This window comes from Mesorhizobium sp. P2_E6 (assembly GCF_056403835.1).
This window is the reverse complement of the sequence record NZ_JBFUEQ010000004.1, coordinates 164,163-387,949: the sequence shown is the minus strand read 5'-3', so window position 1 is coordinate 387,949 and position 223,787 is coordinate 164,163. Positions and strand designations below refer to the sequence as shown.

The 223,787-nt window shown below is 63.3% G+C and carries 230 protein-coding genes and 2 pseudogenes (2 of these 232 cut by a window edge); 135 read left to right on the top strand and 97 right to left on the bottom strand.

The window, feature by feature from the left end:
• A protein-coding gene (locus AC1D08_RS12660; protein ID WP_457152017.1) for a beta-N-acetylhexosaminidase crosses the window boundary here: on the top strand, positions 1-930 show its 3' portion. The gene continues 1,086 nt to the left of window position 1, outside the view; only the last 930 of its 2,016 coding nucleotides appear in the window; its start codon lies beyond the left edge, outside the window; its stop codon occupies positions 928-930.
• A gap of 15 nt (positions 931-945) precedes the next feature.
• Here AC1D08_RS12660 and AC1D08_RS12655 read toward each other — a convergent pair whose 3' ends face one another.
• Positions 946-2,151, bottom strand: coding sequence for an ROK family transcriptional regulator (locus tag AC1D08_RS12655; protein WP_477226637.1), 1,206 nt, complete (start codon positions 2,149-2,151; stop codon positions 946-948).
• Positions 2,152-2,365: 214 nt separating this feature from the next.
• Here AC1D08_RS12655 and AC1D08_RS12650 point away from each other — a divergent pair, with 214 nt between their 5' ends.
• The 3 genes from AC1D08_RS12650 (at position 2,366) to AC1D08_RS12640 (ending at position 5,592) form a co-directional block, all read left to right on the top strand.
• On the top strand, positions 2,366-3,388 hold the full coding sequence (locus AC1D08_RS12650; RefSeq protein WP_457153188.1) for an LLM class flavin-dependent oxidoreductase: 1,023 nt from the start codon (positions 2,366-2,368) through the stop codon (positions 3,386-3,388).
• A 38-nt stretch (positions 3,389-3,426) separates the two neighbouring features.
• Positions 3,427-4,071, top strand: coding sequence for a ThuA domain-containing protein (locus AC1D08_RS12645; protein WP_477423217.1), 645 nt, complete (start codon positions 3,427-3,429; stop codon positions 4,069-4,071).
• An 87-nt stretch (positions 4,072-4,158) separates the two neighbouring features.
• On the top strand, positions 4,159-5,592 hold the full coding sequence (locus AC1D08_RS12640) for an aldehyde dehydrogenase family protein (protein ID WP_477344647.1): 1,434 nt from the start codon (positions 4,159-4,161) through the stop codon (positions 5,590-5,592).
• Positions 5,593-5,764: 172 nt separating this feature from the next.
• On the opposite strand, the gene AC1D08_RS12635 is transcribed toward AC1D08_RS12640, so the two are convergent.
• Positions 5,765-7,786, bottom strand: coding sequence for an amidase (locus AC1D08_RS12635; protein WP_457153186.1), 2,022 nt, complete (start codon positions 7,784-7,786; stop codon positions 5,765-5,767).
• Positions 7,787-7,995: 209 nt separating this feature from the next.
• Here AC1D08_RS12635 and AC1D08_RS12630 point away from each other — a divergent pair, with 209 nt between their 5' ends.
• Entirely contained in the window at positions 7,996-8,271 is a 276-nt protein-coding gene (locus AC1D08_RS12630; protein ID WP_477423215.1) for a hypothetical protein, read from the top strand.
• A 342-nt stretch (positions 8,272-8,613) separates the two neighbouring features.
• Positions 8,614-8,751 carry a hypothetical protein gene (locus tag AC1D08_RS12625; protein ID WP_477226641.1) on the top strand — a complete coding sequence of 46 codons (138 nt, stop codon included), beginning with the start codon at positions 8,614-8,616 and terminating at the stop codon, positions 8,749-8,751.
• Positions 8,752-8,902: 151 nt separating this feature from the next.
• On the opposite strand, the gene AC1D08_RS12620 is transcribed toward AC1D08_RS12625, so the two are convergent.
• Positions 8,903-9,484 (bottom strand): hypothetical protein, encoded by a 582-nt coding sequence (locus AC1D08_RS12620; protein ID WP_457153184.1) that lies wholly within the window; start codon positions 9,482-9,484, stop codon positions 8,903-8,905.
• On the opposite strand from AC1D08_RS12620, the gene AC1D08_RS12615 reads away from it, so the two are divergent.
• A protein-coding gene (locus AC1D08_RS12615; RefSeq protein WP_477423349.1) for an IS5 family transposase occupies positions 9,477-10,249 on the top strand; the annotation gives its coding sequence in 2 pieces (ribosomal slippage) (positions 9,477-9,795 and positions 9,795-10,249; 774 coding nt in all). The genes AC1D08_RS12620 and AC1D08_RS12615 overlap by 8 nt on opposite strands.
• Here the strand turns inward: AC1D08_RS12615 and AC1D08_RS12610 are convergent.
• Positions 10,246-10,812, bottom strand: coding sequence for a TetR/AcrR family transcriptional regulator (locus tag AC1D08_RS12610; protein WP_477226642.1), 567 nt, complete (start codon positions 10,810-10,812; stop codon positions 10,246-10,248). The genes AC1D08_RS12615 and AC1D08_RS12610 overlap by 4 nt on opposite strands.
• Positions 10,813-10,915: 103 nt before the next feature.
• Between AC1D08_RS12610 and AC1D08_RS12605 the strand changes: the two genes are divergently transcribed.
• Together AC1D08_RS12605 and AC1D08_RS12600 are read left to right on the top strand one after the other, a co-directional pair.
• A complete protein-coding gene (locus tag AC1D08_RS12605; RefSeq protein ID WP_477423213.1) occupies positions 10,916-11,731 on the top strand; it encodes an oxidoreductase in 816 nt (271 codons plus the stop codon).
• Positions 11,732-11,798: 67 nt separating this feature from the next.
• Positions 11,799-12,800: an NADP-dependent oxidoreductase gene (locus tag AC1D08_RS12600; RefSeq protein ID WP_457155192.1), complete on the top strand. Its 1,002-nt coding sequence runs from the start codon at positions 11,799-11,801 to the stop codon at positions 12,798-12,800.
• 205 nt (positions 12,801-13,005) lie between these two features.
• Here AC1D08_RS12600 and AC1D08_RS12595 read toward each other — a convergent pair whose 3' ends face one another.
• Entirely contained in the window at positions 13,006-13,449 is a 444-nt protein-coding gene (locus AC1D08_RS12595; protein ID WP_457155191.1) for an SRPBCC family protein, read from the bottom strand.
• Positions 13,450-13,710: 261 nt separating this feature from the next.
• Here AC1D08_RS12595 and AC1D08_RS12590 point away from each other — a divergent pair, with 261 nt between their 5' ends.
• Genes AC1D08_RS12590 through AC1D08_RS12575 form a run of 4 tightly spaced genes read left to right on the top strand, consistent with a single transcriptional unit; the run spans position 13,711 to position 17,559 of the window.
• Positions 13,711-14,571, top strand: coding sequence for an FAD binding domain-containing protein (locus tag AC1D08_RS12590; RefSeq protein ID WP_457154204.1), 861 nt, complete (start codon positions 13,711-13,713; stop codon positions 14,569-14,571).
• Positions 14,571-15,047: a (2Fe-2S)-binding protein gene (locus AC1D08_RS12585; RefSeq protein ID WP_095091114.1), complete on the top strand. Its 477-nt coding sequence runs from the start codon at positions 14,571-14,573 to the stop codon at positions 15,045-15,047. Before AC1D08_RS12590 ends, AC1D08_RS12585 begins: the two co-directional genes overlap by 1 nt.
• A 2-nt stretch (positions 15,048-15,049) precedes the next feature.
• A complete protein-coding gene (locus AC1D08_RS12580) occupies positions 15,050-17,314 on the top strand; it encodes a xanthine dehydrogenase family protein molybdopterin-binding subunit (RefSeq protein ID WP_457154205.1) in 2,265 nt (754 codons plus the stop codon).
• Complete coding sequence (locus AC1D08_RS12575; RefSeq protein WP_095091116.1) at positions 17,314-17,559, top strand: MoaD/ThiS family protein; 246 nt, start codon at positions 17,314-17,316, stop codon at positions 17,557-17,559. Before AC1D08_RS12580 ends, AC1D08_RS12575 begins: the two co-directional genes overlap by 1 nt.
• Positions 17,560-17,652: 93 nt before the next feature.
• Here the strand turns inward: AC1D08_RS12575 and AC1D08_RS12570 are convergent, their stop codons facing one another.
• Positions 17,653-17,940, bottom strand: coding sequence for a hypothetical protein (locus tag AC1D08_RS12570; RefSeq protein WP_095091117.1), 288 nt, complete (start codon positions 17,938-17,940; stop codon positions 17,653-17,655).
• A gap of 546 nt (positions 17,941-18,486) precedes the next feature.
• Here AC1D08_RS12570 and AC1D08_RS12565 point away from each other — a divergent pair.
• Positions 18,487-18,768, top strand: a complete 282-nt coding sequence (locus AC1D08_RS12565) for a hypothetical protein (RefSeq protein WP_245331352.1) — start codon at positions 18,487-18,489, stop codon at positions 18,766-18,768.
• 208 nt (positions 18,769-18,976) lie between these two features.
• Here the strand turns inward: AC1D08_RS12565 and AC1D08_RS12560 are convergent, their stop codons facing one another.
• Positions 18,977-20,041 carry a M35 family metallo-endopeptidase gene (locus AC1D08_RS12560; protein WP_477423212.1) on the bottom strand — a complete coding sequence of 355 codons (1,065 nt, stop codon included), beginning with the start codon at positions 20,039-20,041 and terminating at the stop codon, positions 18,977-18,979.
• A 276-nt stretch (positions 20,042-20,317) separates the two neighbouring features.
• Between AC1D08_RS12560 and AC1D08_RS12555 the strand changes: the two genes are divergently transcribed.
• The 3 genes from AC1D08_RS12555 to AC1D08_RS12545 all read left to right on the top strand — a co-directional run bounded on the left by AC1D08_RS12555 (position 20,318) and on the right by AC1D08_RS12545 (position 26,135).
• On the top strand, positions 20,318-20,941 hold the full coding sequence (locus AC1D08_RS12555) for a nuclear transport factor 2 family protein (protein ID WP_457153842.1): 624 nt from the start codon (positions 20,318-20,320) through the stop codon (positions 20,939-20,941).
• 48 nt (positions 20,942-20,989) lie between these two features.
• Entirely contained in the window at positions 20,990-22,954 is a 1,965-nt protein-coding gene (locus tag AC1D08_RS12550; RefSeq protein ID WP_457153843.1) for a hypothetical protein, read from the top strand.
• Positions 22,955-23,051: 97 nt separating this feature from the next.
• Entirely contained in the window at positions 23,052-26,135 is a 3,084-nt protein-coding gene (locus AC1D08_RS12545) for an ATP-binding protein (protein WP_477423210.1), read from the top strand.
• Here AC1D08_RS12545 and AC1D08_RS12540 read toward each other — a convergent pair whose 3' ends face one another.
• A complete protein-coding gene (locus AC1D08_RS12540; RefSeq protein WP_477226649.1) occupies positions 26,136-26,408 on the bottom strand; it encodes a hypothetical protein in 273 nt (90 codons plus the stop codon).
• A gap of 33 nt (positions 26,409-26,441) precedes the next feature.
• Between AC1D08_RS12540 and AC1D08_RS12535 the strand changes: the two genes are divergently transcribed.
• Positions 26,442-26,585, top strand: coding sequence for a hypothetical protein (locus tag AC1D08_RS12535; RefSeq protein WP_095091124.1), 144 nt, complete (start codon positions 26,442-26,444; stop codon positions 26,583-26,585).
• Positions 26,586-26,693: 108 nt separating this feature from the next.
• Here the strand turns inward: AC1D08_RS12535 and AC1D08_RS12530 are convergent, their stop codons facing one another.
• Both AC1D08_RS12530 and AC1D08_RS12525 read right to left on the bottom strand, forming a co-directional pair.
• Positions 26,694-27,386 (bottom strand): DUF2270 domain-containing protein, encoded by a 693-nt coding sequence (locus AC1D08_RS12530; RefSeq protein WP_457151665.1) that lies wholly within the window; start codon positions 27,384-27,386, stop codon positions 26,694-26,696.
• Positions 27,387-27,448: 62 nt separating this feature from the next.
• Positions 27,449-28,663: an MFS transporter gene (locus AC1D08_RS12525; protein WP_457151666.1), complete on the bottom strand. Its 1,215-nt coding sequence runs from the start codon at positions 28,661-28,663 to the stop codon at positions 27,449-27,451.
• Between the two features lie 112 nt (positions 28,664-28,775).
• Here AC1D08_RS12525 and AC1D08_RS12520 point away from each other — a divergent pair, with 112 nt between their 5' ends.
• From AC1D08_RS12520 to AC1D08_RS12485, 8 genes are all read left to right on the top strand, one after another.
• A complete protein-coding gene (locus AC1D08_RS12520; RefSeq protein WP_457151667.1) occupies positions 28,776-29,684 on the top strand; it encodes a LysR family transcriptional regulator in 909 nt (302 codons plus the stop codon).
• A 252-nt stretch (positions 29,685-29,936) separates the two neighbouring features.
• Complete coding sequence (locus AC1D08_RS12515) at positions 29,937-30,089, top strand: hypothetical protein (protein ID WP_167392362.1); 153 nt, start codon at positions 29,937-29,939, stop codon at positions 30,087-30,089.
• Positions 30,090-30,233: 144 nt separating this feature from the next.
• Positions 30,234-31,214, top strand: a complete 981-nt coding sequence (locus AC1D08_RS12510) for a hypothetical protein (RefSeq protein WP_457151668.1) — start codon at positions 30,234-30,236, stop codon at positions 31,212-31,214.
• Positions 31,214-32,248 (top strand): hypothetical protein, encoded by a 1,035-nt coding sequence (locus tag AC1D08_RS12505; protein ID WP_457151669.1) that lies wholly within the window; start codon positions 31,214-31,216, stop codon positions 32,246-32,248. The genes AC1D08_RS12510 and AC1D08_RS12505 overlap by 1 nt, the downstream gene beginning before the upstream one ends.
• A 214-nt stretch (positions 32,249-32,462) precedes the next feature.
• Positions 32,463-33,179, top strand: coding sequence for a gamma-glutamylcyclotransferase (locus tag AC1D08_RS12500; protein ID WP_457151670.1), 717 nt, complete (start codon positions 32,463-32,465; stop codon positions 33,177-33,179).
• An 80-nt stretch (positions 33,180-33,259) separates the two neighbouring features.
• The gene (locus tag AC1D08_RS12495) at positions 33,260-33,628 is read left to right on the top strand and encodes an ArsR/SmtB family transcription factor (RefSeq protein ID WP_457151671.1); all 369 of its coding nucleotides are present in this window, start codon (positions 33,260-33,262) and stop codon (positions 33,626-33,628) included.
• Positions 33,625-34,158, top strand: coding sequence for an SRPBCC family protein (locus AC1D08_RS12490; RefSeq protein WP_477226654.1), 534 nt, complete (start codon positions 33,625-33,627; stop codon positions 34,156-34,158). Before AC1D08_RS12495 ends, AC1D08_RS12490 begins: the two co-directional genes overlap by 4 nt.
• A gap of 201 nt (positions 34,159-34,359) precedes the next feature.
• The gene (locus AC1D08_RS12485; protein ID WP_457151673.1) at positions 34,360-34,935 is read left to right on the top strand and encodes a dihydrofolate reductase family protein; all 576 of its coding nucleotides are present in this window, start codon (positions 34,360-34,362) and stop codon (positions 34,933-34,935) included.
• Positions 34,936-34,971: 36 nt separating this feature from the next.
• On the opposite strand, the gene AC1D08_RS12480 is transcribed toward AC1D08_RS12485, so the two are convergent.
• From AC1D08_RS12480 to AC1D08_RS12460, 5 genes are all read right to left on the bottom strand, one after another.
• Entirely contained in the window at positions 34,972-36,942 is a 1,971-nt protein-coding gene (locus tag AC1D08_RS12480) for a glycoside hydrolase family 127 protein (RefSeq protein ID WP_457151674.1), read from the bottom strand.
• 22 nt (positions 36,943-36,964) lie between these two features.
• Complete coding sequence (locus AC1D08_RS12475) at positions 36,965-37,822, bottom strand: carbohydrate ABC transporter permease (RefSeq protein ID WP_095091133.1); 858 nt, start codon at positions 37,820-37,822, stop codon at positions 36,965-36,967.
• Positions 37,822-38,751 carry a carbohydrate ABC transporter permease gene (locus AC1D08_RS12470; RefSeq protein ID WP_457151676.1) on the bottom strand — a complete coding sequence of 310 codons (930 nt, stop codon included), beginning with the start codon at positions 38,749-38,751 and terminating at the stop codon, positions 37,822-37,824. Before AC1D08_RS12470 ends, AC1D08_RS12475 begins: the two co-directional genes overlap by 1 nt.
• A 195-nt stretch (positions 38,752-38,946) precedes the next feature.
• Positions 38,947-40,194, bottom strand: a complete 1,248-nt coding sequence (locus AC1D08_RS12465) for an ABC transporter substrate-binding protein (RefSeq protein WP_457151677.1) — start codon at positions 40,192-40,194, stop codon at positions 38,947-38,949.
• A 63-nt stretch (positions 40,195-40,257) separates the two neighbouring features.
• The gene (locus AC1D08_RS12460; protein ID WP_457151678.1) at positions 40,258-41,295 is read right to left on the bottom strand and encodes a LacI family DNA-binding transcriptional regulator; all 1,038 of its coding nucleotides are present in this window, start codon (positions 41,293-41,295) and stop codon (positions 40,258-40,260) included.
• A gap of 267 nt (positions 41,296-41,562) precedes the next feature.
• On the opposite strand from AC1D08_RS12460, the gene AC1D08_RS12455 reads away from it, so the two are divergent.
• From AC1D08_RS12455 to AC1D08_RS12440, 4 genes are all read left to right on the top strand, one after another.
• A complete protein-coding gene (locus tag AC1D08_RS12455) occupies positions 41,563-42,636 on the top strand; it encodes a diguanylate cyclase domain-containing protein (protein WP_457151679.1) in 1,074 nt (357 codons plus the stop codon).
• 161 nt (positions 42,637-42,797) lie between these two features.
• On the top strand, positions 42,798-43,004 hold the full coding sequence (locus tag AC1D08_RS12450) for a hypothetical protein (RefSeq protein WP_457151680.1): 207 nt from the start codon (positions 42,798-42,800) through the stop codon (positions 43,002-43,004).
• A 5-nt stretch (positions 43,005-43,009) separates the two neighbouring features.
• Positions 43,010-43,201 (top strand): hypothetical protein, encoded by a 192-nt coding sequence (locus AC1D08_RS12445; RefSeq protein WP_095091138.1) that lies wholly within the window; start codon positions 43,010-43,012, stop codon positions 43,199-43,201.
• A gap of 70 nt (positions 43,202-43,271) precedes the next feature.
• Complete coding sequence (locus AC1D08_RS12440; protein ID WP_457153815.1) at positions 43,272-43,493, top strand: DUF6500 family protein; 222 nt, start codon at positions 43,272-43,274, stop codon at positions 43,491-43,493.
• 66 nt (positions 43,494-43,559) lie between these two features.
• Here AC1D08_RS12440 and AC1D08_RS12435 read toward each other — a convergent pair whose 3' ends face one another.
• Together AC1D08_RS12435 and AC1D08_RS12430 are read right to left on the bottom strand one after the other, a co-directional pair.
• Entirely contained in the window at positions 43,560-43,826 is a 267-nt protein-coding gene (locus AC1D08_RS12435) for a DUF1488 family protein (protein WP_457153814.1), read from the bottom strand.
• Entirely contained in the window at positions 43,823-44,071 is a 249-nt protein-coding gene (locus AC1D08_RS12430; RefSeq protein WP_457153813.1) for a hypothetical protein, read from the bottom strand. Before AC1D08_RS12430 ends, AC1D08_RS12435 begins: the two co-directional genes overlap by 4 nt.
• A 249-nt stretch (positions 44,072-44,320) precedes the next feature.
• On the opposite strand from AC1D08_RS12430, the gene AC1D08_RS12425 reads away from it, so the two are divergent.
• From AC1D08_RS12425 to AC1D08_RS12405, 5 genes are all read left to right on the top strand, one after another.
• Positions 44,321-44,635, top strand: coding sequence for a co-chaperone GroES (locus AC1D08_RS12425; protein WP_379020208.1), 315 nt, complete (start codon positions 44,321-44,323; stop codon positions 44,633-44,635).
• Between the two features lie 71 nt (positions 44,636-44,706).
• Positions 44,707-46,335, top strand: coding sequence for a chaperonin GroEL (groL, locus tag AC1D08_RS12420; RefSeq protein ID WP_457153812.1), 1,629 nt, complete (start codon positions 44,707-44,709; stop codon positions 46,333-46,335).
• Positions 46,336-46,471: 136 nt separating this feature from the next.
• Complete coding sequence (locus AC1D08_RS12415; protein WP_167458376.1) at positions 46,472-46,630, top strand: hypothetical protein; 159 nt, start codon at positions 46,472-46,474, stop codon at positions 46,628-46,630.
• Between the two features lie 281 nt (positions 46,631-46,911).
• The gene (locus AC1D08_RS12410) at positions 46,912-47,226 is read left to right on the top strand and encodes a GYD domain-containing protein (protein ID WP_095091143.1); all 315 of its coding nucleotides are present in this window, start codon (positions 46,912-46,914) and stop codon (positions 47,224-47,226) included.
• 182 nt (positions 47,227-47,408) lie between these two features.
• A complete protein-coding gene (locus AC1D08_RS12405; protein ID WP_457153811.1) occupies positions 47,409-47,906 on the top strand; it encodes a GAF domain-containing protein in 498 nt (165 codons plus the stop codon).
• Between the two features lie 23 nt (positions 47,907-47,929).
• On the opposite strand, the gene AC1D08_RS12400 is transcribed toward AC1D08_RS12405, so the two are convergent.
• The 4 genes from AC1D08_RS12400 to AC1D08_RS12385 all read right to left on the bottom strand — a co-directional run bounded on the left by AC1D08_RS12400 (position 47,930) and on the right by AC1D08_RS12385 (position 50,321).
• Entirely contained in the window at positions 47,930-48,991 is a 1,062-nt protein-coding gene (locus AC1D08_RS12400) for a YeiH family protein (protein WP_457153810.1), read from the bottom strand.
• A gap of 134 nt (positions 48,992-49,125) precedes the next feature.
• Positions 49,126-49,512 (bottom strand): ester cyclase, encoded by a 387-nt coding sequence (locus AC1D08_RS12395; RefSeq protein ID WP_477396896.1) that lies wholly within the window; start codon positions 49,510-49,512, stop codon positions 49,126-49,128.
• 159 nt (positions 49,513-49,671) lie between these two features.
• Positions 49,672-49,902 carry a hypothetical protein gene (locus AC1D08_RS12390; RefSeq protein WP_457155459.1) on the bottom strand — a complete coding sequence of 77 codons (231 nt, stop codon included), beginning with the start codon at positions 49,900-49,902 and terminating at the stop codon, positions 49,672-49,674.
• 116 nt (positions 49,903-50,018) lie between these two features.
• A complete protein-coding gene (locus AC1D08_RS12385) occupies positions 50,019-50,321 on the bottom strand; it encodes a hypothetical protein (RefSeq protein ID WP_457155460.1) in 303 nt (100 codons plus the stop codon).
• 232 nt (positions 50,322-50,553) lie between these two features.
• Here AC1D08_RS12385 and AC1D08_RS12380 point away from each other — a divergent pair, with 232 nt between their 5' ends.
• From AC1D08_RS12380 to AC1D08_RS12345, 8 genes are all read left to right on the top strand, one after another.
• Complete coding sequence (locus tag AC1D08_RS12380; protein ID WP_477423204.1) at positions 50,554-51,693, top strand: helix-turn-helix transcriptional regulator; 1,140 nt, start codon at positions 50,554-50,556, stop codon at positions 51,691-51,693.
• Positions 51,694-52,133: 440 nt separating this feature from the next.
• Positions 52,134-53,783, top strand: coding sequence for a putative bifunctional diguanylate cyclase/phosphodiesterase (locus tag AC1D08_RS12375; RefSeq protein WP_477423347.1), 1,650 nt, complete (start codon positions 52,134-52,136; stop codon positions 53,781-53,783).
• 214 nt (positions 53,784-53,997) lie between these two features.
• Positions 53,998-54,471, top strand: coding sequence for a ubiquinone biosynthesis methyltransferase UbiE (locus AC1D08_RS12370; protein ID WP_457155392.1), 474 nt, complete (start codon positions 53,998-54,000; stop codon positions 54,469-54,471).
• Entirely contained in the window at positions 54,468-55,646 is a 1,179-nt protein-coding gene (locus tag AC1D08_RS12365) for a methyltransferase domain-containing protein (RefSeq protein ID WP_477423202.1), read from the top strand. The genes AC1D08_RS12370 and AC1D08_RS12365 overlap by 4 nt, the downstream gene beginning before the upstream one ends.
• A complete protein-coding gene (locus AC1D08_RS12360; RefSeq protein WP_477423200.1) occupies positions 55,643-58,009 on the top strand; it encodes a SpoIIE family protein phosphatase in 2,367 nt (788 codons plus the stop codon). Before AC1D08_RS12365 ends, AC1D08_RS12360 begins: the two co-directional genes overlap by 4 nt.
• A 1-nt stretch (position 58,010) precedes the next feature.
• Positions 58,011-58,571, top strand: coding sequence for a slr1658 superfamily regulator (locus AC1D08_RS12355; RefSeq protein WP_206073834.1), 561 nt, complete (start codon positions 58,011-58,013; stop codon positions 58,569-58,571).
• A 16-nt stretch (positions 58,572-58,587) separates the two neighbouring features.
• The gene (locus AC1D08_RS12350; RefSeq protein WP_457153585.1) at positions 58,588-58,926 is read left to right on the top strand and encodes a slr1659 superfamily regulator; all 339 of its coding nucleotides are present in this window, start codon (positions 58,588-58,590) and stop codon (positions 58,924-58,926) included.
• 274 nt (positions 58,927-59,200) lie between these two features.
• Entirely contained in the window at positions 59,201-59,803 is a 603-nt protein-coding gene (locus AC1D08_RS12345) for an ATP-dependent DNA ligase (protein WP_457153584.1), read from the top strand.
• A 104-nt stretch (positions 59,804-59,907) separates the two neighbouring features.
• On the opposite strand, the gene AC1D08_RS12340 is transcribed toward AC1D08_RS12345, so the two are convergent.
• Positions 59,908-60,801, bottom strand: a complete 894-nt coding sequence (locus AC1D08_RS12340; RefSeq protein WP_457153583.1) for a LysR family transcriptional regulator — start codon at positions 60,799-60,801, stop codon at positions 59,908-59,910.
• A gap of 155 nt (positions 60,802-60,956) precedes the next feature.
• On the opposite strand from AC1D08_RS12340, the gene AC1D08_RS12335 reads away from it, so the two are divergent.
• From AC1D08_RS12335 to AC1D08_RS12320, 4 genes are read left to right on the top strand one after another with little or no spacing between them, the layout of a single operon-like run.
• Positions 60,957-61,352 carry a (R)-mandelonitrile lyase gene (locus AC1D08_RS12335; protein WP_457153582.1) on the top strand — a complete coding sequence of 132 codons (396 nt, stop codon included), beginning with the start codon at positions 60,957-60,959 and terminating at the stop codon, positions 61,350-61,352.
• Between the two features lie 3 nt (positions 61,353-61,355).
• Positions 61,356-61,727: a DUF2255 family protein gene (locus tag AC1D08_RS12330; RefSeq protein WP_457153581.1), complete on the top strand. Its 372-nt coding sequence runs from the start codon at positions 61,356-61,358 to the stop codon at positions 61,725-61,727.
• 12 nt (positions 61,728-61,739) lie between these two features.
• A complete protein-coding gene (locus AC1D08_RS12325) occupies positions 61,740-62,729 on the top strand; it encodes an aldo/keto reductase (protein WP_095091155.1) in 990 nt (329 codons plus the stop codon).
• Between the two features lie 17 nt (positions 62,730-62,746).
• Complete coding sequence (locus tag AC1D08_RS12320; RefSeq protein WP_457153580.1) at positions 62,747-63,487, top strand: SDR family oxidoreductase; 741 nt, start codon at positions 62,747-62,749, stop codon at positions 63,485-63,487.
• Between the two features lie 12 nt (positions 63,488-63,499).
• Here AC1D08_RS12320 and AC1D08_RS12315 read toward each other — a convergent pair whose 3' ends face one another.
• A complete protein-coding gene (locus AC1D08_RS12315) occupies positions 63,500-64,090 on the bottom strand; it encodes a cation efflux transmembrane domain-containing protein (protein WP_457153586.1) in 591 nt (196 codons plus the stop codon).
• A gap of 286 nt (positions 64,091-64,376) precedes the next feature.
• On the opposite strand from AC1D08_RS12315, the gene AC1D08_RS12310 reads away from it, so the two are divergent.
• The 11 genes from AC1D08_RS12310 to arsK all read left to right on the top strand — a co-directional run bounded on the left by AC1D08_RS12310 (position 64,377) and on the right by arsK (position 73,851).
• Complete coding sequence (locus AC1D08_RS12310; RefSeq protein ID WP_457153579.1) at positions 64,377-64,844, top strand: GNAT family N-acetyltransferase; 468 nt, start codon at positions 64,377-64,379, stop codon at positions 64,842-64,844.
• A 373-nt stretch (positions 64,845-65,217) separates the two neighbouring features.
• Positions 65,218-66,651 (top strand): aldehyde dehydrogenase family protein, encoded by a 1,434-nt coding sequence (locus AC1D08_RS12305; RefSeq protein ID WP_457155023.1) that lies wholly within the window; start codon positions 65,218-65,220, stop codon positions 66,649-66,651.
• A 916-nt stretch (positions 66,652-67,567) separates the two neighbouring features.
• The gene (locus AC1D08_RS12300) at positions 67,568-67,930 is read left to right on the top strand and encodes a hypothetical protein (protein WP_477423196.1); all 363 of its coding nucleotides are present in this window, start codon (positions 67,568-67,570) and stop codon (positions 67,928-67,930) included.
• A gap of 88 nt (positions 67,931-68,018) precedes the next feature.
• The gene (locus AC1D08_RS12295; protein WP_457155244.1) at positions 68,019-68,447 is read left to right on the top strand and encodes an MbcA/ParS/Xre antitoxin family protein; all 429 of its coding nucleotides are present in this window, start codon (positions 68,019-68,021) and stop codon (positions 68,445-68,447) included.
• Positions 68,441-69,139, top strand: a complete 699-nt coding sequence (locus AC1D08_RS12290; protein WP_477423194.1) for an RES family NAD+ phosphorylase — start codon at positions 68,441-68,443, stop codon at positions 69,137-69,139. The genes AC1D08_RS12295 and AC1D08_RS12290 overlap by 7 nt, the downstream gene beginning before the upstream one ends.
• Before the next feature lie 116 nt (positions 69,140-69,255).
• Complete coding sequence (locus tag AC1D08_RS12285; RefSeq protein ID WP_095091162.1) at positions 69,256-69,588, top strand: ArsR/SmtB family transcription factor; 333 nt, start codon at positions 69,256-69,258, stop codon at positions 69,586-69,588.
• Positions 69,589-69,655: 67 nt separating this feature from the next.
• On the top strand, positions 69,656-70,345 hold the full coding sequence (locus AC1D08_RS12280; protein WP_457150588.1) for an aquaporin: 690 nt from the start codon (positions 69,656-69,658) through the stop codon (positions 70,343-70,345).
• Positions 70,342-70,764, top strand: a complete 423-nt coding sequence (gene arsC, locus AC1D08_RS12275; protein ID WP_457150584.1) for an arsenate reductase (glutaredoxin) — start codon at positions 70,342-70,344, stop codon at positions 70,762-70,764. The genes AC1D08_RS12280 and arsC overlap by 4 nt, the downstream gene beginning before the upstream one ends.
• A gap of 63 nt (positions 70,765-70,827) precedes the next feature.
• Entirely contained in the window at positions 70,828-71,148 is a 321-nt protein-coding gene (locus tag AC1D08_RS12270; RefSeq protein WP_457150583.1) for an ArsR/SmtB family transcription factor, read from the top strand.
• 44 nt (positions 71,149-71,192) lie between these two features.
• Entirely contained in the window at positions 71,193-72,617 is a 1,425-nt protein-coding gene (locus tag AC1D08_RS12265; RefSeq protein WP_457150582.1) for an NAD(P)-binding domain-containing protein, read from the top strand.
• Entirely contained in the window at positions 72,610-73,851 is a 1,242-nt protein-coding gene (gene arsK, locus AC1D08_RS12260) for an arsenite efflux MFS transporter ArsK (protein WP_457150581.1), read from the top strand. The genes AC1D08_RS12265 and arsK overlap by 8 nt, the downstream gene beginning before the upstream one ends.
• 103 nt (positions 73,852-73,954) lie before the next feature.
• Here the strand turns inward: arsK and AC1D08_RS12255 are convergent, their stop codons facing one another.
• The 7 genes from AC1D08_RS12255 to AC1D08_RS12225 form a co-directional block, all read right to left on the bottom strand.
• On the bottom strand, positions 73,955-74,698 hold the full coding sequence (locus AC1D08_RS12255) for an amino acid ABC transporter ATP-binding protein (protein WP_457150580.1): 744 nt from the start codon (positions 74,696-74,698) through the stop codon (positions 73,955-73,957).
• A 26-nt stretch (positions 74,699-74,724) separates the two neighbouring features.
• Positions 74,725-75,399 (bottom strand): amino acid ABC transporter permease, encoded by a 675-nt coding sequence (locus tag AC1D08_RS12250; RefSeq protein ID WP_457150579.1) that lies wholly within the window; start codon positions 75,397-75,399, stop codon positions 74,725-74,727.
• Positions 75,396-76,067, bottom strand: coding sequence for an amino acid ABC transporter permease (locus AC1D08_RS12245; RefSeq protein WP_457150578.1), 672 nt, complete (start codon positions 76,065-76,067; stop codon positions 75,396-75,398). The genes AC1D08_RS12250 and AC1D08_RS12245 overlap by 4 nt, the downstream gene beginning before the upstream one ends.
• A 93-nt stretch (positions 76,068-76,160) precedes the next feature.
• Positions 76,161-76,949: an ABC transporter substrate-binding protein gene (locus AC1D08_RS12240; RefSeq protein ID WP_457150577.1), complete on the bottom strand. Its 789-nt coding sequence runs from the start codon at positions 76,947-76,949 to the stop codon at positions 76,161-76,163.
• A gap of 105 nt (positions 76,950-77,054) precedes the next feature.
• Positions 77,055-78,215, bottom strand: coding sequence for a saccharopine dehydrogenase family protein (locus tag AC1D08_RS12235; protein ID WP_457150576.1), 1,161 nt, complete (start codon positions 78,213-78,215; stop codon positions 77,055-77,057).
• On the bottom strand, positions 78,212-78,712 hold the full coding sequence (locus tag AC1D08_RS12230; RefSeq protein ID WP_095091173.1) for an Lrp/AsnC family transcriptional regulator: 501 nt from the start codon (positions 78,710-78,712) through the stop codon (positions 78,212-78,214). Before AC1D08_RS12230 ends, AC1D08_RS12235 begins: the two co-directional genes overlap by 4 nt.
• Positions 78,713-78,872: 160 nt before the next feature.
• On the bottom strand, positions 78,873-79,745 hold the full coding sequence (locus tag AC1D08_RS12225; RefSeq protein WP_457150575.1) for a LysR substrate-binding domain-containing protein: 873 nt from the start codon (positions 79,743-79,745) through the stop codon (positions 78,873-78,875).
• Between the two features lie 150 nt (positions 79,746-79,895).
• Here AC1D08_RS12225 and AC1D08_RS12220 point away from each other — a divergent pair, with 150 nt between their 5' ends.
• A complete protein-coding gene (locus AC1D08_RS12220; protein WP_457150574.1) occupies positions 79,896-80,093 on the top strand; it encodes a hypothetical protein in 198 nt (65 codons plus the stop codon).
• A 21-nt stretch (positions 80,094-80,114) separates the two neighbouring features.
• Positions 80,115-80,858 carry a sulfite exporter TauE/SafE family protein gene (locus tag AC1D08_RS12215; RefSeq protein WP_457150573.1) on the top strand — a complete coding sequence of 248 codons (744 nt, stop codon included), beginning with the start codon at positions 80,115-80,117 and terminating at the stop codon, positions 80,856-80,858.
• Positions 80,859-80,868: 10 nt separating this feature from the next.
• Here AC1D08_RS12215 and AC1D08_RS12210 read toward each other — a convergent pair whose 3' ends face one another.
• Entirely contained in the window at positions 80,869-81,318 is a 450-nt protein-coding gene (locus AC1D08_RS12210) for a universal stress protein (RefSeq protein WP_457150572.1), read from the bottom strand.
• 208 nt (positions 81,319-81,526) lie between these two features.
• Between AC1D08_RS12210 and AC1D08_RS12205 the strand changes: the two genes are divergently transcribed.
• The gene (locus AC1D08_RS12205) at positions 81,527-82,108 is read left to right on the top strand and encodes a histidine phosphatase family protein (protein WP_457150571.1); all 582 of its coding nucleotides are present in this window, start codon (positions 81,527-81,529) and stop codon (positions 82,106-82,108) included.
• A gap of 1 nt (position 82,109) precedes the next feature.
• Here the strand turns inward: AC1D08_RS12205 and AC1D08_RS12200 are convergent, their stop codons facing one another.
• The 7 genes from AC1D08_RS12200 to AC1D08_RS12170 all read right to left on the bottom strand — a co-directional run bounded on the left by AC1D08_RS12200 (position 82,110) and on the right by AC1D08_RS12170 (position 87,134).
• Positions 82,110-82,523: a VOC family protein gene (locus tag AC1D08_RS12200; protein ID WP_095091179.1), complete on the bottom strand. Its 414-nt coding sequence runs from the start codon at positions 82,521-82,523 to the stop codon at positions 82,110-82,112.
• A 77-nt stretch (positions 82,524-82,600) separates the two neighbouring features.
• Positions 82,601-83,647, bottom strand: coding sequence for an RNA polymerase subunit sigma-70 (locus AC1D08_RS12195; RefSeq protein ID WP_457150570.1), 1,047 nt, complete (start codon positions 83,645-83,647; stop codon positions 82,601-82,603).
• A 42-nt stretch (positions 83,648-83,689) separates the two neighbouring features.
• A complete protein-coding gene (locus AC1D08_RS12190) occupies positions 83,690-84,436 on the bottom strand; it encodes an SDR family NAD(P)-dependent oxidoreductase (protein ID WP_457150569.1) in 747 nt (248 codons plus the stop codon).
• 135 nt (positions 84,437-84,571) lie between these two features.
• Complete coding sequence (locus AC1D08_RS12185) at positions 84,572-85,357, bottom strand: pseudouridine synthase (RefSeq protein ID WP_457150568.1); 786 nt, start codon at positions 85,355-85,357, stop codon at positions 84,572-84,574.
• A 136-nt stretch (positions 85,358-85,493) separates the two neighbouring features.
• Entirely contained in the window at positions 85,494-86,318 is an 825-nt protein-coding gene (locus AC1D08_RS12180) for an alpha/beta fold hydrolase (RefSeq protein WP_457150567.1), read from the bottom strand.
• Positions 86,308-86,802 (bottom strand): SRPBCC family protein, encoded by a 495-nt coding sequence (locus AC1D08_RS12175; RefSeq protein WP_457150566.1) that lies wholly within the window; start codon positions 86,800-86,802, stop codon positions 86,308-86,310. The genes AC1D08_RS12180 and AC1D08_RS12175 overlap by 11 nt, the downstream gene beginning before the upstream one ends.
• Positions 86,799-87,134 (bottom strand): ArsR/SmtB family transcription factor, encoded by a 336-nt coding sequence (locus AC1D08_RS12170; RefSeq protein ID WP_457150565.1) that lies wholly within the window; start codon positions 87,132-87,134, stop codon positions 86,799-86,801. The genes AC1D08_RS12175 and AC1D08_RS12170 overlap by 4 nt, the downstream gene beginning before the upstream one ends.
• 377 nt (positions 87,135-87,511) lie before the next feature.
• Here AC1D08_RS12170 and AC1D08_RS12165 point away from each other — a divergent pair, with 377 nt between their 5' ends.
• The 4 genes and pseudogenes from AC1D08_RS12165 to AC1D08_RS12150 all read left to right on the top strand — a co-directional run bounded on the left by AC1D08_RS12165 (position 87,512) and on the right by AC1D08_RS12150 (position 91,254).
• Positions 87,512-88,459 carry a substrate-binding domain-containing protein gene (locus AC1D08_RS12165; protein ID WP_457150564.1) on the top strand — a complete coding sequence of 316 codons (948 nt, stop codon included), beginning with the start codon at positions 87,512-87,514 and terminating at the stop codon, positions 88,457-88,459.
• A 285-nt stretch (positions 88,460-88,744) separates the two neighbouring features.
• Positions 88,745-89,173, top strand: a pseudogene (locus AC1D08_RS12160) (ATP-binding cassette domain-containing protein); the annotation flags it as partial.
• Positions 89,168-90,241, top strand: coding sequence for a sugar ABC transporter ATP-binding protein (locus AC1D08_RS12155; RefSeq protein WP_457150587.1), 1,074 nt, complete (start codon positions 89,168-89,170; stop codon positions 90,239-90,241). The pseudogene AC1D08_RS12160 and the gene AC1D08_RS12155, both read left to right, overlap by 6 nt.
• Positions 90,238-91,254, top strand: a complete 1,017-nt coding sequence (locus AC1D08_RS12150) for an ABC transporter permease (protein WP_457150563.1) — start codon at positions 90,238-90,240, stop codon at positions 91,252-91,254. The genes AC1D08_RS12155 and AC1D08_RS12150 overlap by 4 nt, the downstream gene beginning before the upstream one ends.
• Positions 91,255-91,355: 101 nt before the next feature.
• On the opposite strand, the gene AC1D08_RS12145 is transcribed toward AC1D08_RS12150, so the two are convergent.
• Positions 91,356-91,724, bottom strand: coding sequence for a hypothetical protein (locus AC1D08_RS12145; RefSeq protein WP_477423188.1), 369 nt, complete (start codon positions 91,722-91,724; stop codon positions 91,356-91,358).
• A gap of 185 nt (positions 91,725-91,909) precedes the next feature.
• On the opposite strand from AC1D08_RS12145, the gene AC1D08_RS12140 reads away from it, so the two are divergent.
• Positions 91,910-92,212, top strand: a complete 303-nt coding sequence (locus AC1D08_RS12140) for a hypothetical protein (protein ID WP_457150561.1) — start codon at positions 91,910-91,912, stop codon at positions 92,210-92,212.
• Between the two features lie 28 nt (positions 92,213-92,240).
• Here AC1D08_RS12140 and AC1D08_RS12135 read toward each other — a convergent pair whose 3' ends face one another.
• On the bottom strand, positions 92,241-92,945 hold the full coding sequence (locus AC1D08_RS12135) for an XRE family transcriptional regulator (RefSeq protein WP_095091188.1): 705 nt from the start codon (positions 92,943-92,945) through the stop codon (positions 92,241-92,243).
• A gap of 613 nt (positions 92,946-93,558) precedes the next feature.
• On the opposite strand from AC1D08_RS12135, the gene AC1D08_RS12130 reads away from it, so the two are divergent.
• Positions 93,559-94,242, top strand: a complete 684-nt coding sequence (locus tag AC1D08_RS12130; protein WP_457150560.1) for a GcrA cell cycle regulator — start codon at positions 93,559-93,561, stop codon at positions 94,240-94,242.
• Between the two features lie 131 nt (positions 94,243-94,373).
• Here the strand turns inward: AC1D08_RS12130 and AC1D08_RS12125 are convergent, their stop codons facing one another.
• Complete coding sequence (locus AC1D08_RS12125) at positions 94,374-94,682, bottom strand: DUF982 domain-containing protein (protein ID WP_457150586.1); 309 nt, start codon at positions 94,680-94,682, stop codon at positions 94,374-94,376.
• 123 nt (positions 94,683-94,805) lie between these two features.
• Complete coding sequence (locus AC1D08_RS12120) at positions 94,806-95,087, bottom strand: DUF982 domain-containing protein (RefSeq protein ID WP_457150559.1); 282 nt, start codon at positions 95,085-95,087, stop codon at positions 94,806-94,808.
• A gap of 429 nt (positions 95,088-95,516) precedes the next feature.
• On the opposite strand from AC1D08_RS12120, the gene AC1D08_RS12115 reads away from it, so the two are divergent.
• Complete coding sequence (locus tag AC1D08_RS12115) at positions 95,517-96,119, top strand: DUF6456 domain-containing protein (protein WP_457155412.1); 603 nt, start codon at positions 95,517-95,519, stop codon at positions 96,117-96,119.
• A gap of 49 nt (positions 96,120-96,168) precedes the next feature.
• On the opposite strand, the gene AC1D08_RS12110 is transcribed toward AC1D08_RS12115, so the two are convergent.
• Complete coding sequence (locus AC1D08_RS12110; protein ID WP_457155411.1) at positions 96,169-96,480, bottom strand: hypothetical protein; 312 nt, start codon at positions 96,478-96,480, stop codon at positions 96,169-96,171.
• A gap of 412 nt (positions 96,481-96,892) precedes the next feature.
• Here AC1D08_RS12110 and AC1D08_RS12105 point away from each other — a divergent pair, with 412 nt between their 5' ends.
• Both AC1D08_RS12105 and AC1D08_RS12100 read left to right on the top strand, forming a co-directional pair.
• Positions 96,893-98,455, top strand: coding sequence for a P-loop ATPase, Sll1717 family (locus AC1D08_RS12105; RefSeq protein WP_477423185.1), 1,563 nt, complete (start codon positions 96,893-96,895; stop codon positions 98,453-98,455).
• 271 nt (positions 98,456-98,726) lie between these two features.
• A complete protein-coding gene (locus AC1D08_RS12100) occupies positions 98,727-99,542 on the top strand; it encodes an HNH endonuclease (protein ID WP_477423183.1) in 816 nt (271 codons plus the stop codon).
• 64 nt (positions 99,543-99,606) lie between these two features.
• Here AC1D08_RS12100 and AC1D08_RS12095 read toward each other — a convergent pair whose 3' ends face one another.
• Positions 99,607-100,500 (bottom strand): LysR family transcriptional regulator, encoded by an 894-nt coding sequence (locus tag AC1D08_RS12095; protein ID WP_457153397.1) that lies wholly within the window; start codon positions 100,498-100,500, stop codon positions 99,607-99,609.
• A gap of 131 nt (positions 100,501-100,631) precedes the next feature.
• Between AC1D08_RS12095 and AC1D08_RS12090 the strand changes: the two genes are divergently transcribed.
• Positions 100,632-101,381 (top strand): SDR family NAD(P)-dependent oxidoreductase, encoded by a 750-nt coding sequence (locus tag AC1D08_RS12090; protein WP_457153398.1) that lies wholly within the window; start codon positions 100,632-100,634, stop codon positions 101,379-101,381.
• A gap of 274 nt (positions 101,382-101,655) precedes the next feature.
• Here the strand turns inward: AC1D08_RS12090 and AC1D08_RS12085 are convergent, their stop codons facing one another.
• Both AC1D08_RS12085 and AC1D08_RS12080 read right to left on the bottom strand, forming a co-directional pair.
• Positions 101,656-103,707, bottom strand: coding sequence for an acyltransferase family protein (locus AC1D08_RS12085; RefSeq protein WP_457153399.1), 2,052 nt, complete (start codon positions 103,705-103,707; stop codon positions 101,656-101,658).
• A gap of 179 nt (positions 103,708-103,886) precedes the next feature.
• Positions 103,887-104,627, bottom strand: coding sequence for an XRE family transcriptional regulator (locus AC1D08_RS12080; RefSeq protein ID WP_477423180.1), 741 nt, complete (start codon positions 104,625-104,627; stop codon positions 103,887-103,889).
• 168 nt (positions 104,628-104,795) lie between these two features.
• Between AC1D08_RS12080 and AC1D08_RS12075 the strand changes: the two genes are divergently transcribed.
• Positions 104,796-105,155, top strand: a complete 360-nt coding sequence (locus tag AC1D08_RS12075; RefSeq protein ID WP_477423178.1) for a hypothetical protein — start codon at positions 104,796-104,798, stop codon at positions 105,153-105,155.
• Here AC1D08_RS12075 and AC1D08_RS12070 read toward each other — a convergent pair whose 3' ends face one another.
• Positions 105,156-105,881 (bottom strand): Crp/Fnr family transcriptional regulator, encoded by a 726-nt coding sequence (locus tag AC1D08_RS12070; protein ID WP_457153402.1) that lies wholly within the window; start codon positions 105,879-105,881, stop codon positions 105,156-105,158. It abuts the gene before it with no gap.
• Between the two features lie 431 nt (positions 105,882-106,312).
• Here AC1D08_RS12070 and AC1D08_RS12065 point away from each other — a divergent pair, with 431 nt between their 5' ends.
• Complete coding sequence (locus AC1D08_RS12065) at positions 106,313-106,528, top strand: hypothetical protein (protein WP_457152325.1); 216 nt, start codon at positions 106,313-106,315, stop codon at positions 106,526-106,528.
• 99 nt (positions 106,529-106,627) lie between these two features.
• On the opposite strand, the gene AC1D08_RS12060 is transcribed toward AC1D08_RS12065, so the two are convergent.
• On the bottom strand, positions 106,628-107,659 hold the full coding sequence (locus AC1D08_RS12060; protein ID WP_457152326.1) for a hydroxyacid dehydrogenase: 1,032 nt from the start codon (positions 107,657-107,659) through the stop codon (positions 106,628-106,630).
• Positions 107,660-107,851: 192 nt separating this feature from the next.
• Here AC1D08_RS12060 and AC1D08_RS12055 point away from each other — a divergent pair, with 192 nt between their 5' ends.
• Positions 107,852-108,931 carry a LacI family DNA-binding transcriptional regulator gene (locus AC1D08_RS12055; protein WP_457152327.1) on the top strand — a complete coding sequence of 360 codons (1,080 nt, stop codon included), beginning with the start codon at positions 107,852-107,854 and terminating at the stop codon, positions 108,929-108,931.
• 70 nt (positions 108,932-109,001) lie between these two features.
• Here AC1D08_RS12055 and AC1D08_RS12050 read toward each other — a convergent pair whose 3' ends face one another.
• The 3 genes from AC1D08_RS12050 to AC1D08_RS12040 form a co-directional block, all read right to left on the bottom strand.
• Complete coding sequence (locus AC1D08_RS12050; RefSeq protein WP_457152328.1) at positions 109,002-109,211, bottom strand: hypothetical protein; 210 nt, start codon at positions 109,209-109,211, stop codon at positions 109,002-109,004.
• Between the two features lie 92 nt (positions 109,212-109,303).
• Complete coding sequence (locus AC1D08_RS12045; protein WP_457152329.1) at positions 109,304-110,524, bottom strand: FAD-dependent oxidoreductase; 1,221 nt, start codon at positions 110,522-110,524, stop codon at positions 109,304-109,306.
• A gap of 94 nt (positions 110,525-110,618) precedes the next feature.
• On the bottom strand, positions 110,619-112,118 hold the full coding sequence (locus tag AC1D08_RS12040) for a glucosamine inositolphosphorylceramide transferase family protein (RefSeq protein WP_457152330.1): 1,500 nt from the start codon (positions 112,116-112,118) through the stop codon (positions 110,619-110,621).
• A gap of 315 nt (positions 112,119-112,433) precedes the next feature.
• Here AC1D08_RS12040 and AC1D08_RS12035 point away from each other — a divergent pair, with 315 nt between their 5' ends.
• Both AC1D08_RS12035 and AC1D08_RS12030 read left to right on the top strand, forming a co-directional pair.
• The gene (locus tag AC1D08_RS12035; protein WP_477423176.1) at positions 112,434-114,488 is read left to right on the top strand and encodes a GumC family protein; all 2,055 of its coding nucleotides are present in this window, start codon (positions 112,434-112,436) and stop codon (positions 114,486-114,488) included.
• A 1-nt stretch (position 114,489) separates the two neighbouring features.
• Entirely contained in the window at positions 114,490-115,836 is a 1,347-nt protein-coding gene (locus AC1D08_RS12030) for a VpsF family polysaccharide biosynthesis protein (protein ID WP_477423174.1), read from the top strand.
• Positions 115,837-116,043: 207 nt separating this feature from the next.
• Here AC1D08_RS12030 and AC1D08_RS12025 read toward each other — a convergent pair whose 3' ends face one another.
• The 3 genes from AC1D08_RS12025 to AC1D08_RS12015 all read right to left on the bottom strand — a co-directional run bounded on the left by AC1D08_RS12025 (position 116,044) and on the right by AC1D08_RS12015 (position 118,154).
• Entirely contained in the window at positions 116,044-116,811 is a 768-nt protein-coding gene (locus tag AC1D08_RS12025; protein ID WP_457152333.1) for an alpha/beta fold hydrolase, read from the bottom strand.
• A 138-nt stretch (positions 116,812-116,949) separates the two neighbouring features.
• The gene (locus tag AC1D08_RS12020; protein WP_457152334.1) at positions 116,950-117,435 is read right to left on the bottom strand and encodes a RidA family protein; all 486 of its coding nucleotides are present in this window, start codon (positions 117,433-117,435) and stop codon (positions 116,950-116,952) included.
• Positions 117,429-118,154 carry an SDR family NAD(P)-dependent oxidoreductase gene (locus AC1D08_RS12015; protein WP_457152335.1) on the bottom strand — a complete coding sequence of 242 codons (726 nt, stop codon included), beginning with the start codon at positions 118,152-118,154 and terminating at the stop codon, positions 117,429-117,431. Before AC1D08_RS12015 ends, AC1D08_RS12020 begins: the two co-directional genes overlap by 7 nt.
• A gap of 131 nt (positions 118,155-118,285) precedes the next feature.
• On the opposite strand from AC1D08_RS12015, the gene AC1D08_RS12010 reads away from it, so the two are divergent.
• Positions 118,286-119,188, top strand: a complete 903-nt coding sequence (locus tag AC1D08_RS12010) for a LysR family transcriptional regulator (protein ID WP_457154184.1) — start codon at positions 118,286-118,288, stop codon at positions 119,186-119,188.
• A 204-nt stretch (positions 119,189-119,392) separates the two neighbouring features.
• On the opposite strand, the gene gloA2 is transcribed toward AC1D08_RS12010, so the two are convergent.
• The 4 genes from gloA2 to AC1D08_RS11990 form a co-directional block, all read right to left on the bottom strand.
• Entirely contained in the window at positions 119,393-119,776 is a 384-nt protein-coding gene (gene gloA2, locus AC1D08_RS12005; RefSeq protein WP_457154185.1) for an SMU1112c/YaeR family gloxylase I-like metalloprotein, read from the bottom strand.
• A gap of 168 nt (positions 119,777-119,944) precedes the next feature.
• Entirely contained in the window at positions 119,945-120,178 is a 234-nt protein-coding gene (locus tag AC1D08_RS12000) for a hypothetical protein (protein ID WP_095091204.1), read from the bottom strand.
• Positions 120,179-120,440: 262 nt separating this feature from the next.
• A complete protein-coding gene (locus AC1D08_RS11995) occupies positions 120,441-121,697 on the bottom strand; it encodes a glycoside hydrolase family 5 protein (RefSeq protein ID WP_457154187.1) in 1,257 nt (418 codons plus the stop codon).
• Complete coding sequence (locus AC1D08_RS11990; protein ID WP_477423171.1) at positions 121,694-122,863, bottom strand: DUF1972 domain-containing protein; 1,170 nt, start codon at positions 122,861-122,863, stop codon at positions 121,694-121,696. Before AC1D08_RS11990 ends, AC1D08_RS11995 begins: the two co-directional genes overlap by 4 nt.
• Before the next feature lie 315 nt (positions 122,864-123,178).
• Here AC1D08_RS11990 and AC1D08_RS11985 point away from each other — a divergent pair, with 315 nt between their 5' ends.
• The 12 genes from AC1D08_RS11985 (at position 123,179) to AC1D08_RS11930 (ending at position 137,134) form a co-directional block, all read left to right on the top strand.
• Positions 123,179-124,348, top strand: a complete 1,170-nt coding sequence (locus AC1D08_RS11985; RefSeq protein WP_457152555.1) for a glycosyltransferase family 4 protein — start codon at positions 123,179-123,181, stop codon at positions 124,346-124,348.
• Positions 124,345-125,658: an MATE family efflux transporter gene (locus AC1D08_RS11980; RefSeq protein ID WP_477423169.1), complete on the top strand. Its 1,314-nt coding sequence runs from the start codon at positions 124,345-124,347 to the stop codon at positions 125,656-125,658. Before AC1D08_RS11985 ends, AC1D08_RS11980 begins: the two co-directional genes overlap by 4 nt.
• 3 nt (positions 125,659-125,661) lie before the next feature.
• Positions 125,662-126,906, top strand: coding sequence for a GNAT family N-acetyltransferase (locus AC1D08_RS11975; RefSeq protein ID WP_457152557.1), 1,245 nt, complete (start codon positions 125,662-125,664; stop codon positions 126,904-126,906).
• A 155-nt stretch (positions 126,907-127,061) separates the two neighbouring features.
• Positions 127,062-128,279, top strand: coding sequence for a GNAT family N-acetyltransferase (locus tag AC1D08_RS11970; RefSeq protein WP_457152558.1), 1,218 nt, complete (start codon positions 127,062-127,064; stop codon positions 128,277-128,279).
• A 174-nt stretch (positions 128,280-128,453) separates the two neighbouring features.
• Entirely contained in the window at positions 128,454-128,630 is a 177-nt protein-coding gene (locus AC1D08_RS11965; RefSeq protein ID WP_184875378.1) for a Flp family type IVb pilin, read from the top strand.
• A 121-nt stretch (positions 128,631-128,751) separates the two neighbouring features.
• A complete protein-coding gene (locus AC1D08_RS11960) occupies positions 128,752-128,976 on the top strand; it encodes a hypothetical protein (protein WP_184875376.1) in 225 nt (74 codons plus the stop codon).
• Between the two features lie 69 nt (positions 128,977-129,045).
• Positions 129,046-131,538, top strand: coding sequence for a DNA ligase D (gene ligD / locus AC1D08_RS11955; protein WP_457152559.1), 2,493 nt, complete (start codon positions 129,046-129,048; stop codon positions 131,536-131,538).
• Between the two features lie 203 nt (positions 131,539-131,741).
• Complete coding sequence (gene ku, locus AC1D08_RS11950; protein ID WP_457152560.1) at positions 131,742-132,650, top strand: non-homologous end joining protein Ku; 909 nt, start codon at positions 131,742-131,744, stop codon at positions 132,648-132,650.
• The gene (locus AC1D08_RS11945; RefSeq protein WP_457152561.1) at positions 132,647-133,759 is read left to right on the top strand and encodes a tetratricopeptide repeat protein; all 1,113 of its coding nucleotides are present in this window, start codon (positions 132,647-132,649) and stop codon (positions 133,757-133,759) included. Before ku ends, AC1D08_RS11945 begins: the two co-directional genes overlap by 4 nt.
• A gap of 214 nt (positions 133,760-133,973) precedes the next feature.
• Entirely contained in the window at positions 133,974-134,618 is a 645-nt protein-coding gene (locus tag AC1D08_RS11940; protein ID WP_457152155.1) for an alpha/beta hydrolase family protein, read from the top strand.
• Between the two features lie 4 nt (positions 134,619-134,622).
• The gene (locus AC1D08_RS11935) at positions 134,623-135,399 is read left to right on the top strand and encodes an exodeoxyribonuclease III (protein WP_457152156.1); all 777 of its coding nucleotides are present in this window, start codon (positions 134,623-134,625) and stop codon (positions 135,397-135,399) included.
• Positions 135,400-135,520: 121 nt separating this feature from the next.
• Complete coding sequence (locus AC1D08_RS11930; protein ID WP_457152157.1) at positions 135,521-137,134, top strand: WD40 repeat domain-containing protein; 1,614 nt, start codon at positions 135,521-135,523, stop codon at positions 137,132-137,134.
• 44 nt (positions 137,135-137,178) lie between these two features.
• Here AC1D08_RS11930 and AC1D08_RS11925 read toward each other — a convergent pair whose 3' ends face one another.
• Positions 137,179-137,589 (bottom strand): DUF5071 domain-containing protein, encoded by a 411-nt coding sequence (locus AC1D08_RS11925; protein ID WP_457152158.1) that lies wholly within the window; start codon positions 137,587-137,589, stop codon positions 137,179-137,181.
• Between the two features lie 117 nt (positions 137,590-137,706).
• Here AC1D08_RS11925 and AC1D08_RS11920 point away from each other — a divergent pair, with 117 nt between their 5' ends.
• Entirely contained in the window at positions 137,707-138,258 is a 552-nt protein-coding gene (locus AC1D08_RS11920) for an isochorismatase family protein (protein ID WP_477423166.1), read from the top strand.
• Between the two features lie 380 nt (positions 138,259-138,638).
• On the opposite strand, the gene AC1D08_RS11915 is transcribed toward AC1D08_RS11920, so the two are convergent.
• Positions 138,639-138,845 carry a hypothetical protein gene (locus tag AC1D08_RS11915; protein ID WP_095091761.1) on the bottom strand — a complete coding sequence of 69 codons (207 nt, stop codon included), beginning with the start codon at positions 138,843-138,845 and terminating at the stop codon, positions 138,639-138,641.
• A gap of 871 nt (positions 138,846-139,716) precedes the next feature.
• On the opposite strand from AC1D08_RS11915, the gene AC1D08_RS11910 reads away from it, so the two are divergent.
• Positions 139,717-140,019: a DUF1236 domain-containing protein gene (locus AC1D08_RS11910; RefSeq protein ID WP_457152161.1), complete on the top strand. Its 303-nt coding sequence runs from the start codon at positions 139,717-139,719 to the stop codon at positions 140,017-140,019.
• Between the two features lie 122 nt (positions 140,020-140,141).
• Here AC1D08_RS11910 and yghU read toward each other — a convergent pair whose 3' ends face one another.
• Positions 140,142-141,008: a glutathione-dependent disulfide-bond oxidoreductase gene (gene yghU, locus AC1D08_RS11905; protein ID WP_457152162.1), complete on the bottom strand. Its 867-nt coding sequence runs from the start codon at positions 141,006-141,008 to the stop codon at positions 140,142-140,144.
• Between the two features lie 241 nt (positions 141,009-141,249).
• Between yghU and AC1D08_RS11900 the strand changes: the two genes are divergently transcribed.
• Positions 141,250-142,155 (top strand): S1C family serine protease, encoded by a 906-nt coding sequence (locus AC1D08_RS11900; RefSeq protein WP_457152163.1) that lies wholly within the window; start codon positions 141,250-141,252, stop codon positions 142,153-142,155.
• 39 nt (positions 142,156-142,194) lie between these two features.
• Here AC1D08_RS11900 and AC1D08_RS11895 read toward each other — a convergent pair whose 3' ends face one another.
• Positions 142,195-142,656, bottom strand: coding sequence for a MarR family winged helix-turn-helix transcriptional regulator (locus AC1D08_RS11895; RefSeq protein ID WP_457152164.1), 462 nt, complete (start codon positions 142,654-142,656; stop codon positions 142,195-142,197).
• 65 nt (positions 142,657-142,721) lie between these two features.
• Here AC1D08_RS11895 and AC1D08_RS11890 point away from each other — a divergent pair, with 65 nt between their 5' ends.
• Positions 142,722-143,195, top strand: a complete 474-nt coding sequence (locus AC1D08_RS11890; RefSeq protein WP_457152165.1) for a cupin domain-containing protein — start codon at positions 142,722-142,724, stop codon at positions 143,193-143,195.
• A gap of 21 nt (positions 143,196-143,216) precedes the next feature.
• On the opposite strand, the gene AC1D08_RS11885 is transcribed toward AC1D08_RS11890, so the two are convergent.
• On the bottom strand, positions 143,217-143,828 hold the full coding sequence (locus AC1D08_RS11885) for a hypothetical protein (protein WP_457152166.1): 612 nt from the start codon (positions 143,826-143,828) through the stop codon (positions 143,217-143,219).
• A gap of 91 nt (positions 143,829-143,919) precedes the next feature.
• Positions 143,920-144,264 (bottom strand): VOC family protein, encoded by a 345-nt coding sequence (locus AC1D08_RS11880; protein ID WP_457152167.1) that lies wholly within the window; start codon positions 144,262-144,264, stop codon positions 143,920-143,922.
• A gap of 185 nt (positions 144,265-144,449) precedes the next feature.
• Between AC1D08_RS11880 and AC1D08_RS11875 the strand changes: the two genes are divergently transcribed.
• Complete coding sequence (locus tag AC1D08_RS11875) at positions 144,450-145,049, top strand: YdeI/OmpD-associated family protein (RefSeq protein WP_457152170.1); 600 nt, start codon at positions 144,450-144,452, stop codon at positions 145,047-145,049.
• A gap of 138 nt (positions 145,050-145,187) precedes the next feature.
• Here the strand turns inward: AC1D08_RS11875 and AC1D08_RS11870 are convergent.
• Positions 145,188-145,283, bottom strand: a pseudogene (locus AC1D08_RS11870) (helix-turn-helix domain-containing protein); the annotation flags it as partial.
• A 119-nt stretch (positions 145,284-145,402) separates the two neighbouring features.
• Between AC1D08_RS11870 and AC1D08_RS11865 the strand changes: the two are divergent.
• The 3 genes from AC1D08_RS11865 to AC1D08_RS11855 all read left to right on the top strand — a co-directional run bounded on the left by AC1D08_RS11865 (position 145,403) and on the right by AC1D08_RS11855 (position 147,178).
• Positions 145,403-145,882: a carboxymuconolactone decarboxylase family protein gene (locus tag AC1D08_RS11865; RefSeq protein ID WP_457152168.1), complete on the top strand. Its 480-nt coding sequence runs from the start codon at positions 145,403-145,405 to the stop codon at positions 145,880-145,882.
• A gap of 67 nt (positions 145,883-145,949) precedes the next feature.
• Positions 145,950-146,702: an SDR family oxidoreductase gene (locus AC1D08_RS11860; RefSeq protein WP_457152169.1), complete on the top strand. Its 753-nt coding sequence runs from the start codon at positions 145,950-145,952 to the stop codon at positions 146,700-146,702.
• Between the two features lie 56 nt (positions 146,703-146,758).
• Complete coding sequence (locus AC1D08_RS11855; RefSeq protein ID WP_477423163.1) at positions 146,759-147,178, top strand: cupin domain-containing protein; 420 nt, start codon at positions 146,759-146,761, stop codon at positions 147,176-147,178.
• Positions 147,179-147,390: 212 nt separating this feature from the next.
• Here AC1D08_RS11855 and AC1D08_RS11850 read toward each other — a convergent pair whose 3' ends face one another.
• Positions 147,391-147,879, bottom strand: coding sequence for an RrF2 family transcriptional regulator (locus AC1D08_RS11850; RefSeq protein ID WP_095091225.1), 489 nt, complete (start codon positions 147,877-147,879; stop codon positions 147,391-147,393).
• Positions 147,880-148,019: 140 nt separating this feature from the next.
• Positions 148,020-148,649 carry a glutathione S-transferase family protein gene (locus AC1D08_RS11845; RefSeq protein ID WP_457150287.1) on the bottom strand — a complete coding sequence of 210 codons (630 nt, stop codon included), beginning with the start codon at positions 148,647-148,649 and terminating at the stop codon, positions 148,020-148,022.
• A gap of 161 nt (positions 148,650-148,810) precedes the next feature.
• Here AC1D08_RS11845 and AC1D08_RS11840 point away from each other — a divergent pair, with 161 nt between their 5' ends.
• Complete coding sequence (locus AC1D08_RS11840) at positions 148,811-149,509, top strand: SDR family NAD(P)-dependent oxidoreductase (RefSeq protein ID WP_457150288.1); 699 nt, start codon at positions 148,811-148,813, stop codon at positions 149,507-149,509.
• A gap of 308 nt (positions 149,510-149,817) precedes the next feature.
• On the opposite strand, the gene AC1D08_RS11835 is transcribed toward AC1D08_RS11840, so the two are convergent.
• Complete coding sequence (locus tag AC1D08_RS11835; protein WP_457150289.1) at positions 149,818-150,117, bottom strand: hypothetical protein; 300 nt, start codon at positions 150,115-150,117, stop codon at positions 149,818-149,820.
• A 255-nt stretch (positions 150,118-150,372) separates the two neighbouring features.
• Between AC1D08_RS11835 and AC1D08_RS11830 the strand changes: the two genes are divergently transcribed.
• Positions 150,373-151,995, top strand: coding sequence for an ABC-F family ATP-binding cassette domain-containing protein (locus tag AC1D08_RS11830; protein ID WP_477423161.1), 1,623 nt, complete (start codon positions 150,373-150,375; stop codon positions 151,993-151,995).
• Between the two features lie 13 nt (positions 151,996-152,008).
• On the opposite strand, the gene AC1D08_RS11825 is transcribed toward AC1D08_RS11830, so the two are convergent.
• Positions 152,009-154,549: a bifunctional diguanylate cyclase/phosphodiesterase gene (locus AC1D08_RS11825; protein WP_457150291.1), complete on the bottom strand. Its 2,541-nt coding sequence runs from the start codon at positions 154,547-154,549 to the stop codon at positions 152,009-152,011.
• Here AC1D08_RS11825 and AC1D08_RS11820 point away from each other — a divergent pair.
• Positions 154,548-154,829, top strand: coding sequence for a hypothetical protein (locus tag AC1D08_RS11820; RefSeq protein WP_457150292.1), 282 nt, complete (start codon positions 154,548-154,550; stop codon positions 154,827-154,829). The genes AC1D08_RS11825 and AC1D08_RS11820 overlap by 2 nt on opposite strands.
• Here AC1D08_RS11820 and AC1D08_RS11815 read toward each other — a convergent pair.
• Positions 154,826-155,719, bottom strand: coding sequence for a LysR family transcriptional regulator (locus AC1D08_RS11815; RefSeq protein ID WP_457150293.1), 894 nt, complete (start codon positions 155,717-155,719; stop codon positions 154,826-154,828). The two genes, AC1D08_RS11820 and AC1D08_RS11815, sit on opposite strands and share 4 nt — an antisense overlap.
• Positions 155,720-155,821: 102 nt before the next feature.
• Here AC1D08_RS11815 and AC1D08_RS11810 point away from each other — a divergent pair, with 102 nt between their 5' ends.
• The 3 genes from AC1D08_RS11810 to AC1D08_RS11800 are packed head-to-tail and all read left to right on the top strand — an operon-like array spanning position 155,822 to position 157,728.
• Complete coding sequence (locus AC1D08_RS11810; protein WP_457150294.1) at positions 155,822-156,580, top strand: SDR family oxidoreductase; 759 nt, start codon at positions 155,822-155,824, stop codon at positions 156,578-156,580.
• A gap of 7 nt (positions 156,581-156,587) precedes the next feature.
• Positions 156,588-157,484, top strand: coding sequence for an SDR family oxidoreductase (locus AC1D08_RS11805; RefSeq protein WP_457150314.1), 897 nt, complete (start codon positions 156,588-156,590; stop codon positions 157,482-157,484).
• A 31-nt stretch (positions 157,485-157,515) separates the two neighbouring features.
• On the top strand, positions 157,516-157,728 hold the full coding sequence (locus AC1D08_RS11800; RefSeq protein ID WP_457150295.1) for a tautomerase family protein: 213 nt from the start codon (positions 157,516-157,518) through the stop codon (positions 157,726-157,728).
• A gap of 68 nt (positions 157,729-157,796) precedes the next feature.
• Here the strand turns inward: AC1D08_RS11800 and AC1D08_RS11795 are convergent, their stop codons facing one another.
• The 4 genes from AC1D08_RS11795 to AC1D08_RS11780 all read right to left on the bottom strand — a co-directional run bounded on the left by AC1D08_RS11795 (position 157,797) and on the right by AC1D08_RS11780 (position 162,647).
• Positions 157,797-158,690, bottom strand: coding sequence for a hypothetical protein (locus AC1D08_RS11795; RefSeq protein ID WP_457150296.1), 894 nt, complete (start codon positions 158,688-158,690; stop codon positions 157,797-157,799).
• Between the two features lie 181 nt (positions 158,691-158,871).
• On the bottom strand, positions 158,872-160,530 hold the full coding sequence (locus AC1D08_RS11790) for an acyl-CoA synthetase (RefSeq protein WP_457150297.1): 1,659 nt from the start codon (positions 160,528-160,530) through the stop codon (positions 158,872-158,874).
• A 193-nt stretch (positions 160,531-160,723) separates the two neighbouring features.
• Positions 160,724-161,866, bottom strand: coding sequence for an NAD(P)/FAD-dependent oxidoreductase (locus AC1D08_RS11785; protein WP_457150298.1), 1,143 nt, complete (start codon positions 161,864-161,866; stop codon positions 160,724-160,726).
• Between the two features lie 115 nt (positions 161,867-161,981).
• Positions 161,982-162,647 carry a peroxiredoxin gene (locus tag AC1D08_RS11780; RefSeq protein ID WP_095091235.1) on the bottom strand — a complete coding sequence of 222 codons (666 nt, stop codon included), beginning with the start codon at positions 162,645-162,647 and terminating at the stop codon, positions 161,982-161,984.
• A 134-nt stretch (positions 162,648-162,781) separates the two neighbouring features.
• Here AC1D08_RS11780 and AC1D08_RS11775 point away from each other — a divergent pair, with 134 nt between their 5' ends.
• Together AC1D08_RS11775 and AC1D08_RS11770 are read left to right on the top strand one after the other, a co-directional pair.
• Entirely contained in the window at positions 162,782-164,485 is a 1,704-nt protein-coding gene (locus AC1D08_RS11775) for a BTAD domain-containing putative transcriptional regulator (protein ID WP_477423157.1), read from the top strand.
• Positions 164,486-164,590: 105 nt separating this feature from the next.
• A complete protein-coding gene (locus tag AC1D08_RS11770) occupies positions 164,591-166,147 on the top strand; it encodes a serine hydrolase (protein ID WP_457150301.1) in 1,557 nt (518 codons plus the stop codon).
• Between the two features lie 29 nt (positions 166,148-166,176).
• On the opposite strand, the gene AC1D08_RS11765 is transcribed toward AC1D08_RS11770, so the two are convergent.
• On the bottom strand, positions 166,177-167,112 hold the full coding sequence (locus AC1D08_RS11765; protein ID WP_457150315.1) for a hypothetical protein: 936 nt from the start codon (positions 167,110-167,112) through the stop codon (positions 166,177-166,179).
• A 164-nt stretch (positions 167,113-167,276) separates the two neighbouring features.
• On the opposite strand from AC1D08_RS11765, the gene AC1D08_RS11760 reads away from it, so the two are divergent.
• The 8 genes from AC1D08_RS11760 to AC1D08_RS11725 all read left to right on the top strand — a co-directional run bounded on the left by AC1D08_RS11760 (position 167,277) and on the right by AC1D08_RS11725 (position 172,715).
• Positions 167,277-168,398: a KamA family radical SAM protein gene (locus AC1D08_RS11760; protein ID WP_457150302.1), complete on the top strand. Its 1,122-nt coding sequence runs from the start codon at positions 167,277-167,279 to the stop codon at positions 168,396-168,398.
• A 323-nt stretch (positions 168,399-168,721) separates the two neighbouring features.
• Positions 168,722-168,964, top strand: a complete 243-nt coding sequence (locus AC1D08_RS11755; protein ID WP_457150303.1) for a DUF680 domain-containing protein — start codon at positions 168,722-168,724, stop codon at positions 168,962-168,964.
• 114 nt (positions 168,965-169,078) lie between these two features.
• Complete coding sequence (locus tag AC1D08_RS11750) at positions 169,079-170,050, top strand: MBL fold metallo-hydrolase (RefSeq protein WP_457150304.1); 972 nt, start codon at positions 169,079-169,081, stop codon at positions 170,048-170,050.
• A gap of 174 nt (positions 170,051-170,224) precedes the next feature.
• A complete protein-coding gene (locus tag AC1D08_RS11745) occupies positions 170,225-170,704 on the top strand; it encodes a tetratricopeptide repeat protein (RefSeq protein WP_457150305.1) in 480 nt (159 codons plus the stop codon).
• Positions 170,705-170,961: 257 nt separating this feature from the next.
• Entirely contained in the window at positions 170,962-171,480 is a 519-nt protein-coding gene (locus AC1D08_RS11740) for a DoxX family protein (protein ID WP_457150306.1), read from the top strand.
• A gap of 305 nt (positions 171,481-171,785) precedes the next feature.
• The gene (locus AC1D08_RS11735) at positions 171,786-172,055 is read left to right on the top strand and encodes a vWA domain-containing protein (RefSeq protein ID WP_457150307.1); all 270 of its coding nucleotides are present in this window, start codon (positions 171,786-171,788) and stop codon (positions 172,053-172,055) included.
• Between the two features lie 182 nt (positions 172,056-172,237).
• A complete protein-coding gene (locus AC1D08_RS11730; protein WP_457150308.1) occupies positions 172,238-172,555 on the top strand; it encodes a DUF2934 domain-containing protein in 318 nt (105 codons plus the stop codon).
• Positions 172,556-172,565: 10 nt separating this feature from the next.
• Complete coding sequence (locus AC1D08_RS11725) at positions 172,566-172,715, top strand: hypothetical protein (RefSeq protein WP_457150309.1); 150 nt, start codon at positions 172,566-172,568, stop codon at positions 172,713-172,715.
• A gap of 47 nt (positions 172,716-172,762) precedes the next feature.
• On the opposite strand, the gene AC1D08_RS11720 is transcribed toward AC1D08_RS11725, so the two are convergent.
• Genes AC1D08_RS11720 through AC1D08_RS11710 form a run of 3 tightly spaced genes read right to left on the bottom strand, consistent with a single transcriptional unit; the run spans position 172,763 to position 178,004 of the window.
• A complete protein-coding gene (locus AC1D08_RS11720) occupies positions 172,763-173,425 on the bottom strand; it encodes a 4'-phosphopantetheinyl transferase family protein (protein WP_457150310.1) in 663 nt (220 codons plus the stop codon).
• Entirely contained in the window at positions 173,422-173,883 is a 462-nt protein-coding gene (locus AC1D08_RS11715; RefSeq protein ID WP_457150311.1) for a GNAT family N-acetyltransferase, read from the bottom strand. Before AC1D08_RS11715 ends, AC1D08_RS11720 begins: the two co-directional genes overlap by 4 nt.
• Complete coding sequence (locus AC1D08_RS11710) at positions 173,880-178,004, bottom strand: Pls/PosA family non-ribosomal peptide synthetase (protein ID WP_477423155.1); 4,125 nt, start codon at positions 178,002-178,004, stop codon at positions 173,880-173,882. Before AC1D08_RS11710 ends, AC1D08_RS11715 begins: the two co-directional genes overlap by 4 nt.
• An 885-nt stretch (positions 178,005-178,889) precedes the next feature.
• Between AC1D08_RS11710 and AC1D08_RS11705 the strand changes: the two genes are divergently transcribed.
• Positions 178,890-179,315, top strand: coding sequence for a globin family protein (locus tag AC1D08_RS11705; RefSeq protein ID WP_477414606.1), 426 nt, complete (start codon positions 178,890-178,892; stop codon positions 179,313-179,315).
• 143 nt (positions 179,316-179,458) lie between these two features.
• Here AC1D08_RS11705 and AC1D08_RS11700 read toward each other — a convergent pair whose 3' ends face one another.
• Together AC1D08_RS11700 and AC1D08_RS11695 are read right to left on the bottom strand one after the other, a co-directional pair.
• On the bottom strand, positions 179,459-181,327 hold the full coding sequence (locus tag AC1D08_RS11700) for a CHASE2 domain-containing protein (RefSeq protein ID WP_477423153.1): 1,869 nt from the start codon (positions 181,325-181,327) through the stop codon (positions 179,459-179,461).
• 6 nt (positions 181,328-181,333) lie between these two features.
• Complete coding sequence (locus AC1D08_RS11695) at positions 181,334-181,864, bottom strand: FecR domain-containing protein (protein WP_457153571.1); 531 nt, start codon at positions 181,862-181,864, stop codon at positions 181,334-181,336.
• Positions 181,865-182,428: 564 nt separating this feature from the next.
• On the opposite strand from AC1D08_RS11695, the gene AC1D08_RS11690 reads away from it, so the two are divergent.
• A complete protein-coding gene (locus AC1D08_RS11690) occupies positions 182,429-183,088 on the top strand; it encodes a L,D-transpeptidase (protein ID WP_457153570.1) in 660 nt (219 codons plus the stop codon).
• A gap of 10 nt (positions 183,089-183,098) precedes the next feature.
• Positions 183,099-183,611 carry an OmpA family protein gene (locus tag AC1D08_RS11685; protein ID WP_095091251.1) on the top strand — a complete coding sequence of 171 codons (513 nt, stop codon included), beginning with the start codon at positions 183,099-183,101 and terminating at the stop codon, positions 183,609-183,611.
• Between the two features lie 155 nt (positions 183,612-183,766).
• Here AC1D08_RS11685 and AC1D08_RS11680 read toward each other — a convergent pair whose 3' ends face one another.
• Positions 183,767-184,513 (bottom strand): bestrophin-like domain, encoded by a 747-nt coding sequence (locus AC1D08_RS11680; RefSeq protein WP_457153569.1) that lies wholly within the window; start codon positions 184,511-184,513, stop codon positions 183,767-183,769.
• 518 nt (positions 184,514-185,031) lie between these two features.
• Entirely contained in the window at positions 185,032-186,195 is a 1,164-nt protein-coding gene (locus tag AC1D08_RS11675) for a hypothetical protein (protein WP_477423150.1), read from the bottom strand.
• Positions 186,196-186,787: 592 nt separating this feature from the next.
• On the opposite strand from AC1D08_RS11675, the gene AC1D08_RS11670 reads away from it, so the two are divergent.
• The 5 genes from AC1D08_RS11670 (at position 186,788) to AC1D08_RS11650 (ending at position 192,510) form a co-directional block, all read left to right on the top strand.
• Positions 186,788-187,966 (top strand): DUF3644 domain-containing protein, encoded by a 1,179-nt coding sequence (locus AC1D08_RS11670; protein WP_477423148.1) that lies wholly within the window; start codon positions 186,788-186,790, stop codon positions 187,964-187,966.
• Between the two features lie 448 nt (positions 187,967-188,414).
• A complete protein-coding gene (gene minC / locus AC1D08_RS11665; protein WP_457153743.1) occupies positions 188,415-189,245 on the top strand; it encodes a septum site-determining protein MinC in 831 nt (276 codons plus the stop codon).
• Between the two features lie 60 nt (positions 189,246-189,305).
• The gene (gene minD / locus AC1D08_RS11660) at positions 189,306-190,121 is read left to right on the top strand and encodes a septum site-determining protein MinD (protein ID WP_457153742.1); all 816 of its coding nucleotides are present in this window, start codon (positions 189,306-189,308) and stop codon (positions 190,119-190,121) included.
• Entirely contained in the window at positions 190,118-190,390 is a 273-nt protein-coding gene (minE, locus tag AC1D08_RS11655; protein WP_024501686.1) for a cell division topological specificity factor MinE, read from the top strand. Before minD ends, minE begins: the two co-directional genes overlap by 4 nt.
• 653 nt (positions 190,391-191,043) lie before the next feature.
• Positions 191,044-192,510 carry a coiled-coil domain-containing protein gene (locus tag AC1D08_RS11650; RefSeq protein ID WP_457153741.1) on the top strand — a complete coding sequence of 489 codons (1,467 nt, stop codon included), beginning with the start codon at positions 191,044-191,046 and terminating at the stop codon, positions 192,508-192,510.
• 2 nt (positions 192,511-192,512) lie between these two features.
• Here AC1D08_RS11650 and AC1D08_RS11645 read toward each other — a convergent pair whose 3' ends face one another.
• The 4 genes from AC1D08_RS11645 to AC1D08_RS11630 are packed head-to-tail and all read right to left on the bottom strand — an operon-like array spanning position 192,513 to position 197,673.
• The gene (locus tag AC1D08_RS11645; protein ID WP_477423146.1) at positions 192,513-194,345 is read right to left on the bottom strand and encodes an ABC transporter ATP-binding protein; all 1,833 of its coding nucleotides are present in this window, start codon (positions 194,343-194,345) and stop codon (positions 192,513-192,515) included.
• 9 nt (positions 194,346-194,354) lie between these two features.
• Entirely contained in the window at positions 194,355-195,389 is a 1,035-nt protein-coding gene (locus AC1D08_RS11640; RefSeq protein WP_457154376.1) for a glycosyltransferase family 2 protein, read from the bottom strand.
• Between the two features lie 5 nt (positions 195,390-195,394).
• Positions 195,395-196,501, bottom strand: coding sequence for a glycosyltransferase family 2 protein (locus AC1D08_RS11635; protein WP_457154375.1), 1,107 nt, complete (start codon positions 196,499-196,501; stop codon positions 195,395-195,397).
• Entirely contained in the window at positions 196,498-197,673 is a 1,176-nt protein-coding gene (locus AC1D08_RS11630; RefSeq protein WP_457154374.1) for an acyltransferase family protein, read from the bottom strand. The genes AC1D08_RS11635 and AC1D08_RS11630 overlap by 4 nt, the downstream gene beginning before the upstream one ends.
• Before the next feature lie 29 nt (positions 197,674-197,702).
• Here AC1D08_RS11630 and AC1D08_RS11625 point away from each other — a divergent pair, with 29 nt between their 5' ends.
• Positions 197,703-197,972: a hypothetical protein gene (locus AC1D08_RS11625; protein ID WP_457154373.1), complete on the top strand. Its 270-nt coding sequence runs from the start codon at positions 197,703-197,705 to the stop codon at positions 197,970-197,972.
• Between the two features lie 324 nt (positions 197,973-198,296).
• On the opposite strand, the gene AC1D08_RS11620 is transcribed toward AC1D08_RS11625, so the two are convergent.
• From AC1D08_RS11620 to AC1D08_RS11605, 4 genes are all read right to left on the bottom strand, one after another.
• Positions 198,297-199,481, bottom strand: coding sequence for an amino acid ABC transporter substrate-binding protein (locus AC1D08_RS11620; protein WP_457151297.1), 1,185 nt, complete (start codon positions 199,479-199,481; stop codon positions 198,297-198,299).
• Positions 199,482-199,526: 45 nt separating this feature from the next.
• Positions 199,527-200,174: a hydrolase gene (locus tag AC1D08_RS11615; RefSeq protein WP_457151298.1), complete on the bottom strand. Its 648-nt coding sequence runs from the start codon at positions 200,172-200,174 to the stop codon at positions 199,527-199,529.
• A gap of 134 nt (positions 200,175-200,308) precedes the next feature.
• The gene (locus AC1D08_RS11610) at positions 200,309-200,686 is read right to left on the bottom strand and encodes a nuclear transport factor 2-like protein (protein WP_457151299.1); all 378 of its coding nucleotides are present in this window, start codon (positions 200,684-200,686) and stop codon (positions 200,309-200,311) included.
• 179 nt (positions 200,687-200,865) lie between these two features.
• Positions 200,866-201,747, bottom strand: a complete 882-nt coding sequence (locus tag AC1D08_RS11605; RefSeq protein ID WP_457151300.1) for a helix-turn-helix domain-containing protein — start codon at positions 201,745-201,747, stop codon at positions 200,866-200,868.
• A gap of 302 nt (positions 201,748-202,049) precedes the next feature.
• On the opposite strand from AC1D08_RS11605, the gene AC1D08_RS11600 reads away from it, so the two are divergent.
• The 3 genes from AC1D08_RS11600 to AC1D08_RS11590 all read left to right on the top strand — a co-directional run bounded on the left by AC1D08_RS11600 (position 202,050) and on the right by AC1D08_RS11590 (position 205,186).
• A complete protein-coding gene (locus AC1D08_RS11600) occupies positions 202,050-202,931 on the top strand; it encodes an EamA family transporter (protein ID WP_457151301.1) in 882 nt (293 codons plus the stop codon).
• 108 nt (positions 202,932-203,039) lie between these two features.
• On the top strand, positions 203,040-204,431 hold the full coding sequence (locus AC1D08_RS11595) for an NfeD family protein (protein WP_457151302.1): 1,392 nt from the start codon (positions 203,040-203,042) through the stop codon (positions 204,429-204,431).
• Positions 204,428-205,186: a slipin family protein gene (locus tag AC1D08_RS11590; protein WP_095091267.1), complete on the top strand. Its 759-nt coding sequence runs from the start codon at positions 204,428-204,430 to the stop codon at positions 205,184-205,186. Before AC1D08_RS11595 ends, AC1D08_RS11590 begins: the two co-directional genes overlap by 4 nt.
• A 43-nt stretch (positions 205,187-205,229) precedes the next feature.
• Here AC1D08_RS11590 and AC1D08_RS11585 read toward each other — a convergent pair whose 3' ends face one another.
• Positions 205,230-206,159 (bottom strand): LysR family transcriptional regulator, encoded by a 930-nt coding sequence (locus AC1D08_RS11585; protein ID WP_457151303.1) that lies wholly within the window; start codon positions 206,157-206,159, stop codon positions 205,230-205,232.
• Between the two features lie 97 nt (positions 206,160-206,256).
• On the opposite strand from AC1D08_RS11585, the gene AC1D08_RS11580 reads away from it, so the two are divergent.
• Complete coding sequence (locus AC1D08_RS11580; protein ID WP_457151304.1) at positions 206,257-207,267, top strand: zinc-dependent alcohol dehydrogenase family protein; 1,011 nt, start codon at positions 206,257-206,259, stop codon at positions 207,265-207,267.
• 228 nt (positions 207,268-207,495) lie between these two features.
• On the opposite strand, the gene AC1D08_RS11575 is transcribed toward AC1D08_RS11580, so the two are convergent.
• The 6 genes from AC1D08_RS11575 to AC1D08_RS11550 all read right to left on the bottom strand — a co-directional run bounded on the left by AC1D08_RS11575 (position 207,496) and on the right by AC1D08_RS11550 (position 215,221).
• Positions 207,496-209,790, bottom strand: coding sequence for a xanthine dehydrogenase family protein molybdopterin-binding subunit (locus AC1D08_RS11575; protein WP_457151305.1), 2,295 nt, complete (start codon positions 209,788-209,790; stop codon positions 207,496-207,498).
• A complete protein-coding gene (locus tag AC1D08_RS11570) occupies positions 209,787-210,770 on the bottom strand; it encodes an FAD binding domain-containing protein (RefSeq protein WP_457151306.1) in 984 nt (327 codons plus the stop codon). The genes AC1D08_RS11575 and AC1D08_RS11570 overlap by 4 nt, the downstream gene beginning before the upstream one ends.
• On the bottom strand, positions 210,767-211,246 hold the full coding sequence (locus tag AC1D08_RS11565; RefSeq protein WP_457151307.1) for a (2Fe-2S)-binding protein: 480 nt from the start codon (positions 211,244-211,246) through the stop codon (positions 210,767-210,769). The genes AC1D08_RS11570 and AC1D08_RS11565 overlap by 4 nt, the downstream gene beginning before the upstream one ends.
• 174 nt (positions 211,247-211,420) lie before the next feature.
• Complete coding sequence (locus AC1D08_RS11560; protein ID WP_457151308.1) at positions 211,421-213,679, bottom strand: xanthine dehydrogenase family protein molybdopterin-binding subunit; 2,259 nt, start codon at positions 213,677-213,679, stop codon at positions 211,421-211,423.
• Positions 213,669-214,727: an FAD binding domain-containing protein gene (locus tag AC1D08_RS11555; protein ID WP_457151309.1), complete on the bottom strand. Its 1,059-nt coding sequence runs from the start codon at positions 214,725-214,727 to the stop codon at positions 213,669-213,671. The genes AC1D08_RS11560 and AC1D08_RS11555 overlap by 11 nt, the downstream gene beginning before the upstream one ends.
• Positions 214,724-215,221 (bottom strand): (2Fe-2S)-binding protein, encoded by a 498-nt coding sequence (locus AC1D08_RS11550; protein WP_457151310.1) that lies wholly within the window; start codon positions 215,219-215,221, stop codon positions 214,724-214,726. The genes AC1D08_RS11555 and AC1D08_RS11550 overlap by 4 nt, the downstream gene beginning before the upstream one ends.
• A gap of 287 nt (positions 215,222-215,508) precedes the next feature.
• Between AC1D08_RS11550 and AC1D08_RS11545 the strand changes: the two genes are divergently transcribed.
• The 9 genes from AC1D08_RS11545 to AC1D08_RS11505 form a co-directional block, all read left to right on the top strand.
• The gene (locus tag AC1D08_RS11545) at positions 215,509-216,120 is read left to right on the top strand and encodes a TetR/AcrR family transcriptional regulator (protein WP_457151311.1); all 612 of its coding nucleotides are present in this window, start codon (positions 215,509-215,511) and stop codon (positions 216,118-216,120) included.
• Positions 216,121-216,124: 4 nt separating this feature from the next.
• Positions 216,125-216,361 (top strand): hypothetical protein, encoded by a 237-nt coding sequence (locus AC1D08_RS11540; protein WP_095091276.1) that lies wholly within the window; start codon positions 216,125-216,127, stop codon positions 216,359-216,361.
• Positions 216,362-216,463: 102 nt separating this feature from the next.
• Complete coding sequence (locus AC1D08_RS11535; protein ID WP_457151312.1) at positions 216,464-217,216, top strand: DeoR family transcriptional regulator; 753 nt, start codon at positions 216,464-216,466, stop codon at positions 217,214-217,216.
• A 105-nt stretch (positions 217,217-217,321) separates the two neighbouring features.
• On the top strand, positions 217,322-218,899 hold the full coding sequence (locus tag AC1D08_RS11530; RefSeq protein ID WP_477423140.1) for a sugar ABC transporter ATP-binding protein: 1,578 nt from the start codon (positions 217,322-217,324) through the stop codon (positions 218,897-218,899).
• Positions 218,896-219,900 (top strand): ABC transporter permease, encoded by a 1,005-nt coding sequence (locus AC1D08_RS11525; protein WP_477423138.1) that lies wholly within the window; start codon positions 218,896-218,898, stop codon positions 219,898-219,900. The genes AC1D08_RS11530 and AC1D08_RS11525 overlap by 4 nt, the downstream gene beginning before the upstream one ends.
• Before the next feature lie 80 nt (positions 219,901-219,980).
• Positions 219,981-221,138 carry a substrate-binding domain-containing protein gene (locus tag AC1D08_RS11520; RefSeq protein WP_477226787.1) on the top strand — a complete coding sequence of 386 codons (1,158 nt, stop codon included), beginning with the start codon at positions 219,981-219,983 and terminating at the stop codon, positions 221,136-221,138.
• 191 nt (positions 221,139-221,329) lie between these two features.
• Complete coding sequence (locus tag AC1D08_RS11515; protein WP_457155596.1) at positions 221,330-222,328, top strand: bestrophin family protein; 999 nt, start codon at positions 221,330-221,332, stop codon at positions 222,326-222,328.
• Between the two features lie 135 nt (positions 222,329-222,463).
• Positions 222,464-222,937 carry a carboxymuconolactone decarboxylase family protein gene (locus AC1D08_RS11510; protein ID WP_095091770.1) on the top strand — a complete coding sequence of 158 codons (474 nt, stop codon included), beginning with the start codon at positions 222,464-222,466 and terminating at the stop codon, positions 222,935-222,937.
• Positions 222,937-223,787, top strand: partial view of a sigma-70 family RNA polymerase sigma factor gene (locus AC1D08_RS11505; RefSeq protein ID WP_457154679.1) — the 5' portion only. Its footprint extends 7 nt past the window's final position; 851 of the gene's 858 nt are visible here — the first part of the coding sequence; it begins with the start codon at positions 222,937-222,939; the stop codon falls past the right edge of the window. The genes AC1D08_RS11510 and AC1D08_RS11505 overlap by 1 nt, the downstream gene beginning before the upstream one ends.

Sequence of the window (223,787 nt, the reverse complement as noted above, 5' to 3'; positions counted from 1 at the left end):
GCTGCCGTGCGCGAGGTCGTCGACCTTGCCGGCCAACTCGGCATCGCGGTCGTGCCGGAGATCGACGTACCGGGGCATTGCTATGCGATGCTGCAGGCGATACCGGAGCTGCGCGATCCCGGCGAGAGCGGCGAGTATTTCTCGGTGCAGGGGTTTCCCAACAATTGCATCAATCCGGCACGGCCGGAGACCTACATTGTGCTGGAGAAAATCCTCGACGATTTGATCGAGCTGTTTCCGTTCAAGACCATCCATGTCGGCGCCGACGAGGTGCCGCTGGGCGCCTGGTCCGGTTCGCCGCAAGCGCTGGCGCGGCTCACCGAGGTTGGCGGCGAGGGGCTGGCGGTCGCTCATGCCAAGCGTCTCAACGTGGTCACCAACACGCACGGCGCCGATGAGATCGACGGCTCGGGCGCGGCGGTGCTGCAGGCCGAGTTTCTCAAGCGCATACAATCGTTCCTTGCGTCTCGCGGCTGCGTCACCGGCGGCTGGCAAGAGGCGGCGCACGGCAATGTCATCGACAAGCAGAAAAGCTACCTCTGCGGCTGGCGAACGGTCGAAGCGTCGTCCGCACTTGCGGGCGAGGGCTATGCGATGGTGGTGTGCCCCGGCCAGGTCTATTACCTCGACATGGCCAACAGTCCGGCCTGGTCGGAACCGGGTGCGGCCTGGGCCGGCTGGTCCGATCCGGAAAAGCTGTATGGCTTCGATCCTGTCGAGGGCTGGACGGACGCGCAGAAGACGAAACTGCTCGGCGTGCAGGCCTGCATCTGGTCGGAGCCGATGACCGACCGCGCCGTCTTCGACCGGCTGGTGTTTCCCCGCATCTCGGCGCTGGCGGAAACAGGCTGGACGCAGCCGGAGAGAAAGTCCTGGGAACGGTTCAAGGCGCTCGCCGGGCTGATGCCGGTGCTCTACGGGGCGACCTAGCAACCTCCAGTTCGCCTAGCCGGCGTGCGGCTTTTGCAGGACGTCGAACTGCGGGTTGGTCTCGGAAAAGATCGGCAGCGCGGCGGCACCAAGAACCGAAGTGTCCTTGCCGGCGGCGCCGACAAGGACACGCGGCACGGTGCGGGCGCTGGTCGAGCTGACCGAGAGGTACAAGGGGTCGAGCCGGCTGGCCAGGAGCTCGATGACGCCGACCGGCATGAAACCGCCGAGGACCACGGTTTCGGGATCGAGCGCGAGTTCGAGCATGTTGATCGCCTGGCGCAGCGGATCGATTGCCTGGACGACCCATGCTTCCAGACTGTCGCCATTGGCCAGCAATGCCTGGAGCAATTCCGGCGAGGCATGATCGGGGTCGGGGATTTCCAGGCACTCATAGGCGGCGCGCAACGAGACATAGCGTTCGAGACAGCCGCGCTTGCCGCAGCCGCATTCGAGGCCGCCGGGCTTGACGATCATGTGGCCGATCTCGCCGGCATTGTGGCGGCTGCCCTTGTAGAGATGGCCGTCCAGGAACAGGCCGGCGCCAAGGCCGGTGCCGATGAACAAATAGACGAAGCTGCCGAGGTTGCGGGCAACGCCATAGAGCCGCTCGCCGATGGCGGCGGCGGTGGCATCGTTCTCGACCGTTACTGGAATGCCGGTCAGCCGCTGCAGCTCTTCGGCGACGGGGAAATCCTGCCAGCCGGGCAGGGCGGTCGGCCCGACCGAGGTCATGCCCTCGACGTCGAACGGACCCGGCATCGCCATGCCGATGCCAAGCAGGCGGCTGCGGTCGAAACGAAACTTGCGCATCAGGTCGCCGGCTATCGCGGCCAGCAAGGGCATCGCCTGCGCCGGCGCCGGCCGGTCGACCGGGCGCTCGATGCGGGCGCGAACCGTGCCTGACAGATCGGTGATGACGCCGACCGCCAGCTGGTGGTCGAGCTGCAAACCGATCGAATAGCCGCCGTCGGGATTGATGGAGTAGGGGACCGCCGGCTGGCCGCGTGCGCCTTTCAGCGTGGCTTGCGCGCGAAGCAGCTGTTCCCGCTCGAGTTCCTCGACGATGTTGGAGATTGTCTGCGTGCTCAGTGCCGTCAGGCGCGCGATTGCCGCCCGCGACAAGGCACCGTTGGTCCTGATCGCTTCGATCACGACGCGGCGATTGTGTGACTTGGCCTGTTCGAGATTGGTGCCAGCGATGGCTTTTCTAGGGGGCATGTGCGCGTTACCAACGAACCTTCCGCAGAAAACAAATCAAGTTGATTTAATTATACGCAATGGTAGCTACCACTTCTAGCGGGTTTCGCAATGGCAGCGCCATCGTGCCACGCGCGGATCAGCATTATTTGATGCCATCAGCGCAGCCGGCCGACGCCGAGATCGGCGAGCAACGGCTTTGCATTCCATCCGCCACTTCCATATATCGCAAGGCATGAAAAAAATCGGTTTCCTGTCATTCGGGCACTGGACGCCCTCATCGCAATCACAGACGCGGTCGGCATCGGACGCGCTGCTGCAGTCCATCGACCTAGCCGTCGCCGCCGAGCAACTGGGCGCGGACGGCGCCTATTTCCGTGTCCATCATTTTGCTCGTCAGCTCGCTTCGCCGTTCCCGCTGCTGGCAGCCGTCGGCGCGAAGACCAGCCGCATCGAGATCGGCACCGCGGTCATCGACATGCGCTACGAAAATCCGCTCTACATGGCCGAGGACGCCGGTGCTGCCGACATCATCGCCGGCGGCCGCCTGCAGCTTGGCATCAGCCGCGGCTCGCCGGAGCAGGTGATCGACGGCTGGCGCTATTTCGGCTACGCCCCGGCGGAGGGACAGAGCGACGCCGACATGGCGCGGCATCACGCCGAGGTGTTCCTCGATACGCTGCGGGGCGAGGGGTTCGCTCAGCCCAATCCACGGCCGATGTTCCCCAATCCGCCCGGCCTGCTGCGGCTCGAGCCGCATTCTGAAGGCTTGCGCGAGCGGATCTGGTGGGGTGCGGCCACCAACGCCACTTCGGAATGGGCGGCGAAACTGGGCATGAACCTACAGAGTTCGACGCTCAAATTCGACGAGAGTGGCAAGCCGTTCCACATCCAGCAGGCCGAGCAGATCCGGGTCTACCGCGAGGCATGGAAGGCGGCCGGCCATCAGCGCGAGCCGCGCGTGTCGGTCAGCCGCAGCATCTTCGCGCTGGTCGACGATCGCGACCGCGCCTATTTCGGGCGCGGCAACCAGAGCAGCGACCAGATCGGCTTCATCGAGGAGAACACCAAGGCGATCTTCGGGCGCAGCTACGCCGCCGAACCGGATGTGCTCATCAAGGAATTGGCGAAGGACGAGGCGATCGCCGAGGCCGACACCCTGCTGCTCACCGTGCCCAACCAGCTCGGCGTCGACTACAATGCCCATGTCATCGAGGCGATCCTGACCCATGTCGCTCCGGCGCTGGGCTGGCGCTGACACCGATCGATCAGGCGGACTGCTACAGGGAGGACAACATGCCGAAGAAAGCCTTGATCGCCTGGGGAGGTTGGCAAGGGCATACGCCGGAACAGAGTGCGAAGGTCGTGCGCGGTCTGCTCGAGCGCAACGGATTCGACGTCACGCTGGGCGAGGGCACGGCGATGTTCGCCGATCCGAAGCTCAGCGCATTCGATCTCATCGTGCCCGTGATCACGATGTCGACGATCGAAAAGGCCGAACTTCAGAATCTGGTTCTCGCGGTTCGCCAGGGCAGTGGCCTTGGCGGATTTCACGGTACGATGTGCGACAGTTTCCGCAACGAAGCCGATTATCAGTTCATGACCGGCGGCCAGTGGGTCGCGCATCCCGGCGACATCATCGACTATACGGTCGCCGTCACCAGGCCGGATGATCCGATCACAAGCGGCGTCCGTGATTTCGCCTACCGATCGGAGCAGTATTACATGCATGTCGATCCGGGCAACGAGGTGCTCGCCACAACCACCTTCACCGACCAGCACTTTCCGGGAATAGGCGGCGTCGTCATGCCGGTGGTCTGGAAGCGTCGCTATGGGGCTGGAAAGGTCTTCTACAGCGCGCTGGGTCACAATGCCGACGAGTTCGCGGTGCCGGAAATGGCCTTGATTGTCGAGCGCGGCCTTGTCTGGGCCGCCCGCTAGGTTGGATGCGGAAGGGAGGACGGGACCTTGACGGTATCGGTTAAAGACCTGCCGCTGCACACGCCGATCGATGGCCGGCACCGCAAGATGCTGATCGATGGCCTCTGGTGCGACGCGCTCGGCGGCCGGACTTTCGAGACGCGCAATCCCGCCACCGGCGCCGTGATCGGGACCCTGCCGCTCTCCGATTCAGGCGATATCGACCTCGCGGTGGCGGCGGCGCGGCGCGCCTTCGACGGACCCTGGAGCCGGTTCAAGCCCTATGAGCGCCAGCTGCTGCTGCTCAGGATTGCCGACCTGATGGAGCGTCACTGGGAGGAGATCGCGCTTTCCGACACGACGGACATGGGCATGCCCATCGTGCGCACGCTGGCCAACAAGAACCGCGTGCTCGGCATGCTGCGCTTCTACGCCGGCATGGCGACGTCGATCCATGGCCACTCGATCGGCAATTCGCTGCCGGGCGAGATCGTCTCCTACACGCGCAAGGAGCCGGTCGGCGTGGTCGGCGCGATCATTCCCTGGAATGCGCCGACAGCCGCGTCGATCTGGAAGATCGGCCCAGCGCTGGCGGCCGGCTGCACCATCGTGCTGAAGCCTTCCGAGGAAGCGCCGCTGACGCCGCTGTTGATCGGCGCGCTGATGATGGAGGCCGGCGCGCCTCCCGGCGTCGTCAACATTGTCACCGGCACCGGCGCGGAAGCCGGCGCGCCGCTCGCCGCCCATATGGACGTCGACAAGATCGTCTTCACCGGCTCCACAGTGACCGGCCAGAGCATCCTGCGCGCCTCGGCCGGCAACATGAAGCGCGTCTCGCTGGAACTTGGCGGCAAGTCGCCGGTCATCGTCTGCGCCGACGCCGATCTCGAGCGCGCCGTGCCGGTAGCGGCAATGTCTGTGTTCGCCAATTCCGGCCAGATCTGCATCGCCGGGTCGCGGCTGTTCGTCGAACGGCCGATCTACGAGGAATTTGTCGAACGGGTCTCGGCCTATGCGGCAAAACTCAGGATCGGCGACGGGGCCGACCCTGAAACCGAGATCGGGCCGCTGATTTCGCCCAAGCAGCTCGAACGCGTCACCGGCTACATCGAGGACGGCACCAGGCAAGGTGCCCGGCTGGTCACCGGCGGCAACCGCATCACGCAAGGCGGGCTCGGTGCGGGCAACTTCATGGCGCCCAGTGTGTTCTCGGGCGTTACCGATGACATGCGCATTGCCCGCGAAGAGATCTTCGGCCCGGTCATCTCGGCGCTGCCCTTCGACACGCTGGACGAGGTGGTTCGGCGCGGCAACGACACGCCTTATGGGCTGGGTGCCGGCGTGTTCACCCGCGACGTCGGCAAGGCGCACCAGCTGGCAAACCGCCTGCGCGCCGGCTCGGTCTGGGTCAACACCTATCATGCAATCGACCCGGCGGTGCCCTTCGGCGGCTACAAGATGAGCGGCTACGGGCGCGAGGGCGGGGCCGAGCATCTCGACGAATATCTCAATACCAAGGGCGTCTGGATCAGGACGGACTGAGAGACCGTTTGGAAACTCTACTCCTGCGGCCATCTGGCGGCGCTTTCTGCGCTTCCGGTGCTCACGTACTCAAATGTACGTTCCGCTCCGGTTCTCGAAAACACCACCATATGACTCGCAGGAGCGAGTTTCGAAACAGTCTCTGGACGCCGCGCGATCCGCAAGGCCGCAGTCACCCGATGCCGCCCGTGACCGCGTACGCGCCGGCGGTGCGGCCATCCTCCAGCCGCACCACCGCTGTCACGATCGAGCCATACGAGCCGCGCCAGACGCTGTGGAAGCGGTGATGCTCGGCGGCCGGGACTAGCGCACTCCCGCTGAAGCGCGCGCCGCTTCTCTGCAGCGCGACGGCCTCTCCGTTGACGTGCAGCTGGATGCTGGCCGTATCGGTCGCTTCGCCAGGCAGGTCGAGCGTGATGACAATCTCGTCCTGATCACCCGAAGCCCGCGTCTCGGCGACAAGCGTGATGGCGAGCGGGGGCGCCTCGCTGTTCAGGGCTTGGCCGGGACGGCCTGCAAAGACATCGTCGGCCAATTCGGGCGTGCGCGGAGGACGGGTGCGGCGCTGACTGGAGCGCTCGAAATCGCCGGCCATGCGCAGCAGCTTTTCGTCATCATAGGCCTTGCCGGCAAAAGTGATGCCGACCGGCATGCCGATGTCGGCCATCGTTCCCATCGGTACGGTGACGGTCGGAATGCCGAAATGGCGCCAGACCAGATTGCCGTTGGCGACCCAGGTGCCATTGCGCCAGGCAAGCGCGGCCGACGCCTCGTTGACATCGGCATCGGCCGACCCGACATCGGCGGCGGCGGGCAGCACCACGGCATCGATGCCGTGGAGGTCCAGCCAGTCCTCGAAATCGATCCGCCTTGTCGTTTCTAGTCCCTTCAGACCGTCCTCGAGTGTCGGAATGTCCACTGCGGGCGTGACACCGGATCGCGCCCGCTCAACGTACTCCGCCAAGTCAAAGCCGCCCTCATAGCGGTCGGGCAGTGTGCCCGGCGGCTGTGGAAAGATCTTTGCGCCGTCGACCGAGACGAGATCGGGCAGTGCCGGGTCGGCATTGGCGCGCAGAAAATCGTCCCAGCCCCAGATGCAGAGATCCCAGATTTCGCGGTTGGCGAATTCTTCTGGCACCAGGCCGCGCTCGGCCATGGTGCGCGCGCCGGGGCGGTCGCGCTCATAGTTGGAGACGACGGGAAAATCGACCTCAATCACCTCGGCGCCTAGCCGCGTGAGATCCGCCGCCGCCTGTTCCCACAGCGCAAGCACCGAGGCGCGGGTCTCGATCGGCCGATCCGCCCCGCTGTCGCGGCCGATATACATTTTGGGCACGCCGAGGCGCATGCCTTTCAGCGACCCCGCAAGCGCCAGATCAGTATAGCGTCGCGGCCGCACATCGGAGCTCTTCGGCAACTTGACCCAAGGCTGCGCGCGCCAGAAATCCCCTCGCGTCTCGGGATCGTCGGCAACGATGATTTCGAGCAGTTCGAGCATGTCTGGCAGGCTGCGCGTATGCGGCACCACGACATCCATGGTTGGCACCAGCGGCCAGTTGCCGCGCACCGAAATGATGCCGCGCGACGGCGTGTAGGCGACCAGCGCGTTGTTGGTGGCCGGCGCCCGACCGGACGACCAGGTTTCCTCGCCCAGCCCGAAGGCGCAGAAGCTGGCCGATGTCGCCGTGCCGGAGCCGTTGGACGAGCCCGACGCGAAGGCGGCGGTCAGGAAGTCGGCATTGTAGGGACTTTCGGCGCGGCCATAGACGCCGCGCTGCATGCCGCCATTGGCCATCGGCGGCATGTTGGTGAGGCCGATCAGCACGGCGCCGCCGGCGCGCAGCCGGGCGATGGTGAAAGCATCCTCGTTGGCGATGAGATGCTCGAAGGCCGGCGAGCCGGCGGCCACGGTCAGACCGGCGACCTTGTAGCTGTCCTTGGCGGTGTAGGGGATGCCGTCGAGCGGTCCGAGCGTGGCACTGTTGCGGCGGCGCTGGTCGGAGGCGGCGGCCTCCTCGAACATCGCTGGATTGAGCACCGGGACCGCGTTGAGGGTAATGCCGTGGCGGTCGAAATGCGCGATGCGCCTGAGATATGCCCCGACCAGTTCGACGCTGGTGACAGCGCCGCCATCTAGCGCGCGGCGCAATTGCTCGATCGTCGCTTCGACTAGACAAAGGCTGGCATCGGTCATCACTGGTTCCAAGCTGTCGTTGCAATCCCATGGATGAGCGAGGCGGCGGGCTTCGGCAAGAGCCAATCGCGATGGGTCTTCGGCGGCATTTGGTCTTCCTGCGGCACGGCGTCCGGGCCTGGCTTGCGAAACCGCGCCGTTGGGAACTTTTGTCCGCCTGGCGATTTTGGATGTATGGTGTGATTCAGGATAGCCAGGAGGTGTTGCCGATGACCACGAAATGCTTTGCGATCTTGGCTCTCGCTATCGCGATAGGCTCAGGCCTTTCTGGTTCGGCGTTCGCCGGCGATCGGCATCACCACCAGCAGGCCCAATCCGAACGCTACGTCCCCGCCGATGACAACCTCATCAACTTCCTTTTCGGCGGCCCGCGTTATTATGACCAGCTGTTGGTTACCACGGCGGCCGGACCGTGCTCCTACGACCGCGTTGGGCCCGACGCGAATGCGCTGAACAAGATCAACGATCATCATTGCGGCAAATAAGCCGCTCAGCGCCTGTTTGGAAACTCTATTCCGGAGGTCATCTGAAGGCGTTTTTTGTGCTTCCCTACAGCGCATTCTGGGCTTGCGGCATACAAACCCACACCGTGCGCCACCGCCGTCGAAGCCATCCAGCCCGGCAACGAGCCGTTGCTGCCGTCCGCGTGAGCACAGCCGCGGATGTGGCGTCAAAAAATCATACCGTAAGAGAAACCACGCCCTGTCGTTGAAAGCGCGGGTGAGGCATGGGGAGCATGAGGGAGGCTGCATTGCGAGATGACACGATGTCTGATCGGGATGACCTGATCCGCACGGCCATCGGGCGGCTGCTTTCCGAGAAAACCGGTGCCGCCGTCAATATCGATGAGAGAGTGCATTGCCGAGCTCTTGGCGCGGACCGGTGCCGTGCTGGACGAAAACCTGCAGGACCTGCTCCTGGAAATGGCCGAAGTCCGCGGCATGATCGTCACTCTCGATGTTTAGAGCAACCCCAGGCGCCGAGCTTCGGTGAGATCGTCAAGGTGTGGCGTGGCAGCAGCGGACTTGGGGCACCGCCTAGGCCGTATACCCATAAGCGATCGACGTCTGAGAATGGTAAGAGGCGTCCGTCCAACGGCCTCACCACAGGAGGTCATCAAAACGCTTTGCCGCTCCCGCTGCGATGCGATGTGGTGCCATCGATCAAGCATGAGAAGTCCGGCTGCAACTCAACCATGATGTTGGATACGGCAGGGGCGGCGCTGCTGGGTTCCTTCTCCGCATAGGTGGCCATAATATAGACGCCGCGAGGATGCTCAGCGTTTAGCCTTGCGGTGAGATGCCAGTGTGGCCTGAGCGCGTAAAGCTTCCTGAGCAACGAAAGGAGCATGGCATCAGAGTAGGAGCCGGCCAGGATTTCGGTGGCCATCAATCTCAATTCTCCCGGATTGTCGTTCTCTTTCTCGATGACCCAACCTCGTCCACCGTGGGGCTGGCCAATGATCGCTTCTAGTGCAGGGATGTGAACACGGCGCAGCTTCTGCCTGTTGTTGCAGCGTATGTAGATGCTCCATAATATCTCGTAGTCACCTGTCCAAGGCTCCGTGCGCTCCGGCATGCCTGGGTAGAACAACTGGGGCATATCTTCGCTCGTCATCGACCTTTCATGTCCGCCTTCCACGGTGCGGTCAAGCCTGCGGCTTTCATGTTGCGCCAGTTTGTGATTCAGACTGCTCAAGAACCGATACGACCTAACCGACTTCGAATGGCGCGCGACCCAGCCGCATCTGCCCAACAAGCTGCGAGGCGTGCCGCGCGTGGATGATCGGCGGGTTCTCAATGGCATCTTCTGGGTATTGCGCTCCGGTGCGCGCTGGGCCGACCCGCCGGCACGCTATGGACCGCCCACCACGATCTACAATCGCTTCAACCGCTGGCGCAAAGCCGGTGTCTGGGACCGCCTGATGGGTACGGTCACCAAAGCCCACGACGGCAAGGTGCAGATGATCGATACCTCTATTGTTCGCGTCCACCAACAGGGTGCGACGGCAAAAAGGGGGATCGCAATCATTGTCTCGGTCGATCCCGAGGCGGGCTGACAACCAAAATCCATGCTCTTGTCGATGCCAAAGGCAGGCCGATCAAGCTGATGCTCACGGCAGGTCAGATGAGTGACATCGCATCCGCAGCGGACTTGATAACGGAATTGCCGGAAGGGGCCATGCTACTTGCCGACAAGGGCTATGATGCCAACGCCTTGCGCAATGCCGTCACCGAGCGAAGGGCTTGGGCCAACATCCCTCCCAAGGCCAACCGCAAGGACCCGATCTGCTTCAGCGCCTTCCCCTACAAGGCACGCAACCTCGTCGAGCGCTTCTTCAACAAGGCCAAGCAGTTCCGCCGGATCGCAACCCGATACGACGAACTGGCGGAAAACTACCTCGCTGCCCTCAAACTCGTCTCAGTCCGCATCTGGCTACACGATAATGAGTCTACGTCCTAACGCTGTTGGATCAGCGTCCGCGCCACATCTTTCCCCGCCGCAAGAATACGATCCGACAATTCAGTTCCTTCCACCGCGCGGGCCAGTTGCAGCGCACCGATGAGCGTTGCAAAGACACCCAGTGCGGTACCTTCCGGGTCCTTGGCCTGCGGCAGTGCTGCAGCCAACTGGCGCACCAAGGTCAGCAAGTGGTCGGTATAGACTTCGCGCGTTTCAGGTGGCTGACGCGCGAGCTCCGGCAGCAGCGCGGCGGACGCGCAGCCCTTTCCCGGATTGTCCCGGTGCTCGGCGGACAGATATGCCTCTATGCCCATCTCCGGGCCACCGGAGGCCAGTGCTTCCGCCAGTTGCTGCGACTGGATCTCCATGGCCGCCGCCACGCTTTCGCGGACAAGCTCCGCCTTGGACTGAAAGTGCGGATAGAAGGCGCCGTTGGTCAGCCCGGCGTCGCTCATGATGGTTGCCAGTCCGGACGCCGCTATGCCGTCACCGCGAAAACGGTCGGCGGCGACCTCCATGATCCGGCCCCGTGACGCGTCCTTTCGGCCCTTTTCGTAGCGCATGGCTGCGATCCCTTTCCACTATTGCATTATGACCATAATTTGATATTATGAGTGTAATTCAACTGGCGCGACAAAACTAGCCCTCATGAGTTTGGAGCACGAAATGAATATGAATTCCGGAAAAACCGCTGTCGTGACGGGAGCCTCCTCGGGCATTGGCCGCGCCACCGCCGAGGCCTTGGTGCGGGCAGGGTTCACCGTCTTCGGCACGAGCCGCCGCAAAGCCAGCAACGGCCCGGACGGCGTGACCATGCTGGTTTGCGACGTGACCGACGGTGAGGCCGTCGCTGCGCTCGTTTCGACTGTGCTCTCACAGACCGGCCGGATCGATCTCCTGGTCAACAATGCCGGTGTCGGCCTGCTTGGCGGCGCGGAGGAATCCTCGGTCGCACAGGTGCAGTCGATGTTCGACGTCAACCTGTTCGGCGTCATGCGCGCGACCAATGCGGTGTTGCCGTCGATGCGGGGACGCGGCCAAGGGCGTATCATCAACATCGGCTCGGTGCTGGGCCTCGTACCAGCACCGTATGCCGCGCACTATTCGGCGGCCAAGCACGCGCTCGAAGGCTATTCGGAATCGCTCGATCACGAGGTTCGTGCCTTCAATATTCGCGTCTCGGTCATCGAGCCGGCATTCGTGCGCACCGTCTTCGACCAGAACGGGATTGAGCCGGATTCCTTGTTGAAAGAATACGATCTGGCCCGGGCCGGGGTCGACGCTCTGCTTCGCGATGTGATGCCCAAGGCCGATCGGCCGGAAGTGGTGGCGGAGGTGGTCGTCAGGGCCGCGACCGATGCTCGCCCGCGACGCCGCTACACCGCCGGCAGGGCTGCGCGGCAGGTCAGCATCCTGCGCCGTTTTGCGCCCGCGGCGATATTCGACAAGAGCTTGCGCAAGCAGTTCCGCCTGCCGGTCTGAACATCAGCGGGGCAAGAGATTTCACGCCCATGAGAAACACCAAAATCCCTTTCAGAAAGTCACTGCCATGAAGGCATTCGTCGTCGATAAATATAACAAGAAGGGCATTCTGCGGCTGGCCGAGATGCCCGAGCCGGAGCTCGCGGACAACGATGTCCTGGTCGAAATCCATGCCGCAGGGGTGAACCTCCTGGATTCCAAGATCAAAACCGGGGAGTTCAAACCCATCCTGCCGTATCGCCCTCCGTTCATCCTGGGCCACGACGTGGCCGGGAAGGTGAACCGTGTGGGATCAAAGGTCCGCAAGTTCAAACCCGGCGACGAGGTCTACGCGCGGCCGCGCGATGGCCGGATCGGGACATTCGCCGAGATCATCGCCATCAACGAAGCCGACGTGGCCTTGAAGCCCGAGAATCTCAGCATGGAAGAGGCGGCCTCGATCCCCCTGGTCGGTCTGACCGCCTGGCAGGTGCTTGTCGAAAGGGCAGGTTTGAAGAAGGGGCAAAAGGTCTTCATTCAGGCTGGCTCCGGCGGCGTGGGGACATTCGCCATACAGCTGGCGAAGCATCTCGGCGCGACGATTGCCACAACCGCTGGTGCGGCGAGTGCCGATCTGGCCAGGGGTCTCGGCGCCGATGTCGTCGTCGATTACAGGAAAGACGATTTTGAGAAAGCCCTGTCGGGCTACGACGTCGTCTTGAACAGCCAGGACGCCAAAACGCTTGAAAAATCCCTGAATGTGCTGAAACCGGGTGGGAAGCTCATCTCCATCTCCGGCCCACCGGATCCCGAATTTGCCAGGGAAAAGGGACTGAACTTGATGCTGAGATTGATACTGCGACTGTTGAGTCGCGGTATTCGGACCAAGGCCAGGCGCCGTGGGGTGACGTTTTCGTTCCTTTTCATGTGGGCGCAGGGCGATCAGCTGGGCAAGATCACCGCTCTCATCGAATCCGGAACCATCCGCCCGGTTGTCGATCGGGTCTTTCCATTCGAAGCGACCAATGAGGCTCTGGCTTACGTCGAAAGCGGGCGTGCGAAGGGCAAGGTCGTCATCAAGGTGAGATAGCGCTACATCGTTCCTGCGGTTCCGGTGCTCGGCCAACGCCTGGGACACGGCGTGCGCGACATTCGAGCGGATTAGCGCCGAAGACAAGAACGAGAGGAGAGCTGGCGTTGACGTTGATCGACGGCCGGTCTCCGGCCGCCGCATCTACCGCAGCAGCTATTTGTTTCTTACGCAATTGCGCTGTGCAGTTGTCCTGGAACTGCTATCATTGATTGATCTCGGGTTCGACGAGCCTTGCCAGGTTCCTGAGCGACTCCTGCCAGCCGAGATAGCAGGCCTCGACCGGAATGACGTCCGGAATGCCTGCCTGGGTGATGTCAACTTCGGTGCCGACCGACACTTTTTTCAAGATTACGGTCACCTGGATCTCGCCGGGCAGGTTGGGATCGTCGAACCTGTCAGTGTAGCGCAGGCGTTCGGCCGGAACGAGTTCGAGATACTCGCCGCCGAAGGAATGGCTGTTGCCGGTCGTGAAGTTGCGGAAGGACATCTTGAACGTGCCGCCGACCTTTGCCTCGAAGTGATGGACAGTGCAGGTGAAGCCGTTCGGCGGAAGCCACTTCGCCAGCGCGTCCGCTTCAACGAAGGCGCGATAGACCTTCTCCGGGCTGGTCGTCAGAACGCGATGCAAACGTACGGTGCCGGGCATATCCTATTATCCTTTCACGATGGCTGTTCGATGTTCCCAGGACGAACGAGACTTGGCCAGTCCGACACACGCTCTCGGATTTTTGAGAGCCTGGCCGCAAGCCTGTCCGGCTGCGCACGACCTGGCGTACCCCGGTTCAGGTTGATGTGGGACTCGATTTTGCGGCGCCTGGCCTAATCGACGCAAATGCGGAACCGGATAGCCATTATGAGGAGACTGTTTATAACGGTTCGCTGAGATCGCGAAGACCAAGGGGAGACGATGCGCTACATACGTCCGCTTTCAATCGAAGATGCCGTTGGCCTGCTGGCCGGGTCGACAGGTACGGCCGCCATTCTTGCCGGGGGCAGCGACCTACTGGTGAGGATGAAGGGCGGCTTTGTCGAACCCGACCTGATCGTCGACATCAAGGCGATTGAGGCTTTGAGTGAAATCAGGGAAACGGCCGACGGCTTCAGCATCGGTGCCGCTGTTCCCTGTGCCGTCCTGGGCGAGAGCTCTGCCCTGAAGAAGGCATGGCCCGGCGTCGTCGAAGCGGCCAAGCTGATCGGCTCGAAGCAAGTGCAGGGACGCTGCACGATAACAGGCAATCTCTGCAACGCCTCGCCGGCTGCAGACAGCGTGCCGGCGCTGGTCGCGGCCGGCGCCAGGGCATCGGTAGTCGGCCCGGGGGGCAGGCGAACGATTCCCGTGGGGAGCGTGCCGACCGCGCCGGGCAAGACGTCGCTGGCTAAAGGCGAGATCATCGAGGCGATCCTGCTCGACAAGCGCGCAGCGCGCTCGGGCGATGCCTATCTGCGCTTCATTCCCCGTACGGAGATGGATATTGCGGTGGTCAGCGCCGGCGTGAACCTGACGCTCGACGAACGGGGCGTCGTCACAGCGGCCCGTGTGGCGCTGGGCGCCGCGGCACCCACCGTGCTGCTTGTGGAAGAGGCGGCCGAGGCCATTATCGGCAGGACGCTGGACGAAGCCGCGCTTGAAAGGCTCGCCAAGGTCTGCTTTGGCGCCTGCCGCCCCATCGACGACAAGCGGGGCACCATCGAATTCAGAAGGAAAGTTGCGGGTGTGCTGGCCAAGCGGGCCGCCACGACCGCCTATGCTCGTGCAGGAGGCAAATGATGGCTGGTGTAGCAGTCTCAACCACAATCAACGGCGACAGCGTCGAGTACCTTTGCCAGCCGGACGAGACGCTGCTCGACGTCTTGCGCGATCGCCTGGGGCTGACGGGCGTCAAGGAAGGCTGCGGCACCGGCGACTGCGGCGCCTGCAGCATCATCCTCGATGACCGGCTGGTGTGTTCGTGCCTGGTGCTCGGTGCGGAAGCCGAGGGCCGCCGCGTCGAGACCGTCGAGGGCATGGCGCATGGCGACAGCCTGCACCCGCTGCAGCAGAAATTCCTGGAGCATGCAGCACTTCAATGCGGCATCTGCACGCCTGGCTTCCTGATCGCGGCCAAGGACCTGCTGGCCAAGAACCCCGATCCGACCGAGGAGGAAATCCGCTTCGGCCTCGCCGGGAACCTCTGCCGCTGCACCGGCTACGACAAGATCGTGCGTGCCGTTCAGGACGCGGCAAACGTGATGAAGGGAGCATGACGATGAATTTCGATCCGCGTTACTCCACTCGCAACTTCGCCTCCGTCGGCACACGTCCTATCCGCCCCGACGGCGTAGACAAGGTGACGGGCCGCGCGCGCTACGGCGCGGATTTCAACATGGCCGGCCAGTTGGTCGGGCGCGTCCTCAGAAGCCCCCACGCCCACGCCACGATCAGGAAGATCGACACGTCGAAGGCGGAGAAGCTCCCCGGCGTGAAAGCGGTGATCACCGCGGCCGACCTGCCAGACCTCACCGATGGCGATGCCGCCATGTACGACATCCTCGACAATTGCATGGCGCGCACCAAGGCGCTCTATGACGGCCATGCGGTGGCCGCGGTGGCAGCCGTCGACGCCCGCACGGCGAGGCAGGCGCTGAAGCTGATCGAGGTCGACTATGAGCTTTTGCCGCATGTTACCGATGTCGACGAGGCGATGAAGCACTCCGCGCCGCTCATCAACGACGCCATCTTCACCGAGGGCCTCGAGGAAAAGCCGGTAAAGCCGTCCAACGTCACCAAGCGCAGCCAGTTTGGCCATGGCGATGTCCATCAGGGTTTCGGGCACGCCGATTTCATCGTCGAGCGCTCGTTCAAGACCGAGCAGACGCATCAGGGCTATATCGAGCCGCATGCCTGCGTGGCGAGCGTCAGTTCCGACGGCACCGCCGACCTCTGGGTCTGCACGCAGGGGCATTTCGTCTATCGCCAACACTGCGCCCAACTGCTTGGCATGGAAGCCTCGAAGCTGCGCGTCACCTCCTCGGAGATCGGCGGCGGCTTCGGCGGCAAGACCCATGTCTGGGCCGAGCCGGTGGCGCTGGCGCTGTCGCGCAAGGCGGGGCGCCCGGTCAAGCTGGTGATGACCCGCGACGAGGTGTTCCGCGCCTCGGGCCCGACCAGCGCCACCTCGATCGACGTGAAGATCGGCGCCCGCAAGGACGGCACCATCACCGCCGCCGAAGCGACGCTGCGCTATTCCTGTGGTCCGTATCCGGGCTCCTGGGCCGAGATCGGCGCCATGACGGCGTTCGCCTGCTACAGGCTCGAGAACGTCAAGACGGTCGGCTACGAAGTGTTGGTCAACCGGCCGAAGACGGCGGCCTATCGCGCGCCCTCCGCACCCATGGCGGCGTTCGCGGTGGAAAGCGCGGTCGACGAACTGGCCAAAGAGATCGGCATGGACCCGGTCGACTTCCGCATAAAGAACGCCGCGCAGGAAGGCACCAGGTCGTCCTACGGCCCGGTCTATGGCCCGATCGGCATCGGCCCGACGCTGGAGGCGGTGAAGAACCATCCGCACATGAAGGCGCCGCTCGGAAAGAACCAGGGCAGGGGCATGGCCTGCGGCTTCTGGTTCAACTTCGGCGGCCAGACCTGCACCGACCTCAACATCGGCATGGACGGCTCGGTCTCGCTTGCCGTCGGAACGGTCGATGTGGGTGGTTCCCGCGCGTCGCTGTCGCTGGTGGCGGCGGAGGAGCTCGGCATCGCCTACGAGCAGGTCAAGGCGATCGTCGCCGACACCTCCAGCCTCGGCTACAACGACATGACCGACGGCAGCCGGGGCACCTTCTCGTCCTCCATGGCGACCATCTCGGCCGCCCGCAACGCGATCAAGATCCTGCGCGAACGCGCCGCGCAGATGTGGGACATTGCCGTCGACGACGTGGTCTGGGAACAGGGCCACGCGGTTGCCAAGGGCGAGAAGCACGGCAATCTCGGCAAGCTGTCGCTGAAGGAGATTGCCGCCGCGTCGGGCACGACCGGCGGACCAATCGCCGGCCACAGCGAACTCGTCGCCGACGGTGCCGGCGTCTCCTTCGCCACCCATATCTGCGATATCGAGGTCGACCCCGAGACCGGCGCCACGAGAGTGTTGCGCTACACGGTGGTGCAGGATGCGGGCAAAGCGGTGCACCCGACCTATGTGGAGGGACAGTATCAGGGCGGTGCCGCGCAAGGCATCGGCTGGGCGCTCAACGAGGAGTATATCTACGGCAAGGACGGGCGGCTGCAGAACCCCGGCTTCCTCGACTACCGCATCCCGGTCTGCTCGGACCTGCCGATGATCGACACGCAGATCCTCGAGATCCCCAACCCCAACCACCCCTACGGGGTGCGCGGCGTCGGCGAGACGTCGATCGTGCCGCCGCTGGCGGCGATCGCCAATGCGGTCTCAAATGCAGCCGGCGTGCGGATGGCGCATATTCCCATGTCGCCGCCACGCATCCTGGCGGCGATCGAAGCGGAACGGGCAGGCTGATGGTCGAAGTGACGCTCTGGGGATCGCTTGGCGCGGCCGCCGGAGGCAAGAACAAGGTCGAGATCGAGGCCAAGGACATAAGGGAGCTGTTCAGGAAACTGGCTGAACAGTATCCCGGCATCGAGCCCTTGATCGACCGCGGCATCGCCGTCGCCATCGACGGCACGATCTATCGCGACACCTGGTCGAAGGAATTGCCAAAGGGCTCGGAGATTTTCCTGCTGCCGAGGCTGGCAGGGGGATAATTGGACAAGCGTCTCGCTGCTGTCGCTCAGCAACGAGCCCGACACCATGCCGCAGGCGATCGACGCGACGGGCGCCGAGGGCCGTACCCGACTCTATGTTGCCTTCACGATTCTCGGTTTAGTCGGTCGGCGGGATTGAGCCGCGCTCTCGAGGGCCAAGGCCAACCGCTTCTCGTCTTCGATGGCGCGGTCGACTGCCTCAATTTCCTCTTGGAGCGCCTTCAACTCGGCTCCGTAGCTGGAGCCGTCGCTGTCCCCGATCTGAAAGCCACTTGCCCGCATTGCGTCGCGGGTATGGTGCACGTTACGGACTCCTTCGCGTCGAGTCGCGACCAGGATTTCCCTGAACTCTCCAAGACGTTCAACGTGATTGCGAGTCATTGCGTTCTCCTTACGGCGCAGAAGGTTTAAATGACTACAGGAGATACTCTCGACAAAGCATGAGTGCGAAAGCTCAAATTTGAACGTCTTGCAATAACGTGGAGCGCAGCAGGCGGAAATTGGCTTGGGACCCAGGTGTTAGACTCTTCCGCCGAGCGCGTCTGCTGCTCGGCTCGGCTGCTCGTCGGCGCGCTTGCTGGTCCATCCAGCTGCGGTTCTGGATCGCGAGAGTCCGTTTCTGAGCGCACAGCGACGCTGGTCTCAATGTCCGAAAAGAGGCGCAAGGCGGACCTGCCCGATGTTTCATGCGCGAACGCCTGAGATGCGAGCGCCGCCATTAACCATCGATTAACTATCCGGTCGCCTTTAATTCAATTTTGCAGCATACTGATCTGGGTAGCGAGGCTACTCAGGGAGACTGAAACAAGAGGTAATTCTCCTTTCGCGCACACCTGCCACTCGCGACAGTCGAAATTGAAAAGGAACGACGGAACACCGTCGTCTCATAGGGAGGCGCCAGCATCTTGTTTGATGAGGAGCGCCAGAATGAAAATCGAAGATGCAGTTACGGCAGTGACGTCGGAGGCGAGCGCGCTCATGTCTTGCCTCGGCCAGCCCGTTATCGCTTACCACGTCACGGAAATCATGAGAGAGGCAGACCTTGCACACGCCCGCGAGATGCAACTCGCGCTGCTGCGACGAAGCATCGAAGCTCTTGTCGATGACGGCCTGGAAGGCGTCGCCGCCGAACATTTTGCATCCCAGTTCGACGGCCGCATCGGCTTGACCTGGAGACTCCTGCACGCATCCGACGGCGTGGCGCATTGATCAAGACCAGAGCGGTAGGTCGCGCCGCGGCGCGCCGGAGCGCAGAACCCAGTAAGTTCCATTCAGCACGCGCCGATCATCAACGCGTGGCGGCGAAATCGCTTTCGTCCAACCCGCGGGCCGATAGCCGACAATCCACAAATCCACCAATCTCGATCATTTCCCGGTTTATGGGTTCACGGCCTAGATCAGTAGCGTGTGGTGTTCCTCACATCGGAAGCTCCGGGCTATTCTCAGCAAAGTATTCGTGATTATCAGCGTTTGATGTGGCTCTAGGCGGGTTTTCGGCCGCGAGTACCTTGGCGGCATCCTGACCATAGACATAGTCGTTTGTTGATGCGACGATGAAAAAGTGACTTATTTCATGTATAATCGTTCCAGACCTTGAATCCGTTCCTTTCAGAGCGGCTAGCCAGAACTTGGGACAAATAAAGATACTGTAAGGTTGATTACGGTACACATATGCATAGTCTCCCGATTCGCAGTCGCTGCCGTGGCATCCAAACGATATTGCTTTGTTTGCAAGAGTATCCGTAATCTTCGAGAAATTTCCAGTGGCCTTTGCGTACAGTCCTACGGTATGCGCCCCAAACCATGTCAGATATCGTTGGGAATTCGGTTGCTGGGCCGAGGGCGTGGCCTGCAAAACCTGCAGGGCAGCCGAGGCTATGTTATTTGCTTCCGCCAGCGCAGCGCCAATATCATCCTGTTGAGGGCTGTCACACTGGTCGAATTTGGGAGCCGAGAGCGGTATCCGTTCCGGAGGAATCCGACCTGACAGAAGCCTGAACGTGGCGGCGTTGCTCAAAACTGCTGCCCGTCTCAGGGCACCTGGACGGCCAATCAGCAGACCCACTCCCTCTGTATCGTAGGTAACCACATAGTTCCCTGCTTCATAGATGGCGTAGTACAATGACAGATCGACGGGCACGGAAATCGATTGTCCGGGTTCAATATTGATAAAATCAGCCTCAGTCGGTTCTCCTCGCTTCACCAAACGGCCGATATACTGAACTGGCTGCGACCCTCTCGTCACTGAAAATATTTCGCCGGAGACGCCGTTGATTGGCGTGGTCCACTTGAGCACCCTGATCGGGCTGCCTGATCGGTTCGTGAGAGTAAAGTCAATAATTAGGGGGGTATCGTTTCCATAAGAAGGCAGGCGCGATTGCAGAACTATCTCAATTTCCTGATTCTGCTGCGCAAACGCCAAAGGCACAACGCTAAAAAAACATGAAAGTGCCAATACAATATTTCGAACAATACTCGGCATTTTTATGCTCCTATATAACCACGATTAGACTCTATTGCTTCGTCTAAGTGAGTTTTTAGTTTGCGATAACATACCGGAAACGCCCACGGCCTACCTTGCAAGTTAGGAATGAAATTGCTGCAGGCCGGGCATTGCAACTTACCGCAAATTCAAAAAAACAGGAACACGAAATCATGTCCGTGGCCACGTATGCCATCGATTTCGGCTGACACCTTCTTTGGGGTGGTATAAGATGAATGGGTACTTTTCCATCAAGCTCCATAAGAGGGGGCCGTCATGAGCGAGCGTCGGAAAGGCATAATAACCAGTTGCGCGATTTTGAGGTTTTTTGCCCTGGTTTTCGGGTTCTGTTTTGCTTTCAGCGGCACTGCTTCAGCTGATTCCTGCGGAACAGAAGCTACTCCCGGTTGGAATCTCGAGAATCCTCCGGCCGAAGATCGTCAAGCAATTCAAGATCTTTTGTCCCGCTATGCCTGGACGATCGACGAAAGAAATGCAGCCGCGTTCACCGCCCTCTTTGCGAAACCGCAGTCGTCTTACTATGAGATTTGCAGTACAAGCAGCAGTATCCTCAAGTTGACACTCGATCTTGGTCCGGAGTCGCCAGACGATCTTCTTGAGCAGATGAAAATAATAGTTAAGAAACTGGAAACCGATAAGCTCCAGACCCGGCATCTCGTGACCAACACCTTGTTCGATGTGGTTGATGGTAAGACAGTGAATACCAAATCGATAGTCCTGGTCACTCTGCAGGACTCCCACTCTCCAGCACCGGTTCTTGACTATTCGGCGGATGCCCGGGCCTCTTTTGTAAAGGGCGACGACGACATCTGGCGATTTCAATCGCTTACTGTCCACGCCGACTATGCTGCTGGCTCTGTCGCAGCCAAGAAGCGATGACGCCCAAAGATCGGCTATGGGTTCACTGGCACGCTCCAGTGGGCTGAAATGCGTGCCGTTGCGCTGATCGCTGCTGTCCTCGGCATTGCGCTTCTCCTGCTGTCCGGGACGATCGGGCTTCGACATGCAGCTTTTGTATCGACGCCGCGAGCCGGCGAGAGGCAAGGCTCCGATCAGGCCGACGTGGTTTGCAGCAAGGCGAGCGGCTGCGCGGTGTCACAATTGCCGCGCGGTTCCGCTGTCAAGCTGCTGCGACCTCGCGGCGTCGATTTCGCTCCGGCTGAACTCGATGGGAAGTCGTTTGCCGAAGCCGTTACGCGATGGAACCCTGACATCTTTTGGGCGCCAGCCTCAAAGAGCACCGACGTCATAACCAGGTCTGGCGATGAAGCGCGGGCGGTGTTCGGTCCTATTCCCGACGGCGATTGCGACAGCCCACAAATGAAGGTCATCCCACTGGAAGTTGATGGCAATGTCGTCGACCTCAAGCCCAATCCGACAAAACCAGGTTCTCCGCTGGAGTTCGAGCACAGGAACGAAAACGGAGAGGTGGTGAAATGGACGGCGACATTGCCCAAATGCGACAAGCCTTCGCTGACTGGCAGCACGACCTACTGTGGGCTGAACTCGCGTGTCGTAAGGGTCGTGCGCGGCAACGTTGAATGGCTGTTCCTCTGCAGAAAATCCAATATCAGCCAGGAGGTCAGCGCCGATCCCTACTGGACGCGGTCGGATCCGAGATTTTCTGTCTTCGGCACAATCGGATTCAATCGGAAATCCGGAGAAATCATCTTCTTCGACGGCCGCAAGGACCAGAGCGTGTTCGACTGGTCAAAGCCCTTCGTTCCGCCAGGCGGGCGAAACTATTCCGATAATGTCGGAAGGACTGCGGCGGAGAAAATCTATGATTCGACGTTCAAGATCTCGTGCCATGCATGCCATGACAACAAAAGCCCCTATGTGATTGATCCGCACATTGCACAGAGCAGGGTAGGGTTCCGTTCAGCCGACGATCCCAAATCGACCGCCTTCAGCCTGGGAGATTTTCTACCGCATCGGCCGCGGTTGCCGGGCGCGCCGTTCCGCGTGGTCGGCTCCGGCTACACCAGCACCTACCCCAATGAACTTCGCCATGCCAGGACGGTCGACGATCCAACGGGCAACTGCACAAGCTGCCACACGCTTACCACACAAATCACGGGCCGCCGTTTTGCCGCGGACGCAGTGGGGCATGAGCCGACGGTCACGTCGCCAACCTGGGTCCAATTGCTCGAGCTGCGCGAGGAAGAGATCATCTACGCAGGGATCGCCGCACACCGGACGGATTGGGCGGCCGGCAGCGGTGGCATCCATCCCTGGATGTTGCCGGGGTCCGGCAATGACCTGTCCTCCCGCGCGCCTCGCCTGAGCTCAGAGGACTGGCGGAAGCTGAGCGACTGTCTATGGGGAGCCGGTGGCTCCGAATGTGGCTACCGCCCACTCTACACTGGCTGCCCGGCGCCAGAGGCGGAGGATGAAGGCTCTTCGCTCGCCGATTCCAGGCTTCAGCTGTTGCCTCGGCCGCCCGGAGAGGAGGCGAAGACGCGTGTCCTTCGTGCAAGCTGGACCTTTCGCAACAGCTACGGTGGTGTTCCGGAGCGCGACGATATCAGGATCAATGTGGCCGTCAGGACGGACGCGATTCCGGCAAATGGGGAACCGCCACAAAGTGGCGACTATCCGAGCATCGAACAGGCAAAGGGTACCAACGCCGAGGCCATCTCCGGTTCGGTCAGCGCAGCCGGTTCCAGCTTGTTGGTTGAGAACGTTTCGTTTGCCGGTCACACGAAGTGGAGCGATCCGACGCCGTCGATGTCGCCGCGCACTTTCCAAGTCGATCTGCCTGGTGAGTGCAACCGACGCACCTTGATACGCTTGGTGCCCAAACGGTTCTGCTTCGACCAGAGCGAAGCGGCATTTAGCGCGGCAGATCACTTGATCTACGCCGATGTTCAGTGTGACGAGCTGCGATGATCCGCTCGACGCGATCGAAAGCGGCTGATGAGCGCCGGTATTTGCGATAACATGACTGGTGCTACATGGTCGCCGCACCAAGGAGGGTCCCAGAGCCGTGACCACACCGGTTCCATTGGCTAGCCCGATTTTGCCCGGCAGCCCAGGGAAGTCTGTTGCAGAGCGGCGTTATCTCACCATTCTGTTTTGCGACATGGTGGGGTCAACCGAATATGCCGACCGCCTGGATCCCGAGGACTTCCAACGCCTGATCGAGAGCTTTCTGCAGACCTGCAGCAGCGTCATCCGCCGCCGCAAGGGTGTGACGGCCAGCTATATCGGCGACGCCGTCCAGGCCTATTTCGGTTATCCAATTGCTGGCGAGGACGACAGCGAGTTCGCCGTGCTCGCGGCACTCGAGATCGTCGATGCGGTAGGCACCATCTCGGCAAGTCTGGGATATCCGTTGCAAGTGAGGGTGGGTATCGCGAGCGGCCAGGTCGTGGTGGGGGAGTTCGTCGGCGCGCCGAGCGGCGTGTCCACCGTCGCCTTCGGCCACGTCGCGCATCTAGCGGCACGGCTGCAGGTCCTGACCAAGCCGAACACGATCCTTGTCGACGCGGCGACCTTCGAGGCCGCGAGCGGCGCGATTGATTTCACCACGTTCGGCAAACATGAGCTGAAGGGATTCGCCGAGCCAGTCCAGGTTTGGCAGGTGCAACGGGCGCGCATGGTGCCGACTCGCTTTGCAAAGCGTGCGCGCATGACCAAGCTGTGCGGCCGCAATGCCGAATTGCGACTGCTGATGGAGCGCTGGGAGACCGTCGTGCGCGACAGGCGCGGCAATGCGGTGTTGGTCTCGGGGGAGTCGGGAATCGGCAAATCCCGGTTGCTCAACGAGATCCAGCAGCGCCTGCGCAGCTTTCCGCAGCTGACCATGCAATGTTCTCCGACCTTTGAGAACAGCACCCTTTATCCATTCCTCGCGGAGTTGCAGAGGATCGCAACGATCGAGGACGGTGACTCGACGGAAGAAAAGCTGCGAAAGCTCAGCAACGGATTGTCGATAGGTTCTGTGTCCAGCGACGTCGCGCTGGCGATCTTCTCAAGCCTGCTCGGCCTACCGACGACTATGCCGGACAGGCTTGAAGGGATAAGCGCCGAACGACAGCGCAACATTGCCGAGCAAGCGTTCATCGATTTGGTCAGTTATCTGGCGCGTGCTACCCCGATCCTGATCTTGTTCGAAGATGAACAATGGGCCGACGCGACCTCGCGCGACCTTCTCGACAAGATCGTCGCCAGCCTGGCTTCGACTCCTGCGCTGTTGCTTGTGTCGAGCAGGAACCACTCAAGCGTTCCGTGGGTCGACGGGCCGGACGTGCATCACATCAGTCTTGAAGCGCTCGGCCGCGAGGATGCCGAAGCGATTGTCCATGACATCAGTCCGAATGCGCTCGCTGCTGATGTTTCGGTGGTGCTCGACCGCAGTGAAGGCGTCCCTCTCTATATCGAAGAGCTTACGCGGAGCGTGGTCGAAACAGGATTGCGGCTGGACGTATCGCAGCCGAAACGTCTGTCACCTACGACCAACATTCCGAACTCCCTGCAGTTCTCGCTGCTTGCCCGCCTCGACAGGCTGGGGCCCGCCAAGGAAATTGCGCAGATCGCAGCGGCGATCGGCCGCGTATTCGATTTCGACATATTGCGCGAGATCTGCGATTGGCCCGAAGCGGAGTTGCGCGCCGCGGTTGGCGACCTGGTGCGCACGGGGCTGATCGTCGCCGAACGGGGGACAGCCGGCGCGGGCTTTTCGTTCACCCACGTGCTCCTGCAGCAGGCCGCCAGAGGCACGATGCTGCACGAGCGCGCGCAGCAGATTCACCGATTGATTGCCGAATGTATCGAACTGCGCGACCACAACGCGGCTTTTGCCTATCCCGAAGTGCTCGCTGAGCATTTCGCAGACGCAGGTCTGTTCGACCGCGCCGCTGACTACTGGCTGCTGGCAGGGCTGAAGGCGGCCAAGACTTGGGCAAAAGTCGACGCGGTGCGTACCTTCAGGAAGGGGCTTGAAGCCGCGAAACTCTTGCCCGAATCCGACGATCGTAGCCGCAGGCTGCTTCGCTTCGAACTGGAACTGGGCGACGTGCTCTACGCTGCGCTAGGCTACGTGACGGGCGAGGGCAGTGCCGCATATCAGCGGGCCATAGAACTGAGCGGGAAGCTTGGCGAGCCGGAATCGACGATCAGGGCGCTCGACGGGCTTTTCGGCACCCATTTCAACTCAGGTCAGTTCGGTAAGGCCCTCGCGGCCAGTGATGAGTTAATTCGGGTCGGCGAGGAGGGCGGTTACCTAAACGCGCTCGTCATAGGTCTGCAGTTCAAGGGGATGAGTCTGTTCTCACAGGGCGAGTTGGTGGCGGCCCGGCAATATCTTGAGCGCGCTCTCAGCCACAAGGACAGCGCAGACAAGGTCGGCAGCGACTTTCCGAGCATGGCCATGATCTACCTTTCCTGGACCTTGCATATTCTGGGATATCGCAGCCAAGCGCTGAAACTCTACCTCGAGGCGGAGGCGACCGTTCGGCAGCAGTCCGCCTATCGTCTGGCCGCCTGCCTGGGAAACGGGTGCGTGTTGTTCGCCTTCCGCGAGGAGAGCAGTTCGATCGCTCGACTGGCGGATGAACTCCTGCCGCTGGCGCAGGAAAACGGTTTCAATCTCTGGGCAAGGGTGGCGCGCTTTTTTGGTGGCCTGGCTGCATCGAGCCTCGATGACAGTCTGGTGGGTAGCCATATGATGGCATTGACCGAGAGTGATCTTGAAGATGAGGAGGTCGACAAATCGTGTTATTTAGGCTTGCTCGCCAAAGCTTTCATGAACTCCGGGCAATTCAGTATAGCGGCAGTGACCGTTGAGAAAGGTCTGCGCGAAGCCGAAAAGATTGGCGAGCATTACTTTACAGCCGCGTTGCTTCGCATTCGCGGTGAGATCGAACTTGCAAATGGAGCAGGAGACAGAGCGGCGGAGGCTTCTTTCCGCGAGGCGATTGCCTTTGCCAGACAGCAGAACGCCAGGAGTTGGGAGTTGCAGGCGACCAACAGTCTGGCGAAGCTGTTGCGGTCACAGGGTCGGTTCGAAGAGGCCCGTGCGGAATTGCGGGAGGTCAACGATTGGTTCACCGCAGAAGATGTGGAGTAATCAGCAGTGCATCACGTCTGTGCCGGCAATCTCGACGAGAGGCTTCTTTTCGTCGCGAAAATTGTAATCATGGGTCGAGAGCGGAACAGCTGCCCTCGACCGCATACGACGGCTCGCGATTGAGAAATGCGCGCTTGAACCAAATCCGCAGGCTAATGTCACCGGTGACGCCACCGCCGTGCCGGCGGCGCCGTTGTGCGGCGGCAGGAATGGTCGGCTATTTGATCTAATTTCTTTGCAGGCCGTTAATGCGGCCATGATGTTAATCAGCATTTGCTAATGAATCGTTCAAACCTAAGGCAAGCAATGACCAAGAATCTCGGCAATGCACGCCACACGCCGGCGAAGGCCCAGCAGGTCTCCCTTCTTGGCAAGGTCGCGCCGACGCTGTTTCCGCTGGTCGCGGCGGCGCTGGGCTACATGATCGGCAGGCAATTCTTCGGCATCTAGCGGGCTTGCCGCTGCCCGGCTTGGCGCACTCAAACGCCTCAGCGAACTGACCAGAACAACGCGCCGGCCGGCATTCGCGCTGCAGCCGCCGGTCGCCAGAGTTCGGCGTCAGACGTGGACGTCGCCGAAGGAAAGTTCGCCGTCGTCGCGGGCTGCGAAAAAGACGATGGCGAGCAGCCAGGCATAGAATGCCGCCACGACGACCACGATAACGACACCGGGAATGGGGCCAAGGGCGGCGCTTTCGACGGCCTCACGAAGCGAACCGACAAACCCGGTCTTGAGGCCCACGGTCTGAAGGCTGGGGGTCGATATCTTGACCACCCAGGCCAACAGCAGGATCAGGAACAGGTAGATGTAGTTTCGCCGCAGGCGTCGCGCCAGCGCAGCGCGCTGCGACAGCAGGAACTTCGGCGCGCGCAGGCCTTCGCCGACGATGAGCAGCCAGTCAGACGCAAAATCGGGCTGCGGGGAAAAGATCTGCGCGAAATAATGACGTTCGAACTGCCGCACGCGAGCCCGGTAGAAGTCGAAGAACCGATAGCGGCGCGCCTCGATCCACAGCAAAAGCAGGATCAGCAGCATGGCGAACAGCAGCACGCCGTGATGCGCACTGGCCGTGGACAGCGATACCGAAAGCAGCGCCGCCACCACAGTGATCGCCCAGTTCGTCGTCCGGTCGAGCCGGTCGCGCCATCCCGCCATGCGGGCGATCTCGGCGCGGTGAAAATGCGACAGCGTGTTCACGCGCTCCGTCGATGAAAGGACGAGGCCCGTGGGTTTTGCCGACGCATCGTTCATGACATCCTCCGGCAAGGACTAGAACACTTTGCCGGCAACATTGTTCCCTGTCGGTCACTCGGTTACTCGGTCCCGCCGATCCAGTCGACCAGGAGGGCGGCGAGACCGAAGGCGGCGGCGATGGCGCAGACCGCTGGCCATCCGCCCCAGGTCCAGGCGATGCCGGCCAGCATCGAACCGATGGCGCCACCAATGAAGAAGATGCCGACGAACAGACCGTTGAGGCGGCCGCGCGCCCTGGGCTGCAGCAGGTTGATGGCGCGGCGGCCAAGCGTCTGGTCGCCGGTGACGCCGATGTCGAGCAACACGGCGCCGATACCCATCGGCATCAAAGGTCCCCATGGGGCTTCCACCTGGACGGAGCCGGACCACGCCGCGAGCGCCATCGAGCCGACCAGCAAGAGGTGGCAGGCGATGGTGGCGGAACGCGTCCAGCCGCGATCGCCGGCGCGGCCGAACAACGGCGTCACCAGCGCGCCGCCGGCGCCGACCAGCGCGAACAGCGCAATGCCGCGCTGGCCGAGATCGAAGGGCGGCAAAGCCAGGCGCAACGCCACCGCCGTCCAGAACAGGCTGAACGCTGCCATCACCAGGGCCGCCGTCAGCGCCCGTCGCCGCAGCACCGGCTCGTCGCGCAGCAGGTGGAGCAGCGAGGCGATCAGCATGCCATAGGACGATCTCGCCGTCGGCCGCCGCCGCGGCAGGGTGAAGGCGAGCACGCAGGCGAGCATGACGAGGGCCGCGGCGCTGAGGCCGTAGAAGGCGCGCCAACCCCAGGCATCGGCGATCAGGCTGGCCAACGGGCGTGCCAGCAGGATGCCAACCATCAACCCGCTCATGACATCGCCTATGACGCGGCCATCCTGTCCGGGCGGAGCCATCGAGGCGGCGATCGGCACCAGGATCTGGATGGCCGAGCAGGCAGCACCGAGGATGAACAGGACGATCAGCAGCGCGGCGGCGGTGGGCACCAGTGCGGCGACGCCGGCCGCCAGGGCCGCCGCGATCAGCATGCGCAGGATCAGGATGCTGTTTTCCGAGAGGTCGGCAAGCGGCACCAGGAAGAACAGGCCGGCGGCGTAGCCGAGCAGGGTGGCCATCGCGACGAGGCCGGCGCTTGCCACACTGGTGCCGAGCGATGGCCCGATCAGGCCGACCAGCGTCTGCGGGGCGAACAGATTGGTGACGATGATGCCGACCGCGGTGGCAAAGAGCAGTGTCTGCGGGCCGGTTATGGTCGCGGCCGGCCCGGCCACCTCATCAACCGTCTTAGGCATTGGCGTATCAGGCATTGGGTCCTCAGCAAACTGCATATCGTGGGAAGACTTTATGCCGAAGCATTATCATGCTACAATTGAATCAATTCGATAATGATTATGCGAGGAGCGCATGAACATCCATGATCTCGAAGCTTTCATTGCCGTGGTCGAAACCGGCTCGATCGTCGGTGCCTCGGCCAGGCTCAACCTCACCCAGCCGGGCGTGACGCGCCGCATCCAGAATCTGGAAGACGGGCTGGCGACGGCGCTGCTCGACCGCCAGTCGAAGCCGCTGAAGCCGACCGCCACCGGCCGCGAGGCCTATGAGCATGGCCGCCGTGTGCTGCGCTCGCTCGAAGATCTCAAGGCTGGGGTGTCGCCGCAAGGCGAGGTCAGGGGCGAGTTCCGGCTGGGCATCATGCCCTATCTCTCGGATGCCGCGCTGGCGCTGCCGCTCGACAGCCTGCGCGCGGCCTTTCCGCAGTTGACGCTGCGCATCACCTCCGGCTGGTCGCCGAGACTGGTGGAGCAGGTGGCGCGCAGCGAGCTTGACGCGGTCGCGGTGTGCCTCGCCGAGGGCGTGGCGCCGCCGGACGAACTGGTCCAGGACGATCTCGGCCTGCAGTCGGTGCTGCTGGTAGCGTCGCGCGGCCTTGGCGTGCCGCGGCCCGCCGACCTTGCGTCGCTGTCTCGCTTCCCCTGGGTGATGAACGAAAACGGCTGCGGGTTTCGCGCCTTCATCCGCCAGAGTTTCGAGGGCGCAAGGCTGCCGTTCCAGGTCGGGGTGGAGGCGCTCAGCGTCGACCTCAGAATGTCGCTGGTGGCGCGCGGCCACGGCATCGGTATCGTCACGCCGGGTGCCTTCGCCGACAGCCGGTGGCGTGACGCGGTCGAGGTCATCGACTGTCTGGACTTCAAGCCGCAGGTGCGCGCCTGGCTGCTGCATCGCCCGCCGGCCGGTCGGCTCGGCCGACCCATCGCGCTGTTTCGCGACGCGCTGATCGAAGGGCTTGAGGTGCCGATGCCCCTGGTGTCGTAGTGCGGGTGGACCACAATTTGCAAAAACGACCCTGAAATGATTGAGATACAAAGATTTTCTTCAGACGTACATCAATAAGCCGGCACAATTTTTAGGCAATCTTTAGACAACATGTCGATTGCCGCAGGTCATGCTGGCAAATGGTTCTTTGTCGGATTCGTCCGAGACGGCAATGATTCATTGCTTGACACTGGGCCAAGATGAAGAGCTATGCTGGATCACGCTCAAAAGTTCGCACGGGGGAATCTGTACATGGATTTCATCGAGAGGTGGTTGGGTATTTCACCTGACGGCGGCGACGGATCGACCGAAGCTCTCTACATACTTGCCGTTGTCGCAATATTGGCGCTTGTCTTCCACAAGCGCATCGTGCAGTTCGCGCGCGGTTTCTTCGCGCGCAAATAGCCAGCGTACCGTTCAAGTTCCGCTTTATTCGTGTGACCAGAGTTACAAGCGGCACCAGTCGTCCAACCAGTCCAAAGCGCTGTTGCCGCGCGAATCCCGTCGCTAATCAGGCGTTGCCCTGCGTTAGCTTCAGAAAGGGAGTCGATGCGTGGAATAGCGGCAATCCTGCGAGCACTGTTCTCCGCCTGGATTCCAGCGCTGATCGAGATGGCTCACCGCTTCTGTCGCCGGTGGCGGCTGGGGGGTGACCGTCGGGTCGACCAGAAGGGGTCCCGGGCACATTGCGTGCCAATCGACCATCCTGCATTCTGCCGGCCCGATCCGCTGATCTACGATCAATACTATCTGATCGGCCTTGGCCTCGCGGTGACCTGGGACAATCCCGACATTGAGGTGCGCCAGGGTGGGGTGCCCGTTCCCGCCGGCAAGTTGCAGGCTGACACCGACTACGAGGTGCGCGTCCGCGTCTGGAACGCCTCCAAGGATGCCGTCGTCGTCAAGATGCCGGTTCACCTGTCCTATCTGTCGTTCGGCATCGGAACCGTGTCGAATCCGATAGACACCCGGCCGGTCTCGGTAGGGGTGATCGGATCCGCCAGCCAACCCGGGTTCGTCTCCTTCGACTGGCATACGCCTCGGGAAGCAGGTCACTATTGCCTGCAGGCCTTGCTCGACCCGGCCGACGATGCCAACTTCGCCAACAATCTCGGACAGAAAAACACCGATGTCGGGCTGGCGCAGTCGCCGGCGACATTTCAATTCGAGCTGCGCAACGCCACCCGCCGGCCGCACCGGTATCGCTTCACCGTCGATGCCTACACCATTCCGCCGCTCAACCCCTGCCGTGACGACCGCCAACCGACAGAGGAGGCCGTCAAGGCCGAGCAGAAGCGCCGGCTGGCGGCACATTTGCCGGCGGTTCATCCGCTGCCGCCTGGCTGGAAGGTCGAGATTTCCCCTGACCACCCGTCGCTGGCACCGGGCGAACAGGTGACGATCACGGCGGTCGCCACCCCGCCGAACGGCTGGACCGGCCGGCAAGCCCTCAATTTGAATGCGTTCGACGAGGGTGAGCACGCCAGCGGCGGCGTCACCTTGACCGTCCTCAGCAGAGTGGAGCCGTGATGGCCACCGACGACAAATCCTGGACCACGTGCACGACAGCGGACAAGGTGATCTCGGTCAACCAGTACATCAGCGCGGCGATCACCAGCGGCATATTCGCGGCCGTGATGGCTGTGGTGCTGATTGCGATGGGCGAACCGTGGTGCTTGCCGATTGCGCTTGTGGTGACCGGGATTGTCTGGATTCTCGCCTATTGCGACTGGTGGCTCAACAACCGGCTGGTTTGTCTCGGCGACAAGAGCCCGGTCAGCGTCGTCGGCATGGTCATCAGCATCGAGCCGCCGTCGGAGAAGACATGGCCCGGAAGCCTGGACTCCGACTACAGCCTCAACCTGCTGCTGCCGAACAACCCCGTCGGCGTCAGCCAGGCCGTTGCCGGCGCCAGCGTTCCGTTCGGCTATCTGATGGCTGAAACCGCCACCACCTCCTCGCACGGCTTGCTGTTCACCGGGAATCCGGCGGAGGACAAGGCGACCGGGGTAAAATCAGAGGCACTGCACGTGGAGTTCGAGGGCGCGTCGATCCACGACCTGCAGACCGTCAACATCCTCGCGCTGATTGCAGCCCTGACGGCGCTGGCGCTCTGCATGTCGGGCGTCGGCGTGGTCGTTGCCTACATCCTGGCGCTTCTCGCCTTGCTTGCCGCACTGCTTGGCGCGGCCTTCAGCAGTTCGGACACGGCCAGCCCGAGCGATGCCGGCCTGCCCAGCATCGAGGTCAACAAGGGCGATGGAACCGGAGCGACAATCCTGGGTGTGACCGGCCGATGGGTCTATGATGCCGGACATATCCACGACAGCTTTCATGAAGGCCACAACGAACTGCATCCGGTCCAACAGGCGCAGATCCTGGGAGGGCCGTGGGACGGTGACTGGCCCCCCGATATCGACGGGATCATTCGCGGCTACCAGGATGGCTACGCGCAATCCCAGGATCCGCTCACCAAGGAGCAGCAGGCGCGGCCCGGCTCCAAATGGTCGGTCCATCCCTATGTCGACGGCTGCAACGACCGGCCGGATCATCCTCCGCACTAGGTCGTTGCAGGCGACGACACCGAGGAGCTTCTGGGTCCGGTCGCGAGCTTGCGCATGCACGCATACAGGCAGGGCCGTCGCGTCCGGCGCGTTAGGGCAGTCGATACTTACGAATCCTTTCAGGCGGTTGTGCGCGCCGGTTCAGATTTTGAGTCCGCGCCTTGAGAATCTCCTCGCCCTTGGGCAACATGGCGGCCATGCCTGAGACGCGAGAATGAACAAGCCGATTTCCGCCGCATCGCCGCGCAAGGCGACGATGTCGCTGACCGAGGCGCTCGTTGCCCGCACGATGCGTGCGGTCGAAGATGCCGGGCCGACGCCGGGCATGGTCTACATGACCGACGCCGACTATGCGCGCATCCGCGATGAGGTGCTGGCCGGCGCGCCGCCTGGACCCGTAAAACTGTTCGCCTATGGCTCGCTGCTGTGGAAGCCGGTCGGCGAGGTGAGGGGCGGCGAGCGTGCGGTTGCGACCGGCTGGCATCGTTCGTTCTGTTTTACGGTCAAGCGCTTCCGGGGCACGGTCGAGCAGCCAGGTCTGATGATGGCGCTCGACCGCGGCGGCCAGTGCCAGGGCATGGTTTTTGAGATCGCCGAGCCGGTGGCAGCCAACCTGGAAGCGCTGCTGCGCCGCGAGATGACCGTCCTGCCGGCTGTCAACGTGCCGCGCTGGCTGCAGGTCAGGACAGAAGGCGGCATGAGCCGCGCGCTCGGTTTCGTCGTCGATCCGGCCAATCCGCGCTATGCCGGCAAACTCGACAAGCAGGCGATCGCGGCGACGCTGGCCAGGGCCGTCGGCCACTGGGGTTCGGGTGCGGAATATCTGTTCGAGACGATCCGCCATCTCGAAGCTTGCGGCATCCGCGACCGCAATCTGTGGCAGTTGCAGGAACTGGTGGCCGAGGAGATCGGTCGTACCGACGCCGGCTGAAGCTAGCCATTTTCAGCGCCGCCAAATAATATTCAACCAAACGGTTGACAATCAAAAGCCGCACACGCATATTCAACCACATGGTTGAATTACTTACATACGAGATGGATCAGGTCTTTCACGCCCTTGGCGACGCGACTCGCCGGCAGATGCTGCGCGAACTCGCCGGTGGCGGGCGCACGGTGAGCCAGCTGGCTGAACCGTTCGCGATGTCGCTGGCGGCTGCTTCCAAGCACATCAAGGTGCTGGAAAATGCCGGGCTGATCCGTCGCGAAGTGCTCGGCCGCACGCATATCTGCCACCTCGAGGCTGGTCCGCTGGCCAGCGCGCATGAGTGGCTTGGAGCCTACTCGCGCTTCTGGACGGGGCGGCTCGACATATTGGAACGATTGCTGCGCGAAGACGATGCGCGCAAATCCTCGACGCAGAAGAAGGGAGACGAGACATGACCGATCGACATGCCGAGAATGGCTATGGCGTGCTGACCGAGCCGGCCACGTTGACGATCGAACGGCTGCTGCCCGGCCCGGCCGAGCGCATCTGGGGCTACATCACCGACCCAGAACTGCGCCGCCAATGGCTGGCCGCCGGCCCCATGGGAAGCGAGGCCGGCTCGCCCTTCGAACTCACCTGGCGCAACGACGAACTGACCGAGCCGGCCGGCGAGCGCCCGCCAGGATTTCCGGCTGTGCACACGATGCCGGGTGAGATCACCGAGATCGATCCGCCGCACCGGCTCGGCATCACCTGGGGCAGCACCGGCGGCGTCACTTTCGCACTGACCCCGCAAGGCAAGGATGTGCTGCTTACCATCGTCCATCGCCGCCTGGGTGACCGCTCGCTGATGCTCAACATCGCCCCCGGCTGGCACATGCATCTCGACATTCTCGCCGCGAGGCTGCGCGGAGAACAGCCGGAGCCGTTCTGGGACGGCTGGGCGAGATTGAGGCTGGACTACGACCGACGCCTGCCGGCCTGAGCAGGAGAAACACGAAACCCGTGGAAAGGAGACGATAGCGCCGGACACTTCGAGACTTGCCTGACCGATGCTTGATGAGCGGGCGATTGCCCGCATGACGACCGCTGCCCTGCAGCGACATTTCCCAACACTTCCCGAAATTTTTTGAACCGCCGGCCCGCGGGCCGCACAACCGCGCCTTTGTGCGCCAAGGAGAATGCCATGCGTAAATTGATCGCCGCCATGAAGATTTCCGTCGACGGCAAGGCGGAGGGGCCGACCGGCATCGCCGACTGGGTGCATGCCTGGTCGGAGGATTATGGGCTGACGGATCAGGTCGATGCCTGCGTGCTCGGTGGCCGCATGTATCCGGGCTACGAGCAGTACTGGACCGCGATCCAGAGCGCGCCCAACGAGCCGCTGCCGATGACCGGTAAGCCAGCGGCGCGGGAAGAGCTGCCCTGGGCACGCTTTGCCGCCAAAACGCCGCACTATGTGCTGTCGAACACGCTGAAGTCAGCCAACTGGCCGATGACGCGTTTTCTCAGGTCCAACGACGATGTCGCGGCACTGAAGCGCCAGCCCGGCAAGGACATCTATTTGATGGGCGGCTCGACCATCGTCGACAGCCTTACCGAGGCCGGGCTGGTCGACGAGTTGCGCCTCGTCCTCTATCCGCTGATTGCCGGCGAGGGCAAGGTGCTGTTTTCGACGACGGCTCAGCGGCGCGACCTGGAACTGACCAAAGTCGAGCAATTGCCGGGCGGGCGGCTGAGCCTGATCTACAAGATCGGCTGAGCGCTCAGAGCCTGTTTGGAAACTCCACAGGCTGTCTCACCCGTCCCTGAGCCAGACCAGCATTTCGCCGGGCTCGCGGTTGTCCCAGGCGAAATAAGGAATGGCGGTCAGGCGGGTTTGAGTGGTGGCCGGCGGCGCTGGCCGGTAGAGCCCGCTTTGCCAGCCGCCGCCGGCATCGGCTTGCGCGGTGGCCGACAGCGTCACCATCCCGCCGAGAAGCTCCGGCCGTTGCTGCGCTTCGACATCCGCCGTCCTCGGCAGCGTCAGGCGATGCAGCTGGCTTTCATTGTCGGTCGCCTCGACGCAGTAGATCAGCGGACCGCGCGACAACGCGACACGGCCGGCATCCTGCCGCACCTGCGGGTTGGCGTAAAGCCGCTCGATCGGCATTTCGAGATCGAGCAGGACGCGGTCGCCCTTCTTCCACGTGCGCCGGATCGCGGCATAGCCGTCGCTGGTGACATCCTCCAGGCCGACCGGGTCGCCGTTCACCCTCATTTCGGCGCCGGTGCTCCATGCCGGGATGCGCAAGTGGAGTGTGAACTCCACCGGTGCCTGCGGTTCGAGCGTGATCTCGACGGCGCCGTCCCAGGGATAACGGCTCGCCTGCGTCAGGCTCACCGGGGTGCCTGATATGTCGAAACGGGCGGTCGAGTCGCCATAGAGATGCACGGCAACAGCATCGTCGGCCAGGCTGTAGAAATAGCTGCCGATCGAGGCGACCATACGCCCGATATTGGGCGGGCAGCAGGGGCAACGGTGCCATTTCCAGCGGTTATGCTTGCCCCGGCTTTCGAGTGGATTCTCGTAGAAGAACAGCGAGCCGTCGAGCGACAGGCCCGAGATCGAGCCATTGTAGAGGGCGCGCTCCATGATGTCGGCGTAGCGGGCGTTCGGCCCCATGCCGAGCATGCGGCTGGCCCAGAACACCAGCCCGACCGCGGCGCAGGTCTCGGCATAGGCGCTCTCGTTGGGCAGGTCGTAATCGCTGGTGAAACCCTCATTGTCCGCCGACGGCCCCAGTCCGCCGGTGATGTAGAGGCTCTTGGTGGTGACATCGTCCCACAGCCGGTCGAGTGCCGTCCGCAGCGTGTCGTCGCCATATTCGGTGGCGATGTCGGCCATGCCCGAATAGAGGTACATTGCCCTGACCGCATGGCCGACGACCTTGTCCTGCTCGCGCACCGGAATGTGCGACTGGTTATACTCATAGGTCTTGAAGTGGAAATCCTTCGGATCGGCACCGCGGGCGCGCGCCTCCTCGTCGAAGTAATGTGGCTGCTGGCCGCGCTGGTCGATGAAGTATTTCGCCAGCTCCATGTATTTCTGCTCGCCGGTCACCCTCGCCAGCTTGACCAGCGCCAACTCGATCTCCTCGTGGCCGCAAAAGCCGTGTTTCTGGCCGGACCGCGGTCCCAGCACCGTGGCGATATGGTCGGCGAAACGGCACATCACATCGAGCAGTTTGCGTTTTCCGGTGGCCTGGTAGTAGGCGACCGCGCCTTCGATCAGGTGGCCGGCGCAATAGAGTTCATGGCAGTCGCGCAGATTGGTCCAGCGCTGGCCAGGCTGGATGCGCTGATACCAGCTCGAGAGGTAGCCGTCCGGCTGCTGCAGCTTCTCATACATGTCGATGACGGCATCGATCTTCTTCTCCAGATCGGGGTTCTTGCGCCGGTAGAGCGAATAGGCCGCGGTCTCGATGGTCTTGCCCCAGTCGGAATCCCAGAACATCTGCGTCGTCACCGTGCTGGCGGTGAAGCCGTCGCTGACATGGAAGGGGATGACGACACCGGGCGAGGGCCGGTCAGGGTCGATCTGCTCCAGCATGCGGGCCTCGACACAGCGGTCGTAAAGGATGCCGGCGGTGGCGCTGGCGACGGCGTCGGCGCGGTCGCCCCAAAAACCCTGCACGTGGACCTGCGGCACCGGCAGCGGGCGGAAGGCGAGCTTGGGTTTGCCCGTCTTGCCCGCTCCGACGGTTTGGGTGGATGGCGATGCGGTCATGAACTTACTCCATTCGGTCGAATTACTTGACGGCTCCGGCCATCAGGCCGCGGATGTAGAAGCGCTGCAGAACCAGGAACAGGATGAGGCACGGCACCATCATCACGGTGACGCCCGCCTGCACCGCGCCCCAGTCGATGGCGCCGAAACGGCCCGACTGAAGTGCTGTCATCATCACCGGCAGCGTGAATTTGGACTGGTCGGTCATCAGCACCAGCGCGGCGAGGAACTCGTTCCAGGCGCCGAGAAAGGCAAACAGCGCGATGGTGACGACACCCGGCCAGACCAGCGGCAGCATCACCTTCACAAGCATGGTGAGATTGCCGGCGCCGTCCATGCGGGCGGCTTCCTCGATCTCGCGCGGCACCGCGTCGAAGGCGTTGCGCATCATGAAGATCGAGAACGGCAGTTGCAGCGTCACATAGACGCCGACCAGGCCGGTCAGCGTGTTGTGCAGGCCAAGCTTGGTCAGCACCAGGAAGATCGGCGTCAGGATCGACTGGAACGGGATCATGATCGTCGACAGGATGAGGACGAAGAACAGGTCCTTGAACGGGAACCGGAACCGCGAAAAGCCATAGCCGGCCAGCACGCTGACGGCGACCGACAGCACGACGGTCATCACCGAGACATAGATGCTGTTCTGCGCCGAGATCCAGAGCCCGTCACCGAAGCTGTTGAGCGTGACATAGTTCTCCAGCGAGACGCCCGACGTTGGCCACGGCGGCAGGGGCGGCAGGCGCGCTTCCTGCGCCGGCTTGAAGGCCGACAGCACCGCCCACACGATCGGCGCCGCAAACAGCACCGAGGCGATGATGCCGGTCGAATGCTCGGCGATGCGGGCGGCGAGCCTGCGGTTGCGGGAGGTGGCCTGCGCCATCAGTCGAGACCCTCCGGCTTGCGCAGCAGCCACAGCTGGACGAGGCTGAGCGCCACCAGGATGACCAGCAGGACCATGGACAGCGCGGCGCCATAGCCGAGCTTGAACGACACGAAGGACTGGTTGAAGATCCAGTAGACTGCCGTCAGCGTCTGGTTGCGCGGGCCGCCGCGCAGGATGATGTAGAACTGGTCGAAGGCGAGGATCGAGCCGGCGACCGACAGGATCAGCGCCAGCGCCAGCGTGCGGCGCATCAGCGGCAGCGTGATCGCCCTGAACCGGGCGAACGGCCCGGCGCCGTCGATGACCGCCGCCTCCTGCAGATCCTGCGGGATCGATTGCAGGCCGGCCATCAGGATGATCATGGTGAAGCCGGCGACCTTCCAGACGACCATGGCGATGATCGACCAAAAGGCCGGCTGGAAAGTGGCCAGCAGGTTGAACTTCCTGTCGATCAGGCCGAGATCGTAGGCGGCCGGGCTGAACAGGCCGGAATCGACGTTCAAGAGCCATGACCAGAGCAGGCTGGCCGAGGCAAAGCCGACAACCGCCGGCATGAAGAACATGGTGCGATAGAGATTGGTCAGCGGCCGCGGCCGTTCGACGAACAGCGCCAGCGGAAACGCCACCGCGAAGATCGCGATGGTGACGACCAGTGTGTACCAGCCAGTGAAGCGCAGCGCATTCCAGAACCTGGTGTCGTGCAGGATCGCGACATAGTTGCCGAGGCCGATATAGCTGCGCTCGCCCATCAGCGGCCAGTTGTGCAGCGACATCCACGCCGTCATGCCGAGCGGGATGAGGAAGAAGACGACGACCAGCGCGACGGCCGGCGCGACATAGAGCAGGCCGATCCACTGCCGGCGGCCGGCGCCGGTGAGCTTTCGGGCGCGTGGTGGGGCAGGGGTTTCTGCTGTGATGGAGGTCATGCTTGCTCTTCCGTTGCATCCGGCGCGCCGCCCAACCTCCCCCTTGTGGGGAGGTTGGACCGCAGGTCCGGGTGGTGGGCCGGCGCCGCCCGCACCCCGCTGCTTCGCAGAGACCCTTCCCACAAAGGGGGAGGGTAAGGAGCGGCGCGCCGGCCACCCGCCCAGGGAGACAGGCGGGTGGCCGGCAGGCGTCCGCTACTTCTGCGGCGCCTGGTCTATGATCGACTGCATCGTCTCCTGGGCATTGGCGATGGCGCCGTCGACATCGTCGCCGAAGAAGACCTCGTTGATCATCTGCGTCCACGGACCGTTGGCGGAGTTGATCAAATCGTTGAACACCACGGAATAGGGGGTGCGACCCTTGGCCATGGCCTCGGCGGCGATCTGGTAACGCGGATCGAGATCCTTCAGCGCTTCCTTGGCGATGTCACCACGCACCGGCAGGCTGCCGTACTTGGCCAGGATGGTCTGGCCCTCGAGCGAATAGGCGAAATCGAGGAACTCCTTCACCACGGCGAGTTTCGGGGTGCCCTTGGTGACGACGAAATTGTCACCGCCAGCAAAGGACGACCAGCCGCTTTCCTTGCCCGGCAGGAAGGTAACGCCGTAGTCGACATCGGGATACTGGGTGTTGAGCGCGCCGATGGCGAAGGCGCCGGACGGCGAGATGCCGATATTGCCGGCGGCGAACGCGGCAAAGAAGTTGGCCCCGGTATCGGTCTGCGCGCCTGCCGGCACCAGGTCCTTCTTGACCATAGAGCGGTAGAGGTCGATGGCGCCGCGCAGTTGCGGGCTGTCCAGCGTCGCCTTCGAGCCATCCTCGCTGAGGATATCACCGCCCGACGCCCAGATCAGCGGCGTGAAGGTGAAGATGTTGCAGCCGCCGCAATTGCCGGAGAAGTAGAAGCCCTTGATGTTGCCGCCGAGCGCGTTGACCTTCTCGGCGTCGGCGGCGATCTCGGCCCAGTTGGTCGGGCCTTTTTCGGGATCGAGGCCGGCCTGCTTGAACAGCTTCTTGTTCCAGATCAGCACCGAGGCGTCGGCCGAGAACGGCAGGCCGTAGATGTGGTCCTTGTAGGTGCCGGTCTTCACATGCGCCGGCGACAGGCTGGAGAAATACGGCAGCGATTTCGCCCAGTCGGTGATGTCCTCGAGCTGACCGGCGGCGGCGAAGGACGGGGTGTAGATCAGGTCGAGCGACAGCGCATCGGGCGCTGTGCCACCGGCGGCCGCCGCACCATATTTCGGGATGATCTCGGCATTGGGGATGATGTCCAGCTTGATCTGGTTGGTGTGCGCCTTGTTGTAGGCATCGACGATCCTCGGCATGAAATTCGAGCCGTCGGCGCGCACCCAGATGTTGGCCGTCTCGGCGGCCGCGGCACTGATGCCGCCACCCAGTACGGCAGCGGCCAGGGCCAGTTTGGCAATCAGGTTCCTCATGTTCTCCTCCTCCAGGGTTCGCCGCGGTCCGCGGCTTGGCACCGATCGCGCGGCGCGTGGTTTTCAGCCATCCAGCGGATGGCCGCATGACTGCCGCACCACCAGCCGGCACGGCAGTTTTCGAATGCCCGGCGCGGCGGGCTTGCCGCCGACCAGCGACAACAGGGTCAGCCCCGCCTCGCGCCCGAGGGCGACCAGGTTCATGTCGACGGAGGTCAGCGGCGGGCGCGTCGCTTCGGCCAGGATCTCCCAATTGTCGAAACCGATGACGCCGACATCGCCGGGAACGCCGAGGCCGCGTTCGCGCAAGGCATCGATGACACCGCGTGCGATCTGGTCGTTGCCGCAAAAGACGGCGTCCGGCCTTTCATTCTTGCTGTCGAACAGCTGCGCCACCGCCTCGTGACCCCAGGCTTCCGACCAGGCGCCGAGCAGCGGCTCGGTGACCGGCAAGCCGTTTTCGGCCAGCACGTCGCGGTAGGCCTGGGCTCGCGCATGCACCACGGCAAAGCTTGCCGGCCCCGTTACATGGGCGATGCGCTGGCGGCCGAGCCGGCACAGATGCTCGACCGCCAGCCGCGCGCCGCCGGCATCGTCCGAGACGAAGGCGATGGCGTCGGGATCGGGCTGCGTGAAGGCATAGATCACCGGGACCCGCAGATTGCTGAGGTCGACCGGCAGATGGCGGTCGATGCGCTTGCCGGTGGCGATGATGCCGTCGACGCGCTTGTCGAGCATGGCGTCGACATGCATCTGGCCGAGGCGCGGATCCTCCTCGACATTGCACAGGAACACCGAGACGCCATTGTCGACCAGCGCGTCCGAGATGCCCGACATCAGCGGCAGCGAGAAGCGGCCATAGGTATCGTTGGTGAGCAGGCCGACGGTGAAGCTGCGCCGCCTGAGCAGGCTCTGCGCCAGGCTGTTGGGCCGGAAGCCGAGACGCCGGGCGGTCTCGCGAATACGCTCGCGCGTCTCGGCGGTCATGCGCCCCTGGTCGTTGAGCGCCTTGGAAGCGGTGGCGACGCTGACGCCGGCCTGCGCCGCCACGTCACGCAAGGTGACTGGCTTGGAAAAGACCGGGACAGGCTCCGATGCCATCGCGTCAAAAATCCTTAGTTGGGAAAAGGTTTTCTCTTACAATCCAGAGAAAGAGCCAGCCTTGCGGCCAACCCAGTCAAAACTGTTGGAAAAACCTTTTCTCAAATGAGGCTAGGCTACATCCAGAGCTTGTTCAAGGGAAAAATTGCCGGCGCCCGTGGGTGGGATTTTCGCGGCAAAATTCCGGTGAAGCCCGGCCACCCGTCAGTGAAGTGTTAATCGCTTGCGCGCCATGGTGGTCGCCCGCCAGGACAGCAGAGCTCCGCCATGCCCGATACGCCCTACACCCCGAAAGGCCCGGCGCGAACCGATGTCTCGCAGCTCGGCAGGGGGGCAAGGCACGACAGCCGCTCCGACGAACGCCGCCAAGCCGCCACGATCGCCCGGCTCAAGGCGGAAATCGCGGCGCAGGCCGAACTGATTGCCAGGCAAGAGCTTTCATTGGCCCACAGCCGCAAGATCTTCGACCGCGCCTCGGCGGCAGCGCGCCTCGGCGTCTGGGAATGCAGCCTGCCCGACGAGCGGCTTACCTGGACCGACGTGGTCTATGACCTGTTCGACCTGCCGCGCGGCTCAGCGCTCGATCGCTCGGAGATCATCAAGTGTTATCCGGCGGAGTCGCGCAAGGCGTTGGACAGCCTGCGCGGCCGGGCGATCGCCGAGCGCAACGGCTTCACCCTCGATGCCGAGATCACCACCCTTGCCGGCTGCAGCCGCTGGATCCGCATCACCGCGACGGTCGAGTGCGAGGACGGCGTTCCGGTGCGGATCTTCGGCATGAAGCAGGACATCACCGAGGAAAAGATCCTGTCTGACCGGATGCGCTATCTGGCCGAATATGACGTCATGACGGGGCTGGCCAATCGCGGCCGGTTCCAGGCGCGGCTTGCGCATACGGACGAGGGCCGCCCGCTCGGCGCGCTGCTGCTGATCGATCTCGACGGCTTCAAGGCCGTCAACGACACGTTCGGCCATGTCGTCGGCGACGAATGCCTGAAGGCGGCCGCTGAGCGGCTTGCCGGCAGTTGCGGCGAGGCGGATCTGGTGGCGCGCGTCGGCGGCGACGAGTTCGCGGTCTTGCTCGGCCCGCATCTCGACCGCGGCGCGGTCTCCGGCCTGGCGCGCGGCATCATCGAGGCGATGGGCAAGCCGGTCAGCGCTTGCGGCCAGTCGCTCAGGCTCGGCGCCTCGGTCGGCATCGCCTTCGCCCAGGCTGGCGCCCCATGCGACCTGTTCATGCAGGCCGATACCGCGCTCTATGCCGCCAAGGCGGCAGGGCGCAACACGTTCCGCATCTTCAAGTCCGACCCCGCCGCGAAGGGTCGCAGCGCCGCGGCCTGAGGGCCGGCGTGTTGTCCGGCCTTAGTCGACGGGCGCCGCGCATCTTTCACCAACGCCGTCCCTATCTGCATTTGGCATGCAGGGCGCTCGAGAAAAGAGTGCTATGCAAGGTAAGGGAGCATTCTTGCTCCGGCTCCTTCCCCGACATTCGAGGTCATTTCGTGCGTGAACCGTCACTGCTGCCTGTGTTTGGAAAACTTGGCGTCAAGGCGCCTGTCGCCACCGTCGCGGCGCCGGCTTCGTCGGCAGGTGTCGCGTTGCGGCTGCGGGATTTTCTGGCCACACATGGCGGCATGGTGCTGAAACTGTCGGTCATCGCCTGGACGGTGCTGATCCTGGCGGCGGTGTTTTTCATGATACAGGGCTGACCGGCATGGCCAACCGCTACGCGCTGCGCATGGAGCTGCCCCAGAGCTGGACCATCATCGATGTCTTCACCGGCCAGCCTGCCGTGATCCGGCAAAAGGTGATGGTCGGGATGGGCCCGCGCGAGGCCGAGGACATGGTCGTGCAGATGAACGTCCGTGACGTCAAGCGCCGGGAGAGAGCAGAGCGCAAGTCCTGACCTGTGCCGCCGCCGAGGTCGGCACTATGCCGCCGGCAAGTGCTCGCCACACCGCAAAGCGAGGATTCCCGTGAGAGCCAGCCTGAAGCAGAAGATACTGGAGGTCTGTGATCGCAAGATTTCCGAGAAAGGGCCTGGCGTCGGCGTATCGTTCTACGCGTTCTTCGCCAACAGGAACGACGACCCCGACCTTTTGATGGAAGCCGCCGAATGGTGGATCAGAACCCACCGCCTCGACCATTTTGAAAAGGCTGAAAAGATACGCACCATGGTCGAGAAGATGGATCCTTGATCTTCGTTTCCATGGATGTCGTTGTCTCAAAACCGGGGCGGTTTTGAGCGGCATGCACTAGGCTGATCAGCCGAAATCGGCGGCCGTCAGCACGTACATGCTCTTGCGGGTGCGGTCGTAGGCCTTCGATGCCACGTCGCGGATGGCGCTGCTCTCGGTATCGAATGTGGCGAGATAGCCGGCTTCATTGGTCGCGGTCGCCGGCTGCATCCTGGTCATCGCATCGGCGGCGACAGAGAAGGAGATCTGGAACATGCCGTCATGGCCAACGAAACGGATGCGCTTGCCGGCTTCGTCATAGCTGCGGCTGCGGTTGGGGAAGGTCAGGCTCATGTCTTGGCCTCCGTGGCTTTCTTGACCACCCGCTTCTTCTTCGGCGTCGGGTTCAGCGCTTCGGCGACGCGGTCTGCCTCTTCCTTGGCCAACCGCAGCTCCCGCAGCCTTGCGGTCTTGATCTCCCTGGCCCTTGCCTCGGACATGTACTCGGCGGTTGCCTTGTTGCGCTCCGCCGTTTTCTTCTGCTTGTCGACAAAGCGGGCTTCAGCTTTTTCCATGATCGTCTGATTGCCTTCGGCCATCGAAGAAATCTCCCTTGTGCCTGAAATCGTGAAAACGAACTTGTCCGATAAATAGGCACTCAATCGGCAAAATTCAATTTTTTGAATTATTTGACCAATCGGCGATATCACGAAACGGCTAACCAAAATAATACTTTTGAATATTTAATTCCGGCGGCGAATAATTTTTGGCACTCCTATCTATCGAGTGCCAACGCGTCTATATAGGACGGGCGTGGCCGCCTGTGCCGGCCCCAGAAAGAAGTTCCCATGAAATTTCGGCCACTCCACGACCGCGTTGTCATTCGTCGCGCTGAAGGCGATACCAAATCCAAGGGCGGCATCATCATCCCCGACAATGCCAAGGAAAAGCCGCAGGAAGGCGAAGTCATCGCCGTCGGCCCCGGTGCACGCGACGAAAGCGGCGCGCTGATCGCACTCGACGTCAAGGCCGGTGACTTCATCCTGTTCGGCAAATGGTCGGGCACCGAGGTCAAGATCGACGGCGAGGACCTGCTGATCATGAAGGAAGCCGACATCATGGGCGTCATCGAGAAGGCCGTCGAGGCCAAGAAGGCCGCCTGACCATATGAGGAGCCGGCCTTTGCCAGGCTCCGGCGAGCGGTTCACTCCACCACGCGAACGGGATTAAAAAAATGTCTGCCAAGGAAATCAAATTCTCCACCGATGCACGCGACCGCATGCTGCGCGGCGTCGAGATCCTCACCAATGCGGTGAAGGTCACGCTCGGCCCCAAGGGCCGCAACGTCATCATCGACAAGGCCTATGGCGCGCCGCGCATCACCAAGGACGGCGTCACCGTCGCCAAGGAAATCGAGCTTGCCGACAAGTTCGAGAACATGGGCGCGCAGATGGTGCGCGAAGTGGCTTCGAAGACCAACGACCTCGCCGGTGACGGCACCACCACCGCCACGGTGCTGGCTGCCTCGATCCTGCGCGAAGGCGCCAAGCTGGTCGCTGCCGGCATGAACCCGATGGACCTCAAGCGCGGCATCGACCAAGCGGTCACCGCCGTGGTTGGGGAAATCAAGGCGCGGGCCAAGAAGGTCAAGTCGTCGGCCGAGATCGCGCAGGTCGGCACCATCGCCGCCAATGGCGATGCCAGCGTCGGCGAGATGATCGCCAAGGCGATGGACAAGGTCGGCAATGACGGCGTCATCACCGTCGAGGAAGCCAAGACCGCCGACACCGAACTCGACGTCGTCGAGGGCATGCAGTTCGACCGCGGCTATCTCAGCCCGTATTTCGTCACCAACGCCGACAAGATGCGCGTCGAGCTGGAAGAGCCCTATGTGCTCATCCACGAGAAGAAGCTCGGCAATCTGCAAGCCATGCTGCCGATCCTCGAAGCGGTGGTGCAAAGCGGCAGGCCGCTGCTGATCATCTCCGAGGACGTCGAGGGCGAGGCGCTCGCCACGCTGGTCGTCAACAAGCTGCGTGGCGGCCTCAAGGTTGCAGCCGTCAAGGCGCCGGGCTTCGGTGATCGCCGCAAGGCGATGTTGGAAGACATCGCCGTGCTCACATCAGGCCAGATGGTTTCCGAGGATCTCGGCATCAAGCTCGAGAACGTCACCATCGAGATGCTCGGCCGCGCCAAGCGCGTGCTGATCGAGAAGGACACGACCACGATCATCGACGGCGCCGGCACCAAGGCCACCATCCAGGCGCGCGTCGCCCAGATCAAGGGCCAGATCGAGGAGACCACCTCGGACTACGACAAGGAAAAGCTGCAGGAGCGGCTGGCCAAGCTCTCCGGCGGCGTTGCCGTCATCCGCGTCGGCGGCGTCACCGAGTCGGAAGTCAAGGAAAAGAAGGACCGCATCGACGACGCGCTGAATGCGACGCGCGCGGCGGTTGAAGAAGGCATCGTGCCCGGCGGCGGCGTGGCTCTGCTGCGCGCAAGGTCGGCGCTTGCGGGTCTCGCCGGCGCCAATGACGATGTCACGGCAGGCATCTCGATCGTGCTACGGGCTCTTGAAGCGCCAATCCGGCAGATCGCCGAGAATTCCGGCGTCGAAGGCTCGATCGTGGTCGGCAAGCTCACCGACAGCAAGGACCACAATCAGGGCTTCGACGCCCAGAACGAGGTCTATGTCGACATGATCAAGGCAGGTATCGTCGATCCGGCGAAAGTGGTGCGCACCGCACTGCAGGATGCCGGCTCGATCGCGGCTTTGCTGATCACCGCTGAAGCCATGATCACCGACATCCCGGCCAAGGATGCCGCACCTGCAGGCAATGGCGGCGGCATGGGCGGCTACTAAAGTTTCAGGTGATGCCGGCCTGTTCGGAAACCACCGTTTTCGACTCAGCCTGACCTGAATCTACGCCGGTTCTAGGATATTACCGCCGGGGGCAGTCTCCCCCGGCGCGCAGGCCTCTAGCCCAGGAGACGGATCCATGATCACGTTCGTGCAGAAGCCAGAGACGGTCGTTACGACCGAAATCACCGAGGAAAGCCGCTTCGACCGCATCCGCAGGATTGCCGCCGACAAGCACAAGAAATCCGATTCCGACACGGCAGCGCCTTCAAAGAGCGAGCCCAAACGCCCGATGTGAGCACTGCGGCGCCGTCGCTGCTTGCGCGCAACGCCAGTATCACATAGCGCGTCAGCGGCGCGGGCCCATCGCGCCGGCCGAGCGCGTCCAGCCAGTTCCTGTAGGCGGTGTCGGGGTGTCCGGTATTGTCATTATATTAGCTTCAGCGCATATTTGGCAGGCAGTGGGCCCTTGGCCGTCAAGGCGTCCAAGGGCGCCTGCAGTTGCTACCGAAAAAATCACTCCGTGTCGGCTCGAATTTGTCGAGCAGTCACGAGACAATGACATTGGGAGGAATAGTCATGAAAGTGACCATATTGGCAAGCTATGCGCCTCACGCCGCCAAAGGATTGATGCAGGGGTCAGACAGGCAAGCTGCGGTCAAGGCGCTTTTTGAAAGCGTTGGCGGCAAGATGACCAGCGTGATGTTCACGCGCGGCATTTATGACGTCGTCGTCAATGGCGAGGTGCCGGACCAGGTCGCAGGGATGGGCATATCCCTTGCGGTGCGAGCGAGCGGCTCGCTGACAGATATGGTTGTACTGGAAGAACTCGATATGAAGGCAGTGCTCGCGGCTGCCAACAAGGCTGCTGGCGCGTACAAGCCCGCCGGCTGATGGACTTGCCTTCTTGATCAAGGCAGCACGGTTCGATGGACGTGCCGTGCTGCCGAGTATCGGACCGGGCATCCTTCTCGCGACTTTCGCAGCGACCGGAATTCACGCTAGTATCGTCCGGTGGTCGTTTGGTGCAGAGAGTTGCGGAAACGAAACCGCGATCCTCGATACGGAGACAAGTCATGTTTGCGGCCAAGGCCATCGACACCTCGGACAAGGCTGCGTTCTACCGCGACCTCGCCGCGCAACTGAAGGCGCTGCTCGAGGGCGAACGCGATTCGATCGCCAACGCCGCCAACGCCGCGGCGCTGATTTTCCAAATGGTGCCCGACCTCAACTGGGCCGGCTTCTACTTCCTGCAATCCGACGAGGAGATGGTGCTCGGTCCCTTCCAGGGTAAGCCAGCCTGCGTGCGCATCGCGGTCGGCAAGGGCGTCTGCGGAACAGCGGTTGAACTCGGCACCTCGATGCTGATCGAGGACGTGCATGATTTTCCCGGCCACATCGCCTGCGATGCCGACTCGCGTTCGGAGCTGGTCGTGCTGCTCGAGGACGATGACGGCGTCTTCGGCGTGCTCGATCTCGACAGCCCGTTGCCCGGCCGCTTCGACAAGGCCGACCAGGCCGGCATCGAGACGCTGGCGGCGATCTATGCCGCCGCGAGCTCTTTCGAGGACTGAAGGTTCGAACGCCCTAGAGCGCCTCAGACGAGCTTCACCAGCATCAGGCTGAAGCAGCCGATGAACAGGAAGGCCGAGAAGGCCAGCGCCAGCGGGCGCAGGCCGCGCGAGCGCAGCTGTGAAATGTCGGCCTGCAGGCCCATGGCGGCCAGCCCCATGGTCAGCATGACGGTGGTGGCGAGTGCCATCGCCGACTTCACTTCGGCCGGCACGGTGACGAGGCTGTTCAAAGCCACGACCGCGACGAAGGCGGCGACAAACCAGGGCATGGGCGGCCGTGCCGCCGACTGATTGCTGCTTTTGCGGCGCGCCATCAGGCCGAGCGCGATGACCATCGGCGCCAGCATGGCGACGCGGGTCAGCTTGGCGACGGTGGCGATCTCGCCGGACTGGGTGCCGTTCTGGAAGCCGGCGCCGATCACTTGCGCCACCTCATGGATCGAGGCGCCGGCCCACAGGCCGAAAGCGTGCTGGTCGAGGCCGAAGACGGGCGCCAGTAGCGGGAAGCCGAGCATGGCGACGGTGCCGAACAGCGTGATTGAGGCGACGGCGTAGGTGACGTCCTCATCGCGCGCATCGGTGACGATGTTGGTGGCGACGATGGCCGAGGCGCCGCAGATCGAGGTACCGGCGGCGATCAGCTGCGCCAGCTTGGCGTCGACGCCGATCAGCCGGCCGAGCGTGATGGTGAAGAGGAAGGTGGAGCCAAGCGTCAGCGCCACGATGCCGACGCCGCCGGCGCCGATCGACACCACCTGGCCAAGCGTCAGCTGGAAGCCGAGCAGCACGATGGCGAAGCGCAGCAGCCGGCGCTGCGAAAACGCGATGCCGGCCTTGGCGTGGGCGGGGGTGCCGAGCACGTTGGAATAGATCATGCCGGCGACGACAGCGAGGATCATCGGGCTGAAGAGAGCGAAGCCGGACACATTGCGGGCCGAGAAGGCGACGCCTGTGATCATCGCGACCAGCACGATGCCGGGCACAACGCCGTTCCACACCGAATTGAGGGACTTTCGTCCTTGGGCGAGTTCGGCGGAAATCAGGCCATTCGGAATATCGTTCGCGATGTGGGTAAGGGTAGACAATGCAATGCTCCAGGCGGGTATGCCGGAGGAATGCCATTCCTGAACCGATCTTTCCAACGAATTATTTTCGTTAGAATGATCGATTTTTGCGAACGGTTGCTTTTCATTGCGGAAGCCGCCGCTGTACTCATCCCCTATAGCTGCGCTTCGATGGCCGCCTTGTCGATGACCGACCAGACGTGCCTGATCCTGCCGTCGAGAAATTCATAGAAGACGTTCTCGCTGAAGGAGACCTTCCTGCCGTTGACGGGCAGGCCAAGGAAATTTCCCTTGGGCGTGCAGTTGAATTGAAGCCGGCTGGCTATGAAAGGCGTATCGGAGATCAGCAACTGGATATCGAAATAGAGGTCAGGGATCTCGGAAAAATCCCGCTCCAGCATCTTGCGATAGCCGGACAGCCCAACCCGGTCGCCATTGTAGTGCACCTCGTCATGGACGAACCGGTGCAAGGTGCTCCAGTCCTGATTGTTGAGGCAAGCGATATAGCCGCGATAGGTGTCGGCAAGCTTGGTGTCGGTCACGGCGATTGCTCCGATGGATTATGCCATGCCGACTTCTATCAACTCCGGTGCCTTGGCTAAAGCACGTCGCGACTGAACGGAATCATGCGACGCGCCCCTGGGTTGTTGCCCTATCCATGTCGACGTACCAAAACCGCTGCGCAGTTGGGACGGCATGCGCTAGTGCCGTTTTCGCGCTGCCTTTTGGCGACGAGACCTGACCGCCTCCAGCAGTTCGTGCTCGCTGGTGTGCGCTTTTCGAACAAGGGCCACAACCATCATCGCCAAGATTTCGGCTTTCGGATCCAAAGGATCGAGATCCTCATCCGCGCATACCTGGTTGAACACACGTTCGCAAATCGCCAGATCATGATGGCTCAGGCAGGTGCGATTGGAGCGCCGGCGCAGCATCTGCGCGAACCTTTCAGAGCCCGCCGCTCGTGCTTGCGGAGGGTCTTTTGCTGATGAACCGCCGAGGCGATGGACTGTTCGAGTGGCACTATCGTCGATAGTGTATTGGAAACAGTTTACTCGCCGCTGGATGTTTGCTGTGTTAAGAGACCCAAAATCAGCGCACACTCGCGGGCTTTATACTGTCCAACAGTCATGAGTTGATGGTAGTCCCGCCGTTTGTCCTCCGGGATATGAAACCCACGTCGAAAGTCAGCCGCCTCTTTCGGAGTTCGAGTGCAACCGATCTTGCTGGCGGTGACTTTCAAGCTGGCCAGTGAACACCCTATTTTTGCCGCAATATCCTTCAACGGTTCGTTGTTACCGTATCCATCAAGAATGATCTTGCGACGAGCTTCGCTGTCGAGCTTTGTGTTCATTTTGACGGCCTCCTCAACTACGATTTCATGATGCCCGATTCTATAAGCACCAGGTTGAAGAGTGTCGTTAGCTTCGCATCCAGAAACTTATCTCGGCATTTATTTCTTACTGTAATCCAGCGTGATCGTCGTTTCAGTGGACTAGAGTTCCGCCAGTCTTGCTAGAAGCCTGAGATACACCACATGATTGAGAGGGGCATGGGCATACCGGAATCGGATATGGCACCATACAATGGACACTAAGAGGCAAGACGAGCCCCCCGGGCAGACGCCGGAGCGTGATCGACGTCGTTGGCCGCGCGAGGCTCAACCCCATAGTGAGGCTGCCCCGTCACTCGCGCCGGTGCTCGAACCGCTGTTCTTTTCAACGCTCGAACTGGCGCCGCAGGATCAATTCGCCGCTTGGCAAGCGCATATGGCACCGCTTGTCGAGGTTAGGTTGCCGGATGACAAATCGCTGGACGATGGCTTTCCCGCCGACCACACGGCTTGGAATCTCGGTGGCATGCTGATCGTTCAACAGCACGCGCCGGCGCATAGTTACATGCGTTCTGCCGCGAAGCTTCGGTCCAGCGCGATCGATCACTGGTATATCGCCTTGCCACGTACCGGCCGGTCGTGGACGGAGGTCGATCGCCGCATTGCAGAAGGCCAACCGGGCAAATTGGAGATCAGATCGCTTGGCTACCCGTTTCGCGGGAGGACGACAGACTCCGAAAGTCTCCTTCTCTATCTTCCGCGTGATTTGTTCTCTGACGCCGCGGCAAACCTCGACGCAAGGAACAATTCAATTCTGTCGGGCAACTTTGCCAACCTTCTGGTCGACTATGTCAACAGCATCGAAGCCAGCCTGCCCAGTCTCACGGTTGATGACCTGCCCCGCATCGTACACGCAACTCGCAGCATGATCATTGCCTGCCTCGCGCCTCCGGCCGAACATGCCGCTGCCGCCGAACAATTGGCGAGTGTCGCGCTGATGGAGCGAGCCCGCCGATACGTCCAGAACAATCTGGATGCGGCTCATCTGACACCGGATTCAATGTGCCGGGCGCTCGGCGTCTCGCGCTCGCGCCTCTATCAGTTGTTCGAACCGAGCGGTGGGGTTCTCCATTACATACAAAGCCGCCGCCTTCTGGCGGCCCATGTTGCGCTTAGCGATGCGACGGACAGTCGGCGCATTGTCGAAATTGCCGAAGCCTTCGGGTTTAGTTCAGCGGCTAATTTCAGCCGGGCATTCAGCAAGGAATTCGGCTACAGCCCCCGCGAAGGCCGCGGCACTGTGGTGTTGCCGCGTTCCGCCCACTCTGTTTCGCTTGCTGGACACGAGAAGGCCTCTTCCTTTGAAGGTTGGCTCAAGGCGCTCGGAAACTGAATACGGGGATCGGCGTTGCTGACGGGGCGGGCTCAAAAGAGGCTTGGCCGGGGGCTGGGAAGGCCACGCGGCCTCATGGACCACGATATCATCGACCACAATATCTTCTTGAGGCGCCCATCGCGCTATCAAATCGCATAGCTGATTCCCGTCAATTCACGATCTGTTAACGAACTGTGACTGTTGATCGTTATCGACAATTTACCGCCAATCACAGCGGAGCATTTATGGCAACTATGCTGCTTGCGGCGCTTGTTAAGACGGCGAGTTGAAAGTTTGCCAAGCTTGACGTTTATGCTATTTTTAGACTGGGCGGCGCGAATCTGCATCGCTTATGGAGGTGGCTCTTGCGCCCAGAGGCATCAGGCGTCGGCACGGAGAGCGAGGGGCCTTCCTCGGTCGATGCTCCACGTGCCGGCGAAGGGGTTCTCTTTGACCTTTTGGCGAACACGACCGAACTTTTGTCGTTCTATGACCGCGACTTCCGGCTGACGCACTACGCAACAAGGCTCAAAGGCGTGTACGGAGCCGCGGTGGCGCTGGGCGCCGCCGTCTGGGAGATCTACCCGAGCTTTCTCGATGCGAAGTATCGCGACGAATTTCTTCGTGTGTTCCAGGGTGGCCCTCCGGCAAGCCTCGACCTGCCGCGATCATCGGGCGGAGCGCCCCGGTCGGTCTTTGTCTTCAGCACTGCAAATGGTGCCGGAATCATCGAATCAAGGGACCATGGCGGGCGGAGCGTTGCGGAGGAGCAAGAGCATGTAATTCTGCTCCATCAGGCAACGCACGACGCGCTGACCGGACTGCAGAATCGACGGCGATTCGGCGAGCGGCTGCAGCAAGCAATGGTGGCCCTCGGCGGACCAAAGCCGAAAGCTGCCCTGCTGCAAATCGACCTGGACGATTTCAAAGCGGTCAACGACACGCTCGGCCATGGGGCAGGCGATACGCTTCTTCAGCTCGCGGCGGGTCGTATCCGCGACGCGCTGCAGGATGGTGAGTCCGCGTACCGGTATGCCGGCGACGAGTTCGCTGTCATCCAATTGGGAAAAGAGCAGCCAGCCGAGGCTGAGCGCCTCGCCGGGTCGCTGGTCGACGCATTCAAGCAACCGTTCGTCATCAACGGCATTCCCGTCTTCGTCGGCTCGAGTATCGGAATTGCTTTCGGGCCCGAGCACGGGACCGATGGCGAGCAGCTGATGAAAGCCGCTGACATTGCTCTTTACGCTGCCAAGACAGATGGACGCGGCTGCGCTCGAACATTCAACCGTTCGATGCTGCTCTTGCTGGAACAACGCGAGAACCTGAGGCGCAGCCTTCGAACCGCGCTGGAGCGAGGCGAGCTTTATCTGGAGTATCAGCCGCTCATTCGGCCTCCCTCGTCGACGATCGGTTTCGAAGCGCTGCTGCGGTGGCGGCATCCCGACGTCGGAACCATTCCACCCAGCGTGTTCATACCGATCGCCGAAGCCGACGGTCTGATGGATGAGATTGGACGATGGGTGCTCGAGCAAGCCTGTCGGCAGGCCTTGAAGTGGCCTTCTTCGCTGACAGTCGCAGTGAACCTCTCGCCAGCTCAGTTCCTCAGCGGTACGCTGACGGACACGGTCGCCCAGATCATCGACGCAGTTGGAATCCGGGCCGACAGACTTGAACTAGAGATAACCGAGACCGTTCTTCTTGAGAAGACGATCGACAATATCGACACGTTGAATACCCTGAACGTCTTGGGGATACGAATTTCGCTCGACGATTTCGGCACATACTATTCGTCGTTGAGCTACCTCAAGAACTTTCCCTTCGACACCTTGAAGATAGATCAGTACTTCATTGCGGACTTGGAGACCGATCTCAAAAGCCAAACGATCGTGCGATCGATCATCAACCTGGCGCACGGCCTGGGAATAAGTGTCACTGCCGAGGGGGTCGAGACGTCGGCACAGGCACGATGGCTGATCAAGGAAAATTGCGATTGCCTGCAAGGTAATCTCCTGGGGCGACCGCTCGGAGCCGAGGCAACCAGCGATTTCATCAGGCGGTCCCCGCCGAAGGTGGTACGGGAGATGGAGAATTCAAATCGGGCGCTCTAGCGCCTTGCACCCTTTGTAAGTGGACAGTTGTGGAAACGATCGACGCAGACGCCACGCAATTCTTCGAGGCAGTGCGGGACTGACTGATTACGAGGCGGTCAAATTTCCGCCTCGGAGGCCATAGCCCACCAGGGCTCAAATACTGATGGAATAAGTGAGGATGCCGATGGGATCTGTTCAACATGACCTGGCTGGCGAGCAGACTTTTGAGCCCATGATCCAGATCGACATGGAAATCAAAGCCTTTGTCTCCGCTTGGAGACACTGCGATTATGTCTCGACATACATGGCCCGGATGATCAGTCAAAATAGATCAGACTCGGTCCGGCATTCAAATCTCTTTTCCTCGGCCTTCAACGAGCTGCTGGAAATTGCCTTTCGCACGCGCCATACCGACGGCGAGTTGGCATGCAGGGTGTCTCGCCATGGCGCCACGGACAGGATCGAGCTGACATTCCCATGCGTGCCAGGGGAGCGCCAATTCTACGAAGAAGCCATGTCGCAAGTCGCGGGATTCGAGGCCAGGGAGCGATACCTCAACTCGGTGTCTGGCGATATCGCGCCAAGCCGGGAGGTCGTACTTCTGGAACTGGCTGTCGACTACAACGCCACACTCAGGGTCGAGGAAGCCGATGGTGATGCAATCAGGCTTGTCGTGGATCTTCCGCTCGAAGGCCTGCACAATTGAGCCCTTACGACCTTCCCCCACGCTTCAAGGCGCAATACGACGCGAACAATCAGGAGTTCTCCATATCGGGCGTGGTCCGGCCTCAGGCGGTCGATGAGCTTGGGCCCAGCATCGCGTTGCTTCGCGATGCGATCAGTCGTGTGCGGGGCGTTCTCTACGTCAATGTCAGACGCCTGACGCAGATGAACAACGCCGCGTTTCACGCCTTTTCGCAGATCCTCCTTGACGCCTGTCGGGCTCGACCCGATCTCAAATTCGTCGTCATCACGTCAAGCGTGGTCGGTTGGACCTCGCGAAAATTCGGTCGCTTGAGCGGGATCGAACCGAACATCACGGTCGAGGAGTATGACAGCAAATTCTATCCTGGGCAGGGCTTCCTCGAGGAAGGCGGGTTCGTTCCGATCCTGCGCACACAAACAAAGATGACCTGGCGCCACGAGCGCGCAATCTTGCCGCGACACGGCATGAGGCCCGGGATCGTCATGGCCGACATCTGTTGCGGGATCGGTGATTTCGCCTTGCTGGTGCAGAAGGAGTTCCAGCCATCGCGGATCGTCGCCCTCGACCACTCCATGTCAAGCCTCAGCTATGCTCGACGCGTGATGCGGGAGTTCGATATCCGGGGCGTGGAATATACCTATGGCGATGCGTCGGAGATGCTGCTTGACGAAGCGCAGTTTGACTTGGTCACCTGCCGGCATTCCCTTCAAATCTTCAATCGACCTGAACTCATCCTCAAGGAGCTCTACCGCATATGCAAGCCGGGCGGGCGGGTCTATATCACCAACGAGAAGAACTCGCATTGCCTCGGCGAGCCGCGCGCCGAGAGCATTCGTTGGACCTACAACGAGGTGGCGAAGCTGTTCGGGCATTTCGAGATGGACGTCGAGCTTGGGCCCAAGAGCCGGCGATACCTGATCGAAGCTGGATTCGAAGATATACGTGTCGAGACCTTCATGGTCACTAACCTGGACGGTGATCCGCAGGACTTCGCCGATGTCATTGTAGCCTGGGCGGATGTCTATGCGGGCGAGATGGCGACCAGACGCGGCGACGGACCAGAGTTCGTCGCACAGTTCCGGCAGGGCTTCCAGGACCACATTTTCGCTGCGCTCCACCCCAAGGGTTACGCCGGTTGGCCGATTTGGGTCGCATCGGGGCGACGGCCGCAATGAACGCCCACGATGAGCCCACACCGCGCTTCGGCCTGCGCTCCTTTCGAGCGAAATTCGTATTGGTCGTTGGCGGCGCCGTACTGTTCGACCTCCTGCTGAGCGGTGGTCTGGCGCTTTGGAACGTTCAGAAGCTGTCGCGCGATGCCACATCGGAAGTCGGCGAGGGCCTGACGACCGCAAACCAGGAATACATTCGTTCCTATGCCCAATCGACGGCGTTGAGCGTCGACCTGCTGCTCGACCGCGTTCATGGCGACGTCAAGGCGCTGGCCGGCGTGCTGCAGGCCCAGATCGACGATCCGAGCAGGCAGCAACAGGTCGGAGCGACTCTTTCGCATGAGGCGCCCGGCTCCGTGAAGGTCGTCTACGACGCGCGGGGCGATTGGGCGCAGAATCTGCCGGGCGCGCCTTCGGTGGTAAGCGTCTGGGGCTACCTGCTGGGTGCCGACCACACCCCGCTGTCGAGCGTTCAGAAGGAAATAGAAGACAGTACCGTGATCGATCTCGTCGCGCCGACTCTCATGGCCAGCGGGTCGTCCAAATTGCAGATGTACTATATTGGCCCAAAGGAAAGGCCGATCTTCAGGACGGTTCCGTATACGGACCAGGCACAGACCTTCGACAAGCTCTATCCCGGCCACAACAAGGCGGAGTTCTGGGAGTTCTTTTTTCCGGGTATCTATGGTTCATGGCAGCAATGGGCCGGGAATCCGGCCTCTCGTCCCGTCCCTGACGACATTACCCAGACAGCGCCTTACACCGATGCAATCACGGGAAAGCTGATCGTCAGCTTTTTCCATCCGCTGTGGACGCGCGATCGCACCGGCATCGCCGGTACTGCGGGGGCAGACATCACTCTCGACCAGCTCGCGCAAGTCGTCGAACGTGTGAAGATCGCTGAAACCGGGTTCGGCTTCCTTACGATGTCGACTGGCAACGTGGTGGCGATCAATCCGTCGGGCCAGGCTATCATCGGCCTGACTTCATCGAGCGATGCGGGCACGCAAGGCGTCACTGGCCTGGAGAGGTCCCTGCGGGGAAGTGTGCAGCCGGCAATCGCGTCGCTGCCTCTCGACCAGAACAATGACGGCGTCATTCAACATATCATGCTCGACAATAAAGGCGAGCGCGTACCCTACATCGTTGTCCTCAAGAGATTGAAGCCAACCAATCTGTGGAGTTCGGGACCGATCAAGTCCGAAACGATGTCGGTCGGGATCGTCGTTCCCGAACGGGAGATCTATGCGTCCCTGTTCGCCGCGCAACAGAGTATTTCGCGGGCAACCAATCGTATCCTGCTCTTTCAGATCGGCGCGATCATCGTTTCGCTTCTGATTGTTTTCGCGGCGGTGCTCGGAATTTCGAAGCGCATCACCGCGGGCCTCAGGGCGCTCGCCAGCGCCGCCCAGCGGCTCCAGTCCAAAGACTATTCAGTCCGCGTGAGCATTCCGACGCGCGACGAGGTTGGAGCGGCAGGGATCGCTTTCAACCGGATGGCCGAGCAGATCAGCTTTCACACGGAAAACCTCGAGCAACTCGTCGACGACCGAACCAGGGAGCTCGGGGACGCAAACCAGGAAATATCCGCACTCAACGAAAAGTTGCGGGACGAGAACGTCCGCCTCGGTGCCGAGCTCGCAGTCGCCAGGCATATCCAGATGATGGTGCTGCCGAAGCCATTCGAACTCCGAGCGATTCCAGGGCTGGAGATCGCGGCCTACATGCGACCGGCCGACGAGGTCGGGGGTGACTATTACGACGTCCTGCAGAATGGATCACGGGTCAAGATCGGCATCGGCGACGTGACCGGCCATGGTCTCGAGAGCGGCGTGCTGATGCTGATGGTCCAATCCGTTGCGCGCGCGCTGCAGGAGACCAACGAAGCGGATCCACACCAGTTTCTGGATCGGCTGAACAGAGCGATCTATAAGAACATCGAGCGGACGAACACCGACAAGCATCTCTCGCTGGCCTTTCTTGATTTCGAGGATGAGCGGGTAACGCTATCGGGCCAGCATGAGGATGTTCTCGTTGTCCGTGCGGGTGGCGAAGTCGAACGCATCGATACGATAGATCTGGGTCTGCCGGTTGGTCTGGAGAAAGACATCTCGAAGTTCATTGCCACGCGGAACATCCTGTTTGGGAGTGGCGATGTGATCGTGCTGCACACTGACGGTGTGACCGAGGCGGAAGACCATGACAGAAAACTGTTTGGGTTCGAGCGCCTCTGCCAGAGCGCCCGAAAACGTCATGGCAGCAGCGCCGAGGAAATCAAAACCGGGATCATCGAGGATCTGATGGCCCATATCGGAATCCAGAAGATCCACGACGACATCACCCTCGTGATCATAAGGCACACATAGGATGACCACGCTGTTCGGCACCCCTGACCTTGCAATCGGAATGATGGAAAGCGTCAGCCGGGTGCGGCTGTTCGACGGACCTCTCGACTTGAGCTGGCGTCATTGCGCGACGACTTCGGACTTCATCGCCGATCTTTTCGCATTGCGCTTTCAGTCGTCCCGCAATGACTACAGGGAAGTGCGGCACAGCATCGGATACCTGGCCAACGAGCTCATCGAAAATGCTGTCAAGTTTCGCGCACCGGGTGAAATCGTAATCGAGGCGTCGATGGATTCGGAGTGCTTCAAGCTCAAGGTGTCGAATGACCTCGATGGTGAAGACGCGTCCGAGTTCCAAAGTCTCCTGGCGGACATCACGGTTGGGGACCCCAGAGACCTGCTGATACAGCGAATTGAAGCGAATGCTGCCAACCCCGACGTGACAGGCTCCGGACTCGGATTGCTGACGTTGATGAGCGACTATGGCGCACGCCTGGCCTGGATATTCAGCTCCGTCGACGAAACCGATCGGATTTGCCTGGAGACATATGCCTCCATTCCGATCTCGCAAACTCACAACTAGGTCACGAAGCAAGGCCATGGAAATCAAGACAGACGACTACCGCGTGTGGATCGAAGGAAGCGAAATTTTCTTCGACGGCGCCATGCGGCTTGCAAGTTCCGAAGCCGGTGCGCCTGTCACGGCTTTGGCGACCAGTGTTCTTGCCGCAAATCCCCCGTCCATTACGCTCAACTTGAAGGACCTCCACTTTCTCAACTCTTCCGGCATCAACCTGCTGGCGAAATTTACCATCGAGGTGCGCAAGCATCCCGAAGTTCGGCTCGTCGTGCGTGGAACGCCCGACATACCCTGGCAATCGAAATCATTGCCGAACCTCAAGAAGCTGCATCCCGCCCTGGTCCTTTTGATGGACTAAACCAGGGTCGCCCGAAATTTGACAGGGGACTGCGTGGGTTGGCTGCAATCCTGGATAGGACAGGCCAGTCGGTGATGGTGCAAGAGCGCCGCACCGCGTGCGATATGTACGCCAGGATAAATTTTTGGATGCGAAGCTAACGACAATCCGGCCCCGTGCGCAGATGCTGGCAATGCTCGGCGGGGGCTCGGCACAGGCGGCAGGCGTCCAGGTTGGGAGGATGTCGGGCTGCCTGTGCCGATCAGCCGCCGTTGCTCGGTCAAAGGTGGCGTCATTGAGTAAGCGTGCCAAGGTCATCGGCGGCCGGCTGGAATTTATTCCGCCGCAGATCCCGACTCTGGTCGAGCGGCCGCCCGAAGGTGAGGGATGGGTCCACGAGGTCAAGCTTGACGGGTACCGAACGCAGATCATCATCGATAAAGGCGGCGTGCGTCTCTACAGCAAGAACGGCCGAGACTGGACCACGAAATACTGGCCCATCGCGCTGGCCGCCGAGCTGCCATGCCGGTCTGCCATTATCGACGGCGAGGTCATTGTGCCGGGCGAGCAGGGCGCTTCCGATTGCCCTGCGCTGGAAGCGGCTATCTGGAACGAACCGAGCCGGCTGGTGTTCGTCGCGTTCGACATCCTCCATCTCAACGGTCGCAATCTAACGTCCTTGCCCCTGCTGCAGCGCAAGCAGGCGCTGTGGCAACTGGTCGAGCACGGTCTCGGCAAGATCCAGTACAGCGAGCATTTCGAGGGCAATGCGCTGGCGATCTTCCGCGCCATCGACAAGCTTGAGATCATCATCTCGAAGCGCACCGACAGCCGCTACAGGAGCGGACCGTCGAACACATGGCTGAAGGCCAAATATTTCGAGGAGGCCGGTTCCTGAATTGGGCCCAAAGCCACTGCGCACTTTTAGGTGACATAAGTTAGAACATGCCGAGGTCGTTGCTCGGCCGCTCGTCTTCCACCAGATACTTTCGTCAACTCCATCTAGCCGCGGTAGCGCAAGGCATCGACCAGCAGCGAGAAGGCCGGCGTCGCCTGTCGCCGGCTGGGGTAATAGAGGTGGTAGCCGGGGAAGGGCGGGCACCAGTCGGCCAGCACCCGCACCAGTCGGCCGTCGGCCAGATCGGTCGTCACCTGGTCCTCGGGCAAATAGGCAAGACCCAAGCCGGCAAGCACGGCATTCAACCGCAGCGCGGCAGTGTTGAACACCAGCTGGCCCTCGACCCGCACCTTCAGTTCGCGATCCGCCTTCTCGAATTCCCAGGCATAGAGCCCGCCATAGGTCGGTAGCCGCAGATTGATGCAATTGTGGGTGGTCAGGTCCTGCGGCGCGCGCGGCTTTGGCCGGGCGGCGAAGTAGGCCGGCGCGCCGACCACCGCCATGCGCATGTCGGGGCCGATGCGCACCGCGATCATGTCGCGCGCCACCTGTTCGCCAAGCCGCACGCCGGCGTCGTAGCGCTCGGCGACGATGTCGGTCAGGCCGTAATCGACGATGATCTCGATCCTGATGTCGGGATAGTCGGGCAGCAGCCTGGCGATCGCCGGCCACAGGACCGCATCGGCGGCGTGCTCGCCGGAGGTGATGCGGATGGTGCCGGCGGGCTTTTCGCGCAATGCGCTCAAGGCGGCGAGTTCCATCTCGATCTCGTCGAGCCTCGGCCCGATGCTGCGAGCCAGGCGCTCGCCCGCCTCGGTCGGCGATACGCTGCGCGTTGTGCGGGTCAGGAGCCGCACGCCCAGCCGCTCCTCCAGCGCCCGCAATGTGTGGCTGAGCGCCGATTGCGAGACGCCCAGCCTGGCTGCCGCTCGGGTGAAGCTCCGCTCACGCGCGACGGCGAGGAAGGCGGTCAGCTCGTTCAGATTGTCGCGCGGCATTCATGAGCCCTTCTCATAAGTACATGCCGGATATAGCAGCTAATCGCGATCAATCGCAGGCCTTAAATAGGCATCATCGCAATCGGGCGGCCCAAAGGCGGCGGCTCCGAGGCCGGCGGCCGTGTCTGGCGCCGCGTCGAGAAGGGATAAAACCCATGGATATCAATCGAAGCGGCTCTCAAGCCTCGGGCAAGGGGCCGGGCGACTGGTTCACCGGCACGGTGCGCATCGATCCGCTGTTTCAAGCCATCGCGCCGGCGCGTGCGGCCGGCAACGCCGTTACCTTCGAGCCCGGCGCGCGCACCGCCTGGCACACCCATCCGCTCGGCCAGACGCTGATCGTCACCGCCGGCTGCGGCCGCGTGCAGCGCGAGGGCAGCCCGGTCGAAGACATCCGGCCGGGCGACGTTGTTCGCTTCGAGCCGGGCGAGAAGCACTGGCATGGCGCGGCACCGACCACAGCCATGACCCACATCGCCGTCCAGGAAGCGCTGGACGGCAAGGCCGTCGACTGGATGGAGCACGTCGGCGACGCGCAGTATGGTAGGTGACAAATGACGTGGCCGAAGGACGAACTCGGCAGGATCGCCGCGACCGACGATCTGCACATCGCGCCGCTGCGCGATGATCGCGTGACCTTTGGCACGCCGACCTGGATCTGGTCGGTGGTGACCGAAGGCGAACTCTATGTGCGCGGCTACAACGGCCAGAAGTCGCGTTGGTACCAGGCTGCGATCAAGCAGAAGGCCGGTCGGATCACCGCCGCCGGCATGACCAGGGATGTCACCTTCGAAGCAGTCGAAGGGCCGGTCAACGACCGCATCGACGATGCCTACCGGGCGAAATATGCGGCGAGCCCATACCTCGCCCCGATGATCAGCGCGCGCGCCCGCGCCGCGACCGTCAGAATCCTAGCGAAGACATGAAGGAGAACTGAGATGCAAAAGCGCAAACTGGGCCAGGGTGGCCTCGAAGTCTCGGCCATCGGGCTGGGCTGCATGGGGATGAGCCATTCATACGGGCAACCGATGGACACGCCGGATGCTGTCCGCCTGATCCGCTCCGCGTTCGAGCGCGGCGTCACCTTCTTCGACACCGCGGAGGTCTATGGCCCGTTCAAGAACGAGGAGGTCGTCGGCGAGGCGCTGCAGCCGATCCGCGACCAGGTGGTGATTGCCACCAAGTTCGGCATCGACATTGCCGGTACAGCCGGACACGACGGCATGGACAGCCGGCCGGGGCATATTCGCGAGGTCGTCGAGGCGTCGCTAAAGCGGCTTAGGACCGACCATATCGACCTCCTCTACCAGCACCGCGTCGATCCGGTCGTGCCTATCGAAGAGGTGGCCGGCGCGGTGAAGGACTTGATCAGCCAAGGCAAGGTGAAGCATTTCGGCCTCTCGGAAGCGGGCGTGCGCACCATCCGTCGTGCGCATGCGGTGCAGCCGGTCACGGCATTGCAGAGCGAATACTCGCTGTGGTGGCGTGAACCCGAGGAGGCGATCCTGCCGGTCCTGGAAGAACTGGGGATCGGCTTCGTGCCCTTCAGCCCGCTGGGCAAGGGCTTCCTCACCGGCGCCATCGACGCCAGCACGACGTTCGACAGCAGCGACTTCCGAAACACGGTTCCGCGTTTTGCAGAGGAGGCCCGCAAGGCGAACCAGGCGCTGGTCGATGCGATCGTCAAGATCGCAGCCGGGAAGAAGGTGACCCCGGCACAGGTCGCGCTCGCCTGGTTGCTGGCTCGCAAGCCATGGATCGTCCCGATCCCCGGCACCACGAAGCTCAATCGCCTCGAGGAGAACATCGGATCGGCCGCCGTTGTGCTCAGCGTGGACGATCTTCGCGACATCGAGAACGCGGTCTCGGCGATTGCCGTGCAGGGAGAGCGCTATTCACCACAACAAGCGGCGAGGATCGATCGCTGAAGCGGAAGGAAAATCCCATGACAGAGAACATCAAGGGCAAGGTGGTAGTCATCACCGGCGCCAGCAGCGGGCTCGGTGAGGCCGCCGCGCGGCTTCTGGCCAAGGAGGGCGCAAAGCTGGTGCTGGGCGCACGACGCCTCGACCGGCTCGAGGCGCTGGCGGCAGGGCTGTTGCTGGGCAAAGACGCCATCCTGGCGACCGACGTCACCGATGTCGGCCAGGTCCGGCGGCTTGTCGACCATGCGGTCGAAACTCATGGCCGCGTCGACGTCATCGTCAACAATGCCGGCCTGATGCCGCACTCGCCGCTGGAACGCGGCAAGGTCGAGGACTGGGACCGGATGATCGACGTCAACATCAAGGGCGTGCTCTACGGCATAGCCGCGGCGCTCCCCCACATGAAGACGCAGAAGAGCGGCCATATCATCAACGTCTCGTCGGTCGCCGGCCACAAGGTGGGGCCGGGCGGCGCTGTCTATTCCGCGACCAAGCACGCGGTGCGCATCATCTCGGAGGGCCTGCGGCAGGAGGTAAAACCCTACAACATCCGCACCACCATCATCTCGCCGGGTGCCGTGGCGACCGAATTGCCCGACAGCGTCACCGAACCCGATGTCGCCGAAGGCGTGCGCGCACTCTACGACCGGGTGGCCATCCCTGCCGATTCCTTCGCCAGGACAGTGGTGTTCGCCATGAGCCAGCCGGACGAGGTCGACATCAACGAGATCCTGTTCCGGCCGACGGCGCAGGAGTATTGAAGGCGCAGTGCCTCAGCTTGAAATATGGCTTTGCGCGAACTCGCGTCTTGCAGCCGTGAAGACCTCGCGGGCGGCGTCCGCATTCATGACTGCGATTGCGAGGCCAACGATGATATCTGGCCAGGCTGAGTTCCACACGAAGGCCGTGACCAGGCCGGCAGCAATGATCGAGACATTCGCCAGGACATCGTTGCGGGCCGACAGGAAGGCCGCATGGGTAAGACTGCCGCTGTGATGGCGATAGCGAGCGAGCAAGAGCGCGCATGTCAGGTTGACGAGGATCGCGCCGGCCGCGGTAAGCGTCAGCGGAACGGGCGCTGGCGGGATTGGAACGTTGAATTTCTCCCAAGCGGTCCAAAGGGTCGCCAAAGCCGGGATCAGAAGTACGCCCGCCAGCGCCATCCCGAGCCGCGCTCGATTGCGGATAGTCCAGCCCAGCGCGACCATGATCAGCAGGTTGACGGATGCGTCCTCCAGAAAATCGATGCTGTCCGCGAACAGCGATACCGATCTGATCCAAACGGCCACGGCAAACTCGATGCCGAAATAGCCAAGGTTCAGGATGGCGACCATCCGCACCGCTTTGCTCAGCGTCCCCGTCATCCCTTGTCCATCGATCAATTGCCGTTGCCGCAAGGCATACAGGGATTCCATGACGTGAGACATTGCCGATTGAGCGGCCGTCTTGACAGCGGCGCGCTTCCTGCTCCAGCTTGACCCCCATGTTCGTCTTTGCGCCCGCCAACACCAAGCGACGCCGCCCCTGCACAGTGCGGAGCGGCAAGCTGATTGCGCGACGACAAAGACCGGCACGATAGATCCGGTTCGTTCGTTTCCAGCCCGCCCGCGACATCCGCCGGCGGGTTTTTTCATGCCCTGGAGCATTTTCATGACCATCAATTCTTCCATCCGGCTTCGGCCGGCCGAGCCGGCGGACGCCACCGCGATCAGGGATATCGTGCGCGCCGCCTATGCCAAATGGGTGCCGGTGATCGGCCGCGAGCCGCTGCCGATGCGCGCCGATTACGACAAGGCCGTCGCCGAGCATCCGTTCGATCTTGCCGTCGAGGAGGACGGCATTGTCGGGATGATCGAAACGATCCTGGCCGACGACCATCTCTGGATCGAGAATGTCTGCGTCGCACCGCGGGCGCAGGGCAGGGGCATCGGCCGGCTTTTGCTGGAGCATGCCGAGCGGAGGGCGACTGAAGCCGGCCGCCCCGCGCTTCGCCTGCTGACCAACGGCGCCTTCGAGGCCAACGTGTCGCTCTACAAAAAGCATGGCTACACAATCGACCGGGAGGAGCCGTTCATGAACGGGGTGACGGTCTATATGAGCAAGAAACTGGCAGGCTGATGTGGGTGGCCAGTACACGGCTCAAAGGTAGCGCCCTGTGGCGTCCCCTCTGTCCTGCCGGACATCTCCCCCTCAAGGGGGGAGATCGGCCGCCACCACACGGCCTTTGCTAATCGCGGATGTCGCAGGAAGAGCGCCGGCGCCCAAGCTGCCAATCTCCCTCCTTGTGGGGGAGATGTCCGGCAGGACAGAGGGGGGCGCGAAGGAACTCGACGGCGGTTCTTCACCGCTTCCGCTAAAGCGTAACTGGCATATTGCACACGGCTGGCTCAATCACTTGGCTCTTGCGTTTGACAGCGGCGTTTGTGCATCGTTATCTCCAGCCACATATGACGGCCGGCAAAGCCATGCGGCGCACCCCAAGGAGAAAACCATGTCACACAATCTGCAGTTCTATATCGATGGCGCGTGGGTCGATCCTGTTGTGCCCAACACATTCGACGTCATCGATCCGTCGAATGAGGATGCCTTCGCGCAGATCTCGCTCGGCTCCAAGGCCGATGTCGACAAGGCGGTGGCCGCCGCCAAGCGCGCCTTCACCACCTTTGGCTTCACCGAAGTCGGCGAGCGGCTCGAACTCTTGAACCGCATCATCGAGGTCTACAAGAAACGCAGCGCCGATCTGGCGCTCGCCGTATCGCGCGAAATGGGTGCGCCGCGCCAGTTCGCGCTCGACAGCCAGGTCGGCGTCGGCCTCGCGCATCTGCAGAAGATGGCCGACGTGCTGAAGAGCTTCGAGTTCCGCCATGTCAAGGGCAGCTCGCTGGTGGTCAAGGAGCCGATCGGCGTCGTCGGCCTGATCACGCCGTGGAACTGGCCGCTCAACCAGATCACCTGCAAGGTCGGTCCCGCCCTTGCCGCCGGCTGCACCATGGTGCTGAAGCCGTCCGAGATCGCGCCGCTCGACGGCATCATCTTCGCCGAAATCCTGGACGAGGCCGGCGTGCCGAAGGGCGTCTTCAACCTCGTCAATGGCGACGGACCGGGCGTTGGCCAGGCGCTGTCCAGCCACCCCGACATCGACATGATGTCGTTCACCGGTTCGACCCGCGCCGGCATCCTGGTGGCCAAGGCCGCCGCCGATACGGTCAAGCGCGTGCATCAGGAGCTCGGCGGCAAGTCGGCCAACATCCTGTTTGGCGATGTCGACCTCGCGAAGGCCGTCACCAAGGGCGTCGCCGGCTGCTTCGGCAACAGCGGCCAGTCCTGCAATGCGCCGACGCGCATGTTCGTGCCGCGCGACCGCCATGACGAGGCCGCCGGCTATGCCAAGGCCGCGGCGGAAAAGTTCACAGTCGGCCCGGCGGATGCGGCCGGCACCAAGCTCGGCCCGGTCGTCAGCCAGGTCCAGTTCGACAAGATCCAGGAGCTGATCCAGAGCGGCATCGAAGAAGGTGCCACGCTGGTCGCCGGCGGCCCGGGCCGTCCGGCCGAACTCAACCGCGGCTACTACGTCCAGCCGACCGTGTTCGCCGATGTCACCCACGACATGCGGATCGCGCGCGAGGAGGTCTTCGGACCGGTGCTGGCGATCATGCCCTATGACAGCGTCGAGGAGGTGATCGAAACCGCCAACGATACGGTCTACGGCCTTGCCTCCTACATCCAGGCCAAGGACATGCAGAAAGCGCGCGAAGTGGCGGCGCGCATGCGCACAGGCAATGTCTACATCAACTATCCGACCTGGGACGCCGGCCTGCCGTTCGGCGGCTACAAGCAGTCGGGCAACGGCCGCGAATATGCCGAATACGGTCTTGAGGATTTCCTCGAGATCAAGGGCATCGCCGGCTACGAGGCGGCGGAATAGGCACGACGCAGTTCCGGGCCGGCGGCAATGCCGGCCCGCCCTGCAATTCAGGGGCGCGGTCCGCACAGTTGGCCGCGCATGCTTCGCTGCGCATGACCCCGGCAATGGCCGCCCGCGTTACCAGCAAGCTTGGAAGGTCAGCGACTTCGTTGCGCTTGTCGAGGCGAAAGAAGCTGAGAAACCGACCGTTCGCGGCCCGTATCGGAAGGTGACGATTGATTGGTTTCAGCTAGCCCACCTTGGATGAGTGTCAGGACTTCACGAAGGGACTGTTGAGGAAGTAACCTGAAAAACTCTGGGCGAAGACCGTCACCGCGTCTTGCTGCAATTTCATGGAACGACAACATTCCAAACATCGGTAATTCTCCCGTGGTATGTCGGGAGTCTGGCCGTTTGGCATTAGTGCCGCCACCCGTTTCCTGTCGAACTCTCCTATAAGCTTAGAGCAAAGCATGGGAGGGATCGACATGGACGATCTTTGCGAGAAGATGGACGCCGTTGCGCCGAAGCCGGGCAAACGCGGTCCCTACAAGAAACAGTAAGATCGTCCATGGCAGATCGAGATCGTTGGATAATTCACATCAAAGAGCTTCGCTCTAGGCACGGCGTAAGCCTCCTCGAAGCGGAGCGCATTGCCTTGTCATATCCTGACTGGCGACGTTGGGTCGAACGCCAAATAAACACGGATGAGCGCTGTCGCAAGTTCGCACGCACTCACATGGCAGCCAATCGTCAAGCCTCGCTAATCTACAAAGATGGCAGTATACTAAAAGTGCGCTGACCTGCGAACTTCGACGCGTGCGTTTATGGGATTACGTCTAGATTTCAAACTGAAACACCATCGGCGACATGGCTTCGTTGCTCGCGGAAAGTGACTGGTGATAGGCTGTATTGCCGGCAGCGGAGGATTCGAGCCTTGAGTATGGGGAGCTCCCAGCCGAAGCTGGAAGGACAAGAGACCGACGAGAGCCACTACCAGGTTTTTGTCGACGATCATTTTCATTATCGCGATGAGAGCCACCGTTACCTCGACGGAAAATTTCCAACCTACGATGAGGCTGTGGAGCGGTGCCGCGCCATCGTCGACAGCGAACTGGAAGATGCTTTCAAACCCGGAGCGACTGCCGAAGAGCTGTTTGAGAAATACAGTTTGTTTGGCTCGGATCCGTTCATAAAGACACCGCCGGGGCTGCGGGTTGATCCGCCTTTCTCCGCTTGGAATTATGCATTGGAGCGGTGTGAAATGCTGGCTCGCGTCTCGACTGTTCCAAAAAGCTGATTGCGCGCGGCGTCTGATCCACCATCGGGTCTGTTTCTTGCCGATTGGCAAATTCATGCTATATATCTGCCAATAGTGAGGACGCAAAATGCAGCTTCAGCCCATAGTCACCACGCCGGCCGCGGTTGGAAGCGCCATTTCGGATGAAGAGGCGGGCGCGCTGGCGCGCACCACCGTCAACCTGTTCAAGGCCTGGAACCTCACCGACCTGGAGGCCTGCATCCTGCTCGGCGGCATGTCGGCGCGCACATGGGCACGTTGGAAGACTGGGGCACGCTGGAAGGAGGGCGGCATAGGCAGGATCGACCGCGACCTGCGCACCCGCATGGCGCATCTGATGGGCATCCACAAAGGCCTGCGCTATCTCTTTACGGAGCCGGCGCGCGGCTATGCCTGGATCCGCAAGCCCAATGCCACTTTCGGCGGCAAGTCGGCGCTCGACCTGATGCTGCGCGGCGAAATCTCCGACCTTGCCGCGATGCGCGAATGGCTCGATGCGGAGCGTGGTGCATGGTGAGTGGGCTTGCGGTTCGGCGCCGCGTCCACTGGCACCAGAGCTTCCGCATCATCCGCTCCATCCATCCGCCCATCGACCTCTTCGAGGACATTGCCGACCCGCGCGACTGGGAGGCGCTGGCCGCGGTCGAGGCGAAGACCAACCCGCGCATCAGGCTCGAGATCGGCGACCTTGGCAAGGTGGCGGCCACAAGGCGGGTCTCCGGCCCTGGCGCCAGCTTCGTGATGGCGCCCTTCGTGCATTGTTCGACCCTGCGGCCCGGTCGGTTCTCGGATGGCAGCTATGGGATCTACTATGCCGGCGACAGCGAAGAGGTGGCGCTCGCCGAGACCATTCACCACCACCAGAAATTCATGCGCGCCACCAACGAGGATCCGGGCTGGACGGCGGATTCCCGCGTGCTGATCGGCAGCGTCGACCGCGACCTCGACGAGGTGAACGCGGTGCCCGGCGTGCTCGATCCCGGCGACTACACCGCCTCGCAAGTGGAGGGGCGGGCGCTGCGGGCGACCGGCAGCGACGGGCTGGTGTGGAACAGCGTGCGAATGCCGGGCGGCGGCTGCATCGGCATCTTCTGGCCGGACGCCATCACCATTCCGGTCCAGGGCCGGCATTACAGCTATCACTGGGACGGCGCCCGCGTGGATTTCGTGCGCGAGCACGATACGGGCAAGGTGCTGGCCGTCACCTGATGGCTGGCGAGAGCGGATTGCATCCGCGGTGAAGACCCACTTGGTTGCAACCGTCCGGAATCCCGCTTTACAGGTCGCGGGAGAGTCGATATCCATAAATCCAAGGATTCGGATATATGGATAAAAAAGGCACGTTGAACGCGCTGGCGGCCCTTGGCCAGGAGACGCGGCTGGATGTTTTCCGGCTGCTCGTCCGCGCCGGTCCGGAAGGCATTCCGGCGGGCGAGATCGCCACAAGGCTGGATACGGTCCAGAACACCATGTCGGCGCATCTGAAGGTGCTCGCCCATGCCGGGCTGATCCACCCCCAACGCGATGGCCGGATCGTGCGCTACGTCGCCGACATGACCGGGTTTCGGGACCTGCTGGCCTATCTGATGGAAGATTGCTGCAACGGCGCGCCGGAACTCTGCCGTCCCGTCATCAATGCCGTGACCTGTGACTGCTAGGAGCACGCCGATGAGCGAAGTGGCTGTACGTGATCGCCCGCACCCTGCCGAAGGCCAGCTGAGCGCCGTGGCGAACGACCTGCCACGCCGCTGCGTTGCCGAAGCGCTGGGAACCGCGTTGCTGGTCGCGACCGTGGTCGGTTCCGGCATCATGGCATCCCGGCTGACGAACGACATAGCCATTTCGCTGCTCGGCAACACGCTGCCGACGGGAGCGATCCTTGTCGTGCTGATCACGATACTCGGGCCGGTTTCAGGCGCGCATTTCAATCCGGCCGTCACCCTGGTGTTCGCGCTCCGCCGCGAAATCGACGCGAGGGCGGCGATCGCCTATGTCGTCGCCCAAATCGTCGGCGGCATCGCCGGGACGTTCCTGGCGCACGCCATGTTCGAACTGCCGATCCTGCAGGCCTCGGTGACGGTGCGGACCGGAGCCGGGCAATGGCTCGCCGAGGCAGTCGCCGCCTTCGGCCTCGTCTTCACCATCCTGGCAGGCCTGCGCTTTCGTTCCGATGCGATCCCCTGGCTGGTCGGGCTTTACATAACAGCCGCCTACTGGTTCACGGCCTCGACCTCATTCGCCAATCCGGCCGTCGCCATCGCCCGTGCCTTGTCGGACACGTTTTCCGGCATCCGCCCGGTCGACCTGCCGGGTTTCATATCAGCCGAATTGCTGGGCGCGCTGCTGGCCATGGCCCTGGCGGGCTGGCTGCTTGCCGAACCGAAACCAACCAGACAGATGCAGGCCGCGAAATGACCATCACCATCTATCACAATCCCGATTGCGGCACCTCGCGCAACACGCTGGCCATCATCCGGCAGTCGGGCGAGGAACCGGAGGTGATCGAGTATCTGAAGACGCCGCCGTCACGGCAAAAGCTGGTCGAGTTGATCGCTTCCATGGGCATGACACCGCGCGAACTGCTGCGCGAGAAGGGCACGCCCTACGCCGAACTCGGCCTCGCCGACCCGAAATGGTCCGACGACGAGATCCTCGATTTCATGCTGGCGCACCCGATCCTGATCAACCGGCCGATCGTGGTCAGCCCGCTCGGCGTGGTGCTGGCCCGGCCGTCGGAAAAGGTGCTGGACATCCTGCCCAACCCGGACATCGGTGCGTTCACCAAGGAGGATGGCGAGGTGGTCACCGACGCTTCGGGCAAGCGGGTCGGCTGACGGTATTTCCATATTTTTCGAAATTAGGTTGACGACTCGACAGGTGTCGCGTAACTTATTTCCATGAAACTCGAAAAAGCAGCCGCCCAGCTCGAAGCGCTCGGCAATCCGACGCGGCTTCAGCTTTACCGCATACTGGTGCGCGCCGGTGACGACGGGCTTGCCGTCGGCAGCGTCCAGGGCAAGCTCGATATTCCGTCCTCGACGCTGTCGCATCATCTCAAGCGGCTGGTCGACACGGGCCTTGTGACGCAGGAGCGGCAAGCGACGACACTGATCTGCCGCGCCAACTATCCCGGCATGAACGCTCTGATCGGCTATCTCGCCGACGAGTGCTGCGCGGATGCGGCCTGCGCGCCTGCCGTCGTCAAAGCGCTGGCCTGATTTTTTTCGCTGTGTAATTCGAAGATACCGGAAGGATCGAACATATGGACATGATGGCAAACCTTCCCGTCGCGGTGATCGGCGCAGGCCCGGTCGGCCTCGCCGCCGCCGCGCATCTTGTCGAACGCGGCATCCGCCCGCTGATCCTCGAGCGCGGTGAAAGCGTTGGCGCTGCACTGCTCGAATGGGCACATGTGCGGGTGTTCTCGCCATGGCAATACAATATCGACGCGGCGGCGCGGGCGCTGCTCGACCGCTCCGGCTGGACGGCGCCGGACATGCGAGGCCTGCCGACCGGCGGCGAGATCGTGCGCGATTATCTGGCGCCGCTTGCCGCAGTTGCCGGCATCGCCGCCAATCTGAAGCTCGGCGCCGAGGTCACCGCGATCACCCGCCAGGGACATGACAAGGTCGCCAATGAGGGTCGCAAGGACGCTCCCTTCGTCATCCGCTACCGCGATGCGGGCGGCGAGCACCGCGTTCTCGCGCGCGCCGTCATCGATGCGTCCGGAACATGGTCGCGGCCAAACCCCATCGGCGTCGACGGGCTGCCGGTTGCCGGCGAAGCCGCGGCCTGCGAGCGCATTGCCTATGGCATTCCCGACGTGGTCGGCAAGGCCAGGGAGAGCTATGCGGGCAAGCGTGTCCTCGTCATCGGCGGCGGGCATTCGGCGATCAACGTCGCCCTGGCGCTCATGGAGTTGCAGGACGCAGCGCCTGGTACCGAGATTTTCTGGGCGCTGCGGCACGCCAGCGTCGACCGGCTGCTTGGCGGCGGGCTGAACGACCAATTGCCCGAACGTGGCGCGCTCGGCCTCGCCGCCAAGCAGGCGATGGCGGATGGAAGGCTGAACATGCTGGCGGCTTTCGCCGTCAACCGCATCGAGATGCAAGGCGAGGGGCTTGCCGTCGACGCCAGCCTGGCCGGCAAGCCATTCAGCCTTTCCGTAGATCGCATCGTCGTCACCACGGGCTTCAGGCCCGACCTGTCGTTCCTCGGCGAAATCCGCCTCGCGCTCGATCCCGCCGTCGAAGCACCGCCGGCGCTGGCGCCGCTGATCGATCCGAATTTCCACTCGTGCGGCACGGTTCCCGCGCATGGCATCCGGGAACTTGCCCATCCCGAACCCGGCTTCACCATCGTCGGCTCGAAATCCTACGGCCGCGCCCCGACCTTCCTGATGGCGACCGGCTACGAGCAGGTCCGCTCGGTCGTCGCCGACCTTGCCGGAGACCACGTCGCGGCGCGCGAGGTGCGGCTGGTGCTGCCGGAGACCGGCGTGTGCAGCGCCGATGTCGTGACGGGATCGGACAGTGCTGATTGTTGCGGCGGGCCCGCGCCCGCCAATGTCGATGCCTGCTGCCTCGAGGATGCGGACGCCAAGGCAAAGGGTGCGTCGGGCTGCGGCTGCGCAACGGGCTCATCGGTTGGCGCCAAGGCGACGGAAGCCGTGGGCGTCGATGCCTGACCGGTCTGTCCTGCGCAAGGCGATATGGGCGCTCGGGCTGACGCAGATCATCGGCTACGGCACGCTCTATTACAGCTTTTCGATCCTGGCGCCGGCGATGGCCAGGGAGTTCGGTCTCACGGAAGGGTGGGTGTTCGGCGCGCTCTCCGCCTCGCTGTTTGCCGGCAGCCTCTTCGCGCCCACGGCCGGGCGCTGGGCCGACCGCTTCGGCGCGGGGCGCATCATGACCATAGGCTCGGTCGCGGCAGCCGTCGCGCTGGCGCTGTGCGCCGTCTCGCCCGGACGCGTGACCTTTGTTCTGGCCTTGCTGGCGATGGAGCTGGCCTCCAGTTTCGTCCTCTACAGCGCCGCCTTCGTGGCGATCGTGCAGATCGGGGTTCCCCGGCCGCAACGCAGCATCACTCACCTGACGCTCATCGCAGGGTTCGCCTCGACCCTGTTCTGGCCGCTGACCTCGGCGCTGCATGCGCATTTGACATGGCGCGAGGTCTATCTGCTGTTCGCGGCGCTCAATCTCGGACTCTGCCTGCCGATCCACGCCTGGCTGATGCGCCTGTCGCGCCGTCACGCGACGGCCGCGCCGCAAGAGCGCGGGCCAGCCCATGAAGCGGGCGCGGCACTCGATCCGCGACGCGGGCAGGCCGTGTTCCTGCTGATGCTGGCGGGCTTCGCCTCCGAGGGCTTCGTGCTGTCGGCGATCCTCATCCACATGGTGCCGCTGACGGCGGCACTTGGGCTCGGCACGGCCGGCCTCTTCGTTTCGACCCTGTTCGGGCCGGCGCAGGTCGCCAGCCGGTTGATCAACATGCTGTTTGGCGGGCGGCTTCAACAAACGCATCTCGCCGTCATTGCCGCGTCGCTGCTCACGGCCGGGCTGTGCACGCTGCTGTTGACCACGCCATGGCTGCCTGGCGCTTTCCTGTTCGTGCTGCTGTTCGGCCTCGGCTCCGGTCTCACCAGCATCGTCGGCGGCACCTTGCCGCTCGAGCTCTTCGGCCGCCAAGGCTATGGCGCGCGGCTGGGATGGGCGAGTGCCGCCCGCCAGTTCACCTCGGCCTTCGCGCCGTTCGCGCTGGCCTTCATGATGGCGCGGACATCCGTCGCCAATTCGCTGTGGGTGCTGGTGGTCGTCGCCGCGAGCGGCGTCATCGCCTTCCTCGCCATCGCGCTACTGAGACGGCGCGCCGGCCGGGTTGCGTTTGCGATTGGCGGCAGTCCGGAAGAGGCGAGCTAGAGCCTGTTCCATCCCGATGGTATCGGGATAGAACTCTATCTCTGTGTTTGAGCATGATCTTTTCCGAAAACCGGATCCCACTTTTCGGGATCATGCTCTTGCCTCAATGCCGCAAAATCTTGCTCAGGAAAGCGCGGCTGCGGTCGGTCTTGGGGTGCGAGAAGAATTCGTCGGGCGTCCCGCTCTCGACAATGGCGCCGGCATCCATGAACACCACGCGCTGGGCGACCTTGCGGGCAAAGCCCATTTCGTGCGTCACCACCATCATGGTCATGCCTTCCTCGGCGACCGCCACCATGACGTCGAGCACTTCCGAAATCATCTCGGGGTCGAGCGCCGAGGTCGGTTCGTCGAACAGCATGATCTTTGGCCGCATGCCGAGGCAGCGCGCGATCGCCACGCGTTGCTGCTGGCCACCGGAGAGCTGCGCCGGATAGGCGTTGACCTTGTCGGCCAGCCCGACCTTGGCCAGCAATTCGCGCCCGGCCTTTTCGGCCTCGGTGCGCGGGATCCTGCGGACATGGATGGGTGCCAGCGTGACGTTTTCGAGCGCCGTCTTGTGCGGATAGAGGTTGAACGACTGGAAGACGAAGCCGATCTCGGTGCGCAGCTGCGTCATGTTGGTGGTGGGGTCGCCGAGGCGCTGGCCGTCGACGACGAGATCGCCGTCCTTGATCGCCTCCAGGCCGTTGACGCAGCGGATCAGCGTGCTCTTGCCCGAGCCGCTCGGGCCGCAGACAACGACCACCTCGCGCGGCTCGACGCTGAGCGTGATGTCCTTGAGCACGTTGAGCGCGCCGAACCATTTGTTGACGCCGCGAAAGTCGATCATACCGGTTTTGGTCATATTTGCCGGACCTTTGGGGTTCGCTGTCACAGCTGCACCTCGCCATGCGCCGCGCCCATGCGGTGTTCGAGCCGGCGGGCGAGCATGATCAGGGGATAGCAGACGATGAAATAACCGACGCCGACGAGGAAGAAGACCAGCAGGCCGTTGGGCACACGCTGCACCACCAGCCAGCCGACGCGGGTGAGGTCGGTCAGTCCAATCGCCGAGACGACCGAAGAGTCCTTGATCAGCAGCACATACTGCCCGACCAGCGGCGGCAGCACGATGCGCATCGCCTGCGGCAGCACCACCTGGCGCATGCGCTGCCAGCGCGACAGGCCGGATGCCAGCGCTGCCTCGACCTGGCCGGTCGGCACCGAGCGAATGCCCGCGGCGACGATCTCGCAGATGAAGCAGGCGGCAAGGTTGGTCAGCGCGATAATGCCGGCGGTGAAGGCGTCCAGCTCGATGCCGAGCTCCGGCAGGATGAAGAAGATCAGGAAGATCTGCACCAGGAACGGCGTGCCGCGGATCAGGTCGACCCAGGCGCCGATGAGGCTGCCCACCAGCCGGTTGCCGCCGGTGCGCAGGATGCCGAGACCGAAGCCAAGCAAGGTGCCGAGCACCAGGCTGATCAGCGACAGCACCACCGTCATGCCGAGACCGCGCAGCGCCAGCGGATAGCTGCCGGCGAGGCTTTGCAGCTGTTGCCAGATCATGTCCGCGCCCCCGCTGTGCCGAGCCAGCGACCGGAGAGAGCAGCCAGCCCCTTCAGGCAGTAGTAGAGCAGCAGGTAGAAGGCGGCGATGGTGAGGAAACCTTCCGCCGGCATGAAGCGGTCGGAGGCGAGCAACTGGCCGGCGCGGGTTAGCTCGGCGACCGAGATCAGCGACAGCAATGCGGAATCCTTGACCAGCACGATCGCCTGGCCGAGCAGCGGCGGGATCGTCACCTTGAAGGCTTGCGGCAGGATGACCAGGCGCATGCGCTGGACATAGGTCATGCCCGAGGCGACGCTGGCTTCGACCTGGCCACGAGGGATCGACAATATGCCGGCACGAATGATTTCAGCGACATAGGCGCCGCTGTTGAGCGATAGCGCGAGGATGCCGACGACCAGCTCGGGCAGGACGAAGCCGAGCCGGGGCAGGCCGAAATAGAGGAAATAGAGCTGCGCCAGCAAAGGCGTGGCGCGCACGGCGTCGATATAGGCCTTGGCCGGGGCACGAAACAGCCAGCCGCGCTGCAGGTTCATGGCGCACAGCACGATGCCGACGGCGAGCGCGCCGAGAAAGGACAGCGCCGACAGCCACACGGTCGTGACCAGGCCCTGCCCGAACAGGGGCAGGTACTCGACGATGGTGCGGAAGCTGAAATTCTCGAGCATCGCTGGGCGGTTCCCCAAAGCGGGCGAAACGAAAGGCCAGGCGGCTTCGCGGCGCTCAAGACGCGCGCAAAACCGCCTGGATCCCAAGGGCGGTTAGTGGTCCTTCTTCCAGGCGTCGGAATTGACCCAGTAGTCCAGGTTCTTCTGCAGGCGCCCATCGATGCTGACCTGGTCGAGGAACAGGTTCATCCAGACCAGCAGGTCCGGCTCGTCATAGCGGGTGGCGAAGGCAAGCGGTTCCTTCGACAAAAGCTCCGGCATGATGGTGAAGGTGCCGGCCGGATAGGCGGTCGACTGGCCCTTCACCGCCGAGACGTCGTTGACGCCGCAATCGGCCTGGCCGTTGTTGACGGCGTCGAGCAGCAGCGGACCGCCGCCCTTGTAGCTCTTGATGTCGGCATCGGTGAAGACGGCCTTGGCCTCCTTCTCGCCGGTGGCGCCGAGCAGCACGGCGATCTTGGTGCCCTTGGCCTTGCAGTCCTCGGTGGTCTTGAACTTGCTGTCGGCCTTGGTGAACACGGTGCTGCCCGTATACATGTAAGGTTTGGTGAAGGCGACCTTCATGCCACGCGCCAGCGTCGGCGTCATGTCGGCGACCAGAAGGTCGGCCTTGCCCGACAGCAGCGCGGGGATCAGGCCGTCCCAGTCGAAGTCGAGGAAGGTGATCTTGACGCCCATTTCCTTGGCCATCAGCTCGGCCAGTTCAACCGAACTGCCAGTGCGTTCGCCATTGGCGCCGACCAGCGAGAAGGGCGGTCCTTGTGTCTGCACGGCGACGCGCAACTCGCCGCGCTTGGTGATGTCGTCGAGCGTTCCGGCGCTGGCCGCGGTGGCGAGCCCGGCGAGCGCAAGTCCAGCGATGAAAAGTCTGGCAATCTTCATTTGGCATTCCTCCTTGTTTTATTGTTCCACGTTGTTGTTTCACCCTTCGGGGTGCTTTTTTGAGCGGCAGCGCCGTTGCCGGCGGCAGCCACCGTTCGAAAACCTTCAGTCCCAGGCCACCGTCTCGGTCACAGTGATGCCGCGCCTGGCCAACTCGTCGAAGAAGCGGTCATCGGGCACATCGAGCAACGGGTTGAGCAGGCCTGGTTTGGTGATCTCGCGCCGCGCCAGCATCTGCGCCACGATGCTGGCGGGATAGCCGACGCCGAGGCTCATGCCGAACAGGCCGGAGGCCAGGTCGCGCTCGATGATCAGGTCCGAGGTCACCGTCTTGCGGCGGCCGCCTTCGAGGCCGGAAAAGACATTGCGCATCACGCAAAGGTCCTTTTCGCCGGGGCCGTACTGCAGTTGCGGCCCGAGCAGCCGGCCGAGGAATTCGCGCGGGCTGGAGCCGGTGCCGGGCACCTTGTCTTCGGAAAGGAAGCCGAGTTCCTTCAGCGGCGCCCAGAAGGCCGACCATCCCGGCCAGCGCAGCGTATAGCGGCCCGAGCGGCGCAGCCCTTTTGCCGCGTCCAGCATCTCGACATAATGCAGCGCATCGCCATTGGGGAAGGCCTCCAACGCGCCCAGGCCCGCCACCTCGATCTCGTGGATGAAGGGGTTGTCGTGCTGCCGGCCGGCCGGCACCGCGACGCGTTCGCCGTCCTCGATCATCACGCTGTCGCGGTTCTGGCTGACCAGAACCATGTCGAAGTTCCAGCTCACCTTGTAGCAAAGGGGCTTAGTCATCGCCTTCGGCTCGGGGATGCCGCCGCAATAGGAATCGATCGCGGCGATGGTATCGAACTGCCTTGCGGCGCGCGCGTAGAGAACCAGGTCGATGCCGGGATCGAGCCCGCATTCGGCCATGATCGGCACACCAGCCTGTTCGGCGGCCGGTGCCAGGTCGGCGATGGCCTTGCCGTAGTTGGTGGTGACCAGCGGCGTGCGCGTTGCGATCGCGGCCTGGACCGCCTCACGCATCAGTGGCTGCGGCAACAGGTCGATGACGGCGTCGGCATCCGCCAGCACGCCGGCCAAGGCAGGGCCGATCGCTCCCTGCGGTACCACGAAGCGCACGCGGGCAAGGTCGGTCAGGCCGTCAAGGCGAGCCGCGCCGTCCGGCGCCGTGTCGACGCAAATCACCTCCTCGGCACCGCTGGCGACGAGATCGGCGATGGCCGCCCGGCCTTGCAGGCCGAGGCCGCCGAGAACCGCTATTCTCATGCCGGCTCCTTGCGATCGTCCGACCAGCAGCCTTCCGGCAGGCTGACCCATTTGTTGCAGGACGCCATGACGACGAAGGTCTCGCTGCGAACGACTTCGCCCGGCTCGCCGGCCCCCGGGATCAGCTCGCTGGTGACGCGGTAGAGATCGGCGACGTCACCGGCCACGGTCACGTCGACGATGATGTCGAAGCGCCCGGTGACCACCGAAGCCGAGTTGACGAAGGGCAGTTCGGAAATGCGCTGCGCCAGCTCGCGGGCCCGGCCGCGTCCTTGCGCATTGATACCGACAATGGCCGAAATCAGCTCGGGACGCTCGGTCAGGTTCAAGAGCCCGACGATCTTCAGCAGATTGCGGTCGAGCAGGTTGCGCAGCCGCGTGCGCACCGTCGGCACCGAAATCGCCAACATCTCGGCGAGGCGGTTGATGCCCGGCTGCGCGTCCTGCGACAGCTGTTTGACCAGCCGCCGATCGGTCAGATCGAGATGTTCCCGCAAAGGCTCTGTCTTTCATAAAAAGAAAAAAGGTCGGCAAATTATTTGCCTATATGAAAACAAGCTATGTCACGAATTTTTGAAAAGCAAGGTGTTGTTTTCGCACCAAGTGGCATGGTGCGTCGTCTGGCGCGGTTGCGGTTGCGCTATTGCGTTGCCGGGTTCAGACCAGCGCGGCAGCCAGCAATTTCGCTTGCGGCGTCAATTCGTCGAAGCGGCGGGCGCACAGATTGAGCTGGCGTGTTGCCCAGTCGTCGGTGAGCCGCAGGCTGCGCAGCGAGCGTGCCGAGTGGCGCGCCGCACTTTCCGGGACGATGGCGATCCCGGCGCCTTGCGTGACGAGGCGGCAGACATTGTCGAGGCCGGGCACTCGGATGCGGATATGCAGATGACCGCCAAGGCGGGCGGCCTGGCGCGTGACGTGCTCCTGCAGCGCATGGCCCGTGCCGAGCCCGACGAAGGGTTCGCCGAGAATGTCGGCGAGGCTGGTAGTGCGGCCTTCGATGCCGGGCCAGTTCCGCGCGGCGATCACCACCAGCCGGTCAATGAAGAACGGTTTCTGTTCGAGATGCGATAGGCCAGCCCAGGTCGCGGCGATGCCGAGATCGGCCGCACCGCTGGCCACCGCCTCGGCGATCTCATGGCTGGGGCGCTCGTCGAGATCGATGTCGATCTGGGGATGCGTGACAAGGAAAGCCGGCAGGATATCGCGCAGCAGCTCGCCGGTGGCGGCGGTGTTGGCGAGCAGCCGGACGCGGGCGCGAAGACCGGTGGCGTAGGCGCCGAGGTCGCCGGCCATCGCCTCGATCTGGTTTTGCACGGCGCGCGCGTGATGCAGCAGCGCCTGTCCGGCCGCCGTCGGCACCACGCCACGGCGGCGTCGTTCCAGCAGTGGCGCGCCGAGGCGGTCCTCCATGCCCTTGATGCGGGCGCTGGCCGAGGCCAGGGCAAGGCCGGCGAGTTCGGCGCCATGGGTGATGCTGCCGCGCTCGGTCACCAGCAGGAACAGCCGGAGATCGACCAGATCGAAGCGCATTCTTTTGCTCCTGCAAACGGTTCGGCCGGCAGACAAAGCCAGTGAATTCTTCGATGGATCAGCCTTCGTTCTGGCCGAAGGCTGACAGCGCAACTTCCACATTGTGACCGGCCCGCATCTGCGTCAAACAGTTTCAGGTGGAGATGTGTGATGAGCGAACGAACATCTGGCCGTCCCGGCATTCTTGAAAGCACGGCGATTGTGCTGGCCGTCGCCGTGGCCTGCCTTGCGATGGTGCGGGTGGAGCCCGGCCTGCGAGGATGCGCGACGACCTCCGTCAGCCGCAATGCCGCGCCGGCAAAGTCCAGCCCTGAGGCCGATGTAACGGACATGCTGCTGCATGACTGATCCTGCCCTGAAGGTGCGCTCGTGCTGAGCGCCGGTGTCTTCGCCTGGATCGGTGCGGTCTTTCTCGCCGCCGGCGTGGTCAAGGGCGTCGTCGGCATGGGCTTGCCGACGGTGGCGATGGGGCTGCTGGCGGTGACGATGCCGCCGGCGCAAGCCGCCGCCTTGCTGCTGATCCCGTCACTGGTCACCAACCTCTGGCAATTGTTGACCGGCCCGTCGTTCGGCGGCCTGTGCAAGCGGCTGTGGACGATGATGGCCGGTGTCGTGCTCGGCACCGTCGGAGGCGCTGGCCTTTTGACCGGCTCGCACATTGCGTCGGCGGGGTTGGGCGCGGCGCTGGTGCTTTATGCGCTTGTCGGCCTCGCCAGGGCCAGCTTCACCACGCCGGCGCGCCATGAGGCGTGGGCGTCGCCACTGGTCGGCGTCGCGACCGGGCTGGTCACCGGCTGCACCGGCGTCTTCGTCATCCCGGCCGTGCCCTATCTGCAATCGCTGCGGCTGGACAGGGAAGACCTGATCCAGGCGCTCGGCCTGTCCTTCACTGTCTCGACGGCAGCGCTGGCCATCGGACTGTTCAGAACGGGAGCTTTCGCATCGCCGACGATGCAACTGGCGGGATCGGCCGCAGCCCTGGCGCCGGCGCTGGCCGGCATGGTCGTCGGCCAGGCGCTGCGCCAGCGGATGAGCGTCGAGACCTTCCGCACGGTGTTCTTCGTCGGGCTGCTGGCGCTGGGGGTCTATCTCGCGGGGGAGGTGGTGTTTTAGCCGCGCAGGCCTACCGAACCACCAGGACCGGGATTTCGGTTAAGGACAGCACCTCCGCGGTCTGGCTTCCCAACAGCAGCCTGCCCAGTCCCCGGCGGCCGTGCGAGGCCATCACGATCAGGTCGCAGCCCTCAGCCTTCGACAATTCCAGGATCGCCTCGGCGGGCTTCTTGTCCTCGATATGCACCACCTCAGCGCGCACATTCGCCAGCTCCGCCGACGCCTTGCATTTGTCGAGCACGTCCTTGGCGTATCTGCGACCGCCTTCCTGATAGGCGACGAATTCATCGCCGGCGGCATAGCCGGCCATGGTGCCGCCCCAGGCGAAGATCGGGAATGGCTCGGTGACGTGGACAAAGGTAACGGTGGCGCCGAGGCGGCTGGCCAGCGCCAGGCCGTGGGCAACGCCCTTGTCGGCCAGTTCCGATCCGTCCGTGGCGATCAGCAAATGTGTGTACATGATGATGTGACCTGTTGTGCCAGGGCCGACACGCCCTTGTGGTGGTGAGAGCCTGTAGAGGCTGACCTTGATATAGTTGCGCCACCGGGCTCATCACAGTGGCCAGCTCGATGCGGATCAAGGCCAGGCGATTGCACACTTTCGCGTTGGCCGGATTCCCCTTTGCCGCGTCCTCCTCTAAGGTGCCGGCGATTTGAGGGACACCCATATGAGCAGCGCATATCCGCAGATCCATCTGGTCCGCCATGGCGAGACGGCGTGGAGCCTTTCGGGGCAGCACACCGGCCGCACCGACATGCCGCTGACGCCGGCCGGCGAGGCTGCCGCGCGCGGCGTCGCCGAGCGGTTGAAAGGCCTGTCGTTTTCGGCCGTATGGTCGAGCCCGTCGCAGCGCGCCTACAACACCAGCGTGCTGGCAGGCTTCGGCGCCGAGAGCGTCAAGAACGACGATCTGCAGGAGTGGGACTACGGCGCCTATGAAGGGCTGACGACAAAACAGATCCTGGCCGAGCGGCCTGGCTGGAACGTGTTTCGCGATGGCTGCCCGAAAGGCGAGACGGCGGCCGATGTCGGCGCCCGGGCCGACACGATCATCGCCGCACTGCGCAAGGCCAATGCCGACATTCTGGTGTTTTCCAGCGCGCATTTCCTGCGGGTGTTGGCGGCGCGCTGGATCGGCCTGCCGCCGGAAGGCGGCGCGCTGTTCGTGCTGGACACGGCAAGCATCAGCGTGCTCGGCTACGAGCACGATCTGACCGAGCCGGTCATTCGCAAGTGGAACCAGAAATAGGTCAGGCAACGCCCTGCTTGTCGAACTTCTTGATCGCCTCGGCGGTCACGGGCGTGAAGAAATTCACCAGATTGCCGTCCGGGTCGCGGAACAGCAGCGAGCGGTTGCCCCAGGGCATGGTGGTCGGCTTCTGCACGGTTGCGTCCTTGATGGTGTCGGACAGCCTGGCGAATTCCGCATCGACGTCGCCGACGCGGAATTCGATGATGGCGGTGTGGTTGTCGGCGGGGCGGGCGACGTCGCCGCCAAACAGCTGCAAGGTGCGCGTGCTGCCGATCGCCAGCGTGCAGGCCGGAGTCGCCAGTTCGGCGAAGTCTTCGGTGTAGATCGTCACGGGCATGCCGGTGATCTCGCCGTAGAACCGCACGAGGCGCTGGACATCCGACGTGATGATGCGGACCGAGACGAAATTCATTGCATTGCTCCCTGATTTGCTGGAGCCACGGTCGGGCTCGTGCGCAGATATAGACCAGCCCTCCTGACAGCTTCCCGTCAGGAGGCCGGCCAGACAGGCGGCAGGCCGAAGGGAGCAAAAAGGTCGGGGCCGAGCGGGCCGACATAGACCGTCAGCGAGGCGATCCCGCCGTCGGCCGGCTCGATGATATGCAGCGACTGGGCGCGCCATTCCGAATCCTGATGGCGCCGCGCATAGATCGCGACCGCGGGCTGGCCGTTCGCGCGGGTGGCGACCGGCTGGTAGCCGGCGAAATTGCCCCAGACAGTCTTGAAGAAACCATGGATCGCCTGGCGGCCCTGATACCAGTCCAGCCATGGCGGCATGTGATAGGTGGCGTCCTCGCGCAGCAGCTCGATGAAGCCGTCGAGGTTGGCGGACTGCCAGGCCTGCATGTAGCGCTCCAGCAGCAGGCCCTCTTCGCCGGTGGGCCGCGATCGCTGCAGCGGACGCCCCTGCGGATAGCGTGCCCCAAGCGTTGCGCGGGCCCGCTGCAGGGCGCTGTTGATCGAAGCGGCGGAGCCGCCCAGCAATTGCGCGCTCTCGAGCGCCGACCAGCCCAGCACGTCGCACAGCAAAAGGGCGGCGCGCTGCCTGGGCGGCAAGGACTGGATCGCGGCGACGAAGGCGAGTTGCACCGCTTCGCGGGTCTCGTAGCGCGCTTCCGGGCCCGGCTCGCCGTCGATAAGGTCCGGCAGCTCAGTGTCCGGGTAGGGCTCCAGCCAGGCGAGTTCGGCGGCGGGTCCGGCAGCGGCGCGTCCCTCGGACGGCGGCCTTCCGGGCTGCTCGACAATGCGATGCGCTGATGACCTCGCCTTGATGGCGTTGAGGCAGCTGTTGGTGGCGATGGTGTAGAGCCAGCCGCGCAGCGAGCCGCGGCCATCGAATTGCGACCGGCCGCGCCAGGCTTTCAGGAACGTGTCCTGGACGAGGTCGTCGGCCTCGTGCAGCGTGCCCATCATCCGGTAGCAATGCAGCTTGAGTGCGCGGCGATGGGCCATTGTCAGGCGCTCGAAGGCCAGCCGGTCGAGGATCGGCTGGCCTTGCTCGCCCATTGGCTCAAGCGGGCCAGGAGCGTCTGTCATGTCGAGCCCATTGGGTTGAATTCGACTGGCATCCTGCGCGCCTCATGCCGCCGCCGCAAGTCCGCTGCCGCTGACGGTGAAGGAGACGCCTTGCAGCTTGCCACCGGCGAGCGTGACCACGGCGTGCCCGACATCGGCCGGTGTCTGCATGTCGGTCATGCTGGCGAGGAAATCCGCCGGGCTGATGCCGAGATAGGCCGAGACGCCGTCGATGCCGCGCTGGCCGACGCCGGTGTCCGGCATGATCCGCATCGGCACCAGCGCCATGAAGCGCAGGCCAAGGCCGAGCCGGTCGGCTTCCTTCTGGCAATGGGCGGCAAGGAACATCTGCATGCGCTTGGCGCCGGAATAACCGCCGGAGTTCGGTGGGCCGCCGCTGAGCGCCGCGCCACTGGAGATCAGCACCACCCGGCTACCCGGCTTCAGCCGGCCCTGAAGTGCGGCCTTACAAAACAGGAACGATGCCTTGACGTCCATGTCCCAGTTCGCGGAGAAGTCGTCCCAACTTTGGTCCTGGACCGGCGCTGACGGGGCAAGGGCGCCGGCGCAGATCACCAGAACATCCGGCTCCAGCGCGTCGAACACCACATCGGGCGCGGTCTCCTGCGTGGCGTCGACCGCCAACGTCTTCACTTTGGGTTTCTCCCAGGACAGCTGCTTCAGATCGGCTGCACCCCGGGCTACGGCGAGCACCGTCGCGCCCTCGCTGAGTGTGGTTTCGACGATCGCGCGGCCGACACCCCGGCTGCCTCCGACGACGACGACATTCTGACCTTGTAACGATGCCATGGATCACCTCGTTTCTTCCGGCGGCCGGACCATTCCAGCGCCTGTAGATCAGGACAGCGCGGGCGAGCGGAAATCATCGGTGGGGGGCAAGATTTTTTTTGAGGTGTCGCGGTTGAAGAGGCCTGCACCCGCCACTTACCCCGCCAGCAGCGCCAATTCCTCCGGCGTCAGGTGCCGCGCCGTGCCCTTGGCGAGGTCGCCGAGCTGCAGGCGGCCGATGGCGATGCGGATCAGCCGCAGCACTTCGATGTCATGCGCGGCGAGCAAGCGGCGGATGTGGCGGTTACGGCCCTCGTCGAGCACGATCTCCAGCCACGCGGTGCGGCCGCCGCTGCGCAGAAGCTCGATCGCGTTCGTGGTCAGGGTCTCGCCGTCGACGGTCACGCCGGCGCGCAATCCTTCCAGCATCGCGGCGTCGGGCACCTTGCCGATCTGCACGTGGTAGGTCTTGGGCAGATGCGAGGCCGGGTCCATCAGCCTGTTGGCAAACTGGGTGTCGTTGGTCATCAACAGCAAGCCTTCGCTCGCCTTGTCGAGCCGGCCGACCGGCGAGACGAAGGGCAGGTCGAGCCCGTCGAGGCAGGCATAGACGGTGTCGCGCTGTTGCGGGTCGTCGCGGGTGGTAACCATACCGCGCGGCTTGTTGAGGATGAGATAGACCTTGCGCTCGGCAACCACCGACCGGTCATCGACGACGATGCGGTCGCGGTTGAGGTCGACACGAAGGGCCGCATTGCGCACCACCTTGCCGCCGACGCGCACACGTCCCTCGGCGATCAGCACCTCGGCCTGCGTGCGCGAGCACAGGCCGAGCTTCGACAAAGCGCGGTTGAGGCTGACGCCAGGCGGTTTGCCAGTGTGCGGCTTGCCAGTGCTAGCGTTGCGGGCAGGTGGCCTGCTGTTGGGTGGTCGTGCTGCCATGCTGCTGCGGATCGGTCCGTTGTGTCAGACAGATGCCACGGGCCATGACGGTTTCGCAAGCCGGATGCGGCGAGGCTCGCTCACATGCGGCGATGGCGGGCTTGTCTCCTTCCACGAAGCTGTTCTTACCGGCAGGCTATTCCCGCCCGTTGAAGAACGCCGTCAGCACGGGTGCGTGCGCGGCGGGTTTCAGCACGTGGTTCTGGCCGGCCAGCGTCCGGTAGCGGGCATTGGGCAGCGCCTCGGCCAGCGCCTTGTTGCCACGCTGCATCCAGAGCGGGCTCTTGCCGCCATCGGTCACCAGCGTCGGCACGCGCACCGAGGCCCAGCGGGCAGGGTCGAGCGTCTTGCCGAGCTGATCGCCGGCGACGATGGCGCCGTCATAGGGCAATGTATGCGCCACCGCCTTGAGTTTGCGCCAGATCGGCGTCAGCCGCATGAAGACAATCAGCAGGCTGGGCATGCCGACCGATCTGAGGAAGGCAGTCACCGCGTCGCCGCGCCGTTCTTCAGCGATCGCGGCCCGGATCGTTGCCCAGTCGCCTTGCGTGGTCTCGCGGCTGTCGTCGACGATCAGCGGCGCTTCGTAGAGCGCCAGCTTGCCGATGCCGGGCAGGCGGCTTGCCGCCATCAGCGCCAGCATGGCGCCCGACGACATGCCCCAGACGAACGCCTCGCCGCCGGCTGCCTGGAGCACGGCCTCGATGTCGTCGATCTCGCGTTCGACCGCGTAGGGCGTGGTGTCGCCGCTGTCGCCACGGCCACGGCGGTCGTAGCGGAACACGGTGAAGCTGCCTTCAAGCGCCCTGGCGAGTTGAAGGCTCGGGCCCATGGTGCGGGAACAGAGCGCGCCGTCGACCAGGATGAGCGGATGGCCCTGGCCACGGCGCTCGCAGGCGATAGGCGTTCCATCCCGCGACAGGACGGCCTGCGTGGTCGGCTCGGCGTTTTCAGCCAGCATGGTTGCCTCCTATCAGCTGCTCGAGCCGGTCGAAGCTCTGCGTCCAGCCGCCGCGCATGCCGAGTGCCAGCATGCGGTCGCGGTCGGCAGCGCTGGCCAGCGTCACCTCGAAATGGACGTGGGTTCGCTGCGCATCCGGCGTGAAGGTCACCGTATGGCGGCTTTGCCCAGGCGGCTTGCCGGCCCATTCGCGCAATTCGGGATCCGGCTCGTCGGAATAAACCAGTCGCCTATCCGCCACGATTTCGAGATAGCTGCCCTGGTTGCGGTAGAGCGCCCCGCTCAAGGTGCGCATGTCGATGCGCCAGCGGCCGCCGACGCGTAGGTCGAGCGCACAATGCGGGATGGTGCAGTCCTTGATGCCCCACCATTGCGCCACCAGCAAAGGATCGGTCCACAGCCGGAAGACACGCTCGACCGGGGCATCGAAAATCCGCTCGATGGCAAAGCTGCGGTCGGCTGTCGAAGCCATGGGCGTGGTCATTCCGGTTTGTCCGCGCCGCGCCGCAGCAAGTCCTCCATGCGGTCGAAGCGGCCTTCCCAAAGCTTGCGGTAGCCGTCGAGCCAGCGGTCGATGTCGCGCAGCGGCCTGAGTTCGATGCGGCTCAGATGCTTCTGCGCCGACCGGCTGCGGGTGACCAGGCCTGCCTGCTCCAGCACGCCGACATGCTTGGAGATCGCCCGTACGGTCAGCGCAAAAGGTTGCGCCAGTTCGGCGACCGAGGCTTCGCCGTCGAGCAGCCGGGCAAGGATGGCGCGGCGCGTCGGATCGGCCAGCGCGGCAAATGTGTCGTCGAGGGAGATTTGAATTGCCATTATGGAACCATTTAGTTCTGGAACTAATTGGTTCTATAAAAGACGCCGCTTGCCGCGTCAATCGGAAAACGCTCGCAAACAGAACGCTGGTCGTGAAGGGCAAGGGGTTGCCGACCCCGGAAAATCCAAAAATCCGACAATTCCGATAATTTGCCCGACAGTTCCGTTCTATCGATTATTGCGCAAACGGATGACCCTGGGTTAGCATCCCCGCGCTGACGTCGATGGGAGGCACTTTTCAACAGCGGCGACCAGCTGGAGCGGCACGCGTTTTCGGGCGCACGGAGGATGCTCCAACACTTTGAACCGGCGCATGATCCCTTCCCAAGACCAATCACGGCCTTGGGGATGATGCGTCTCTGTGGAGGAGAAACCCTATGAACAGACGTGAATTCCTGCTGTCGTCCACGGCCTTTAGCGCCATGATGCTTGCCGCGCCCTCGGTGTTTGCCGAGGACAAGCTCACCATCCTCGGCTCGGTGCCTAATCTCGGCTTTCCGTTCTTCGTGCACATGCTGAACGAGATCAAGGCCGAGGCCGCCGCGCAAGGCGTCAACCTGACCGAGAGCGACGGCCAGAACTCGGCCACCAAGCAGACCGCCGACATCGAGGCGGCGCTGGTGCAGAAGGTCAACGCCATCGTCATCTCGCCGCTCGACGTCAACGCGCTGGCGCCGGCAATCGAGGAAGCGGTCAAGGCCGGTGTTCCCGTGGTGACGATCGACCGCCGCGTCGACGGCGTCGAAGGTATTTTGGCCCATGTCGGCGCCGACAACGTCAAGGGCGGCGAGGCGGAGGCCAACGCCATGGTGGCGGCGTTCCCCAATGGCGCCAAGATCTTCCATCTGCAGGGTCAGCCCGGCGCCGGCCCGGCGATCGATCGCAACAAGGGTGTCCACAATGTGCTCGACCCGTTGAAGGACAAGTACCAGATCGTATTCGAGCAGACCGCCAACTTCGCCCGCGCCGAGGCGCTGTCGGTGACCGAGGCCGGCCTTGCCGCCAACGGCAAGCCGGATGCCATCGTCTGCGCCAATGACGACATGGCGCTCGGCGCCATGGAAGCGTGTGCGGCGCGCAACTTCACCGATGTGAAAATCTACGGCTTCGACGCGCTGCCGGAAGCGTTGGTCGCTGTACGGGACGGCAAGCTCGCCGGTACCGTCGAGCAGTTCCCCGGCGAACAGTCGCGCACGGCGGTACGCATCGCGGTGGCTTACGCCAAGGACAAGACCGAGCCGAAGGAGAAGCTGGTGCTGTTGACGCCGATCGTTATCGGCAAGGACAATCTCGACAAGGCCGAGCGGATTGGCGAGACGAAGTAGTTGGGCAGGTTGCGCACAGATCGCCGAAGCTGGCGCCGCCCCTCATCCGCCTGCCGGCACCTTCTCCCCGTGTAGCGACGGGGAGAAGGGAATCGCTCTGACGCTGGCGACCTCCTCTCCCCGTCTCTATACGGGGAGAGGGTAAGGGTGAGGGGCAGCGCTGACGTTCGATGACTCAGGGAGCAACCATTGCCGTTAGCTGAAGCCGTATCGTCACCGCCCGTCCTGCTAGCCGTCGAGGGCGTCACCAAGCATTTCTCCGGCGTCACCGCGCTGAGCGACGTCTCGCTCGACATCCGGCCGGGCGAAATCCTCGGCCTGCTTGGCGAAAACGGCGCCGGCAAGTCGACGCTGCTCAAGATCCTGTCGGGTGTCATGCCGCCGTCGAGCGGGCACATCACCTTCGACGGCGCCGACTATCATCCGTCCAGTCCGCAGGATGCCAAGCGGCTCGGCATCGTCACCATCTACCAGGAGCTGAGCCTGATCCCGACTCTGACGGTGGCGGAGAACATCTTTATCGGCCGCGCACCGATCGGTCCGCTCGGGCTGGTCAGCTGGCGCAAGATGGAGGAAGATTCCCGCGCGATCATCGCCCGCGTCGGTCTCTCCATCGATCCGATGACGCCAGTGTCGGCGCTGTCGGTGGCCGAACAGCAGCTGGTCGAGATTGCCCGTGCGCTGTCGCTGGAAAGTCGGCTGATTATCATGGACGAACCGACCTCGGCGCTGACCGAGACCGAGGTGCAGCGACTGCTGGCGATCATGGACCGGCTGCGCAGGGACAAGGTCGCCATCATGTTCGTCACGCACCGGCTGGAAGAGGCCTCCGCCATCTGCGACCGCATGACGGTGCTGCGCGACGGCAGGCTGGCCGGGCATCTCGACCGCCAGGGCGGGCCGATCGCGCTGCCGAAGATCATCGAGAAGATGGTCGGCCGCGCCGCATCCGAACTCTATGCGCGGCCGGCGCAACGCGCGGTCGCCGGCGATGTCGTGCTGTCGGTGCGCGGGTTGCGCACGGTGCGCGACCCCGAGGCGCCGCATGCCATCGTGCTCGACGGCGTCGACATCGATCTCAAGGCTGGCGAGATCCTCGGCGTTGCCGGCCTCGTCGGCTCTGGCCGGACGGAGCTGGCACGCGCCATTTTCGGCGCCGACCACATCGCGACGGGCACCATCACGCTCGACGGCAAGCCAATCGCTCCCGCGTCACCGGCGGATGCCATCGCGCTCGGCATCGGCCTGGTGCCGGAGGACCGCAAGCACCAGGCGATCTTTGCCGCACTCGGCATCCTGCCGAATTTCTCCGTCGCTTCGCTCGGCACGTTCAGCAACGGCTTCGGCTTCATGGCCGAGCGGCGCGAACGCGATGCGCTTGCCGGTTTTCGCAAGATGCTGTCGATCCGCATGGCCTCGGTCGAACAGGCGATCGAGGGCCTGTCTGGCGGCAACCAGCAAAAGGTGATCCTGGCGCGCTGGCTGGCGCGCGATCCGAAAGTGCTGATCGTCGACGAGCCGACGCGCGGCGTCGATGTCGGCGCCAAGACCGAGGTGCACCAAATCCTGGTGCAGCTTGCGGCGCGCGGCATCGCGGTGATGATGATCTCGTCCGAACTGCCGGAGGTGCTGGCGGTGTCGGACCGCATCGTCACCATGCGCCGGGGGCGCATCACCGGCGAGATGCCGGGGATCGAGGCAAGCGAGGAAAAACTGATGGAACTGATGGCACTCGACAAGCGGGACACGAAGGGGCCGGATGCGACGGGGCAGGCACGATGAGCGTGGCGGGAGAGCAGAACCAGCGTAGCGGCATCAACATCGCGCGGCTGCTGATGAGCTTTGGGCCGCTGCTGTTCCTGGCCGCGCTGGTCGTCGTCTTCACCGTCCTGAAGCCGAGCTTCATCGACCCGATCAACCTGTTCAACATCACGCGCCAGATCTCGATCACCGGCCTGATCGCGCTCGGCATGACCTTCGTCATCCTCACCGCCGGCATCGACCTGTCGGTCGGCTCGCTGCTTGCGTTCTGCGGCATGGTCGCCGCCGTGGTCGCCAAGGGCGGCACCGCCAACACGCTGTCGCTGTCGACCTCAGGCACGCAGGGCTATGGCTGGTTCGCCGCCCTGCTGGCCGCCGTCGTGGTTGGCGCTGCAGCAGGCGGCGTGCAGGGCCTTGCCATCACCAGGCTGAAAGTGCCGCCCTTCGTCGTCACGCTGGGCGGGCTGACGGTGTTTCGCGGGCTGACGCTGACCATTTCCAATGGCGGTCCGATCTCGGGCTTCGACGCTTCGATGCGCTGGTTCGGCACCGGCCTGATCGGCCCGGTGCCGGTGCCGGCGCTGATCTTCGCGGCGGCCGCGATCCTGTGCCACCTCGTGCTGCGCTACACGCGCTACGGCCGCGCCGTCTATGCCGTCGGCGGCAATGCCGAGGCGGCACGGCTGTCGGGCCTGCGCGTCGACCGCATCCTGGTCTCGGTCTATGTCATCGTCGGCTTCTTCGCCGGTCTGGCCGCCTTCGTCCTGTCGGCGCGGCTCAACTCCTCGGAAGCGGTGGCCGGCATCGGCTACGAGCTGACGGTGATCTCGGCCGTGGTCATCGGCGGCACCTCGCTGTTCGGCGGCATCGGCTCGGTCGGCGGCACGGTGGTGGGTGCCGCCCTGATCGGCGTGCTGCAGAACGGGCTGCAGTTCAACAACGTCTCGTCCTACACGCAAAGCATCGTCATCGGCCTGATCCTGATTCTGGCGGTGGCGTTCGACCGCTGGCTGAAGTCGCGGGTGAGAAGATAGTCGCTTGTCCCTCTCGGGGAGAAGGTTGGGTCGACGCACAGTGCCTAGACGGATGAGGGGTGCTGGACGGATAGGGAAGCAAGCTATTGGATGCCTGCTCGTCAGGCCGCCTCCAGCGCCCAGAGCCGGTGACCGTAACGGCGGAAGTAGCGTGCGACCAGGCGCTGCTGTCTGGCTCTGATGAGGTCGGGCAGGCGCCGCTCCTGGCGCCAGCGCGGCATGTTGCGCCAGAAGGCGATGAAGCGGGCGGCATCCTCGATGGCTTCTTGCGCCGACAGCGCCGGACCGATCGCCGCCAGGAACAGCGCCTGCGAATGTTTCAGCGCGTCGATGACGGCCTTGCGCCTGACATGATCCTGGCGGGCGCGCTTGATGCCGTTGCGGCGGATCGCGTCGAAAGCTTCGAGCAGAGCAGGGCTGTCGCCGGTGTAACCGCAGGCGCGGGCGAAATCGGCGGCAAGGGCTTCCATCGTCACTCCCGGATAAGATGCGGCGGGCGGTTCGCGCCCGACTCACATTTGTGAGTTGATATAAGCATAACTCAAATAAATGTAGAAGAAAAACTTTTGGGAATCTTTGAGATGGTCGACTCGACTCGCGGCCTAAAACACAGGATTATGCGAACAAATCAGGAACAAAAGACGAGGCAGGGGCGATGGCATTGCCAGGCAAGGAAGCAGTAATCGCGCATGTCGCCTCGATATCAGTCGAGTGCGCCGATTGCGGCCGCAACAGATGGTGGCGGCCCGATCAGCTGAAGCGGTTCGGGGTGACGGAGAATACGCCGCTGGCCGCCCTTTCAGGCCGCATCGTCTGCTCGGCCTGCCGCGCCGACGGGCTGCCGGGTGTGGCCATTTCGATCCAGGCGGCGTTCATCGACGAGCGTCAGCGCGTGCGCAGCGAAGCCCGGATGCTGAACGACCGCGAGGCGCCGCTGGAGGGAGCGAGGCGGGCGTGAGGAGAGGGGCGCTGTGGGAGCCGCCACCCTAATACCCCAGCAGTTCCTTGAGCGGGATGACGCGCCAGACCTGTTTTATGGCGTAGCGGTTGAAGGTCAGGGTCTTCGGCGGATTGTACTGCTCGACCACCAGCTCGGCGGTGGTGCGCTTGACCAGCTTCTTGATGAAGGCCTTGCCGTTGCGCTCGTTCTCTTCGGGAAAGGTCTCGATCACGACATGGTCGCCGGGCACCGCCTCGCGGCCGCCGCAATAGATCATGTCGCCCGGTTCGTAGCGCGGCACCATCGAGTCGGACAGCACGTGCAGCGCGAACACCTTGGGGAGGTTGCGGATGCCGGGCGGACGCTGGACATAGCCGGCCGGCTCGCCGTTCAAGGTGAAGTCGCCGTCATCGCCGCCGACGGCGGCGCCCAACACCGGGATATCCATCGGTCCGGCGGGCGGTGCGCCAGCATCGGTGACGATCTCCACGTCGGCGACCGGGCCGGCATCGTCGAGGAAGACGACCTCGCCCTTGCCCAACGCCACCGGGTCGACGCGCAGGAAGGCGGCGGTCTTCAACAGGTTCTCGGTCTTGGGCAGGTTGCGGCCGGTTTCCCAATTGCCGACGGCGGCGACATCGGTGTCGTTGTGCTCGGCAATGTGGCGCATGACCAGGCCGCGCTGCTTGCGCGCCTGGCGGATCGCCGCCCCGACCTTGATTGACAGTTGCGTTTTTGCCATGGCGCGCATGTGAGCGATGAAAGTGGTTCTCGTCTATGAAAGAATGGCTTGCATATATTTTTGAGTTATGCTTATATACGGACATGCAAAACCTGTCCAGATTCGATGGCGCCGTGGCGCCAGCCTCGCATGAGGCGCACCCGGCGATCACCACCGCCAGCCATTCCCTTCCGCCCCGGCCGTCCTCCTCCCCGGCCGGAGCGAAGCCCGAGGCGCCTTGCCTGATTGCATCGGCCTCGGATCCGCCCGTCACCGGCGACCGGAACGGCCGGAGCCGCCGCTCCCAGCGGCTCCGGCCCCCAATTCGATCGAGACGGCGCTGGCCAGGATTCTGCCGGTCCAGCTGACCGGTCATGCATCCGCACGCAGGATGGCACCGTCATCCTGTTCGATCCTCTGGCGGGCAGGGCGGTTTCCGCCTCCGACAGAAAAACGGCCGTGGCGCGGCTTTCGCGCCTCGCTGAACCGGCCAGGCGGCGAGCCCGCTCCCGCTGAGGCTAAAGCCGGAGCCAGCCGGCCCTCCGAACAGACAACCCTGACTGCGGCCCAGGCAACCGGGCCCAGCCCTGACGCTTGCCCGACGGCGCACGGCCGAAGGCAGAACTTTGGATGGAGCCTTGAGATGGCAAGCTATACCGACGCCGAATTGCAAGTGATCGCCGGCTGGCTGAAGGGCGGGCTTTCCGCCTCGAAGATCGCGGCGGCTTTCACAGTGCTGCGCGGCGCGCGCGTGTCGCGCAACGCCATCATCGGCATCGTGCACCGCAACGCCATGCTGAGTGCGATCGGCTTTGCCAATGGCAAGCGGCTGCCGGCCCGCAAACGCAAGGCGAGCAAGCGGGCGAACGGAACGGGCGGGGGCATCGCCAAGGTGTCCGACACGATCGACGTCGTGCTTGCCACCGGCATCGCCGGCACGCCGGTCCGGCCGAAGCGCTTGCCGCAACCCCTGTCGGCGCGCGAAGTGGGCGTGCTGGTCGCCGATGGCGAAGCCTATCGCCTGGAGATGCCGGTGCCGCCTTGTGCGGCCCTCGGCCGCCAGCCGCATGGCGTGGCGATGCGTTTCATCGACTGCCTGTTCGGCCGCTGCCGCGCGCCGCTGGACCTGACGCTGGAAGAAGATCCTGAAAACGATGCGCCGGGCAGCCGGCCTGGCGCCGACATGCTGTGCTGCGGCATGCGCACCAAGGCGCTGAAAAGCTATTGCCCCTACCACCAGGCCCGCTTTCGCCGCCGCGTTTTTGAGGCGCAGGCGGCTGAGTATTCCTTCCCCCCGTTTACGGGGAAGGTGCCGGCAGGCGGATGAGGGGCGGCGCTGAGGTGGCGGGATTGAAAACAGATATGATCTTCAAGCATCCAACCGAAGCGCTGGCGTCGCCCCTCATTGCCCTGGCGGGCATTTCTCCCCGTGAACGGGGAGAAAGAAACCTCGTCGCCCTATTTCGGTATCTGCCGGCCTTGCTTGGGCATGCGGCTTTGCACGGTCCTGGTCTCGAGCGTCATGGCCGGTCCGCCTTCGGCCTCCAGGATGTCGGCCACCCTGGCAAAGCCGGTGAACACTTTCATGGCGTCGGATTCGGAAATCTGCGCTGCGATGGCAGCGCTGCAGGCGTTGAGGGCGCTGCGGTAGACATGGCCGCGCCGCTCGAGCGGCCAGCGCTGCAGGAAGTCGGCGGCGTCGTTGACGCAGTCGATCTCTTCGATCTGTCCGTCGATCCGCACCTTGAGCGGCACTCCGGTCTTCATCGTACCCACGGCGTTCACCTTCACTCTGCGCGGGGCTGGAAACCCCGCTCTTATCAACGCGCCACGCTGGCTGGCGGTTGCATCACATTTTCGGTCCGGCCCTGCCCACCAAACTCACAACCCTCACGGGCTGACCACGGCGTCCAGCCAGGCATGGGCGCGGCTTCTTGGCCTGGCCACCAATATGTTCTGTTGCCGAGCCGCCCTGGTGAGGGCGTCGAAGGCGATGCGCTGGCTGCAAGTGCCGTCCACCGCCAAGGCGACGAGCCTGGCCGCCTCGACATAGCCAGGTGCTGTCTTGTCTGGCCATTGCTGCCTGAGCGCGTCGGCGGCCTCGGCCACCGAGCCGACCAACATGGTTCTGCTGTCGCAAAAGCGCAGCGTAACCGGCATGAAAGCTGTCATACGCAAACCTCCCGTTGGTATAGACGCGACATAACGTCGAAAGTTCGCGCTGGTTCCATTAGTCCGGACGCGGATATGGCCGCAGTCTCGGCAAGGCTTGATTTTGCCCCTCCAGAGCGCAGCACCGCATCGAGCAGCGCAAAACGCCGCGCCAACGGCGAGCCGCTCGCCGCGAGGGGCGGCGCGTCAGAACTTGGGTTCCTCGCCCCACGGAGTGGGGAGAGGTGGCTCGGCGTAGCCGAGACGGAGAGGGGGCAACCTCCGCTCAGTCAATGCCGGTTGAGGATAGGGCACCAACCATGATCCCCCGCGCTGCCCCCTCTCCGTCTCGGGCTTCGCCCGAGCCACCTCTCCCCCGCTCTGCGGGGGCGAGGAACCCAGGTTCCGCACGGCCCAACCCAATCCCAACACCCCAACCAGGAGCCTCCCGTGAGCAAGAGAACCAGAGCTGCAAGACCGCAGGCACCAAAACTGCCAAAGGGCGAGGCCGAGCAGGTGCGCATCCGCCGCGAGATCGGCCATGATTTCGCGCTGAAGGACGATGACTTCGGTCGCAAGCGGCTGGCTGCGGGCACGCTGGAAGCGGGCCGCGTCTACGAGGTGTCGAATGACGGCTACACCTCCACCGGCGGCATCGTGCGGGTGCGCAATGTGGATCCGCTGCTGGGCATCACCTCGCTGTCGCGCCAGCAGCGCGAGGCCGGGTTGCGCTACCGCGAGGATTTCCGCTGCAGCCAGCAGGCGAGCGTGAAGCCGATGCGCTGGAGCGAGCGCGTCGACGGCGGTCGGCACGGCGGCGGCATCGCCGACAGCGTGCTCGATGCCGGCCGCGCCCACGCCGCCGCGAGCAGGGCGCTCTGCCATTGGGAGGTGGCTGTCGTGGTGCAGAAAGTCTGCTGCGCCGGCGGCTCGATCAAGGGCCTGGCCGAACAGACCGGCGAGGGGCGGGATGTGGTGACGAAGCTCTTGAAGGTCGGGCTGGACCTGCTGGCGGTGCATTATGGGATGATGGTGGGGAGAAGGGTCCGGTGACAGGCGACCCGACCGGCAATGCCGGTCGGATCAGTCTTCCCGGATCAGGTCATCCGCAGACGCGGATTTCCTCGATGATCCTGTGGTGATGGCGCCAGTGCTTGACCAGTTCGATGTGGCAACGGTGGTGCCGGTGGTAATAACGCGGCCTGTAGCCGTTGTCGTAGGACTCGTCCTGGTAGTAGCGGCGATAGGCGTAGCGATCGCCGTAGTCGCCATAACCATTGTAATAGCCGCCGCCGTAATAGTCGTCGGCATAGCCGCCGATGCCGATCGTGAAGCGACTACCGGCATCCGCGGGGGCGATCATCGCCGCCGCCGAAGCAATGGCGATAACCGAAACAAGCAGGAGCTTCTTCATGGCTACCTCCTTCTCAAGGTTGAGCTAATGTAACCGTCGAGACGCGGCTCCGTTCCACGGATTCTTAAAGATGTGATGAGCAATGCGGGCACTGGGGGCCCGAGATGCCTGGGCCGCCGTTCCTGCTGCCATTGGGGCGTGGCCGCTGTGGTGCAGTTAGTCCACTGCGCCGGCGGCTCTCATGCATTCCCCGCCCTCCCGGTACGGGTCCCGCTGCAGAGTGACGGCACGTCAATGACAAAGCGAGGGCGCGCCTTATCCGAAAACCCGGCAGGTTACCAATGAGGCACATTCATAAGATGCCGGCCACCGGTTCTCGATTTGATGCCGTTCACGTGAGAAAATACGTTACTCAAGGTGTTCTTTTGGCGAAATTGGTTATAGTCGGCTTTAAAGGTCAAGGGGTACCATGATGGCTCACAGCGTTCTGCCGCTTCACATTGACGACATATACTTTGGAGAGAGAGACGGCCTTCATGAGTATATGAAACAAGAAAAACTAGAAACGAATGTTCTTGACAACTCATTCGTCAACCCCCCAAGGGTCAAGCTTCAGGAGCTTTATACGGGGGCGAGATACATTATCGCGGGCCCAAAGGGTACTGGAAAAACTACATTACTTTGGCATTTGAAGCGAAGTGCGGCGAATCATCAGAGTAAAGTAATTCTGTTTAAATCTCATATTAGGAAAGAAGATAGGGATCGCCTCGACAAAATGGTCGACATGGTCGTGGTTGAGGATCAGAAGAAATTCAAGGTAGAGGCAGACTATAAGACAATATGGGAATGGTATATATTAAAGAATCTATTTCGTCTAATTACACCAAGAAACATATCGTCAGGACATGATATATATAGAGATATATCAATGATATTGGAGGCGGATAAGAATAAATTCAATACCTTGTATGACAAGATGTATATTAACAGCGTGAAAGGTCAAGTCAAGATTTCCTTTGACGTCGGCATGCTTAAAACAGAATTGGGTGCCGAGATAGAAGCCCGACGTGCTGAGGGTGACCAAATATCCTTACTGGACCTGGTGAGGCTTGTTCAAGATGCTCTTCCTTCAATTAAACTTAAGGGTGATTCCCCGATACGGCTATACTTTGATGAGCTAGAGTTCTTTATGAGTGAAGATGGCGACGGCGAGCGAGATCGTCGCATGGTTAGAGATTTACTTTTTGCTGCGTACACCATAAACACTCTTTGTACGACGTGCGGCTTAGACGTTGTCGTGTACGCTAGTGTTAGGACAGAATTACTTAGTTCTATTGGCGCCTCTACTCAGGAAATAAATAAAATAGTAAACGCATTTGGAGTAACTATCAATTGGTACTACGAGGATATTGAGACTCACCCTATCTTGACCATCTTTTCAAATAAAATTCAAAATTCGGAGATCATGAGCGTAGGGAAATATTCCGAAGACGTTTGGAAAACGTATTTTCCAGTATCCGTAAAAGGTAAGGGGATAAAGCGTTATCTATTGGATATTGGCCTCCATCGACCGAGGGGAGTTTTACTCAGGATAATATCTGCAGTAGGAATTGCGGGGGAACGGACGCGATTTACGGAGGAGGATTTTCTAAATACTGAAGATGTTTATGGTGCATATATGCTGGAGGAGTTTGTTGATGAAATTACAGCCACATACGATGAGCCCGCAACTGAGATCATAATGTCTCTGTTCAAGGGAAATCACTTTGCATTTATGAGAGCCGATTTTGATATTCGTTTGCGTAAAATTGCAGCAACAAATAAAGCCGCTAGGCTGATGCTTGACCGATCCGGTACAGATAATTTGTTAAAATTGCTGTTTAGGATAGGAATGATTGGAAATCATTTCGACATTGATGAGGCTGGTGTATCTAAAAACAGACAAGTGTGGGCCGTACGGGGGGGTACCGAACCGCTTTTGGAAAAGCGTTTCGTCTTGCATCAATCTGTCCGAAAAGTTTTGGCGACTGTCTAGCTGCGGAAATTGGTCTTACTCTTTTGGCCGCTGTCCAAACGAGTGCTTTTTTCGATCCTTATGGATAAGACTTAGACTTGCGTGTTTTGGGGTTTCGGCCGCTCGCTGCGCCAAACGTTGTTAGGTTGAGATTTTGCAGCTTGGGGGAAGCGTGAAAGCCGTTTTCGATGTAAAGCCGAGGTCCGGCTATGACGATGATATCACTCGCCGCTATCATTTTCCCGCCCGCAGCAATTACCAGGAGGCTGCCGGGAACGCCATTGGCGACTGGGTGCTGTTTCGCGAGCCGCAACGCAATGGCGGTCGTCGTGCATATATCGCTTATGCGCGCGTAACCGAAGTTGCGCCCGATCCTGAACGATCCGACCGTTACTATGCCTATGTGACGGACTATCTCGAATTTCCGACGCCAGTGCCTTTCATCAAGGATGGCCGCTATGCGGAGGCGGTGTTGCGTGAGGTTCTCGACCCCAGCCACGTCGGTCAGGCGGTCCAAGGTAAGTCGATACGCCCGATCCCGAAAGAGGATTTCGACGACATCGTTCTGGCCGGCCTTAGCGAGACGCTTGATCCTGCCAACGCCAGGAGACTCAACCCCGATATGCTGCCGTTCGATATTCCGTTGCCGACCAAGCCCGGTTTTGCCGGACAGCCCGGTTTTGCCGAGACGGTGGATCGTTGGGTCGAACAGATCTTGCTGAACCGAAAAATCCGCGACGCGACCTTCCGTCTGGAGGTCTGCCGTGCCTACGAGGATACCTGCGCCGTCACGGGCCTGCGGATGATCAATGGCGGCGGCAGGGCCGAGGTTCAGGCGGCGCACATCAAGCCGGTCGCTGCCGGCGGCCCGGACGTTGTTCAGAACGGCATCGCGCTGTCGGCTACCGTACACTGGCTGTTCGACCGGCATCTGATTTCCATAGATGAGAACCATCAGCTGCTGGTTGCTCACAACCGGGTGCCGAGCGAATTGAGAAATCTCTTCCGTCCAGAATCCCAAGGTTTGCACTGGCCGAAGGATTCGCGGTTGATGCCACATCCGGCGTTCCTAGCCCATCATCGCGAACAATTCGCTGGAGTGCATTGATCCGCAACACCGCGCTGCCCCTCATCCGCCTGCCGGCACTCTCCCCTATGAGGGAGCTTTGCTTCTACCTTCCCAACCTCCCCATCTGCCTCGCCAAAAACTCCACGAACAGCCTCGCCCGCACCGGCAGTTGCCGGCCGAAGGCATGTACGATGTGGACCGGCATGGTTGGCATCGGCACATCTGGCAGGACGCGCATGAGTCGGGCGGTGTCGATGTCGTCTTGCACGGCGACTTGCAGGAGGTGAGCGATGCCGGCGCCGGAAAGTGCCGCGTTGCGGATGGCGCCGCCGTCGTCGGTGTCGAAGCGGCCGTCGGGCACGATTTCGGTACCGTCGGCGAAGGTGATGGGGCGCGGGCGACCTGCCGAGACATAGCGGACGAAATCGTGGTGTCGCAGATCGGCGATCGAGGCTGGCGAGCCTCGACGCTGGAGATAGGCGGGGGCGGCCACGAGCACGATCGGCAGGCTGGCGATGCGTCGCGCCGTGAGCCCGGCATCGGCCAGCGTGCCCATGCGCACCGCCACGTCATAGTTCTCGCGGATCAGGTCGGCGTGGCGGTCCGTGACGCTGAGTTCCAGCTTCACTTCCGGTTGCTCTGCCAGAAAAAGTTCCACCCATGAAGCGATGAGGCCGCGGCCGAGTTCGACCGGGGCGGTGACACGCAGCAGGCCGCGCGCCGTGCCGGTGCTCTGCACGATGTCCTGCGCATCGTCGAGCGCCCGCAGCAGCGGCGCCACGCGCTCATAATACGCGATGCCTTCGCTGGTCAGCCCCAGCCGGCGCGTCGAGCGCTGGATGAGTTTAGCGCCGAGCCTCCGCTCCAGCTTCGCCACGCTCTTCGACACGGCCGACGGGCTGGAGCCGATCAGCCGGCTGGCGGCCTGGAACGAACCGGCATCCACCGTGCGCACGAAGGCGACGAGGCCGGCGGTCTTTTCGAGGATTGTGGTCATGGCGGCAACGTCCCATGTCGACAAGGGCTGATTGCGGAATTCCAGGCAAGAAAGAATGGCCTGAGGTCAGGCTAATACGCTTTTTAGGCGCACTTAAATACCGCTCATCGTCAGGATCAAGGAGAGAATGGATGAGCAGTCTGAACGGCAAGGTCGCCATCGTCACCGGCGCATCGAAGGGAATTGGAGCAGCTATCGCCAAGGGGCTGGCGACGGCGGGCGCCGCTGTCGTGGTCAACTATGCCTCATCGCGGGAAGGGGCCGAGCGCGTCGTCACCGCCATCGCGGATGCCGGCGGCCGGGCGGTGGCGGTGAAGGGCGATGTCGCGCAAGCGGCTGACGTGCGCGGCCTGTTCGAAGCGGCAAAGTCCTCGTTCGGCGGCGTCGACATCCTGGTCAACAATGCCGGCGTGTTCCAGTTCGAGCCGCTGGAGGCGGTGACGGAGGCCGAGTTCCACCGCGAATTCGACACCAATGTGCTGGGCGTCGTGCTGACCATCCAGGAAGCGGTGAGGCATTTCGGGCCGGCCGGCGGCAGCATCATCAACATCAGCTCTGTCGCCAGTGCCAATCCGCAGCCCAATTCGTTGGTCTATGCCGCCACCAAGGCGGCGGTGGATTCGATCACGCTGTCGATGTCGCGCGAGCTTGGCGCCCGCCACATCCGCGTCAACGCGATCGCGCCAGGCGGTGTCGACACCGAAGGGCTGCAGCGCGTCGGCATTGTCGGCAGCGAACACGAGGAGGCGCTGGTGGCGGTCACCCCGCTCGGCCGCTTCGGCCAGCCGGACGACATTGCGCGGGTGGCGGTGTTTCTGGCGTCCGACGAGGCCGGTTGGCTGACGGGAGAGCGGATTACGGCGTCGGGTGGGTGGCGATAGGCGCGCGGGCGAGATCGGAAGGATGAGGTGCCGAGGGCGCACGCGACTGTCTTCCGAGGCGCTGCCCCTCATCGCCCTGCCGGGCACTTCTCCCCGTATAGTGACGGGGAGAAGGACGCTGTCGTGTATGGTTTTGCCAATCGTCAGCGGTGAGAACGAAGAACGAAGGTTGCGGCGATTTCCCTTCTCCCCGTCACTATACGGGGAGAAGGTGCCGGCAGGCGGATGAGGGGCAGCACTGGCCTCACAGAAAGGCGATCCGCGCCACCATCACTTAAAACAACGCCTTCTCCAGCGGCCGCTCCAGCGTCTCGGCGAAGGCGGTGGCGAGGTGGTGGCGGTCGCGGAAGGCCAGCTTGCCGCCGATGAAGACGTGGCAAGAGGTGTGGCCGCAGAAATGGTCGGTGAGGTCGACATAGAGCGTGTCGGGTACGCTGGCCACGACGGCGCGCTCGGTGGCGGCCGCGCCGTCATTGGCGGCCTCGGTCCTTGGCGTGTCGCAGTGCGGCGACGGTGCCTCGCGCCACCACAGTGTGCGCGCCACGCAGGAATCGGCGAAGCTTGCGTTGATCGGCGTGTCGCGGATCACCGCGGCCTCGACGCCGGCCCGGCTGAACGCCTGCAAGGTCGAGCGCAGGCCAGCCTGCCAGCGCGCGGTCTCGGCGGTGCGGCTGGCGGCGGGCATGTCGCGCGTCAGATTGCCGATGGAAAATTCCGAGATCACCACCAGGCGCGGCTTGCGGGCGATGATGTCCGATATCGCCTGCTCGCGCCAGGCGTCGCATTCGGTGTAGTCGCGTTTCAGCACGGTGTTGAAGGTCGAGAGCCGCGAGGCGCGGCACGATGATTTGAGATAGGTGACCACCCTGGTATCGTTGCGCCTGGCCGCCTCGATCAGCGGCGTCGACCAGTGGTCGGCATGCGAATCTCCGAACAGCACGATGGTGTGGGCGGCATCGGCGGCGCCGAACGTGCAAGGTTTGGGCGTCACCGTGTGGAAGTCGAGCAGGCAGCTCTTGTCGACGGCGCGCACGATGGAGGGTTGTTCAGCCGCCTGCTCGATGCCGCGCTGCTCGGGGTCGATGTTGCGCTGGGCCAGATGCGCATTGGCATAGGCCACCGCCACGCCGGCACCCGTCAGCGCAAGCGCGGGAGCCAGCGCTATTGCAGGAAAAGTGAGACGCGGTTTTGCGTCGGGGATTGCGCTGAAATAAGGAGCCCTGGCGCCTGCCGTCAGCCAGCCGGCACGTCGTCCGGGGTTCTCGATCAGGCGATAGGTGAACACCGACAGCGCCAAGGCTAGCGCGCCGCAACCGAGGCGCTGCGGCACGCTGAGATCCGGCACCAGCATCTGCGCATAGACGATCACCGGCCAGTGCCAGAGATAGAGCGAATAGGAGAGCGCGCCAATCCATTGCAGGGGCGGCAGCGACAGAGCTGCGGCCGGGCCAAAGGTCTGCCAGTTGTTCCGCCTGTTGGCCCGCCCCTTGGTCCATATGCCAGCCCGTTCCTCGCCAGCCCCGCCCAACAGCACCAGCACCGTGCCGGCAACCGGCAGCAGCGCCAGGTAGCCGGGAAAGGGCAGGTCTTCGCTCAGCCACAGATAGGCCGCCGCGATCAGCGCCAGGCCGATCGAGCCAAGTGCAGCGCACAGCCACGGACGATGCAGCAGGAAAGTCACTGGGACCAGCGTCGCAAGGCCGCCAGCGGCGAACTCCCAGGCACGCAGCGGCGAGAAATAGAAGGCCCATGCCGGTGCCGCGCTGGTCAGCCAGGCGCAGGCGACGAAGGAGGCGAGGCCGGCGACGCCGATCACGGCCACGGCCGTTCGCCGGCCGGGACGCAGCCAGGCCGCCAGCAGAAGCAGCGCCGGCCAGGCCAGGTAGAACTGCTCCTCCACGGACAGCGACCAGAAGTGGATGAAGGGATTGCTGGTGGCGTCAGCGGCGAAATAGTCGAACGACCAGCGCAGCAGCCACAGATTGATGGCGTAGGCGGAGGCGAACATGGCGCCGCGCGAATAAAGCGCCTGCTCCTGCGGCGACAGGATGAAATAGCCGGTCGCAAGCGTCGCCACGATGACGAACAGGGCCGCCGGCAAAAGGCGCCGCGCGCGCCTGGCATAGAAGCGCCAGAGGTCGAGCCTGCCGGTGTCGCCGATCTCCTGCATGAGGTGGGTGGTGATCAGCCAGCCGGAGATGACGAAGAAGATGTCGACGCCGGCAAAGCCGCCCGGCAGGGCGGAGAGCCCGAAATGATAGGCGACGACGCCGCCGATGGCGAGCGCGCGCAAACCCTGTATGTCCGGCCGGAACGATGCTGCCAAGACGGCTCCTTCGTGCAAGCCCACCTCTTGGCCCACCGCTTGTCCCAGCCCGTCGCAAGTGTCGGCCGGGCAGGTTGACATCGCAATGCAACAAATCTTTCGCAGTGCAATATGGCAAGAAAAGGAAGGTCCTCTCCCACCGGCCGCGCCGCGCCGTCAGTCGCTCCGGATCTGGTGCATCAAGCCTCGCGCGCGAGGCTTGCCACCAGAGGATCGACGCCGGGGTCATCGAGGCTGACAGTGTGGGCCATCCGCATTGCCTGTCTCAGGCTGATCTTGGTGACGTCCCGCCGCATGATGACCGAAACGAAGGCTGGCCCTGATCCAGTCAGGACAATGGCCCTGCCGACCAGAACCGGCTCAGAGATGGGGGCCCATTGCACGGCTACGATCGACGGCTCGCCGGTCTGGCGGCTGTTGATGCCGCTGAAATAGATCCAGTTCAGGCGCGAGATCACCACGCCGTAGTGGTTGTCGGGCGCCCGTGCTCCGCCATGGCTGTCGTCTGGAGCCCACCGCGTCGCGCGCCTGAAGGTGACCAACTCGGTCTCACGCTGCACGAAGGTGATCGAGCGCGTCAAAAGGTCGGGGCGGCCGGGAACTGAAAAATAGGTGAAATAGGTGCCACCGGCGATGGCCGGCGAGGGGGGATGCACCATGGTCTCATACAGTCTCTGGCGCAGCGATGCGTGGCTGTCGGTGGCTGCCGCGGCAGCGGGCTCGCGATAAAGATCGTTCTCGTCGATCTTGAAGAAGCCGCAGATCAGCCTGGCGGTGGCTTTGTTCGGAATAGCCTGGCCTTGCAGATAACGCTCGAACTGGGTGCGGTTGATGCCAAGCTCACGGCACACCGCACTCACGGAAGCGTGGCGTTGGACCAGCCGCCTGAGATTGGCGGCGAGATTCTCGCGAATTGGCACGACATCGCCCCCGCGACGTACGGATGCTTATTCAAGCGATAACTTATATTTTGCCAAACTCGCATGCGGCGACGGTTTCGCGAAGAGGGACTTTGGGCCAATAGCGCGGCCGGTCCGGTGACACGAAGACTGTACGGTTTTGACAGTTTGGCTATGCAAGCCCGCCAAATGGGCGTAATCCAGTGCCAAGAGCGACCTGGATCGGCCACTCGACATCCTGTTATGGAGGGCGGTTTGGATCACACCGGCCTGGTCGAGCTTCTGGACTATACGCAAGCACAATTGAGCAAGATACGCCAGGCGGTGGCCGCGAGCGATCACGCCGGCGCCATGTTCACCATCGATTGCCTTATCGGGGCGGCGGCCGAACAGACGAAATGCAAGCTCGCAAGCCTGGAGCATGCCGGGTTGCCAATTGGCAGAAATGAACCGGTTGGCCGGAAAAGGGCGGCGGATGACTATGAAGTCGGTGCGACACGGCCCGGCAAAGTGACATCATCGGGCAAGCCGGCGGCGCGGCGCCCTTGATCAGTCGGCATCGATCTCGCCGAGCAGCCTGACATATTCGGCCTCGGCTTGGCCGTAACTGCCATTGGCGAGTTCTTCCAATCCGGCGCGGTCGCGGATGACGATTTCGCCGCGGCGCGAACGGATCAGCGCGCGGCCTTCCAGCAACTGGAGGGCAACGGTGACGCCTGGCCGCCGAACGCCAAGCATGATGGCCAGGAATTCGTGCGTGATGGCCAGGGTTTCGCCAGGCACCCGGTCGTCGCACATGAGCAGCCACCGCGCCAGCCGCTCCTCGAGCTTCAGCCTTGCGTTGACGAGTGCGGTGCAACCGGCCTGGGTCTGGAGCGCGTTGACGAAGCGCAGCAGGAACATCCGCAAGGTCGCACTTGCTGCAAGTGCTGCGTTAAAGGGGCCGGCTTCGATGCGTATGGCCTCGCCTTCAAGCTGCACATAGCAGGCATGCACCGCACGGTCGTCGCCCATCACCAGCGAAGATCCCGTCATGCCTTCGAAGCCGATGAAGCCCACTTCGGCCTCGTGGCCGCTGGTCGTGCTGGCGACCACCGAACCGATGCCCCGTTCGATGAAGTAGACGGCCTCGATTGGAATATTGGGGCTCACCAGTATCTGGCGCAAAGGCAGGTCGCACCGCTGCATATGGGGCTCGAGCAGCGCGAGGTCATCCGCCGGCATGCGCCGCAATAGTTGGTTTCGATATTGATGGTTTTTGCCCCGATCAGTCATGGCACGCCCCAATGCAGGGCAAGAGCCATCCGATCTCCCAGCCGTCCGCGCCCCGTATCAACGTGCCGACGATCGCCCGTATATAGGGCGTTTGAAGGAAAAAACCCAGGAATGCGGTATGAAATTCGATGCACGGCGACCCCCACCAATGTTCGCATACGCAAAGTTCGGCCTGAACGTTAGTGTCGGAAACGTACCAAACACGTCTTGGTACAAAACCGACATATCCCTTGAGAATGCCGGATCACAGCGACGGTCGATAAAATCCGCCGGCTAACGACAAAGGCGCCATGTCACGTCTGGTCATCCCTTCGAGGCGTGGCTGATGACTCGCGTCTTTATTCTGCAGGCGGGAAAGTGTACGATTTTTACGGTTGGCGGCGCGGACACCGTCAGGCAAGTGGCCGCTGCTCCAAGAGAGAGGGCTTCTCATGTCGAGCCTCAATAAGCGCCATCCCGGCTTCTATCCTTCCGATCTGAAACTGTGCCAACGCGTCTTCGATCAGGTCTGCTCCGATCGCAAACTTGACCCGAAGTCATCGGAGCCGGACGTGCAGCGGCTCGCAGCCACGGTGTTCTCGCTGTTCGAGAATGGCTGCAGCAATGAAACCGAGTTGCTTGAGAGTTTCAGGCGGACCCGCCAGTGACCGAAGCCCGGGTCATGTCCTAGGACACCCGGGCATCGAGTTGCGAGGCCAGAGGGCCGGGATCGTTCCGGATCGAATAGCGCGCCAACCCGGACAGCTTCAGTTCTTGTCCACCGGCTTCGAACGCATCCTTGACACTGTTTCTCGCTCGGCGCGCTTGGAGCGTAGCGGCGGCAGGCCGCGGTCGATCAGGTCCATGTCCTCCAGCACCATGTCGCCCATGCGCTTGAACGCGATGTCGAGCGCGCCGGCGCGGTGTGCCGAGCGCAGGAAACCGGGCAGGGCACGAACCGGATGGCTTTGCGCCAGCGGTTCTTCCGGAAAGACATCACTGGCGGCGACGATGTGGCCACTTTTCACCGCCGCCATCAGGGCGGGAAAATCGACGACACCGGCGCGGCTGAGCAGGATGAAGGCCGCGCCCTCGCGCATGCTGGCAAAGGCATCGGCGCCGAGAAATCCCTGGTTCTCGCTGGTCACCGAAGCGACAACGAAGACGAAGTCGCTCTGCGACAGCACCTCGTCGAGCGAGGCCGGCTCGACGCCGTTGTCGATCAGGATCGACGGCGGCAGCCAGGGATCGAATACTTTTGTGCGGGTGCGGAAGCCCGACAGCAGCCGGTTTAGCGCGCGGCCGAGATCGCCGAAACCGACGATGCCGACATCGGCCCCCGACAGCAACCTGGCTGTCCGGTTGCCGTCGCCGCCCCACAGCTCCTTGCCCTGGCGAAAGGCGAGGTCGGCGTCGACGATGTCGCGGGCAAGGTTGAGCGCCATGGCAAGGCCAAGCTCGGCCACCGGCTCGGCGAAGACCAGTCCGGTGGTGACGACATGGATGCCGCGCGCAAACAGCGTCTCGTAGGGCATATTGTTGATCAGGTTGGTCTCGACGTTGAAGACGCAGCGCAGTGCCTTCATCTTGTCCAGCGTTTCAGGCGCGATCGGCGGCTGGCCGACGATGTAGCGGGCTTCGGCCAGCACATCGGCCGGCAATTTTGCGACGCCATCGGGCGTCGCCTCGACGATACGGTATGTTTTCCGAAAGCGTGCCAACTGCGGGGGCGTGAAGATGAGGTCGAGCGTGCGCGGTTCCGGCGCGCTGATGACCAGCGGCAAGGTGCTGTCTGACATGGCAATCTCCTCCGGGCGCGAACCTCATCGCACATTTTTAGTTTGCACATGTCGTTAATCCCGTTGCACACTTTTGCGACACGCACGGAGACAAAATACCTCCGATTAAACGATTTACAATCGCGAAAAATCGATTTACTCGATTGGTGGCGGACGAAAAATGCTGACGTCCGCGCCTCGTGAGGAGGACCAATGGCGCATAGGCAGGGCCAGCGGCGGCGTCCGTCGATCCACGACGTGGCAAGCCATGCCGGCGTGTCGGCAGCCACCGTCTCCAAGGTCATGGCCGGCGTCACCACGGTGAAGCCCGAGAATGCCCAGCGTGTCTTCGATGCCGTCGAGCTTTTGGGCTACCGCGTCGATCCGCTGGCCTCCGACATGCGGCGGGCCAAGCGCCGCATCATCGGTGCCATCATGCCCGAGTTCGAGAGCGAGTTTTTTGGCCAGATGGTCACCCAGCTCGAAAGCCTGGCCGAGCAGCGCGGCTATACGCTGGTGGCCGCATCGAGCCGTGAATCAGAGGTGCGCGAAAAAGAAATCCTCGAACGCATGCATGACTGGAGGGTGGCCGGCGTCGTGCTGGCGCCGGTGCGCAACGAGCACGGCCCGGCGGCCGGGTTCATGAAGGCCAACGGCATGACCGGCGTGCTGATCGACCGAGTGCTGTCGGACGACGCCTTCGACACCGTGTCGGCTGACAGTGCGGCGGCCAGTGCCGAGGTGGCGCGCGAACTGATCGGCAAGGGCCACCGCCATATCCTGGTTGTCGGCCTTGGCGAACAGGCAGCCACGATGCACGCCCGCCTCGACGGCTTTCGCGGCACCGCGTTGGCGCTGGCGCCGGATGTGCGCATCGACGTCGTGCTTGCCGAGAGCGATGTCGAACCGCTGCGGGCGCAATTGCGCGACTATTTCGATCAAGGCGAAGGTGGGGGCGGGGGCCAACGTCCGAGTGCCGTCTATTCGCTGTTCCTCAAGGGCACGCTGGTGGCGCTGTCCGAGTTCCGCCGGCGTGGCTGGCATTGCCCCAACGACATTTCGCTGGTCGGCTTCGACGACGCCGAGTGGATGCAGGTAACATGGCCGGCCATCGCCGCCGTGGTGCAGCCGGTGCGCCAGATCGCCGGCCACGCCATGGACGCACTGTTTGCCAGGATTGAAGGCGGGGAGGGGCCGCCGAGAGCACGGCTCGAGCCTTGCCAGGTTTTCATGCGGGAATCCGTTGGCTCGCCAGACAACAGCCTGCGTTCCCGGGGAGGAAACCGACAATAGCCAGTGTTGGCAGGCAGTTGCGCTGCACCTGGCCCTGGCGGCCTGCATGGAAGGCGATCGCCGCTACCGGCTACAGCGGCGCCGTTGCACCGGAAATCTTCACTAGGCGCTCCGCGGCCTCGACCAGACGCCGTTGCAGCGCGATGTTCTCGGCCAGCATTTCTTCTGTGCGTTGAATCGCGAGCTCGGTCCGGTTGATGCGCTGCCTGGCATTGGCAACTTCCAAGGCCAAAATATCGGCCACCATCCCGTGACCGTGGGGTTCCATGGTGTTTGTCATAAGTTTCTAACACCTGACGGGCGATATCGTTCCCGCCTCCTGCGCGTACGCGCGCGAAGCATGCAAGGCCGGGGTGATGCGGGCGGGGTGTTCTATGACGCTTCGCCGGCGACGGCATTTGCCCGCCGCAGGCCCAAATGCCGTATCTTGCGGCCGACGATCATCAGCTGGCGCGCAGTGTTGTTGCGCAGGCGGCGGATGCGCCATTCCAGCCCTGTGCCGGTGGTGATCTCCTTGGCATAGTAGCTCACCCGCATGCCGTTCTCATCGGAGGCGATTTTGACCGGGTCGTCATAGAACGCGCAGATCTTGTCCGCCGCCATGCCTGGAGTTTCGAGCCAGCGCGGAATGTGAACCGAATGGAGCCGATCGACATCGGTCATCACCCGCTCGATGCCGACGCCCGGTGTCGGGCATGTGGTCCAGAAGGCGTCGCCGATGAAGACGACACCATCGCGGCGATGGCCTTGCGTCGTGGTCAGATTGATCTGCCTGACCTCGACAGGGCCTGCCATCTCGAAGTTCCCGCATTGCGCTGATATTTCGGGCATCAGCTCGCAAAGCATCTTTTGCGGGTCCTGGCGAAACGCCCTTGTCCACGGCTCGGCCACCAGCCGGTAGACGAACATGTTCGCCCGCATCTTGTTGCCGATCGGAAAGACGCTGATGTAGGCGACACGGTCCCCGGCCCGTTTGGCGTAGCAGGTGACGGACTGATAGGCGAAGTCACGCGGCGCGATGGCGAGATCGAAGCCGATCGACAGCGAAAATGCCTTGGATTCTTCTATGCGGTTAACGCCGATGGCGCGCCGCACCGCTTCACTGTAGCCGGTGGCCACCACCAGAAGCCGCGCGTCGATGACGGAGCCGTCGGCGAGCACAAGCCGCTGCTTGTCCGGTCCGGTGGTGATCTCGGCGACCTTGCCCACCGTCAACGGAACTTGCGGCGGCAGCGCGTCGCGCAGGCCGTTGATCAGCGCGCCATAGGAAAATCCAAACTCGCGATGCATCTCACGCGCGAACAATTGTCCGAGGCGAAAGACGTGGACCTCGTCCATCGGGGTGACGAGAGGCAGAAGCGTCGCGTCGAGGCCCAGTCTCTCGAACTGCTGCATCTGCTTCGTGCCGATCTTCTCAGCCCTGAACTCGTCGTGATGGACGCGGTGCGGCTCGATCAACGCCACCTTGCGCCCGGCTTTTCCAAGCACCGTTGCCAAGGTGGTTCCGGCCAGCCCGGCGCCGACAATCGCCACATCGACTTCGGCTGGGCCAGCCTCTGCGATACTCATTTCGCCGCCCTTTCTGCTGGTCATCTTTCCGCTCTGCAATCTGTGGTGGAAAATACGTCCGGACCCAAATCAACCTCAAGCAACTTGCAGGCGCGACTGGTAGTAACCAATGTTTAGGTTAATACCGCCCGCCTCGTTGCTTCCAGCGCGGTGCAATCGCCGAGCCGTCGATGAACTCGAAACCACCCGCCTCGTTGAGCGTGTGGAGCTTGCGCCCATCCCATAGCGCACCTGGATTTAAGATCGTCTCAACAACCTGCTCCATGCCGATCAAATCGAGGTGAGAGATGCGTGCGATGCCGAGAGCCGCGCCATAGCTCCTGCGACAGTCCTGCACCGGGCGCAGCAACTGATCGCCTCGTTTCACCATGCGGCCGGCCGGCCGCGCCGAGGCGATGTCGATCAGCACGGGATTGTTCGGGTGCGGCGTCCAGGGGCCGCGAAAATCCGGCGCCGACCATAGATGCAGCGTGTCGGAGAAGGCGCCTCCACCGTCCCGGACCGTGGCGAACATCCACCAGCTGCCGCCGTGCTCGACCAGGGTGGCGTCGCTGGCAACGACGCCGGACAACAGCGTCGCCTCCTTGACCCAGCCGCCGGGAAAGGCAGTCGCCCGGTAAAGATCGACCGTGCCGTTGGCGCAGCTTTCCGGAACCATCCAGACCTCGCCGTCGCGCTCGAAGACGAAGGGGTAGGAGAGATGGTAGGGCAGTTCCAGCACCGGCTCAGGGCGGCCAAGCGGGCCGGCCGGACCGAACGGCACAGCCGAGATGATGGCCTTGCCGAGCCGGTGGATATAGTCCTCGACGAACAGGGTCAGCTGACCCTGATACAGGATCGGGAACGGATCAGCGTAGAAGCGGCTGCCATCGTCCGGCAGCACCTGCCAGCCCGATCCCGGATGGGCGCGCAGGTCGTACAGATCCCGGCCCTTGGTTTGGCGCCAGCCGACCTTCCAGTGCGGCGCGTTGTAGCAAAGATGGTAGATCTTCTGGACGATCCGCCGCGCCAGCGCCTTTGCCGCCCTGACGCCAAGCTTGGAAGCCGAGGGCATCGGCGGCGGGGCACCGGCCTGCGCCGGCTCGGGCAGAACCGGCACGGCCGACGCTGCGCCTGACATCGCAGCGACGATCAGACTTGCCGTACGCGCCAGCATGTCCTGGAAGGACGCCAGCGCGATACCGCCATATTCGGTTCCCAGGCGCCCGGCGGCAATCGCAGCCCCGTTTTCCTCGACGCGGGCGATTGGCGTCTGGCCGGCGAGGATCAGGGCGAGCAGGGCCGCTTCGCCGCTGGCGCCGCCATAGGTGACGTGCCAGATCCGTGGGCCTTCGAGCTGAACGTCACCGCAGAGGTCGACGACCAGATCGACCGAAGCGGGCGGCGCGCCGTAGCGGGCGAGCGCCGAGCGCGGCACGCGCTTTGCCAGCCCATCGCGGGGCAGGCCATGGATTGCTGTTTCAAGTTGGAACAAGGCCTCGGCGCTGCGCGGGATACCGCCGCCAGCCGGCCGGGCATCGACGGACAGCTCGACATTCGCGAGTGCGGCCAGGCGTTGAGCGAGCAGGACATGGAAGCCACGGACGCAATCGCCGTCCAGGCGCAGGCTTAGCCGCATGTTGAACACCTGGCATTTTCGTGGCCGACGTCAGAACATGGGACACTGGTGTCGGCCCGGTTGAAGTGTTGCCCCATTTTCGTCCGTCTCTCGTTCAGTTGCGCGGTGTCAACACCCCAGTACGTTTACTTAAGCAAACTCCGTGCCAAAATTCATGCGGGTTCCAAACATAATTAATAATGTTTTAACAATTGGAGTAATAGCTAGGTTCATGCCCGCGATTTGGTCTTGCAGGCAAATGGAGTATTGTAGGAGGCAGCTATGCTATCATCTCTGCCCATGGTGCCTCAGCAATACTTTCCGGAAGCAGGATCGGTGGAATCAGCGGGATCATACGCACCTTCGACCGTCGAGCTTGGCGATCTGAAGCGCATTCTGGTCCGCCGCCGTCTCTGGATCATCGGCACGACCGTGCTGCTGACGCTCGCAACCCTGCTCTACGGCCTCCTCACACCCCCGCTGTACAGCTCCGTGGCGGAAATCATCATCGATCCGCAAGACCTGCAAGTGGTCACCAACGATATCAATCCGAGCGGGCTGGCGCCCGATGGCGGCATCACACAGGTTGAAAGCCAGGTCAGCGTCGTCCAGTCGACGGGCGTGCTGCAGCGGGCGATCGCGGCGACCAAACTGACCGAGGATCCGGAATTCAACGGGCAGGGCATGCTGTCGCGCGCCCTCGGTTCCGGTTCGGCCGCGACCGACCGGACAGTGGCAACCCTCGACGCCCTGCGCCGGCGCTTGGCGGTGAAGCGGGCGGACAAGGTCCTGGTCATCGACGTGATCGTCACCGCCAAGAGCCCCGACAAGGCGGCACTTCTGGCCAACGCCATCGCACAAGCCTATCTGGCAGACCAGGCGAGCGCGCGCGCGCAAGCCGCCACCGATGCGTCGAAGGCGATCACCGCGCGGCTGGACGAACAGCGCAAGCGCGTTCAGCAGGCCGAGAACGCCGTCGAGGCCTACAAGTCCGCCAACAACATGGTGATGGCGGCGGGCAATCTGGTCAGCGACCAAGAACTGACCGAGCTCAACACGCAGCTTTCGGCGGCGCAAAGCCGCACCGCGACGCTGAAGGCGCAGGTCGACCAGATGCGCAAGCAGAGCGGCACACCCGATGCAACCTCGGAAGCGATGCGCTCGTCGGTGATTTCGAGCCTGCGGTCGCAGGAAGCAACACTTGTCGACCAGGTCTCGCAGCTTGGCACCGAACTGGGGCCGCGACATCCGTCGATGATTGCCGCGCTGCAGCAACTGCGTGACACGCGGCAGCTGATCGCGCGCGAACTCGGCCGGATCCAGACGGCCACCGAGACCGATTACGAGCGGGCGGTTGCCAACCAGCAGGCGCTGGAAACGAAAGTCGCCAGCCTCAAGAACAAATCGCTCGACACCGACCAGGCATCGGTGCGGCTGCGTGAATTGCAGCGCGATCTCGAGGCGGTGCGTTCCGTCTATGCAACCTACCTGCAGCGGGCTCAGGAAACGCGCGAGCAGATCAACGTCGACAGCACCAACGCTCGCGTCATTTCGGACGCCATGCCCGCCCAGAAAAAGAGCTGGCCGCCACTGGGGCTGCTTTTGTTCGGCGCCGTGTTCGGCGGATTGGGGCTGGGCACCGGCCTGGCGCTGATTGCGGAATACTCCTCGCCGACGGTGCTTTCCAGCGCCCAGATGCAATTCACGATCGATGCCCCCGTGCTTGGCATCCTGCCGGCGGGAGCGAAGGCGGGACGGCGCTGGTGGCCTTTCGGCACCAGCGCGGCCGTCGCGACCAGCCAGAAGACGGATGCCGTCGTCGGCCTTGCGCTCCGCCGCATGTTCAGTTCGGGCCGGCGTCCGCCGGATTGGCCGCTGGTGCCGTCGATCCTGGTGACGTCGCCGCCAGAAGACGGCCAGCAACGCAACAGGATCGCACGGCTGCTCGCCAACGCCGCGGCGGCCAGGGGCAGCCGGGTCCTGTTCGTCGATACCAACACCAGCAACGGCCAGAAGGACCCGCAGCCCGGAATACTCGATGTGCTGCGCGGCGAATATGCGTTTGAAGCCGTCAGCCGTTACGCCCCGGGCAGCAACGTTGCCCTTCTGGGCAGGGGCCGGCCGAAGGCGATCTTCCAGGAAGCGCACGGCGTCTACTTCGCGCAGCATATGCTGGCCCAGGCGAGCCGGAGTTTCGAACTCGTTGTCGTCGATGGTGGTGCGCTCGCCGAGAATCTCAATGCCTCGCCGCTTGTCGCCATGGTCGACGAGATCGTGCTCGTCGCCAGGCTGAACGCCACGCCGATGCGTGATGTGACGGCGACGATGCAGGCGATTTCCGTCATGGGGCGGTTGCCGACAGGCGCATTGCTGGTCGACGAGGTGGCCTGACATGGCGTCGGGCTGGAGCGGAACAGCCTCGAATTTCGGCGCTGCCGCGCCCCGCGCCGGCACCTCGGTCGATGCGGTGACCCAGGTTGGACTGATCGCAGCCGTGCTGGTGCTGTTCGCCGTCTCGGGCGGCATGTTGTGGCTGCTGGGCTACAATTACGACGGCCTGTCAGGCAGCGCGGCGACCAAGATACATCCCTCCACCTATCTCATCATTCTGCTGTTTGCCTGGCGTTCGTGCACATTCGGCAATCCGGTCGGCTATTGCGTCCACGTCGCCGACAGGCGGCCCGCCACCGCACTGATGAGTGTCATCGCCGTCGTGCTCCTTGTCGTCGTCATCGTCCGGCAACGTCCAGGCATGGCCGGCATGATCGACACTTTCGTGGCTTCCGGGCTGCTGGTGCTCATGCTCGGCGAGGATGACGAATGGACGTTCGCCCGGCTGCCCACCGTCATTCATGCGGTCATGACGGTCAATGGGTTGCTCGCCCTAGTCGAATTCGCCACCAAGACACTGGTGTTCCCCTATCGTTTCGATGGCGAGGTGTTTGCCACCGATCCGCGTTCGAGCGCGCTGCAGGGGCATCCGCTGGTCAATGCCACGGTGACGTCTGTCTACGTGCTTGCCCTTTTGAGCGGTTCAAGATCGCTGCCGGCTCCGCTGCGGCTGGCGATGATCGGCCTGCAGTGCGCGGCGCTCGTCGCGTTCGGCGGCCGGTCGGCGATGGTGGTGACCATCCTGCTGGGCGGCAGCTACGTGCTTTTCCACGGCTTTCGCAAATTGCGCACGGGACGCGTCAACCTGCTCGGCGCCGCATTGGCGATGATGCTGGCCGCGCTGCTGCCGGTTGCCATCGCCGTATTGGCCTCGCAGGGCTTTTTCGATGCGCTGCTCGGCCGTTTCGTTTCGGATGGCGGCAGTGCCAATGCCCGCGTCGAGATGTTCGAGATCTTCAACTATCTGGAACTGCGCGATGTGATTGTCGGGCCGAGTGTCGATCTCGTCGAGAGCCTGCGCCGGATCAACGGCCTCGAATGGGGTATCGAGAACCCATTCGTGCGCATGACGGTCTACCAGGGCGCCTTCTTCACCCTTTTGATGATGTCCAGCTTCGGGCTGTTCATGCATGAGGTGGCGCGGCGCTGCCATCCTGGCGTGTGGCTGCCGGTGGTGGGCTGGCTCATCCTTCTCAACACCTCGGAAAGCATCTCCTCCAAGACCACGCTGCTCACCAAGGTCGCGGTGCTGTGCCTTGCCCTTTACCGGCCGGCGCGGTCGGTGATCAGGCCGGTCGGCGGGGTTCGTCCTCTCGCGGAAACGCAGAACCGCTCCACATCTTCTTGATGCAATTGCGGGCGGAAAGCCGTTTCACAACGCTCAGTCAACTGGCTGCCGCCAATGGCCGAGATGGGCCGGAAGCGGACGGACAGCTCCAGGTGACAAATGCGAGAAAGCGGACGTCGAGCCTGACCGGGAACTTCAGCCGGCTGATAGTATGTGCGCCCCAAGGCGGATCGGGCGACGAGCTCAATGTTCCTAGGTCGATTTCGTCTACTTTGCGGCAGCCTCGATCACGCGAGCGACCGCAGCCGGCTGAGAGATGAAGACAGCGTGGCTTGCGGCCACTTCAGTCACCTTCGCGCCCGAGCGTTGATACATCCAGCGTTGAAGCTCTGGACTCACGACATGATCCTTGGTGGTCAGGATCGCAAAGCTGGGCTTGGTTCGCCATGCGGCAACGGAGACCGGCGCTCCCAGAGCTTTCTCCGCGAGCTGCTGCTGTGAATCGGCCAGGAATTGAGCGTCCGCTGCCGGGACGTCCTGGGCATAGGTCGCAGCGAACAGCGCCGGCTGCATGAAGAAATACTTGCCCGTGGTGGCCGTGGCGGCCGGGGTGGCCCGCATGGCGTCGCTTGGCGCGGCGAACTTGGACAGAAGCTGCCCGCTGGCTTCCCCTACATCGGGCTGGAGTGCGGCCACATAGACGAGCGCACTGACCTTCGGATCGGCGCCTGCCTCCGTGATCACCGAACCGGCATAGCTGTGACCGACCAGGACGATGGGCCCCGTCTGCTGATCAATGACGCGCTTGGTGGCCTCAACGTCCTCGGCGAGACCAGTGAGCGGCTCCTGCACGACAGTGACATGGAACCCATCCTTGGACAGGATGTCGTAGACGGCTCGCCAGCCTGAGCCATCCACCAGGGCGCCGTGGACAATGACGATATCTTTCGCGGCCGGCTTTGCATCAGCGCGAGCCATGGTGCCACTCAAGGCAACCATGAGGGCAATGACAAAGTTCTTTCGTAGTGTGGACATGAGAGGCTCCTGTGGTGTTTCAAGGGGTTGAGGACGTTGTTTAGGTCGGAAGTTGGTGGTTCGCGCCGAGGAATTCGCTCGCGTAGGCATAGAGGCCGAGAATCCCCTCCATGTGTTGCAAAGCACTGCCTTGCTCGCCTACGCCGCGATTTCAAAGACGAGCTCGACTTCGACCGGCATGCCAAGGGGCAGGCTGGCGACGCCAAGAACGACGCGGCCCGAGAGCATCCCGGTGCCGAACACCTTGACGAGGAGTTCGGACGCTCCGTCGGCGACTTTCGGATGGTCCCGGAAGTCGCCCTCCGTCGCGATATAGACGCCGAGCTTCGCCACGCCGATTATCTTGGCGAGCGAGCCGAGATGCGCCTTGGCCGCGGATAAGGCGCTAAGACAAGCAATCTCCGCGGCCTCTCTCCCGTCCTCCGCTGAGAGCGCGCCACCGACGCGTCCGACATATTGCGGCTCGCGCCCGACGACCGGCAGCATGCCGCTCAGATAGAGCAGATTGCCGATCTTCACGGTTTCGACATAGGCGCCGAAGGGGGTGGGCGGCGGAGGGAGCGCGATGCCGAGATCGCTCAGCCGCTGGTCTGCACTGGCTTGCGTGCTCATCGAGGTCACCATCTTCCCAGATGTGCGCCGCCGTCGACGTGCAGCACCTCCCCGGTTATGCGCGGCGCCTCTGTCAAGAAGAGCACCGCATCGGCAATTTCTTGGACGCCGGAGATGCTGTGCATGGGCGAGAGCGTGTTCAGAAAGTCCTTCGGGTTGTCTTTGTGCAACGGCGTGTCGACAACGCCGGGGGCGACCGTGTTGGCACGGATCTGCTCCTTTGCATATTCCATGGCGATGTTCTTCGACATGGCTTCGATGCCTCCCTTGGTCAGCATGGCGACCGATGCATTCACACCGGCGATCGGGCGATCCACCAGGGGTGTCGTGATGCTGACGATGCTACCACCACGCTTCTGCGCCAGCATCTGCCGCACGACGCGCTGCGTGAGGTGCAGAAATCCTTCGAGATTCGTTGCCGCGAGGCGACGGTAGTCTTCGACCGTGTAGTCGACGAAGGGCTTGGTGAAGAAGATGCCGGCATTGTTGACCAGGGCGTCGATCGAACCGAATCGCGCAAGCGCGGCTTCGACGACGGTCTTGGCGGTATCCGGGTCGGCGATGTCGCCATCGACGCGGGCCAGGCGGTCGGATGCGTTCAGCTCCGTCGACCGGCTGACCTGCCGCGAGGTCGCTACGACGTTGTAGCCCCTTTCGAGAAAGCTGTTGGTGAGGCCGGCACCGATGCCCTGAGAAGCCCCTGTGATTACGGCCGTTTTCCGCGTCTGCATTTTCATCTCCAAAGGGTGGGCAGCGTCAGTGCTGCTGGATTGCCCTAATGGGACCGATGTAGTGCAGGCGCGATTTCTCGATTAGGCGGAAATATCTGGAATGTGTTTTCCACCCATGCAAAAATCGGGACATGGCCGATCTGAACGACATCGCCGTGTTCGTAAGGGTTGCGCAGTTCGAAAGCTTCAGCCGTGCCGCGCACGCGCTCGGCATGCCCGTCTCCACCGTCAGCCGCAAGGTGACGGCGCTGGAGGAGCGGCTCGGCGTGACCCTGCTGCAGCGGACGACACGCAAGCTCAGCCTGACGGCGCAGGGCCGTGCCTATTTCAATCAATGCAGCGAGCCGCTGAGCCAGCTCTTCGACGCCGAACGGGTGCTGACCCAAATCCAGAAGAAGCCGGAGGGTCTTCTGCGGATATCAGCGCCGGTCATCCTCGGCCAGGAACCGTTCTATGCGTTCCTGTCCTCGTTTCTGAAGACCTATCCGCGTATCCAGGCCGACCTGTTCATCACCAACCTGTTCCTGGATCTGATAGCCGAGAACATCGACGTCGCCATCCGCTTCGGCGAACTGCGGGATTCGAGCCTGATCGCCCAGCGCATCGGAAAGAGCGTGCGCTATGTCGTGGCCGCGCCGGAATATCTGCACGGTCGGCTTCCGCCATCGCGGCCGGAGGATTTGCGCCAGCATCAATGCGTCCTCCTGCAGGCGCGCAACAACGAGGTGGAATGGCATCTGGTCAGCGGCAAGAAATCCATCAAGCTCCACGTCACCGGGTCGGTGGCGGCGAGAGATTTCCAGGCAGTGAGCGCTTTCACCTATAGGGGCCACGGCATCGGCCTGCTGCCATCAACCTATTGCGATGCCCGGATCGCGAGCGGAGAACTCATGCGGCTTCTTCCTGATTGGTCGTCGCCGGAAATCTTCGTGCACGCCGTCTATCCGACACGCCGATTTCTGCCGGCGAAGCTGCAGGTATTTCTCGAGGAACTGAAGGCCTGGAAGAGTCCCCTTTGGATTCCGCTGCGATGACCACGGCGGCTATCATAGGATAGCGTGGCCTCAATTTCATCCAGACAGCCAAATGTAGAGCTTCCCGCAGTGCCGCGTCGGCGCGGAGCGGTCGGCCTCCTGGCCCGTGGCAAGGAGCCCCGGTGACGCATCCGAGTTGGCGGATCATGTCTGCCGAGTGCCGTTCCCACCGCCGATGATGTGGTCACGAAAGCGAACCGTTCCTTATGGGGCTTCGTAGAGTTCCAGCGGCAATCCATCCGGGTCGCTGAAAAAGGTAAACCGTTGGTCTGTATATGGGTCGATCCGGATTGGCTCGACGGGAACGCCGGCGGCTTCCAGGCGCATGATTACGGGATCAAGATTCGCCACGGCAAATGCCAGATGTCTCAGGCCTGTCGCCTCTGGATGGGACGGCCGCATCACGGGTGCAGGGAAGGAGAACAATTCCAGCTGGGCGGACCCGATCCGCAGATCGGCCTTCCATGACTGCCGCTCCTCCCGATAGACCTCCCGGATCAGGTCGAGGCCGAGGAGTTCGACGTAGAACCGTCGCGACCGATCGTAATCGGTGCAGATGAGCGCGACGTGGTGAATGGCGTTCAGCATGCCACGAACTCTAGCCAAGCTGGGATTTGAGGCCAAGGTCGCCATCGGGTCCGCGGCATTTTGTTGATGTCGCCGTTCGCCAGGGTCGCCTCGTCCATACGGATTTTCATCTGCGCCCAATCGGCGGCATGATGTTGCCGCCGACGCGCTTGAGACCCGCGCGCGGCTCTACTGGTCCGAAAACTTCACGCTCACGCCGCGCTGGCGAAAATAAGCCTGCATCAACTTGCGGCCTGAGCGGTTGTTCTGCGCCAACTTGGTCGGATCGAACACCGCCTGTTTTACCCCTTCTCGTGTCAGCGCCGCCTTCAGCGTCGCGATATGTGCGTCGATGTCGGCATTGTCCGCCCGGAGCGAGACATAGATACTTTCGGTCGCCTGGGCCACGGTTGGTTCGTTCACTGGTGTCGTCCTTTGGTTGGTTGAGCGGCGGCTACCACAGTTTCGCGGCTCTGGCGATACCGATGAGACTGAAGTCGTCTCTACCGGCATAGCGGGATCCTGGCGCATCCCGACCCCCAAGATGGTCGCTGGAGATGTCTGCTTTCAGGCAACCGCAAAATTGGACACTACGTCCAAGTTGCGGCGCAAAGTTGCCGTTCGCGTCATGGAAGACGTAAGTCGGCTTGGCGTCGAACTCGTTCGGAGTGATTGGGTTTTGACCCTAGTCCGCCGGCATGGTCAGGCCAAGTGCCGCGATGACATCCGGGTCGAGGGCCCGTGTGGTGTCGTCCATCATCCCCATGCCGTCGAAGAGATTCCAGAATGCCCAGCCAAAGCCGAGATCCTCGGCGCCCTGGCGCACATCGGCGATGTAGCGTGCCCGATCGGGATTGGGCGCCGCCACATAGCGGGCGTCGGAGCGCAGCGCGCCGAATTCGCCCATGATGATGCGCTCCGGCGCAAGGCCGTGACTGTCGCCCCAGGCGCGAACCTGGCGGAGATATTTATCGACAAAGCGCCGGTCGGGCTGGGCGTCGAAATAGACCTTCAGCACGCGCTCGGTTTCCGCATAAGCGGCTTTCTTGGCCTCATCCGTCGTTTCGGCATCCTGCGCCATGCGCACCCTGACCGACGCCAGCGTCGCTTCCAACGAGCCGGCGGACGCCGGCCACGGCACGTTGTTGAGCGAACGGTAGACGGGCTCGCGCATCCACGGCGCGCCCTGATGGCTGAACAGATAGGGCTCATAGAAGTGGAAGGTGAACAGGATGGGCTCGAACGGCGACAGCGGCGCCGGATCGAGCGCGGTCAGCCCGCCGACCATCGAGCCGCAGCCTCCGGTGACCACCAGCGGCAGGGTTGCAGCCGATGCCCTTGCCGCGGTCAGAAGCGCGAGCTGGACCTGCGACCAGACGTCGGAAGCGCAGGCCTGCGGCGGCTCGTTGACGGCTTCGAGCGCCACCTTGCCGGGCTGGAAGCGCTCCAGCCTGCCGGCGAGTTCGCCGACCAGCCCGCGATAGAGATCGAAGGCGGGCGCGGTGACGCTGGCGACCATGCGGTCAGGATTCCAATAGTGGGTGGCGCCATTGGCCTGCACGTTGACGATGATGCCGAGTCCCGCATCGACGGTGGCGCTGACCGCCGCGTCCAGCATGTCCAGCAACAGGGCGCGCGTGGTGGCGTCGGCCGCCAGGAACGGGCCGGGATCGACCGGCAGGCGGATGAAATCGAGCCCCGTGTCGCGCAACCGGCGCAGGTCGTGCGCGGTCGGAACCGGCCGCTGCGGCTGGAAGGGCGGCCAGCCGTAGTCGGTCCGCGGCGCCGGGAATTCACGTGTCAGCGAGAACCAGGGCCAGGCATTGACGCCGCGCCTGAAGGGAGGCTCGGCGGCGCGGGCGAATTGCGCGATCGGGAGAGAGCCAAGTGCCGCGGTCGACAGCGCCGTCCGCAGCACCCGCCGGCGCGACCAGCCTGTCATGCAGTGCCGGGCGATGCGCGATTGGCCGCGACGGCGTCGTCGGCGGTGACACCGAGAAGCCGATAGGCTTCACGCTCATAGGCAGCCAGGACATCCTCCCAGCGGAAGGCTTCGCGGGCGCGGGCCCTTGCCGCGATGCCGCAATTCCTGACCAGGGCGTCATCGTCCTGCGCCTGTTGCATCCGCTCGGCGCAACTGTCGGTGTCGGTGAAGTAGATCGCGGCGGCACCCGCGGTCCAGCGATTGAACGGATTGTCGTGCGCGATCACCATGTTGCCGGCCGCCAGCGCCTCGACCAGCGACGGGTTGGTGCCGCCGACGGTGTGGCCATGCAGATAGGCTCGTGCGTGATAGCGCAGTGCCTTCACCGTCGCCTGGTCGTAGATGGCGCCCGGCAGAACCACCGATCCGTTCGCCGCCTTGCGGACGGCGACATGATAGGGGATTTCGTCCAACAGCGTCCCGAGCACCACCAGCTTCATGTCGCGCTTGCGGCTGCAAAAGGCTTCGACGATCGGCAGGATGTTGTTGTCGGGTTCGATGCGCGCGATCGAGATCAGATAGCGCCCCGGCTCCAGGCCCAGGGCCCGGACCGGCGCCTCGGGCGCCGATGTCACCGGATCGGCGCCATAGGCGATGGTGGCGATGGCGCTGCGCGGCCGGCGCGTCGCCAGATGGTCCGCGATGGCAGGATGATCGGCGACCAGGCGATGCGAGGCCCAGGCGCCGATCCATTCGTTGAGCCAGAACCAGCTGCGCGCCACCATTCCCCATTTGGGGCGTCGCCACTCGATGCCGTCCATATTGGTGAAGATCTTGCGCCCGTTAAGCCTCAGCCAGGTCAGGAAAACCGCGCCGTTGTAGCCGAGCACCAGGCAGACGCCCGGCCGCCTGGCGGCGTCGCGCACGCATTGCCAATCGAATTCCAAGGTCGCACGCGGCCCTTTCGACGCAACCTGGACGTGGATGAGTTCGATTCCGCGCCAGGTTTCGCTGCGCACCCTCTGGTCGATCCGCTCGACCTCCTCCTGGCAATAGACGCCGACCTTCCAGCCGCGCCCGGCAAGAAAAAATGCCAGTCTTTCGGCGAAGGTTTCAAAGCCGCCATGGGCAGCGGGTATGCCGCGCGTCCCCAGGATCAGAATGGCAGGCGTCTCTGGTTTCATGGCCGCTGGCACTTTCGGAACTTTATATATTAGCGATTGCTGCATCATCAAAATCGGATGGGCAACTTCCATGCCATCCGACGATTTCGGCGTTCGGGCGGATGATCATCGCGCGGGGTTGTAAAAAAACTGTATTGAACCCCGTGGTTGTTTCATTATCGGTCAACCCTTCTGTGCGTATCTGTGTCGAAACGAGGCATTGCCAGGGATTGGGCGTCCGCCAGTCGGGCGGATCAATCAGGCATGGTTCTTGCGAAAAGGTTCCCGCATTCCAGCGCCTGGTGCGATGGCTGCGGCACCTGGCGGGATACAAAGATGCGGATTGCCTGCGTTCATCAGGGCTATGAACTCTATGGTTCCGACCGCAGCTTCGCGGAGAGCGTTGCTGCGCTGCGCGCCGCGTTTCCGTCCGCCGACATTGAGGTGGTGCTGCCGCGCAGCGGGCCGATCGTGCAGATCCTGGAACACCATGCCAGCCGCATCGTCTTCGAGCCACTCTGGGTGCTGAGGCGCCAGGCCATCCTGCGGCTGGCGACGGTCGAGATGGCGCGATTGCCGATGGCCGTGCTTCGGGCATGGCGGCGCCTCCGGGATTGCGATCTCACCTACGTCAACACCTCGATCGTGGCCGACTATGCGCTGGCCGCGCGCCTTCTCCCCGACAAGGCCATCCTGCATATCCACGAGATCCCCGAAGGCGTCATGCGCAAGATACTCGTCGGCCTGATGCGCTGGAGCCATGCGGATCTCATCTTCAACTCGCGCGCGACGCGCGCCGCATTCGGCGATCCCAAGGTCTCGCGCACGCATGTCGTCTACAACGGTGTCGCTGGGCCGGCGGCGGCCGAGCCAATGACTTATGACGGCAAGCGCCCTTTGCGGGTGCTGCTGCTCGGCCGCGTCAACAGGATCAAGGGCCAGGAGATTCTGCTCCAGGCGATCGCTTCGATGTCACCGGAATTGCGGTCGAGGATCGAGGTGCGGCTGGTCGGCGGCGCCTTCGAAAGCGTAGAGCGCGAACGCGCGCTAGCCGAACTGGTCGAAAGCATGGGCCTGGCCGAACGGGTCAGCGTGTTGCCGGTCGTAACGGACCCCTCGGCGCATTACCGCTGGGCCGACATCGTCACCGTGCCGTCGCGGCGTCCCGAATCGCTGGGGCGCGTCGCCATCGAGGCGATGGCCTATGGCCGGCCGCCGCTGGTGTCTGCCATCGGCGGCCTGGTGGAGGTGGTCAGCGATGGCGAGACCGGCTGGCATGTTCCGCCCGGCGACCCGGTCGCCCTGGCCGACACATTGCGGGAGATCGTCCTGCGGCCAGATGCCTGGCGTGGGTTCGTCGCCGCGGGACGGTTGCGATACGAGGAGATTTTCAGCGAGCCGGTGGCGGCGGCGGCGATCGCGGCGATCGCTACCGACAAGTTGAGGGCGGCGCTGGCGAAGCCTGGCCGGGCGCATGCCGCCCGCGAAGCGGAGACCAGTCCGTGAAGTTCGTGTTTCCAGGCCATCTGCTGCGGCGCCTTGTGCTGATGATCGGTGGCGAGGCCATACAGAGCGGCTTTCACTTCGCGCTGAACATCACCCTGCTGCACGAGCTGTCGGCGGAAGGCTACGGCATCTTCGCCATCGCGATGGTGATGGGGGGCGTTGGCCTGTCCTACATCAGATCACTGACCGCCGTCCCGGCCAGCATTTGGATGGGCAAGAGCACCAACAGGGCCGGCGTCGACGCGCACGACGTGACGTTTGGAGGGGCGGCGGTGGTCGTCGCGTCGATCATGGGCGCGGCGACCGCGCTGCTGATGCTGCTGTGGGGTGACGCGGGCAGTATCGCCGCTGGTTGCTTCGTCGGGGCGTGGTCGCTGCGCAGCCATATGCGCACGGCATTCTTCGCGCGCCGCCAACAGATGGTGGTCAGCATAAGCGATTTCGCCTTCACCGTTGCCGGTGCCGCAATGGCCGCGCTGGCGATCTGGACGGCGCCGAACGTGCTGCAAATGGTGTTCTATGCCCTTGCAGCGGCCAATGTGATCGGCATAGCGGTGCTTGCTCGCCTGGCGCCCCGTCCGCTTCGCGTCAGTTTCCGAGCGCCCGTGCGGCGACGCTATGCCAGGCTCTGGCGCCAACTGCGCTGGTCGGGATTCAGTGCGACGACCACCAACATCCAGGGTCAGTGCCTGGCGCTGCTGGTCGCGGGTATTGCCGGTCCTGCGGCCTATGCGCCCATCGCGGCGGTCATCGTCCTGTTTGCCCCACTGCGCATCGTCAGCCTGGCCTTTGTGAACATGCTGCAGCCCGAGCTTGCGAAGATGATGGGGAACAATGAAGTCAGGCGCGTGTGGATGCATGCCAAGCTATGGTCGCTTGTCATGGGACTCGGAAGCCTGGTTTACGGAGCCTGCATCCTGTTTGTCCTGCCGACGATAAAATCCCAGTCGCTCGCGGGAGCTTCGGTCAGCGTCATTGGCCTTCTCGCCGTGGCGAACTTCGTACCGATCATGCTCTACATCATGCCGCGCATCGTCCTCGAGATACTCGGCGAATTCCGGGTCGTGGCGTTCATCACAACGGCTGGCGCGGTCGTTGGTCTGGTCTTGATCGCAATCCTGCTCGCTATCGCTTCCCCGTCATGGTCGCTCGCAGGTGCCGCGGTCTCCGAGACCGTCGTGCTCGTGGCCTCATGGTATTTCGCACACCGCCACATACTCGCGCTTGAGGGCGCGGACGGCCGGCATGACAGCCAGCCGAAATCGTGGCGACGCACCGAACCCGCCCCGCTCGCCACGGGAAAAAGGTAGGAGATGGACGTGTCGATCCAGACGTTGACGACTGCGCCGCCCGATGCGCCGATAGCTGGAGCGCCAATCCCGGCCGGGCAAGCTATCGATGCTTCCCAAAGCATCGCGGCGGGAACCTACACGGCGCGGCTGCACACCAGTCTCGAGGCCGTCAAGCCGCTCTGGCTTCAATGCCAGGCGAATGGGACGTGCTCCGCCCATCAGCTCCATGCATGGGTCGAGGGGATCGTCAAACGGCTGGTGCCAGACGGCGCAGAGCTGCTCATCGTCGAGGTGACCGACGCCGGGACCGGCGAATTCAAGATGCTGGTGCCGCTGATGCGGCGATCGAGGCTCGGGCATCGGGTCATCGAATGGCTGAGCTGCGGCGTCTGCGATTATTCAGCGCCGCTTCTCTCGGACAGGAACCAGTGGACCCCGCAGGCCGCCGAAGCGGCGTGGGCGGCGGTCCGATCCATCCTGCCGCGCACGGACCGCATCCATATCACGGGAATTCCACGGCAGGTCTATGGAGTGGCCAATCCACTGGCGCTGCTGGCGGTCGCGCAAGAATCCAGCCTGATCACATCCGGCCTCGTGCTGGATGGCGACCCGGCGACCCTTATCAAGCGCCATGGCAGACCGTCCTTCGTCAAAACCTACTACAAGGACTGGCGCCGGCTCGAACGGCACGGCACCGTGGATATGATCGAGGCCAACACGCCGGCCTTGATAGAGCTTGTCTTCGGCGCCCTGGTCGAGATGCGGCTCAAGCGGTTTCGCCAACTTGGGCGTTTCGATCTCCTGGCGCAGCCGGCGGTTGTCGATTTCTACCGAAACGCAGCGCTCCAGGGCCTGTCCGACGGATCGGTGCGGATCTTCGGACTGCGGGTCGGCGAGGATTGGGTCTCTGTCCAGTATATGCTGGTCCGGCAAGGCACATTGCATGCCCTGCTGATCGGAATGGACCTGGAGGTGGTGCCCAACGCCTCACCGGGCCTGGGGCTCATGGGCGAACTGATGGCGTGGGGACTGCGGCAGGGGTTCGACTATTTCGACCTATCGGTGGGCAGCCAGCCCTACAAGGAACAGTTCGGCGCCGTGAGTTCGGTTTTGGCCAAGATCGACGAAACGCTGACGCCGCTCGGCAAGGGCGTAGCAGCCGTCGCTTCGCTTCGCGATCGGGCCGAGCTTTTCGTACGGTCTCATCCGCGGCTGCTCAAGACCGCCCAGGGCGTGGTGCGTGGCTTGCGAAGGTCGAAGGGCTGAGGGCGGCCGCATTTCGCGCTTGATCCATACCAAAGAGGGTCGCGCTGATGCGCCTGTCTGGTCTGGAAGAACGCGGGTGGAGGGGTCCATGCGGCTGAAAACAGGATCGCCGGCGACCGCATCCGATCGCGGCGGGAGAAAGGTGGGAGGCAGATATGTCGAGCCAGGCAATGCGGATGGCACCGATATCGGCGGCGCAGGCTTCTGCTCCCGCTGCCAGTGCCGATACCGCCGAACGTGTGTATACGGCGCGGCTGCACACCAGCCTCGAGGCGGTCAAGCCGCTTTGGCTGGAGTGGCAGGCCAATGGCATCTGCACCGCCCATCAGCATTACGCTTGGGCCGAAGGGATCGCTACGCGGCTGATGCCCAAGAGTGCGGAACTGCTCGTCGTCGAGGTGAGCGACGCCGCGACCGGCGAGCCCAGAATGCTGGTGCCGCTGATGCGGCGCCGGGCCTACCGCCACTATGTGGTCGAATGGCTGAGCTGCGGCGTCTGCGACTATTCCGCGCCGCTGCTGGCGGATGCCAGCCCGTGGACCAGGCAGGGCGCTGAAGCCGCCTGGGCGGCCGTGTGTTCGGTGCTGCCGCCGGTGGATCGCATCCACATCGCCGGTATCCCGCAACAGGTCTTTGGCGTGGCCAATCCGCTGGCCCTGCTTTCGGCGACGCGCGATTCCATCCAGGTCGCCTCGGGCCTCGTCTTGCACGGCGAACCCGAGGATCTCATCAAGCGCATCTGCAGGCCGTCCTTCGCCAAGGACTTCCGCAAGCACTGCCGCCGCTTTGAACAACTGGGCGGCCTCAGCTTGGTAGAGGCCGACACGCCCGCCCTGACGGAGGAGCTCTTCGGCACGCTGCTTGAGCTGCGGCTGAAGCGCTTTCGCGAGCTTGCGCGCTTCGATCTCCTGACGCAGCAATCGGCCGTCGACTTCTACCGGAACGCGGCCCTCCAGGGCCTGTCCGACGGATCGGTGCGGCTCTTTGGACTGCGCGTCGGACAAGCCTGGCTTGCCTCCATGCTCGTGCTGGCCAGAAAAGGCACTCTTCATGGCATCCTGCTTGCGATCGACAAGGATGCGGTCGCCAACGTGTCACCCGGCCTGACGACGATTGCCAAGCTGATGATGTGGGGGCGCGAGCGGGGATTCGATTACTTCGACCTGTCGGTCGGCGGTCAGGGCTACAAGGAACATATTGGTGCCGCGAATTCGGTTCTGTCCGAGATCTGCGAACCGATGACACTGCGGGGCAGGGGGGCGAATGCCGCCATCCTGTTTCGCAGCCGGGCCGAGCGTTACGTGCGCACGAGACCACAGCTGCTCAAGACCATCCAAGGCATGGCGCGCCGCCTGCGGCGAATGAAGGACTAAAGGCGGTTCTCCGGGCGAGGGTTCGAGCGGTCCCGCCTCCGGCAGCAGGCAGCCCGACTTGATGTCTTGATTCAAGCCGGGGTCCGAGCACCTTCAATAGTTTGGTCAAATTTTAACCGAACTGCAATCTGTAGGGTCTATTAGATGCGAGAGGGATTAGAAGACAGGAATAATATGCAAAAATTATTTTCCCGTTTCATCCGCGACGAATCCGGCGCGACCGCCATCGAGTATGGCCTGATCGCCGCCTTGATCGCACTCGCCATCATCGCCGGCGCCGGCGCGCTCGGCAATGCGGTCAACACCAAATTCAAGGTGATCGGCAACGCGGTCAACAGCAGCGGGTCGTAAGCCTCGGGCCTGGTTAGTCTCCGCGAAATTGACAGGACGGCGGGTCTCCGTCATCCTTAACTCCAGTCGCCAGGCTGCGGACCGCGGCCATGTGGGTGTCGAGGCGACCGAGGGCAGCGTCATGTTCAGTCCCGTCATCGGCCAGAATGCAAAGCGCTCCGCGGTGCGCAAGGCGCTCGACCGCCACAAGGTCTACATCACCGCGCAGAGTTTTTCGGCCGGCGCCTACCAGGCGCGCGTGCTGGTCGATGGCGAAGCCTACTGGGTCGACGAATTCCGGCTCGCCCAACTGCAGCAAGGCCTGTCGCCGGCCGAGCTCGAGTTGACGCCGGCCACCGACGATTGAGGGCGTGAGACTCAAAAGCAGCGCTCTGTCGGGACGCTTGTACTTGGTTGCTGCGTTTCGATCCATGCTATGACAACCCCACCCAAGCTCAAAGCCTATCGCGCCAAGCGCGAATTCTCGAAAACGCCGGAACCCGCCGGCGGGCTCGTCGCCGGCGAAGGCAACCGCTTCGTCGTCCATAAGCATCACGCCACCGCCGATCACTATGATCTCAGGCTGCAGGTCGGCGGCGTGCTGAAGAGCTGGGCGGTGCCGCGTGGGCCGTCACTCAATCCGGCAGACAAGCGGCTGGCGGTCGAGACCGAGGATCATCCGCTGGAATATATCGACTTCGAGGGCGTCATCCCCGAGGGCGAATATGGCGGCGGTCCAATGATCGTCTGGGACACTGGCAGCTGGGCACCGATGGACGATGTCGAGAAGAGCCTGCGGACCGGCGCCTTCAAGTTTCGGCTGGCCGGTGAGAAGCTGAATGGCGGCTGGATGCTGACCAAGCTCAAACCAAAACCCGGCGAGGACGAGAACAAGAAGAACTGGCTACTGTTCAAGGAGCGCGACCTTGCCGCCGACACCGCGCTCGACATCCTGGAAGCGCGGCCGGAAAGCGTGAAGTCCGGCAAGCGCATCGAGGAGCTGGCGGCGCCCGCGAAGCCGGCGGCCAAGCCCAAGCCGGGTTCGCTGAAGCCGGGCACGCTGCCGGGCGCATTCAAGGCGCCGGCACTCAGCCGCATCGAGCCGCAACTGGCGACGCAGGTGCCAAAGCCGCCCGATGGCGAGGACACCAGAGAGGTCTGGCTGCACGAGATCAAATTCGACGGCTACCGCACCATGGCGCATCTCGCGGACGGCGTGGTCAGGCTGATCACCCGCGGCGGCATCGACTGGACGAAGCGCTATGGCGACCTGCCACAGGCTTTCGCCAAACTGCCGTGCCGCGACGCCATCATCGACGGCGAGATCGTCGTGCTCGATGCCAAGGGCATCAGCCGCTTCGCGCTGTTGCAGGAGGCGCTGGCCGGAGGCGCCGGCAGCAGACTGCATTTCTATGCCTTCGATCTGCTTCATCTCGACGGCTGGGACCTGACCAAGGCGCCGCTGGTCCGGCGCAAGGCGCTGCTGGCACAGATGTTGTCCGGCCTCGGCGCCAATTCCGCCATCCAGTTCTCCGACCATGTCGAAGGCTCGGGCCAGGGGCTCTACGATCAGGCGTCGGAACTCGGGCTGGAAGGCGTCGTCTCCAAGCGCGCCTCCGCGACCTACCAGAGCGGCCGCACCAAAAGCTGGACCAAGACCAAGGCGCTCCAGACCGACGACTTCGTCATCGCCGGCTACACTGTCTCGGATGCCGCCGAGGGGCTGGCAGCACTCGGGCTTGCCGAGTTCGAGGACGGCGAACTGCACTATCGCGGCAAGGTCGGCACCGGCTTCGATACCGGGACCGCTGCCGAATTGCTGGCCAGGCTGGAGCCGCTCACATCGGGCGCGACGGCGCCTGAAGGGGTGCCGCGCGAGATCATGCGCGAGATGCACTGGGTGCGGCCGCTGTTTTCGGCCCATATCCACTATGCCAACCGCACCGCGGACAATGCGCTGCGCCACGCGGTGTTTCGCGGCTTGAGGGATGTCGGCCTGTCGACGCCGGTGTCGGCCAAGCGCAAGCGGCTGATCTCGGAGGCCGACCTCGCCACCATCTGGGTGACCAACCCGACGCGGCGGCTGTTCGGCAAGACCGGGCCGACCAAGCTCGACATCGCCGTCTACTACGCGCTGGTCGGCGACTTCATGCTGCCGCACATTCTGGGCCGGCCGGTGTCGCTGGTGCGCTGCCCGACCGGCCTGCCTAAGGACTGCTTCTTCCAGCGCCATGCCTTCACCGGCATGCCGCCCTCGGTGGTGACCTTCGAGGCGACCAATTCCGAGGGCGAGACAAAGTCCTATCTCTCGGTCGAAGGCGCCAAGGGCTATCTGGCGCTGGCGCAGTTCGGCGTCGTCGAATTCCACACCTGGGGCACGCATCGCACCAGTCTCGACAAGCCCGACCAGATCGTCTTCGACCTCGACCCGGGCGAGGGGATTTCGTGGCGCGAGGTGGTCGAGGCGGCGGTGCATATCAAGGGTGAGCTCGAGGGGCTGGGGCTGGTGCCCTTCGCCAAGACCTCGGGCGGCAGCGGCATCCACATCACCGTGCCGGTGACGGGCAAGCAGAACTGGAAGAAGCTGCACCAGGCGACCAGCGCCATCGCCACGCATCTTGCGGCAACCGCCCCCGACACCTTCACCACCACCATGGGCAAGGACAACCGCAAGAAGCGCATCTTCATCGACTATCATCGCAACGCGCGCGGCCACACCTCGGCCGCTCCTTATTCGCTGCGGGCCCGCACCAATCTGCCGGCCTCGACACCGGTGAGCTGGGCGGATCTGGAGTCGATCGATGCACCGCAGGATCTGAACTATTCCTCGCTGCCGGGGCTCTTGGCGACATCCGGCGATCCATGGGCGGAGATCGATGAGTTCGCGCGGGATTTGCCCCTTCCGAAGTTGGGTTCCTCGCGCCCATGAAACGGGGGCGAGGCACCCAAGTCCATCGACGGTCCCGACAATTTGAATTATTCTCCGCCCTCGACCCTGTGCCGACCTAAAAGATTTCGTCAGGGATTTGCCTGTATTGTGCGGGGTCGGTGTAGGATTTCAGTGGCGTCGCTCGTCCTTCGACGAACAGCGCTGCACAGGTGTGACAGTGCATGGCCGCGTAGGAGTGTTTCATGGCGCCCAGGGCAAGTTGGAAAGGTTACCTCAAGCTCAGCCTCGTCAGCTGTCCGGTGCGGCTATACCCCGCCACCAGCGCGAGCGAACGCATCAGTTTCAACCAGCTGCACAAGAAGACCCACAACCGCATCAACATGAAGCCGGTCGATCCGGAACTGGGGTTGGTCGAGCGTTCGGATCTGGTCAAGGGCTACGAATACGAGGACAAGCAGTACATCATCATCGATGACGCAGACCTCGACGCGGTGCGCATCGAGTCCAACCACACGATGAACATCGAGGCTTTTGTCGACGAGGGCGAGGTCGACGTCATCTATCAGGACGCGCCCTATTACCTCGCGCCCGACGGCGCGATGGCGGAGGAAACCTTCGCGGTGCTGCGCGAAGCGATGCGCAAATCCGGCAAGCTGGCGATCGCACGGCTGGTGCTGTCCAGCCGCGAGCGCGTGGTCACGATCGGCGCGCGCGAGAACGGCATGTTCGTGTGTACCTTGAGAAACCCGAACGAAGTGCGTGGAACAGCTGAGTATTTCGGCAACATTCCGGCCGGAAAACCCGATGCGGAAATGCTGCAGCTGGCCGAGGCGCTGATCAAGCAGAAGGAAACCACCTTCGATCCGAAGAACTATGAGGATCGCTACGAGATCGCACTGATGGCGATGATTCGCGAGAAGCTGAAGGGCCACAAGCCGATCATTGCAGCCGCCCCCGAGCGCGGCAATGTCATCAATTTGATGGACGCGCTGAAGGCCAGCCTGTCGCAGTCGAAGCCGCCGGCCAAGTCGAAGAGCAAGGCCGACGAGGTCGCCAAGCCGGCGGCCAAGGTCAAGGCGGCAGCGGGCGGTGCTGTTGAAAATCCGCTGAAGGCCAATCTGCTGAAGGCGGTCGGCAAGAGCAAGAAATGACGGCACAGGCCGGTTTGGTCCCGGGGGCCGTCTTCGGCACAATCGGCGCGCTGGCGGCGTTTCCGCTCAGGCTGGCGGCACGCGAGGTCGAGCGCCAGCACGGCCAGTTGCGGCGCGGTGTCACCAGGCGCACCACGCATGTCGTGTTCGGGCGGACCCATCTGGCAAACGCCGGCGATGCCGAGATCGAGCGCCGCGTCGCCGCCGAGCGGACCGCCGGGCGGACGCCAATCAGCGAGAACGGATTCCTGCGCCTGCTCGGGTTGATGACGGCCCCGGAGGCGTCCTCGCTCTCCAGGCAATCGTTGATCGAGCAGTCGCGGCTGTCCGGCGCCGACCTCGATCTGTTGTCGCTGTTCGATGCTTTCGAGCATGACCGCGAACCCTATTCTTTCCGCGACCTGATCCTGGCGCGCAAATATGCCGGGCTGGTGGCCGGGGGTGCAACGTGGGGCGCGATAGCGCGTTCCGTGCATCGCTCGGGCCCGGTGGCTTCGCTGACCGCCAAGTCGCTCAATGTCGGCTCGCAGCATGGGCGGCCCGACGCGATCTATCTCGAGGGCGGCCAGAGCGAGCTCGACGGACAATTGCTGTTCGATCTGGGCAACGCCGGTTCAGAGGGCGACGACACGCTGGAAGAGCTGTTCGCCGAGGCCGAAGCGGCGGAGGAGGGCGGCGACCATGACGCGGCGGCGGTGCTCTACCAGCGCTGTCTCACCATCGACCCTACGGATGCCATTGCCGCCTTCAACCGCGCCAACTGCCTGCGCGCCGGCGGGCACGGGAGGGAAGCCGCGCACGATTATGCCCGCGCGATAAAGCTCGATCCGGCCTTCGTCGAGGCGTGGTTCAATCTTGCCGGGCTGATGAGCGAGCAAGGCCGCGAGGCTTCAGCGCGAAGGCACCTCCAGAAGGCGATCGCGCTCGACAAGACCTACGCCGATCCGGTGTTCAATCTGGCCCGGCTGGAATTCGACGCCGGCAATCTGCCAGAGGCGCGCCGCAACTGGGCGCGCTATCTCGAACTCGACACGGATTCCGAATGGGCGCGCGTGGCGGCCAAGGGGGTGCAGTTCGTGGATCTGCAACTGGCGCGGACGGCTGGGTGAGGGGATTGATGCTGGCGCTTGAACACCCCCCTCTGTCCTGCCGGACATCTCCCCCGCAATGGGGGAGATTGGATGTCGCCACCGCTTTCCCCAATCGCCAACGTTGGACATTGAGCGGAACGTCAAAGCTGCCGATCTCCCCCCTTGCGGGGGAGATGTCCGGCAGGACAGAGGGGGGTTGGACGGAACACGACCTCTCGGGGAAGGCCGCCCTATGACCACCTTCCTCTTCGACGGCCCCGAGACCGCCCCCGTCGCCATCCTGCTCGCGCATGGCGCCGGCGCGTCGATGGATTCTCCCTCGATGACGGCCACCGCCAAGTCGCTGGCGGCGACTGGCTTCCAGGTCGCGCGCTTCGAATTCCACTACATGGCAGCCCGCCGCTACGGGCATCGCAAGCCGCCGCCGCGGGCCGAGACGGTGAACCCGGAATATGTCAAGGCGATCGCCGACCTCAGGACGAAGGGCGTAACCGGCCCACTCATCATCGGCGGCAAGTCGATGGGCGGGCGCGTCGCCTCGATGGTCGCCGACGAGATGTTTGTCAAGGGCGAGATATCGGGCCTGCTGTGCCTCGGCTATCCCTTTCATCCGCCGGCCAAGCCCGAGCAATTGCGGACCAAACATCTCGCCAACCTGAAGACGCCGACGCTGATCTTCCAGGGCACACGTGACGAGTTCGGGACGCAGGACGAGGTCGCGACTTACGCGCTTTCCGACCAGATCGAAATCGTTTGGCTGGAGGATGGCGACCATGATCTCAAACCGCGCAAGAGCGTTTCAGGATTTTCGGCGGCCGAACATTTGAAGACGCTGGCCGAGGCTGTGAAGGCGTGGACGGGCCGGATCGTTTCCTGAGCCGATGAAAATCGCCTCCTTCAACATCAACAACGTCAACAGCCGGCTGGAGAACCTGCTGGCATGGCTGGCGACGGCAAAGCCTGATGTCGTGTGCCTGCAGGAACTGAAGGCGCGCGACACGCAGTTTCCGCGTTCGGCATTGGCCGCGGCGGGCTATGGCGCGGTGTGGAAGGGCGAGCCGACCTGGAACGGCGTCGCCATCCTGGCGCGGGGCTCGGAACCGGTGCTGACCCGCGATGCGCTGCCTGGCGACGATGCCGACAAGCAGAGCCGCTACATCGAGGCGGCGGTGGACGGCATCGTCATCGCTTGCCTTTATGCGCCGAACGGCAACCCTCAGCCCGGCCCGAAATTCGCCTACAAGCTCGCCTGGCATAAACGGCTGGAGGCACACGCCGAGCAGCTGTTGGACACCGGCCTACCGGTGGTGCTGGCCGGCGACTACAACATCGTGCCCGAGCCGCGCGACATCTACGCCACCCGCTCCTATGACGACAACGCGCTGGTGCAGCCGGAAAGCCGGGCGTCCTTCGAGCGCCTGATCGAGCAGGGTTGGACCGACGCGCTGCGCAAGAAGCACCCGAAGGAGACGCTCTATACGTTCTGGGATTATCGCCGAAACCGCTGGCCGCGCGACGCGGGGCTCAGGCTCGACCATATCCTGCTGTCGAAGACACTGTCGCGCCGTCTCACCGCCGCCGGCATCGACCGCGAGGTGCGCGGGCAAGACGGCGCCAGCGACCATGCGCCGGTCTGGGTGGAGCTCAGGTCAGCTTGATGGGAACCTCGACGCCGCCGCTTTCGCATGCGCCATTTTGCGAACACCTTTTCCACTGGTAATCTCGTGAACTGAACTTTGCGGCGTGGGGCGAAGCCTGCGATGGTGCCGAGGGGGGCCGATGAACAGAGTCGTCGACAGGCTGATTGCAATCATCCTGCTGGTGGTGGCCGTGGCTTGCGTCTGGCGCGCCTGGCTGGTGCTTGGCGATGCAGTCGTCGTCTGGCGCGGTGTCTCGCCTTCCGCCGAGGCTTCCGCCTCCATCCGGTTGGCCGCATTGGTGGTGGCGGCACTCGCTTGCCTGATTGGCGCTCTGCTGTTCTGGGCAGGTCGTCTGCCGGGGCGCCCGAACCATCAGGCCGGCGCGCCGCTGTTCGGCCGTGCGGCGGAAGTGCAAGACACCGGCAGGCCCGGCCTGCGCAAGGTGTTTCTTGCCCTGCCATTGGTTGTGCTTGCGGTGCTGGCCGTCGACAGGTTCGGCCCCTGGCATGATCGCGGTGGCGAAATTGCCAGCCAGCCCGGCGAACCCAAGCCCAACGAACCCAAGCAGAATGAACCCAAGCCTGCCGAGCCGAAGGGGCAGGACATCGCCAGTGCGCCGCCGGTCCAGGAACCGGCAGTTCCACCGGCAGCCGCGCCGCCGGCGCCATCTCCACCCGCCCCACCACCGGAAGCGGCCAACCCGCCCGCGGCCCTAGAGCCGCCGACTCCGCCCGCGCTCGCGCCGCCAACGCCGCCTACGCCCGCCGTTCCGACACCGCCGGAGGTCGCGGTGATTCCGCCACCGACCGTCGCGCCTCTGCCCCCGCCTCCGCCACCGCTGCCGACCGAGCCCGAGGGTCATCGCGACGCTGTCGTCTGGCTGGCCGTGGCGCCCGACGGGCACACGATCATGAGCGCCAGCACCGACCACACGATCAAGCTCTGGGACATCGCCGGCAAGCATCTGATCCGCAACCTCGGCGTCCACAAGGATATGGTGCGCACCGCGCTGTTCATGCCGGATGGCGTCAGCGCGCTGACCGCCGGCGACGACGGCGAGATGGTGCAGCGGAAACTTTCCGACGGCGCTGTGCTGCATGTCTTTTCGGCGGGCGAGAATGGCGGTGTGAACAAGCTGGCGATCAGCCCGGACGGCAAACGTGCCGTGACCGGCCACGAGACCGGCAACGTCATCGTCTGGGACCTGGAAAAGGGCACCGTGCTGCATGTGATGAGCGGGCACGACTGGTCAGTCAGCGCTGTCGCCGTCTCGCCCGACGGCACTCGCGCCGTCTCGGGCAGCATCGATGGCACGCTCAAACTCTGGGACATCGACAGCGGCAAGCAGTTGCGCAGCTGGCATGGGCATGAGCAAGGCACCTATGGCGCCGTGTTCACCGCCGACGGCCATCATCTGATCACCGGCAGCGGCGACTACACGATCAAGCTCTGGGACCTCGACAGCGGCCGCGAAGTGCGACGCTTCGAGGGCCATGAGGGCACCGTCTACACGTTGGCGCTGTCGGCCGACGGCAAGCGCCTGGTCTCCGGTTCGCTCGACGGCACGGCGCGCCTGTGGGACATGGAAACGGGCAATCAGGTCGCCATGTTCGACAGCCAGACCGGCCCGATCTATGCGGTGGCCTTCGCCGCCGACGGCACGGTGCTGACCGGCGGCTACGACCGTACCATCCGCGACTGGCCGGCCACAGGCGGCGACGGGGTGGTGCTGTTTGCAGGGGCGCCGGGGTGAATGGCGCCCGAGGAGCGGCCGGAGCCATTACGGGGCGGGGTCAGCTACAGCTTCACGCCATGATCGGGTTCGAAACGAAGCAGGACCTCGCGTGCTTCAATATCGACCTCTTCTCGTCTGTCATCTTCGCTGGGATGATCCGCTAATCGGCGCAGATCCTCCTCCAGGCCGCGAAGAACGTCCATCGGCAATCTTTGCACGATCGAGTTGATGCAGTGCCACTTTTGAGTTCCATCCTTTCCCTGAAGGATACGTGAGACCGGATCAATCAGCGGTGTCCCCAAAGTGACAAGGAAATCAGCGATGGGACTAGCCACCGGCCAGTTGCCATCGGCAGTCCACTCCAACAGTTGGTCCAAAATCGGCGCAACCGCCGGATAGCCCGCTTCGACAATCAGAACGATTGAGTCAAGGTCGTGCTTGTCGCGTGGGAGCAGGCTCTGTGGGTCAATCATACAAGTCGCTTTCCGCCCATAATCTCTAGGCTTTTTGAGTGCTCGAACATTGCTGTCAATGGCCGCACGCCTGCCAACCATCCTTGACCCTCTCGCCGCCCACGCTATGTTCGCGCCATGTCAGCATCCAGCCTCGCGGACACAGCGCCGCTCATCGTGATCGACCTTCAGACCGGCATGTTCGACGGCGTGCACGAGCCGCCGATCCATGAGGCGTCAGCCATTGCCGAGCGTGCCCGGGCGGTGATCGACTGGGCGCGGCGCGGCGGGCGCAAGGTCGCCTTTGTCAGGCATGACGGACCGGCGGGCGATCCGCTGGCGCCGGGTGAACCGGGTTGGCCGGTGTGGCCCGCACTCGGCCAGGCCGTGGACGAGCCGACTTTCGCCAAGAGCGTCGGCAATGCCTTCAGCAATGCAGCCCTTGGCGAATGGGTCGCAGGGCAGGGCGCCGGTGCTGTCGTGCTGCTGGGCGCGCAGACCGATTTTTGCGTGGCTGCGACCATCAAGGGCGGGATGGCCAGAGGGCTCGGCGTCACCGTGGTCTCCGATGCGCACAGCACATTGGACAGCGCCAGTGAGAGCGCCCTCCAGATCATCACCCGCCACAATGATGAATTCGCCGAGGCCGGCGTCAATCTGGTGACGACCAAGGCACTGGTCGGCGGCTGAAGCTGTAAGGAATTTGGCGGCAGGCTGATCGTCACTTCGCGCGACAACTTGTCCAGCACTGCGGATCGGACGAGACCGTCAAGCGCCTGCCGTGGTCGACGCGGACGGGGGGGCGCATTGTTGGGATGGCTCGGGCGCCCGCGTCAACCAGGGCGGCTCGTACCGCCGCATTGACACCATTGCACATCGCCGGCCGGCCGACACTTCCGCGAAAGCGGAATAGGCCGGGACTAAAGTGCAGATTCGGCGTCCTGGTCATCACGGCGCGAAACAGTTTCTCTTTCTTGCCGCATCGAACGATTTTCCTCAACCCAAACTGGCCGGCGGGTCGCTGTCGATTCGAAAAGGCGGCTGGATGTTCCGCCGAGCGCGCAGCCCGATCAGTTTGCCGCGCTGCGATCGGTCGCCTGAATCGATCGGGCGGGAAGGGACGACAGCGCACGTTGATCCGACGGCTGCTCGTTGAGATAGAGCGCGCCGCCCAGGACCAGAAACACCATTCCCACCGCCATCAATCCCACCATCAGCACGGCAATCGCCGTGACCGGGCCGTTGCCTGTTTTGACGACGGTGGATCGATGCGGCATCGTTCTGTCCTCCCGATATGGATCCGGCGGCGCCGGCGACATCGCGACAAACGACAGCCAAAGCGAGATGTTCCCTTCTCCGGACGTCAATCCGGGCCACATCGGCCGTTTGCGTTTTCGCCTAGGACCAAGGTCTTAGGTGCCGGCCGCAAAGGTCCGAGGGGCCCTGTTCGGTTCCGGCAATGTGCATTGGACGTTCCGGTATTTTAGTCAAACGCGATATAATGACGCGGTCGTTTCGCGGGGTCAGGATCGGCAAAAAACTTAGCCGGCCAAGCGTCTTCGCCGCAATCGCGGCATCAAAAATGGCCCGCGCTGGCAGCCCTGACGTCACAGGCACAGCGCGGCAACGGCCGCCACCACCGCCGCCACTGGGGCGCAGTATTCCAAGGCTGGAACCAAGCGCCGGCGCTTCGCGTTTAGAGTGTGACCTGTGAGGACTGCCACCTCCGGCCACACCGTCTAAGGCCCGCTTTGCTCCCAGCAAGGCGGGCCTCTTTCGTGTCGGAGCTTTCGGCGAAAACAAGAAAGGCGGCTGGAACGACACGGTGCGCTCTACGTTGGCTAGGCAATGAAAATATTGAGGCCGATCCAGCGCCGGTGGCGACGACCTTTGAAGCCCATGCCATGGGGCGTTCTCCGGTGACCCGTGTAGCGGTTGGCAGTTCTGTGTGCGATTCAGAACCGATCTGCATAATTTATCTACGAACTCCGGAAGCTTTTGTGCCTCTTAGACCGATAGCTGGATCAACAAGCGCCAATATCAGGTCGTTTTCGTGATGCTTTCAATTCGGGAATTGAAATGGAACCTCATAGTGGCGGCGGAGTTTTCATCCAGGGCGGAGTTCCGATGAATACAATGGAGGCTATGATGAAACATTATCTTTCGAGTGCTGCGGCCGCGATCGTCCTGATGGGTGGCATTGGCGTGGCGATGGCTGAAAACGTCGTCGTCGTCCAGCCGGAGCAGGAGACGGTCGTTCGCCAATACATCAAGAAGGAGCCGCTTGCGTCGGTGAACCTGCTGGGCGTCGAACTCAAGCTTGGCTCGTCGGTGCCCGACACGGTCGAATTGCGTCAGGTGCCCGACGTCAAATATCGCGTCGCCGTGATCAATGACCAGACCGTTCTGGTCGATCCAGAGACACGCCAGATCGTCCAAGTCCTGCACTGAGTGAGGCCCGACGCGTAGGCCGACACACCGGGATTGCCCGCGTTGGGTTGTCTTGGGAGGAGCCCGTCACCAGACATTCGCGTCGGTGGCGGGCTTTCCTTTGAGGCAGGTTTTGCCGTGGTCTATTCGGCGGCCAGCTTGTCCTGCGTGTTCGTCTCAAAATCGCGGGCGTCGTGGCGCTCATGCAGCTGCATGGCGGGTTCACCGAAGGCGCGGTTGACCATGCGGCCGCGCTTGACCGCGGGGCGGGCGTCGATCGCCTTGGCCCAGCGCTGCACATGCTGGTAGTCGTTCACGGACAGGAACTCGCCGGAATCATTGTACATGCGGCCGAGCGCCAGCCCGCCATACCAGGGCCAAATCGCCATGTCGGCGATGCTGTAGTCCTTGCCACCGAGATATTCGGTTTCGGCCAGCCGACGGTCGAGCACGTCCATCTGGCGCTTTACCTCCATCGAGAAGCGGTCGATGGCATATTCGAACTTCTCCGGCGCATAGGCGTAGAAATGGCCGAAGCCGCCGCCCAGATAAGGTGCCGAACCCATCTGCCAGAATAGCCAGGACAGCACCTCGGCGCGGGCCGGCTGTTCGGTTGGCAGGAATTCGCCGAATTTTTCGGCGAGATAGACGAGGATCGAGCCGGATTCGAAGATGCGCACCGGGGTCTTGCCGCTGCGGTCCATCAAGGCGGGAATCTTTGAATTGGGATTGACCTCGACGAAGCCGCTGCCGAACTGGTCGCCATCGTTGATGCGGATCAGCCAGGCATCATATTCGGCGCCCTGGTGGCCGCGGGCCAGAAGTTCCTCCAGCATGACGGTCACCTTGACGCCGTTCGGCGTCGCCAGCGAATAGAGCTGCAGCGGGTGTTTGCCGACTGGCAGGTCCTTGTCGTGCGTCGGCCCGGCGATCGGCCGGTTGATGCTGGCAAAGGCGCCGCCATTCGCCTTGCTCCAGGTCCATACTTTCGGCGGGGTGTAGTCGGTCATCTCGGGGCCTCGTGGGGAAGGATGGGCAGGTCGCCCTACAACTAGGGTTTCAGAGGGGGAAGTTCAACTTGCGTTGAACTATTGTTGACGGAGGCTCCGTTTTCCCTTCCCCTGGTGGGGTGATCAGCCGGATCGTGAAGCGAATTCGTCGTGCCAGTGGCCGCGCGAACCGCTTCTCACCCCTTGCACCATCTCGCTTGCGGCATACCTATAGAAATATCACCTATCCAGGAATGACAGCATGACCATCAATCCCAATCCGCGCTCGGTCGTTGCCGTGCGGGCGACCGTTCCGGAGGATGCCTTCACGGCCGGTGCCCTGGGCACGCTCAGGGAAGGCAGCGGTGTCGTCATCCGCAACGACGGGCTGGTGCTGACCATCGGCTATCTCATCACCGAAGCGGAAGAGGTCTGGCTGACCAGTCATAACGGCCGCGTCATCCCGGCGCACGCGCTTGCCTATGACCAGGAATCGGGCTTCGGCCTGGTGCAGGCGCTGGCGCCGCTCGGCCTGCCGGCGGTGGCGCTGGGCGATGCCGGCAAGGCCAGGATCGGCGACGCCGTGGTGCTGGCCGACGGCGTCGGCCAGTCGGTGCAGGCCAGGATCGTCACCAAGCAGGAATTCGCCGGCTATTGGGAGTATCTGCTCGACGAGGCGATCTTCATCGCGCCCGCGCACCCGTCCTGGGGTGGTGCCGGGCTGTTCGGCGCCGACGGCTCGCTGCTCGGCATCGGTTCGCTGCGGCTGCAGATGAGCCGCAACGGCGAGGTCGCCGATATAAACATGGTCGTGCCGATCGACCTTTTGCCGCCCATTCTCGACGATCTCCTGACGCGCGGCCATGTGGCCAGGCCACCGCGCCCGTGGCTCGGCGCCTTGTCGGCCGAAAGCGACGGCAAGGTGGTGGTGATGAGCGTGACCGAAGGCGGCCCGGCCGCCAAAGCCGGCCTGCGGCAGGGCGACATCATTTCCGACATCCGTGACGGCGCGGTCGATGGGCTGGCCGATTTCTATCGCAAGCTGTGGGAGAGCGGCTCGGCCGGCGCGGAGATCCCGATGCGGGTGCTGCGCGATGGCCGCGAAACCTGGCTGCGCGTCAAATCGGCCGACCGCGGCAGTTTCCTCAAGAAGCCGCAGCTGCAGTAGGCATCGGCTGGGGCATTTCGTTGCATCCCAGTCGGCCGCTCACCGCGCCAGCGGGCTGTCCCAGACGACAAACAACAGCGCTTTCAGCTGGGCAAAGCGTTCTGGTCCGAGTTCGGTGCGCCACTCTTCCTCGATGTCGCGCAGGATATCGACCATTTTCCAGAAGGCGGCGTGTCCGCGTTCGGTGGACCGCACCACGCGCGCACTGCCTTCGCCCGGAATGTCGGAGCGCATGAGATAACCGTAACCTTCGAGACTGCTGAGCAGCTGGTTGATGGCCTGCTTGCTCATGCCTGCGCGCTCGGCGATGGTGCCCGGGCGCGCGCCGTCCGGCCCGGGAAACTGCAGCACCGCCATATGCGGCAAGCGCAATTCGTCGAAGCCGGCGGCGTTGAGCTCCTTGATCAGCCGGCGCTGGATCGCCTGCGCCGGCACGCGCAGCAGCGCGCCGATCAGCAGATCCTCGGTCTTGGTCTGCAGAACTTCAGTGGATGTGGCCATTGACGATCCGGTAAATTGAGTTTACTCATATGCGGTAAATGTAATTTACTCGGGGAGCTTGTGCAATGCCAGCCTTGGATCTTCAGGTCAATCCAGCCAACGAAACCATTGGTACCATGGGGCTGTCGGTTCGCTTCCTGGTGTCAGGCGACAGTTCGAACGGCAGCGTCGCCGCCTTCGAACTTATGGTGCCCGGCGCGCAGCGGCTGCCGGCGCCGGCGCACAGCCACGACCACTACGAAGAGACGATCTACGGCGTCGACGGAGTGTTGACCTGGACCGTCGACGGCAAGGCGATCGAGGTCGGGCCAGGGGAGGCGCTATGCATTCCACGCGGCGCCGTACACCGGTTTGACAACAATGGCACCAGGGATGCCAAGGCGCTTTGCGTCATCACGCCGGCGGCGATCGGCCCGGACTATTTTCGCGAGGCCTTTGCGGTGCTCAATGCTGCCGCCGGCGGCCCGCCCGACAAGCTCAAAATGATGGACATCATGCGCCGGCACGGATTGACGCCGGCAGCGCCGCCACCGACGTGAAGCCGGTCGAAGAAACGCCGGTCACCCGTCGCAAGCGCTGAAATCAGCACCCGGGTTCCAGTCCTTGAAGGCGACGGTTCGGCCTTCCACCGAGACGGTCCCGTGCTTCGAGCTGCCGTCAGGCTGCGTCTTGCTGCTGGTGCCCTTGCCGGTCAGCACGTTGTACTCACAGGCGCTGGCGACATTATCCTGCTGGAAGTCCTCGTAGTCATAGGCAAAACCGGCGACGATGAAGGCACCGTTGCGCCAGGCGATGGTCAGCGTCATGTTGGTCCGCTGGCCGCCGATCGGCATCGCCGGCAGATAGAACTTGATCGACCCGTTCGGCAGCATCGTCAGTTCCGGCTCGGTGTCTGAATTTTCGTAGCCCGGCCGGTCGTAACCGTTCCATTCGCCGAGGATCTGCTCGTGCACGATTTCGACGGGCTTGAGGTAATTGTGCTCCTTGTCCCTGAGGAAGAAGTGGATGTCCATCGGATTGCCGGGCTGGGTCTCGACGACCATGGCAAGGTCGACGGCGCCGTCGCCGTTGAAGTCGCCGGTCACCGCCGTGATGATTTTCAGGGTGTCGATCGGTTCGCCGAGGGCAGCTGTGGGCAACAGCATCGCCAGGGCGAAGAGCAGAGATTTCATGATGCGTTCCCAAGCGTGTGGAACAGGACCATCGCAGGTCTGCGAGATTTCGACAGCGGGGTGGAGGAAAATATTTTGGCCCGGGGGCGCCCTAGTCGAGTTGCGCACTCGCAAACACCACCAGGTTCCCGTCGGGGTCGCGCAGGCGCATGATGTAGAAATCGTCGGCTTCCTCGATCGGGCCAGGGTCGAGGCCAGCATCCATCAGCCGCTGCCGCTCGGGCGTCAGCGGCAGCACGCCGAGCGTCAGCGTGCTGGTGCCGGCCTTGTCCCTGTCCTCGAAGAGCTGCACCTCAGCGCTGTCGCTGAACTGCCATTCGGCCAGGCCCGGCATCGGCCGGCGCAGCGGCGACTTGCCGAAGAGCTTTGCATACCAGCCGATGCTGGCTTCGAGGTCGGCGCAGCTGACATGGGCGAAAATGGTCTGGATTGTCATCGGGAACCTCCATCCGGCGGTTGCACTGAAGCCGGAACGCGGCGATGGGTGGTGCGTTCCATCGTCATCCGCCAGCAGGTTTTGCTGCTGCCGAAAACTGACAGGGACCCATGTCACGATGTTGACGGATGATGTTTGGCTGGAGGCAAGATGTCGGTGATGCGAACGAACGGGCAGGCCGGCTGATGGCGCCGGTCTGGGTCGATCCCGACAAGGTCAGGGAGTTCCCGGACGCGGCCAGCTTCCACGCCTGGCTCGGCAAGCACCACGCCGCGGAAACCGAGGTGTGGATCAAGGTCCACAAGGTGGGGTCGGGGCTGAAGTCGATCACGCCGAAAGAGGCCATCGACGTGGTGCTGTGCTTTGGCTGGATCGACGCGGTGCGCAAGGGGCTCGACGACAACAGTTTCCTGCAGCGCTACACGCCGCGCGGCAGGAAGAGCATCTGGAGCCTGATCAATATCGACAATGTCGCGCGGCTGGTCGAGGAGGGCCGCATGACCGAGCATGGGCTGAGACAGGTCGAGGCAGCCAAGGCCGATGGCCGCTGGGCGCGCGCCTACGGCAGCGGCAAGGAGATGAAAATCCCCGATGACCTGCAGGCAGCCATAGATGCCGAACCCAAGGCGAAAGAGATGCTGGCAAAGCTCAGCGCACAGAACCGCTTCGCGCTTGCCTTCCGCACCCACAACATGAAGACCGAAGCTGGCCGCAAGAAGAAGATCGAGACCTTCGTCGCGATGCTGAAGCGCGGCGAGACGATCCATCCGCAGGGCAAGAAGTAATCCTTTCAGGCGCCGCACTGCCGGCGCTTTGCGTTTAGCCGCACCCGTTTCACATTTTCTCGGAATTGCTCCAGCCACGGTGGGTATTGGCCGCCTCGGGCTTTCGGGTGCCATGCAGTCGATCAAGGCGCTGATTAAGGCCGGCTGCGTCAGATCGAGGTCATTCGCCGCCGCCGAGAAGGACCCTGTCTCCGCCACTCGCGGGAACGTTCGCAATCCCGATACGATGTCCACTCTCACCCATACTATTCGACATAAACCTTATGTCCCGCATCCCAGGCGGGAGGCGCTTTACAGGATTATGGATATCATATATCCTTAAGGATATTAAATGTCCTCAAAAGGAGAGAGCAGTGACACAGCGCCTGAACGTCGCCCAACAATCGCCTGAGCTATTCAAGAAGTTTCTCGACTTCAGCATGGCCGAGGCGCGCAGCGTGATCGAAGAGAAGATCCGCGATCTGGTCCATATCCGGGCGTCCCAGATCAATGGCTGCGCCTTCTGCCTCGACATGCATGTCAAGGAAGCAAAGATCCACGGCGAGAGCGAGTTGCGGCTCTACCATGTCGCCATCTGGCGGGAATCAAACCTTTTCATTCCTCGTGAACGCGCCGCCCTTGCCTGGACTGAAGCCGTCACGAAGCTCCCCGAGGGCGGTATTCCGGACGAACTCTACGAGCGGGTGCGTGGGCAGCTTTCGGAAAAGGAAATCTCCGACCTGACCTTCTCGATCATGGCCATCAACGCCTGGAACCGTGCTAACGTCGCCTTCAAGACCGTGCCCGGCTCTGCGGATAAACTCTACCGCCTCGACAAGGCAGGCCTGAACTAACCCCGCCCTTCTGGCATTCCCATCAATCGATGCGGCGCGACGTGGCGGCCGCTAACGGAGAAGTCTTATGAAAATCGTCATCATCGGGGGCACCGGCCTCATCGGTTCCAAGACAGTCGAACGCCTGCGCAAGCAGGGCTGTGAGGTGATCGCCGCCTCCCCGAATACCGGTGTCAACACCATCACCGGCGAAGGTCTGAAGGAAGCGCTCGCGGGCGCCGAGGTCGTGATCGACCTCGCCAACTCACCCTCCTTCGAGGACAAGGCCGCGATGGAATTCTTCGAGACCTCGGGCCACAATCTGCTCGCAGCGGACAAGGCTGCCGGCGTCAAGCATCACATCGCGCTCTCGGTCGTCGGAACCGAACGCCTTCAGGACGTCGGCTATTTCCGCGCCAAGCTCACCCAGGAAAAGCTGATCAAGGCTTCCGGCATTCCCTACACCATCGTTCATTCCACGCAGTTCATGGAGTTCTTGGCTGGCATCGCCCAATCGGGCACGGTCGGCGACGCCGTGCATCTGTCGCCGGCCTATGTACAACCCATCGCGTCCGATGACGTCGCCGACGTCATGGCCGGTGTCGCGCTCGCCGCGCCGATCAACGGCATGATCGAGATTTCCGGTCCGGAGCGTGTGCGAATGAGCGAGCTCGTCGCCCGCTACCTGAAGGCTGCCGGCGATCCTCGCAAGGTCGTGACTGATCCGGATGCGCTCTATTTCGGCGCGAGGCTGAACGACACGTCGCTCGTCTCCGACAACAATCCCCGTCTCGGCAGCATCACCTTCGAGCAGTGGTTCGCCACCTCGACGCGCAAATGACCGTCACGATGCGCCGCAGCGCAGCGTTCCACTCAACGCATGAAAGGAGTTTAGAAATGATCAAGTCAATCCTTGCCGCCCTCATCGTCACGGCAGCCGTGGCAGGCCCGGCCGCGGCCGAGGACGCAGGCGGGAAAGCCGCCAAAGTCACGCTCGTCTATGAGCATGAACTGCCGAATGTCCCCGGCAAGAGCATCAAGGGCATTCTGGTCGAATATGGTCCCGGCGGTCACTCGGAAGCGCACACCCATCCGACCTCCGCCTTCATCTATGCAACGGTTCTGGAAGGCTCCATCCGCAGCCAGGTCAATGACGGCCCGGTCAAGGTCTACAAGGCCGGCGAGAGCTTTTCGGAATTGCCGGGCGATCGCCACAGTGTGAGCGAGAACGGCAGCAAGACCAAGCCCGCAAAACTACTGGCAGTCTTCGTGGTCGACACCAACCAGAAGGAACTGACCTATCCTGTCAAGAAGTAGGCCGACCAGGCAAGTAGGCCGGGCGCCCATCCTTGCGTCCGGCCGTGCCGGTAGGCTGAAATCATGCCGGCGAGTCAATGTCGGGTGATCACCGCCCAGTGCTCTCCACGCTCCCGTGGCCGGCATTTTCGCGTGGCATCCTCAGGGTGCCCGATGGCCCGCCTGTTGTCTGTAAGAAGGACTAGCCATCCGTCACGATCTGCCATTTCCATTCATCCGGCGCGCTCCAGCACCCATTCAAAGCTGCTCTTCCAGAGTTCGGCTGGAATCTCCTGCGCCAGGGCCTCGGTGAGATCGGAAAGCTTGACGCTGCGCAATTTTGCCCGCCAGGCCTCGTCGGCTTCCCACATGATGCGCGACACCGCGCAAGGGCTGCTTTCGCAATAGTCCTGCGGACGGCATGGGTTGTTTGCGCGGATGTTGTTGCACACGAACGTCGGCGTCTTGCCCTCGACCGCTTCGACAATATCCAGGAAGGTCAGTTCAGCCGGTGTCCGCGCCAATCGATATCCACCTGACGGACCCAGCGTCGTATGGACCAGCCCCGCCTGCGACAGGCTTTGCAGGGCCTTGGAGAGATACTCCTTGGGAAGGCCGTGGAACTCGGCAAGCGCTTTTGTCGAGAGATAGCGCCCGGCAGGCAGGCCTGCGAGAATGGCGCAGCAGTGCAGCGCCCATTCGACTTGGCTTTTCAGGATCATCGATGAATTCCGGGGTCGATACTGACCGAGCTTTATTAAGGATACAAAATATCCCTATTCTCCTGCGGTGTAAACAGACGGGTTCCCGGTCCCGCTTGAGTGGGGTTTCAGCATCGTCCGCAGGGCAAGAGGTAAGCCGTTCAGGCCCCGGAATGCGGGTCAATGCTGTAGGGATGGACCGGATAGCCGGGACCGATGGCGTCGCGCACGCGGCCAATCCACCCCATGACCGCCGGATAGTCCGCCAGCGAGAAGCCGCAATCCTCGGCGCGATGGCTGTAGGCATAGACAGCGATATCGGCGATCGTGAAGTCGTTTCCGACGAGAAACGGGGTGTCGCCAAGGCTGCGGTTCATGGCGGCGAGGGTGCGGGCTCCGGCTTCGCGCTTGCCTGCAACCATGCCCTGGTTGCGCTCGAGGCGTCCGGTCAAGGTCCAGAAGCGCAGCGAGCCGATGACCGGTTCGACATTGTACTGTTCGAAGAACAGCCACTGCATGACTTTGGCGCGCTGATAGCGGTCCGCCGGCAGAAGGGGCGTCCCTTCGGCGAGGTAAGTCAGGATCGAATTGGATTCGGCGATGGCACTGCTGTCTTCGAGCTGGAGCACCGGTACGGCACCGGCAGGATTGAGTTCAAGGAAGGCGTCGGTGTGGCTCTCGCCCTCGAAAATCGAGACCTTGCGACTGTCATAGGGGATATTGAGCAGCCCGAGCAGAACCCGGACCTTCCAGCCATTCTGCGATGGCAGATAATCATGAAGCGTGAGCATGGCTGGTCCTCGTGATGGATCAACCATCGCATGGCGTGCCGCCCGGCCACCACCCGATTCCTGCACGCCATCGCATGAAGACTGCGATCCCGGCCACCTAATAAATCACTTCTGCTCGTGCCATCTTTCTCCCGAAGCAATCGACATCCCAGGAGCAGCACATGAACACGCAATCCAGCAAGGTCGCGCTGGTTACCGGCGCCAATCGCGGCATCGGGCTCGAGACCGGGCGCCAGTTGGCGAAGCTCGGCTTCACCGTTCTGCTCGGCGTGCGCGACCTCGCCAGAGGCGAAGCGGCGGCACGAGGCCTCGATGGCCATGTCGAGGCCATCGCGTTCGACGTCGCGGCGCCCGACGCTGCGGCATTGGCGGCGGCGGATGTCGAGCGCCAGTTCGGCCGTCTCGACGTGCTGATCAACAACGCCGCGATCCACTACGACGCCGGTTCGCGGGCCTTGCTGCCGGACTGGACGGTGATCCGCGAGGCGTTCGAGACCAATGTCTTCGGTGCCTGGCGGGCTGCGTCCGCCTTCGCGCCGCTGCTCAAGGCCGGTGGCCATGGCAGGCTGGTTAACGTTTCTTCCGAGGGTGGTTCGCTGGCCTCGATGGGGGCGGGGGCGCCGGCCTATTCGACATCGAAGGCGACGCTCAACGCGCTGACCTGCGTGCTGGCGGCTGAACTGCGCGGCGCCGGCGTCCTGGTCAACGCCGTCTGCCCGGGCTGGGTCGCCACCGACATGGGCGGGCCGGGCGGGCGCCCCGTTGCGCAAGGAGCAGCGGGCATCGTCTGGGCGGCGACCTTGCCGGACGAAGGGCCGACCGGCGGTTTCTTTCGCGACGGCAAAAGGCTGCCGTGGTGACGGATGGTACCCTGACCAGGCGAGATGGTGGTCTGTACGAACGCGGGAATGATCGGCCGGCTCCAATCGATGTGTCGCGCAAAGCACTTCAACATCTGAATCGTTGAATTGCGCTAACATCTTGGTTTCACACAATTGCAGCGAAAGACGGTTCCGCACTTTTGCCGAAACTGCACGCAAGAAAAAGCCGCCCTCGCTTTTGCGAGTGGCGGCCTCTCCTGGGAGGAAGCCAGAAAGAAAGCGCTATCAATAAGCCTTGCAGTGCTTGTTGCCGGTGTGCTTGTGGCTGTGCTTCCTGAGATATGATCTCACTCAGCCTCATCGTCCGGCGTCACCCCAAGCAGCTCCAGAGCGTTGGCCAGCGTCCTGATGCCTTGCGCCTGCTTGCGCTCGGCACAGAAGCGGATGGCTGTCTTCTGCAGTGTCGTTGCCTCGGCGACCTCGGCTGTCTCGGCTTTGGTCTGGATGACTTCGTCGAGTTGATGACTGAGCCGGTCGCAGTGCTCGCTGCGGGTGATGGCGGCTTTTGCTTCCGACGGTCCGATCGCGGTGACGGCAAGCGACATGCCGAGCAGGGCACCCGTCCATCCGTTAGAACCTCGTTGCATTGCCGGTAACATCCGTTGGCGTTGTGCCGCGACCATTCCGGCTGCAGCGGGGATGCTTATGCCAGCCAATCTTTTCGCCAGTTTTTCCGAACTGTTGAATCTTGTTTCTGGATTGTGTCCGGGGACGGTCTTGGCTTCTCCCACAAGAAGGAGGGAAGTGTTGCCGCTGCGGCGCTTGTGCCTCTTCCTCTGGCGCCCGCCATCGCGTATGGCCCCGGGGAAAATCCTTCCAAGTTCCAAGCCCCCGGAAATCGCATGATCAGACTGGAAAGCATCAGCAAGCAGAATGGCCGTCAGCTTGTCTTCATCGAAGCGTCGGCGGCGCTGCAGAAGGGCGAGAAGGTCGGCCTCGTCGGCCCCAACGGCGCCGGCAAGACGACGCTGTTTCGCATGATCACCGGGCGGGAACAGCCCGACGAAGGCCAGGTGCAGGTCGATCGTGGCGTCACCATCGGTTATTTCAGCCAGGATGTCGGCGACATGGAAGGCCACAGCGCGGTGGCCGAAGTGATGAACGGCGCCGGGCCGGTGAGCGACGTGGCGGCCGAGATGGCCGCACTCGAGGCCGCCATGGCCGACCCCGACCAGGCCGACCAGATGGACGACATCATCGCCAGATATGGCGAGGCGCAGCACCGTTTCGAGGAGCTCGATGGCTATGCGCTCGACGGCCGCGCGCGCGAGGTGCTCGATGGCCTGGGTTTCAGCCAGGAGATGATGGACGGCGATGTCGGCAAACTCTCCGGCGGCTGGAAGATGCGCGTGGCTCTGGCCCGCATTCTTCTGATGCGGCCCGACGCCATGCTGCTCGACGAGCCGAGCAACCATCTCGACCTCGAAAGCCTGATCTGGCTGGAATCCTTCCTGAAGAACTATGATGGCGCATTGCTGATGACCTCGCACGACCGCGAGTTCATGAACCGCATCGTCAACAAGGTGGTCGAGATCGACGCCGGTTCATTGACAGCCTATTCCGGCAATTACGAATTCTACCAGCAGCAGCGGGCGATCGCCGACAAACAGCAGCAGGCGCAGTTCGAGCGCCAGCAGGCGATGCTGGCCAAGGAGATTGCCTTCATCGAGCGCTTCAAGGCGCGCGCCTCGCACGCCGCCCAGGTGCAGAGCCGGGTGAAGAAGCTGGACAAGATCGACCGCGTCGAGCCGCCCAAGCGCCGCCAGACTGTGTCGTTCGACTTCCAGCCGGCGCCGCGCTGTGGCGAGGATGTCGTGACGCTGAAGAGCGTCCATAAGGGTTATGGCAGCCGCAGCGTCTATGAGGGGCTCGATTTCCAGGTCCGCCGCCGCGAGCGCTGGTGCATCATGGGCGTCAACGGCGCCGGCAAGTCGACGCTGTTGAAGCTGGTCGCCGGTGCGTCCGAGCCCGACGCCGGCACCGTGGCGCGCGGCCCAAGCGTCAAGATGGGCTATTTCGCCCAACACGCCATGGAATTGCTGGAAGGCGAGCGCACCGTGTTCCAGACGCTCGAGGACGCGTTCCCGCAGGCCGGCCAGGCGCCGCTCAGGGCACTCGCTGGCTGCTTCGGCTTTTCCGGCGACGAAATCGAGAAGAAATGCCGGGTGCTGTCAGGCGGCGAGAAGGCGCGGCTGGTGATGGCGCTGATGCTGTTCGACCCACCCAACCTGCTGGTGCTCGACGAGCCGACCAACCATCTCGACATCGCCACCAAGGAGATGCTGATCACGGCGCTTTCGCAGTATGAAGGCACCATGCTCTTCGTGTCGCACGACCGGCATTTCCTGGCGGCGCTTTCCAACCGCGTGCTGGAACTGACGCCAGAAGGCATCCACACTTATGGCGGTGGCTATACCGAATATGTCGAGCGGACGGGGCAGGAAGCGCCGGGGCTCAGGAGCTAAGGGCGCCGAGCCACTACCCCGCGGCCAGCCATTTGCGCGACTGGGCAAAGGTCTTGAAGGCCTTCGCCTCCATCGGGCGGCCAAGAAAGTAGCCTTGCAGGATATCGCAGCCAAGCTCCTTCAGGATGCGCGCGTGCTCCATCGTCTCGACGCCCTCGGCAACCACTTCGATGCCGAGCGATTTGCCGATCTCGATGATCGACGACACCAGCTGCCGCTGGGCCATTGAGCCAGTGATGGGCGTGACCAGTTGGCGGTCGATCTTGAGGCGACGCGGCCGCAACTTGAGCAGCGAAACGATCGAGGCATAGCCGGTGCCAAAATCGTCGATCTCGATGTCGATGCCGAGCTCCTTGATGTGCTCGATGTTCCAGGTGACGAGATCGTCGTTCTCGTCGAGGAAGATGGACTCCACCAGCTCGAACGACACGGTTCCTTCCTTGATGGCGAGCTCGCGCAAACCCTTGATCAAGTCCTTGTCCTCCAGGCGCCTGGCCGAGACGTTGACCGAGACACGCGGGATGTTGAGGTGGCTGCGCGACCAGCGCTCGAAATTCTCCAGCGCATCCTTGAGGACGATGCGGTCGATCAGCGCCACGACATTGAGCTCTTCGGCCACCTTGAGATAGGCGTCGGGGGCCAGGATGCCACGCCGCGGGTGCTTCCAGCGCGACAACGCTTCGACGCCGACGATCTCGAGCGTCCTGGCGTCGAACTGCGGCTGGTAGTAGGCGACGAATTCATCCCGCTCCAGCCCGCCCAGGATCTCGTCGGCGACCTGCTTGGTCCGCACGATCTCGCTCTGCAGTTCCTCGTTGAAGAACTCGTAGCGGTTGCGGCCACGGCCTTTCGCCCGGTAAAGCGCGAGATCGGCGTTGACGAGCAACTGCTTTGCGTCGACGCCGCTGTTGGCGGCAATGCCGATGCTGACCCCGAACCGGCACTGATGGCCCCGGTAATAGACAGGCTGGCGCATCTCCTCGATGATCCGGTCGGCGAGTGCCGAGAGTTCGTCGTCGTCACGCCCATGGCTCACCACGACGAACTCGTCGCCGCCGATGCGCGCAACGAAATCCGCGGAGCCGGCATTGGCCTTGATGACCTTCGAGGCATGGATAAGCATCGCGTCGCCCGCTGCGTGCCCGAGCGTGTCATTGATCTGCTTGAAGCGGTCGAGGTCGAGATGCAGCAGCGCCATGCGGTCGTGTTGGCCGGTTTCGGCCAGCATCTCGTCGAGATAGCGGCGGTTGGGCAGGCCGGTCAGTGAATCGTGCAGCGCCACATGCTCGATATGCGCCTTGGCGAGCTTCAGCTCGGCGTTCTTCGATTCCGACAGCTGGCGCTCGCGAATGAGGTTCTCATTGAGCAGGACGTCGCTGGTCACGTCCCATTCGGCGCCGATCAGCTTGGGCGTGCCGCCGATGTCCTGGAAGAAGCTGGCGCGCGTGCGCACATGACGGACGGCGCCGTCGGGGCGCAGGAGCCGGTATTGCGAGAAGTAGGGGCCTTTTGTCGTCGCGGCCGAATCGAAGTCCTGCTTTGCCCGCTCGATGTCCTCTGGGTGGATCGCCAGCGCCCAGTCGTTATAGCCGCGTGGCTTGCCGTCGGCCGGCTTGCCATAGATTTCGTTGACGCGTTCGTCCCACAGCAGTTCGTTGGTGGCGAGGTCGTGCTCCCAAACGCCGATGCCCGAGGCGTCCAGCGCCAGCTCCAGGCGACCGGACAGGCGCCTCAACTCGGCGTCGTTCCTTTGCCTTTCGCCAAACAGCCGCCCGGCCACGAGAATCGGCAGCACCACCAGCGCGCCGGCAAATGCCATGAGCGCCCGCAAGGTCCATTGATTTTTCGGAGCCGCTGGCCAGCCGTCCTTGGGGATGGCCGAAATCTGCCAGGAACCCGAAGGCAACTGCACATCGGCCGATACGGGCTTGCCGGCGACGACAGTGCCGTTGCCGAAGAAACGTTCGCCCCCGCCGCCCAGCGCATCCTTGCCGGTCAGCGCGACATCGATGTCGAGATCGGGGTCGGCCAGTCCGCTTGCCGCGTAGAGCCGGTCGACATCGACGACTGCCGAGACGATGCCCCAGAAGCGGTCGCCGCCTCCCGCCGTCGGCACGAAGACCGGGATGCGACCGATGAAGCCGCGCCCGCCTTGCGCCAGTTTGACCGGTCCGGCAAATACCAGCACGCGCTGGTCGCGCGCCCGAAGCGCTGCCAGGCGTTGCTCCTCGTTCTTGCGGTAGTCGAGCCCGATTGCCTTCTCGTTGCCTTCCATCGGGTACATCAGCGAGATGACCAGGTCGGGCGCGCCGGCGATGTTGTGCAATTGCGATTTCTGCTCGAACAGATTGCCTGCGAGCGACGCAAATCTCTGCTGGCCCATGTAGGGCTCTGTAACGATGGCCGAGACGAGCCCCTGAACAAGCTGGAGATTGCCGTTTATGTTGCCTTCGAGCTTGGCGCGGATGACGTTGACCTTGGCCAGCACATCGGCGCGCGCCAGTTGGTCGGAGACCTTCCTGTTCTGCTGGTCGGCAACGACGGCGCAGACCATGAGCACAACAAAGGCTATTGCCGCCGGCAAGTTGGCGGAAGAAAAAATGGCCTGTCTCAAGCGGCCGAGACTGTATCGCGTTGTGGCCAATTCGACCCGGGTACCTTTCCTGGACAATAGCTCGTCGATCGATCCTAGTAGCAAACGCTTAAATTTAACCTTCCAGGCCAGCCTGAAGTTTCAACATCGTGCCAATGCCGGCATTTTAGCTCGCAGGCTGAACCAATGCATAGCGGGCTGGCGCCGTTTGGACTTCTTCACGGTCGATGCCGGCCGCTAAAGGTTCGCAACTGCGAAGATGCGCGATGCCCAGTCGAGGAAGACGCGAAGCCGCGGCGAGAGCTGCCTGTTCTGCGGGTAAAGCGCCGACAGCGGCGTCGGCGAGGGCGGGTAGTCGGCCAGCACCTCGACGAGCGTTCCATCGGCAAGGTCCTTCTCGAAGCGATAGCGCGGTGCCTGGATGAGGCCGAGCCCAAGCCGTGCCAGATCGGCGGCGGTGTCGGAATTGTTGGCGGCGACGCGGCCCGGCAACCGGACCTCGCGGGCCTTGCCGGCGACGGTGAATTCGAAGGGCAGGGTCTCGCCGGTGCGCGACGAGACGAAGCCCACGGCCTGGTGACCGTCCAACGCATCGGGGGAGATCGGCATGCCGTTGCGTTCGAGATAGGCGGGACTGGCGCAGGTGATCTCGCGGATCATCGCCAGGCGCCGCATGATCATGCCGCTGTCGGGCGGCTCGCCGACGCGTATCACACAGTCGACGCCCTCGCGCACGAGATCGACCAGCCTGTCGCTCTGGCCGATCTGCAGATCGATGCGGGAATAGCGGGCGAGAAACTCGGGCAGGCGCGGCAACAGGAATGTGCGGGTGAGCAGCGTGCTGGCGTCGATGCGCAGCAGCCCGTAGGGCTCGGCATTGCGGAAGGCGGCCTCGGCATCCTCGATCTCGGCGAGGATGGACAGGCAGCGCCGGTAATAGGCTTCGCCGTCTTGCGTGGCGTTCACCTGCCGCGTCGTTCGCTCCAGCAGGCGCGCGCCGAGATGCTCTTCGAGCCGCCGGATCGCTTCCGTCGCGGTTGAGCGCGGCAGGCCGAGATCTGCCGCGGCGGCGGTGAAGCTGCGCCGCTCCAGGACGCGAACGAAGAGCCGCATGGTGTCCAGACGATCCATGGTCTTTGTTCGCAGTTTCCGAATAGTCATGTCAATAGGCGGCTGATTATCCGGAGGATGGCTTGGCCTATATCCGTGTCACCAACAACGCGGAGACCTTCCATGACAAATCAGCAGACAGACACGGGCACTCAAACCAGAGCGGCGATTGTGACCGGCGCCTCCAAGGGCATCGGTGCCGCCATCGCGCGGCGGCTCGCCGGCGACGGTGTCGCTGTCGTCGTCAACTACGCACGGGGACGCGCTGAGGCCGAACAGCTTGTCCGGGCGATCGAAGCCGGCGGCGGCAAGGCGATCGCCGTGCAGGCCGATATCGCCGATCCGGCCGGCCTCACCAGGCTGTTCGATGCCGGCGAGAAGGCGTTCGGCGGCATCGACATTCTCGTCAACAATGCCGGCATCATGAAGACGTCGCCGATCGCCGAGACCGATGACGCTTCTTTCGACATGCAGATCGCGATCAATCTCGGCGGTGTGTTCCGCGGCATGCGGGAAGGTGCGCGCCGACTTCGCGACGGCGGTCGTATCATCAACTTCTCAAGCAGCGTCGTCGGCCTCTACCAGCCGGGTTACGGCGTCTACGCCGCCACCAAGGCGGGCGTCGAGGCGATGACCCACATCCTGGCCAAGGAGCTTGGCGCGCGCCGCGTCACCGTCAACGCGGTGGCGCCCGGACCGATCGAGACCGCCCTGTTCACGGACGGCAAGAGCCAGGCGCAAATCGAGGCCATCGGCAAAATGATCCCGCTCGGCCGGCTCGGCCAGCCCGACGACATTGCCGGGCTCGTGTCGTTCCTGGCCGGGCCGGATAGCGGTTGGGTCAACGGGCAAATCATCCGCGCCAATGGCGGCGTGGTCTGAGGAGACAATCATGCAACAGACAATTTTGATCACAGGCGCTTCCAGCGGCTTCGGCGCGATGACGGCGCGGGCGCTCGCAAGCGCGGGCCACACGGTCTATGCATCGATGCGCGACCCGGCGGCGCGCGGCGGTGCGGCGGCCGCCGAGATGGAAGAATTCGCTCGCGACGAGGGCGTGGCGCTCAAACCCATCGCGCTCGATGTGACCTCGGACGCCTCGGCCGAGGCGGCCGTGCGCCTGATCCTCAGCGAGACCGGCCGGCTCGACGTGCTGATCCACAATGCCGGGCACATGGGGTTTGGACCGACCGAGGCTTTCGCGCCCGAACAGCTGGCGCAGCTCTATGACGTCAACGTCGTCGGCACACAGCGCGTCAACAGGGCGGCCTTGCCGCTTATGCGCTCTCTTGGCAGGGGCCAGATGATCTGGGTTGGCTCGAGCAGCACGCGCGGCGGCACGCCGCCCTTCCTTGCGGCCTATTTCGCGGCCAAGGCCGGCATGGATGCACTGGCGCAGAGCTATGCGCTGGAACTCGCCCGCTTCGGCATCGAGACGACCATCGTCGTGCCGGGCGCCTTCACCAAGGGCACCGAGCATTTTCATCATGCGGCAGCGCCGGCGGATGCGGAGCGCGCCGCGCTCTACTGGTCCGGCCCCTACACCGGCGTCGATCAGCAGGTGCTGAAGGGGCTGGCCGCACTCGAGCCAGCGGATGCCGATCCGACTGATATCGCGGCGGCCATCGTCGACCTCGTGGCGATGCCGCACGGAAGGCGTCCGCTGCGCGTGCACGTCGACCCCGCGGACGATGGTGCGGCGGTCGTCAATGGCGTCGCCGATCGTGTCCGCGCGCAACTCATGGAACGGATCGGTCTTGCCGACCTGCTCCATCCGACTGCTTGAACCCAACCCTCAAAGACCAAGGAAAACGATCATGCCATTCGCCAACATCAAGATGCCGCAAGCGGCTCTCTCCAAGGCGCAGAAGGAAGACCTCATCCATCGAACCACGGCAATGTTCGTCGACTTTTTCGGCGAAGGCGTCCGGCCCTACACGATGGTGCTGGTGGAGGAGGTCGCCGACGGCGGCTATGGCCGTGCCGACGAAGTCTTCGTCGTGCCGGAGGCCTATCGCGCGAGGGAGTAGCGCCCGAACCGCGCCTTACCTTGGCCGGCGGGGCTGAGGAAGGCGCGGCGCCGACACGCCGGGAGGGCCTACTTGCCGGCCATGTGATCGGCAAGCTCCTGGGCCTGGGCGAGAAGCGCCGGGAAGACCGGCTCGCCCGGCAGGTGCTGGCCCACACAGGCGCGATAGTCGGCGTCACCTTTCTCCCAGGCGGCATTGGCGGCGTCATACGACTTTTGGTCCTTGAGGTCCGAGGCTTGGTAGGCCTCCTGGAACTTCTGGGCGGCGGCATCGGCCGAGGCCCACAAGGCGTCGCAGGCGGCGATCTTCGGAACAGGCGGTGCCGCAGGGGCCGAGGCGATCATGACGCTGTTGCCCTTGACGAGCGTGACGATGACCTGCTGGTCGGGGTTCGGTCCTATGTCCTGCGCCCAACCGCCGAGCCGCGCAAAGGCGATGTCGGCGCCTCCAGGCTTCTTCAGGGGAAAGTCGAGCGTCCCCGTGAACGCGGCGTCGCTGTTGATCGCCTGGGTATAGAAGGCATCGAGCTTCAGCGCCGCATCGATGCCGGTGGGCAGTCTGAAGCTCGTATCCATCTCGGCGGCTCTGGACTGGAGCCACCGCGCGAGAAGCCCCCGCGTCGTTGCCACCAGGCTCGGGTCGTCGTCGCCTTTGCTGTACCGCAACCCGTCCAGCATGCCGAACCCGATATCGGCATCGCTCAGGCTTTCGAGATTGATCGTGCCGGTTGCCGGAAAACCTGAAACCGCCAAGGGGCCGAGAAGGGCTGAAAGCCGCTTTTCCAGATCGGCCAGCGCTTTCGTCCCGGCGGCATCGAGCGTTTCCACGGGTTCGTTCGCGCTTTCCAGCGCTGCGATAGCGGAAATCGCCTTGTCGCGTGCGGCGATATAGTCGTCCTCCGGCGAGGCCGCGAAAGCGGCTCCGGTCATGAGTGCGAACACGATCATCCAGACCAACCGCATGACATAGCCCCCTTATGGCGATCGACAGATTGGGAGCCATCAAGCAGCTTTGCGGCTATTGCGCGGCAGTACCGTCGACGCCAAGCATTGTATGCGTCGGCCGGCCCTCCGCTGTCGCTCCGGGCGTTCGTTGTTCGGAAAGCCAAGCAATTGGCTTTCCGTCCGCTTTGCGGACCACACCTCACCCCTTCCGCTTCTCCACCTCCGCCTTCCTCAGCAAGAACCGCTGGATCTTGCCGCTCGGCGTCTTCGGCAATTCGGTGACGAAGTCGATTTCGCGCGGATAGGCGTGGGCCGAGAGCCGCTTGCGGACGTGCTGTGCCAGTTCCTCGGCCAGTTCCGGGCTGCCGCGAAACGAAGATGCCAGGATGACGAAGGCCTTGACGATCTCGGTGCGCTGCGGGTCGGGCACGCCGACAACCGCTGCCTCGTTGACCGCCGGGTGTTCAATGAGCGCGCTTTCGACGTCGAACGGGCCGATGCGATAGCCCGACGAGGTGATGACGTCGTCGGCGCGGCCGATGAAGCTGATCGAGCCGTCGGGCTCGAACTCGACCGTGTCGCCGCTGCGGTAGTAGCCGTCCGAAATCGCCGGTGTTTCCGCCTGGTGGTAGCCGTCGAACCAGCGCAGCGGCGAGTTGGCGATGTCGACGGCGAGGATGCCGGGCTGGTTGGGGCCGAGCTCCTGGCCGGCCTCGTCCAGCACGACGATGCGGTAGCCCGGCATGGCAAAGCCGGCCGAGCCCGGGCGCACCGGGTGCGACAGGCCGTGATGGTTGTTGACCAACATGCCGTTTTCGGTCTGGCCGTAATGGTCATGGATCGGCACGCCGAGATGGGCGTCGAACCAGCGGATGACTTCCGGGTTGAGCGGCTCGCCGGCACTGCTCACCACGCGCAGCCGGCCCTTGATGCGGGCGGCGGGCGCCGCGCCTTCGGCCAGCAGCAGGCGGAAGGCGGTCGGCGAACCGGCGAGGCTGGTGATGCCGAGGCGCTCGATGATGTCGTAGGTGCTGTTGGCGGTGAAGGCGCCCTCGTTGAAGGTGGTGGCGATGCCGAGCAGCAAGGGGCCGGTGATGGCGTAATACAGGCCGTAGGCCCAGCCGGGATCGGCGATGTTCCAGAAGACGTCGTCGGGCCGCAAACCGATCGCATCGCGCATATAGGTGCCGAAGGCCAGCAGCGCGCGCAGCGGCACCGGCACGCCCTTGGGCAGGCCTGTCGTGCCCGAGGTCGACATCATCATGAACAGGTCGTCGCCTTTGCGCATGACCAGCTCGCAGGACGTCGAGGCGGCGGCAAACGCGGCGCGGAAATCGATGTCGCCCGCCGGCAAGGTCTCGCCAGGGGCAAGGATGGTCGCCACGCGGGGGCAATCCTCCACCTCGTCCAGCTTGCCACGATTGGCGGTGTTGGTGACGACGAGTTTTGCGCCGCTGGTCTTCAGTCGGTGCTCGATGGCTTTCGGGCCGAAGGCCGTGAACAGAGGCTGGTAGACCGCGCCGATGCGCCAGGTGCCGAGGATAAGCGCGACCAGTTCGGGAATACGCGGCAGCATGCCGGCGACGACGTCACCGGGGCCGACGCCGGCCACCTTCAGCATATTGCCGACGCGCGCCGACATATCGCGAAGATCATCGAAGCTGAATTCCCGCAGCTCGCCTTTGGCGGAGACCGCGCGCAGCGCCAGCCGGTTTTGCCCGGCGTGGCGATCGCAGCATTCGACGCAGGCATTGATGCCGGTCGACGGGTCGCCATGAAGGCGCGCGACTTCATCCTCGATACGAAAGCGCTGAACGGCATCCGCGTAGCGCGGCAAGCCGGCCGAAGCTCCAACCATCGCAGCATCCCTCCGTGGTGGCGTCCTCGTGGACCATCGTCATTGCCGACAGGATAGCCAAGATCACACCCATGGTCGATGAGGTGATCGCCGCGAGGCTTGATGCAACGGGGCAGGGGCTCGCCTTCCCGCTTCGGGCGCCAGGATCGCGCCGAGGGGTATCCGGCCCCCGAGTGCTCTTCATCCTCTGGCCCTAGAGGCCGAACCAGCGCGAGCGGCGGCTCGATCCAAAAGTCTCCTTGTCAGCGCGCAGCGCCACCGAGGGCTCGTAGTAGGTGCCCGTTGGTGCTGGGCCTGAGAAGAAATCGACCTCGACCTTGCCGATGCGGCCGCCGCCGAACTCGATATAGCAGGTGCCGAAGCCGTCATAGAGCGCGCCGCTGCCGCTCTGGCGCAGTTTTGCGATGAGCCCGGTGGCAACGGCGCGCGCCGCACCCTCGGCGAACACGCCGGCCTTGGGCGTGCCGGTGTTGGCGCCGTCGCCTACGGCATAGACATTCTCGTATCTTGTTTCGAGCGTACGCGGATTGACCGGGATCCAGCCGTTCTCGGCCATGCCGCTTTCCAGCACCACTGGCGGCACGCGATGCTTGGGAACACCGAGGAAGAGATCGAACGGCATTTCCGTGCCGTCGTCGAGCACCGCCACATTGCGGGCATTGTCGACGGAGGCGACGCGCCTGCCGGGGACGAACTTGATGTCGCGTTCGGCAAAGGCCGCCAGCAGCGCTCGCGAGGTGTCGGGCGAGGGTGGTACCGGGCTGCCCAGCGGCAGCACCAGGGCGATCTCGCAGGCCTCGCGCACGCCCTGCCTGACCAGATAGTCGTGCAGCATCAGCACACATTCGCTGGGCGCCGGTGGGCACTTGTAGGGCGCCCCGCAGACGCCGACCATCGCCTTGCCTTTTCTGAAGGTAGGCAGCATGTCGCGCAGCCGCTCCGCTCCCGCCACGGTGTAGAACTCGTTGGTTCCCGAGAGCCCTGGCGTGCCGTCGAAATCATATTCGGCACCCAGCGCGACGACGAGGTGGTCGGCGTCGAACACGCCGTCATTGGTGGTCACCCGGCGCCTTTCGGGATCGATCGAGGTTATCGTGCGCTTCAGCATCCTGACGCCGGGCTTGGCGTAGCTTTTGTAGGGCAGGCGCACGGCCTGCGGCGTCTTCAGTCCGAACATTACGTCCAGCTTGGAAAAGCCGAACACGAAGGAATCGCTCTGATCGATCAGCGTCACCTCGATGCTGTCGCCCATCGCTTCGGAAAGCAGCGTCGTCAGTTCCAGGCCGCCGAAACCAGCTCCCAGCACGACGATGCGCGGTTTGCTTGCAGTGTTCATCTTTGTTCCCACCAAGGTTTCCCGGTTGATCGATCATTCCCGTCGTGGCGGCGGGACTTCCCGTGTCCTCGCCGCCAAAGTGTTGGCCGTCCAAGTCCAGGTAGGTTGGTCGATGTCAGGTCAGGACTGGCTGCGGCACGATCCGGATGTAGGGCTTCGGCTCCTTCCAACCCTGAGGGTAGAGTTGCTTCGCTTCGTCGTTCGACACCGATCCCGCGATGATGACGTCGTCGCCTGGCTTCCAGTTGACCGGCGTCGCCAGGCGGTGCTTGGCTGTCAGCTGCAAGGAGTCCACCACGCGCAGCACCTCGTCGAAGTTGCGGCCCGTCGTCATCGGGTAGGATATCACCAGCTTGATCTTCTTGTCCGGGCCGATGACATAGACGTTGCGCACCGTCTGGTTGTCGGCGGCGGTGCGTCCGTCGGCGCTGTTGCCGGCCGACGCCGGCAACATGTCGTAGAGCTGCGAGATGGCGAGCGTCGGGTCGCCAATCATCGGGAAGTTCGGCGCCATGCCCTGCGTCTCGGCGATGTCCTTGGCCCAGCCGGCGTGCTTCTCGACGGGGTCGACCGAGAGGCCGATGACCTTGACGCCGCGCTTGTCGAACTCGGGCTTGAGGCGCGCCATGTAGCCGAGTTCGGTCGTGCACACGGGCGTGTAGTCCTTGGGGTGGGAGAACAGGATGCCCCAGCCCTTGCCCAGCCATTCGTGGAAGCTGATCGTGCCTTCGGTGGTCTCGGCGGTGAAGTCGGGGGCGATGTCTGCGATACGGAGTGACATGGTTGCTTTCCTTTCCGGTTGGAATTCGATTGCGGGGGCAAATTAGGAAATCTATGTTCCGCGAGCGTTCCCCGACGCTCCCTGGTTGGTGACGGCTCTGGCGCCCCAGGGCTGGCTTTCCTGATGGTGCCTGTATGCGCGTTTCGATCCATCTGCTCGGCCGCTTCGCCGTCAGCGTCGATGGCCGCCCGATCCCGGCGGCCGACTGGCGGCGCGATCGCGCCTCGGCCCTGGTCAAGATGCTGGCGCTCAGGGCTGCCCACCGCATCCACCGCGAGCAGGCCATGGAAATTTTCTGGCCCGACGCCGATCCCGAGGCGGCCGGCGCCAATCTGCGCAAGGCCATTCATTTCGCGCGCCGCGCGCTTGGGGCCCACGACCTGATCGAGGTGAGCAACGACATCGTCTCGCTTGCCCCGCATGCCGAGCTCGAGATCGACACCGAAAGCTTCGAGGCCGCCGCCAAGGCGGCGCTGCGCGGCGGTGACCGGAGCGCCTATGAACGCGCGGCCGACCTGTATGGTGGCAGGCTTTTGCCGGACGATCTTTTCGTCGAGTGGCTCGACACACCGCGCGCGCAATCGCAGCAGCGCTACAGCGATCTTTTGCGCGCCGGCGGCCTATGGCAGCGCCTGATCGCGCTCGACCCCGCCGACGAGCAGGCCCAGTGCGCGCTGATGCAGGCGGCACTCGATGCCGGCAACCGTGTCGAGGCCATCCGCCAGTTCAACCAGCTGCGCGACAACCTGCACGCCGAACTCGGCGTTGGGCCGAGTGCGGCGACCATTGCCCTTTACGAGAAGGCGCTGGCCCTCTCCGGCGCCGCCACCGTCAACCCGTCGGAGCGCATCCGCACCTCGCTCGCCTGGGGCCTGGTGCATTTGCAAAGCGGCGAGTTCGACAAGGCAAGCGAGATCGCCAGGCACACCCGCGACCTGGCGCTCGGTGCCGACCTGCCGCGCGAAGTCGGCGAGGCGAGCGCGCTGCTCGGCATCGCCTCGATGATGCGGGCGCAGTGGCCGCAACTGTTCCGCTCAGAATTCATCGAATGGGTTCGCGCCAAACCGGCCTTCGTGCAGCATGTCTTCGATGGCCACCTTTGCCTATGCGAATTCTGCCTCTGCAGCGCCTCGGGCCATGCCGAAGTCGCAGGCCTTGCCCGCGAACTGCTCACCGTGGCCGAGGAGGCCGGATCGAATGCCGGTCGCGGGCTTGCCTGCCTGCTTCTGGGCGAGGCGGCGCTGTTCTCGGGCGACCTCGACGAGGCCGAGCGCCACCTGATCGAGGCCGAGCGGCTGCTGCTTGAGGCGGACGCGGTGGCCGGCCGCGTGCTCGCCATAGAGCGGCTCGCCGAGATCGCGCTCGAGCGCGGCCAGAAATGGCGCGCCAGCCGGCTCATCCAACGCGGTCTCACCGACGCCGAACGCTCATGGCTATCCCCGCACCTGATCATGCGCATGCAGGCGCTGGCCGTGCGGGCGGCGGCGACACCCAAGATGGTGGCGCAGCAGATCCTCGCCGGCGACCGGCTGTTGACCCACGGCGCCTGCCAGCCCTGTTCGATGGCGCTGCGCACGGCCTCCGCGATCGCGCTTGCCGAGGCGGGCGAACTGGACCAGGTCGACCGCCGCCTGAACGACGCCGAGCGCATCGCCGGCATGTGGCATGGCGGCCCCTGGGCGGCTGCCCTTTGGGAAGCGCGCGGTGTGCAGCGGCGGGCGCAGAACCACGAGATCCGCGCGCTCGCCGCCTTCGACGAGGCGGCCTCGCGCTATCAGGAACTTGGCCGCCCGCGCGATCAGGCCCGCTGCCTTGCCCGCATGGGTTCCGAGGGTTGACGGCAAGGAATCGGTTCCTCGTCCTATGACGGATGGCGCGTGGGCTGGTCTCACCCGCGCGGGCCTGTATGATCGCAACGGGAATGCCTGGGAGGAGGCTCGCTCATGCGGCTGGATCAGAATCTCCGTTATTGGAGGACTTGGGCACTCATCGCCGCCATGGTGCTTTGGCCGCAGGCGGCGCCGGCCGACGGCATCACGCCCGAGCGGATCACGGCTGCCCTACCCAAGCTTGAAGCGCTTGCCGAAGCCGCCGTCGCGGACGGTGCCGTACCCGGTCTCGCCATCGCCGTCGTGCACGATGACCAGGTGATCTTCCTTAGGGGTTTCGGCCATCGCGAGGCAGGCAAGCCCGAGGCCGTCGACGCCGACACCGTGTTCCAGATCGCATCGCTTTCCAAGCCGGTCTCCGCCACCGTCGTGGCGGCGCTGGTCAGCGACGGGATCGTGTCCTGGGATTCGAAGATCGCCGACCTCGATCCGGCCTTCCGGCTGGCCGATCCCTATCCAACCAGCCAACTCACCGTCCGCGACCTGTTTTCGCACCGCAGCGGACTGCCCGGGACCGCCGGAGACGACCTCGAGGACATTGGCTACGACCGCGCCGAAATCCTGCATCGCCTGCGGTTCGTCCCGCCATCGTCGAGCTTTCGCGCCGGGTATTCCTACAGCAATTTCGGATTGACGGAGGGTGCCGTGGCGGCCGCGACGCCGACAGGCAAGCCCTGGGAGGAGGTCGCCGAGGAGAAGCTCTACCGTCCGCTTGGCATGGCCTCGACCAGTTCGCGCCATTCGGACTTCGTCAAGCACACGAACCGCGCCGCGCTTCATGTCAAGGTCGATGGCGCCTGGGCCGCGAAGATAGAGCGCGATCCGGATGCGCAGGCGCCCGCCGGCGGCGTCAGTTCCACCGCACGTGACCTCTCGCAATGGGTGCGCCTCATCATCGGCAACGGCGTCTACGCCGGCAAGACACTGATTGCCGCCGATGCGCTGGACCAGACGCATGTTCCGCTGATGGCGCGCGGCAACAATCCCGTCTCTGGAGGTGCCTCGTTCTACGGCCTCGGCTGGAATGTCGAATTCGGCCGGCACGGCCTGAGCTGGGGCCACGCCGGCGCCTTCAGCGTCGGCGCGCGCACCCTGGTGACAGTCTTCCCGAAGGAGAAGCTTGGCATCGTCATCATCACCAACGCCTTTCCGACAGGACTGCCGGAGGGATTGTCCGACAGCTTCGCCGATCTCGTCTTCGACGGCACGGTCGAGAAGGACTGGGTGAAGGCGTGGGACGATATCTATGCAGGCCTGTTCGGCCCGGCGGTGGCGGCAGCCAAGGCCACCTATGCAGCGCCACCTTCCCCGGCGAGGCCGGCCGGACCGGCCAGCGCCTATGCCGGCCGCTACGCCAACGACTTCATTGGCGACGCAATCGTATCGAAAGCGGGAGACGACCTCGTGCTGAGGGTAGGCCCGGCTGCAGCCCGGTCCTATTCATTGACCCATTTCGACGGCGACATTTTCCTGACCTTTCCAGATGCCGAGACCCCGGACAGACCAACCGGCGTGAGCTTCGTCGTCGGCCCGGACGGCAAGGCGTCGGCCATGACCATAGGCTTCCTCGACGACAATCATCTCGGCACGCTGCGGCGCGTGGGCGACTGACCGTCAAATCGAACAGTGCCGGCGGCAGCTCAAGGCGACGGGCCGTACTGGAGCAGTTTGAAGCAATCGCCGTTGCCCGACTTCGCCTGCATCAGGAACGGTTTCGACCGGTCTATCCATTCCTGATGCGACCTCGCATCGGCTTCGATCGCATCGACCGGTGCAAGGCCAACGAAGCTGCGCCCGTGGCTGAAGAGCCAGCACGCACGGCCGAGAAACCTCCTGCTGCGCTGGCGCAGGAGATCGGCATCGTAGAAGACGTCAAGCACCTCGTGCTTGATCTTGCGCCCCGTTTCAGGATTGGCGATCGCAAGCTCGACCGGCTGGCCGCCGATCGCATCCTGCAGGTCCTTGTAGTCGAGGGCGAGCTGGGTGGTGGCATATTTGATCTCGCTCTCGTCACGCACGATGTCGAACCACAGCGTGGGGTCGAGCTCGTTGACGACGAACGACGATTCGAAATCGCGTGACAGGTTGAGGACGTCGAAGTCCCGGACGTCGATGTCGCGCTCGACCAGCGCGATCTCGCCGACCTGCTTGCCGAGCTGCGCCCCCTGCGCTCCGATCGCGGCGTTGGTTCCACCAAGTTCGGGGCTGACGTAGGCCCCGCCTTCATCCAGCAGAGCGTCGAATTGGCCAAGCGATCCGACGATGGGGGCGCCGTGGGCGATGCGTGCCGCCAGCTTGGCCAGAACCTGCTGGAGTTCCGCTTCGCGTCTGCGCTGGTCTTGGTAGTTCTGCTGGAAAAAGAAGATGAACAGCGACACGCCGATGCCGATCAGGATCACGCCCAGCTGCGAAAAGATGTTGCGATAGTATTCCAGCAGCTTTTCGCGGTGGCGCACGTCGTCGCGCACGCTGTGGGCGACGCGCAGATTGACGATCAGCGACAGGATCAGCAGGCCGGCGCCAACCAGGATGAGGCCGCCGATGAGCAGGTAGCCATGGCCCGTATTGAAGTCCATCTGTTTTCCCTGAAACCCCCGGGCTGCGCAGAATACTGCGCAGAATAGTTCTATTTTGCTTAAATACCTATGGGCTCGCGTCGACGGGCCTGCGGCATGCAGGTGGTTGACCCGCCTGGCCATCCGGCCGATAGCTCCGCCAGAAATTGCCCCCGAGATATCAGATGACTTCAGACGCCAACTTTTCCGATGCAATCGAGCGCTTCGACACCTCCGACGCCATTTGGCAGACCGACGTCCGCGCCGGCGTGCGCCATGTGCGCGATCTCGCGCCCCTGCCGCTGTCGCCGGGCGAGCGCGCGGCGGCGCAAGCCGCCGCCGCGAACCACAAGGTGCGCATCCCGAAAACCTATCTCGACCTGATCGACTGGAACGACCCCGCCGATCCGATCCGGGCGCAGGTCATCCCGTCGCCGGACGAACTCGTGGAGCAGGAGGGCGAGCTCGACGATCCGATCGCCGACCACGCGTTCAGCCCGGTGCCGCGGCTGACGCATCGCCATGCCGACCGCGTGCTGTTGTTCCCGACCTATCAATGCGCGGTCTATTGCCGGTTCTGCTTTCGCAAGGAATCGCTGACCTCGATCGGCCGCGGCTATACGCGCGAGGCGCTGGAGCCGGCCTTGGCCTACATCGCCGATCACCCCGAAATCGGCGAGGTGATCCTGACCGGCGGCGATCCGCTGTCGCTGCCGGACAAGGCGCTGGCTGAAATCCGCGCCCGCATCGAGGCGATCGCGCATGTGCGTCTCTTACGTATCCACACGCGCGTGCCGGTGGCGCTGCCCTCGCGCATCACGTCGGGGCTGGTCACGGCCCTGCAGGGCCGGCTGATGGTCACGGTCGTCACCCATTTCAACCATCCCCGGGAGATCACCGAGGTCACCGAAGCTGCCTGCCGCACCTTGCGGCAAGCCGGCTTCGTGCTGCTCAACCAGAGCGTACTCTTGAAAGGCGTCAACGACACGGTCGAGGTGCTGGAGGAACTCTGCCGCGAGCTGATGTACCGGCTCGGCGTCAAACCCTACTACCTGCACCATGGCGACCTTGCGCGCGGCATGGCCCACCGCCGCACCACCATCGCGCAAGGCCAGGCGCTGGCCGCCGCGCTGCGCGCCCGCCTGTCGGGCATCTGCAACCCCGTCTATGTGCTCGACCTGCCGGAAGGCGGTGGCAAGGTGCCGATCGGGCCGTGTTATGTCGAGGCGCAGGACGGCACGGACTGGCGCATTCGCGGGCTGGATGGCGAGGTGAGGGGCTATGCGGAGCTTGTCGACGGACCCTAAGCTTGGGTTCCTCGCCCCAACGGAGCGGGGGAAAGGCGGCCGCGAAGCGGGCGAAGAGGAGGCGTCGTAGAGCTCTGCCTTCTCAAGAGCGCAATTTGCTTAGGTCAGCGCCATTCCCCTCCGGTTCGGCTTCGCCGAGCCACCTCTCCCCCATGACATGGGGGCGAGGAACCCAAGCCTTGTGGCCACTGAGCACTTGAATTCGATTATTTCATAAAAATCTTGTCGCACCGGGAATAAAGGCCCGCCCTGCCGGGTCTTCCCTTCAGCGAGGCCATTCGCCCGGCCCGCAACCCGAAGAAACGAAACAAGGACCTACGATAATGACCAAGCTCGCTCTCAGCGTGGCTGCCATGCTGCTTGCCTCGAGCGCTGCCTTTGCCGGCAGTGACCACGGCGCAAACAACGCCAATTCACCGGTCGCCTCCGTCGACACCAACGCCACCGCGTCGATCCCCTACATTGCACCTACAGACGGCGTCGACACCAAGGTCACGACCGGGCCGCGGCACGCGACGACGCAATCGAATGCGAGCGAACCAGGCCAAGGCATCTGGGGTCGTTGAGTTCGCCGGGGGTCAAGACCCGAATCCCAACAGTTCGGACCTCAACCGCATCGGGATGGCCTGGGGCTTGGCCCTCCATCATCCCTTCCGCACCCACCAACAGAGGAGACCACCATGTCCAGCATGACACGACGCACACTGCTTGGATCCGCCGCTGCCGCTGCCGCCTTCGGCCTTGCCGGCAAGCTTGAATTCACCCGACCGGCCTTTGCCGAAACGCCAGTGGAGCCGACAGTCGGCTTCTACAAATACAAGGTCGGCGACATCGAGATCACCGCCATCTACGATGGCATCTGGCGCAAGCCGCATGACCCGGCCTTCATCAAGGATGTTTCGGTCGACGATACCAAGGCAGCACTCGCCAAGGCGGGGCTGACCACAGACTTCATGCCCATCCCGCTCACCGTCGTCGTGCTCAAGATGAACGGCAAGCTGATCATGATGGATGCCGGGTCTGGTGTCGGCCAGTGGCAGACCAACGCCACCCACCTGCCGGCCAACATGGCTGCAGCCGGCATCGACTACAAGGCGATCGACACCATCATGATTTCGCATTTCCACCCCGACCATGTCTGGGGCCTGATGGAAAAGGGCACCAACGCGCCGGTTTTCCCGAATGCCGAGCTCATCGTCAACGCCACCGAATACAATTGGTGGACCGATCCCGGCCGGTTGGCAAAGCTGCCCGAGGGCCGCAAGCCGGCGGGCAAGCGCATCGCCGAAAACTTCCCCAAATGGAAAAACTGGAAGCTGGTCGAGGACGGCGCCGAGGTGGCGCCCGGCATCCATATCATCGCCGCGCCCGGGCATACGCCCGGCCACTCGGTCTACCTGGCCAACTCCGGCAACGAGCAGATCATGACCTCGGCCGACACCATGTATGTGCCCGCCCTTCTGGCGCCGCATCCAGAATGGCAGGGCAGCTACGACCAGGACGGGCCAACGGCGATCACTACGCGCCACAAGATCATCGACCGCGTGATTGCCGACAACATCCGCATCTCGGGCTCGCACTTTCCATTCCCTGGCACCGGCGTCTTCGTCAAGGACGGCAACGCCTACGGCTTCACTCCGGTCCAGATCTGAGGCCGTTTGGAAACTCCACTCTGGCGGCCATCTGAAGGCGTTTTCTGCGCTTCCGTTGCTCACGGACCGGACGTTCTGCTGCGCTGCGGTTCTCGAAACCACCATCAGCTGACTCGCCAGAGCGAATTTCGAACGTCTTCTCAACGCTAGCACTCAACCCAAGCGAGAAAGACAATGAAACATTCTGTTTTTGGCAAACATGCCCTGTTCGGCCTGCTCGGCGCCGTTGCGGTGCTGACCGTGGTTCCGGTCGCGACCATCATGCCCGCCTATGCCGTCGACGACATCGAGGGCGCTAACGCGCCTGACCTCACCGCCGTCAAGGCCAAGATCGAGGCCAAGGACTATACTGGCGCGCTGGCCCAGCTGCGCGACCTGGCGCAGGACACACAGCAGCCCGACGTCTACAATCTGCTCGGCTTCACGCTGCGCAAGACCGGCGACTACAAGACCGCTTTGACCTACTACACCAAGGCGCTGGAGCTGAAGCCCGACCACAAGGCCGCCCGCGAATATCTGGGCGAGCTCTATGTCGAGACCGGCGACATGGCCAAGGCCAACGAACAGCTGGCGTCGCTGGAAAAACTCTGTCCGGCCGGCTGCGAGGAACTGTCGGACCTGCAGAAGGCCATCGACACCAAGGTGACGAAGTAGGGCCCAGAGGGCTGTTCCTCGCTCCCACGAATGTGGGGAGAGGTGGCTCGGCGAAGCCGAGACGGAGAGGGGGCTTGGCGCCGCGCCATCCCTCTTAAGCACCATAGTTTGGGCGCTCGTGGCTGGCGCCCATTGCCGGAGCCGGCATCCCCTCCCTTGCGCTGGCTCCGGCCTTTTTCAATCAGACGCTTGGCAGCGCCATTGCGCCTGTCCGACCGGACGCGGCGCCTGCCTGTTAGAAAAATTGGAGCCCGACCATGACACCGACTGAACTTGCCGCGAAGCTGCACCTCCTCGCCACGAAGCTATACGCTGGGGATGTGACCCTCCTTGCCGGCCGCCTGCTGCTTTCCCTGCTCTTCCTGCATGAAGGCCTGACACTGGCCACCCATTTCGACGGCGCCGCCAAGGCGATAGCCGCGCTGGGCGTCAGCCTGCCGCTGTTTGTTGCCACGGTTGCGCTGCAATTGGGGGCAGGGCTCTCGGTCGGGCTGGGCCTTTTGACGCGCCTGGGCGCCATCGGTCTCGGCCTGTTCTGCCTGGCAACGGCGACACTCTTCCACACCAACTTCGCCAACCAGAACGAATTGCTGCATTTCGAAAAGGATCTCGCCATTGCCGGTGGCATGTTCGTGCTGGCCATATCAGGCGCCGGCAGGATTTCGCTGGACAGGGTGCTCACTGGTTTCGTGAAGCCCCGGCGTGGCGACAAAGACACCGTAGACGCGCTCATGGCGGCCTATCCCCAGCACGGCGAGACCAGCCTGCCGATCTGAAATTGCCATCACATTGCGCTCCCGGGCAGCGTTCTACGCGCTTCCCGGCCGCATTCAACGCAGAATTCCACGTTTGCGGTGGTTGGTACCACGCGCCGTCCCACGCCGGTGCAAACACCACGGCCCTATGAATTGGCCAACAGCGTACGAAGGACCAACACGACCGTACGCTGAAGCTGCCGCCGCAAATCCGTAGGCATCGCGGTTGGCTGGTTTCGCCCGAGAGCAATCAAGGGAAGGCCTCATGAACGCGGTGCGGGCGGCGCGTTGGGGCCAAATGTCAACTTTCAAAGATGGAGCTTGAAATGAAAAAGATCGTTTTGGCCATTGCCACGGTTTTGCTTGCCTCCGGCACGGCTTTTGCCGGCAGCGACAACTATGGCACGGACTACATCCCTGGCCCCGACGCCTATCCGAGCAGCAGCGTCTACCATTCGATGGGGTCCGATGGCGCCAATGCGCTCGACCTCGGCGGCACGAAGAGCATCGGCACCGCCAACAGCGCGCCGGCCCCGGGAGGAAGTGCGAACTCCGACATGTCAGCCGGCTATGGCCAGGGAATCTGGGGGCACTGACAACAAGGCCGGCCGGGAACGGCCGACATCCAGGCGGTGGGCTCGCCCGCGGCCTTGAATGACCTCGTGGTCTGGCCAGCGCTGCCCAGCGCCATCCCAGCAAAATGACCCACGATCACGCAGATTCTTTGGATCGTTCGGGTCGGCGCGGCGTTCTTCCCTGACGCAACGGAGGAATGATCATGGGCGACGAACGGCATGAGAAGATCCAGCAGCGCGCATACCAGATCTGGGAACGCGAAGGGGGCGGGGATCCCGAGCGGCACTGGCATCAGGCCGCGGCCGAGATCGATAGGGAGGCGGCGCTGCCGCTGACGGCAGGCGATGCGCTGCCGGAAACAGGCGAGATCGCCAGCTCCGACGTCCTGGCGGTGGAGGCGCTGGCGATGCGCACCGGCATATCGGGCGACGAGGCGCAGGAGCTGATCGACAGGCTGGGCCACGACCGAGCGGCGGTCGAGCAAGCCGCGCGCAACCTCGGGGGCAAGCGGCGGTCCTAGGGAGAGACGGATGATAAGGAAACTCAAGGACGGAAAATACCGCCTCTATTCACGCAAGAAGGACGAAAAGACCGGCAAGCGCCGCAACCTCGGCACGTTTGACACGCGTGAGGCGGCGGAGAAGCATGAACGCGGGGTGCAGTATTTCAAGCGGCACTGAGGGGTGGTGGGTCACGCCGTGACCCATTTCCACCATCCGCACGAGACTTAAACCGCCTCTTGGTCAACAAACGCCAAGACGACCACGCGCGGAGCAACGCAGTAAGCGAGGCTGACCTTGCGGCCCCCCTTGGTCGTCGCTCGGCCCGTGTAGAGGTCCACTTCTATATCCTCATAGCCAAGGACCTCGCGATCGAGCGGATAGACCGCCTTGTAGACCGCTTCCTTGGCGCAAAACAGCACGCGACCGGCAAGATGCGGGTCCGCGGCGTCTGTCCGGTCCGCACGGGTTGCGACCAGCGCGAAGATGTCATCGGGCAAGGGTTGGGCGGGCTCGACGTCGATGCCAAGGGAGCCGATGTCGGCAACAGGCGCAACCGCCGCTACGGCCATTTCGTCGTCATGGGCGAGCGAACCGGTTATCCCGCCGGGCCAGACCGGCGTGCCGGATGGCGCGCGCAGGATGGCGAAGTCGTTGACACCAACATCCGCCAGCAGTCCGTGTGCGATCCAGCGGGCCGCTCCGCTTGCGCGCCGCATGGCCGGCTGGCGCGCGAGGATGGAGCGTGCCTCCTCGGGCAGCAGGTGGGCCTCGTCTCCGTCTTGTATGACCCGGCATCCGATCCGGACACTTTTGGGCGCGATGGCGACCATCGCCTGCAGCAGGGATGTTTGCGCAAGCGCACTTTCAGGGGAGGGCGGCCGCGTCAACGATCATCCGCCGCGAAGGCGAGGTCGGCGATCATTTCTCCATCCTCGTCGAGCCTTTGTTCCACGAAACCGGCGGCACTGTAGAGCTGTCGTGCTGCTTCATTGCGGGGTTCGTAGCAGATTGAAACGTGCCTAATGTGGCCGAGCTTTCTGATTTCGTCCAGCACTTCACGCAACGCAGCCTTGCCGTAGCCTCTGCCCTGCCACGTGCGGTCGATCATGAAGCGGTAGATCCGCGCTTCGTCGTCATCCTGCGGCGCCTCGTACATCAGGAAGCCGACGACACGATCCCCAGCCATCACGACGCGGGGCTGCGCGTCCCTGTCAGACCTGGCTTCGTCCAGGGACTCCGCATTGCTGGCGACGAGATCCATCTGGTCGGGGGCCAGTTGCAGGGACATGACCAAGGCCTGGTTGGCCTTGGTCAGGGTGGCGAGAAGAATTTCTGCGGCCTTCAAGCCGATGCCCTGGAGCCATCGTCCGTGACCGGCTCCACGAACCGATGCAGCTTGGCCGGATTGCCCCGCCAGATGGAGTTGGGCTCCAGCTCTTCGCCCTTCATCACGAAGGAGTCGACGTCGACCATCGATCCCTCGCCCATCACGACGCCGTAATGGACGAATGCGGAAGGTCCAAGCGTGCAGCCCTTGCCGATGCGGATGTAGTCGGACTTGAACGCGCCTTCTTCCAGCGAATGGGCCTGGATGACGCAGCCTTCATTGAGCGTGACGTCATCGCCGATCTCGACCAGCGAACGCTCGGTCAGGTTGCTGCCGCCGTCATAGACCCGCTTGCCGACCTTGACGCCCAGCATGCGCAGGATCATCGGCCGGAACGGCGTGCCGGCAAACAGGCGCACGATCGGCGAATCCGCAAGCTTCCAGTGGCGTTCGTGGCGCCAGAAGGCGACGTCGTAGATCGTCGTCATCTGCGGCTTCAGCCTGCGAAAACCAAGGCTTGCCCGCTCGACAAGGATGTAGAACGGAATGGTGATCGCGGACGTCAAAAGCACGGCGACGAAGAGGGCGACCTCCGCCCATTCGGTATAGTAGTTCAGCGCGCGGTCCCAGATCGCCAGTGTGGCGAACAGCATGACCCATTGCGTTGCCACGAACAGCAGGATCGTCACCATATTGTGGCGGTTCTTCAGTGGGATGCGCCGGCGGCGGTCGTCCTCGTCGACACCCGCGATGAGTTCCTTGTCGCGGTTCACCATGCGCGGGATTTCAAAGGACGGCGAACCGAGAAGGCCGACATTCTCGCGCAGCGGCCCATCGATGGGGATCATCACCTTGGTGCCGAGCAGCACGTTGTCGCCCGTGCGTCCATCCGGCGGGTAATAGATGTTGTTGCCGAGATAGTTGCGCTCGCCTATCCGCGTCTGCTCGAGCCGGAATGCGGAGGCGGATTTGTGCATGTTGATCATGAAAAGTCCGTCCGACACCATGGTCTCGGTGCCGATCTCGCACAGGAGCGGGTTTTCGTGCTGCTGGTTGCTGCCGAAGTTGGAACCGGTCTGCACCACCTTGTTGAGGTTCCAGCCGATGGCGCGCATGTAGTGCACGATTGCCGAACTGTCGCCGAACAGGAGGCCGAGGACGCGGGAATTGCTCGAGAATTCGGCGACCGTCTGCAGCCAGTAACGGAAGCCGTAAAGCGTATAGGTGCGGCCGGGCTTCAGGATCAGGCTGAACAGGCGCGGCACCAGCGTTGCCGCGAGAAAGGCCACGGCGATGTAGCCAAAAAGCGTGACCGTGGTGCCGATCGCGACAATGCCGATGGTCTCCTGATAGTCGTCGCCGACGTTCTCCCAATAGCTGTGGAACAATAGCGGCAGCGGGGTGACGATGGCAAACAGGCCAATCAGCTGGACCGCTTCGAAGAGGAAGCGCCGGATGTTGGAAGGATCGACGTTGCGCACCTTGCAATAGTCCGCAGTGGTCGGCACGGCCGGCGATCCATGCCAGCGTTCGCCGTCGGGGATGCTTTGCCCGCGGTGCAGCGAGGACGAATGGCCGAGCTGGGCGCCGTCGCCGATGCTGGTGTCGATGTCGAGCGTCGAGCCCACCCCGACGAAGGCATCGCGGCCGATGGTCAACGGGCCGGTGTGGATGTAGCCGGACTGGGCCCTGAAGCCGAGGATCATCGATTCCTTGCGCAGGATGGTGTTGGCGCCGATCGAAATGAGGTCGGTGCAGACGGGCACCGATTTCGATTCGATGACGGCGTTCTTGCCAAGTTTGGTGCCGAGAAGCTGTAGATAGAAACTGTAGAGCGGGCTGCCCCGGAACAGCACGACGGGTGCGGTTCGGATCAATGTCTTGACGACCCAGAAGCGGTAGTAGCGCAGGCCCCAGATCGGAAACGCCTCGGCCTTCCAGCGGCCGATGAGGACCCATTTGGCGATGACGGCGAAGCCCGACATGCCGAAGAACACGGCGGCCGAAAGCGCCACGCAGCGCAAATAGAGCTGCAGCGGATTGTCGAGCGCGTCATACATCCAGTTGAGGCCGTCATTGAACGCCCACAGCGCCACATAGCTGTAGAGTCCGTAGAACAGGAGCTGCGCCGCGCCGCAGGTCCAGTAGGCAAAATTCGACGCCTTGCGGGTGAGAACGCGCTCATTGGTGGCCGTCGTCATCCCTTCCGCCACGCTTAGGTGTTTGGCGAGGCGCGCCACGGTCGGATAGAGATAGATGTCGCGCATCGACGTCGTCGCCCATTCCTTCCTGGTGCGCACGCGCGCGCAGAAATGGGCCATGAGCAGCGAATTGGCGCCGAGATCGTCGAAGAAATTGTCCTCGACGGACACCTCGTCGAATTTCAGCACCGCAGCCAGTGCGTCGGCCAGGAAACGCTCGTCGTCATTGCCGGGCGGCACCATCGCGCGATCGGCCGAAAGCCGAAGGCTTGTCGGTTTCGGCAGCTGGCGAAGGTCGACCTTGTTGGAGACCGTCATCGGGATCGCCGGCAGTTCCTCCAGGTAGGAGGGCACCATGTAGTCCGGCAGGCGTCGCTTCATCACCTGGGCGAGATCGGCGCGGGAAATCGCCGGCAGGCCTGGTTTTGGCGCGTAGTAGGCAACGAGTTCGACGCGACCGGGCTCGATCTCCCAGGTGGTGACGGCAGCCTGCGCGATCTCCGGCTGGTCCAGCAGCACCGCCTCGATCTCGCCGAGTTCGATGCGATAGCCGCGGATCTTCACCTGGGTGTCGATGCGCCCGTTATACTCGATCTCGCCCTTGTCGTTGATGCGGCCAAGGTCGCCCGTCCGGTAGATGCGCTGCGACGGGTTGTTGGGCAGGCCGAGGAAATCGGCGATGAATTTCTGGTGCGTCAGATCCGGCCGGTTGAGATAGCCGACCGCAAGCCCGATGCCGGCGATGCCGATCTCACCCAGTTCACCAGGCTCCGCAAGCTGCGGCAGCGAAGCGTCGAGAATGACGATCGAGTAGGTCGGCAACGGCGCGCCGATCGTCACCGGACTGTCGGGCGTCAGCGCGCCCATGGTTGCGGTGACGGTGGCTTCGGTCGGGCCATAGGTGTTGAGAATCTGCCGCCCCGGCTTCGACCAGCGCACCACCAGATTGTGCGGGCAGGCCTCGCCGCCCACCAGCAGTGTGCGCAGGCTGGGCACGTCGCTCGCCATCGACGACAACAGGGTCGGGCTGCAGGCCATGGAGGTGATGTCATGGAGCCGCAGGAAATCCGCCAGTTCCTCGCCGACGAGAGGCATCTGGCCTGGCGCCGGCACGACCGTCGCGCCGGCGACAAACGGCACCCAGATCTCTTCGGAGGAAAAGTCGAAGGCGATGGTCATGCCCTGGTAGACACGATCGCCCGGCCGGTATCCGTAGGATGCGGCGGCGACGCGGATGAAGTTGACGAAGCTCTGGTGCTTGATGACCACGCCCTTGGGCTTGCCGGTGGTGCCAGAGGTGTAGAGGATGTAGCAGGTGTCGTCCGATACAGCGGTCCTCGCATCCGGCTTCAGCGGCGCGCTCGACTGTTTGGAGATCTCGGTGGCGGCGCTGTCGATCAGCAGGTGGGGAACGGGCAGTTGATCGGCTCGCGACGCGTAGGCGGCGATGGTGACGATCAGGCTGACGCTGGCGTCTTCGATGATGAGCGTCATCCGCTCCTGAGGAAACGCGGTGGCCAGCGGCACGAAGGCCGCGCCTGCCTTCATAACCGCCAGCACGGCAACATAGGTCTCCGCCGACCGGTCGAGAATGAGCCCAACCCGGTCACCCCTTCGCACGCCTCGCTTGACCAGCAGGCGGGCGAACTGGTTGGCACGGTTGTCCAGCTCCTGATACGTCCAGACCCGCCCGTCGGAGATCACCGCCGGCAACGCGGCAAATGTCTCGGCGAGCTCTTCGAAGACGGTATCGAGCCGCTCACCGGGTTGCCCCTGCCGGGCAAAGTCGGCGCCCGTCAGGATCTGGCCGCGTGCGCGCCTTCCGGAGCCGTGAGTGGCCTCCACGAGCGCATCGACGATTGCCAGGCCAGTTTCCGGCTGGCTGTCCGGTCTTGCCGCGTCCAGTTCGGCGATATCGAAACCTTGGTCCATTTGCATACTTTCCCGTCTTGGCCGGGCAACGCCCAGCGCGGCCAATTTCCGGCCGCCGCGGGATGGTTATGCCATCCGATCTTTTCGCCAGTTTTTCCGAACTGTTGAATATTGTTTCTGGATTGTGTCTGGGCGCTCTTCTTGCCCTCCGCCTCAGGGCTCCGAACTCAGGTCAACAAAGGCCTGACGACGGCCAGTCCGGCGGTGTCGGCGGCTTTTGCGCCGGGGGCTTTCGATAGGAATTTATTCTTGACATGGTGAGGGCAGCTATGCTATGCATTCGTCCATGGTGCTGATTTGCGCCAATGACCCGCCGCACAGGCGGGTTTTTGCGTTTGATGCTTCGTCAACCAATGCGCCGGCGCCCGAAGGAACCCGCTTGGATTTGTTGCGCTGCTCTCCCTTGTTGGTCCTTGGGGGAGGGTGAAGCCTCCGCCGTCGAGCTCCACGGCGCCCCCCTCTGGCCTGCCGGCCATCTCCCCCACTTGTGGGGAGATTGGCAGCTTCGGCGCCGGCGTTTAGCGAAAGCGGAAGTACCGGCCAATCTCCCTTCTTGCGGGGGTTGAGAAGTGGTCCGCGAAGCGGACGGAAAGCCAATTGCTTGGCTTTCCGAACGACGAACGCCCGGCAGGGCAGAGGGGGGCGCCGTAGGGCGCCACCTTCGCGAAGCGGCCGAGGAGCACGAGCGCGAGGTGCAGTATTTCAAGTGGCATTGAGGGGAGGGGCTGCCGAACATTGCGGTGCCGGGAAGGAGTTTGAAAACAATCGAACGCAACCTGAAGCCAAATTGAGACATAACTGAAACACATAGGCGCGACAGGCGACATGCATGCGAAACACCCCGGGCGCATGGTCGAGGCTCACCCAGACCAGAACCAGAGGAGCGCGCCGATGACACCCGACCAGATTCGACTTGTCCAGGATAGTTTTCGTGAGGTCGTCCCGATCCGTGCGGCTGCCGCCGCCTTGTTCTATGAACGCCTGTTCGCGATCGACGGGACTCTTCGGGCGCTGTTTCCGGTGAGAGACATGACCAAGCAAGGCGCCAAGCTGATGGCGAGCCTGGGCTTCGTCGTGCATGGACTGGATCGTGCCGAAACCATTCTGCCCACCGTGCGCGAACTCGCCAAGCGTCACGTCACCTACGGTGTTGAAGAGCATCATTACCCGATCGTCGGGCAAGCGCTGATCGAGACGCTGGCGGCCGGCCTCGGCCCCGCTTTTACACCGGCGGTGCGGGAGGCCTGGGAGGCAGCCTACGGCTTGCTCGCGAGTGTCATGATCGCGGCCGCCCGTGAGGTCCAACTCGCGGCGTGAGGGCTGGCGCGCATGATCTGACGACGCCCGGAATTGTCATGCGTGCACGGCGGCGAGAAGCATGAGCGCGAGTTGCAGTATTTCAAGCGGCATTGAGGGGTCCAGCTGTTCGCCGGGCAAGCCGCAGGCCTGGCGGCGACGCTCTACTGCGGCGTCCCTGCACTCTGCCAAAGCCAGATAGCGAGCGAGCCGGATCGCCCGCGGATCTGTGTTTCCACGGGTCCCTTCAGGGTACCGGATTTGAACAATGCGCAATCGCGGCCGGCGGCATCGAGCATTTTGTCGCTCACCGCGACCTCGGCGTCCTGGTCGGCTGCGATCTCCATCAGGCGGCTGGCAACGTTGACCGTGTCACCGATGGCCGCGATGTGCTGACGGCCTTCGCCGCCGAGCCGAGAGGCTACGATCGTTCCGTGGTGGGCTCCAATCTTGAAGCCGAGCCGGGATGCGGTCGGTGCAGGCAACGACGCCAGCCAATCGTTGGTGCGGCTGGAGAGCCCCACGCAACAGCGGGCGGCATTGAAGGCGTCATTTGCCGACGGTTCCGGCAGGCCGAACAGGATCATGGCTCCGTCACCCATGAAACTGGTGACGACGCCGCCGCAACGCGTCACTTCCTCGCCGACCAAGGCATGAAAACTGTTCAGGAGTTCGCGTGTGGCGATCGGTCCCAATGTTTCACTCAGTCCGGTGAAGCCGGACAGGTCGATGAACAGGATGGCGGCGTCTGTCCGGACGGGCTCCGAGAGGAAGTCGCCATGCTTGGCCAGCCACTCCCCCATGCCTGGGGCTTCAACGCGTTGAAGCAATTGGCTCTGCGTTGCGAAAAATTGCGCCCGGCTCCTGCCCAGCCAAAGCTGCGCGGCCCCGAACAGGATGGCCGGCGGAATGGCGGCGGTCATCGGCAACGCGGCGCTCAGCCAGATGTGGTGCAGGAAGGCGGTCATGTTGACCACCAGCCAGATCAGGACCACGCCGGCGACCGCGGCGAGGCCGCCGGCGTTTCGCCGCCATGCCAACAGCCCGACAAGAACCATTGGCAACACCACTGCAAAGCCGGCATCCGCAAGCCGGACATACTGGTCTCGCACGACTGCATCGCCGGCCATCAGATGGGCAATCGCCGTCGACATGACTTCGACGCCCGGGAGGATGGGATCGAACGGTGTCGGGTAAACATCGCCGGTGCCGGTCGCAGTGGCTCCGATCACCACAATTCGGTCCAGGATCGTGCGGGGATCGAGTTGGCCCTCCAGCACGGTCGCCGCGCTGATCGTGCGGATCGTGCCGCGCGGGCCATAGAAGGTCAGAGGCAGGATGTGACCAATGTCGGTCCGGATCGAGCGTCCGCCCAGCGATAGATGATCGGCGGCGATTTCTGGATCCCCTCCTGCTGCCATGGCGGCAACACGCAAGGGGAAAGACGTTTCCAGCCGATCTCCGGCCCGAAACAGCAACGGCACGAAGCGGGGCGTTCCCGTCTTGTCGGTGGCCACGTTCACGACGCCGACCGCTGCGGCATCCGAGAACGCTTTCAGCGGCCACAGGAACCGCTCGGCATTCGGCACGCCGGCGATGGGTCCGTCGCCCTTGGCCACCGTCCATTGTTCACCTCCGGGATAGACCGCCGCGGCAGCGATGACGCTCGCACTCCCGCTCAGCGAACGCGCGAGCGCCTCATCGTTGTCCTTTTCCCCCGGATCGACCAGCAGCAGGTCGAGCGCAATGGCCTTCGGTCCAAGCCGCGCGATCGTATCGACAAGCCGGGCAAGCGTGGCGCGGCTGAGGGGATATGCACCCTCGCGCCGCACCGCCTCATCGTCTATCGCGACAATGGTGATCAGCTCCGGCGGCTTTGCCGTTCCTCGAACGAGCGTTCGAAGATCGGTCATCGTTGCTTCGACGCGGTCGAGAAACCACAGATTGCCGCGCCAGTGCGCGAAGCCCAGGCCGGCGCCCCAAAGACCCGCCAGGATGAGCGCGATCAGCGTCGGAAGCGCTCGCCGGCTCACTGCGGCTCACTGGCCGAAACGGGCCAGCAAGGCGGAAACGCGCTTGGCGGGCCAGCGCTTGACGGTCAGTGGTCCTGTTCCGGCGTCGACGTCGACGCCGTCGCCCGGCGCCAGCACCACGCCGGCTCTGGACGCGGGCCGGTTCACGGCGACGCGGCCTCTGAGGACGAAGACAGACGTCTTGCCCCCGCCGACGTCGACCGCCCATTTGGTGCCTCGCGCCGCGGCGATCGCCTGTGGGGTGACAACAGCGAAGCCACCCGGGATCGACCCGGCTGGAGCATCGAGCAGCAGCGCCTTGCGCCGCAACCTGACCGTATCGACCTTGCCGTTTCGATCGCGGTCCGCCAGCGTGAACCGAGCCCCACCTTCGACAATGATGGTAAGGCCTTCCTGACACCTCAGGGTCTGTCGGGACGTGCCGCCCTCCGGCGCGAACGCACACCCCGCGCCCTGCGCCAGGGCGGCATCCACCCAGAAGACACCGGCAAACAGGCCAGCCACCAGGCTACGGAAAAATCGGTCCCTTGCGCTCATCGATGTCCCCCTTGCTCTTGTAAATTGCTCCTGCAAAAATCCGCGGCAAGAATCTTGCGCCGCCAGCCTGGCGGCGTACGTGCGAACCGGCACTTGCAGCCGTGTTGAGCTGAGGGGTGCCGACCGGCGATCCTAGCACGACAAACCTGCTCCGACACCAAGCAAGGCCCCGGCCGCGATGCGAATGTCGATCAGGCGGCGACGTTTACCGCCAAGGACCCGGGGCGAGGTGCTGGAGGGACCGGCAATGACGGAGCGCCCCACGCAAGAAGGGCGAAAAACCCGGCAAGCGGGAGGGGCCTTTCGACACTCGTGAGGCGGTCGAGAAGCACGAGCGTAAGGTGCAGGCGTGTATTGACGTTCGTCGCGGCGAGCGGCGAGTCAAATTTCACTGACCATTATCTTGTTGAAGTCGGTGCCGATCGGAGAGCGTCTACAGTCTTGGGTTCGGACCAAAAGTGGACAGACCGTTGACGGCGGACTGAAGCAACGCACCATTTTCCACTTTGAGGCGAAATAATTCTCAACTATGGTCCGCCAGGCTCAAGGCAGTGGGGATTGCCGATGGTTTTATCACGCAGGGGGGTCGTGCTCGGCGGCCTGGCGCTGGTCGCGGTCGGTGCAACCGGCAAAAGTGTTCAAGCCGCGACGGCAAAATCCTATTTCGCCGGTACTGCCAGCGACAACAATTTTGTCTATCGCAAGACCAACTTCGCCAAGATCGACAAGAGATGGCATCGCCAGATCGTCAAGTATTTCAGCAGCGAGCCGGTCGGCACCGTCGTGGTCGACACCCGCCACCACTTCCTCTACCTCATCATGGAAAACAAGACCGCCATCCGCTACGGCGTCGGCGTCGGCAAGGAGGGCTTCAAATGGTACGGCCGCGCGACGATCGACCGCCGCGCGCTGTGGCCGCAATGGGTCCCGCCCCCCGAAATGCGTAAGCGCAGGCCGGAGCTACCGCCCATGATCGCAGGCGGCGCGTCCAACAATCCGCTCGGGCCGCGCGCGCTCTATCTGTACCGCGACGGCGCTGACATCGGCTACCGCCTGCATGGCACGCTGGAGCCATGGAGCATCGGCACCGACGCTTCCAGCGGCTGTATCCGCATGTTCCCGGAAGACATCATCGACCTCTACCAGCGGTGCCCGATCGGCACCGCGGTGGAGGTCCTGCCGCACATCGCCGACCAGGCGCCCGCTTCCACCACTGTCGAATGATTGGCGCCTCATGAGCCGCATGATTGAAAACACGCGCCGGCTGCTCGCCGCCAGCCTGCTGGTGCTGGCCGCATCCTGCTCGACCAGCAACACGCTGGCCCCTCCCACGCCCGACGTCACCAACGCCGAGGTTGCCGGCTTCCAGAACGTGCAGCCGGGCAGCGAGGAGGATTTTATCCTCAATGTCGGCCGCCGCATCTATTTCACGCAAGGTTCGGCCGCGCTCGATTCTGTCGCCAAGGCCACCCTCGACACCCAGATCGCCTGGTTGGCAAAGAATCCGCGCTGGCTGCTCAAGCTGCAGGGTTTCGCCGACGATCCCGGCGCGAGCGAAACAGCGCTGTCGCAGAAGCGCGCCGATGCGGTGATGGACTACCTCGCCGCCGGCGGCATAGACCGCAACCGCATGTGGGCCAAGGGCTACGGCAAGGACAGGCTCGTCCGCGACTGCCCCAACTCCGCCTGCAGGTCGCAGAACCGCCGCGTTGTGTCTAATTTGCGCGATGAGAGGGACGAGTCGTAGGGGCTGCTGTTTTGCTTGTCACCAAATCAGAGTCTCACAACGCGACGACGGCATGGCTGCTTTGCGCCTCATGTCGGCCGAAGAGATTGGCTTAACCGCTGTCACCGGCGCCACACCAGAGCGGGAATCTACCCGTCTCTGCACTCCTACCTGTATCATCCGCCGCCGCCCGCTTTGGATTCCGGCATGACTTGCAGCAACGGCTGCGGCGACACTGCGATCTCTCCCGTGAAGGGCCGATCGTGGGCGAGAATCAAGAGAACGGATGCCGCCACGCCCGTCGCAAAACTTCCAAGAGCGATCGCCGATGCCATTCGGTTATCACTGTGAACGATCGCGATCGCGAGAAGAGCACAGAAGGCTTGCAGGATCAGGCAGGCCCACTTCGTGGGGTTGACTTGCGCGGAGCTGACGAGAACCCGTTGGCGACGCGCCTCGAAAGCGTCTTCAAGCCACCTCGTCATCTCGCGCTGCGCGATCTCCTGGCCGGGATTGCTTGGCGTCAAAGCCAGCGTCGTCCGCAGCGCCTCGTTAAGCGCAGGCGGGATTATGGTGACGGTCGCCGCGCCCTCGGCCATCAGCGGCCACTCCTGGCTCGTCGTTTCCTCGATATAGCTGTGCACCAGCGTCCGTAAGCGCGCCTCGGGCTCGCCGGGAAAGCTGCTCGCCAGAAGCACGACCGACCGCAATGCACTGGCCTCGCGATTGACTGCCGCATTGGCGTGATCGTTGTCGCTCCAGACCTGAGCCGCGGTGAACGCCACAAACAAGCCAAAGATGATACCGAGCGGCGGCAACATGCCAGGCGAAAGCGCCTTGAATGACCGCGCCGTGGAGCCCACGGACAGAGCGGCGATGCCTTGGTGCAAGATGAACGCGACGATATAGGTGGCCCCGAACACGACGAGAGCCATCCAAGCGAGTGGAAGAGTATGCAACCAGCCACTCATAGCAGCGCCTGCCCTCCTGAGAATTCGTCGTCAGGCGTTTGTAAGGCCGTCGTTCCACTCGTGGCAATGCCACTGTGTTCCATCCTGTCAACAAACTCCATGCACGGGTGCAATCAGCTGCCCACGCCGGTCGAAACACCTGCTTCATAAGCGCGTCGGAGGGGTGCTTGCGAGGGGAGGATTCCCAATTGCCTGCCAATCGATCCCGCCTGGACTCCTGTTGCAGGTCAGGTTGGTGTTTTGCGCTTGGGGCGGGCTGCTCTGCTGCCGTCAGCCTGTGCTTGCCAACCGGCACTTGCAGCCGCGTTGCGCAGGGCAGAAGGGTGCCGCCCGGTGATGATAGCACGACTACCTGCTCCGACACCGTGCTGGCTGACTTAGGGTGGGTTGCTGTCAGTCCGCTCTTGAACGCAGAACTCAGGATGCGGACTTAGGAATCGATCTTGAAGCCTCTCCAATTCGGCTAACAATCATCGAAGAAAGCCGTAACTGCCGAGCAGAAGCCGAATGTATTCGGGGGCTATTTCATAAACCTGCCTTGAAACGAGCGCGCCGTCAGGATGCGCTTGGATGTGCTCACCGCTTTCGACGTCGTAATAGTTGAGAGCGATTTCTGCGGGCCATGGGAATTCTGGCTCAAACGGTACCTCTGCAAACGGATTGAAATAGACCTGAAGCCCATCCAGATGGGTTTCACGATGAAACGATGAGTGCTGAATAAGCACATCTGCACCGCCGATCTGATGCTCGCTCTCTCGTCGTTGCGTGAGGAGGTAGTTCAGCGCGGCGAGCCGAAACCGGTGCGTCCCGACTTGCCAGAGCTCCGAACCGGGCGCAATCCTGTCCTTGTCGATCACCCTGTAACGGGTCGCCCGGACGAGCCTATCAATCTTACTTTCAACGACTGCTTTTCCAAAGGTCCCGACCGTAGAAAAGAAAACGGCGCTGATCTCTTTGAACGAATCGCTCGTGAAAATTCCCATCTCAACTGGCGCACCCGAAGGCTTCAAGAGAGAGGTTATCTTGTCTTGCTCTCCTAGGTCTGGCCCTTCGAGCAAAGGCGGCGCCAAGCCAAAAAGGGCCATGTTGATGAGTTCGTTGTTTTGGGTGAGCGAGAGGTCGCTATCGAAGGGGGCGATTGCAATGACAAATGGCCGACTGCACACGTGGCTCATCGAGGAATACGGGTGCTTCTTTCCATTGCTTCCGCGGTAAAGATCCAGCTTGTCCCTGATCTTCCCAGCAAGTTTCAGCGCACCCCGGGTTTTGAAATCTTGCTCGTTGAAGGTCTTCTGCTGCTTCGCGGTCGGAGGCTGGTCAGAGACGACAGCCTCTATGTTGAACTCGTAGCTTCCGGGTCCCCGGACGAAGAAATCGGGCGCTGACTTTGAAAAGTCGACACTGCAGCCCAAATCGATCAGCGCTCTGTTCAGATAGAGTTCCCACATCGAGGAATTGAATGTCGTTTGAAATTCATTGATGAATTTCTGGCTCTCTCCCCTTCGATCCAGCAGGCCTGTCGCCCAGCTTTGAATGATAGGCTGGACCTTTGCGTAGTCAGGGTCGGCCGAGATGCGACGAAAGTAATTGTGGAGTTTTTCTTCCCGGAATCGCGGAGTGAACAAGTCCAACATTCCTGCCCCGTTCGTGTGTTTCAGTCGCGCATCGCGCTGGTCGTGCGGCACTATGGGAGCCGTGCTTTGACGATGTTCCTTCTGCAGCTGGAAAGGCGAAAATCCCCCCCTTGGAATCGCTTAGAGCCTATAGAAGCAAAGGTACACCAAACTGCAATGGTAGGCCCGAAGGACTGCCATTGGATTGGAATGGGGAAGGGCAGCTTACATCCTTGTTCGAAGTAGCTCCCCATGTCCGCTAAGGGGTCGGCTGCAGAACGGCAGCTTCTCGCAACTTACTACCAAAACCGGACGGTCTGGAAACGGCCCCCAAATTGCCATTCTGCTTTGCGCCACATCCCAGTCATTCGACAAAACCGGCACTGGAATGATGAATTTCGGCCGGGAGGCAACAGCGTTCAACGGTATCCGGGAACACCACCACGCAGCCTAAAGCGGCTACGCGGTAGAGGTATGTACGGTCTGCGAAATTCACAAGCAAAATGTGGGCTGTAATGGCAACGCCGTCAATTGGCTACTTTCATACTTTATCATTATTGTACCTTCTATAAGAATTGCCTAAGCCCCGCTGGGTTTTGTGGAGGGACAACACATGCCAAAACTTCGGGGACTGGACGCCGAAGAGAAGAGCGTCATCAAGGGGCTCCTTGCCAAAGGCGCGCGGAACCAAGACATTCATGCCCTGATCAATTTCGGACGCGATCCGACAGTGAATTTTGGTCGCATATCGACGGTCAAAAAAGATGCCTCCATTGCTGCAGCTACGGATGCAGAAATCGAATTCTTCAAAAAGAAGAAGCAGAGTTTCGCCCCTGTCACTGGCCTCAATCTCTACGAGGATGAAAGGTTGATTCGTGCCCGCGAGGCGATGATCCTGGCTGTGACCATTTTCAACAGCAGCACCTACAATTTCAAAACTGGCATATTCGCGATCATGGCCAACATCGCGTGGACCTACCTGTTGCACGAACATTACGAGCGCAAGAACATCGCCACGCTCAATGCAGATGGAACCTCTTTCGGCTTGAGCTTCATGCTCACCCGACCGGATTGCCCTTTAAGCAAAGGCATCAAGAATAACCTGAAAACGATAAAGTCGATCAGGGACCAGGTCGAACACCGCTTGATGGGTCGGAGTGACCCTAAATGGCTGTCAATCTTCCAAGCCTGCTCCCTCAATTTCGATAAGACGATTGTGGAGTGGTTTGGACCACGAATGACGCTGCAGAACGAGATCTCCGTCGCATTGCAGTTTGGCAAGCTTCAAATTGACCAGGCGGCGCAGCTTCAGTCCTATGACGTTCCAGCCCATATCTCCGCCCTCGATGCTCTTGTGTCTGCCGATCTGACCGAGGAAGAGCTAGAAGATCTGGAGTACCAGTTCCGCGTCGTTTACACGCTCGACAGCGCGTCGAAAGGCGGCTCTCATATTCAGTTTCTCATGCCAGATTCCGAAGAGGGTCAGGTGGTCCACAACGTATTGCAGAAATACAAGATTTCGGACGACCTCTATCCGTATAAGCCTACAGAGGTGGCCAAGGCCGTTCAAGCCAAATGCAAGTATGCTTACTCGGTGAGTGATCACACGACAGCTTGGAAAAAGCACAAGGCTCGCCCGGACAAGGGCGACAAAACCAACAAAAAATACTGCATCTACCATAAGGCCTACAAAAGCTATACGTACAACGACGCTTGGGTTGATCTCCTTATTGCTGAACGATTGGCGTGGGAGGCAGAGTACGACGCGGCACACGCCGTGCCTGCGGCCTAACCTGCTGACCTAGTATTTTACAACACGTTGGACGTCGCCTTCTTCCGCCATTTCTCCCAGCCGTTCCCTTTGCTGCGGTCGAGCGCGTAGTACATCTCACCGTCGAACTCCTGTGCCGCTCCGGCCTAGAAGGCTCCTTGAACCGAAATGCCAGGTATTCCTTGTCACCGCTCCGGATGAAGGCATGGCGCCCGGCGCAATTCATTTCATGCGCCCGGCTGTGGGCAGGGTCGTCGTTCTTCGCAACAGTTCGCCGATCCTCCTATAAGCGGACGGGCAGTTTTCGGCCCATATCAAGACGTACAATGTGTCGCCGGTTGGCGTCCGAAATCGGCGTCTAGCCAACCTTCCGATTCCATGCGGGCTGCCAAGTAGTTATCCAGCCCCATTAACCATTCGTTAACCATTCACTCGCTAGCGTTTACCTATCAGTAAGGATTCGCCGCCAGTGACTTTTGCCGCTCCCCTCGAGGCCAAATCCATTCGCTTTCGCGCCCGCTCGTTCGTCGCTTTCACGTTGACGCCGGAGGCGCCTTTGGGGGCCTGGCTGGAGGGGCTGGACCACTGGATCGGCAACTCGCCCGGCTATTTCAGCGGCCGGCCGGTGCTGCTCGATCTGAACACGCTGAAGCCGCAGCCAAGCGATATCGCGGCGCTGGTGGCGGAACTCGGCACGCGCGACATCCGCGTCTATGCCATCGAGCTCGAAGGCGCTTCGCTCGGCGCCGAATTGCCACCGGTGCTGACCGGCGCCAAGGAGGCGACGACCGATGGGCTGCTGCCCGGCCGCAAGGCGAGGGCGGAGGAGAAGGCCGAGGGCAAGGCGCCAGAGGTTCGTGCGGACGCGGAACGCGCAGGTGCGGGGCGCGCCGATGTGGGGCGCGCGCAGGCTGACAAGGTTGGCGCAAGCAAAGCAGGCGAGAGCGAGCCGCAGGTTGGGCAGGAAGCTTCGGGCACGCTGATGATCAAGTCGCCGATCCGCTCCGGCCAGGCGATCGTGCACCCGCATGGCGATGTCATCGTGCTGGGCTCGGTCGCTTCCGGTTCGGAGATCATCGCGGCGGGCTCGATCCATGTCTATGGCACGCTGCGCGGGCGCGCTTCGGCGGGCGCGCTCGGCAACAAGGGCGCGCGCATCTTCTGCCGCCGCAACGAGGCCGAGCTTCTGGCGGTCGACGGCTGGTACGTCACCGCCGAGGAGATGGAAGGCGTTTCGCGCGGCAAGCCAATCCAGGCATTTCTCGACGGGGACGGGCTGCGCGTCGCGCCGCTCAGCTGACATTTGTTGCGGCCGGCAGGGCCGCTCGACCAACGACATAACAACAACGGAGGCATTTTCATGGGCAAGGTAGTGGTGGTCACCTCGGGCAAGGGGGGCGTCGGCAAGACGACCTCGACGGCAGCCCTGGGCGCCGCGGTCGCCAAGACCGGCAAGAAGGTGGCGCTCATCGACTTCGACGTCGGCCTGCGCAACCTCGACCTGATCATGGGCGCGGAGCGGCGCGTGGTGTTCGACCTCGTCAACGTCATCCAGGGCTCGGCCAAGCTTTCGCAGGCGCTGATCCGCGACAAGCGGGTGGAGACGCTGTTCCTGCTGCCGGCCTCGCAGACGCGCGACAAGGATGCGCTGACCGAGGACGGCGTCGGCGAAGTCATCGACAAGCTGCGCTCGGTGTTCGACTATGTCTTCTGCGACAGCCCGGCCGGCATCGAGCGCGGCGCGCAGCTCGCCATGCGCTTTGCCGACGAGGCGGTCATCGTCACCAATCCGGAAGTGAGCTCGGTGCGCGATTCCGATCGCATCATCGGCCTGCTCGATGCTCGCACCTTGAGGGCGGAGCAGGGCGAGCAGATCGCCAAGCATGTGCTGGTCACGCGCTATGACGCGGCGCGCGCCTCACGCGGCGAAATGCTCTCCATCGACGATGTGCTGGAAATCCTGTCGACGCCGCTGCTCGGTATCATTCCCGAGAGCCAGGATGTGCTCAGGGCCTCCAACCTCGGTTCGCCGGTGACGCTGTCGGAGCCGCTCAATGCGGCTGCCAAGGCCTATATCGACGCCGCCAGGCGGCTCGAGGGCGAGGACTTGCCCGTCGTCGTGCCGTTCGAACGCAAGGGTTTTCTCGATCGTCTTTTGGGAAGGAGGGCGGCATGAACCTGCTCGACATCTTCAAGCGGCGCTCCAGCGCGCCGGTGGCGCGCGAGCGGCTGCAAGTGCTGCTCGCCTATGAGCGCCGCAACCGCAGCCAGCCCGACCTTGTCTCCATCCTGCGCGAGGAGATCATGGCCGTGATCGCCAAGCATGTGCAGATCGACCAGGACTATCTGCAGGTCTCGATGGACCGCGGCGAGACCATGTCGACGCTGGAAATCGATATCCAGATCCCCAACAAGAGCGCCGTGCCGCTGGCGATGGCGGGCTGACAGGTCTTTCCTCTCCCCCTTTGACGTTGGCTATTGGCGAAAGCCGGCGTGACGTCCGATTTCCCCCCTTGCGGGGGAGATGCCCGGCAGGGCAGAGGGGGGTGGGAAGGATCACCAACTTTCAACATTACGCCAGTCTCGACAAGCAACCGACCAAGGATGTTATCGCTATGATTGGTTGACAGGCTGGAGGGACAGCACCCCCCTCTGTCCTGCCGGACATCTCCCCCGCAAGTGGGGAGATTGCGCTTTCACCTCGGCTCTCGCCAATTTCGAACGCAAAAGAGGGCGCTGATCGCCCTGTTCATCATACCGTGTCACTAGGGCGCCAAGGTCGGGGGGCACCCCTCTACGTTTGGTACCTCCACTTTTGGGGTAGCGTGGTCAGTCTCGCCTGCGGCAATCATCTTGCCGTATGGTAAGCCGGAATGAGACAAGTTTTCTCCGAGGCACCTCTGGAGCTCACGCGCGGCGGCGCGGGCTTTGCCACGAAAAATGGTGCGCGGCGGCCACTTCAGGCCACTGGACGCAAGCGAGAAATCCCCTAGTTTCAGCATTCTACAGGCGGGGCTTCCCATACGGAAGCCGCGGATGTAATGATACATTAGCATTTTGTTAAGTACTGGGTTGGGTATGGGTAGGGGAGTTCGGGCATGAACTTCAAGGGCTTGATCAAGCGCGCTGAAGACGTAGATACCGCACTACAGGAACTGCAGATCGATCTGGCGGATGCGCTGGACGCTAGTCTCAACGCCGAGGACGAGGCGCCGCCAAAGAGCGACGATGCCCCGGATTCCGCGGCGGCTCCCGAGGACCCGCCACCCGAGGCCAATGCGGCAAACGCGGATGGTGCGGAGAATGCAGACGGTGCGGGCAATCCGGACAGTCCCGAAACCGGGCCGCGGCTGACGTCCCACGCCCAGACCCGACTGGCTGCGTTAAGCGCCTTCGAAGGGCTGTTCCATGACGCCAGGGACTATATGGAGGAGATCACCGGCAAGCTGTCGGAGATCGCGACCTCACATCACCTGACGCGCGAATACCTCAACATCCTCCATGGCGACATTCTTCGCGCCAACGAGCTGGAGCTGGCCAATGCCGCGCTCATCGCCGAACAAAGAACGCTGTCGGAAAAGCTGCACGACGCGGGGCGAAAGCTGCGCGAGCGTGAAAGCACCTGCGAAGTGCTGCAACAGCGCGAGACAAGCCTGGTCCAGGACAGGGACGCGCTTCGCGCGACGCTTGCCGCGACAAGGCTGGAACTCGCGGAGGCGGCCAATGCGAGCGCAAAACGCGACGCCGACTTCGGCGACATCGCCAAGCGGCTCACCGCCAGAACCGTCGAGGCCAACAGGCGCTTGCGCGAAAGCAAGATGCTGCGCGAAAAGCATGTCAGTCTGTCGATGGAGCTCGACAAGGCGCTGAAGCGGGAATCCCAGGCGCGCCACAGGCTCGACGAGCTCTCGGCGATCCATGCCAGCGAAGCAGCACGGTTTGCGGAACTGCTCGCCGCGCTCGCCAAGAGCGAGAAAGAGGAGGTGCGGCTCCAGAAGTCGCTTGAGGCCGCGCAGGCGAAGCTTTCGGGAATGAGCGAAGCGGCCAGCATGGTGGAAGGCGACCGGGAAGCGGAACTGGCGCGCAGCCAGACGCAAATGCGCGGGTTGCGTTCCGAGATCGAGGACCTGCAATCGCGGCTGGAGTGGGCCTCGAACGAGAACAGCGATGCCACCGGCGAGATCGCCAGGCTCAAGACTGAATTGAACGACACGCTGGCCGAAAAGAAAATCGCCGATGAAAAATTGTCCGCGCTCATCGAAGAGAACGAAAGCGACAAGGCGAGCCTTTCGAAAGTGAACGCCAATTTTTCACAGCTTGTGCTGCAACAGGCGTCGGAACAGATACAGCTCGATGTCCAGAGGCAGGAATGCGAGGACCTCAGGGACGAAATCGTGTCGCTCAACGCCAGGATCAAGGAATTGTTGCCCTACGAGCGGCTCCACAAGGCCACCAGCGGCAGACCGCGTGAGGGCACCGTGGTCGAGATCACCGGAGTGGTGGCGGAGAAGGCACGTGCAACGGGCAGGCGGCGCGCCCGCAGGAACCTCCGCGCGACGCCGTAGCGCTATTTCGCAGGCTCGCCGCGTCGTCGCTTCGCTCCCGCCCCGCCTGGGGCGGCGAGCGGCTCGTGCTGGTAAAGCTCGTCCATGGTGAGCGATGCCAGGGCGCCGAAAGGCGCTTGCTTTTTCACCCGGCCGCCGCTCAGGATCACCACGTCGTCGCAGAACGAGATGGTGCTGTGATGGTGGCTGATGACGATGGTCGTGCGGCGGCCGGCTCTCGATTTCAGGGTCTCGACGATGGCTGCCTCCGACAGCCCATCGACGGCATTGGTGGCCTCGTCCAGGATCAGGAGGTCGGGATCGCGCACCAGGGCCCTGGCCAGTGCGATCCGTTGCCGCTGTCCCGCCGAGAGGTTGATACCCCTGTAGCCGACGAGCGTGTCGTAACCGAGCGGGAGCCGTTCGATGAATTCATGCGCCTCGGCCAGTCTTGCGGCACTCTCGGCGTCGGCGGCCGTGGCCGCGTCCTGCCCGTAGGTGATGTTTTCAAAAATGGTGCCGTCGACCAGTTCCAGCTCCTGGCTGGCCAGTGCGATGTGCTGGCGCCACTGGCTGGCGTCAATCCCGTCGAGCGGTGATCCATCGACGAGAATCCTGCCGGTGTCCGGTTCCACGAAGCGGCACAGAAGATTGACGATCGTTGTCTTGCCGGCGCCCGAGCGGCCGATCAGTGCCGTCGAGCGGCCGCCGCGGATATCAAAAGTCGCCGAATGCAGCACCACCTCACGGCGGTCCGTGCCGGAATAGGTGAACGTCACGTCATCGAACCTGATGCCCTGGCGCAGGCCGTGGAACGGGCCGTCGCCTTGCGGCGGTTGAGGCTTGCCGGACGGATCCAGCATCCATGTCACCTCTTCGAGCGATCCGCTCAGGCCTTGCAACTGGCTCCACGACCCCTGCAGGGCTCGCATATGCGGCTGCAGCCTGTAGAGCAGGATGACAAACGCGATGATCAGCGGGAAATTCACCTGCGCCAACCAGGCGCCGATCACCACCGCCAGAAACAGCGCGGCGTGGAGAACCTCCGTCAGCGGCGGCAAAGCTCCCTGGCGAACAAGCAGGACGAAGGAGGCGCGGCGGACCGCATCGGACGCCGTATCGAATATCGCTTTCTCCCGGCTCTCCTGCCCGAAGATGCGGATCAGGCGTCCGGCATGCACCAGATGGAGCATCTGCGATGCGAGGTGCGAGTTGCGCGAGGCGACGCTGCGGCTGGGACCTTTCAGATTGGCCGAGAGGATGGCGTGCGCGATCTGGACGACGGCCAGTCCCAGCGTGACCAACAGCGTCATGCGCCACGAAAGCAGCAGCAGAAAAGCCAGCAGGATGATGGCGGCCGATGCGCTGACGATGGCCGACAGCATGATCTGGATCGCATCCGATGCCCGCCAGGATTCGTTGGAGATGATGTTGAGCAGCCGTCCCGGACTCTGCCGCAGGAAGAATGGGTAGCCTACCCGCAACAACCGCTCCGACAAGGCGCTGCGGATCGAATGACTTGCCTTGCCATAGATGAAGGTCGTCAGCAGCGTGTTGGCGAAGGCGAAAATGTTCTTCAGGACGATTGAGCCGAGGATGGCGATCGAAATGACGATAAGCCGGTCGCGCTCGCTCAGGCCCGATCCGACATGCTGGAGGACAGCGGAGAAGCCGCCCATTCCCGCTGCATCCCCGTGTCCCATGATAATGCCCAGCAACGGGATGATCAGGCCGATGCCGAACCCTTCGAGGACGGCGCCGACCAGGCCGAGAACCACCACGGCCGGAAGCAGGCGCAGTTGCTTCTTTCCGAACGTCCGGAACAGCATCGGCAGGCTGGGCGGTAGCAATGGCATTATAGCGGTTCAACTCGCTTCGGCATTTGCCTGTTGATCTTGTCGCACCGGCGCACCCTGCGCCCGTCTCGCCAGCAGGAGAACCGCGAATCTGGCGGCGCCGAGCAAATTCATGCCGACGATCGGCCAGTGCGACAGGTCGAGTTCACGATCGAACGCAGGCCCGCCCGCCGATTCCCGGAAAGCGGCTCTAGCGGCCCAGTAGAAATGACGCAGCAGCCAGGGCGCATGGCGAACATGTTTCAGGCAGAGCCCGCCATTTCCCAGGCTGTAGTCGCGGTGGAGCTTTTCGATGGATTTGCGATCCCGCCGGCCGTGATGATGGAAGATCGTCATGTCCGGCACATATTCGACCGCGATGCCGAGCAGCACCGCGCGCACGAGGTAATCGGTATCCTCAGCTGACCGCAACGGCCCGCCGGCGCCGAAACGTTCGTCGAAATAGCCGACACGGGCAGCGACATCGCGGTGCATCGTCATGTTGCAGCCCAGCACGAAGCCGCCGGGATGGACGTCCGGCGTCAGCCGCTCGCGTACCCGCGAGCGCTTGATCGTGAACGGCAAATCCCTGGGATCGCCAAGTTCGACACGGCCGCCCCGGATGAGCCATTGTTCCCCGGACGCGTAGTGTCGCTCCAGATCGCGCAGGTAGTCGCAATGGACCGCGCAATCATCATCGACAAAGACCAGCACACGGCCCCGCGCGCGCTTCAACCCGGCGTTTCGGGCAGTCGCCAATCCGGGGCGGGGCTCGTAAACCGGCGTGAATGGAATGTCCGACATGGCCGCGATGCCGGCTAGGCGTTCCGCCGTGCGGTCGCTCGAGCCGTTGTCGACGACCACCAGCTCGGCGGCGAAGCCGGCATGGGCGCGGCACGCGGCCTGCACCGACTTGATGCAAGCCTCGAGCACGGCGACGCGGTTGCGCGTGCAGATGATGAAGCTGACTTCTGGCGCCGATCGTTCCGGGCGGGAATTGGCCGGGCCGGCGCCGAGCGCTGTCGAACGATCGCGCTGCAGGGGTTGGTGGGCTTTGACGGTCATCCCCTCTAACTCAACTGATAAGGCGCCAGGACCGTCTCGGCGGGCGCGGATTTGAAGAAGTATGCCAGGGCGTCCGCCTGCCTGCCGGCCGACAGCGAGGCAAGGCTGAGCCAGGGCGCCCAGGAGCCCGGCCGCAGCGCATATTTCTCGCGACGCCGGATGACGTTCCATTTCGCGGTCCGCGTCAGCAATTCATGCGTCAGCGAGGGCTGCTTTTCGTCGGCGACGAGTTGGTAAAGGAAATAGAACAGGTTCAGTGCGCCGGCCACGAAGCTTGGCCGCGTCTCGGCCGGCAGCGAGCAGATCTCCTCCTCCAGCGCGACGATGAAGTTGGCCGCACGGGTAACCGTGTCGAGGCTGACCGCATCCCCGATGTCGCGCAGGTCTCGCGTGGTTTCCGCGAGGCCCTCGCGCTCGAGATTCTCCGCCACGATCCGCAAATGCGTCCGGCGCATCTCCTTGCTGTGCCGGCTGGTCACGCTTGCCTGATGGATGCGGTAGACGACCAGGTTTTCGGGCATCATGGCTGCCGGGTAACGGCCGGCCAACCGCCTGAAAAGGTCGAAATCCTCGGCGTGCCTGTAGGTCTTGTCGTAGTGGAGATCGCCGTCTTCGATGACCTTCCTGTTGTAGACGACCGTCGGGTGCATGAAGATGGTGAAGAACATCGCCAATATGGGAATGCGGCCGAACTGGAACACTGGATCGGGCTTGCCTCTGGCGATGCGGCCGCGGATCAACATGTCGACCCCGGCGCCGCAGAAGCCAAGTTCGGGCCGCCGCTCGAACAGCGCCACCTGGCGCGACAGGCGCCAGGGGTAAGCGACGTCGTCCGCGTCCATCCGTGCGACCAGCTCGCCCTGGGCATTCTGCAGCCCTTCGTTGAGCGTCGCCACGAGGCCGCGGTTTTCGCGCGAGATGATCGAGATGCGGCTGTCGGCTTGCCGGTATCGCTCGAGGATTTCGAGCGAATTGTCGGTCGACCCGTCATCGATCGCGATGACCTCCACGCGACAGTAGTCCTGCCGCAGGATGCTTCCCAGCGCGGCGGCGAGATAGGGCCCGGCATTGTAGACCGGCAGCAGGACCGAGACGAGCGGCGCGGCGGTCATGGTGTCGCATCCGTTCGCTGGAGGTCGAGCGATGGTGCTGGGCCATCGGGCGATCGGCCGGGCGCCCTCGCGACCCAGCCGGCATGGCCGGCGCGTGCCGGCGCGGCATGGGTGCGCGCCACATAGGGGAAGTGGCGCTTCAGGCGGTTGAGCGGCCTTTCGAAAACCACCCAGGAAATCGAGGCCACGACAATCGTGGCGGCGCTTGCAACCAGCAACCGCCCTGGCCCTTGCTCCGAGACATTGAGCGGAATCCACGGCTGCGACTTGACTGCGAGCGACAGCAATATCGGATGATAGAGATAAACGCCGTAGCTGATGCGACCCAAAGCCAGCAACGGCGGCAGCTCGGCAAGCTTGCCGAGGGTGCCGCCAAGGCCGCTCGAACAGGCGGCGACGATGGCCATCAGCGGCACCAGGGGCAGGACTTGCAGCAGCAGCCAGCGCGCCCATTCCAGCGTCGGATCTGGAGGCGCCGGGACAAACCACTCGATCATCAGGAATGCGGCCGCGAAGGCAGGCCAGCCCAGCCGCATCCATTGCGGCAGGGCAGCACCTCTGGATCGCCAGCAGGCAAGCAGCGCACCTGACGCCAGCGCATCCATGGATGCCGGCGGCAGCAGGTCGCGTGCCAGTGCCGGGGTGGCGGTGACCGGCCAGTAGAAGCGATAGGCCAGCGACAGCAGGATGATGCCCATGCAGATCGGCTCGAAGCGCCGGCGCGGAACCAGCAGGACGATCAGTGGCCAGGCGACATAGAACTGCTCCTCGATGCTCAGGCTCCAGAAATGGCACAGCACCCAGGGCGTCCAGTCATTGCGCATCGCATACCAGAAATTCGACAGATAGAGCGCATGCCAGAGCAGCGATGGCCTGGCCTGTTCCAGGTCGAAAACCCAAACGAAACCCAGGACGGCGAAATAGGGAGGAAATATCCGCAGCGCCCGCCTGATGTAGAAGGCTCGCAACGCGGCGCCGGTTTCAAATTCGGCGGCCGAACGCGCTTCCAGCAGCAGGCGCGTGATCAGGAAGCCGCTCAGCACGAAGAACAGCCGCACGCCGATATGGCCCCAGAAGGATGATCCTCCGGCGGCGAAGAAATGGGAGTACAGAACCATCGTTACGGCGATGGCCCTCAATGCATCCAGTTGGATGTCGCGGGTGTTTCCCATCAGCGGCGTCCGCCGGCGTGATGTCCGCGATGAAGCCGCAAGCCGGCCATTTCGAACTGCAGGCCAAGGCGGACAAGGCCCGCCACGGGGCAGGCGCCATCAAACCCGTGCTTTGCGAGTCCGCTCTGGCCGGGCTCGAAATCGACAGACAGGCAGCTCAATTCGGTCAAGCCAGGGAATCCTTCACGGCCTATGTCCAGTCGTCAAACGAGTCCCCCAGAGGATGGTTCGGCTACCGCATTGTGCAGCGCAACACAAAAAATTTACCAAGCCGAAATACTTGTGTGAGCAAGCGATAAAGGTTGACAAAGCCGCCCGGATTTCACCCTTTTTTGGCGATTTCCTCCAGCATTTCAACCCTGTCGTTGAGCTGTATGGATCTGCCCGCTCCGGTTGATTGGAAAAAACCCCGGCTTGGAGAATGAGAAAAGCTCAGATCTTTCTTAAAACGTGCGCAAAACTCGAAAATCTATAATTTACTATACGTATTTGGCCCCTTTACGCATGGAATGAATTAAAATTATTGGGTTTTGCGCGATGCAGCATGATCGCCGGCTTTTTCGTGGGTTGCCCGCACGGTTCGCTCCTCCCAAAGCCCAACGGGAAGCCGCAAGCAAAGCCCTTCACCCTGCAGAGCGGGCTTGCGCATAGGGAAAGATCAGCTCACCGGAGGCGAAGTCTGGTGGCGACACCACGATCTGCCTCGATCCGTTGCGGAACTGGCTAGCCTCATGGCCGGAGATGCCTTGGAACTGAACCTGCAGGACGCGTGGCCGCGCCCATTCGCCGTTCACCCCGAACCGGACGGCGCCCATGACGGTGTCGAAGATCGCTTCGCGCGTGTATGCCGACAGGGCGGTGTCGTCGAAGCCGCCGGTCGCCTCGATTGCCTGGGCAACCACCTGCATCTGCGCAAAGGCGAGCGGCGCCATATAGTGCCCCAAGAGGTCGACGCCGGCATCGCCGGCTCGCGCCTGGTAAGTGTCCAGAAACTCCTGAACGCCGGGGAACATCATCCTGGAGACGGGGACCCAATATTCGTAGTTGACGAAGCCATTGAGCAGCAGGCCGAGCGCCGTCTTCACCGCTGTGTTCTGCGGCCCGATCATGCCGGCGCCAACCATCTTCGGGCGGAACCGGTGCGCATGGATGGCGCGCACCAAGTCGATCGAATCCTGAAGGTATGAACACAGAAACAAGAGGTCGCAGCCACTCTTGGCGACGGCATCAAGGACCGGCTTAAAGTCGGTTGTCGTCAGCGGATAAGTGGCCTCATGAACGATGCTGAAGTCGTATTTGTCGGCGTTTGCCTTGGCGCCGAGAATGGGATTCCTGGAAAATTCCGCGTCGGCGGATAAGAGCGCCACCGTCGCGGGCCGAGGCCTCTGCTGCGCGGCGAGCGCGAAAAAGCCTTCGGTCAGTGCCGCGTTCGGATCCGGCCCGGTCGGGATCATGGCGAAATAGTTGGGATAGGCGAGCGCGTTGACGCCGAGGCCCATCAGGCCGACGAAGAAGCGCTGTCGTTCGATGATCAGCGGCATTGCCGGCAAAACCGTGTTGGTGCCGTAGCCGCCGATGACCAGGTCGACCTTGTCGTCGTCCATCATCCGCTTGTAGAGGCCAGGCACGAGCGAGGCGTCACCATGGTCATCGTGGCAGACGAGTTCGACAGGGCGGCCGAGCAAGCCGCCCCGTCGGTTGGTGTCTTCCCGCCAGATGTCATGCGCGAGCTGCGCCGACCGGCTGTTGCCCGCGAGCGGGCCGGTCAGCGACAGGCAGTAGCCGATGCGGATGGGCGCGGCGGACATGGCTAGCCTCTCTCGAAGTACGGGCCTCTTGACGTGCGGGCCTGTTCAGGCGCCGGCTTTGGCGCGGGTGGCGAGCAGCTGCATTTCCCAGGCGAAGGCGACGCCACTGGCACCGCCATGTTCGGCTACGACGCCGGCGACACCGGCGGCCGTGTCTTCGCGGGCCCAGTCGCGCTGCCATTCGCCCAGCACCGCCATCCAGGTGATCGGCACTGCGCCTGCGGCGACCATGCGGCGCACGGCCATGTCATGCGCCTCCAGCGAGACGCCGCCTGAAGCATCAGTGACGATGAACACGTCATAGCCTTCGGCCAGCGCCTGGATCGCCGGCATCGCCAGGCAAATCTCGGTGTAGAGCGCGGCGAGCACGAGCTGCTTGCGTCCGCTCTTCTTCACGATGTCGGTGACTTTGGGGTCTTGCCAGGTGTTGATAAAGGTGCGGTCGATCGGTTTCTGCTCCGGAAAGACATCCTGCAGCCCCTTGATGATGTAGCCGCCGCGCTCCTCGAGCACGGTCGTCAGGATCGTCGGTACATTGAAGACCTTGGCCGTCTTGGCCAGGCCAACGACGTTATTGACGACCATCGTCGGTTCGTGGCTGTTGAGATTGGTGAACTGATACGGTTGATGGTCGATCAGCACCAGGATGCTGTCTTCGGGGCGAAGCAGGGCTTCGAGGCCGGTTTTGGGCATGGGAAACTCCTTGGATCTGCGGGCGACTGGTTAAAGCGCGTCGTGTTGAAACGGCTTCAGTCGACGCGCTTTAAGTTTCTGTTTTTTGTGCATGTCGTTGTCCCAAACCGCTGCGCACTTTTGGGCGACATGCATCAGGCGCCGGCGGGATCGAGAAAAACGTAAAGGGAATGGATGAGGTCGCCCTGGAAATGCGCGACATCAGTGCCGGTCACGGCGACGGGACCGTTGGGCGGGCCGGATTGCCAGCGCAGCCGCCCGATGCCGTGGTGACCGACGGCAGGGCCGGTCGCCGTGAAGACGAAGTCTGCCGGCAGGCTCGACAGCAGCGCTTCCACCGCCTGATTGATGGCGATATGGCCCGTTGCCGCCGCATGCGGTTCATATAGCACCGCGTCGTCGGCATAGATTATTGCAATGGCGCTCATCCGGCGGACGGCATCGCGCTCGCCGAACACGCGGGCAAGGTTAGCCTGCATCAGGGCATCATAGTTGATCGGTTCTGCGGTCATCTTCCACCTTCCGGATCAGGAGTTCCGGGGAGGCGGATGTCGCAAAGTGCTCAATCCGATGTCTCGCCTGCCCGGTCGAGGGACTATTGCTCCATCATGGGGCGCAACGCACTGTTCGATCCTGCTATTTCCAGCCTCAATCCGCTGTCACCTTGCGATCGGCCGCTGTCACGTTGCGATCAGCTTTTGCGGTCGCGCCGCCACGTCGCCGGGGTCGCGCCGATGAGCTTGCGGAACGTGCGTCCAAAATGCACGGCATCGGCAAAGCCGGTGGCCTCGGCCACCTGGTCGAGCGTGGCGCGGCTGTCGATGAGCAGTGCCTGCGCGCGCCGGATGCGGGCGTCGAGTTGCCAGCGATACGGCGCCATGCCGGTCGAGGCCTTGAACGCCCGACTGAAGTGCGATTGCGACAGGCCGGCCAGTGCCGCCAGCCGCACGAGGTCGACACGCTCGGGCAGGTGCGCATCGAGATGGTCGATGACACGCCGAAGCTGCCAGGGCGCCAGGCCCTTGGCGTCGGCGCCGGGCTCCAGCGGATCCACGAACAGTCGCGCCATGATCGCCACGGTCAGCCCATCGCCGTAGAGCTGCGCCGACGGATCGGTGTCGTTCACCACCTCGGCGAGCAGCTTGACCAGGATCCAGATGCGGTCATCGGCAAAACGCAGCCGCGGCGTCGAGACCGCTTTGCGATCGAACCGGGTAGCCAGCCTTTCGTCCATGGCGGCAAAATCGAACATCAGCGTGGCGTCTCGAACGAAGCGGACGTCGGCGCTATAGCCCCACATCTCCATGCCGGCAGGGGCGAAGTCCATGTGCCTGGGCCTGTAGCCGGCGGGGCAAGGCTGGTTCTCGCCCAGCCGTGGTTCACACGGGCTGCCGACCTCTTCCAGCAGGGCAATCAGGCGGGTCTCCGTCTGATGGGGAAACTGGTGAGCCACCCTGCCGGAGCCGCGCCATTCATTGACGTCGAGAGAAACGCCGTTCCAGGCCCGCCGCGCTGTCGACAGGCTGAGCACATTTTCGGGCAGAGGTGCGACGGCTTCGACGCGGGCGAGCACGGATCAAATCCTCCTGATGTCTAGAAGACCAGCCCTATGTAAGCGATGGAGCCTAAACCATAAGCGCCGTTGCGGCGAACACAGCGTCACCTGGTTCCATGGGCCGGCATCGGGCAACCGGCCCTTCCTCAACGCCGGCGACCGCGGCTGGCATCGAGGCTGGCGACATCAGTGACCGGTTGGCGGTTGCCGGCGCCTTGCCCCATCAAGACGTCGGCGCTGTCTCACGACAGGCCGGCCGGTTCGGCCTATCGCGATGCCGCCAGGCGGGTTTGGTCCGGCGGCATGGAGGATGAGCCAAAGTGACATCGACGCCGGTTGCCCATCGCGAAGCGGCGCCCTTGCCGATCGCCGCGCTGATGGGCGCCATGGTGTCGATCCAGATCGGCGCCACCTTCGCCAAGGGCCTGTTCCCGCTGATCGGCGCGCAGGGCACGACGACGCTCAGGCTGGTCGTCGGCGCGCTGATGCTGATCGCCGTGCTGCGGCCGTGGCAGATGCGACCGTCGCGCGCCACCATGCCATGGCTGATCGCTTATGGCGTGACGCTGTGCGCGCTCAACCTTCTGTTTTACGCCGCGCTCGCCACCATTCCGCTCGGCATAGCGGTGGCGCTGGAGTTCTCCGGCCCGCTGCTGGTGGCGACGTTGACCTCGCGGCGTGCCAGCGACTTTGCCTGGATCGGGCTAGCGGTGGCCGGCATCTTGCTGTTGTCGCCTTTCGTCCATTCGCTGCAACCGCTTGATCCGACCGGGGTGATGCTGGCGCTGGCGGCCGGCGGCTTCTGGGCGCTCTACATCGTGCTCGCCCAGAAGGCGGGTGCTGAACTCGGCTCGCGCACCACAGCCTATGGCATGGCGATCGCAGCCGTGCTGGTGCTGCCCTTCGGCGTGGCACAGGCGGGAACCGCGCTGCTCGAACCGTCAATCCTGACCAGCGCGCTGCTCGTCGGGCTGTTCTCCAGTGCGCTGCCCTTCTGGCTGGAGATGGTGGCGCTGACCAGGATGCCGGCCCGCATCTACGGCACGCTGACCTGCCTCGAGCCCGGGCTGGGCGCGCTGGCCGGCTTCCTGTTCCTGCACGAAAGCCTGACGGCGCCGCAACTGGCCGGCATCGCCGCGGTGATTGCCGCCGCCTTCGGCACCGCGCTGACGTCGCGGCCGCCGGTTCCGTCGCCGGAATAGCTCCCCACAAGGGAGATTGTGCGCTCAGCCGCGTTCGCATTCGCCGACGTCGCTCTCCTCTTGGACTTCGCAAAATACAACCCATATTGAATCCACGGAGCTTTGAGCGTGACCTTCGCGCGGGTGGCCCTTTTTGCCGCGGCCTTCGTCGCCGCAGCTGTCTTTTCTCCCTTCTCTTCGGCCGGGAGCGAGAAGGTTGCGCTGAGCGTCGCAATCGACGGCGCCATCGGGCCGGCAAGCACCAGGCAACTCGAGGAAGCGCTTGATGTAGCCGCCAAGCGGGGCGCCGAAGTCCTCATCCTTCAGATCGATACACCCGGCGGGCTCGTCACCTCGATGCGCGAGATGATCGCCGATATCCTCGCTTCACCGGTGCCCGTCATCGGCTATGTCGCGCCGGCCGGTGGCCATGCCGCCAGCGCCGGCACCTATATCCTCTATGCCACCCACGTCGCGGCGATGGCGCCCGGCACCAATCTGGGCGCCGCGACGCCGGTCGAGATGGGCGGGCTGCCGTCGCTTCCGGGCGGCGACAAGGACAATAGCGACCAGAACGACAAAGGCGACCAGAAGGACGCCACCGGGCGGCCGGCAGGCGACGCGATGATGGCCAAGGTGACCAATGATGCCGTCGCCCTTATCCGCTCGCTGGCGGAACTGCGCGGGCGCAATGGCGATTGGGGCGAGAAAGCCGTGCGCGAAGCTGCGAGCCTTTCGGCGAGCGCGGCGCTGCAGGAACATGTCATCGACTTCGTCGCCCACGACACCACCGAGTTGTTGCAACTGGCCGATGGGCGGACCGTCGATGTAGCGGGCAGGAAAGTGGTTCTGGCGACCAAGGGGCTGCGGGTCGAGACGCTGGAACCCGGCTGGTTCATCCAGCTTCTCTCCGTCATCACCGATCCGAACGTCGCCATCATCCTGATGCTGGTCGGCGTCTACGCCATCATCTTTGAGTTCACCAGCCCCGGCGCGGTGGCGCCCGGCGTCATCGGGACCATCTGCCTCGTGCTTGGGCTCTATGCACTCAATCTCCTGCCGATCAATTATGCCGGCCTCGCCCTGATGCTGCTCGGCGTCGCCTTCCTCGTCGTCGAGGCCTTCAACCCCACCGTGGTGCTTGGACTCGGCGGCGTGGCCGCCTTTCTGCTTGGCGCCACCGTGCTGCTCAAGACCCAAGGTCCGGGCTTCGCCGTGTCATGGGCCGTCATCGGTCCCGCTGCCGCGCTGACGCTTGGGCTGGCGCTGCTGACGGGCACCTATGTCTGGGCGGCGCGCAAGAGCCTGCCCCGTGTCGGCGGTGAGGCCATGCGCGGACTGCCGGCCCAGATTCTCGACTGGGAGGGCGGCGAGGGCCATGTACTGGCCCAGGGCGAGCGCTGGCGGGCGAAGGCCGACGAACCCATCGCACCCGGCGACAGCGTCGAGGTCACCGATGTCAGCGGCCTCGTACTGACCGTGCAGCGGCGCGACGCCGGAAGTAATGGAGCGAGAAAATGAGCATCGGTTACGTGGCCTATCTGTTGCTTGCGCTGGTCGTGGTCATGTTCCTGTCCGCGGCCATTCGCATCCTCAGGGAATATCAGCGCGGCGTGGTCTTCACGCTCGGCCGCTTCACCGGGGTCAAGGGTCCCGGTCTCATCATCCTCGTCCCCTTCATCCAGCAGATGGTCAAGGTCGATCTGCGGGTGGTGGTGCAGGATGTGCCGCCGCAGGACGTGATTTCGCGCGATAACGTCTCTGTGAAGGTCAACGCGGTGCTCTATTTCCGCATCGTCGACGCCGAACGGGCGATCATCCAGGTCGAGGACTTCATGGCCGCCACCAATCAATTGGCGCAGACCACGCTGCGCTCGGTGCTCGGCAAGCACGAGCTCGACGAAATGCTGGCCGAGCGCGACAAGCTCAACAGCGATATCCAGGAGATCCTCGACCAGCGCACCGACGCCTGGGGCATCAAGGTCTCCAATGTCGAGATCAAGCATGTCGACCTGAACGAGAGCATGATCCGCGCCATCGCCAAGCAGGCCGAGGCAGAGCGGCTGCGCCGCGCCAAGGTGATCAACGCCGATGGCGAGCAGCAGGCGGCGGCCAAGCTGGTCGAGGCGGGCAAGATGCTGGCCGCCGAGCCGCAAGCCATGCAACTGCGCTATTTCGAGGCCCTGCACGACATCGCCGGCGAGCGCTCGTCCACGGTTGTGTTCCCGCTGCCGGTCGATCTGCTCAGCCAGTTCATGAAGCAGCAGGGGAAGTAGGGAGGAGCGTGTGATCTTCCCCTTTTGTGGGAGACCGGCGGCCTCACCGCAGCCAGGGCGGATCCGGCGCGAAGCGCTTGCCGATCCAGTCGGTGAAGGCGCGGGTCTTGGCGGCTTGTCCCTTGGCTGACGGCGTGACGACATAGACCGCGCCCTCGTCGGCCAGCGTCCAGTCCTCCAGGATCGGCACCAGCCGGCCGTCGGCGAGCTCGCGGCCGACCAGCCAGTCGGTGCTCATCATCAGGCCGACGCCTTGCACGGCGGCCTGGACCAGCACCTCGGCATCGTCGGAGACCAACGGCCCGGAAACCTCGACGCGCACGTGCCGGCCCTCGCGGTCGGTCATTTCCCAGGCCGGAAAGGTCTGGAAGCCGCTGAAGCCGAGACAGGAATGTTCGAGCAGCGCCTGCGGTGTCTCCGGCCTGCCCCTTCGGGCGAGATACGAGGGGGCGGCGCAGAGCAGCCGGCGCCGCGTCGCCACCTTGCGCGCCACCAGGCGCGAATCCTCCAGCGCGCCGAGCCGCACGGCGACGTCGAAATTCTCGGCGACCAGATCGACGAAGCGGTTGGAGAATTCCGCCTCGATGCGGACATCGGGAAATTCGGCAAGGAATTGAGGCAGCAGCGTCCCGATCCACATGCGCCCGAACGTGCCGGGCAGCGCCAGCCTGAGCAGGCCGCGCGGGCGGCCGCCTGCATGTGCCGACGCGGCGGCCTCGGCCTCGTCGACAGCGGCGAGGATGGCGCGCACGCGCACCAGGAATTCGGCACCCGCTTCGGTCAGCGACACGCTGCGCGTCGTGCGATGGAGCAGCCTGACACCCAGCCGCTCCTCCAGTGATTGCAGCCGCCGCGACAGGATGGTCGCGTCACGCCCGACACGCGCCGCCGCCCTGGTGAAAGAGCGCGCTTCGGCGATGGCCGCGAAGGCCGCCATTTCGGCAAGGGCCACTGGTTCTTGGGATTGCTGCATGATTTGCAGTACTCAAATGCAAAAGCCAATGATTATCCAGAGATAACGCAGCAGCTAGGTTCACTCAACCCATCAATCGACGCACCGGAGTGAAACCATGAAAGCCATCGAACTGAGCCAACCCAGGCTGGACGCCTTCCGAGCCGCCACCCTGGCCACCCCCGAACCGCAGCGCGGCGAGGTGCTGATCCGCCAGCGTGCGGCGAGCCTCAATTTCGTCGATGTCGCGGTGGCGAGCGGCAATTATCCCGGACCGAGCTTTCCGCTCATCCCCGTCGCCGACGGCGCCGGCGAGATTGTCGCGCTTGGCGAGGGGGTTTCGAGACTGGCCGTCGGCGATCGCGTCATCGCCCACGCCAAGCCGCGCTGGATCGGTGGCCGGCCGCGCCCTTACGAGATGACTCAGATGCGCGGCATCTCGCTGCCGGGGTCGCTGGCCGAATATGTCGCGCTGCCGGCCAATTCGGTCGTGCCGGTGCCGGCGCATCTCTCCTTCGAGGCGGCCTCGACGCTGCCAATCGCCGGCACCACTGCCTGGAACGCCATCCGCGCCGCCGATGTCGGGCCGGGCTCGGTCGTCGTGCTGCTCGGCACCGGCGGGGTCTCGATCTTCACCTTGCAGCTGGCGAAAGCCGCCGGCGCCACGGTCATCATCACCTCGTCGTCGGACGAGAAGCTGGAGCGGGCGAAAGCACTCGGCGCCGATCATCTCATCAACTACCGCGCGATGCCCGACTGGGACGGCAAGGTGCTGGAGCTGACCGGAGGCCTCGGCGCCGACCTCGTCGTCGAGACCGGCGGCACCGCCACCTTCACCCGCGCCATCAACGCCACCGCGCCCGGTGGCACACTGTTCACCATCGGCTTCGTCACCGGCGCCGAGGCTACGGTCAATCTGCTGCCGATCATCATCAAGGCGCTGAGGGTGGTCGGCAACAACACCGGATCTGTGTCCGACCTTCACGACGCCGCCCGCGCCATCGGTGCAGCTGGAATCGAGCCAGTCGTCGACAAGATGTTTTCGCCCAACCAAGCGGCCGAAGCCTACGCCCACATGGCCGCCGGCGGCCTGCACTTCGGCAAACTGGTGTTCGGGTTGGAGTGGTGATCGGCGAAGATGGCGGAGCTGCCACTCTCTCCCCTACAGGGGCGATGCCCGGCCGGGCAGAGGGGGTGGGAAGGATCGCCAAACTTCGCGGTTACCACCTTCAACCGGAAATCACTGGACGGCGCGATTGTGATTGGGTTGAGATGCCGGCGGGACAGTACCCCCCCTCTGGCCTGCCGACCATCTTCCCCGCAAGGGGGGAGATCGCAGCTTCGTCGCCGTCGCCCCCTAAATCAGCTTCTCCAGCGTGATCGGCAGGTCGCGCACGCGTTTTCCAGTGGCGTGGAAGACCGCGTTGGCGATCGCGGGTGCCACGCCGACGATGGCGAGCTCGCCGACACCCTTGCCGCCGAGCACCGAGGAGTGCAGGTCGGGAATGCCGACCGAGATCACTTCGATGTCTGGAATGTCGGCGTTGGTCGGCACCAGATAGTCGGCAAGGTTGTTGTTGACGATGCGGCCATGGCGGCGGTCGACGATGCCTTCCTCGAGCAGCGCCTGGCCGATGCCCATGATGATGCCGCCCTTCCATTGGCTTTCGGCGAGTTTGGGGTTGTAGAGCCGGCCCGAATCCAGCGCCGATACCACGCGCGACACGCGCACCGTGCCGAAATCCTCGTCGACACGCACCTCGATGAAATGCGCGCACCAGCTGTGGCGGGAATAGTCGCCCTCCGTATGCGGCAGCGCCATGGCGATGGTGGTGTAGTTCTTGTAGCGATCCTGCGCCGTCGAATTGGCCGGCATGGTGTCGCCGGTGGCCTCGATGTGGTCGCGGCCGACGCTGCCGAGCAGTTCGGCGATGGAGAGATCAGGGCCGTCGCCGCGCGGCGATGAGATACGGCCGTTGGCGACCACCAGCGTGTTGGCCTGCAGCGCGTGGAATGGCGAGCGCGGATCGCTGATCGCCAGCCCCACCAGCTGATCGAGCGCCGAGGTCGCCGCCTTGTAGACGGCGCCGGTCATCACGCCGGCCAACCGCGATCCGCCGGCGACGCCGGCGCGGGGGAAGCGCGAGTCGCCCAGCTTCACGACGACATTGTCGGCCGGCACGCCGACCGTCTCGGCGGCGGTCTGCGCCAGGATCGTGTAGGTGCCCTGGCCCATGTCGATCGAGGAGCTTTCGACCTCGACCGAGCCATTGGCGAGAATGCGCACGATCGCCTCGCCATAGGCGCGCCGCACCGGATATGTGCCGGCGGCGACACCCCAGCCGATCAGCTGGTTGCCGTCGCGCATCGAGCGCGGCTGTGGTGTCCGCCTTGCCCAGCCAAAGCGTTCTGAGCCCGCAGCAAAAGCCTCGCGCAACTGCCTGGTAGACCAGGCTTTTTTGGCGTGTGGGTCCTGCTCGGCATAGTTTCTCAGGCGGATCTCCAGCGGATCGATGCCGACCTCATAAGCGAGTTCGTCGATGGCGCTCTCAATGCCGAAGGCCGAGGGGTTTTCGCCCGGCGCGCGCATGGCGCCCGGCACCACCGAATTCACCCGCACGACATTCTGCTTCGAGGAGGAATTCGGCGTCGCGTACATGATCGAGGTGACCGATCCGAGCGGCTCGACCCACATGCCGTCCATCGACGTCTCGTTGATGCCACGATGCACGATCGACTGGATTATTCCTCCCGTATCTGCGCCGATCGTCACCGTCTGGCGTGTCGCCGCGCGCCCGCCGTAGCCGGTGAATGTCTGCGGCCGCGTCATCACCAGCCTCACCGGCCGGCCGAGCATCTTGGCGGCACTTGCCGCCACCGCGCCATGGCTGAGCGCCAGCGCCTTGGAGCCGAAGCCGCCACCGATATAGGGCGAGACGAGCCGCACATTCTCGAACGGCACGTCGAACCATTCGGCATAGGTGCGCGCCATGCCGTCCAGCCACTGGCTCGGCTCCCATACGGTGAGCTTGTCGCCTTCCCACTGGGCGATCAGGCCATGAGGCTCCATCGGCGCCTGGTATTCGCGCGGCGTGTTGTAGGCGGCGCAGATGCGGACCGGAGCCGAGGCGAAAGCGGCCTGAGCGTCGCCCCATTCCTTGGTCATGGCGTCGATCGGGATGCCGTCACCGGCCTTGGCGTCGCTGAGGTCGACGATGGATGGGGTCTCGTCATAGCTGACCTTGACCAGTGCCGCGGCCGCAACTGCCTGCTCGAAAGTTTCCGCGACGACTGCCGCGACATGCTGGCCTGAGAAGGTGATGTCGCGCGCCAACGGGCAATAGGGCTTGTCGGGCGGCGGTGTACCGAACCAGTCAGAGGCAGTCCTGAGGCTGATGATGGTGTCCGGCGTCAATACCTTGAGCACGCCGGGCGCTGCCTCGGCCTCGGCGGTATCGATTGAGCGCACCTTGCCTGATGCAATCGTGCTTTCGACCAGCACGGCGTAGGCGAGGCCTTCGAGCTGCTGTTCGACGGCATATTTCGCGGAGCCGGTGATCTTGGCCGGGCCGTCGACGCGCGACAGCCGGCCGCCAACGGCGTCGGCGCCGCCATCGGACGCATCACCATGTCTCATGTTGTGAACGGTCATGCGGTTTCTCCCATTTTCAGGATGGCGCGGGCGACGACGCGCGGCGCCAGTTCGATCTTGTAGTGGTTGGCGCCATTGTCGACGGCGCCTTCGACGGCGAGCAGGCTGGCGGCGCGGACGGCGTCCGGCTCCAGCACCTTGCCTTTCAGCGCCTCTTCCACGGCCCGCGCCCGCCACGGTTTGGTCGCGACGCCGCCCAGCGCCACACGCAAATCCCGGATGGTGCGCCCGTCAGCCTCGAACTCGATGCCGACGGCAGCACTTGCCGCGGCGAATTCATAGGATTGGCGGTCGCGGATCTTCAGATAGGTCGAACGCCGGGCCGCTGCGGAGTCGGGGATATCGATCGCGGTGATCATCTCGCCCCGTTCGATCGCGTGTTCCCTGTCGGGCGTGGCGCCGGGCAACAGAAAGAAATCGTCCACCGAAACCCGACGCTCGCCGAGATGGACGATCGCGTCGAAGGCGACCAGCGCGGTGGCGAGGTCACCTGGATACATGGCGATGCAGGCTTCGCTGGTGCCGAGTACGGCGTGTCCCCGCGTGACTCCGCCGATAGCCGAACAGCCGCTGCCGGGTTCCCGCTTGTTGCAGGCAGGGAAATTCGAGGGATCTCGGAAATAGGGGCAACGCGTGCGCTGCATCAGATTGCCACCGATTGTCGCCATGTTGCGGATCTGCGCCGAAGCCGCCTGCCACAGGGCTTCGGAGACGGCGGGGAAGTGGCGCTTAATGTCGGCATGGTCGGCGACATGACCCATTTTGGCCAGTGCACCGATGGTGGCGCCGCTTGCGCTCACTTCGATCTTGTCCAGCCCTTTGAGATGGGTGATGTCGACCAGGCTGTCGGGCTCGGCGACACCGCATTTGGCGAGATCGATGAGCGTGGTGCCGCCGGCGAGCAGCATGGCGCCGGGCAGGGCGGCTGCCTGGCGTGCCGCCTCGAGCGAGCCGGCACGCAGATAGGAAAAATCTCTCATGACTGGACCTCCACGGCTGCCTGGCGGACAGCGGCGACAATGTGTGGATAGGCGCCGCAGCGGCAGAGATTGCCGGCCATGTATTCGCGGATTTCTTCATCCGAGCCGGCATGGCCCTCGCGGATGCAGGCGACCGCCGACATGATCTGGCCGGGCGTGCAATAGCCGCACTGGAAGGCATCCTGCTCGAGGAAGGCAGCCTGCACGGGATGCAGTTCACCCTCCCGTGCAAGCCCCTCGATGGTGGTGACGGTGCGGCCCTCGGCCTGCGCGGCCAGCGTCAGGCAGGCCAGCACGCGCTCGCCGTCGACATGAACGGTGCAGGCGCCGCACTGGCCGTGGTCGCAGCCCTTCTTGGTGCCGGTCAGGCCGAGCCGGTCGCGCAAGGCGTCGAGCAGCGTGACGCGCGGCTCGAGCTGCAGGGTGTGGCGATGGCCGTTGATGTCGAGATGGACGGGAATTGTTGTTTTGGTCATGGGCGTCTGGCTCCAGTTGCTTGACGCGAGGTCGATTGAGCTGATGTTGGGCGGGCGAGGAGAGCCGGCAGGCTTGCCCGTCTCTCCCACCTGTCCGTCCCTTCGCTTTCGGTCCGGGCATTCGTCGTTGGAAAGCCAGGCAACTGGCTTCCTGTCCGTTTTACGGATCACTCGTCATCCCAGCAGGTCCTCGATCCGGATTGGAAAGCGCCGGGGGCGCACGCCAGTTGCATGCCAGACCGCATTGGCAACGGCGCCAGCCGTGCCGGTGATGCCGATTTCGCCAACGCCCTTGATGCCGAGCGCGTTGACGTAAGGGTCGTCCTCGTGGACCAGCAGCGCCTCGACCGACGGCACGTCGGCATTCACCGGGACATGGTATTCGGCGAGGTTGGCATTCTGGATACGGCCCGAGCGCCGGTCGGTGACGGCCTCTTCATGCAGGGCGAAGGAGACGCCCCAGATCATGCCGCCATAATACTGGCTGCGCACCAGCCGCGGATTGATGACCCGCCCGGCGGCAAAGGCACCGACCAGTCGGGTGACGCGGATCTGGCCGAAATCGGGATCGACCTTCACTTCGGCGAACACAGCGCCATGCGCGTGCATGGCATAGGCCTCCCGCGAGGCCGGGTCCGGGGTTCCCGTGCCACAGCCATCGATCTCGGCGAGCCCGGCGCGGGCCAGGATCTCGCCATAGCTTTCACTGCGATTTTCGTCGTCGCGCCGGTAGAGGCGGCCGCCACGCGCCAGGACGCCCTCGTTGCCGGCGCCGAACAACGGCGAGGCTTCATGGCCGGTGGCGAGATCGGCGAGCCTGGCGATGACGGCGGCTCCGGCATTGTGGATCGCCATGCCGGCTGTCGCCGTATGGCCGGAGCCGCCGGCAATGCCTGCGTTGGGTAGGTCGGAGCTGCCGGCCCTGAAATCGACCTGGTCGATGTCGAGCCCCAGCCCGTCGGCGGCGATCTGGGCGAAGGCGGTCCAGGCGCCTTGCCCCATGTCCTGCGCGCCGGTCTCCATCAGGCCGCTGCCGTCGGCCCTCAGCACGGCACGCGCCTCAGCCTGGAACATGATCGCCGGAAAGGTTGCCGTGCCCATGCCCCAGCCGGTCAGAAAGCCATCCTTGTCCGGCATCTGGCGCGGCTGGAGCGGACGGCGCTGCCAACCGAAGCGCTCCGATGCCTGCGTGTAGCATTCGCGCAGCGCCTTGGACGAAAACGGCTTGCCAGTCATCGGCTCGACCTCGGCATAATTGCGCAGCCGAAACTCCAGCGGGTCCATGCCGCAGGCCGCGGCTGCCTCATCGATGGCGCTCTCCAGCGCGATCGAGCCGGTGGCTTCACCCGGGGCGCGCATGAACAGCGGCGTGCCCGTGTCCAGCCGCACCGCCTCGTGCGAAGTGGCGATGGCCGGGCTGGCATAGAGCGTGTGCGAGGCATCGGCGGCCGGTTCGAAGAAATCGTCGAACGTGCTCGATGCGGTCTTGGCGTGATGGTCGATCGCTGTCAGCTGGCCTTCGCTGTCCATGCCCATGCGCAAGGTCTGGCGCGTTGGCGCGCGATGGCCGACGGGCCCGTACATCTGCTCGCGCCGCAGCACCAGCTTGACGGGACGACCGACGAGACGCGCCGCCAGAATGCCGAGCACCTGCGGCCCGGAGATCATGCCCTTGGAACCGAAGCCGCCACCCAGGAAAGGGCTGCAGATGTGGATATTTTGCGGCGCGATGCCGAACAGGCCAGCGATGCGGCCCTGTGCCATGGCAAGGCCCTGGCTCGGCGTGTCGATCGACAGGCTGTCGCCATCCCAGGCGGCGACGATCGCATGCGGCTCCATGGCGTTGTGGTATTGGGCCGGCGTCTCGTAGGTCGCCTCGATCCGCGTCGCTGCCGACTTGAGACCGGCCTCGACATCGCCCTTGTGGTGCACCGCAGGACTGCCGATGCCGACACCGCCCGGCACAAAGCTTTCGGCGCCGTCGAGGCCAACGCGCGCCGGCTGCGCTTCATAGCGCGGCGACAGCAGTGCCGCCCCTTCGGTCGCCGCCTCCAGCGTCTCGGCGATCACCACGGCGATGGTCTGGTTCGGGTAGCGGATACGATCGTTCTGCAACAGGTCGAGCCGGAACATGAAGGGATTGTTCTTGGCATCCGGATCGGTGGCGAGCGGTGGCCGGTTCTCGGGCGTCATCACCTCGACCACGCCCCCGTGCGCCTTGGCCGCCCTGACATCCAGTGAAGCAACGCGGCCGCGTGCGATGCCGCTGACGGCCAGTACTGCGTAGAGCATGCCGGGCGGATGATTGTCGGCGGCGTAACGGGCGGTACCGGTGACCTTGAGAAAACCATCGCGGCGGGTCAGCGGTTGGCCGATGCTGGAGCCCTGCCGGAGATGGGCGGGTTGTTGATTGAGGCCGAGTTCAAGCGTCATGGCGCACTCCGGGAATGGAAGAAAATGGGGAGGCAGGGAGGGCTGGCAGCCGCCCAGGCGTTCCCGCTAGGGCAGACATCAGCGCCCTGACTACTATGCGGCGTGCGAGTTCGATCTTGAACGCATTGTTGCCGGAGGGACTGGCATCGGCCAATGCGGCGTCCGCCGCACGGACGAAGCTCGTCTCGTCGGCATCGGCGCCAAGCAGGACCGCTTCCGCCGAACGCGCCCGCCATGGCTTGGCCGCTACCCCGCCCAGCGCCAGCCGCGCCTGGCGGATCTTGCCGCCTTCGACGACAAGGGCAGCGGCGGCCGAGACAACAGCGAAGGCATAGGAGGTGCGTTCGCGTACCTTGAGATAGCGGGCATTGGCGGAGAAGGAGGCAGCCTCCGCCGGCAGGCGCACCCCAACGATCAGGTCGCCGGGCTCCAGTCCATTCTCCCGCTGCGGCGTCTCGCCAGGAAGCCGGTGGAATTCCTCCAGCGTCACATGGCGCCGGCCCTTTTTGCCCTCGATCTCGACCACGGCGTCGAGCGCCACCAGCGGCACGCAGAAGTCCGACGGATGCGTGGCTATGCAGGCGTCGCTCCAGCCGAGCACGGCATGCAGCCGGTTCTCGCCACCCAGCGCGTCGCAGCCCGCGCCCGGCTCGCGCTTGTTGCAGGCGCTGGCGGTGTCGTAGAAATAGCTGCAGCGCGTGCGCTGCAGCAGATTGCCGCCGACGGTGGCGGCATTGCGAAGCTGAGCCGAGGCGCCCGACAGCAAGGCCTCCGCCACCGCCGGATAGGATCTGGCGAACTCTGGATCATGAGCGAGATCAGCATTGCGCACCAGCGCGCCGATGCGCAGGCCGCCATCGGCCAGCCGCTCAATGCGGTTGAGCTCCGGCAGGCGCGAGATGTCGACGATACGCTCGGGGCTGGTGACGCCGCCCTTCATCAGGTCGAGCAGGTTGGTGCCGCCGGCGAGATAGGCCGAACCCGGCTCGGCCGCCGCCGCAATGGCGTCGGGAATGGTGGTGGGCCTGATATAATCGAAGTTCTTCACGCAGCGGTCCTCCGGTCGGCTTTGGCAAGCTGCTCCTGGGCTTCCAGGACCGCCTCGACGATGCCGCCATAGGCAGCGCAACGGCAGAGATTGCCGCTCATGCCCTCGCGGATGCGCTCGGGATCGTCGCCGGCCTGTGCCTCGGCGATCAGGCCGAGCGTGCTCATGATTTGACCCGGCGTGCAGAAACCGCATTGGAAGCCGTCATGGGCGATGAAGGCGGCCTGCACCGGATGCAGGTCTTCACCGTGGGAGACACCCTCGATGGTCAAGACCTTGGCGCCGTCATGGCTGACAGCCAGCGCCAGGCAGGAGTTGATGCGCTTGCCATCGACCAGTACCGTGCAAGCGCCGCACTGGCCGCGGTCGCAGCCCTTCTTGGTGCCGGCGAGCTCAAGCCGCTCGCGCAGCAGGTCAAGCAGTGTGACACGTGGATCGACCTCCAGTTCGTATCGGTGTCCGTTGATGGTGAGAGCGAGGGGAAGGCTGGTCATGGGCGTCTGGCTCCAATTGCTTGACGCGAATGGGAATCATCTGGTGCCTTGCTGGGGAAGAGCAAGGTTACCTTGCGGTCAGGTTGGGTAGTCTCCCCGCATGGGGGAGATAGCACTCATAGGTCTTCACCGACCTCCAGCGGGCGGGGAGGCTACTTTCAGCACGTGACATACCGGTTCGCCTTATTATATGATAAAGGTGCTCCACTAAAACGGAGGCGCCTCCGTTTATTACGTGGGGGCTGACCCGGCCGGGTTCAAGCCCCCGCCACACCGTGGAGAAAAAATTGGCCGCCGAGCCGTCCGCCATCGCTGAAGAGAAGGTCGAAGAGGCCAAGCCGCTGCGCGCCGACGCGCAGCGCAACCGTGACAGGCTGGTCGAGGTGGCGGCCGCCGTCTTTGCCGAGCGTGGCATCGACGCCTCGCTGGAAGAGATCGCGCGCCGTGCCGGCGTCGGCATAGGCACACTCTACCGGCATTTTCCGACCCGCGAGCATCTGGTCGAAGTGGTCTACCGGCGCGAGGCAGAGGCGCTGTGCGCGGCTGCCGGCGAACTCGCCGGAAAACATCCGTCCGATGTCGCGCTGGAGCAGTGGATGCAGCGCTTCGTCGACTATATCGCCACCAAGCGTGGCCTGGCGACCAGCCTGCGCATCCTGCTGACCACCAATTCGACGCTGTTTTCCGACACGTCAGGCCGCGTCTCGCAGGCCTTGCGGCAACTGGTCGAGGCGGCGGTGGCCGAGGGCACCATTCGCGGCGATGTCGACGCTTCCGACGTGCTACACGCACTGTCGGGCATCTACTCGGCACCAGACACCCCGCAATGGCGCGACCGTTCACGCCGGCTGGTCTCGCTGCTGATGGACGGTCTGCGGTTCGGGGCGGGGAAGGGGTGACTCCGTGGATAGCCTCATCTTGGTGCTGACAAGGTTCGTCAGCGGAGAAGACACCAGCCTGGCCGCCGCCAACAGCCTGGAAGTGCTGCTCGACGAGGCCTATCCGGACGACGAGCTTGTTCAAAGTGCCGTTGTAAAGCTTGCGAGCTACAGGCCCGGTGGTGGCCAGTTTCTGTTCGACACTCCGGAAATTCAACGTCGGCTGCTTCGTATTCGCGACTATCTTTCGCATCGCACCTGATAAGACCGCTCTTGCATTGCGCGGATTCGCACACCGCGCTTGCAACTGAGTGAGAGCGGTTGTTAAATTCCTCACATTTCAGGTGACCGACAGGCCCAACGCATGACTGCTCGCAAAGCGCAAAGGACAGCCCGGCTGATCCATCTGCTGTCGGAACGGCGGGTTATCCATCTGAGCGAAGCAGCAACGCTGCTGGGCGTCTCGGAGATGACCGTGCGGCGTGACATCGCCACCAATCCGGGGCAGATCGCCTTTCTCGGTGGGCACATATTGGCGGCGGCCGAGATCGATACTGACGCTCCTTACGAACTGGCGACCGCGGCCGATAGCCATGCGGCGGCGAAGCGCGAAGCCTGCCTGCACGCGGTGCGGAAAATTCGGCCCGACGAGACAATCTTCATCGATTGCGGCACGACGCTGATCCATCTGATCGATCTCATTCCAGATGATTATCGAATAACGGCAATATGTTACGCCATGAATGTCGCGGAGCGCCTGACCCGCAAGGCCAATGTCACGCTCATCATGCTGGGGGGCGTCTATCATCCCGCGTCGGCGTCTTTCTCGGGCACGCATGACTTCGACATTTTGAAGAGCGTCGGCATCAACGCAGCTTTTCTGTCGGCCGCCGGTGTCGATGCCAAACGCGGCGCCACCTGCGAGCATTTCCACGAGGCGGTGGTGAAGCAGAAGGTGATGGGCCTGGCGCGCGAAAACTACCTTGTCGTCGACAGCAGCAAGATCGGCAAGCTCAAGCGCGCCTTCTTCGCGCCAATGGACGGTTTCGACGCCGTCATTACCGAACATGGGGAGGTAGGGCCGGAATCATTCCAACTGCCGCCTGACTCCGTTTGACATTTCGCCGGCCTGATGGAAAAGTCACAAAAAAAGTAAGAGAAGTCCCAAAAGACAATCTGGATCGGGGTAGGGGACGCGTCAACGGAAGGAAATGCAGGCGTCATGATCGAACAGGGTTCGATTTCGCCATCGTCCGGGACTCCCTTGCTGCGCGTCGAGGGCGTCAGCAAGCGGTTCGGCGGTGTCAATGCGCTGCGCGGCGTCAGTCTCGAAATCAAATCCGGTGAAGTGCACGCCCTGCTTGGTGAAAACGGGGCCGGCAAATCGACGCTGATCAAGATTCTAAGCGGCGTGCATGTGCATGATGGCGGCTCGATCGCGATCAATGGCGAGCCTGTCTCGTTCGCTTCGCCCGCCCAGTCGCGTGATGCCGGCGTGGCGGTGGTCTACCAGGATCTGAGCCTGGTCGAATCGCTTTCGGTTGCCGACAATCTGATGCTGGGACGAGAGGCGAAGACCCGCTTCGGCTTCCTGAAAAAACGCCAGCTGGTGGCGCAGGCCGAAGCCTTCCTCAAGTCACAGAACATCCCGCTCGATGCCCGTGCCATGGTCGGGTCGCTGCCCTTTGCCTATCGCCAGATGACCGAGATCGCCAAGGCGCTGATGGGCGACGTTCGCCTGCTCATCCTCGACGAGCCGACCTCGGCGCTGACCGACGATGAAGAGAAGATCCTGTTCGAGGCGATCCGTGCTGTTGCCGCGCGGGGCGTCGGGGTGATCTACGTCACGCATCGCCTCAATGAGGTCTTCCGGATTTCGAACCGGGTGACCGTATTCCGCGACGGGCAGAACGCCGGAACATTTATCACGTCACAGACCAGTATGAGGCAATTGGTCGGCGCGATCGTCGGGCCGGATCACGCCGTTCTGAAGGCGGGCACCACGGCAGCGGGGCAAAGCGTGATGTCCTCTGCCCGCCCTGGTTCCCCTGAAAAGCCCGTGCTCGAATTGAGGGGCGTCAGCAATGACAGGCTGGACCGGGCCAATCTCGAACTGCGCAGCGGCGAAATCCACGGCCTTGCCGGCCTGATCGGTAGCGGACGCACCGAAATCCTGCAGACGATCTTCGGGCTGCTGCCCGTCCAGTCGGGCGATGCCAGCCTCGAGGGCGTTTCGCTGAACGGAACCGATCCGGCCGAGGCGATACGGCGAGGCATAGCGCTGGTGCCGGAGGACCGGCACGTCCAGGGCCTGGTCCTCGAACATTCGATCGAGCGCAACCTGACCCTGCCACGGTTGCCGTATTTCTCGCGCCTGGGCTGGCTGCAGCGCCGCTCGGCGAGCGAGCACGCCGACGCCGCCATGCATCGGCTGGCCGTCAAGGCGCCAGGCGCATCGACCACGGTGAAGAACCTGTCCGGGGGCAACCAGCAGAAGGTCGTGTTCGGCAAATGGAACGAGCCGCGGCCGCGCGTGCTGTTGCTCGACGAGCCGACGGTTGGTGTCGATGTCGGTGCGCGCGAGGAGATTTACGGCGTCATTCGCGCCGCAGCGGCGGCGGGAAGCGGTGTGCTGCTGGTGTCTTCGGATCTTTCCGAACTGCTTCAGCTCTGCGACCGCGTCTCGATCGTCGTCGATGGCCGGATCACCAAGACGATTTTGAGACAGGAATTCGGCAGCGCCGAGGATCTCCATCACCTCATTCAACTTTCGCAGCCATCGCAAGAGCACGCGGCATGACCGACACCCAAAGCCCGGCAAGTCCACCAGTGGCAAGGGGGGCAGCCGCCAACCAGCCAGGCGGTCGCTCGGCGCTGCAGCATCTGCTTCAGGGCGAACGCCCCTATATGCTTTACGTCGCCTTCGCCGTCATGCTGATCGTCTTCAGCCTGGCGTCGCCCTGGTTCCTGTCGATCGACAATTTTCTCAACATCGGCCGCCAGACGACACTGGTCTCGATCATTGCCGTCGGCATGACGTTCGTCATCATCTCCAGGCAGATCGACCTGTCCGTCGCCTCGACGCTGGCGCTTTCGGGCATGAGTGCGTCGCTGGCCATGGCTTTCGTCGCCAACAACTGGGTCGTCGGCGCGCTGGCGGGATTGGGCACCGGGGCGCTGATCGGGCTGATCAACGGCGTCTTGACCACCCGCCTCGAAATCCCGTCCTTCCTGGTGACGCTGGGCACGTTGAGCGGCGCGCGCGGTCTGGCGCTGATGGTCACCAACACCAAGCCGGTCATCATCACCAACGATTATTATTTCGCGATCTTCGGCGAAGGCTCGGTGCTGGGCATCCCGGCGCCGATCCTGTGGACGCTTGGCGTCACGATCGCAGGCATCCTGCTGCTCCACTACAGCGTCTACGGGCGGCGCGTCTATGCGGCGGGCGGCAACCCGACGGCCGCACTCTATTCCGGCGTCCATATCAAGAAGGTCACCACGTTGGCCTTCGTGCTGACCGGGACGCTCGCCGGGCTGGCATCGCTGATCCTGTCGGCGCGTTCGCACGCGGCACGGCCCGATGTCGTGCAAGGCATGGAGCTCGATGTCATCGCCTCGGTGATCCTCGGCGGCTGCAGCCTGTTCGGCGGTCGCGGTTTCGTGCTGGGCACGCTGCTCGGCAGCCTGATCATCGGCACGCTCAACAATGGGCTGGTGCTGCTTGGCGTCAGCTCGTCGCTGCAACTCGTCATCAAGGGAGCAATCATCGTCGCCGCGGTCGCCTTCACGAGGAGGTAAGGCGCGCGCCCGCGGATTTCAGCAGAAAATTGCCGGCTCCAAACGGCACCAGAGACGTCAACGATCAACGGAGGAAAGTCATGAAGCACTCGGCACGAATCCACTCGCTTTTCCTAGGATTGAGCATCGCCGCCAGCGCGTTCGCGCTCTCAACATCCCTAAGCTCGGCGCAAACGCCGGAAACCTGCGTTACCGGCGTCGACATGGCCACGCTCGGTCCCAAGGGCATTGTTGGCCAGGGCCCGCACGGTGAAAAGGCAGCCTCGCCCGACGAGTTGAAGTTGAGCGACGACGAAGCCGCCAAGGTCAAGGCCGGCAAGTTCAAGGTCGGCATTTCCATGCAGACGGTGAACCTCGACTGGTCGCAACTGCAGGTGCAAGGCATCAGCGAAACGCTGGCCAAGTATGGCGTGACCGTGACCGGTGTCGCGTCGGCCGAATATCAAGTCGACAAGCAGATCGCCGATATCGAGAACACCATCCAGCAGCATCCCGACGGCATCATTTCCATCCCGGTCGACTTCACCGCGACGGCGCCGACCTACAAGAAGGTGGGCGAGGCCGGCATCAAGCTGGTGTTCATGGACAGCATCCCGGTTGGCCTCGAATCTCCAAAGGATTTTGCCTCGATGATCTCGGCCGACAGCCAGGGCAACGGCCAGATCGCGGCGCAGATCCTGTCTTCCTGCATGCCGAAGGGCGGCACGATCGGCCTGGTGAATTTCGGCGTCGACTATTTCAGCACCAACGAGCGCACCAAGGGCGTCGGCGAGTGGATGAAGAAGAACCGGCCCGACATCGTCATGAAGCAGGTCGATTTCACTGATCCCTCCAAGGTGTCGCAGATCGCCGGCGACTTCCTCACCGGCAATCCCGATGTGAAGGGCCTGTTTGCGGTGTGGGATCAGCCGGCGCTCGACACTCTGTCGTCGATGCGCGCGCAAGGCATCGACATTCCGATCACCACTGTCGATCTCGGCCTGCAGTCGGCGATCGAAATCGCCAAGGGTGGGCCGCTGAAGGCAACCGGTTCGCAGCGCCCCTATGATCAGGGCGTCGCCGAAGCGCTGGCGATGATGAAGGCGCTGATCGGTGAACCCACGCCCGCCTGGGTCGGCGTCCAGTCCTTGCCGGTCGTGCAGTCCAACGTGCTGGAGTCCTTCAAGACCGTGTTCCACAAGGATCCGCCGGCCGAACTGGTCGATGCCTGTAACAGCGCCAAGCCGAAGTGCAATTGAGATAGGTGAAAAGCCATGGGCACGGGGGCGACCCCGTGCCCATGTTTTTGGTAAGATTGGACGCGACGCGCTTTGGGAAATCGGTCTCGCAACAGTCGGCTTCATGCCAAGACGGCCATTCATGGTGAGCAAACGGTATGCTAGGCGTGATGGCTTGATTCGCCTGTCGTCCACGCTTTCGAGGGCACCCGATGTATGTAGGCCGTTCCTACAAGGTGGTAGATTTCGCTCTCTGGTCGCGGGGCAGTGTCATCTACATGGTGGTGGTGAGCGCACTGGCCGTGGCGGCCTACCGTCTGCCGGGCATCGCCGGGTTTTCGGTGCCATGGTCCGTCGTGCTCGTGCTCGGCACCACCGTGTCACTCGTTGCCGGGTTCAAGAATTCGCAGGTTTTCACCCGCAGCAGTGAAGCGCTGCAAGCCTTTGCGCAAATTACAGCCAGCAGCCGGTTGTGGTCCAATTTCTGCAGGGACTTCAACGATGTGCCGACAGCCAGGCAACTCATCTACCGCCATCTCGCCTGGTTGACGGCCCTCCGGTTCGCCCTGCGGCGGCCGATGCCGTGGGAATCCATGGGGCGGGCGGCCAATGTCGAATTCCGGCGGCGTTACAAAATCCAGGAGGATGCGGGCTCGATCGCCGACGAACTGCGTCCGCTGCTGGGCGAACAAGCCGACGACGTCCTGAAGTCGCCTCGTCCAGCGCTAATCCTGCTTGAAATGCAATCGGTCCAGGTCAATGCGTTGTTCAAGGAGGCCAAAATCCCTCCGCAGGTCTATGTCGAACTCATCAAGCTGATCCGCGACTTCCATGATCAGCAGGCGCGCTGCGACCGCATCAAGAACAATCCATATCCCCGGCAATACGCCATCGTCAGTTCCTTGTTCGTCATGATCTTTTGCACCTTGCTGCCATTTGGCGTCGTTCCAGTCTTTGCCGACATGGGCAAATTGGGTGGCGCACTCGGCCCGATCGCGATCTGGCTCACGATCCCGTTCAGCACACTCCTGGGGTGGGCATACATGTCTCTCGACCAGGTCGGCGAGAGCAGTGCCAACCCTTTCGAGGGCAACGCCAACGATGTTCCGATCTCGCAAATCTGTCGCGACATCGAGATCGAACTGCGCACCGGGCTTGGTGAGGTTGACCTCCCCAAGCCATTGCTGCCAGTCAACGATATCGCGACCTAGGCAAGCGTCGCCGACGGCCGATACCAGTTGCAGGGGCGATCTCTTGCGCTGGCTGGCGATAAAAACCTGGCGTGAATGTCACACTGGCGGATCCTGACTCGTCATGAGGTCGGCACCAACAGAAGGAAGCCAATCATGACCGCAAAACTTGATCTCTTCGCCGCTGCCCCCTCGCTGATGAAGGAATGGCAGCGCGCATCCTTCGCCATTTCCTCCAGCCTCGAGCCCAGCCTGGCCGAGCTTGTGAAGATCCGTGCATCCCAGATCAATGGCTGCGCCAATTGCCTCAACATGCACACGGTGTTTGCACGCGAGGACGGCGAAACCGAGCAGCGCATCTACCTGCTGTCGGCGTGGCGCGAGGCGCCTTGCTACACCGACCGCGAACGCGCCGCGCTCGGCTGGACCGAGGCGCTGACGCGGATTTGCGAAGGTCATACGCACGAAAGCGCCTATGAGGCCCTTGAGGCCGAATTCACGCCGGAAGAGCAGGTCAAGCTCACCTTGATGATCAATGTGATCAACGGCTACAACCGCCTTGCGGTTGGGTTCGGTGGCTGGGCCGATCCGGCGGCGATAAGATCCGCGGCCAAGGCGGCAGCCGCCTGATGACAGGCGCAGGGACCGAGCACGCGGCGGCGGCCTTCGATCCGCTGCGTCCGACGCTGATGCGCGTCGCCTACCGCATGCTTGGGTCCGTGGCGGATGCCGAGGATGTCGTGCAGGAGGCGTTCATCCGCTGGATGAGGGCCGACCGCGGCGAGGTGCGTGAGCCCGCGGCATTCCTGCGCCGCACCGTCACGCGGCTTTGTCTCGACCAGCTCAAATCCGCGCGCCGCCAGCGCGAGACCTATGTCGGTCCCTGGCTTCCCGATCCCGTCGTGGATGAGGACGAAGTGGATGACGTCACCCTGCCAATGATGCTGGTGCTGGAACGTCTTTCGCCGCTCGAACGGGCGGCCTTTCTGCTGCACGATGTGTTCGGGCTGGGATTTGAGGAGGTCGCGGCCGCCATCCAGCGCGAACCCGCTGCCTGCCGCCAGCTTGCTGCCCGCGCGCGCGCCCATGTCCGCCAGGCGAGACCGCGTTTCAAGGTGGAAAAGCAACGCGGCCTCGAGCTCGCCGAGGCCTTCTTCGCCGCCTCGCGCAGCGGCGACATGAAGGCGCTTGGCGCGATGCTGTCGGCCGATGTCAGCGCCCATGCCGATGGCGGCGGGAAGCGCCCGGCAGCCACGGAAGTGGTCCTGGGGTTCGATGCCGTGATGCAGCAATACGCGCGTGTGGCGGAATGGCTGCAGAAGAACGGCTCGACGCTTGTTCGTGTCGGTTTCGTCAACGGACTGCCCGGCTTCATCACGCTGGAAGCCGATGGCGAACTGCAGACGACCGCACTCGACATCGAGGACGGTAAGATCGCGGCAATCTATGTGGTGCGCAACCCCGACAAGCTCAGGCACTT

Coding starts and splice junctions, on each gene's coding strand:
- AC1D08_RS12200 (WP_095091179.1), bottom strand. CDS start 82,523: ATGAATTTCGTCTCGGTCCGCATCATCACGTCGGATGTCCAGCGCCTC.
- AC1D08_RS11835 (WP_457150289.1), bottom strand. CDS start 150,117: ATGCAACGAGGTTCTAACGGATGGACGGGTGCCCTGCTCGGCATGTCG.
- AC1D08_RS11640 (WP_457154376.1), bottom strand. CDS start 195,389: ATGACCGTCAAAGCCCACCAACCCCTGCAGCGCGATCGTTCGACAGCG.
- yghU (WP_457152162.1), bottom strand. CDS start 141,008: ATGACCGACTACACCCCGCCGAAAGTATGGACCTGGAGCAAGGCGAAT.
- AC1D08_RS11890 (WP_457152165.1), top strand. CDS start 142,722: ATGCCAGCCTTGGATCTTCAGGTCAATCCAGCCAACGAAACCATTGGT.
- AC1D08_RS12155 (WP_457150587.1), top strand. CDS start 89,168: ATGGACGAACCGACCTCGGCGCTGACCGAGACCGAGGTGCAGCGACTG.
- AC1D08_RS11645 (WP_477423146.1), bottom strand. CDS start 194,345: ATGCCATTGCTACCGCCCAGCCTGCCGATGCTGTTCCGGACGTTCGGA.
- AC1D08_RS11635 (WP_457154375.1), bottom strand. CDS start 196,501: ATGACCGCCGCGCCGCTCGTCTCGGTCCTGCTGCCGGTCTACAATGCC.
- AC1D08_RS12380 (WP_477423204.1), top strand. CDS start 50,554: ATGGACACTAAGAGGCAAGACGAGCCCCCCGGGCAGACGCCGGAGCGT.
- AC1D08_RS12360 (WP_477423200.1), top strand. CDS start 55,643: ATGAACGCCCACGATGAGCCCACACCGCGCTTCGGCCTGCGCTCCTTT.
- AC1D08_RS11840 (WP_457150288.1), top strand. CDS start 148,811: ATGAACACGCAATCCAGCAAGGTCGCGCTGGTTACCGGCGCCAATCGC.
- AC1D08_RS12635 (WP_457153186.1), bottom strand. CDS start 7,786: ATGACCGATGCCAGCCTTTGTCTAGTCGAAGCGACGATCGAGCAATTG.
- AC1D08_RS12650 (WP_457153188.1), top strand. CDS start 2,366: ATGAAAAAAATCGGTTTCCTGTCATTCGGGCACTGGACGCCCTCATCG.
- AC1D08_RS12195 (WP_457150570.1), bottom strand. CDS start 83,647: ATGACAGACGCTCCTGGCCCGCTTGAGCCAATGGGCGAGCAAGGCCAG.
- AC1D08_RS11945 (WP_457152561.1), top strand. CDS start 132,647: ATGACGGCACAGGCCGGTTTGGTCCCGGGGGCCGTCTTCGGCACAATC.
- AC1D08_RS11510 (WP_095091770.1), top strand. CDS start 222,464: ATGACCGCAAAACTTGATCTCTTCGCCGCTGCCCCCTCGCTGATGAAG.
- AC1D08_RS11730 (WP_457150308.1), top strand. CDS start 172,238: ATGGGCGACGAACGGCATGAGAAGATCCAGCAGCGCGCATACCAGATC.
- AC1D08_RS11940 (WP_457152155.1), top strand. CDS start 133,974: ATGACCACCTTCCTCTTCGACGGCCCCGAGACCGCCCCCGTCGCCATC.
- AC1D08_RS11820 (WP_457150292.1), top strand. CDS start 154,548: ATGAGCACAACAAAGGCTATTGCCGCCGGCAAGTTGGCGGAAGAAAAA.
- AC1D08_RS12510 (WP_457151668.1), top strand. CDS start 30,234: ATGCGTGGAATAGCGGCAATCCTGCGAGCACTGTTCTCCGCCTGGATT.
- AC1D08_RS12090 (WP_457153398.1), top strand. CDS start 100,632: ATGAGCAGTCTGAACGGCAAGGTCGCCATCGTCACCGGCGCATCGAAG.
- AC1D08_RS12140 (WP_457150561.1), top strand. CDS start 91,910: ATGGCATTGCCAGGCAAGGAAGCAGTAATCGCGCATGTCGCCTCGATA.
- AC1D08_RS12415 (WP_167458376.1), top strand. CDS start 46,472: ATGATCACGTTCGTGCAGAAGCCAGAGACGGTCGTTACGACCGAAATC.
- AC1D08_RS11900 (WP_457152163.1), top strand. CDS start 141,250: ATGACCATCAATCCCAATCCGCGCTCGGTCGTTGCCGTGCGGGCGACC.
- AC1D08_RS12030 (WP_477423174.1), top strand. CDS start 114,490: ATGGCGTCGGGCTGGAGCGGAACAGCCTCGAATTTCGGCGCTGCCGCG.
- AC1D08_RS11615 (WP_457151298.1), bottom strand. CDS start 200,174: ATGCCCAAAACCGGCCTCGAAGCCCTGCTTCGCCCCGAAGACAGCATC.
- AC1D08_RS11985 (WP_457152555.1), top strand. CDS start 123,179: ATGCGGATTGCCTGCGTTCATCAGGGCTATGAACTCTATGGTTCCGAC.
- AC1D08_RS11920 (WP_477423166.1), top strand. CDS start 137,707: ATGTCAGCATCCAGCCTCGCGGACACAGCGCCGCTCATCGTGATCGAC.
- AC1D08_RS12610 (WP_477226642.1), bottom strand. CDS start 10,812: ATGCGCTACGAAAAGGGCCGAAAGGACGCGTCACGGGGCCGGATCATG.
- AC1D08_RS12285 (WP_095091162.1), top strand. CDS start 69,256: ATGGATAAAAAAGGCACGTTGAACGCGCTGGCGGCCCTTGGCCAGGAG.
- AC1D08_RS12390 (WP_457155459.1), bottom strand. CDS start 49,902: ATGCTGCGCCGGCGCTCCAATCGCACCTGCCTGAGCCATCATGATCTG.
- AC1D08_RS12325 (WP_095091155.1), top strand. CDS start 61,740: ATGCAAAAGCGCAAACTGGGCCAGGGTGGCCTCGAAGTCTCGGCCATC.
- AC1D08_RS11930 (WP_457152157.1), top strand. CDS start 135,521: ATGAACAGAGTCGTCGACAGGCTGATTGCAATCATCCTGCTGGTGGTG.
- AC1D08_RS11760 (WP_457150302.1), top strand. CDS start 167,277: ATGACTTCAGACGCCAACTTTTCCGATGCAATCGAGCGCTTCGACACC.
- AC1D08_RS11705 (WP_477414606.1), top strand. CDS start 178,890: ATGACACCCGACCAGATTCGACTTGTCCAGGATAGTTTTCGTGAGGTC.
- AC1D08_RS12405 (WP_457153811.1), top strand. CDS start 47,409: ATGTTTGCGGCCAAGGCCATCGACACCTCGGACAAGGCTGCGTTCTAC.
- AC1D08_RS11745 (WP_457150305.1), top strand. CDS start 170,225: ATGAAACATTCTGTTTTTGGCAAACATGCCCTGTTCGGCCTGCTCGGC.
- AC1D08_RS12315 (WP_457153586.1), bottom strand. CDS start 64,090: ATGACGGGGACGCTGAGCAAAGCGGTGCGGATGGTCGCCATCCTGAAC.
- AC1D08_RS12525 (WP_457151666.1), bottom strand. CDS start 28,663: ATGCCTAAGACGGTTGATGAGGTGGCCGGGCCGGCCGCGACCATAACC.
- AC1D08_RS11895 (WP_457152164.1), bottom strand. CDS start 142,656: ATGGCCACATCCACTGAAGTTCTGCAGACCAAGACCGAGGATCTGCTG.
- AC1D08_RS12645 (WP_477423217.1), top strand. CDS start 3,427: ATGCCGAAGAAAGCCTTGATCGCCTGGGGAGGTTGGCAAGGGCATACG.
- AC1D08_RS12350 (WP_457153585.1), top strand. CDS start 58,588: ATGGAAATCAAGACAGACGACTACCGCGTGTGGATCGAAGGAAGCGAA.
- AC1D08_RS12210 (WP_457150572.1), bottom strand. CDS start 81,318: ATGTACACACATTTGCTGATCGCCACGGACGGATCGGAACTGGCCGAC.
- AC1D08_RS12310 (WP_457153579.1), top strand. CDS start 64,377: ATGACCATCAATTCTTCCATCCGGCTTCGGCCGGCCGAGCCGGCGGAC.
- AC1D08_RS12605 (WP_477423213.1), top strand. CDS start 10,916: ATGAATATGAATTCCGGAAAAACCGCTGTCGTGACGGGAGCCTCCTCG.
- AC1D08_RS12480 (WP_457151674.1), bottom strand. CDS start 36,942: ATGACCGCATCGCCATCCACCCAAACCGTCGGAGCGGGCAAGACGGGC.
- AC1D08_RS11800 (WP_457150295.1), top strand. CDS start 157,516: ATGCCATTCGCCAACATCAAGATGCCGCAAGCGGCTCTCTCCAAGGCG.
- AC1D08_RS11750 (WP_457150304.1), top strand. CDS start 169,079: ATGTCCAGCATGACACGACGCACACTGCTTGGATCCGCCGCTGCCGCT.
- AC1D08_RS12570 (WP_095091117.1), bottom strand. CDS start 17,940: ATGACTCGCAATCACGTTGAACGTCTTGGAGAGTTCAGGGAAATCCTG.
- AC1D08_RS12590 (WP_457154204.1), top strand. CDS start 13,711: ATGCGCTACATACGTCCGCTTTCAATCGAAGATGCCGTTGGCCTGCTG.
- AC1D08_RS12265 (WP_457150582.1), top strand. CDS start 71,193: ATGGACATGATGGCAAACCTTCCCGTCGCGGTGATCGGCGCAGGCCCG.
- AC1D08_RS11845 (WP_457150287.1), bottom strand. CDS start 148,649: ATGCTCACGCTTCATGATTATCTGCCATCGCAGAATGGCTGGAAGGTC.
- AC1D08_RS12025 (WP_457152333.1), bottom strand. CDS start 116,811: ATGTCCACACTACGAAAGAACTTTGTCATTGCCCTCATGGTTGCCTTG.
- AC1D08_RS11830 (WP_477423161.1), top strand. CDS start 150,373: ATGATCAGACTGGAAAGCATCAGCAAGCAGAATGGCCGTCAGCTTGTC.
- AC1D08_RS11960 (WP_184875376.1), top strand. CDS start 128,752: ATGTTCAGTCCCGTCATCGGCCAGAATGCAAAGCGCTCCGCGGTGCGC.
- AC1D08_RS12055 (WP_457152327.1), top strand. CDS start 107,852: ATGGCGCATAGGCAGGGCCAGCGGCGGCGTCCGTCGATCCACGACGTG.
- AC1D08_RS12120 (WP_457150559.1), bottom strand. CDS start 95,087: ATGACAGCTTTCATGCCGGTTACGCTGCGCTTTTGCGACAGCAGAACC.
- AC1D08_RS11965 (WP_184875378.1), top strand. CDS start 128,454: ATGCAAAAATTATTTTCCCGTTTCATCCGCGACGAATCCGGCGCGACC.
- AC1D08_RS12565 (WP_245331352.1), top strand. CDS start 18,487: ATGAAAATCGAAGATGCAGTTACGGCAGTGACGTCGGAGGCGAGCGCG.
- AC1D08_RS12595 (WP_457155191.1), bottom strand. CDS start 13,449: ATGCCCGGCACCGTACGTTTGCATCGCGTTCTGACGACCAGCCCGGAG.
- AC1D08_RS12340 (WP_457153583.1), bottom strand. CDS start 60,801: ATGCCGCGCGACAATCTGAACGAGCTGACCGCCTTCCTCGCCGTCGCG.
- AC1D08_RS11810 (WP_457150294.1), top strand. CDS start 155,822: ATGACAAATCAGCAGACAGACACGGGCACTCAAACCAGAGCGGCGATT.
- AC1D08_RS11530 (WP_477423140.1), top strand. CDS start 217,322: ATGATCGAACAGGGTTCGATTTCGCCATCGTCCGGGACTCCCTTGCTG.
- AC1D08_RS12105 (WP_477423185.1), top strand. CDS start 96,893: ATGGCTCACAGCGTTCTGCCGCTTCACATTGACGACATATACTTTGGA.
- AC1D08_RS11770 (WP_457150301.1), top strand. CDS start 164,591: ATGCGGCTGGATCAGAATCTCCGTTATTGGAGGACTTGGGCACTCATC.
- AC1D08_RS11585 (WP_457151303.1), bottom strand. CDS start 206,159: ATGCAGCAATCCCAAGAACCAGTGGCCCTTGCCGAAATGGCGGCCTTC.
- AC1D08_RS11825 (WP_457150291.1), bottom strand. CDS start 154,549: ATGGTCTGCGCCGTCGTTGCCGACCAGCAGAACAGGAAGGTCTCCGAC.
- AC1D08_RS11685 (WP_095091251.1), top strand. CDS start 183,099: ATGAGCCGCATGATTGAAAACACGCGCCGGCTGCTCGCCGCCAGCCTG.
- AC1D08_RS11520 (WP_477226787.1), top strand. CDS start 219,981: ATGAAGCACTCGGCACGAATCCACTCGCTTTTCCTAGGATTGAGCATC.
- AC1D08_RS12145 (WP_477423188.1), bottom strand. CDS start 91,724: ATGGAAGCCCTTGCCGCCGATTTCGCCCGCGCCTGCGGTTACACCGGC.
- AC1D08_RS12520 (WP_457151667.1), top strand. CDS start 28,776: ATGAACATCCATGATCTCGAAGCTTTCATTGCCGTGGTCGAAACCGGC.
- AC1D08_RS12460 (WP_457151678.1), bottom strand. CDS start 41,295: ATGGCATCGGAGCCTGTCCCGGTCTTTTCCAAGCCAGTCACCTTGCGT.
- AC1D08_RS11625 (WP_457154373.1), top strand. CDS start 197,703: ATGAAGCCGCAAGCCGGCCATTTCGAACTGCAGGCCAAGGCGGACAAG.
- AC1D08_RS11850 (WP_095091225.1), bottom strand. CDS start 147,879: ATGATCCTGAAAAGCCAAGTCGAATGGGCGCTGCACTGCTGCGCCATT.
- AC1D08_RS12020 (WP_457152334.1), bottom strand. CDS start 117,435: ATGGTGACCTCGATGAGCACGCAAGCCAGTGCAGACCAGCGGCTGAGC.
- AC1D08_RS12550 (WP_457153843.1), top strand. CDS start 20,990: ATGCGTGCCGTTGCGCTGATCGCTGCTGTCCTCGGCATTGCGCTTCTC.
- AC1D08_RS11515 (WP_457155596.1), top strand. CDS start 221,330: ATGTATGTAGGCCGTTCCTACAAGGTGGTAGATTTCGCTCTCTGGTCG.
- AC1D08_RS12295 (WP_457155244.1), top strand. CDS start 68,019: ATGCAGCTTCAGCCCATAGTCACCACGCCGGCCGCGGTTGGAAGCGCC.
- minE (WP_024501686.1), top strand. CDS start 190,118: ATGAACCTGCTCGACATCTTCAAGCGGCGCTCCAGCGCGCCGGTGGCG.
- AC1D08_RS12630 (WP_477423215.1), top strand. CDS start 7,996: ATGACCACGAAATGCTTTGCGATCTTGGCTCTCGCTATCGCGATAGGC.
- AC1D08_RS11740 (WP_457150306.1), top strand. CDS start 170,962: ATGACACCGACTGAACTTGCCGCGAAGCTGCACCTCCTCGCCACGAAG.
- AC1D08_RS11620 (WP_457151297.1), bottom strand. CDS start 199,481: ATGTCCGCCGCGCCCATCCGCATCGGCTACTGCCTGTCGCTGACCGGC.
- AC1D08_RS12585 (WP_095091114.1), top strand. CDS start 14,571: ATGGCTGGTGTAGCAGTCTCAACCACAATCAACGGCGACAGCGTCGAG.
- AC1D08_RS11855 (WP_477423163.1), top strand. CDS start 146,759: ATGATCAAGTCAATCCTTGCCGCCCTCATCGTCACGGCAGCCGTGGCA.
- AC1D08_RS11775 (WP_477423157.1), top strand. CDS start 162,782: ATGCGCGTTTCGATCCATCTGCTCGGCCGCTTCGCCGTCAGCGTCGAT.
- AC1D08_RS11915 (WP_095091761.1), bottom strand. CDS start 138,845: ATGCCGCATCGATCCACCGTCGTCAAAACAGGCAACGGCCCGGTCACG.
- AC1D08_RS11990 (WP_477423171.1), bottom strand. CDS start 122,863: ATGAAACCAGAGACGCCTGCCATTCTGATCCTGGGGACGCGCGGCATA.
- AC1D08_RS12290 (WP_477423194.1), top strand. CDS start 68,441: ATGGTGAGTGGGCTTGCGGTTCGGCGCCGCGTCCACTGGCACCAGAGC.
- AC1D08_RS12335 (WP_457153582.1), top strand. CDS start 60,957: ATGGATATCAATCGAAGCGGCTCTCAAGCCTCGGGCAAGGGGCCGGGC.
- AC1D08_RS12430 (WP_457153813.1), bottom strand. CDS start 44,071: ATGGCCGAAGGCAATCAGACGATCATGGAAAAAGCTGAAGCCCGCTTT.
- AC1D08_RS12655 (WP_477226637.1), bottom strand. CDS start 2,151: ATGCCCCCTAGAAAAGCCATCGCTGGCACCAATCTCGAACAGGCCAAG.
- AC1D08_RS12175 (WP_457150566.1), bottom strand. CDS start 86,802: ATGACCACGCCCATGGCTTCGACAGCCGACCGCAGCTTTGCCATCGAG.
- AC1D08_RS11735 (WP_457150307.1), top strand. CDS start 171,786: ATGAAAAAGATCGTTTTGGCCATTGCCACGGTTTTGCTTGCCTCCGGC.
- AC1D08_RS12220 (WP_457150574.1), top strand. CDS start 79,896: ATGAGCGAACGAACATCTGGCCGTCCCGGCATTCTTGAAAGCACGGCG.
- ku (WP_457152560.1), top strand. CDS start 131,742: ATGGCGCCCAGGGCAAGTTGGAAAGGTTACCTCAAGCTCAGCCTCGTC.
- AC1D08_RS12505 (WP_457151669.1), top strand. CDS start 31,214: ATGGCCACCGACGACAAATCCTGGACCACGTGCACGACAGCGGACAAG.
- AC1D08_RS12535 (WP_095091124.1), top strand. CDS start 26,442: ATGACCAAGAATCTCGGCAATGCACGCCACACGCCGGCGAAGGCCCAG.
- AC1D08_RS11570 (WP_457151306.1), bottom strand. CDS start 210,770: ATGAGAGATTTTTCCTATCTGCGTGCCGGCTCGCTCGAGGCGGCACGC.
- AC1D08_RS12240 (WP_457150577.1), bottom strand. CDS start 76,949: ATGAAGATTGCCAGACTTTTCATCGCTGGACTTGCGCTCGCCGGGCTC.
- AC1D08_RS12095 (WP_457153397.1), bottom strand. CDS start 100,500: ATGACCACAATCCTCGAAAAGACCGCCGGCCTCGTCGCCTTCGTGCGC.
- AC1D08_RS12385 (WP_457155460.1), bottom strand. CDS start 50,321: ATGAACACAAAGCTCGACAGCGAAGCTCGTCGCAAGATCATTCTTGAT.
- AC1D08_RS12410 (WP_095091143.1), top strand. CDS start 46,912: ATGAAAGTGACCATATTGGCAAGCTATGCGCCTCACGCCGCCAAAGGA.
- AC1D08_RS12640 (WP_477344647.1), top strand. CDS start 4,159: ATGCTGATCGATGGCCTCTGGTGCGACGCGCTCGGCGGCCGGACTTTC.
- AC1D08_RS11550 (WP_457151310.1), bottom strand. CDS start 215,221: ATGACCAGCCTTCCCCTCGCTCTCACCATCAACGGACACCGATACGAA.
- AC1D08_RS11790 (WP_457150297.1), bottom strand. CDS start 160,530: ATGGTTGGAGCTTCGGCCGGCTTGCCGCGCTACGCGGATGCCGTTCAG.
- AC1D08_RS12045 (WP_457152329.1), bottom strand. CDS start 110,524: ATGACCAGCAGAAAGGGCGGCGAAATGAGTATCGCAGAGGCTGGCCCA.
- AC1D08_RS12490 (WP_477226654.1), top strand. CDS start 33,625: ATGACCGATCGACATGCCGAGAATGGCTATGGCGTGCTGACCGAGCCG.
- AC1D08_RS11675 (WP_477423150.1), bottom strand. CDS start 186,195: ATGTTGGACTTGTTCACTCCGCGATTCCGGGAAGAAAAACTCCACAAT.
- AC1D08_RS11690 (WP_457153570.1), top strand. CDS start 182,429: ATGGTTTTATCACGCAGGGGGGTCGTGCTCGGCGGCCTGGCGCTGGTC.
- AC1D08_RS11535 (WP_457151312.1), top strand. CDS start 216,464: ATGACTGCTCGCAAAGCGCAAAGGACAGCCCGGCTGATCCATCTGCTG.
- AC1D08_RS12445 (WP_095091138.1), top strand. CDS start 43,010: ATGGCCAACCGCTACGCGCTGCGCATGGAGCTGCCCCAGAGCTGGACC.
- AC1D08_RS12555 (WP_457153842.1), top strand. CDS start 20,318: ATGAGCGAGCGTCGGAAAGGCATAATAACCAGTTGCGCGATTTTGAGG.
- AC1D08_RS11565 (WP_457151307.1), bottom strand. CDS start 211,246: ATGACCAAAACAACAATTCCCGTCCATCTCGACATCAACGGCCATCGC.
- AC1D08_RS12050 (WP_457152328.1), bottom strand. CDS start 109,211: ATGACAAACACCATGGAACCCCACGGTCACGGGATGGTGGCCGATATT.
- arsC (WP_457150584.1), top strand. CDS start 70,342: ATGACCATCACCATCTATCACAATCCCGATTGCGGCACCTCGCGCAAC.
- AC1D08_RS12500 (WP_457151670.1), top strand. CDS start 32,463: ATGAACAAGCCGATTTCCGCCGCATCGCCGCGCAAGGCGACGATGTCG.
- AC1D08_RS12130 (WP_457150560.1), top strand. CDS start 93,559: ATGGCAAGCTATACCGACGCCGAATTGCAAGTGATCGCCGGCTGGCTG.
- AC1D08_RS12455 (WP_457151679.1), top strand. CDS start 41,563: ATGCCCGATACGCCCTACACCCCGAAAGGCCCGGCGCGAACCGATGTC.
- AC1D08_RS11725 (WP_457150309.1), top strand. CDS start 172,566: ATGATAAGGAAACTCAAGGACGGAAAATACCGCCTCTATTCACGCAAG.
- AC1D08_RS11815 (WP_457150293.1), bottom strand. CDS start 155,719: ATGGATCGTCTGGACACCATGCGGCTCTTCGTTCGCGTCCTGGAGCGG.
- AC1D08_RS12235 (WP_457150576.1), bottom strand. CDS start 78,215: ATGAGAATAGCGGTTCTCGGCGGCCTCGGCCTGCAAGGCCGGGCGGCC.
- AC1D08_RS11650 (WP_457153741.1), top strand. CDS start 191,044: ATGAACTTCAAGGGCTTGATCAAGCGCGCTGAAGACGTAGATACCGCA.
- AC1D08_RS12180 (WP_457150567.1), bottom strand. CDS start 86,318: ATGCTGGCTGAAAACGCCGAGCCGACCACGCAGGCCGTCCTGTCGCGG.
- AC1D08_RS12580 (WP_457154205.1), top strand. CDS start 15,050: ATGAATTTCGATCCGCGTTACTCCACTCGCAACTTCGCCTCCGTCGGC.
- arsK (WP_457150581.1), top strand. CDS start 72,610: ATGCCTGACCGGTCTGTCCTGCGCAAGGCGATATGGGCGCTCGGGCTG.
- AC1D08_RS11860 (WP_457152169.1), top strand. CDS start 145,950: ATGAAAATCGTCATCATCGGGGGCACCGGCCTCATCGGTTCCAAGACA.
- AC1D08_RS11525 (WP_477423138.1), top strand. CDS start 218,896: ATGACCGACACCCAAAGCCCGGCAAGTCCACCAGTGGCAAGGGGGGCA.
- AC1D08_RS11970 (WP_457152558.1), top strand. CDS start 127,062: ATGTCGAGCCAGGCAATGCGGATGGCACCGATATCGGCGGCGCAGGCT.
- AC1D08_RS12320 (WP_457153580.1), top strand. CDS start 62,747: ATGACAGAGAACATCAAGGGCAAGGTGGTAGTCATCACCGGCGCCAGC.
- AC1D08_RS11610 (WP_457151299.1), bottom strand. CDS start 200,686: ATGACCGCAGAACCGATCAACTATGATGCCCTGATGCAGGCTAACCTT.
- AC1D08_RS12540 (WP_477226649.1), bottom strand. CDS start 26,408: ATGCTGATTAACATCATGGCCGCATTAACGGCCTGCAAAGAAATTAGA.
- AC1D08_RS12170 (WP_457150565.1), bottom strand. CDS start 87,134: ATGGCAATTCAAATCTCCCTCGACGACACATTTGCCGCGCTGGCCGAT.
- ligD (WP_457152559.1), top strand. CDS start 129,046: ATGACAACCCCACCCAAGCTCAAAGCCTATCGCGCCAAGCGCGAATTC.
- AC1D08_RS11880 (WP_457152167.1), bottom strand. CDS start 144,264: ATGACAATCCAGACCATTTTCGCCCATGTCAGCTGCGCCGACCTCGAA.
- AC1D08_RS11875 (WP_457152170.1), top strand. CDS start 144,450: ATGGCGCCGGTCTGGGTCGATCCCGACAAGGTCAGGGAGTTCCCGGAC.
- AC1D08_RS11785 (WP_457150298.1), bottom strand. CDS start 161,866: ATGAACACTGCAAGCAAACCGCGCATCGTCGTGCTGGGAGCTGGTTTC.
- AC1D08_RS11575 (WP_457151305.1), bottom strand. CDS start 209,790: ATGACCGTTCACAACATGAGACATGGTGATGCGTCCGATGGCGGCGCC.
- AC1D08_RS12185 (WP_457150568.1), bottom strand. CDS start 85,357: ATGGCAGCACGACCACCCAACAGCAGGCCACCTGCCCGCAACGCTAGC.
- AC1D08_RS12165 (WP_457150564.1), top strand. CDS start 87,512: ATGAACAGACGTGAATTCCTGCTGTCGTCCACGGCCTTTAGCGCCATG.
- AC1D08_RS12225 (WP_457150575.1), bottom strand. CDS start 79,745: ATGCGCTTCGATCTGGTCGATCTCCGGCTGTTCCTGCTGGTGACCGAG.
- AC1D08_RS11560 (WP_457151308.1), bottom strand. CDS start 213,679: ATGACGCTTGAACTCGGCCTCAATCAACAACCCGCCCATCTCCGGCAG.
- groL (WP_457153812.1), top strand. CDS start 44,707: ATGTCTGCCAAGGAAATCAAATTCTCCACCGATGCACGCGACCGCATG.
- AC1D08_RS12135 (WP_095091188.1), bottom strand. CDS start 92,945: ATGCGCGCCATGGCAAAAACGCAACTGTCAATCAAGGTCGGGGCGGCG.
- AC1D08_RS12515 (WP_167392362.1), top strand. CDS start 29,937: ATGGATTTCATCGAGAGGTGGTTGGGTATTTCACCTGACGGCGGCGAC.
- AC1D08_RS11795 (WP_457150296.1), bottom strand. CDS start 158,690: ATGCGGTTGGTCTGGATGATCGTGTTCGCACTCATGACCGGAGCCGCT.
- AC1D08_RS11755 (WP_457150303.1), top strand. CDS start 168,722: ATGACCAAGCTCGCTCTCAGCGTGGCTGCCATGCTGCTTGCCTCGAGC.
- AC1D08_RS12470 (WP_457151676.1), bottom strand. CDS start 38,751: ATGACCTCCATCACAGCAGAAACCCCTGCCCCACCACGCGCCCGAAAG.
- AC1D08_RS11910 (WP_457152161.1), top strand. CDS start 139,717: ATGAAACATTATCTTTCGAGTGCTGCGGCCGCGATCGTCCTGATGGGT.
- AC1D08_RS11780 (WP_095091235.1), bottom strand. CDS start 162,647: ATGTCACTCCGTATCGCAGACATCGCCCCCGACTTCACCGCCGAGACC.
- AC1D08_RS11975 (WP_457152557.1), top strand. CDS start 125,662: ATGGACGTGTCGATCCAGACGTTGACGACTGCGCCGCCCGATGCGCCG.
- AC1D08_RS12530 (WP_457151665.1), bottom strand. CDS start 27,386: ATGAACGATGCGTCGGCAAAACCCACGGGCCTCGTCCTTTCATCGACG.
- AC1D08_RS11935 (WP_457152156.1), top strand. CDS start 134,623: ATGAAAATCGCCTCCTTCAACATCAACAACGTCAACAGCCGGCTGGAG.
- AC1D08_RS11995 (WP_457154187.1), bottom strand. CDS start 121,697: ATGACAGGCTGGTCGCGCCGGCGGGTGCTGCGGACGGCGCTGTCGACC.
- AC1D08_RS12150 (WP_457150563.1), top strand. CDS start 90,238: ATGAGCGTGGCGGGAGAGCAGAACCAGCGTAGCGGCATCAACATCGCG.
- AC1D08_RS12270 (WP_457150583.1), top strand. CDS start 70,828: ATGAAACTCGAAAAAGCAGCCGCCCAGCTCGAAGCGCTCGGCAATCCG.
- AC1D08_RS12575 (WP_095091116.1), top strand. CDS start 17,314: ATGGTCGAAGTGACGCTCTGGGGATCGCTTGGCGCGGCCGCCGGAGGC.
- AC1D08_RS12475 (WP_095091133.1), bottom strand. CDS start 37,822: ATGGCGCAGGCCACCTCCCGCAACCGCAGGCTCGCCGCCCGCATCGCC.
- AC1D08_RS12495 (WP_457151671.1), top strand. CDS start 33,260: ATGGTTGAATTACTTACATACGAGATGGATCAGGTCTTTCACGCCCTT.
- AC1D08_RS12060 (WP_457152326.1), bottom strand. CDS start 107,659: ATGTCAGACAGCACCTTGCCGCTGGTCATCAGCGCGCCGGAACCGCGC.
- AC1D08_RS12190 (WP_457150569.1), bottom strand. CDS start 84,436: ATGGCATCGTTACAAGGTCAGAATGTCGTCGTCGTCGGAGGCAGCCGG.
- AC1D08_RS11765 (WP_457150315.1), bottom strand. CDS start 167,112: ATGGACTTCAATACGGGCCATGGCTACCTGCTCATCGGCGGCCTCATC.
- AC1D08_RS12255 (WP_457150580.1), bottom strand. CDS start 74,698: ATGACCAAAACCGGTATGATCGACTTTCGCGGCGTCAACAAATGGTTC.
- AC1D08_RS12305 (WP_457155023.1), top strand. CDS start 65,218: ATGTCACACAATCTGCAGTTCTATATCGATGGCGCGTGGGTCGATCCT.
- AC1D08_RS12435 (WP_457153814.1), bottom strand. CDS start 43,826: ATGAGCCTGACCTTCCCCAACCGCAGCCGCAGCTATGACGAAGCCGGC.
- AC1D08_RS11885 (WP_457152166.1), bottom strand. CDS start 143,828: ATGAAATCTCTGCTCTTCGCCCTGGCGATGCTGTTGCCCACAGCTGCC.
- AC1D08_RS12465 (WP_457151677.1), bottom strand. CDS start 40,194: ATGAGGAACCTGATTGCCAAACTGGCCCTGGCCGCTGCCGTACTGGGT.
- AC1D08_RS12370 (WP_457155392.1), top strand. CDS start 53,998: ATGATCCAGATCGACATGGAAATCAAAGCCTTTGTCTCCGCTTGGAGA.
- AC1D08_RS12110 (WP_457155411.1), bottom strand. CDS start 96,480: ATGAAGAAGCTCCTGCTTGTTTCGGTTATCGCCATTGCTTCGGCGGCG.
- AC1D08_RS12205 (WP_457150571.1), top strand. CDS start 81,527: ATGAGCAGCGCATATCCGCAGATCCATCTGGTCCGCCATGGCGAGACG.
- AC1D08_RS12065 (WP_457152325.1), top strand. CDS start 106,313: ATGTCGAGCCTCAATAAGCGCCATCCCGGCTTCTATCCTTCCGATCTG.
- AC1D08_RS12250 (WP_457150579.1), bottom strand. CDS start 75,399: ATGATCTGGCAACAGCTGCAAAGCCTCGCCGGCAGCTATCCGCTGGCG.
- AC1D08_RS12425 (WP_379020208.1), top strand. CDS start 44,321: ATGAAATTTCGGCCACTCCACGACCGCGTTGTCATTCGTCGCGCTGAA.
- gloA2 (WP_457154185.1), bottom strand. CDS start 119,776: ATGCTGAACGCCATTCACCACGTCGCGCTCATCTGCACCGATTACGAT.
- AC1D08_RS11670 (WP_477423148.1), top strand. CDS start 186,788: ATGCCAAAACTTCGGGGACTGGACGCCGAAGAGAAGAGCGTCATCAAG.
- AC1D08_RS12600 (WP_457155192.1), top strand. CDS start 11,799: ATGAAGGCATTCGTCGTCGATAAATATAACAAGAAGGGCATTCTGCGG.
- AC1D08_RS12125 (WP_457150586.1), bottom strand. CDS start 94,682: ATGAAGACCGGAGTGCCGCTCAAGGTGCGGATCGACGGACAGATCGAA.
- AC1D08_RS11925 (WP_457152158.1), bottom strand. CDS start 137,589: ATGATTGACCCACAGAGCCTGCTCCCACGCGACAAGCACGACCTTGAC.
- AC1D08_RS12015 (WP_457152335.1), bottom strand. CDS start 118,154: ATGCAGACGCGGAAAACGGCCGTAATCACAGGGGCTTCTCAGGGCATC.
- AC1D08_RS11710 (WP_477423155.1), bottom strand. CDS start 178,004: ATGCAAATGGACCAAGGTTTCGATATCGCCGAACTGGACGCGGCAAGA.
- AC1D08_RS11695 (WP_457153571.1), bottom strand. CDS start 181,864: ATGAGCGCAAGGGACCGATTTTTCCGTAGCCTGGTGGCTGGCCTGTTT.
- AC1D08_RS11630 (WP_457154374.1), bottom strand. CDS start 197,673: ATGGGAAACACCCGCGACATCCAACTGGATGCATTGAGGGCCATCGCC.
- AC1D08_RS12330 (WP_457153581.1), top strand. CDS start 61,356: ATGACGTGGCCGAAGGACGAACTCGGCAGGATCGCCGCGACCGACGAT.
- minD (WP_457153742.1), top strand. CDS start 189,306: ATGGGCAAGGTAGTGGTGGTCACCTCGGGCAAGGGGGGCGTCGGCAAG.
- AC1D08_RS12010 (WP_457154184.1), top strand. CDS start 118,286: ATGGCCGATCTGAACGACATCGCCGTGTTCGTAAGGGTTGCGCAGTTC.
- AC1D08_RS12245 (WP_457150578.1), bottom strand. CDS start 76,067: ATGCTCGAGAATTTCAGCTTCCGCACCATCGTCGAGTACCTGCCCCTG.
- AC1D08_RS12560 (WP_477423212.1), bottom strand. CDS start 20,041: ATGCCGAGTATTGTTCGAAATATTGTATTGGCACTTTCATGTTTTTTT.
- AC1D08_RS12355 (WP_206073834.1), top strand. CDS start 58,011: ATGACCACGCTGTTCGGCACCCCTGACCTTGCAATCGGAATGATGGAA.
- AC1D08_RS12485 (WP_457151673.1), top strand. CDS start 34,360: ATGCGTAAATTGATCGCCGCCATGAAGATTTCCGTCGACGGCAAGGCG.
- AC1D08_RS12040 (WP_457152330.1), bottom strand. CDS start 112,118: ATGCGGCTAAGCCTGCGCCTGGACGGCGATTGCGTCCGTGGCTTCCAT.
- AC1D08_RS11580 (WP_457151304.1), top strand. CDS start 206,257: ATGAAAGCCATCGAACTGAGCCAACCCAGGCTGGACGCCTTCCGAGCC.
- AC1D08_RS12070 (WP_457153402.1), bottom strand. CDS start 105,881: ATGACTGATCGGGGCAAAAACCATCAATATCGAAACCAACTATTGCGG.
- AC1D08_RS12075 (WP_477423178.1), top strand. CDS start 104,796: ATGGGCGTAATCCAGTGCCAAGAGCGACCTGGATCGGCCACTCGACAT.
- AC1D08_RS11590 (WP_095091267.1), top strand. CDS start 204,428: ATGAGCATCGGTTACGTGGCCTATCTGTTGCTTGCGCTGGTCGTGGTC.